The sequence below is a fragment of the Mycolicibacterium sarraceniae genome, from assembly GCF_010731875.1.
GTDB classification, from domain to species: domain Bacteria; phylum Actinomycetota; class Actinomycetes; order Mycobacteriales; family Mycobacteriaceae; genus Mycobacterium; species Mycobacterium sarraceniae.
Genome location: NZ_AP022595.1, coordinates 3,639,872 through 3,870,557, shown reverse-complemented (window position 1 = coordinate 3,870,557; position 230,686 = coordinate 3,639,872). Strand labels below are relative to the sequence as shown.

Genomic DNA, 230,686 nt, shown 5'->3' with positions numbered 1-230,686 from the left:
TGACAATAAGCTTCTCCATGACTGGCAACCTACCCGCCGACCCGGCGTAGGCTGGCCCACCTCAGGGGATCGAGAATTGGTCTCCTCGGTGGTCACCCGCCCATCAAGGAGCTGCGGCCGCCGAAAGGTGCGCCGAACGTCCTCATCGTCCTGCTCGACGATGTGGAGGCCTCCAACCCATTACGCCGTCGGCTCGACGCACGCCCTGTGTGCGCCCTGTCAGTGGACCAAGCAGGTGGCCTCATATTGGGGTGGCACCCACAACGGCACGATCGCGCACTGGCCCAACGGTTTCAGTCGCGCAGCCAGCGCGGAGTGATGAAGACGCCCTCGGCCTCCACGGTGATGCCCTCGGCGTCGGAGATATAGCCGGCAACAAAGGTTTTCACGCCCTCGACGCGGGTGATCTGGGCTTCGGCATGAAGCGGCCCGAGCGGGCAGGCCCGCAGGTACCGGACGGTGATGCTGCCGGTGAAGCGGGGCTTGTTGTCGGGACTGGCCGCCTCTCCGAGCACATGATCGAGCACCAGCGCCGACACCCCTCCGTGCACATGCCCGGGCGGACCCTCGTAGGGTGCGCCGAGATGAAAGTCGGTCCAGCGCCGGCCGTCCTCGTCGCGGTGGATCACCAACGGCGGTGCGCTCGGGTTGCGCAGGCCTATGACGGCGTTACCCCAACTGATGCTCCGCCCTGAAGGCGTGCGCTTGACTCCGAAGGCGCCGTCGATCTGCTTGCTGCGCAGCCGGGCCGTCGCCGCGTCGATATCGGCCTTCACCGCGGCGACGGTCTCGGCGTCCACCTCGGTGCGGATCGTCGCGTCGACCAGCTCACGCACTGAGATGGCGAGCGGTTCATAGATCGCCTGCTGCCGCTCGATGTCCTCGACGGACAGGTCCTCGGTGGTGAATTCCAGCACCCCAGCACTAGAGCACGGGGCCGACGCCGTGTCGAACCAGGGTCTCGTCGCTGGGCTAACACGATTGACGGATAACCGCCCCCCAGTTGGAATGCGAGCGTCGTCGCAGGCCACTGGCGGGATCAGTCCGCGACGAACGGGACCGTAACGCCGTCGGCGAGCACGATGTAGATCCGCCGCCACGGCTCGTCGTCGACCAGACGCCACTGGTGGCCGGAGCCGACCGTGTCCTCGGCCAGCAGCACATCGCCGGGTGCCAGGGTGAACTCCTGCCCGTCCCTCGTGGTGAAGACCAATGTGCCGGCGAGTGTCACCACGAGCTGGCGCACCGGTGCGGTATGCCAGGCCAGCGTGCCACCGGTGGCGGTCTCCTCCGCCGTCACGTGACTGGTCGAGATCGCCGCCGAGACCAGGTCGTCGTTGCGGCCCGGCGTCAGGTCCAGGCTACCGATCTGAATGTGAGATTGCTGATCGGCTCCGGTGAACAAGCGCACGCAGCGAATCACGGTGTGCCCCCTTTCGTTCTGTTCGGTTGCAACGGTATCCGGGCCCGGTGAGCTCACCTAGGGTGAGCGGCATGGCGGTTCCGCGCGGCGACACTGAGCCGTATTACGACCTCGGGGACTATCACCGACCCGTCGAGACCCCCTCGCCGCAGGCACAGCTGTGGGTCGACCGAGGACTGGTGTGGGCCTACGCCTTCAACCATGAGGAGGCGATCACCTGCTTCGAGCGGGCGCTGGCACTGGACGCTGACCTGGCGATAGCGCGCTGGGGTATCGCGTATGCGATCGGGCCCAACTACAACAAGGCCTGGGACGCGTTCGATCCCGTAGACCTGGCAGCGTCGCTGGCCCGAGCCCGGATGGAACTCGAGCTGGCCGCCACGAGCCGCGCCAGCGCCGTCGAGCTCGCCCTGATCGCGGCGCTGGCCACCCGATTCCCCACCGACGACCCCGATGACACCGAGGCGCTGGCGGCCGGCCACGCTGCCTACGCCGACGCGATGGCCGAGCTGGCTGCGGCCTATCCCGACGATGTCGACGTGCTGGCCCTGGCCGCCGACGCACTGGTCAACCTGACCGCATGGGCGTTGTGGGACACCACAACCGGCGAGCCCGCCCCCGGATCGCGGGTGCTGGAGGCGATATCGCTCCTGAACCGCGCCCTGTCTACCGAAGCCGGCCGCGTCCACCCCTTCGTCCTGCACCTGCACATCCACGCGCTCGAGATGTCGGCTCACCCCGAGGACGCGCTACCCGCCGCCGATCTGCTGCGCGGCCTGGTGCCCGACGCGGGCCACCTGCAGCACATGCCGTCCCACATCGACGTGCTGTGCGGAAACTACCGCGATTCCGTGCTGGCCAATCAGACCGCGGTGGCCGCCGACCGGCGGTTCGTCGAACACGCGGGGCCGCTGAACTTCTACTCGCTCTACCGGGCGCATGATCTGCACTTCATCGTCTACTCGGCGATGTTCGCCGGACAGTCCCAGATCGCACTGCAGGCCGCCGATGAATTGTCCGGGCAGCTGACACCTGACCTGCTGTCCATCGAATCCCCGCCAATGGCCGATTGGCTGGAAGCCTTCGTCCCGCTGCGAGTACACGTGCTGATCCGATTCGGCCGCTGGGATGAGTTGATCGCCGAGCCACTCCCCCAGGATGTGGCGTTATTTTGCAGCACAACGGCGACTATCCACTACGGACGTGGCGTCGCCTATGCTGCCACGGGCCAGCTGGCGCAGGCTGCCGCCGAACGCGAGGCGTTCGCGGCCGCCTACGATTCGGTCCCGGACTCGCGGTATCTGTTCAACAACACCAGTCGCGACATCTTGGCCGTCGCGGGGGCCATGCTCGACGGCGAGATCTCCTACCGTAATGGCGATTTCGACGTGGCCTTCGAACACCTGAGGAGCGCCATCGCCCTCGACGACGCGTTGCCGTATGACGAACCGTGGGGCTGGATGCAGCCGACCCGGCATGCCTACGGTGCACTACTGCTGGAGCAGGGGCGGGTCGAAGAGGCGGCCGCGGTGTACGCCGCCGACCTCGGTCTGGACCCGACACTGAATCGGCCGTGTCAGCATCCGGGCAATGTGTGGAGCCTGCACGGCTATCACGAATGCCTGCAACGCCTGGGCCGGGCCGGCGAAGCGGTGATCATCGGCCGCCAGCTCGAACTGGCCACAGCCCGCGCCGATGTCCCGATCCTGGCGTCGTGCGCGTGTCGACTGGACGTGTTCGACACCCCGGCCGACTCAGCCACGGATTGCTGCCACTGACGCCGTAATCTCGACACGTGCATGACGGCTTAGAACAACCTGCGCCGGTCACCGCCCAGCGCGGCAGGACGCGGCCGATCATGCATTTCATCCGCTCGGCGCCAGTGACGTTCACCTGGCTCGCGGTGCTGTTCCTCACCACGGTCGCCCAGCATCTGCTGCCCCGGTGGCATCTCATCGTGCTGCTGCGCCAGGATTCGACCAACCTGCATCACCTGGCTTCCGACCCGATCCGGGTGCTGATCACCAGCCTGCTCTGGCTCGATGGCGCCTCGTGGTGGCCCTATCTGGTGATGTTCTGTCTGTTCCTGGCCCCGGCCGAGCGCTGGCTCGGACACCTACGTTTCGTGATCGCAGGGCTGATCGCGCATATCGTCGCCACCTATCTCAGCGAGGGTTTTCTGTACTGGCAGATCCAAGAGGCCGCCGTCTCGCCGCGCTTCCTCAATGCCCGCGATATCGGGGTGAGCTATTTCGTCGTCGGCATCGTCGGGCTGCTGACGTATCACATCGCGCGCCCATGGCGCTGGTTGTACCTGATCGCCGCTTGCTGCTGGTTCGTCGGGGCGGTACTGATCAACCCCACCTTCACCCCGATCGGACACCTGACCGCCCTGATCGTCGGGCTGGCATGTTATCCACTGACCCGCGGGCGGCCTGGCCCACCGGTGGATCCCTCCTGGCTGGCGCGCACACGGCACCCGCGGCCACCAGCTGCGTAAAGTGAGACAGCGTGGCGCTCGACGAGGAGGACATCCGGCTGCTCGGCCGCTGTGTGGAACTCGCCCGCACCGCGCTGGTGGCCGGCGACGAGCCCTTCGGTTCGATCCTGGTCGACGCCGACGGCCGAGTCCTGTTCGAGGACCACAATCACGTCGGTGCCGGTGACGCCACCGCGCATCCCGAGCTGGCGATCGCACAATGGTCGGTGACCAACCTGTCGCCCGATCAGCGTGCCCGAGCCACCGTCTACACCTCCGGTGAGCACTGCCCGATGTGCGCGGCGGCCCACGCCTGGGTTGGCTTGGGCCGCATCGTCTTTGCGACCTCGGGTGCGCAGTTGGCGCAGTGGCTGGCCGACTGGCAGGCGCCGCTGCCGCCGGTGGCGGCGCTGCCGATCACGACGATCGCCCCACAGCTGACGGTCGACGGTCCAGCGCCGGAGTACCGCGACGAAATGATGGCCCTTTACGCCGCGAAGTTCGCGTGATGAAGGACTGGGTGCGCCATGCGATCTGGTGGCACATCTACCCGCTGGGCTTCGTGGGCGCCTTCCCCAACGCCGAACCGCCCGGACCCGACGAACACCGGCTGCGCCGCATCGTCGACTGGCTCGACTACGCCGTCGAACTCGGTGCCTCGGGGATCGCGCTGGGCCCGGTGTTCGCCTCCCACACCCACGGCTACGACACCACCGACCACCTCCGCATCGACCCCCGCCTCGGCGACGATGCCGACTTCGACCGCCTCATCGACGAAGCGCACCGGCGCGGACTGCGGGTCCTGCTCGACGGTGTGTTCAACCATGTCGGAACCGATTTCGCGCCGTATCGCCGGGCGGTCGATGAGGGCGACGCGGAATCGATCGGGTGGTTCCGCGGCCGCCCGGGCCGCTTCCACACCTTCGAGGGCCACGGTGAGCTGGTCACCCTTAACCACGGCAACCCGGTCGTCGCCGACTACATCGTCGACGTGATGAAACATTGGCTCACTCGCGGCGCCGACGGCTGGCGTCTAGATGCCGCCTATGCGGTGCCGGAGTCCTTCTGGGCGCAGGTGCTGCCCCGGGTTCGCGACACGCATCCCGACGCGTGGTTCGTCGCCGAGGTGATCCACGGCGACTACACGGCGTTCGTCGACGGCTCCGGAGTCGACTCGGTGACCCAGTACGAGCTGTGGAAGGCGATCTGGAGCAGCCTCAACGACGGCAACTTCCACGAGCTGGACTGGGCGCTACAGCGCCACAACGAATTTCTGGCCACCTTCGCTCCCCTGACGTTCGTCGGCAATCACGATGTCACCCGGATCGCCAGCCAGTTGGAACGGGCCGAGCATGTGACCCACGCGCTGGTGCTGCTCTTCACCACCGGCGGCGTTCCCAGCATCTACGCCGGTGACGAGCTCGGATCCCACGGCGTCAAGGAGGAGCGGGCCGGCGGCGATGATGCGGTGCGCCCCGAGTTCGGCCTCCTGCCGCCGCAACCGGACGCGGCCGGACGCGAGATTTTGAACCTGCACCAGTATCTGATCGGGTTGCGCCGTCGAAATCCGTGGCTATTTGACGCGAAAACCACTGCGCTGCAATTAGATAACCGGACCTACGCGTACGAGACCCGCAGCGGTGATGACGCGTTGATTGTCGCGCTCAATATTGATGACGCCCCGATGCACCTGCCAGTGGCCTCGCTGATCGGCGGGCCGGCCCAGCTGGTGGGCGGCACGGGGGCACCGCCGGAGGACACCGTCAGGGAGGTCGTGGTCCCGCCGCAGGGTTGGCTGGTGCTACGCCCCAGCTAGAGCAGTTCGAGGGTGCGGGGGTCTTGATGGCCGCTGTAGAACGGGTCCAATACCGCGAGGAAATCGGCGTTGTCGGTGGCGGCTCGAGCGAACAGTGTCATCGACGAGCGCACCTTCAGGCTCTCCGGCCAGGGGAAGATCTCCTTGATCGAGGCGCCCTCAATGGCGGTCCTTGATCGAGGCGCCCTCAATGGCGGCCAGCAGCGGGGTGCACTCATGCTGCCGCGCCGCCAAGCATCGACGAAGCGCTGCAGGTCGAATGGGTCCTCCATGCCGCCACCGTATCGTTGCCGGGGCGTGACCATGCTGTTATCGGCGACTAATTCAAAGTCGTTGGGCCGGGGCAGATCCCGAGTCCGGCACGTCTCCTGATCGTTAGCGAACCGCGACTTGGCGCACCGCCGCGCGTACCGAGTCGGCGCGGGCGCGCGTGATTAGCTACCGGCACACAGCAATCCTCCGGTTGTGAAACGCGTACGAAAGGTGATGGTTTCCGTCATGAAGATCGTCGAAATGATGCGAGGCACATGGTTGCGCCGCCTGGCCGCAGCCTTCGTGGCCGCACTCGCTCTGCCCGGCCTAATCGGCGTTGTCGGCGGGTCGGCGACCTCGGCCGCCTTCTCCAAGCCGGGACTGCCCGTTCTCTACCTTGATGTCCCCTCGGCCGCGATGGGCCGCAACATCCGAATCCAGTTCCAGGGCGGTGGCCCGCACGCGGTCTACCTGCTTGACGGCCTGCGCGCCCAGGACGATTACAACGGCTGGGATATCAACACCCCGGCGTTCGAATGGCTGTACGGCTCGGGTCTGTCCACCGTCATGCCCGTCGGCGGCCAGTCCAGCTTCTACACCGACTGGTATCAGCCGTCGCAGGGCAACGGGCAGAACTACACCTACAAGTGGGAAACGTTCATGACCCAGGAGCTGCCGGCCTACCTGGCCGCCAACTACGGTGTCGACCCCAACGGCAACGCCGTCGTCGGTCTGTCGATGGCCGGTAGCGCATCGCTGACCTACTCGATCTACTATCCGCAGAAGTACACCTACGCCGCGTCGCTGTCGGGCTTCCTGAACCCGTCCGAGGGTTGGTGGCCAATGCTGATCGGTCTGGCGATGAACGACGCGGGCGGTTTCAACGCCCAAAGCATGTGGGGTCCGTCGTCTGACCCGGCATGGCGGCGCAACGACCCGATGGTCAACATCAACCAGTTGGTCGCCAACAACACCCGGATCTGGATCTACTGCGGCACCGGTACGCCGTCGGATCTGGACACCTCCGGTGGCGGCGGCAACCTGATGGCGGCCCAGTTCCTCGAAGGCTTCACGTTGCGGACCAACAAGACCTTCATGGACAACTACCTTGCGGCTGGTGGACGCAACGGCGTGTTCAACTTCCCCGCGAACGGCACGCACAGCTGGGGCTACTGGGGACAGCAGCTGCAGCAGATGATCCCGGATATGCAGCGGGTTCTGGGGGCCACCCCGTCCGCTGGCTGATCCGGCCACACCACACACCAGCGAGCCTGTCGCCAACCCCCCGGCGGCAGGCTCGCTGCTTTGTGTCGCGACCACCAGCACCGGGGAACAAAGCGACTACCACCAGGGTTGAGTGCATCAGACTGAACTTTGGAGGACTGATGGCTGAAGCCAAATCTGTGCCGGTGCTGTTTGTCAGCGACCCGATCGTGCTGCCAGGAATGGTCGTGCCGATCTCGCTTGACGACACCGCTCGGGCCGCGGTCGACGCGGCCCAAGCGACCGACGCCGGCCAGCTGTTGATCGCACCCCGCCTGGACGATCGCTACCCAACCTACGGAGTGCTCGCGTCGATTGTGCAGGTCGGCCGCATCCCCGGCGGCGCCGCCGCAGCCATCGTCCGCGGTGAAAGCCGCGCCCATATCGGGTCGGGCACCACCGGCCCCGGCACCGCGCTGTGGGTCGAGGTGGAGAAGGTCGCTGCAACCGAACCGACCGAGGACACCAAGACGCTAGCGGCGGAGTACAAGAAACTGCTGCTGGCAATGCTGCAGCGCCGTGAGGCGTGGCAGATCGTCGATGTGGTCAACAAGATCGCCGATCCCACGGCATTGGCCGATACCGCCGGCTACGCGTCATACCTGACCGACATCCAGAAGCGTCAGCTGCTGGAAACCGAGGACGTGGCCGAGCGGCTGCGCGTGCTCATCGGCTGGACCAGCGATCTGCTGGCCGAGGTGGAGGTCAACGACAAGATCGCCGAGGACGTCCGCGACGGTATGGAGAGGACGCAGAAGGAATTCCTGCTGCGCCAGCAGCTCAACGCGATCCGCAAGGAATTGGGCGAGGGCGAACCGGACGGTTCTGATGATTATCGGGCCCGCGTCGAGGCCGCCGACCTGCCAGAGAAGGTCCGCGAGGCGGCGCTGCGCGAAGTCGGAAAGCTGGAACGCTCCAGCGAGCAGAGCCCCGAAGGTGGCTGGATCCGTACCTGGCTGGACACCGTCTTGGACCTGCCATGGAACACCCGCACCGAGGATTCAACGGATCTGAAGGCGGCCCGCGAGATCCTTGACGCCGACCACCACGGGCTGGACGACGTCAAGGACCGCATCGTGGAGTACCTGGCCGTGCGTTCCCGGCGTGCTCAGCGCGGCCTGCAGGTCGTCGGTGGGCGGGGCTCGGGTGCGGTGATGGTACTGTCCGGGCCTCCTGGGGTCGGTAAGACATCACTGGGCGAGAGCGTGGCTCGTGCGTTGGGCCGCACGTTCGTTCGCGTTGCCCTCGGTGGCGTGCGCGACGAGGCCGAGATCCGCGGACACCGGCGCACTTACGTCGGCTCGCTGCCCGGCCGGATCGTCCGCGCCATCGGCGAGGCCGGCTCGATGAACCCGGTCGTGCTGCTCGACGAGATCGACAAGGTGGGTTCGGACTACCGCGGTGATCCGTCGGCTGCCCTGCTGGAGGTCTTGGACCCGGCGCAGAACCATACCTTCCGCGACCACTACCTGGACCTGGATCTGGACCTATCCGATGTGGTGTTCCTGGCCACGGCCAACGTGATCGAGAACATCCCGTCGGCACTGCTGGACCGCATGGAGCTGATGTCGATCGACGGCTATACCGAGGACGACAAGGTGGCCATCGCCCGCGATTACCTGCTGCCCCGGCAGCGGGAAAGGGCAGCGCTCACCGTTGAAGAAGTGGAGGTGACGGATTCTGCACTACGCAAGATAGCTGCGGACTACACCCGGGAACCCGGCGTGCGTCAGTTCGAGCGACTGCTGGCCAAGGCCATGCGCAAAGTCACCACCAAGCTGGCCGACGATCCGGCTGCGTTGACGATCGACGAGCCCGACCTGGTCGAGTACCTGGGCCGGCCGCGGTTCATGCCGGAGTCGGCCGAGCGCACGGCGGTGCCGGGCGTGGCGACCGGACTGGCGGTGACGGGGCTGGGCGGCGATGTGCTCTACATAGAGGCAGGGTCCACCGAGGGAGAGCCGAGTCTGCAATTGACCGGTCAGCTGGGCGACGTGATGAAGGAATCGGCGCAGATCGCGCTGTCCTACGTCCGCAGCCACGCGCAGCAGCTGGGCGTGAATCCCGCGGCGCTGAACCGCAAGATCCACGTGCACGTGCCCGCCGGCGCGGTGCCCAAGGACGGTCCATCCGCCGGCGTGACCATGGTGACCGCGCTGGTTTCCATGGCCACTGGACGGCAGGTCCGCTCGGATGTCGGGATGACCGGTGAGGTCACCCTGAACGGCCGGGTGCTGCCGATCGGCGGCGTCAAGCAGAAGCTGCTGGCTGCTCAACGTGCCGGACTGTCAACGGTTTTCATTCCGCAACGCAACGAGGCCGACCTGGACGACGTGCCAGCCGAGGTGCTCGCGGCGCTGAGCGTGAAGCCGATGACCGATGTCGCCGAGATCGTCGCCCTGGCGCTCGCGCCGGCGGCCGAGTCGGCCACCACCGCGGCCTGATCGCGATCAGACGCAGAATTGCCCTGATTCACCTGAATCAGGGCGATTTTGGGTCTGCTCGCCGTACTACCGTCGCACCATGGCCTACGACGAAGATCTGGTGAACCGGCTGCGGGAACTGCTCGCCCCCGAAAAGGGTGTCGAGGAGAAGCGAATGTTCGGCGGCCCGGCCTTCCTGGTCAACGGCAACATGGCAGTCGCGGCCAGCGGGCGCGGAGGTCTGATGGTGCGGGTGCCACCCGAGCAGACGGCTGACTTCGTGGCCCGCGACCATTGCCTGTCGGGTGAATGACCTATCCGGTCCGCATCGCCGTCCAGATCCAGCCAGCTGACACCCCTGACTACGCCACCTGGCCGCAGGCCGTCCTGCATGCCGAGGAGATCGGGGTGGACGTCATCTTCGGCTACCGCAATCCGGACCTGCTCGCGGACATGGCACGGACGTTCGACCATATCGACGGTGGGCGGACCATCCTCGGCGTCGGTGCCGGCTGGTATGAAACGGATTACACCACTTACTGATTCGACTTCGGCACGGTCAAATCTCGGGCTGATCTATTCGATGAGGGACTGCTGCGCATCGAGCACCGGTTCGAGCTTCTGCAGCCGCCGCCGGTGCGCAAGATCCCGATTCTGATCGGGGGTTCCGGCCCCAAGCGCACTCTGCCCGCCGTCGCACGCCATGCCGATATCTGGCACACCTTCCTGCCCATCGACTCCAACCGTGAGGCGAGCAGCCGCGTCGCTGAGCTGGCGGCGGGATTCGGGCGTGCGGACAGTGGCATCGAGCGGTCGACGTTTTGGACAGGTCCACGATCGGCGGACGACTATTTGGCCGCCGGTGCGACGTTGTTCCACAACGAGATCCGCGCGGTTGACGGAAAGTACGACCTCAGCACGGCCGAGAAAATGATCGCCTGGCGCGACACGAAGCGATGATCGCCCGATGCGTCAATTTTGCGATATCCCGGACGCTGAAGTAAATCTCGTTTCAGTTTCGGGTCTCGTCGCATACTGGCTCGGATCGGCAAGCCGGATGCACGAGCCGCCAAGGTCCTCCTCAAACAGTTCGGCGGTATCGGCGATACCGGGGCCGACATTTTCCTGCGCGAAGTACAGGACGTATGGCCTTGGGTAAGGCCATATTTCGACAAACGTTCACTCGAAACCGCCGGCGAGCTCGGACTCCCCCGCGAGCCTGACCGGCTGGCTGCCCTCACCGGACGGTCGATGGCACCGTTGGCTACCGCGCTGGTGCGCGTCTCCCATGACGACGGCCTGCGTGAGCTGGTCGGCACGGCAGGTGCGTAGGAGTCACTGTTCGAGGAGTCGCTCTCGGGCCGTTGCGAATTCGGCGTCGGTGAGATCGCCGCGGTCCCGCATGATCTTCAGCGTGTGCAACCGCTCGGCGATCTCGGGTTCGAGATCGCTGGGCTGCGGGGCGGCCCGCAGGATCGGCTCGTCTTCGATCAGCTCGATGCGGTCAGGCCGGTGCGGGTCGACGCGCACCGCCACCCGGTCCTCGGACTCCGGCACCTCACCGAGGATGAACGTCCCGGTCAGCCGGGCCTCGTAAGATGCTGTGCCGCTGGGGAGTTCGATGCTCAGCCGCAGGACACGACGGCCGGCATCCTTGTTCACCACAACGTTGAATATCGGCCTGATCACCTCGAGCACCACACCGATCCCGCGCACGCCGTCGCGGCGCAGCTGATCCAATTCTGCGACTCGGCCGATCAGCCACACTCCGTAGCCGGCGATCAGGGCAGTCCACAGCGCGAGCCACCACAGGGACAGTGGTGCAGTCCAGTCGGCTGCCCATGGAACCAGCGACGCAATGAACCAGCCCATCAGCACGGGCCGCGGTGATCGGCGCGAAATCATCAGGAACACAACGAACTGCGCAACGTACCCGACCAGCCAGACGCCGAGCACCCGGCCGGTGGATGCCGCGGAACCGACGTGGTCGAGCATGAGACTACCGATCAGGGCCGGCACCACGATCAGGACGCACCACAGCAATGAGAGGGTCGCGATCGTCCGCCACATCACCGGGACACGGTATACCGCTGTCACGCCCCCACGACTTCGCAGTCCAGGGCGAGCACCGCGATCAGCCCGGCCATCCGGGCGACGGGGACGTGAAAATACTGCTACTTGCGCGATCAGGCCAGGCTGGCCCGGCCGTCGGCGTGCACCCGCACCACGGCACCGGCGATGTCCTCGCGCACCGTCACCGCCGCTGCCTCAGGCTCGTCGATAACCGCCAGTGCGCGCGAGTCGTCGCTGGTTCGCACCGTCAGGAAAGCTTTTTCCGGCTGCCCGTCGCGATTGAATGGCGTGGTCCAGGCCTCCACCGTGCCCTCGCCGTCGAATTCGACCAGCGCCCGGCAGGTGGGCTCGCGGTCGACCGCCTCCTGCACGTCCTCCCAGCGGAAGGCGGCCGGCGGTGGAGTCGCGCTGTAGACACCGAAGCTGTGTTTGGTGAGGTAGCCGCCGTTGGCGGTGATTAGCCCTCGGGCGGCCGGGTTGGCCCGGAGCAGGTCGGCCATGGTGGCGATCGAGTGCATGACGTAGTTGTTCCACGGTCCGCCGGCGAACGTCAGCCCACCAGTGACCGTCAACGGCCGCTGCGGATCGTCGGTGGGGACGCCGAGCTCGCGGGCTGCCACCTGCACCGCTGACGGAAAGCAGGAATAGATATCGATGTGGTCGAGGTCATCGACACCGACACCGGCCAGTTCCAAGGCGCGGTGGGCTCCGAGCCGGATCGCCGGGGAGCGGTGCAGTTCGTGGCGTTCTGCCACGGCGTAGGTGTCATGCGAGTCGGCACCCGCATACGGAAAGACCCACGTATCCCGCGGGATCTGCAGATAAGTGGCTTTCTCCGCCGAGCACAGGATGACCACCGCAGCCTGGTTGACCATGTTGTTGGAGTTCATCAGCTTCGGATAGGGCCAGCTGATCATGCGGTTGTCCGCACTGGGCTGCCCGATCTGCTCGGCGCTGCGCGCCTCAGGGCTCCATGCGTGCGGGTTAGCCGCTGCCACCTGGCTGAACCGCGCCCACAGGTCAGCGATCCGGCGCTGGTGATCCTCGACGGTCTCACCGTCGGCGATCCGCAGTGCCTGCTCAAAGAGCGGATAGACGAACGACGGTCGGTCCAGGGCGATGCGGTCTTGGGCCGGGCCCGACATCGGCACGTCCTCGCCGCCCGGGGGCACCGCCACCGTATCGTCCTGGCGGGTCCAGTCCGGTTTGATCCCGTTGGCGCGCAGGCGCATCCGGGTCCGCCAGGTCTCGCCGCCGGCGAGCAACACGACGTCGGCGCGGCCGTTCTGGATGTCCAGGCACGCCTGATTCACCAGCGATTGCGGCGTATTACCGCCGACCCCGGTGTAGCGGGTGGCCGCCTCGGGCGCACCGATCCGCTGGCCCAGCAGCAGGCCGGGATCGCGGTAGTGCCACGACAGCAGGTTGACCACCCGGATCGCATCGACGGCTTGCAGCACCCGTGGGTCGGCCGCCTCGCGGGCGGCCGCGGCAATCAGGTCGACGGGTTCGATATCGGCGTCGTCGTGCTGGTTGACCTGTCCGGCCCCGACGAGTACTGGCGTCCGAGGATCCATGGCCGATCCCTTCCCTAGTCGTGGCGGTGTTTGACGGCTGTCAAAACCTAGCATCGGCTCGCCGGGGTCCCGACGGTCGGTGCCGACGGCCATGTCAGGATGTCGCCATGACGGTGGTTCTGGTGCACGGCAATCCGGAGACCGATGCGATCTGGGGCCCGCTGGTCGCAGCACTGGGCCGCGATGATGTGGTGCGGTTATCGCCACCAGGATTCGGGGCTCCGGTGCCTGCGGATTTCCCGATGACACACCTGGCCTACCGGGATTGGCTGGAGACCGAGCTGGAGCGTTTCGACACTCCCGTCGACCTGGTTGGCCACGACTGGGGAGGGGGGCACGTCATCAACGCGGTGATGCACCGGCCAGAATTGGTACGCAGCTGGGCCAGCGATGTGCTAGGCATCCTGCACCCCGATTACGTCTGGCACGACATGGCGCAGGTGTGGCAGACCCCGGAAGCCGGCGAAGAACTGGTCGAGGTGATGATCGGCGGTTCAGTACAGGACCGCGCCACCCAGCTCGCCGGGCTCGGGATTCCCGAAGGCGTCGCCGCGGAACTGGCCGTCGCCCAGGGCCCGGAGATGGGTCGGGCCATCCTGGCGCTGTACCGCTCGGCCACCCAGCCCGCGATGGCCGACGCGGGCCGCTCGTTGGGTAATGCCGCGGCCCGGCCGGGGCTATCGCTGCTGGCCACTGAGGACACCTATGTCGGCAGCGACGAACTGCGGCGAGACGCCGCGGCCCGGGCCGGCGCCCGCACAGTGGTGCTCGGTGGTCTCGGGCACTGGTGGATGCTGCAGGATCCCGCACGCGCCGCTCAGGTGCTCACCGACTTCTGGTCCTCGCTGGCCTGAATCAGGCTGCAGCTCAGGGATTTCCGTTCTCGCCAGGAGTGCCCTCGGTCCCGCCCGGCCCGCCCGTACCGCCGTTGCCGCCCAAACCGATCACTCCGCCCCGGCCGCCGGTGCAGCCACCGCTCGGACACGTCTCGGCGATCCAGCTGTAGCCATTGCCCAAGAGAACGCCGGCATCAGGATGCTGGGCCGTGCCGTTGCCGACGAACAAGCGCACCCCGGCTCCCGGTGCCGGCAGGCTCGCCATCGTCACCACCTTCGGGGTCGACACCGCTCGCGTCGCGGCCTGCGCTGGGGTGGTGTGCGAACCGGGCGCTTTTGGTCGCGGCGCCCCACGTCCCGTACCCGCCGACACAGACGCGCGCGCCGGAACAGCTTTCACCGTCCCACTCGCCGAAGGCGATGACCCGTCGTCGGCGAACGCCAAACCACCGACCCTCCCCACATAGGGCCCACAACGCAGAACCCTCATCGCCTTTGTCCGAGATGCGCGACGGCAGAGCAAGGAAACCATCAGCAGGCCTTTCGATCACGAGATGAGCTGGGGCGACAATGAACCGATCGCATGCACCAGCGCCGCACTCCCGTTGGCGACCCCTCACGGGACACCGTTGGCCGAGATGGCTTGTCGCCATGGGCATTCAGTACGGCCTGCGGGATCCGGCGACCAACCGGACAGCCTCCAGCCCTGGTGCCGGTTCGCCGGATAAGCCCCATAATCCGAATTGTGACCTCGGAATGACAATCTGTCAATATCTGATGTTGGGAAGCGCCGGGACAGATCAAACACACTCTGCGCCAACGGGTGTGCAGGAATTGTGCCGCGCTCCCCTTCCGATGGTTCTCAGCGCCTGGCTCCTGCGGTGATGGGCCCGCAGCGCGAGGTGCGGCGGTCAGTCCTGATCGATGTCGGAGAGTGGCAAAGCGCGCCATGGCACGAATTCGTGGGCCACGTTGGCGAGCCGTTGCGCTTTGCGCGCGTTGACATTCAGTAGTCGCAGCAGTTCGGCGATAACGAGCGGGATGGCGTCCGGGGTGAGGCGGCCGCGGAAAAGATCCAGACCCGCGCCCATCACCGCACCCGCGAAGATGCAACACGTCGCCGCCAGGTCGGTGACTCGGAATTCCCTCCGGGCGACGCCGAGCTGGATGTCTTCGCGCAGCTGGATGTGAAAGCCGTCGAGTAGACCGTCGACCGGGAGGCCTGAGTCGAACAGCAGTCTGCCGACGTCAGGGTTGACGGCGAACAGTGTGAGCGTCTGGCGCGTGGTGCGCGCGACAAGATCGGCCTGATCGGCGGCGTCGGCCGTGGCGTGCCCCAGTACGCGGAAATGTTCGCCGATCACCAGCCCGCCGATGGCTTGGATGGCGGCGGGCAGGGACTCGAAGTGAGCATAGAACGTACCCTGTGCCACGCCGGCCCTGGCGACCACCTGAGGTACCGAGACGGTGTCCACCGCCCGATCGAGCAGTAGTTCCTGAAGCGCGACGAGCAGAGCAGAGCGGGTTCGCAACTTCTTGTTGGTCAGCACTTCACCCACCAAACTATCGTTGGATAGCACTGACAGTAAGTCAACAACCAGACGGGTGAGCGCGTTGCGGCTCGGCACCATGTCCGTCCGTCGATTCGCACGAGCAGCGGCGCCGACTGACGTTTGCGCTCCGACATGCGGGGTATGCCCAACTGTCCCCTAACAAGGAAGTGAGGGTCGCATGCCTCTCGGATCGACAACGATGTCAAGGGCCACAATGGCGTTGGTGGGCGGGGCTGCAGTGCTCACGTTGGCCGTCGGCTGCGGTGGCAGCGGCGACTCCGGCAAGAGTTCCACGTCGACGACGACCACGACACCGACCTCATCGGTTGTGGTGACGACGACGACCAGCCCGACCGATACGATGGCACCGGGCGGCACGGGCGGTGCCGGTACTGCGCCGGGTGGCGTCACCGGTGGTGGCGACGCCAACGGCGGTGGCGGCACCATCCCGGGCGGTCCGACCGGTAGCGGCGGACCCGGTGGCGGCACCGGATCGATCCCCGGCGTCGGTAGCGGCGGTGGTGGTCCCGGCGGTGGCGGCGGCTGCATCAACGGTGTCGGCTGCATCGGCACCGGCGGATAGGCGTACGCAAAGCCAGTGGCCACTTGTGGCACGCATCCGACTCGTAGTCGTGTCATAAGTGGCCACTCAGCTTTGAGCGGGTCCCACCCGGTCGATCGATTTGAGTGAGAAGAACGCGTCCAGCCCTTCCGGTCCGAGTTCGCGGCCGATGCCGCTGGCTTTCACACCGCCGAACGGCGCGCGGAAATCCAGTCGACAGTCGTTGATCCCGATCGTCCCGGTACGCACTGCTCTGGCCACCTCGGTGACTCTGTCGTCGTCGGTGAACCACACCGTCCCGGCCAGGCCGAACTCGCTGTCGTTGGCCAACGCGATGGCTTCCTCGTCGCTGTCATCCGGGATCACCGCGCGCACCGGACCGAAGATCTCCTCCTGGGCGATGCGGTCGGCATTGTTCACGTCGGCAAAAACCGTCGGCGCGACGAACCAGCCGCGTTTCAGATCCGCCGGAACTGATCCGCCCGCAACAAGTTTCGTCGAGCTTTTCTTTCCCGACTCGATGTAGCCCAGCACTCGATCGCGCTGGCGGGCACTGACCAGCGGGCCGATATCGGTTCCCCGTCATCGATGATGATCGCCGCCGCGACCGCGCTGCTCCAGGGCAGCGGCGAATGCGGTGAGCACCTGCGCCGGATGAAAATCTGTGCTGCCGTGCTCATCTGGTCACTCCCGTGAACTCGGTATCGACCGCGGGTGCGAACAGCACCCCGTCGGCGATCAACTGTTCGATCTCATCGCCTCGCATGCCAAGCACATCTGAGCAGACTCGGCGGGTGTCGGCGCCGGGAAGGGGTGCTGGGCGTTGCGGCGCGGGCGGGATGTGGCGGAATGGCGCCGGGCCCGCCTCGGTCGGCAGCGGCACCTCGAACAACGGATGTGCCATATCGGCGAATACGTGTCGTGACCGAAGCTGCGGGTCGTCGTGCAGATCGGTGGATCGGTACATCGGACCGGCGGGAACGCCAGCGGCCTGCAACGTCTCTGCGGCCTGCACCGGTGACCGATCCCGGACCCACGCCGCCAGCTCCCCCGTTCCGACCAGCGTCGAAATCGCGGTGCGGTCGGCATCCGACCTGATCGACACCACACACCACTCGTCATCGCCCGCGCATGGCAAAACCAGGTGGGTGGTCGGATCCGGATCGATCCGATCGGCAGCGGCAGCGGCAGCGGCCAGCGTGACGTAGAGCGTGTCGAGCTGGTTGATCACCGCTTCGGCCTGGGACACGTGGATCCGCGTGCCGACGCCCTCGCGCTCGCGCTGGATCAACCCGGCCAGGGCGCCGATCGCACTGACCCGCCCGACCACATGGTCGGGGAAGATCGTCGTCGCGTCGTAGAACGCGTGCCGTGCGGTGGGCGCGGGTGGCTCCGCCGATGTCCACAATCGGGTCACGCCGATGGTGGCGCGCACCAGCGGGCCGTAGCCCATGCGCTTACTCCACGGGCCGGTATCGCCGAATGCGCTGCTTTCGGCCACCACCAGAGTCGGGTTGAGCTCCCGCAGCCGTTCGTGGGAAAAGCCCAGTGCCGGCAGGGTTCCCGGCTTGAAATTGGCGAAGATGGCATCGGATTCTGAGACCAGCCGTCCGAATAGCGCCGCGCCGGCCGGGCCGCGGAGCTCCAGGCCGAGTCCAAGATTATTGCGATGTGCCCTGGCGAACGACGCGCTGATCTGCTGATTGGGCCGCTTCTGTCGCAGGCCGTCGGGGTAACTCGAACTCTCGACCTTGATCACCTCGGCGCCGAGGTCGGCGAACAGCCGGCTCAGTTCCCCGCCCGCGACGATCACACCCAGATCCAGAACCCGAATACCTTCGAGCGGCCGGGTACCTAGGCTCCGGGTTGCCCCGGGAGTGAATGCCGTTGACACCCAGCCATTGTCGTTGTCATCGAGCTCTGGCGCCGGGGTGCGGTACCCGGCGTGGGTGCCGTCGACCACCCAGTAACCCACTGGCACCCGGGCCGGGGCGCCGGGTGCCAACTCGGTGTCCACCAGCGCCCCGACCTCGGCAAGGTGCTCAGACGCCAAGGCCTGCGACGGGGTCAGGACCGCGGCGATCGGCACCCCGTGCGCCTGGCCCTCGGCCACCAGTTGCTTCATCGTCCGATCCGCGAACAGTGCCGCCATCAGCTGGCTCAATTCGCCGAATGCCTTGGTGCGGGCGGCAATCGAGTCGAAACGGGGATCCTGGAACTGCTCGGGCTCCCCCAGCCAGGCCCGCATGCCGTGCCACTGTCGCGGAGCCAGGACGCAAAGGCGCACGTAGCCGTCCCGGCAGGCGAAGATTGGATAGGAATCCTGGTTTCTCGGTCGGCCCCGCCACCGCTCGGCGGAATTGCGGGCGGTGGCGGCCTGACCCTGGGTGCCAAACGGTGGATCCAGTGTCAAGACCACTGCGTCGAAGCGGGAGAAGTCGATGTAATCGCCTGTTCCGCAGCGTAATCGGTTGAAGTAGGCCACCAGTACCGCCCAGGCCGCCTGCACCGCGGCGGTTGCCGAGGCGATGCCGTCCGGGGGCAGCACCGGGGTGCCGGTCGCCGGGCCTGAGCGCGACAGCGCCGACGACATCGCATAGAGCACCGCGTCGGTGGCGCGCCAGGAGGCGTGCGGGCCCTGCGTCCCGAAATCGGTGACCGACATCGTGACCAGTGCGGTGAACTGGTCGGCCAATGCGGCGCAGGAGGTGCCCAGCGCCGCCGACAGTCCGGGTGTCCCGCTGTCGATGAGGATGTCCGCGCCGGCGACCAGCTCGAAGAAATGCCGCCGGTCGGCGTCGTCGGAGGGATCGAGAACGGTGCCGCGCTTATTGGCGTTATGCAGGGCGAAGGGAACGCTGACCCCGTCCAGGGTAGGCCGGGACCAGCGCGCGGGACTGCCGCCGGGAGGCTCGATTTTGATGACGTCTGCGCCGAGATCGGCTAGCAGTCGGGTGACCCCGTCGCCGGTCTCCTCACACAGATCCAGAACCCGCACCGAGGAGAGCAACACCTGAGTCAGCGTAGTAGAGCGGCCCGTGAACAAATGGTGCCCCGCAAGCACGATCGCGTCGATCGGAGTTGGATGGGGGCATGGAGTCGATAAGTGAAGACACGATCGCCCAACTCGACGGCTGGTGGCGCGCCGCCAACTACCTCTCTGTCGGCCAGATCTACCTGCTGGACAACCCGCTGCTACGAACGCCGCTGACCCGCGACGACGTCAAGCCCCGACTGCTCGGGCACTGGGGCACGACCCCGGGGTTGAATTTCCTCTACGCGCATCTCAACCGCGCCATCAAGACGCGCGAGCAGTCGACCATCTACGTCACCGGACCCGGCCACGGCGGTCCAGGGTTGGTGGCCAACGCCTACCTGGACGGCACCTACACCGAGACCTACCCGGACATCACCCAGGACGCTGAGGGTCTGCGCCGGTTGTTCCGCCAGTTCTCCTTCCCCGGCGGCATCCCGTCGCACGTCGCGCCCGAAACCCCTGGTTCGATCCACGAAGGCGGCGAACTCGGGTATGCCCTGTCGCACGCCTACGGCGCGGCGTTCGACAACCCGGACCTGCTGGTGGTCGCGGTAGTCGGCGACGGCGAAGCCGAGACCGGTGCACTGGCCACCAGCTGGCATTCCAACAAGTTCGTGAACACCGCCAACGACGGTGTGGTGCTGCCGATCCTGCACCTCAACGGCTACAAGATCGCCAACCCCACCGTGCTGGCCCGCATCCCTGAGGACGAATTACGGAGCCTGATGATCGGTTTGGGCCATCAGCCGTACTTCTTCGAGGTGCCGGATGACGGTGCAGCAGACTCGAGTGGCCATGCCGACGCGCATCGCCGGTTCGCTGCGCTGTTGGACGACGTGTTGGACCGGATCACCGAGATCAAGGCTTCGCCCGACGCAGAGCGGCCGGCCTGGCCGATGATCGTGTTCCGCACCCCCAAGGGGTGGACGGGCCCTGCCACCATCGACGGCAAGAAGACGACCGGATCGTGGCGCGCGCACCAGGTTCCGCTGGCCAGCGCCCGCGACACCCCCGAACACCTCGCGGTACTGGCCGAGTGGTTGGCTTCGTACCGGGCCGAGGAACTGTTCGACGCCGACGGCAAGCTGGATCCCCACATCGCCGCACTCGCGCCGCCCGGCCAGCTGCGAATGAGTGAGAACCCGCACACCAACGGCGGATTGCTGCTCAAGGATCTGCGACTGCCAGACTTCCGGGCCTTCGGCGTGGACGTGCCCGCGCCCGGGGCCACGGTCGCCGAGGCGACCCGCGTGCTCGGGCAGTGGCTGACCGAGGTGATCCGGCTGAACCCGGACAACTTCCGGATCTTCGGGCCCGACGAGACCGCATCCAACCGGCTGCAGTCCGTCTTCGAGGTGACCGACAAACAGTGGAGCGCCGAGTTCGTCGGCCCCGAGGTAGACGAGCATCTGGCCCGAGCCGGTCGCGTGGTCGAGATGCTGTCGGAACACCAGTGCCAGGGCTGGCTCGAGGGATACCTGCTGACCGGCAGACATGGTCTGTTCAACTGCTATGAGGCGTTTATCCACATCATCGACTCGATGGTCAACCAGCATGCCAAATGGCTCAAGGTCACTAACCACATTCCGTGGCGCCGCCCGATTGCCAGCCTCAATTACCTTCTGTCCAGCCATGTTTGGCGCCAGGACCACAACGGGTTCAGTCATCAGGATCCTGGTTTCATCGACCATGTGGTCAACAAACGCGCCGAAGTCGTGCGGGTGTATCTGCCGCCAGACGCCAACACATTGCTCTCGACCTACGACCACTGCCTGCGCTCGCGCCAGTACGTCAACGTTGTGGTCGCCGGTAAGCAACCGCACCCCAACTTCCTCACTATGGAGCAGGCGATCGCGCACTGCACTCGCGGCCTGGGCATCTGGGAGTGGGCGGGCAACGAGACCGTGGGCATCGATCCCGACGTCGTGATCGCCGCCGCCGGCGATGTCCCGACGCTGGAGGCACTGGCTGCCGTCGACCTGCTGCGCCAGCACCTCCCGGAGTTGCGGGTCCGCTTCGTCAACGTTGTGGACTTGATGCGGCTGCAGGACGACACCGAACACCCTCACGGCCTGTCCAGCCGGGCGTTCGACGGCATCTTCACGCCCGACAAGCCGGTGATCTTCGCCTATCACGGCTACCCCTGGCTGATCCATCGGCTGACCTACCGGCGCAGCAACGACAACCGCATTCACGTTCGCGGGTACAAGGAGGAAGGCACGACCACCACGCCGTTCGACATGGTGATGCTCAATGACCTGGACCGCTACCACCTGGTCATCGACGTCATCGATCGAGTCCCCGGCCTGGGTTCGGCGTGCGCCACGCTGCGCCAGCAGATGATCGACAAACGCCTCGAGGCCCGCGAGTACACCCGGGCCCACGGCGACGACATCCCCGAGGTGCGGGACTGGGTCTGGCCCGATGCCCGCGCCGCCGGGGTGAGCCAGGCTGTGGACGCCACCGCGGCCACCGGCGGAGACAACGAGTAGAAACTTTGCTGGTCACTCGCTGAAGGCGAGTACACTCGGGCGGGTTATGTCCGAACAGAGCGCGGTGGCCGCGCACCCCCACCCCGCGCTTTCGCAGCTTGCAGCCCTGCATCACTACCGGATCTACGTCGACATCGGCATCGTCGTCGTTGTGCTGGCGATGACCAACCTTGTTGCTCACTTCACCACGCCGTGGGCCAATGTCGCTGTGGTACCCGCCGCCGCCGTCGGCCTGCTGTTGCTGGTCCGCTCACGCGGACTGGGCTGGACCGAGCTCGGGCTGGGCCGTGAGCACTGGCGCTCGGGCGCGCTCTACGCACTCGGCGCGGTACTGCTGGTGCTGACGGTCATCGCGGTCGGCGCGCTCCTGCCCTGGACCCGGCCGATGTTCCTGAACAACCACTACGCCACCCTGTCGGGCGCGCTGCTCGCGTCGATGATCATCATCCCGCTGCAGACCGTGATTCCCGAGGAGCTGGCGTTTCGCGGTGTGCTGCACGGTGCACTGGACCGCGCCTGGGGCTTCCGTGGGGTGGCGGCCGCCGGGTCGCTGCTGTTCGGCCTGTGGCACATCGCCACGTCGATGGGCCTGACCAGCAGCAATGTCGGTTTCACCCGGCTGTTCGGCGGTGGCGTGCTCGGCATGCTCGCCGGGGTGGTCATGGCGGTGCTGGCGACGGGAGCCGCCGGATTCGTCTTCACCTGGCTGCGGCGGCGCAGCGGCAGCCTGATCGCCCCGATCGCGCTGCATTGGTCGCTCAACGGCCTCGGCGCGCTTGCGGCCGCGCTGGTGTGGCACCTGTCCTGAGCTAACCGCGGCGAGTGCGTCGGGCCCGGAACTCCCGATTCTTCAGCTTGTTGCCGCACGTGGCCATGTCACACCACGTGCCGCCGTGGTTGCGGGACCGGTCGTAGAACGCCCATCGGCAGTCCTCGTTGGCGCAGGCCTTCAGCAGCGCCCAGGTGCCATCGCGTTGAGCGTCGGAAACCACGAGCATCAGCGCGAGCAGCCGCCCGTCGAGGGAATCGCTGTCGGCGGCGAGCTGCACCGTGCCGTCCGCACCGAGGTGTACCCGGACACCGGCTGCAGCGGTGATCCGGCTCAGCGGACTCAGTTGATCGACTGTCGGCGCCGGACCACCCGCATTCTGCAGCAGCATCGCACGCAGCGCTTCGCGGACATCGCGGATGGCACGCAGCTCGTCGTCGGTGGGAATCCCGTCGAACGGCAACAGCCCGTGGGTGCGCAGCCACGGCTGCGCGTCGGTGACCAGCGCCAATCGGTCGACGCCAGATTCGAGGTCGATGGTGTTGACCAACGCTTGTATCCGGGCCAACGGCTCGGGTGCCGGCTTGGCCTCGATACCACCTGGCCACTGCACAGGGGCCTGCGTCATATGGATCAGCGTACGAGCCCGTGACCGGTAAATCAATTTGACTGGTCATGCGTGACCGGTGTAGCGTTTTCGATGGCCATCAGAGACGGCGACGAGGCTCGTCTCGGAACAGGAAAAGCCCATGGGGCCCAACGATTTTCAAGACTCCCGCGACACTAACACGCGGCTGCCGGGCGGATTCGCCGCCCCCGCAACGGCCGGACCACAAGGTGATGCGGCACTACGCACCCGGCTGAAGGCACGGCTGCTCGCCGGTCGGCTCGATCGTGAAGTCGAAGTGGGTATCGTGCCGTTGCCGGGCAGCTCGCTGGCGGCGCACATCGCACGACTCACGTCCAGTGGGGAACGCGAAGCACTGGCCGGCACACTCATGCAGGCACTGGCCGAGTTGCGTCGCGACCGTCGAGGCTTCTCCCCTCACATTCCCGTGGATCCGGAGCGACTGGCCAGCTGCCGGGACGTGATCGACGACATCACGTTGCTGCTGCATTCCCCGCGCCCGGTGCGCGCGCGGGGTATGGCCAGGCTGCGCCTCTTGCTCGCCGACGGAACCGGGCCGCTCTATCGCAACGGGCGGGGCAGTTTGGCCGCCGAGCTGCGCGGCGTGCTGGCGGCCCTCTAAGCCACCAGCACCGCGGCACCGGCGATGCGCCCCTCGGCCAGATCGGTCAGGGCCCGATCAGCCTGCCCGAGTCCAGGCGTCCCCCTTGGGGCAGCTCGGTGCGCAGCAGCGACCGGTACCCGATGATCCCGGCGCACAGCAGCGGCGCGAGTTCGGAATCGGTGTAGCCGTCGGGTAGCCGGTGCGTGAAAGCGGCTGGGACAGTGGCGAAGTCGGCATAACCGCCGTCGGCATCCCACCCGGTGTAGAGCGAGTTCGGGCACAGGTTCTCCGCGCCGCGGCGGCAGTAGTCGCAGACCCCGCGGGTGTGTGGTCGGTTCGGTGGCCAGCCCTCTGTCGTGCACGCGCCTGGCCGGTGTGGGTGCTAGGTCTTGCGGACCATCCCGACGATCCAGAGCAGGATCACCGAGCCGAGGACCGCGGTGAACAGGGTGAACCACCACCCGCCCCCCGCGGTGTTGAGGAAGAAGCTCAGCAGGAACCCGCCGACCAGCGCGCCGACCACCCCGATGACGATGTTCATCAGAATGCCCGAGCCGCCACCCTTGACGATCTTGCCGGCGATCCAGCCCGCCAGTGCGCCGATGATGATGTAGCCGATCCAGCCGACGCTGGTCAGCGTCGTTGAACGGGCGAGGAATTCAGTAGTAGCCACCATGTCCATGACCGTCTCCTCGGTGTCGCTGGCCAGCGCCAATGCTGACCCCTATCCCTTCGGTATACCGCCGGAAGATAACGATTGACCGGTCGATACGGCCACGATCACCTACTGACCGGGCGTCATCCCCGGAACCGGCGTCTCCACCGGGACAGGCACGCCGAGCGGAATTCGCCCACCCGCTGCCGGCGGCGGGGGAACCGGAGCATTCGGATCCGCGGGTGGCGGCTCCGGCGGTGGCGGCGGGGTGTACGGCCGGATCGACTCGGCCAGCGCCTTGGCGGCCGCGGGATCGATCGGATCCTTGGCGGTGCCCAGCCAGACCACAAACCAGCGCTGGTTGCGCTGATCGCGCGGTGCGTTGGGGACCGACGTGCCGACGACGCCGGCCCAGATCTGACCGTTGGGCTTGGTGGTGTCGGTGAACTTCACTTCGTAGGAGGAGAAATAGCCCGGCATGTCGCCGGCCTGCAGCGCACCGCTCTGCTGATTGATCCGGACGCCGGCGAACGGCATGAAGAACTCACCCATGTCCGAGCCCAGCCGGACCGCGGCCTTGCTGTTGTCCTGCTCGGCACCGGCGAACAGCTTCAGGTCCAACCGGCCGAGAATGACGCTGGCGTCGCTGGCGGTCGGCGCGGGCTGGCCACTCTCCGCGGGGGCGATCTGTTTGCTCAACAGTGCCTGCCCGTAGTTGAGGCGAGACGCGTCAGAGACAACCCAGCCCGCGGGCAGCAAGTAGCTGAACCCACCTGCGGTATTCGGGATGCGACCCGGCTCCAGCGCCGGAGGGGTGGGCGGAGCCGGCGGCGCGTTCGGATCAAGCGGCGGCGGGACCGGCGCGTTGGGGTCGACCGGCGGTGGTGCCGGTACCGGTGGCGCGTTGGGGTCGACCGGCGGTGCCGGGACCGGGGTAGCCGGCGGTGCCGGGACCGGGGTAGCCGGCGGTGCCGGGACCGGGGTAGCCGGCGGAGCGGCCGGGACTGCGGGAGCCACCGGCGTGGGTGTCGGCGTGGCGGGATCCGCGAGCGCTGATGGTGCTGGCAACGCGATCGTGACGGCGCTGGCGGCGGTCACCGCGGTGACCGCAAACGCCGTCCACCGGCCCGGGCGTCGCGAAATCGGGTCCGACTTCGTCATTCCGATGAACCTACCGTGTTACAGCCGTGACGCAAGTGTGGCCTGCTCAGGGTGTTGCGCGGGCCGCGGCATGTAGCGCGACCTCCTGCGCCTTGACCGTGAACCACACCGTGTCGCCCGCGGCGAGTCGCAGGCCGGCCGCCGACTCCGCGGTGATATCGGCGGCCAGCCCCGGCGCGCCGTCGGCCTGCTCGGCGGCGCGCACCCGCACCCGCGCGCCGTCGGCGTCCAGCTCCGCGACCCGGATCTGGACACTGTTGCGCGGGCTGCCATGCGGTAGCTCGCGGTACACCGCGACGGCCGCCGGGGAGAACACTGCGACCAGACCGCCCTCGGCGATCGGGTCGGCGCCCTGCCTGCCATGCCAGTGCGTGCCGTCGGCGGCGCGCAGGCTCTCGGCACCGTCGCGGACACCGCGCACCACGTTCACGCCCGCGATGCGGGCGCCGAACATGCTGCGCGGCGCGGCCAGCACATCGGCGATCGGGCCGATCTCGGCCACCCCGCCGTCCTCGAGCACCAGCACCCGGTCGGCCAGCGTCAGAACGTCGAGCAGGTCGTGGGTGATCAGCACGGTCGCGCGGCCCCGCGCCGAGCACACCCGGCGCAGCAGCGCCCGCACCGAGGCCGCCACGGCCACGTCAAGTCCGGCCAGGGGTTCGTCGAGCAACAGCACCTCGGGCTCGGCGGCCAGCGCCCGCGCGATCGCGACCCGCTGGGCCTGCCCGCCGGACAGCTGGCTCGGTTTGCGCCCGGCCAAGTCGGCCAGCCCGACCTCGGCCAGCCACGTCGCGGCACTGCCACGCGCCACAGCGCGTCCCGCCCTGCGGCTGCGCGGTGCGAACTCGACATTGGCCTGCACGCTCAGATGCGGAAACAGCAGCGGGTCCTGCAGCAACAGGCCGACGCGGCGGTCATGGGTGGCCACCTGGATCCCGGCTGAGGTGTCGGTCAGTGCGTGCCCGCCGAGGCGCACCAGCCCGGTATCGGGTGCCAGCAGCCCGGCGATCACATGGAGCGTGGTGGATTTCCCCGCGCCGTTGGGGCCGAGGATCGCTAGCACCTCCCCCGCGGCGACCTCGAACGCCACCTCGAAACCACGCTCGGCGACCGCGGCGCGAAACTGCAGATCAGGCATCGCTGGTCCACCCGGACAACCGCCGAACGCCGAGCCCGAGGACGACGACCGCGGCGACGACGACCAGCAGGATCGATAGCGCCACCGCCGCATCTGGGTCGCTCTCTCGCTGCAGATAGATCTCCAGCGGCAGTGTCCTGGTGACGCCCTGGCGCGATCCGGCGAACGTCAGCGTGGCGCCGAACTCCCCCAGCGACCGGGCGAAGGCCAGCACCGAGCCCGACACCAGACCGGGCTTCAGCAGCGGCAGCGTCACCCGCCACCACACGGTGGCCGGCTTGGCGCCCAGCGTCGCCGCCACGACGTCGTAATCAGACCCGGCGGTGCGGGCCGCGCCCTCCAGCGCGATCACCAGGAACGGCAGCGAGACGAACGTCTGCGCCAGCACCACCGCGGTCGTGGTGAACGCGATCCGGAACCCCGCCGCCTCCAGGTAGCCTCCGAGCAGGCCGAGCCGCCCGAACGCGTACAGCAGTGCGATACCGCCGACCACCGGCGGCAACACCAGTGGCAGCAGGATCAGCGGGCGCAATGCGCGCACGACCCGTCCGTCGTTGCGGGCCAGCACCAGCGCCATCGGAACGCCCAGCACCAGACAGAGCGCGGTGCTAGCTGCCGCGGTCCGCAGACTCAGGAGTAGCGCGGCCTGTGACGCATGACTGGTGACCAGCGACCAGAAGTTGGTCCAGTCGACCTTGATCGCCATCGCCACCAGCGGCAGCACCACGAATCCCGCGCCGAGCAGGGCCGGCAAGTACACCCATCGCGGCAGCAGGGGCTGCGTACGGTGTGCCCCGCTGCACCTCACCCGTCACACCCTAAGGGCGAATTCGCACGTCGTGTCCCGATCGTGTCGGTGCGCCATTAGCCGAATTAGCTACCGTCCAGTAACATTTGTGTCCAATCGACACCACCGCGCTCGAAGGCGTGCACGAGGAGGTCAAAGACGATGGACGTGCTGGTCACTGGTGCTGACACCGAACTGGGACGCACGATCGCGGAAGGCTTCCGCGACGCCGGCCACAAGGTCGTCATCAGCGGCGCGCGCCGCGATGACCTAGAAGTAGCCGCCAAGGAACTCGATGTCGACGCCATCGTGTGCGACACCGCCGATCCGGCCGCGCTGGCCGAGGCGCGCACCCTGTTCCCGCATCACCTGGACACCATCGTCCACGTCCCCGCCCCGGCGTGGATCGGTGGCGATCCCCGGGCCTACACGCTGGTCGACACCGCCAAGGCCTGGCGCACAGCGCTCGACGCCACGGTGTTGTCGGCGGTGCTGCTGGTGCAGAACATCGGTGACCACCTGCGCTCCGGCGGATCGATCGTGACCGTGGTTCCCGATAACCCGCGCGACGGCGGCGCCGACGCCGCAGTAAAGGCGGCGGTGTCGAATTGGACTGCGGGACAAGCGGATTACTTCGGCACCCGCGGTATCACCGTGAACACGGTGGCCTGCGGTCGAAGCGCTGAGCCGTCGTATGACGGGCTGTCCACCACGCCGCCGTCGGTGGCTGCCGAGATCGCCCGGCTCTCGCTGTTCCTGACCACGCCGGCTGCCCGGCACATCACCGGCCAGACCGTGCACGTCGGCCGGGGTGCGCTGGCCAACTTCGGCTGATCTGCTGGAGCCGGAGGGCCGACGACCGACGCTGATTTACCTGGCGTTTCCCGACGAGGACTAACGTCTCATCCGTGACGATCCGACTCGCCCTGCAGATCCCGAACTTCTCCTACGGCACCGGTGTCTCGGAGCTGTTCCCCACCGTGATCGCGCAGGCGCAGGAGGCCGAGGCGGCGGGCTTCGATTCCGTCTTCGTGATGGACCACTTCTATCAACTCCCCGGCCTGGGCGCCCCCGAGGAACCGATGCTGGAGGCCTATACGGCCCTGGGCGCGCTGGCCACGGCTACGCAGCGGGTGCAGCTGGGCACGCTGGTCACCGGTAACAGCTACCGCAACCCGACGCTGCTGGCCAAGGCGATCACCACCCTTGACGTCATCAGCCAGGGCCGCGCGATCCTGGGCGTCGGCACCGGCTGGTTCCAGCTCGAGCACGACTCGCTGGGCTATGAATTCGGGACGTTCACCGACCGGTTCAAGAAGCTCGACGAGTCGCTGGAGATCATCCTGCCCATGCTCAAGGGCGAGCGCGTGACCGTGGACGGCCAGTACTACACAACCCATGAGGCATTCGCCAATCCCCGCTTCCGCGAACACATTCCACTGATGATCGGCGGCACCGGGGAGAAAAAGACCATCCCGCTGGCCGCCCGGCACTTCGACCACCTCAACCTCGTGTGCGGATTCGACGAGCTCGCCCGCAAGATCGAGGTGACCAACAAGCGCTGCGAGGACATCGGCCGCGACCCGAGCACGCTCGAAACCAGCATGCTCGTGTTCGCGATCATCGACGAGAACGTCACCGAGGACTTCATCCCGGCCGACGTCAAACAACGCGCGGTGTACGGCAGCCCGGAACAGATCACGGAGCAGATCACCACCAAGGTCCTCGATGCCGGCGTCGACGGCGTCGTCTTGAGCCCCGTGACGAACCTGGACGGCTACCACCCCGGCCGCGTCACCGCCCTGGCCGAGGTGTTACGCCCCGCGCTCGGGCTGTAACCACCCGCGGGTGGCCGATATCACCTGATCCACCCGGGGACCGACGCGAAGTCGGCCCGCCGGGCGACTACTGTAGTCCCTATCCTGTGCATGTCGTTGAGGAGCAGAAATGACCCACCCCGGTGCCACTCCATCGGATAAGCACAAGGTCGTCGTCATCGGTTCGGGATTCGGCGGCCTGAATGCCGCGCAGAAGCTCAAGCGAGCCGACGTCGACATCAAGCTGATCGCCAAGACCACCCACCACCTGTTCCAGCCGCTGCTGTACCAGGTGGCGACGGGCATCATCTCCGAAGGAGAGATAGCCCCGCCCACCCGCGTCATCCTCCGCAAGCAGGAGAACTGCCAGGTACTGCTCGGCGAGGTCACCAACATCGACCTGGCGGCCAAGACAGTCGACTCGATCCTGCTGGGCCACACCTACCGGACGCCGTACGACACGCTGATCGTCGCTGCGGGCGCGGGCCAGTCGTACTTCGGGAACGACCAGTTCGCCGAGTGGGCACCCGGCATGAAGACCATCGACGACGCCCTCGAATTGCGCGGACGCATCCTCGGCGCTTTCGAACAGGCCGAACGGTCCAGCGATCCGGTCCGGCGCGAGAAGCTGCTCACCTTCGTGGTGGTCGGCGCAGGCCCCACCGGCGTCGAAATGGCCGGGCAGATTGCCGAACTCGCCGATCACACTCTCAAGGGCGCGTTCCGCCACATCGACTCCACCCGCGCGCGGGTGATCCTGCTGGACGCCGCGCCCGCGGTGCTGCCGCCGATGGGCGAGAAGCTGGGAAAGAAGGCGCAGGACCGCCTGGAGAAGCTGGGCGTCGAGATCCAGCTCAACGCGATGGTCACCGATGTCGACCGCAACGGAATCACTGTCAAGCGGCCCGACGGCACGATCGACCGGATCGAGGCCGCCACCAAGGTGTGGTCGGCCGGCGTGTCGGCCAGCCCGCTGGGCAAGATCATCGCCGACCAGTCCGACGCCGAGATCGACCGGGCTGGACGGGTCAAAGTGGGTCCGGACCTGTCGGTTCCCGGACACCCGAACGTGTTCGTGATCGGCGACATGGCCCTCGTCGACGGCGTCCCCGGCATGGCACAGGGTGCCATCCAGGGTGCCAAGTACGTTGCCAACCTGGTCAAGTCTGAGCTCAAGGGTGCCGATCCCGCGGCCCGCCAGCCGTTCAGCTACTTCGACAAGGGCTCGATGGCGACGGTGTCGCGGTTCAGCGCGGTGGCCAAGATCGGCAAGATCGAGTTCGCCGGATTCTTCGCCTGGCTGGCGTGGCTGTTCCTGCACCTGGTCTATCTCGTCGGGTTCAAGACCAAGATCGCGACCATCCTGTCGTGGACGACGACATTCTTAGGGCGGGGCCGCAGTCAGCTGACGATCACCGAGCAGCAGGCGTACGCGCGCACCAGGATCGAGCAGCTCGAGGAAATAGCGGCTACGGTCGAGGACGAAAAAGCCGCGAGCTGACCCAGGCTATTCCGGCTGGGAATCGCCGGTGAGCGGCGCGGAAATGACGGTGTTCACGCACCTACTGCCCTAGCATGATCAGCGATGACAGTCTCACTACAAGGGGGCCCGATGACATCCAATCGTTCTGTGCGACGCGCAGCCGCGGCAGCGCTTGGCGCCGGTGCGGTTTTGCTCAGCGTGGCCGGGCCCGCTGCCGCCGACCCGCCACCCAACTGCACCACCGCGGACATGACCGGCGTGATGGCCGGGGTGTCGGCCGCGATGTCGACCTACCTGTGGACGCATCCGGACGTGAACGCGTTCTTCACCGGCCTGCAGGGGCTGCCCAAGTCGCAGGTCAAAACCCAGACCCAGCAGTACCTGGATGCCAACCCGCAGGTGCGCGCCGAGCTGGAGGGCGTCCGCCAGCCGGCGACCGACTTCCGGGCTCGCTGTGGCTTGATCCCGCGGCCCATCGCGCCTGGCGTGGTCTAACCCGCTCTCGGCGTGGCCCGGCGTCGTATCGCCGGGGCATCCTAAGGTTGTCGGCGTGGTCGTGAAGCCCGATGAGATCGTCTACCGCGTGCTGCAACGGCTGCCTACCCGCATGCTCTCGTTGCGCACCATCGTCATCGTCGCTGCGTTGTCCGTGGTGATCCTGGTGCTGACGTTGGGCACCTGGGTGTGGATAGGCGTCACCCATGACCAGTACAGCCAGCTCGACCGGCGACTGGACTCGGTCAGCAGCTTGGGCGACGTGAGCTCGGTACTGACGACGGCAGGACCCAGCGGGGTCGGTACGCCCACCCCGGACGGGAGCCTGGTGCGCACCATCCGGGTTGGTGCCATGGCCATGTCCGTGCCCGCCGAGGTGGTGCTGCCCGCCCTCGGCGACGGCTACGCCAACACGACCATCGATGGCGTCGAATACCGGGTGCGCACGTTCTCGGTCGGCGGGGCCACGATCGCGCTGGGTGCGCCGCTAGCCGAAACCGAGCGCCGGATCGCCGAATTGCATCTGCGGGTCCTGCTGATCTGCGCCGGCGTGATCGCGGGCACGGTGGTGATCGGCTGGTTGATCTCACTGATCATGATCAACCCGTTCCGGCTGCTGGCCCAGCAAGCCCGCGCCATCAACGCCCAGTCGAATCCCGACGAGGTGCAGGTGCGCGGCGTCAAGGAAGCGGTGGAGATCGCCGAGGCAGTCGAAGGCATGCTGGCCCGGATCGGCGACGAGCAGGCCCGCACCAAGGCCGCGCTGGAGTCGGCCCGTGATTTTGCCGCCGTCGCCTCCCACGAGCTGCGGACTCCCCTGACGGCCATGCGCACCAACCTCGAGGTGCTCTCCACCTTGGATCTCGGGCCTGAACAGCGCACCGAGGTGATCGGCGACGTCATCCGCACGCAGAGCCGCATTGAGGCGACCCTGACCGCACTGGAACGTCTCGCCCAGGGTGAGTTGACCACCGCCGACGATTTCGTGCCCTTCGATATCACCGAACTGCTGGACCGGGCCGCGCACGATGCCGAACGCATCTACCGCGATCTCAAGGTTTCGCTGGTACCCTCCCCCGCGGTCCTCATGGTCGGCCTACCCGTCGGGTTGCGGCTGGTCATCGACAACGCGATCGCCAACGCCGTCAAACACGGTGCCGCCACCGAAGTGCAGCTGTCGGTGTTCAGTTCCGCCGACGGCGTGCAGATCACGATCGATGACAACGGCAGCGGGGTGCCCGAAGAGGAGCGCGCCGCGGTGTTCGCACGGTTCTCCCGTGGCTCTACCGCATCGCGATCCGGATCGGGTCTCGGTCTGGCTCTGGTGGCCCAGCAGGCCGAATTACACGGTGGCACAGCCTCGTTGCACGCCAGTCCGCTCGGCGGTGCCCGGCTGGTGCTCACCCTCGCCGGTTCGCGCGACTAGAGCCGCGCGCCCTGCCAGGTCGAGAGACTCCCGCCGGCGGCCAGGGCCAGCGTGACGCCTGCGGCATCCTCAGCCGGCTCGGGGTATCGCAGCTCGCTCACGCAGGCCAGCGGGGCGCCCAGTGCATCATCGGCCACGCCGCCTGCGCCCAGCTCCACCCGATGCCGAAGCAGCGGCGTGCCGCCCACGTCAGCGTGCATGGCACCGCTCCAAAAGCCCTCACGCTCACCGGTTCTGCCGATCTGTACTCGTTCCCGGATCCGCAGCCGCGAGGTGCCGGCGGCCCATATCGTCAGCACACTGAGGTGGTGGGCGTCGGCAGCGACGATCGTCGGCTCGGGATCGAGGTCGAGCTCACCGGCGGTCTCGATGTGCCAGCACGCCCGCGACTGCGTGGTCGTCGCGCCGGGCAGTGCCATCGTGGCCGCGGCGCTGCGAAGGCGCAGTCGCGCATCGGGTTCCACGATCACCCGGATCGAGATGGTGTCCCCGCCCAGGGGTGTCGCCGCCGCCGACACCAGGTGCACGGTGTCGGGTTCGGTATGCCGCGCCGCCAGGCCGCCGCGGCACTCGATGCGAGGCAGCCGCCCAGGCTGGGCCACCACGAGGACGTCGGAATGCATTGCGGCTCAAGCCGGCTGGTGGACGATCAGCTGCTCGCGCACCCACGCCAGCACCGCGGACGCGGCCGGATCCTCAGTCAGCGAGATCAGAACCGTCGGGCGGCCTTCACGCACCTTGGCGGCATCGCGGCGCATCACCTCCAGATCGGCGCCGACCAAGGGGGCCAGGTCGGTCTTGTTGACCACCAACAGGTCCGAGAACGTCACCCCCGGGCCGCCCTTACGCGGCACCTTGTCTCCGCCGGCCACGTCGACGACGAAGATCTGCACATCCACCAGACCTGAGGAGAACGTCGCGGTCAGGTTGTCCCCACCGGACTCGACGAGGATCAGGTCCAGCTGCGGGTGACCGGCGATGAGGTCGTCGATCGCATCGAGATTGGCAGTGATGTCGTCGCGGATCGCGGTATGCGGGCAGCCGCCGGTCTGAACGGCGGCGATCCGGTCGTCCGGTAACACCGCGTGGCGGCGCAGGAAATCGGCGTCCTCGGTGGTGTAGATATCGTTGGTCAACACCGCCAGGGACAGGTCATCGCGCAGCTGACGGCACAGCGCGGCCACCAACGCCGTCTTGCCCGAGCCGACCGGCCCGCCGATTCCGATGCGCAGCGGCTCACCCGATTGACGGACCCGCTTGGGCCGTTCGTGATGCGCGTGCGGCTGACCTTCAATGAAATGTGGAGGCATACAGGCTCTTTCAGGAGACGAACAGGGGACGTTCTCGTTGTGCGTGCTGCTGCGCCAGCTCATCGAGCAGTGGGTCGGACAAGTCAGCCAGTGCGGTGACCGCACGCTCGGCGGTTTGCTCGCACAGCTCAGCCAATCCGAAGGTCAGCACCGCGACATCCGCGGGATCCAATGCCAGAAGCCGCTGCGCGGCGGTCGCGGTGCCGGTCATCGTGGTGTACACCACCGACAGCGCGGTCTGCTGGTGCGTCAGTCCGCTGGCCGCGCCAACCCGGCCGGCCGTCACGGCTAGATGCGGCCGCGGGCCGAGGGCATCCCATTCAGTACTAGGCCAGACCCGGCGGGCCAGCCGCAGCAGCCCACGACCCTGCGCTCGGGAGGCCTGCCGGGCCGCCGGAGCCGGTGTGCGGGCATCGGTTTCGGCGTCGGCGGCGGTTGCTGTCAGCTCCCCACGGTGCATGGCGGCCGCGACGGATGCCGTCACCAGGCCGCTGGTGCGGATCCGACGGCGCAGGTAGGCCTCCAGCGTGGTGATGTCGACCACCAGCCTGCTGGTGATCGCCTCCTCGACACCGCCCGAGTGCACATGGCCACCGGTCGGCAATCGCGAGTCGGCAAGGGCTAGCAGCGTGGAAAGGGAGGCCATCAGAACAGGAAGTAGCGCTGTGCCATGGGAAGTTCGGTGGCGGGTTGTTCGGCCCAGACCTCCCCGTCGATCCGCACGGTGAAGGTGTCGGGATCGACCTCGATGCGGGGTTGGGCGTCGTTGAGGGGCATCTGCGCCTTGCCGATCGCGCGCACATTGCCCACCGCGGCCAGGCGGCGGTTGACGGCAAGCCTGTCGGCCAGCCCGTCCTCGATGGCCTGCGGGGCGACGAAATGCAGTGAGGTGGCGGCCGCCGCGGCTGGTGCGGCCCCGAACATCGGTCGCGGTAGCACCGGCTGCGGGGTTGGGATCGAGGCGTTGGCGTCGCCCATCGCCGCCCAGGCGATCATGCCGCCCTTGATCACCGCGTGCGGGCGCACCCCGAAGAACGCCGGCTCCCACAACACCAAATCGGCCAGCTTGCCGACTTCGACCGAACCGATTTCGTGATCCAGTCCGTGGGCCACAGCCGGGCAGATCGTGTACTTGGCGATGTAGCGGCGCACCCGATAGTTGTCCGCCGCACCATCTCCGGCCAACGCTCCCCGGCGGCGCTTCATCACGTGTGCGGTCTGCCATGTCCGCAACACGACCTCGCCGATGCGACCCATGGCCTGGGCGTCGCTGCCGATCATCGAGATCGCGCCGATATCGTGCAGCAGATCTTCGGCGGCGATTGTCGAGGGCCGGATGCGGCTCTCGGCGAAGGCCAGATCCTCGGGCACGCTCGAATTGAGGTGATGGCAGACCATCAGCATGTCGAGGTGCTCGTCGAGGGTGTTCACGGTGTGCGGCCGGGTCGGGTTGGTCGAACTAGGCAGCACATTCGACTCGGCGGCGACAGTGATGATGTCGGGTGCGTGCCCGCCGCCCGCCCCCTCGGTGTGATAGGCGTGGATGGCGCGGCCCTTGATCGCCGCCAGAGTGTTTTCGACGAAGCCCATCTCGTTGAGGGTGTCGGTGTGGATGTTGACCTGCACCCCAGCAGCCTCGGCGACCGTCAGGGCGGCGTCGATCGCCGCGGGGGTGGTCCCCCAATCCTCGTGCAACTTGAAACCCGCTGCACCGGAACGCAACTGCTCCCACATCGCCTCATGGTTGACCGTATTACCTTTGCCCAGCAGAGCGATGTTGAGCGGCCAGTGGTCCAGCGCTTCGAGTATCCGGGCCAGATGCCAGCCGCCCGGTGTCACCGTGGTGGCCTTGCTACCCTCGGCAGGTCCGGTACCGCCAGCAATGATCGTGGTGATGCCGCCACCGATCGCCTCTTCCATGATCTGCGGACAGATCAGGTGCACATGACAGTCGATGGCGCCTGCGGTGACGATGCGGCCGTTACCGGCAATGATCTCCGTCGATGGGCCGACCACCAGATCGGGGTGGACACCCGACATGATGTCAGGGTTTCCGGCCTTACCGATTCCGACGACCCGGCCGTCGCGAATACCGATGTCCGCCTTGATGATTCCCCAGTAGTCGATGATCACCGCCCCGGTTATCACGGTGTCGGGTGCGCCGTCGGCCCGGGTTGCCCGACCCTGGCCCATCGATTCACGCAGCACCTTGCCGCCGCCGAATAGCGCCTCGTCGCCGGCCAATTCTGGCCCGCCGCTGCGGTCCTCGGTGATCTCGACGATCAGGTCGGTGTCGGCCAGCCGGATCCGGTCACCGGTGGTGGGCCCGAACAGCGCGGCGTAACGGGCGCGGGACAGCTCGGTCATGCGGGATCCAGCCTTCCGGGTGGGTTCAGGCTCAGGCCGTACACCTCGCGCGAACCGCCCAGCGGCACCAGGCGAACCCGCTGCGCCACACCGGGTTCGAAGCGCACCGCGGTGCCGGCTGGGATATCGAACCGATGACCGTGGGCGGCGGCGCGGTCGAAGGATAGCGCGGCGTTGGCCTGCGGCAGGTGTACGTGGCTGCCGACCTGCACCGGCCGATCGCCCGTGTTGACGATATCCAGTTCGATACGCTGGGCGCCGGCGTTGATCTCGATATCGCCGTCACCGAGGAAGACCTCGCCGGGAATCATGATGTCCTCCAAGACATCACGGGATGGGGCTTCACGGGATGGGGTGATGGACGGTCACCAATTTGGTGCCGTCGGGAAAGGTGGCCTCGACCTGCACGTCGTGCAGCATCTCTGGCACACCCTCCATCACGTCGTCGCGGGAGAGCACCTCGCGGCCGCTGACCATCAGCTCGGCCACGGTGCGACCGTCGCGTGCGCCCTCCAGGACGTGGTCGGTGATCAGCGCCACCGCCTCGGGATGGTTCAGTGTCAGCCGGCGCGCCTGCCGCCGGCGGGCGAGCTCGGCCGCATAGGAGATGAGGAGCCGGTCGGTTTCATGCGGTGAGAGTCGCATAGAGCGCGATCCTGCCATGGCAGGACGCGATCAGCAGGTCGGCCGGGCGCCCTCAGCCCTGCGGCGGCTCAGGCTCGAGGTTCTGCAGGCGCACCTGGCCGCGGGCGATCAGCCGGTCCTTATCGTCGCGAATCGTCACCAGCCACAGCTGCTGGCGACGGCCGCGGTGCACCGGTTCGGTGACGCCGTAGACGGTTCCGCCGGAGATCGCCCGCAGGAAGTCGGTGTTGTTGTTGACGCCGACGACGTTGCCGCCGCCGTTGGCGGCCAGCCAGACGAAAGCCGACGTGCTGGCCATCGATTCGATCATCGAGCAGTAGACTCCGCCGTGCACGATGCCCATCGGCTGCAGCAGCTTGGGCTGGACTTCCAACTGCGCCTTGGCGCCATCCGGGGTGAGTTCGGTGAACACCAGGCCGAGCTCATTGTCGAACGGGGCGGAGAAGGCGATCTGTTCGATCGGTGACTGCTCTGATTGCACGCATCTGTGTCTACACCAGGCGGGTGCCCACGATGAGGGACGGGCCCCGCGGATCAACCGCGGGGCCCGTCCTCAGCACGGACCGGGGTGTCACTGCAGCCCTCAGGACATCCGGCGCGGTCCGTTCGTCTTTAGTGGTGTTCGACGTTCTGGCATTACCATAGGCAAGGCTTGCCTAACCCGCAAGGCCTACCCCGTCCGGCGCATCGCCCGCACCGGAAGGCCGAACCCGCTCAGCGCGTCGAGCACCAGCTGCCCGCGGCGCATACAGATCACCTCACCGCTGCCGGTGAGTATGGGAACCTGCGTCGCGGTGATGACCACCGCCGAGCCGACCATCTGCCACATTGCCGCCGTAGACAGAGCGCGACGGCTGAGCTCGTGCAGGCACTGGAATATCGGCTCCAACGATCGGTGGCAGCGGTGCGCCGTCCAGGTCGCCAGTGCGAGTTCGTTGGGTAGCCGGACTACGTCGGTCACTGCCGGATCGTCCGGCAGCACCCGAAGCGTCGGGTCCACCACCGCGGCCCAGTCGATGGTGCCCTCCGAGTCGACGTGCATCCAGAGGTTGCCAGGCCCGGTGTCCCACACCCGGCCCTCGAGCACGAACAACGTGACTGCCCGGCCCAACACGGCGTGCGTGAACGTGCCGGCGAGCTGCTGGGCGACGGCTCGTCTGTCACCGAGTTCGTCGACCGCAGCATCGAACATGGTCGCCAGCCGGCCCGATGTCGTCACCGAGTCGAGTGCCCACCATCGACGCCGTGACACATCGGCCATGACCGCCACTCCGTGCACCCGCGGGGAATCCGGGCTCAGGCCGCGCAAGCGGCCGCTGGATTCATGCAGGGGCAGCATGCGGCGGATGGTCATTCCGTCGATCAGTGGATCAACGACGGCTGTGGTCACGGCACCTCCTCATTATGGTTAGGTGAGCCTAACCATAATGAGCCAGGCAAGGTTAGCATTGCCTAATGTGAATGCTGTCACAGTTGGCACACCGGTGGGCGACGCCGTCCTGCGGTTACCGGAAAGCTGGATACGACGACCGGTAGTAACCGGGAGTATTCTTGTTCGACTGCTACCGAATGAACGGAAATGGTCAAGTTGACTCGTCTCGGCGAACTTGAACGCGCGGTGATGGACCACTTATGGGCCGCTGGTGAACCGTTGACGGTTCGCCAGGTCCATGAAACCCTCTGTACCGAGCGCGATCTCGCCTACACCACGGTGATGACGGTTTTGCAGCGGCTTGCGCGCAAGAACCTGGTATCCCAGATCCGTGACGACCGGGCCCATCAATACGCACCGGTGCACGGCCGCGACGAACTGGTCGCGGGCCTGATGGTCGACGCCCTGGATCAGGCGTCCGATTCCGGCGGACGGCAGGCGGCGCTGGTGCACTTTGTCGAACGAGTCGGAGTCGATGAGGCGGACGCCTTGCGCCGCGCACTGGCCGAATTGGAATCCAGGCACCGTTCACCCTGGCCCGGTGGCGGTTCACCCAGCGTCTGAGGGACACTGTCAGCGTGTCCGCGCTGGCCTTCACCTTCCTCGCCTTGATGCTGGTTGGTCCTGTGCCCGCACTCCTGGCCCGGGCCTCCTGGCCAATGCGTGCGCCGCGGGCGGCGATCGTGCTCTGGCAATCGATTGCAGTGGCTGCTGTGTTATCCGCATTCAGCGCGGGCCTGGCGATCGCCAGCCGGCTGTTTGTCCCCGGAGCTGACGGGCGCCCGACCGCCACGATCACCAGCGAGATCGCGGCGCTCGGCTGGCCGCTGTGGCTGGCATATGTCCTGGTCTTCGCCGTCACCCTGTTCATCGGAGCGCGCCTACTGGTCGCCGGTGTGCAGGTCGCAGTGGCCACTCGGCGGCGCCGGGCGCATCACCGAATGGTGGTCGATCTGCTCGGTGAGTGCCGGCACGGCGTGAGCGGGTTGCGGGTGCTGGACGTGGCCGAACCCCTGGCGTATTGCCTGCCCGGTGTGCGCAGCCGGGTCGTGCTCAGCGAGGGCACCCTGGCCGCGTTGAATCAGAGCGAACTAGCCGCGATCCTCAGCCATGAGCGTGCCCACCTGCGCGCACGCCACGATCTGGTGCTCGAGGCGTTCATCGCCGTGCACACCGCCTTCCCCCGGTTCGTCCGTAGCGGCAGTGCACTCAATGCCGTGCGGCTCCTCGTCGAATTGCTCGCCGATGACGCCGCTGTACGGACCGCCGGCCCCACTGCCCTGGCGCGTGCCCTGGTGGCCTGTGCCTCCGCGCGCACGCCGAAGGGCGCCCTGGCCGCGGGCGGTCCCACCACTGTCATCCGGGTGCGCCGGCTGTGCGGCCGGCCCAACAGTGTGTGGCTCTCATTGGCTGCCTACACCACCGCCGCGGCGGTGCTCGTGGTGCCGACCGTCGCCGTCGCGATGCCGTGGCTCACCGAACTGCACCGGTTGTTCTTGTCCTGAGACTGTTCTTCCCGCAACAAAATTCACACAATTGAAGGGCGCCAGATGAGCTCACCGCAGACGGACGGTACTGCACAGATCGGTGTTACCGGGTTGGCGGTGATGGGCTCCAATATCGCGCGGAACTTCGCTCACCACGGCTACACCGTCGCACTGCACAACCGGTCGGTCGCCAAGACCGATGCGCTGCTCGCCGAGCATGGCTCCGAGGGCAGCTTCGTTCGCGCCGAGACGATGGCCGAGTTCGCCGCCGCACTCGAGCGGCCGCGGCGCGCGCTGATCATGGTCAAGGCCGGTGACCCGACCGACGCGGTAATCAACGAACTCTGCGACGTCTTCGAGCCGGGCGACATCATCATCGACGGCGGTAACGCGCTCTACACCGACACCATCCGGCGCGAGAAGGCAGTGCGCGAGCGCGGCCTGCACTTCGTCGGCGCCGGCATCTCCGGCGGCGAGGAGGGCGCCCTCAACGGGCCGTCGATCATGCCCGGCGGCCCCGCCGAGTCCTACAAGTCGCTGGGCCCGCTGCTCGAGGAGATCTCCGCGCATGTCGACGGCGTTCCGTGCTGCACCCACATCGGCCCTGACGGAGCCGGGCACTTCGTGAAGATGGTGCACAACGGCATCGAGTACTCCGATATGCAGTTGATCGGCGAGGCCTATCAGCTACTGCGCGACGGGCTGGGCAAGACCGCTCCTGAGATCGCCGAGATCTTCGCCGAGTGGAACAAGGGCGACTTGGACAGCTACCTGATCGAGATCACTGCCGAGGTGCTGCGCCAGACCGACGCCAAGACCGGTAAGCCTCTGGTCGACGTCATCGTTGATGAGGCCGAGCAGAAAGGCACCGGGCGCTGGACAGTCAAGTCGGCCCTGGACCTCGGGGTGCCGGTGACCGGTATCGCCGAGGCCGTGTTCGCGCGCGCACTGTCGGGTTCGGTTCCGCAGCGCAAGGCCACCACCGGCCTGGCCTCCGGCGATCTGAGCGCCAAGCCGACCGACGCCGCCCAGTTCATCGATGACGTCAGCAAGGCGCTGTATGCGTCGAAGATCATCGCGTACGCGCAGGGCTTCAACCAGATTCAGGCGGGTAGTGCCGAGTACAACTGGGGCATCACACTCGGCGACATGGCCACCATCTGGCGCGGCGGCTGCATCATTCGGGCCAAGTTCCTCAACCGGATCAAGGAGGCCCACGACGAGAACGCTGAGCTGGCCACCCTTATCGCTGCGCCGTACTTCCGTGACGCCGTCGAGGCCGGAATCGACAGCTGGCGTCGGGTCGTCGTCAAGGCCACCGAGCTGGGCATCCCGGTGCCCGGTTTCGCCTCCGCACTGTGCTACTACGACGCGCTGCGCACCGAGCGGCTGCCCGCGGCACTGACTCAGGGTCTGCGTGACTTCTTCGGCGCGCACACCTACGGCCGGACCGACGCCGATCCGGCCGCCCGCTTCCACACCCTGTGGAGCGGTGACCGCAGCGAGGTCGAGGCCTGACCCAGTACCGTGAGGCACGTGCAGTTTCTCGACGGCCAGCGGCCTCCGTACGACCTGACCTACGACGACGTCTTCGTCGTCCCCAACCGATCCGACGTCGCGTCCCGGTTCGATGTGGACTTGTCGACCTCGGACGGCACAGGCACGACGATCCCCGTCGTCGTGGCCAATATGACGGCGGTGGCCGGCCGGCGGATGGCCGAGACGGTCGCCCGCCGCGGCGGCATCGTGGTGCTGCCACAGGACCTGCCGATCGAGGCGGTCAAGCAGACCGTCGACTTCGTCAAAAGCCGCGACCTGGTGGCCGACACCCCGGTGGTGCTGGCCCCCGATGACTCGGTATCCGACGCTGTCGCGCTGATCCACAAGCGGGCCCACGGCGCGGCGGTGGTGGTGTTCGAGGGCCGTCCCGTCGGGCTGGTCACCGAGGCCGCGACCGCGGGTGTGGACCGGTTCGCCCGGGTGCGTGATATCGCGATCAACGATTTCGTCACCGCGCCCGTACACACCGACCCCCGCCAAGTCTTCGAGCTACTCGAACATGCTGCGGTGGACGTGGCCGTGCTCACCGATGCCGACGGCGCACTGGCCGGGGTCTTGAGCCGCATCGGCGCCGTGCGCGCCGGCATCTACACGCCCGCCGTCGACGCCGCCGGCCGGCTGCGCATCGCCGCGGCCGTGGGCATCAACGGCGATGTGGCCGCCAAAGCCCAGGCGCTCGCCGAGGTCGGCGTAGACGTGTTGGTGGTCGACACTGCACACGGCCACCAGCTGAAAATGCTTGACGCGATCAAGGCGGTGTCGTCGCTGCGGCTCGGTATCCCACTGGCGGCGGGCAACGTCGTCTCCGCCGAAGGCGCGCGTGACCTGATCGGCGCGGGAGCCTCGATCGTCAAGGTCGGCGTCGGCCCCGGCGCCATGTGCACCACCAGGATGATGACCGGCGTCGGACGCCCGCAGTTCTCTGCGGTTCTCGAATGTTCCTCGGCTGCAAAAGAACTCGGCGGCCACGTGTGGGCTGACGGTGGGGTGCGGCACCCCCGCGACGTCGCGCTTGCGCTCGCGGCCGGCGCGGCCAACGTGATGATCGGGTCCTGGTTCGCCGGAACGTACGAATCCCCCGGCGATTTGATGCGAGACCGTGACGGCCGGCCCTATAAGGAGAGCTACGGCATGGCCTCCAAACGCGCGGTGGCCGCACGCACGAGTGCCGACAGTGCCTTCGACCGAGCGCGCAAAGCACTGTTCGAGGAAGGGATTTCGACATCGCGAATGGCCCTGGATCCCGTCCGGGGCGGCGTGGAGGATCTGCTCGACCACATCACCTCCGGTGTCCGCAGCACGTGCACGTATGTGGGTGCGGCCACCATCGCTGAGTTGCACGAACGGGTGGTACTGGGCGTGCAGTCCGCGGCCGGCTTCGCCGAGGGTCATCCACTGCCTGCGGGTTGGTGAGCCGTATCCCCGCCCGCAAGGGCGCTAACATAGTGGTCTGTTCGTGCCCCCACCGAGGAAGGGATCCCGTGCCGCAGGCACCCATCGAGGCCCCCGCGGATCGGGCTGCCGGGGGCGACCGGCCCGCAGACGATTCCGACGCCGAACCTTCCACTAGTCGGCCGGGCTCGCGGCCCGGCGACATGAAGGCACGGATCTGGTGACCGGCCTCTATACCGCGCTCAGCCTGTTGGCGATGGTCGTACTGACGCTGGGAACGGCACTCTTCGTGGCGGCCGAGTTCTCCCTGACCGCTCTGGAACGCAGCACCGTCGATGCCAACGCCCGCGCCGGCGACCGCAGGGACAACAACGTCTCACGTGCCCACCGCTCGCTGTCATTCCAGCTGTCCGGCGCCCAGCTCGGCATCTCGATCACCACCCTGGCCACCGGCTATCTCGCCGAACCCGTGCTGGCGCGGCTGTTCGACCCGGTTCTGGATTACCTGCACGTGCCCGACAGTGTTGCCGCCGGAATCGCGCTGGCACTGGCCATCCTGATCGCCACCTCACTGTCGATGGTGTTCGGTGAGCTGGTGCCCAAGAACCTGGCGGTGGCACGCCCGGTTCCCACCGCGCGAGCGACGGCCGGCTTCCAGCTGATGTTCTCCACGTTGATGACCCCGGCCATCAAGGCCACCAACGGCACCGCCAACTGGATCCTGCGCCGGCTCGGCATCGAACCGGCTGAGGAGCTGCGTTCGGCGCGCTCCCCGGAGGAACTCGGTGCGCTGGTTCGCAGTTCGGCCCAACACGGTTCCCTGGATGAGGCCACCGCCGCGTTGGTCAACCGCTCGCTGCAGTTCGGCTCGCGGATCGCCGAGGAGTTCATGACGCCACGCACCGAGATCGAGGCGCTGGAGGCCGATGACACGGTCAGCGATCTGGTGACCGCCTCAGCCAGCACTGGTTTCTCCCGCTTCCCCGTCGTCAACGGCGACCTGGACGAGACCATCGGCATCGTGCATGTCAAGCAGGTCTTCGGTGTTCCCGCCGCACAGCGGCCGACGACCAAGCTGCTGACGCTGGCGATCCCGGTGCCGACGGTGCCGTCATCGCTGGACGGCGACGCGCTGATGTCGCAGCTGCGCGCCCACGGGTTGCAGACGGCCATGGTGGTCGACGAGTACGGCGGCACCGCGGGCATGGTCACTGTCGAAGACTTGATCGAGGAGATCGTCGGCGACGTTCGTGACGAGCATGACGACTCCACCCCCGATTTCCAGAAGTCTGGTTTGGGCTGGCGGGTGTCGGGGCTGCTGCGCATAGACGAAGTGGCCGAGGCGACGGGTTTCCGGGCCCCCGAAGGCGAATACGAGACCATCGGCGGGCTGGTGCTCGAGAAGTTGGGGCACATCCCCGAGACGGGTGAATCGGTGGAACTGTCCGCGTTCGACCCCGATGGCCCTTTCGACGATCCGATCCACTGGCGCGCCACCGTCGTCGCGATGGACAGCCGCCGTATCGACCAGCTGGTATTGACCCAGCTGCTCCGACCCAGTGACGACTGGCCCAGTAACGACGGGGACCGCTGATGGGTGCCGACTTCCTGGGTGTGCTGCTGACGATCGCGCTGCTGGGCGCCAACGCATTCTTCGTCGGCGCGGAGTTCGCGTTGATCTCGGCTCGCCGCGACCGGCTGGAAACCCTTGCTGAACAAGGTAAGCGGAGCGCGGTCACCGTACTGCGCGCCGGCGAGCAGCTGTCCCTGATGCTGGCCGGCGCCCAGCTGGGCATCACGGTGTGCTCGATCCTGCTGGGCCGGGTCGGCGAGCCGGCGGTGGCCGGGCTGTTGGAGACACCGTTCGATTTGGTCGGGGTGCCCGACCCCGTGCTGCACACGGTGTCGTTCCTGGTGGCGCTCGGCATCGTCGTGACACTTCACGTCCTGCTCGGCGAAATGGTGCCCAAGAACATCGCCATCGCCGGCCCGGAGAAGACGGCGATGCTGCTGATGCCGCTCTATCTGGCCTACGTCAGGTTCGTCCGGCCGTTCATCGCCTCCTACAACTGGGCGGCCAACACCACGCTCAAGATCTTCGGGATCGAAGCCAAGGACGAGCTCGACGTCACCGTGTCGACCGTCGAGCTGGCGGAGATGATCGCCGAGTCGCGTTCCGAGGGCTTGTTGGACCCCGAAGAACACATGCGGCTGACCCGAGCGCTACAGATCCGCAACCGCATCGTCAACGACGTCGCGGTACCGCTCAGCGAAATCCGCGCGATCCCGGTCGCCGGCCCCGGCAGCGGACCTTCGGTGAGCGCGGTCGAGCACGCCCTGCATGAGACGGGCTACTCGCGGTTCCCCGTGGTCGGTGCCGATGACTCGCTGATCGGATACCTGCACATCAAGGATGTGCTGAGCCAGATCGACGGCCCCGATTCGGTGCTCGACGCCTCGGTGGTGCGCCCGCTGCCCCTGGTGGCCGCCGATATGGCGCTGCCGGACGCGCTGTCGCAGCTACGGCGCAACAACAGCCACCTGGCGCTGGTCACGGGTGCCGATGGTGCCGTGACGGCGATGATCGCACTCGAAGACCTGGTGGAAGACCTTGTCGGGACCGTGCGCGACGGGATGCACCGTGCCTGATGTGGTGCTCGCCGATGTCGACTGGATGACGCGGGCAGCGGCCCACCGCGCCCGGGTCGAGACCTTCACCAGCCCGCACGGCCGTCGGGCCAGCCGTGGTGAAACCCACCCGGTGTGGGATTTCCTGTTCAGCTACTACAGCCTGCGCCCACGCCAGCTGCGGGTGTGGCATCCCGGGTATGGCACCGTGCTCGCGGGGCCGGAGGCCGCCGAGTACCTGGATCGCGCCGGCTACGCGGCAACCGCCGACGGCGTCACCGTCAGCGCGGATTTCCTGCGAACGAGGCTGCCCACCGTCGCCTTCATCGCCGATCTGCTGCGGGCCACCGAAGACCGTGCGCCGCAGTTCGGCTGCTTCGGCATGCACGAATGGGCGATGGTCTACCGCACCGACGCCGTACGCCACGGCCGGGTGCCGCTGAGGCTGGGCGCCGCCGGCACCGACGCCGTCGTCGATTCGATGCCCTTGCGCTGCACCCACTTCGATGCGTTCCGGTTCTTCACCGATGCGGCGGCGACTCGAAATCGGGGTGTGCCGACCCGAGCCGACCAGCGCGACTGGGAACAGCCGGGCTGCCTGCACGCCAACATGGACCTCTACAAGTGGTGCTACAAGCTCGGCCCGCTGGTCGATTCGCAGCTACTGGTGGACTGTCTGGAACTGGCCGCCGAGGCGCGTGAGCTCGACATGCGGGCCAGCCCCTACGATCTGATGCACCTGGGGTTCGCGCCGATCGCGGTCGAGGAACCCGCCGGACGCGCTGAGTACGTGCGACGCCAGGGCCTGATCAGCGAGCGTGCGGCCCCGCTGCGTGCGGCGCTGGTGAGCTGGTGCGAACAGCTGCTGGCTTGCGACCGGCGTAACTGCGCCTACGACAGCGTGTCGGAAGGGTTCCTACCTGCGGGTAAGATGAATTGATTGCCGTGAGGGAGGACGACAGATGACCGATCGCGTGGCCGTGGGCAACCTGCGTGTGGCGCGGGTGTTGTACGACTTCATCACCAACGAGGCGCTGCCCGGCACCGGGATTGACGCCGACAGCTTCTGGTCGGGGGTCGACAAGGTCATCGCTGACCTCACCCCCCAAAATCAGGGCCTGCTCGCCCGCCGGGATGACCTGCAGGCCCAGATCGACAAGTGGCACCGGCAGCGGATCATCGGCGGTATCGACGCGGGTGAGTACCAGCAGTTCCTGCGCGATATCGGTTATCTGCAGCCCGAGCCTGCTGACTTCACGATCACCACTTCCGGTGTCGATGACGAGATCACCAGCACCTTCGGACCGCAGCTGGTGGTCCCGATCCTCAACGCCCGCTTCGCCTTGAACGCCGCGAACGCGCGCTGGGGCTCGCTGTACGACGCGCTCTACGGCACTGACGTCATCAGCACCGAGGGCGGTGCCGAACCGGGCAGCAGCTACAACAAGATCCGCGGCGACAAGGTCATCGCCTACGCCCGCAACTTCCTCGACCAGGCGGTGCCGCTGGCCGACGGTTCGTGGGCCGCCGCCACCGGTGTCAGCGTCGCCGGGGGCGCACTCGACATCGCCCTGACCGACGGCACATCGACGACGCTGGAGAGCCCGGAGAAGTTCCTCGGCTACACCGGTGAGCGCGGCTCCCCATCCTGGTCAGTGCTGTTGGTGAACAACGGCCTGCACATCGAGATCCTGATCGACCCCGAGTCCGCTGTCGGCACGACCGATAAGGCCGGCATCAAGGATGTCGTGCTCGAGTCGGCGATCACCACGATCATGGACTTCGAGGATTCGGTGGCCGCCGTCGACGCCGACGACAAGGTGCTGGGCTACCGCAACTGGCTGGGCCTCAACCGCGGCGATCTGGCCGAAGAGGTCAGCAAGGGCGGCAAGACGTTCACCCGGGTGCTCAACGACGACCGGACCTACAAGACTCCCGACCAGGGTGAACTCACGCTGCCCGGGCGCAGCCTGTTGTTCGTCCGCAATGTCGGGCACCTGATGACCAACGATGCGATCCTCGACGCCGACGGCAACGAGATCTACGAAGGCATCCAGGACGCACTGTTCACCGGGCTGATCGCCACCCACGGCCTCAAGGCCGAGGACGGCAGCCCCCGGCAGAACAGCCGCACCGGCTCCATATACATCGTCAAGCCCAAGATGCACGGCCCCGACGAGGTCGCCTTCACCTGCGAACTGTTCAGCCGGGTCGAGGACGTCCTCGGCCTGCCGCAGAACACGATCAAGGTCGGCATCATGGACGAGGAGCGCCGCACCTCGGCCAACCTCAAGGCCTGCGTCAAGGCCGCCGCCAACCGGGTGGCCTTCATCAATACCGGCTTCCTGGACCGCACCGGCGACGAGATCCACACCTCGATGGAAGCCGGCCCGATGATCCGCAAGGGTGCGATGAAAACCCAGCCGTGGATCCTGGCCTACGAAGACCAGAACGTCGACGTCGGCCTGGCCACCGGATTCTCCGGCCGTGCCCAGATCGGTAAGGGCATGTGGGCCATGACCGATTTGATGGCGCAGATGGTGGAGCAGAAGATCGGCCAGCCCAAGGCCGGTGCCACCACGGCGTGGGTGCCGTCCCCGACGGCGGCGACCCTGCACGCCATGCACTACCACTACGTCGACGTCAAAGAGGTGCACACGGAGCTGGCCGGCCAGACACGCACCACGCTCGACGAGTTGCTGACGATCCCGCTCGCCAAGGAATTGGCCTGGTCACCGGAAGAAATCCACGAAGAGGTCGACAATAACTGCCAGTCGATCCTCGGCTATGTGGTGCGCTGGATCGACGCGGGTGTGGGTTGTTCGAAGGTGCCCGATATCCACGATGTCGCATTGATGGAAGACCGTGCGACACTGCGCATTTCGAGCCAGCTGCTGGCGAACTGGTTGCATCACGGGGTAATCACCGCCGACGATGTGCGCGAGAGCCTGCGGCGGATGGCGGCCGTGGTCGACGGGCAGAATGCGTCCGACCCTGATTTCAAGCCGATGGCTACCGACCCCGACAACAGCATCGCGTTCCAGGCCGCCCAGGAGCTGATCCTGGCCGGCGCCGCCCAGCCGAACGGCTACACCGAGCCGATCCTGCATCGGCGCCGCCGGGAGTACAAGGCCAGCACCGGCGCCTGAGTCCGCACCGCACCGCACGACCGCTGACACGAAAGAGGATCAGGCACCGCCATGGGCAGGCACAGCAGACCCGGACCCGGGGAATCTTTCGGCGAACCGGACGAGCCTGCCGACGTGCCGGAAAACCCGACCGGCCGATTTGCCCTCCCCGGTGGTGACGCAGACGGCGGGGGCGCAGCTGTCGAGCCCGGTGATACCGGCTACGAGCCGTCACCGCTGACCGATACCGCTCGTCGCCGGATCGCCACTTTTGAAGGTGGCCACCGCAGCGAGACCGGCCGCCGCGGGGTCAGCATCAGCGTGATCGCCGCACTGGTCACCGTCGTGGTGGTCGTCGGCGCGGTGATCCTGTGGCGCTTCTTCGGCGACGCACTGTCCCACCGGTCGACCGATGCCGCCTCGAAGTGCCTGGCCGGCGCCGTCAACGTCGGGGTGGTCGCCGATCCGTCGATCGCGGCCGATGTCACCACGTTCGCCGAGAGTTTCAATGCCGTCGTGACGCCGATCGGCGACCGCTGCGTGAAGATGGTGGTGACCGCGGCCGAGTCTGATCGGGTGGTCGACGGGTTCGTCTCCAACTGGCCCGGCGATCTCGGCGAGCGTCCCGCCCTGTGGATTCCCGCCAGTTCCATTGCCGAGGCGCGACTGCAGGCTACCGCGGGCAAGGAGGTCGTCAGCGACGCCCGCTCGCTGGTCAGCTCGCCGGTGGTCCTCGCGGTCCGCCCGCAGCTCAAAGAGGCATTGGCGCAACAGAGTTGGTCAGCGTTGCCAGCACTGCAGAACAACCCCACCGCCCTGGACGGGCTGAATCTGTCCGGCTGGGGTTCGTTGCGGCTGGCGCTGCCGACCGCAGGGAACGCCGACGCCACCTACCTGGCTGCCGAAGCCGTCGCATCGTCATCGGCTCCGGCTGGCGGTCCGGTATCCGCGGGTCTGGGAGCGGTCAACGCGCTGATGGCCGGGCAGCCGAAATTGGCCGACGGCACCGCCGACGCGGCCTGGACGGCACTCCTGGGCTCCGGTGACGGGGCAGAGGCGCGGGTACACGCTGTGGTGACCACCGAGCAGCAGCTGTTCGGACGCGCCTCGGCATCCGATGCCAAGAACAATGTCGCCGAATGGCTGCCCTCGGGTCCGGTAGCCCTGGCCGACTACCCCACCGTGCTGCTGTCGGGGACCTGGTTGTCCAGCGAACAGGTCAGCGCCGCCAGCGAATTCGCCCGATTCATGCGTAAATCCGAGCAGCTGAGCGCGTTGGCGAAGGCGGGTTTCCGTGCCGAGGGCACCACGCCGCCGGGCAACGACGTCGTCACCTTCCCGCAGCTGGGTACGCCGCTGTCGATCGGTGACGAGTCTGAGCGGGCCACCCTGGCCGCGGCGGTGTCCAACCCGGCCAGCGGCTCGGCCACCACGATTATGCTGAACCAGGCGATGGGCGCCGACGAAGGCGGTAAATCGCGGCTGGCCAATGTGGTTGAGGCTCTGAACAACCGCATCGGCGCGCTGCCGCCAAACGCCGCAGTCGGGCTGTGGACGTTCAACGGGGTCCAAGGCAAATCAGCGGTGCCGCTGGGACCGTTGCCAGACCAGTCGGCCGCATTGACCAGCACGCTGACCGGTCTGTCGCCATCCGGCAGCGGTGCGGTGTCGTTCACCACGTTGCGTCTGGCGTATGGCGAGGCGGTGACGAATTTCCGCGATGGACAGACCAATTCGGTGCTGGTGATCACCCAGGGACCGCACAGCGACCAGTCGCTGGACGGCCCTGGCCTGGTGCGGTACGTCAATTCGGCGGTCGACCCGGCCAAGCCCGTGGCGATCAACGTCATCGACTTCGGTGACGACTCCGATCGAGCGACGTGGGAGGCCGTGACACAGGCCTCCGGCGGCACGTATCAGAACGTCGCCACGTCGGACTCGCCGGACTTGACGGCCGCGGTCACCACCCTGCTGAACTAGTCGAGTCGCAGTAATTGCTGTGCGCCGGCGGCGAATTCGTCGGGCACTTCGATCTGCGGGTAGTGGCCGATGCCGGGCAGCTCGATTACTTCGGCGGCCGGCCGCAGCTCCCGCAAGCCGGCCAGCACATTAGGGGTGGCGACGGGATCGCCGGTGGCCCAGAGGAACCCCAGCGGTTTATCCCAGTCCCGCACCGCGCCATGCCAGCGCGGAGCGAAGCGCACCCGCTCGTTGAGATAGGCGCAGAGCAGATTCATGATGCGATGGCCGTCGTCGCGGGCCAGCAGTGCCCACTGGGCTTGGGCTTCGTCGTGGGAGAGCGGGTGCGAGGGGCTGAAGAGTTTGGCGAAGCCGCGCAGGAAGCTTCGTTCGTTGGTCAGCCGGGCCAGGATCGGGCCGAATGGGCCGCGCAGGATCTTCTGGCTCCGGCGCAGGCTCGCCCGCTCGATGATCACGCTGCCGTTGGTGAGCACGGCGCGGCGGATCTCGAACGGCAAGGTGCCGGAGACGTCGCGGGCCAGCAGTTCGGTGGCCACCGAGGTGCCCATGTCATGGGCGAGCAGCACCACCGGGCCGGGTGCGACGTCGGCGACCACCTGCTGCACGATGTCGGCTTGCTCGAGCAGGCTGTAGCGGTGTGGCCGGGGTTTGTCGGATAGACCGAAGCCCAGGAAGTCCAGGGTGAGCCAAGCCCGGTCCCCCAACCGGTCGACGACACCGCGGAAATCGTATGAGCTCGATGGAAAGCCGTGCAGGAGAAGGACAGCAGGGCCACGGCCCGGCGCGGACCGCATAAAAACAGAACCCGTGCTGGTGGACAGCATCCGGCCACCCTCTTGCCACTGGCGAACGCTGGCGGGCAGCACGACGCTGACGCTATCAGTCGTCGTGCTCTCTGTCGTCGTTCCGCCGGCGCTTGCGCGACTGCCAGAAAGCGATGACGCCACCAACGGCCAGACCGGCGATACCCGCGTACAGGATCGATGTCGGGGTGTCCGATCCGGTGGAGTCCGCGGCCGCGGCGGCCACTGGGCTACCGCAGATCCAGAGCGTCACGGCCGTCAACGTTGTCGCGACGACGCGCATGGTGAGGGCCACCGGGCTCCTTCCGCTACGGCCGCGAACATGGCCGAGTCTACGTTTCGGCGTAACGAATGGCTTTGGTCCTGCGACAATGACTACATGTCAAAGAAATCTGTAGCGATTCTGCTGAGTGTGGCCACATTGTCGGCAATCCCTATGGCGATCGCGCAGACGGCCCAAGCCGATGTCTGCGGTGATGTCGATGGTCGGCACGTGACCGTCGGCGGGTGCACCCCGGGCGTCGCTGGTGACGCCGTCGATGCGGCGGTGGCCGGCGACTGGGTGCGCTACGGCCTCCCGCAGAGCTACGCGTACTCGCTGGTCCCTGCGTTCCCCGGAGAGGCGCCGTGTATATCGCCCACCGGGCTGCAGTACTACACGCCCGGCGCGGAGCCCTGCTACGCCCCGTAAATCGCGGAGCCCTGCCACGCCCCGTAAATCAGGCGAAGGCCTCCACCGGCGGGCATGAGCACACCAGGTTCCGGTCGCCGTATGCACCATCGATACGGCGCACCGGCACCCACACCTTCGGTCGGAATCCCCTGCCCAACGGATAGGCCGCCTGCTCGCGGGTGTACGGGTGCTTCCACTCCTGCACCAGCAGGCATTCGGCAGTGTGCGGCGCGTTGCGCAACGGGTTGTCCTCGGCGGGCCACTCCCCCGACCCGACCTTGTCGATCTCGGCGCGGATGGCGATCATCGCCTCGCAGAACGCGTCCACCTCGGTCAGGCTCTCACTCTCGGTCGGCTCTACCATCAGCGTGCCCGCCACCGGGAAACTCATTGTCGGCGCGTGAAACCCGAAGTCCGCCAGGCGCTTCGCCACATCGTCGACGGTGACGCCAGTGGCCTTGGTGATACCCCGCAGATCGAGGATGCATTCGTGGGCGACCATGCCGCTCTCGCCGGTATACAGCACCGGGTAGTACTCGTCGAGACGGCGAGCGATGTAGTTAGCCGACGCGATCGCGGTCAGGGTGGCGTTGCGCAGCCCGTCACCGCCCATCATCCGGATGTAGGCCCACGTAATCGGCAGGATCGACGCAGAACCGTACGGTGCTGCCGACACCGGGTGACCCTTCGGCAACTCCTCGGCCAGCGGGTGACCCGGCAGGAACGCGGCCAGGTGCGAGCGGACCGCCACCGGGCCGACGCCGGGGCCGCCACCGCCGTGGGGGATGCAGAATGTCTTGTGCAGGTTCAGATGGCTCACGTCGCCGCCGAACTTGCCCGGCCGGGCCAGCCCCACCAATGCGTTGAGGTTGGCACCGTCGATGTAGACCTGGCCGCCGGCGTCGTGCACCGCGGCGCAGACGTCGGCAATATCGTGTTCGTACACCCCGTGGGTGGAGGGGTAGGTGATCATCAGCGCGGCCAACCGCTCGGCGTGCTCAGTCACCTTGGCGCGCAGGTCGTCCAGGTCGACGTCACCGTTTTCCCGGCAGGACACCACGACCACCCGCATGCCGACCATGGCCGCCGATGCGGCATTGGTGCCGTGCGCGCTGGACGGGATCAGGCACACATTGCGTTCGGTGTCGCCGTTCGAAAGGTGGTATTCCCGGATCGCCAGCAGGCCTGCGTACTCCCCCTGCGATCCGGCGTTGGGCTGCAACGAGATTGCGTCATAGCCCGTCAACCCGGTCAGCCAGGTCTGCAGGTCGGCGATCAGCTTGCGAAGCCCCGGGGTGTCCCCGGCCGGCGCGAACGGATGCTGGCGGCCGAACTCCGGCCAGGTGATCGACTCCATCTCGGCGGCCGCATTGAGCTTCATCGTGCAGGAGCCCAGCGGAATCATGCTGCGGTCCAGGGCGATGTCCTTATCGGCCAGCATGCGCAGGTAGCGCATCATCTCGGTCTCGGTGCGGTACCGGTGGAACGCCGGATGGGTGAGGAATTCACTTGTCCGCGAAATTACACCCGCGCAACGGCGTTCGGCCGCCGATATTCCGAAGGCGTCTAGGACGGCGGCCACGTGAACCTCGGTGGTCGCCTCATCGCAGGCCACCGACACATGATCGGCGTCCACGCGCCAAAGGTTTATACCGCTAGCCTTAGCGGCGGCGACAACCTCGTCGGCACGGCCGGGCACGCGGGCCAGCACGGTGTCGAAGTACTTGTCGTGCACCAGCGCATCCCCCAGCGCGGCGGCGATGTCCTCGGCATGACCGTGCACGCGCCGGGCGATACCGGTCAACCCCTCGGGCCCGTGATAGCTGGCGTACATCGCGGCGATCACCGCTAGTAGCACCTGCGCGGTACAGATGTTCGATGTCGCCTTGTCGCGGCGGATGTGCTGTTCGCGGGTCTGCAGCGACAGCCGGTAGGCCGGTGCGCCATCGCTGTCGACCGACACCCCGACCAGCCGGCCGGGCAGCTGGCGGGCATGCTTGCTGTGCACCGCCAGGAAACCGGCGTGCGGGCCGCCGAATCCCATTGGCACACCGAATCGTTGGGCACTGCCGAAGGCCACATCGGCGCCGAGCTCTCCCGGCGGCGCGATCAGCGTCATCGCCAGCAGGTCGGTGCCGAGCGCCACCAGCGCCCCGCGCTCGTGGGCCGTCTCGACCAGCTTCGACCAGTCGGTCACCCGGCCGCTGGCGCCGGGCAGCTGAGCGATCACCCCGAAGAATTCGCCCTCGGGCAGCCCGGCCCGCAGATCGGCGGTGACGATCTCGATGCCGAGCGGCTCGGCGCGGGTCGCCAGGATCGCGGCGGTCTGAGTGAAGAGGTCCTCATCGACAGCCAGCCGGTTGGCCGGGCCCCGCGTCGCGCGGTGCATGAGAGTCATGGCCTCGGCCGCGGCGGTGGCCTCGTCGAGCATCGAGGCGTTGGCCAGGTCCAGCCCGGTGAGGTCGGCGATCATGGTCTGGAAATTCAGCAGCGCTTCCAGCCGGCCCTGGCTGATCTCCGGCTGATACGGCGTATAGGCCGTGTACCAGGCCGGGTTCTCCAGGATGTTGCGGAGCAGCACCGGCGGGGTAAGCGTGTCGTAATAGCCCTGACCGATCATCGAGACGCCGATCGTGTTGGTGTCGGCCAGCGCACGCAGCTCGGCCAGCGCCTCATGCTCGCCGACCGCGGCCGGCAGGTGATCCAGGCCCGGGGCCAGGCCGCCGGCCCCCACCGCGTCCAGGATGCCCGCCGGCAGCGCCTTGGCGGCCAGATCGTCGAGCGAGCCGACCCCGATGACATCGAGCATGGTCGCTACCGCATCGGAGTCCGGTCCGATATGACGATCGGCGAACGTGGGCTGGGAATGATCAGACACGAAGGGTCTCCTGACTCGGGCGGACGCAGCCGTCAGCGGCGTCCTCTCCCTCTGTCGTCGACCCGGACCGGGCGCCTGAGAGATTCGGCGTTACGCCTTTCCCCATGGGCGGGCGACCGTGAGGTCACCGCTTTCCAGAGGCATCGTGGCCACGCGCGGTCCTGGGGCCTGAGAGGTTGACGGAGAGGTGTTGCTCCTTCGGCGTCCGTGACTGGCTGTCACGAAGCTCTCCCGCGCAAGGGCGATACGGCGCGAGTCTAGCCGATCTTGCGGTCGCGGCTCTTCCGTCGGGAGGCCAGCTCGTCTTCGGGTGAGGCGATCGACTCGCCGCCGTCGGCACGCTCGCCCGGGAAGTCCGCGATCGCGCCGGACAGTTCCCGCATCGCGCCACTGACCGCGATGCCGAATACGCCCTGCCCACCCTGCAGCAGGTCGACGACCTCTTCTGCCGAGGTGCACTCGTAGACCGTTGTGCCGTCGGAGAACAGCGTGATGTTGGCCAGATCCTGCACACCGCGCTGACGCAGATGGTCGACGGCAACCCGGATGTTGTGCAACGAGATACCGGTGTCGAGCAGGCGCTTGACGATCTTGAGGACCAGGATGTCCTTGAAGGAGTACAGCCGCTGGCTGCCGGAGCCGGCCGCGCCACGGATGGACGGCACCACCAGGGAGGTGCGGGCCCAGTAGTCCAACTGCCGGTAGGTGATTCCGGCGATCTGGCAGGCGCTCGGGCCGCGGTAACCGACGAGTTCATCGGGTACCGAGTTATCGGGAAACAGGCCCGGCTGCACTGCCTCACCCACGGGGGCGATGGCGGCCGAGTCTGCCTCGAAGGAGCCAGGCGTCGTGCCGGCAAGGTCCAGCTGTCCCTGACGTGGCTGCTCGCCCACGATGCTTCCTCTCGCCGTTCGAACTATGGCCCGCGCACTGCTCCACCAACGCGTAAGCCCTAGTCCGAGTCATAGCAGCATACGCTTCTCGACGGGCAGTCGTGCTCGTCGTCGTGATGAAAGTATGGCCGCCTTTGCGCGTGCTCCCCGTCATCCCTCGCGCGTGTCGAAACGCTCGGGGACAAGTGATACGTGTCCGTGATCTTGGTGTTGACCAGGCGGGGATACCCGGTCAGGTTGCCTTGAAGTCGTCCGGAGAGACGCTGTCCAGAAACTCTTTGAATTTCTCGACCTCGTCCTCGCGGACGGCGCCGGTCGACTGATCGTCGTTCTCGTCGGGAATCAGCAGCCCGGCCTCGGCCAGCACCGCTTCTTCCACATAGATAGGCACACCCATCCGCAGTGCGATCGCCACCGAGTCCGACGGGCGGGCCGAAACCTTGATATCGCGGTCGAAGATCAGGTCGGCGTAGAACGTGCCTTCCTGCAGATCCACGATGCGCACCTCCTTGAGCGAATGCCCAAGTGCGACAATGAGATCTCGGATCAGATCGTGGGTGAGCGGCCGAGCCGGCTCGACGCCCTGTTGTTCCAGGGCGATCGCGGTGGCTTCGGACTGGCCGATCCAGATAGGCAGGTAGCGATCGCCCTTGGATTCCCGCAGCAGCAAAACCGGCTGGTTCTGGGGCTGCTCGACACGGATGCCGACCACACGAACCTCACCCATTTGTGTTGAACCTCCGCGCTCCCGTTGCCGCCATTGAAGAGTCTAGTCCTCAGCGGTCGAGAACATCTCGTACCGCGGACTTGATGAGCGAGGTGTGCAAGGTGATCGCCAGGGCCGCGACTTCGCGTGCCAAGTCGTCGGCGCGGTCGCGGGCACCGGTCTTGGACGCCTTGCCCACCGGGCCGGCGATCTGCGCGATCAGGTCGGATTGTCGGTCGGCCGCCGACCGGAAGGCCCGCAGGTGCCGCGGTTCAACGCCGTACTCCCCCAACGCTCGCGCGCACTGGGCGATGACCACCGAGTGCTCGTCGAACAACCCGCCGGGGCCGGTGGTGATCACGCCCGCCTTGCATAGCGCGGCCACCAAATCCTCGTCGACGCCGGATCGCGCCAGCAGGTCCTCCCGGCTCAGGCGGACCGGGGTGGGTGCACCGTCATCGTCTGCACCGGCCGGTGCCCCACCCGAAACGGTCACCAAACGCGCTACGGCGTAAGGAGATCCGATGTGCGGCAATTCACCGTTGGGCAACGCGTCGAGCTGTGCCTTGATGACTTTGAGCGGCAGGTAGTGATCGCGCTGAGCGGTCAAGATGAACCGCAACCTGGCGCAGTCGTAGGCGGTGAACCGCCGATACCCCGATCCGCTGCGCTCCGGCGTGACAAGACCCTCGGCTTCCAGGAATCGAATCTTGGAGATCGTCACGTCCGGGAAGTCCGGTCGCAGCAGGTCCAGGACCGCTCCGATAGACATCCCGGCAAACGCGGGACTATCGGGGGCCGACACTAGCTTCCTGGACCGCCCTCGTCGTCCGACGGCTTCGGTCCGGTCAGGAACACCAGCCGGAACTTGCCGATCTGGACCTCGTCGCCGTTGGCCAGCGTGGCCGAGTCGACCGGTTCGCGGTTGACGTAGGTGCCGTTGAGGCTGCCGACGTCGACGACCTGGAATTCGTTGCCGTCCAACCGGAACTCGGCGTGCCTACGGCTGACGGTCACGTCATCGAGGAAGATGTCGGAGTCCGGATGGCGGCCGGCCGATGTCGTCGGCTGGTCGAGGAGGAACCGCGAGCCCGCGTTCGGTCCGCGCTTGACGACCAGCAACGCCGAGCCGGCCGGGAGACCTTCCACCCCGGACACTGCGCCGTCGCCGCTTGGGGCCGCCGGGGCGTCCAGCTCGTTGAGGAAGTCGGCGCGGAAGACGGATGTCGTCTCCACGGTGACTTCCTCAGACGTCTGGTCTGCCCCAGAGATCTGGTCCTTGTCCGTCACCCGCTGCTCCTCACTGGCTGCCGTGGCGATACTTGGCGGGGTGCCCGCACAAGGTGCCCGTCCGCCTTCACCATCACTTACCTCGACCGTACCGCGCAGTGGTCGCCGTTGTGCCCACCACCGCCGGATCGGTGGTTGGCAGGCACCCTAACAATGTCATTCCGTCACTGTGCCCCGATAGGCGTCCGCATCGAGCAACGCCGCCAATCCCTGGTCGAGCGTATCGCCGTCGACCTGCAAGTCCAACAACCACCCCTGGCCGTAGGGGTCGGAGTTCACCAGTCCGGGGTTTGCCTCCAGATCGCCGTTGACCGCAATCACTTTGGCGCTGACGGGCGCGTAGAGGTCCGAAACCGACTTGGTCGACTCGACCTCGCCGAACGACTCACCGGCCGTGACATCGCTGTCCACGTCGGGTAGCTGCACGTAGACCACGTCACCCAGCGAGGACTGGGCGAAGTCGGTGATCCCGACCCGCACGGTGTCGCCACCGGTGCGCTGCACCCACTCGTGTTCAGCGGTGTAGTGCAGGTCGGCTGGGATTTCGCTCACAGTGCTCCTCGGTGTCGGACGCTCATGATCGGGCTGCTCATTTGACGGGCTGAGCGTATTGGCGAGCTTTCGGTTGCCGCAAGGTGGTGATCTCCACCTTGTCGGACTGCGAGACGGTCATTTGCCCGCCTACCCGTTCGACGCTGTCGACAGCGCCGCCCGGGATGTTCATCGCCGCGGCCAGCGTGGGTGGATCGCCAATGGCGAGAACAGAATACGGCGGACTCAAAGTTTGCGTGTCTATCTCCAGCGCGCCAGGGCTGCCGACTACCCAGCTGTCCACCCCGATCCGCACGGCGCGCTGTCCCGAGCGGATCTCCATCGCCTCGGCTCCGGCCGCGCGTAATTCGTTGATCACGTCGAGCATGGTTTCCGGTGCCACGCCGGGGCCAGGATCGCTGATGGTGATGCTCACCCCCGGCCCCGTGGCACCGACGGTGCCGATCAGGATCGACAACGCGGCAAGTCTGGCCTGGGCGTTCTGGATGGCCACCTGATCGCTGCTGCCCGCGGTCTGCATCGCCGCCAGATTTCGCTGCAGCTCGGCCACTTCGGTGTTCAGCGCGGCCTCACGCTGTTGCAGGGAGCCCAGCAGGACCAGCAGATCGGCCGGGCGCGCGGTATCCAGCGCGTCGCCGGATTCGGTTTGCCGGACCTGCGTGGCGATGCCGACACCGAGCACCACGCACAGCAGCACGCCGAGCACACCGAACACCAGCTGCGTGCGGCTTCGGGGCGGCCGCGCCGCGGCTGGTGCGGCGCCGGGCAGTTCGTGGCGCCCGTGCTCGGTCGCCACATCCTCCCCCTCGTTCTCCCCCGCGCCGGTCACCTCATGCCCCGAACAGCTTGCGGCGCAACGCGGCGGCGTTACCGAAGATGCGGATGCCCAGCACGACGATGATCGCCGTCGAGAGCTGGGTGCCCACGCCCAGCTGATCGCCCACGTAGACGATGAGCGCGGCGACAAGCACGTTGAACACGAAGGAGACGACGAACACCTTGGGGTCGAAGATCTTTTCCAGATACGCCCGCAACCCGCCGAACACGGCGTCGAGCGCGGCGACGACGGCGATCGGCAGATAGGGCTGGATCACTTCGGGGACGCCGGGGTGCAGCACCAGGCCCAGCACGATGCCGACGACGAGTGCGGCGATACCAATCATCTGTGCCGGCCCATCCCTTACCTACCGCCCGATTTGCTGGGCAAATTTAATCTCTCGAACTGCGCCCGCAGGCAACGACAGGCCGTCGCCATTGGCGACGCTCACCCCGACACCGTAGGACGCCTCCAACAGTCGCAGCCGTTGCAGGCCGCCGCTGTGGTCGAAGGTATCGCGCATATTGTTCGGCGGACCCACCGCGAGAACCGTGTACGGGCTGCTGATCGGATGATTGTCGACCAGGATGGCGCCACCCGCTTGGCGGATCGTCACGTTGGGCCCCATCCGCACGCCGCCCACCGAGATCGCTTCGGCCCCACTGGCCCACAGCGAGTTCACCACGAGCTGCAGATCCCGATCAAGAATCACTTGGCGGCTGCCGGGCACCCGCTGGTTGGACACGTCGGACAAGCCCCGGCCCATCCCGGGATCGGTGACCGTGATCGTCAATCCGGGCCCGATGACGGCGGTCGCGGCCGAAGCCAGACTCAGAGCGTCCAGCCGGCTGAGCAGATCTCGCCCGGTGGCGTCGTCGCGCAGTTGGCGGCGCTGGATGTCGTCGGCCTGGGTGGCCAGCTCATCCCGGCGGCGGGTGAGCCGGTCGGTGGCGCCCTCGGCCGATCGCACGCTGGCCGCCAGCACCTGCTGGGCGGCGTTGACGCCGGGGGCGGTGGTTCGCGCCTGGGCGACCGCGGCGGCGAACACCGCCGCAATCAGCAGGGCGGCCAACGCCTGCCACGCGTGGGTGGCGACGGGCCGGCGGGACTGCCCGGTGCGCTCACGCTCGGCGGCGGCTGCGGCATAGCCGGGGTCGAGGTGTTCGGTCAGCAGCGATCGCAGCAGCCCCGGCAGCGGGATCAGCATCGGTCGCCTCTCATGCCGCTCGCTGCGGCCGGCCTGCGGGTCGTAGCCGCCCAGTGCGCTGTCAGCCGTCGGCATCGCTGACGCCTGCCTTCGGCAGCGTGGTGACTACTAGACGCACCTGCAGCAGGTACAGCACCGCCGACCAGAGATACATCCCGACGCCCCAGATCAGGAACCCCCAGCCGCAGGCGCCGACCACCCGGCTCCACTGAGCGTCCCACTGCCCCAGCAGCACCAGGGGGAAGCCCGACATCAGCGCGAATGTCGCCGCTTTGCCGATGTAGGTGACCGGCAGCGCGGTCAGCCCACGGCTGCGAACCACCGGCAAGGTTGCGGCCAGGACGAGGTCGCGGCCGATCAGCGTGGCCATCAGCCACCACGGCACGACGCCGGCGGCGGCCAGGCCCAGTGGGACGGCCAGCATGTAGATCCGGTCGACCAGCGGGTCGAGCAACGCCCCCAGTCGCGACGACTGGTTGGCCACCAGCCGGGCGATCTTGCCGTCGGCCCAGTCGGAGAAGCCGCTGAACATCAAGATCGCGACGGCCCACCCGTAGGCGTGGCTGACCAGCAGCAGATACAGGAACACCGGCAGCAGGACGAGCCGGATCACCGACAGCACATTCGGGATCGTCAGCACCCGATCGGGGGCCTGCGTCATGAGGAAAACCTAACGGAAAACCCCGGGCAGGCTCAGCGCGGACAACGTGTCGTCGTTGAGCGGGTTGTCGTGAACCATGTAGGTCCACGTCGAGGTCGGGCGGGCCAGTTTCGACAAGTCCAGGCCCTGTTCCTCTTCCAGGATGTTGGCGGTCTCGAAGGTCTGCTGGGCGGCCTCGATGGCATCGGCGGCCAGGTTGGCGAACGCGTCGACGGCCATCCGGTGGAACTCATCGAGCGGGTTCTGCCGGCCGAGGGCCCGCAGGTGGATGCTCTCCCGGATATCGGCCAGGTAGGCCAGGTGATCGGCCCAGCCACGGTCCAGGTGGAACAGCATGATCTGACGGCAGATCGTCTCCAGCTGCTCCTCGCTGAACTTCTCGGTCAGCTCCTCGTAGCGGTCCGGGGACAGCTCCTTGAGCTCGTTGCGGGCCGCCGCCGTGCTCAGCAGGGTGTTGCGGCGTTCGACGATGATCGCGCGCTGCTGGGCGATCAGCTGGTTGTAGCGCCAGGTGTTGGCGTGCACGTCGAGCAGGCGGCCCTCGGCGATCCGCTGGGCGTGGTCGAGCAGGGTGCCGGCTTTGGCGCTGGTGATCTTGCCGGCGTCGTCGGCTTCGGTGGGCAGCTTGCCCGAGTCGAGGTGGGCGACGACGACGTCGTCCTCCCAGCTGGCGAAGAACACCGAGCTGCCCGGGTCGCCCTGGCGCCCGGCCCGGCCGCGCAGCTGGTTGTCGAGGCGTTCGGTGCGGTACCGGCCGGTGCCGATGACGTGCAGGCCGCCGAGTTCGGCGACTTCTTTCTTATCGGCGGAGTGGTCGTCCGATTCCGACCCGCCGAGCCGGATATCGGTACCCCGCCCGGCCATCTGGGTGGAGACGGTGACGGTGCCGAGCGTGCCGGCCTCCGCGATGACGGCGGCCTCTTCTTCGTCGTTCTTGGCGTTCAGCACGACGGCCGGAACGCCGCGGCGGATCAGCCGCTCGTGCAGTTCCTCGGATTCGGCGACATCGTGGGTGCCCACCAGGATCGGCTGGCCGGTGGCGTGCACCTCGATGATGTGCTCCATGATCGCCTCGGTCTTGGCCGCGGCGGTGATGTAGACCCGGTCGGCGGCGTCCTCGCGGACGTTGGGCGCATTCGACGGGATCGGTGAGACACCCAGCTTGTAGAACTGGCGCAGCTGCTCGCCGGCGGCCAGCGCGGTACCGGTCATCCCGCACACCGTCGGGTAGCGGTTGACCAGGGCCTGCACGGTGATGGTGTCGAGCACCTCACCGGTCTCGGTGGTCTCGATACCCTCCTTGGCTTCGACGGCGGCCTGCAGACCGTCGGGCCAGCGTTGCAGCGATGCAATACGGCCCCGGGAGGAGTTGATCAGCTGCACGGCCCCGTCGCGGACGATGTAGTGCACATCGCGCTGCAACAGCACGTGGGCGTGCAGGGCGACGTTCACCTCGGTCAGCGTGGTGGTGACGTGTTCTTCGGAATACAGGTCGATACCGCCGAGTGCGGCCTCGAGTTTCTTCGCGCCGTCCTCGGTGAGGTGGACGTTGCGGCTGTCGGCGTCGGTTTCGTAATCGGCACCGGCCGTCAATTGCCCTACCAGACGGACGATTTCGACCTTCGGGGTTTCCCGGTGCGTGGTGCCGGCCAGCACCAGGGGCACCAGTGCCTCATCGACGAGCACCGAGTCGGCCTCATCGATCAGCGCCACGTCGGGGTTGGGCGACACCAGGTCGGCCTCGTCGGTGACCAGCTGATCGCGCAACACATCGAACCCGATCTCGTTGATCGAGGCATAGGTGACATCGCATTCGTAGGCCGCGCGGCGCTCGGCGGCCGTCGACTCGGCGGTGATCCAGCCGACGGTCAGGCCCATCGCCTCGATCAGCGGCGCCATCCACTCGGCGTCGCGGCGGGCCAGGTAGTCGTTGATGGTGACGACGTGGACATTGCGCCCGCCCAGCGCGTAACCGGCGGCAGCGATCGCGCCCGAGAGGGTTTTGCCCTCACCGGTGGCCATCTCGACGACGTCTCCGGCGAGCATGCGCAGAGCGCCGAGCAACTGGACGTCAAAGGGACGGAGCCCCGTTTTCCGCTCGGCCGCCTCGCGGGCGATGGCCAGGAATTGCGGGACGTCGGCCGAAGCGGCGAGATCGCCGAGCTCCAGCAGCTTGGCCGCCTTGACCAGCTGCTCGTCATCGAGGCCCTTGGCCTTCTCGTCGAACTCGGCCGAGGCCGTCACCGCGGCCATCGACTCGGTTTTGGTCTTCTCGGTGCTGGCTCCCAACAGACGCCAGAAGCCCCGGCTGATGCGACCGGGTCCGGCACTGCTGCTTTTGCGCTCTTTCGCCACGCGTCAACGGTACCGTCGGCGCCATGACGGCCGCCGACCCGGTCATCGATCCGCGGCAGTATGCGAAAGCCGTTGGCGTGCAACCTCGCACCCGTTCCGTTCGGATTCGTCGGCATCCCGCAGTTCGCCACCGAACGCATCCTGCGCGAGGAGTGGGCCGCACTCGGGGTGCAGGTCGTCGGTGTTCCGAATCAGCCACCGCATCGTCGACGGCTACGGCACCGAGCGGGTATTGGCGGCTGTTCAGCCGGCGGTATTCGTCATCAGGCCCGACGGTTATCTTCGCTTCACCGCCCGCGACACGCCCGATAGGTCGGATCTGAAGGCGGCGCTGACGCTCACATTTAGCTAGTCAACCGGTGCGGACCCGCGCCTTCGCCGGGATGCCAGGGTAGGTTCGCCGGGAAAGCCGCAGGGTTCGGTCGTCGTGCGCGACGTCGCCGCAAGAGGAGAAACGCTTTGGAGAAGTTCACTCCGTCCAAGGACTGGGGAAACGAGCTCGTCCCGTCCCTGATCTGGATTTCCAAAGCGTGGGCCATCAGCGCCGTTCTGAGCCTTGTCGTGCTCTTTGTGCTGGCTCGCTACACCGTGTGGGGCAGGCAGTACTGGCGAATCACCGGCGACTACTTCAAGGGCCGCCAGAGCGTCGTGAACTGGATCTGGATCGCCGTGCTGTTGCTGTCGACGATCATCTCGGTGCGCCTCGACGTGCTGCTCAGCTACTACAGCAATGACCTCTACACCTCGCTACAGGTGGCCTTCCAAGGTGGCGGCGCCGATAACGCCGAGATCCGTGATTCCGGTATCCACGGCTTCTGGGCGGCATTGATCCTGTTCGGCGTCCTGGCGACCATCTACATCACCCGGGTCATGCTGGATCTCTACCTGATGCAGCGGTTCATCATCCGCTGGCGCGTGTGGCTCACTGACCGGCTCACGTGCGACTGGCTCGATGACCACGCCTACTACCGCACCCGCTTCACCGACACCGACATCGACAACCCCGATCAGCGTATCCAGCAAGACATCGATATCTTCACCGCCGGGGTCGGGGCCTCGCCGAACAAGCCGATGATCGGCAGTTCCAGCACCCTGCTGTTCGGCGCGATCAACTCGTTGGTGACGGTCGTTTCATTCACCGTGATCCTGTGGAAGCTGTCCGGCCCGCTGACCTTCGCCGGCGTCACCCTTGGTCACGCCCTGTTCTGGGTGGTGCTGGTCTACGTGACGTTCGCGACGATCATCGCGTTCTGGATCGGCCACCCACTGATCAAGCTGAGCTTCCGCAACGAGCTCACCAACGCCGTCTTCCGCTATGCGCTGGTGCGGTTGCGCGACGCCGCTGAGGCCGTCGGGTTCTACCGGGGTGAGAATGCCGAGCGCGGGCTGCTGCGCACCAAGTTCGCCGAGATCATCGCCAACTATCGGCGGTATGTGAATCGCACCATCGCGCTGACCGGCTGGAACCTGTCGATGAGCCAAATCATCAATCCGCTTCCGCTGGTGATCCAGGCGCCGCGGCTGTTCGCCGGCCAAATCGGCCTGGGCGATGTCACCCAGTCGTCCAGTGCCTTCGGCTCCATCCACGACTCGCTGTCGTTCTTCCGTAACGCCTACGACTCCTTAGCCAGTTACCGCGCGGCCATCATCCGTCTGCACGGGCTGGTGGATACCAACGCCGAGGCGCGCGAGCTGCCGAAACTTGCCACCGAAACCAGCCCCGACGGCTCGGTGGAGCTGCGGCAGGTGGAAGTCCGCACGCCCAGCGGCAAACAGCTGGTCGACCCGATCGACCTGCGACTGGATCCGGGCGAGACGCTGGTGATCACCGGCGCGTCGGGTGCCGGCAAGACCACGCTGCTGCGCAGCCTGGCTCAGCTGTGGCCGTTCACCTCGGGCACGCTGTGCCGCCCCGGCGACGACGACACGATGTTCCTGTCGCAGATGCCGTATGTGCCGCTGGGCGATCTGCGCACGGTGGTGTCCTACCCGGCCACCTCAGGGGATATCAGCGACAACGACCTGCAGGCTGCGCTGACCAAGGTGGCGTTGTCGCACTTGACCATTCGGCTCAACGAGGTCCAGGACTGGGCCAAGGTGCTCTCACCGGGTGAGCAACAGCGCATCGCATTCGCCCGGGTTCTGCTGAACCGACCCAAGGCGGTCTTCCTCGACGAGGCGACGTCGGCACTCGATGAGGGCTTGGAGTTCGCCCTCTACGACATGGTGCGCACCGAATTGCCGAACACCATTCTGGTCAGCGTCAGTCACCGCAGCACTGTCGAGCAGCACCACGCCAAGCATCTGGAACTGCTCGGCGAAGGGCAGTGGCGACTGGGGCGCGTCGACGGGGCTGAGCCCGCGACGGTGTGATCGCGCAAGCGGCGGCCGCATAACGCTGTATGACGCGGTCTTTGTCCTCGGTGTGGCGATCTGGTGCGTTGCCGCGACCATCGCAATGCGTCTGCGCCCTGGCGCTCAGCCCGCCGCGGTCCCGGCTGCATGCGCCCCGGCACGCCGCCCGAAGAACGAGCCCTCCCCCAGTTGGGTGCCGCTGGCATAGCCCTTGCCGTCCTGGGCGATATTGGATGCGCAGGCACCAGCCGCGTACAGACCGTGGATCACGCTGCCGTCAGCGCGCAGCACCTCGCCGTTGATATTGGTGGCAAGGCCGCCGACGGTGAAACCGGAATACATCGCCTTGCCCAGCGTCAGGTCGAAGGCACCCCACGGCCCCTTGTCTTGCGGCGCAAGGAATTCCGGCTGCTTGTGGAACTCCGGATCCTCACCGTTTGCGGCGTGCTCGTTGTAGTTGTTCAGTGTCTCGACGAGGTTGCCGGTGGGGATGCCGAGTGCGGCTTCCATCTCTTCGACGGTCTCCCAGCCGTCGATGAAGGTGATCAGCGGGATCTCCGGGCGCTGCATGTGAGCTTCGTCGACGATCAGGAATGCCGCGCTGTCGGGCTGGTCCATCACGTAGCCCGACGTACGGGAGTGATAGCCGTCCTCGGTGACGAACCGCTTGCCGAACTTGTTGACGATGATCCCTGTCAGCAGGATCGAGGGCGGGTAGACCGGCGCGGTGATGAACACCTGATCCATGTGCTTGGTGGCCCCACCCACCGACTCGCCGAGCCGGATGCCCAGCCCGTCGTCGTAGGTGTTGCCCAGCACGAACGGCTTCTCGGCCAGCTTCGGCGTGAATTTGGCGACCATCTCGGGATTCATCACGAACCCGCCCGCGGCGATCACCACCGACTTGGCCCGGATCGACCCCGCCTCGTTGAAGCATTTCCACGACACGCCGACGACCGAGTCGTTGTCGACGACGAGATTGGTTGCGCCCGTTTCGTAGCGGATCTGCACACCCAGTTCGGCAGCCCGCTTGAGCAACAGATCGATCACCATCGCCGCGCCCTGGGTGTCACCGGGCACCGGGACCTTGTGCCCGCGCGGGGCCGGCACCGCCATGTTCTTGTACGGCCACACCTTTTCGTTGCCGGTGAACATCAGACCCTCGGTATTGGGTTGGATGATCGCCTTTTCCGGGTAATAGGTGCGCTCGAAAGCGACCCCGAGCTCCTCGAGCCAGTTGAAGTGCTCGACGCTGCCCTCGCAGTACGCACGGATCTTGTCGAGCTCGGGCTCGCGGGACACCGCGACGAGGTACTTATACATCTCCTCGACGCTGTCGCTGTGGCCGGTGGCCTGCTGCACGGCGGTGCCGCCGCCGAGGTAGAAGTGTCCACCGGCCATCGAGGTGGTCCCGCCGGCGACGGCCGCGCGCTCGAGCACCAGAACCCGCGCACCCGCGGCCGCGGCACTGACGGCCGCACAGCCGCCGCCGATCCCGAAGCCGATCACCACGACATCGACGTCATCGGACCACTCAGCCACCGTTGAGACGTCGACCGTCGTGGGGATGTCCAGGCCACTCATTGCTGCTCCTGTTTCACATAGTCGTAGAACGCGCGGATCGTGTCGGGGACGTACGCGATCTCGAAGTAGGGGACGCCGGCCGCGGGCGCGGCCAGGTAGGCGAACAACATTCCGCCCGGCATCTCGCCGCGGGCGAGGACCGGGGCCGTCGCTGCGGCGGTCGCCAGCGCTGCCTCGAGGGCGTCCGGGTCGGCGACCTCGACGCAGATGTGGTGCAGGCCGGGGCCGTTTTCGGCAAGGAACTCGCTGTAGACACTCTCGCCACGGGTCGGCGCGATCAGTTCCAGCTGAGTATCGCCGGCGTAGCTCAGCGAGATATCGGCGTGGTGGTCGGCAGGGACGCCGCGATGCACGCACGTCTCAGGGCCGAAATGTACGTCGGGCATTCGTATCCATTTCCTGGCCCCGAGCAGCGTTGTCAACGCCGCTTCGGTGGCGTCCAGATCGCGGGTCACCCAAGCGATCTGGACAGGTGTCTGGCTTGTCATCGGTTTGAGGATATCCCCGGCCTGCCGGTGTGGCTAGAACGTGTTCTAGTTCTGTGACACATAACTAGGACATGTCTGAGTTCTGCGGCACCGCAGTCAGCAGGTCGAGCGCAATTCGGATCTGTTCGTCGAACAATTCGCTCGTATCGGTGAAGGTGTCATAGCCGTACTGGCCGAAGACCTCCAGGCTGATCGCGCCGATGAGCAATGCCCATACCGCGGTGCACCGGATCACCAGGGAGTCGTCGCCGGGAAAGCCGAACTCGTCTCGCACTCGGACCAGATCGGCTGACATCGGTTGTGCGACATGATGTTCGGTCAGCGCAATATCTCCGGTGATGACCCCGGAGGCCACCGCGTCGAACAGCATCCCGATCACCCGGGTGCCCGGTCCCGTGGTCAGTTCGGCGGGGGCACGATAGCCGGGCACCGGGGTGCCGTAGAGCAAGGCCCAGTCAGCCGGCTGTTCGGTCGCCCACTGCCGCATCGCGTGGGCGATCGTCGCGACATCGGCTCGCCAGCCGCTGTCGCTGCCGACCCGCGCCTGCCCGACCGTGTCGGCCAGGTCGGAGTACGCATCGATCAGCAGCAGGGTCAGCAGGGCGTCGCGGCTGGCGACGTATCGATACACCGCGGAGGACACCATGCCCAGCTCGCGGGCGATCGCGCGCACCGACAGACCGGCGGCGCCGACGGTGGCCAGCTGCCGTCGACCCAGTTCGACGATCTGGGCCTCGATGCGTTGCCGCGTTTCCTCCCGTTTCCCCATCCGCCGAGTCTGGCACATCCAAGATCACTGCTCTTGATTTTGTTCCGGATGGCTGGCATTCTCAAAAAAGAGCATTGCTCTCTAACTGAACGGATGGAGACCATGAACCAGCACTACGACCGCCCGAACGTCGCTGCCCGTGCCGTCAATAGCGTCATTCGCCGCCTCGCCGAGATGGGGATCAGCATCGCCGGCTCTCGCGCGCTACGCGTGCGCGGCCGCACATCCGGTGCCCTGCACAGCGTGGTCGTCAACGTCATGCGGGTCGAAGGGACCGACTACCTGGTGTCACCGCGTGGGAACACCCAGTGGGCGCGCAATGCGCGCGCGGCCGGCGCCGTCGAGCTCGGGCCGCGCTGGCGACACGCCCCGGTTGCGCTCACCGAGGTCGCCGACGATGACAAGCCGGCACTGCTCAAGCGCTACCTGGATACGTGGTACTGGGAGGTCAAGGGGCACATCGCCGGCCTCACGCCGGCTTCGAGCGCCGATCAGCTGCGCGCCGCGGCCCCGGCCATCCCGGTGTTCGCGCTCGCGCCCTAGTGCCCGTTGGCTTCCTGGGCCGCGGCAACGTTGACCACGCCGCTGTCCGCGCTGGCCTGCTGGCTGGTCGCCACCCAGGACACCGCCGCCGGGAAGGTGCCCCACGTGCTGTTAAACAGCCCGATGATCACTGCCTTGTTATTGCCGACCGGCATGTACACCGGGCCGCCGGAGTCTCCCTTCTGACTCACCACGCCGTTCTCCATGGTGAACCAGCCGTTGTTGACCCGCTCGATCGAGCCGCAGCTTTCGCCGGTGACAACCCCGAAGTGGCAGACCGGTTGGCCCTGCGTCATGGCCGGGGCGGCCTCGGCTACCAGCTGGCGGCCGCCGGGCAGAATGTTGTTGATGTTGACGTCGGGAGCCAGGGCGATCGTCTCGTAATCGGAGATCACCTGGTCGGTGCGGACGATAGCGCCGTCGGGGGTGTTGTCCTGGGATGTCGACACGACACCGATCACACGGCCGTCGCGATCGGTCACGGGACCGTCGGCCCGGCAATGGCCGGCCGAGTACGCGATCCGTGCCGCCGGGTCGACATAGCCGAGCGTGCAGACGTTGCTGGCCTGGCGAATCTCCATGCCGGGTGAGACCACCACGCCGGGCGTGGCCTGGGCCAGCGGCGCCAAGGTCGCCGACACTGCAACAGCCGCAGCGGTGGCGAGGACAGGTCTCCGAGAAAAACGCGACACCGTACACCCCGATCGGTCGGCGGAACGTCAAGGACGCGCCGCAAAAGTATCTCGACTGTGTATCGGCGCCGATTTCAAATCGTTACCAACGAACGAACACCTACCCGGCGTGTCGTTGATGTAATCCCGTCGCGGGGAGTTAGGAGTCGAACCCCAGGCCTAGCCGGTCGAGGGTGCGCAGGAAAACATTGCGTTTACCCGCGTGGTGATCTGCCTGGTTGAGCGACCAGCGAGTGGCCTGAATACCGATGCTGGCCGCCGGTTCGGGCGGGAACGGCAGCGGTTTGCGGTTCACCATTTCCAGCTCGGTGCGCTCGGTGGGATGTCCATCCAGCAGATCGAGACAGACATCGGCGGCGAACCGGGCCGCACCGACGCCCAAGCCGGTGAATCCGTTGACATAGGCGATCCGGCCGCGCCCGGCCATTCCCCAGTGCGCGCAGAACCGGGTGTTGGTGTCGATCGCGCCGGCCCACCGATGGCTGAACCGGACGTCTTCGAGTTGGGGGAATGTTATGAAGAAGTGCGCGGCCAGCCGGCGATAGGTCTCCGGCCGGTCCTCATAGGTCGGGTCGACCCGACGGCCGAAGTGGTAGAGGGCGTCGTAACCGCCCCAGACGATCCGGTTGTCCGCCGAGAGGCGGTAGTAGTGGAACTGATTGGCGCTGTCGCCGATCCCCTGCCGCGAGCGCCAGCCGATGCGGTCTAGCTGATCCTGTGTCAGCGGTTCGGTGGCCAGCACGTAGTCGTACACCGGAATGGTGTGCAGCCGGTTGCGCTTGAGCAGGCTGGGAAAGACGTTGGTGGCCAGCACAACCTGGTCGGCCTCGATCACCCCGGTGCGGGTGTGCACCGCGACACCGTTGCGCTGCCGGTCCACCGCCACCGCCGCGGTGTGTTCGAAGATCTGTACGCCCGCGTGCGCGCAGGCGCGCGCGAGCTCGAAGACCAGCCGCGCCGGGTGAACGATCGCGCAGGTGTCGGCCGCGAACAGTCCGGCCTCATAGGTCGGCGAGTCGACCTCGGCGCGCACCGCCGCCTTGTCAAGGAACTGCCCGTCGCCATCGTCGGCGCCTTCGCGCAGCCACTCGATCTGATGCGGTTCGGTCGCCACGGTCAGCATCCCGGAGCGTTCCCAGTCCACGGCCATGGCGTGCTTGGCGATATCGGCTTGCATCCCGTCGAGGTTGGCCCGCCCGAGCTTCTCCAGCCGGTCGAATTCGGTTGGCCAGCGGGATTTTCCGTTCGCCGCACCGTGGGTGATGCTGGCCTCGACGAAACCGCCGTTGCGTCCCGACGCCGCCCAACCGACCCGTTCGGCCTCGATCAGCACGACCCGTGCGCCGGGGTTGCGTTCGATGGCGTGCAGGGCGCTCCACAGGCCGGCGTAGCCGCCGCCGACCACCAGCAGGTCGCAGCTCAGACCGCCGGACAGCTTCGGATAGTCGGGCCGGGGCATATCCAGCCACATCGATCCGAATGACGCGGACCGCAGGGCCCGGGTGATCAGGTCGGGGTCGACGCGGCGATCGAATACGGTCTGCACCCTCGCATGGTGCCATGGCCGGGCGTGCTACTTGGCGAATCTCGCCAGCATGGGCCCGACGGTGGCCAACACGAATACGTACGGCGTGGCGATGGATCCGATCGCGGCGACCGATGTGCCGGCCAGTCCGATGATCACCAGGGAGAACTCGCCGCGGGCGATCAGCGCGGTGCCGGCGCGCAGCTGGCCCGGTCGGGCCACGCCGTCGCGACGGGCGGCGTACACGCCGGTCGCCACCTTGGTGACCGCGGTGACTGCGGCCAGCAGGCACGCCGCCGGCAGCATCGGCACCAGATCCTTGGGGTCCACCGACAATCCGATCGCCAGAAAGAACACCGCGGCGAACAGGTCGCGCAGCGGTGTCAGCACGGCGCGGGCCCGTTCGGCGGTCTCCCCCGTCAGCGTCAGCCCGACCAGGAACGCCCCCACCGCCGCCGAGGCGTGCAGATGTTCGGCCAGCGCGGCCACGATCAGCGTCAGCCCCAGGATGCGTAGCAGCAGCTGCTCGTCGTCCGGGTGCGCGATCAGCCGTCCGACGTGATGGCCCCAGCGGTAGGAGGCCACGAACGCCGCGCCCAGCGCGACGACCGCGACGGCCATCCACAACAGCGCCTCCCACCAGGTGCCACCGGCGGCCAGCACGGCCAGCATCGGCAGGTAAGCCGCCATCGCGAAATCCTCGAGCACCAGCACCGACAGCACAGCCGGCGTTTCCCGGTTACCCAGCCGGCGTAGATCGTTGAGCACCCGTGCGATCACTCCGGACGAGGAGATGAAGGTGATACCGGCCATCGCGATGATGCCGACGAAGTTCAGGCCGAGCAGCCAGCCGGCGATCGCACCCGGGGTGGCATTGAGCACCACGTCGACTGCGGCGGACGGCAGATGGCGTCGCATGCTCGAGGCAAACTCGCCGATCGAGAATTCCAGGCCCAGGGTGAGCAGCAGCAGCACGACGCCGATCGAGGCGCCGGTGGACACGAATTGTCCCGCCGCCGGAACGGGCGCGATACCGCCGGTGCCCAGGGCCAGCCCGGCCAGCAGATACAGCGGGATCGGTGAGAGCGCGAACTTACGGGCGATGGTGCCCAGGATGGTCAGGACCGTGAGGATGACGCCGAGCTCCAATAGAAGCGCCACCGACACAGCCACGAGCTCAGCCTTGGTCGACGATGCGCCGGACGCCGGAGATGCCGTATTCGGTGCCGATCACCACGAGGACGTCGTCGGCGTGCAGCACGTCAGCGGGTCCGGGCGAGGCCAGCACCTCCTCGTCGCGCACGATCGCCACAATCGACGCGCCGGTCCGGGTGCGAGCCTTGGTATCACCCAGCGGGCGGTTCACAAACGGCGAGGTCGCCACGATCTCCACCTGGCCGGCACCCAGGCCGGGCACTTCCTTGGTGAGGTCGGCGAAACGTTCCACTAGCCGCGGGGCGCCCAGGATCTGGGCCAGCGCGTCAGCTTCCTCATCGGTCAGCCGGAATACCGGGCGGGCCTGATCGGGGTCGGCGGCGCCGTAGAGGACGACTTCGAAATCACCGCTCCGACGGGCGATCACGCCGATGCGGTTACCGTCGGCGTTGTCGAACTCGTAGCGCAGCCCGACACCGGGCAGCAGGACTTCTTTGACCTCCATGGGCTCCATCCTCGGTGACGGCACCAATGCTGACTAGATGGTGGCAACCGTAGTGGATGGCGCGGCGGCGGTGGGTGCCCAGCCGGCGGGCCGCAGATGCATCCGAGGCGATCACGCCAGCGGGTGGCCGCGCGCATGTCGTGGGTTAGACACCGCGTCAAGAGGCCGGATCAGCGGAAGCTGAGCACCTCATCACCCCAGGCCTTCCGGATCTGGCGATCCAGGTCGTCGACTACCCGGTCGTCCCGGTCGATGACCAGGGTGGCGCGGTCGTCGCTGCGGTACGGCGCCCACTGCGGTTGGCCCAGTGGCACGTTGGGGTCACCGGTCGCCGCGAACGCGCTCCAGCGGGCCCGCATGCGTTCGGACAACGCTTCGCCGGTCTTGAGCCCACCGAGTTTGAAGGTGACGTCGCGGGAGCCGGACACCAGGTTGCCCCAGACGTAGATCAACTCGGTGGCATGCGCGGCGCCAAGCCGGATTGCCTTGAAAACCGGTGTTGCCCAATCGAATCGGTACAGGTAGACCGGGGCCGTCGCACCGTGCCCTTCGGCGAACCACACCGAGGGCATCCGGAAGCCCATATCGCTGGCCACGCCGAGGCTGCGGGTGCGGGCCAGCCGGGCCGGGTAGGCCGTGCCGATCTGTTCGGCGGTGGGCAGTTGCAGGCCCGGCTGATCGTTGGCGATCTCGTCGAACATCGTGCGAATGGTTTTAGGCGCGATGGGCATCAGCGGTGAGCGCATGAACCGGAACAGCGCCGCCTCGTCTTTGTTGGTGCCGATCAACAGCGGCACCGGGTGCGTCTTGCCGGCGCGGGCCAGCGTCACCGGATAGTCGGGGACGAGATCGCCGTCGACGGTCGGTGCGAACGCCAGCCGTCCCGGCGTGGCGGTCGGGACGTGGTCGAAGACGTCCATGGAAGCGTCGATCAGCGCCTGCACGGGCGCCCGGTGGGCCTCGGCGGCGGTCATGCCGAGCCGGTCGAGCAGCATCTGGGCCACCGCGCCCGCCCGGCTGCTGTCATAGATCGATGTGGCGGGCGAACTCTGGGCGATGGCGCGGGAAAACAGCCCGGCGGCCTCCGGCACGGCCAGCAGCGTCGTGACGATACCGGCGCCGGCGGACTCGCCGAACAGCGTCACCCGGTCTGGATCACCGCCAAAGCCCGCGATGTTGGCCTGCACCCAACGCAGAGCCGCCAGCACGTCGCGCAGGGCGATATTGCTGTCAAACCCTGCCGATGACAGCTCGATGAAGCCGAGGGCACCCAGCCGGTAGTTGATGGTGACGACGACGACGTCGGAATCGGCGGCCAGCACCGAGCCGTCGTAGAGCGGTTGGCTGCCGGAGCCGAAGATGTAGGCGCCGCCGTGCACCCAGACCATCACCGGTTTGGGCGCACCCGCCTGGACATCAGACGGTGCCCACACGTTGAGGAACAGACAATCTTCATCGGCGCGGGTGCCCAGGCCCATCGGGATCGGGCTGCGCGGCTGGGGGCTCACCGGCCCGAATTCCATCGCCTCGGTGACCTCGGTCGACGGCTCCGGTGGCACCGGCGCACGCCAGCGCAGATCCCCGACCGGCGCCGCGGCGTAGCGAATGCCCTTCCACGTCCTGACCCGGCCGTCGTCGGTGCCGCGGACCGGGCCGTAGCCGGTCGCGACGACCGGCCGGTCGGCGACCTGCCGAATGTTCGCTTCCGTTGTCATTCCGTCCACGCTACCGACGAGTAACGGCCACTGCCCCGTCACCCCGCTCACCCCGGGCCGGAGGTACGACGGAGACCACAATCTCCCACCCGGCTATCCTGACCAGGCTGATAGCCGATGGAGGTGCTTGGCATGCGGAAATGGGCGCTGCTGTTGTGCGCCATCTGCGTTGAGGTCACCGCCACGTTATCGCTACGGGCATCCCAGGATCACCGGTTGTGGTTGGTCGTCGTAGTAATCGGCTATCTCGCCTCGTTCTACTTCCTCGCACTCGTCCTGCGGGCCGGCATGCCCATCGGGGTGGCCTACGGCGTCTGGGGTGCGCTGGGAACCGCGGCGACGGCGGTGTTGGCCGCGGTGATCTTCGGTGACCCGTTCACCATGCCGATCGTCATCGGCATCGGGTTGATCATTGCCGGGGTGCTCTTGGTCGAACTCGGCTCGCGAGACCAGGAGACATCGCCGTGATGTGGCTGACGCTGGCAGGCGCGATCCTCGTCGAAGTGTGCGCGACGCTGTCGTTGCGAGCCACCGACGGATTCCGCAAGAAGATCTGGATCGCGCCGGTGGCGATCGGCTACCTGGTGTCGTTCACGCTGCTCTCGGTCACGCTGTCGCTGGGCATGCCGGTCGGTGTCGCCTACGGCGTCTGGTCGGCGGCCGGTGTGGCACTGATCGCGGTGATCGCGCGGGCGCTCCTCAAGGAGCCGTTGACGTGGGTGATGATGGCCGGTATCGGGCTGATCATCGCCGGTGTGCTCACGATCGAGCTGACCGGTTCCGTGGGCTGAGCGTCCGCGCCAGCGCCACTGCCACCAGCCCGGCGACGACGACGCTGAGCAGCCCGACGCGTAGCGACACCGCATCGGCGATCGCGCCCACGAGGATGGGCGAGCCCAGGAACCCCACGCGCATCAACCAGGTCAACACCGTCAACCCGGCGCCGGGGCGCAGGCCCGGAAGCTCGTCAGCGGCGTGCATCGCGCCCGGAACCAAGGTAGCCGAGCCGAATCCGGCGGCCGCGAACCCGGCGATGGTGCCGGGAACGCTCGGAAAGGCCAGTGCGATGCCCATCCCCAGCGCGACGGTCAGCCCGCCGGCTCTGGCCACCGCGGCCTGCCCCCACCGGTCGACCATCCGATCGCCCAGTGCGCGGCCGATGAATTGGAAACCGACCACGGCGACGTAACCGAACGCGGCAATCGCGGCCGGCGCCGACAGCGAGTCGTGCAGATACAGCGTGGCCCACGAGCTGCCGCCGTCCTCGATGGCGGCGCCGGCAATCGCGACGATCACCAGAGCCGCCAGCGGGAGGTAGACGCCGCGGCCCGATCGGTCCGCAGCCGACGACTCGTGGTGCGCCGGTTCGTGGTGGTCGGCGCCGGGTAGCAGGAAGCGGTATGCGATCAGGCAGACCGCGCTGAACAGCACACCGGACGCGCCCGACTGCACCGAACGGGGAACGCCGAAATAGATTGCGCCCGCGCCGATCAGGCCGCCCAGGACCGCCCCCGACGACCAGACCGCGTGTAGCGAGTTGATGATCGACCGGCCGTAGGCACGTTGCAGCCGCAGCCCGTGCACGTTCTGGGCGACGTCGGCCACCGAATCGGCCGCGCCGGCGCAAAACAGCGCCGCCGCCAGCGTCACCCCGGTCGGTGCCAGCCCGGCAGCGAGGGCGAAGAGCGCGATCAGCACGCTGCAGGCAACCGCGACCACCGAGGAGCGGTAGCGGCGTATCAGTGCCGCCGCGGTGGGACCGGTCAGCAGCGCGCCCGCCGAGAACGCGGCAACGGCCAGCCCGAAGGCCGTGTTGGACAGTGCAAGGCCGGCCTTGATTTCCGGGTAGCGCGGCAGCAGGTTGGCGAACAGCGCACCGTTGGTCAGGAACAGTGCCGCCGTCGCGACCCGTGCTCGACGGTGGCACACGTCGAGTTCGGGGGTGCCCACGTGAGGCGAGGTTACGGGTAACCAAGCAAGATGGCAGCCATGACTGACTCGTCGCTGTCCGAACTGGCCCACCGGTTCGGGGTGGCCACCGAATATCACGACTGGACAGGACGGCTGGTCGGGGTCGACGAGGCCACGCTGGTGGGTGTCCTGGCCGCGCTCGGTATCGAGGCGAGCACCGAAGAGGGTCGCGCAGCTGCACTTTCGGCCTCCGACACCCGGTACTGGTCACGGTCACTGCCGCCGAGCATCATCGGCACCGCCGGCACCGAAACATCGTTCTGGGCGCATGTCAGCCACGGCGACCCCGCCCACGTCTGGGTTCGGCTCGAGGACGGCGCGGTCCGCACCGGGGTGCGGCAGGCCGACAACTGGACACCGCCGTTCGATCTGGACGGGCGGGTGGTGGGCGAGGCGACCTTCGTGCTGCCCGCGGATCTACCGCTGGGCTATCACGAGGTGCACCTGCGCTCCGGCGGTCAGGACTGCAGCACGCCGCTGATCATCACGCCGGCCTGGCTGGGGCTGCCGCCGCAGCTCGACGGCCGCCGCACCTGGGGGCTGGCCACCCAGCTCTACAGCGTGCGGTCGAAGAACTCCTGGGGGGTTGGCGATCTCGGCGATCTGGCCGATCTGGCGGTCTGGGCCGGGGCTCGACACGGAGCCGGCTACGTGTTGGTCAACCCGCTGCACGCGGCCGCCCCCACGCAGCCGATGGAGCCCTCCCCCTACCTGCCGACGTCGCGGCGATTCACCAATCCGCTGTATCTGCGGGTTGAGCACGTCCCCGAATTCGCGTTTCTGCCCAAACGCGGCCGGGTGTGGAAACTGCGCGCCGCGGTACAGGCGCGCGCCCGCAAGGCCGACACCATCGACCGAGATACCTCCTGGTCCGCCAAACGCATTGCGCTGAAAGAGATTTACCGGGTTCCCCGGTCCGCGGGCCGTCAGCTTGCCTTCGAGGCATTCAAGGAGCGGGAAGGGCGCGCCCTCGACGATTTTGCCACCTGGTCGGCGCTGGCCGAGAAATACGGCGGCAACTGGCACGAGTGGCCGAAGTCGCTGCGGCACCCGGGCAGCCCCGAAGTGCTCGAGTTCGCCGAGCGACACAGCGCGGGTGTCGACTTCCACCGCTGGTTGCAGTGGCAACTCGACGATCAACTCGCCGCCACCCAGTCTCAGGCGGTGCGCACCGGGATGGCGCTGGGCATCATGGCCGATCTGGCCGTCGGTGTGCATCCCGACGGCGCCGATGCCTGGGCGTTGCAGGATGTGCTTGCGCTCGGGGTGGCTGCCGGTGCGCCGCCCGACGAGTTCAATCAACTGGGTCAGAACTGGTCGCAGCCGCCGTGGCGTCCCGATCAACTCGAAGAGCTTGGCTACCAGCCCTTTCGGGCGTTGATCCAGACAATTCTGCGGCATGCGGGCGGGGTGCGGATCGACCACATCATCGGATTGTTCCGGCTGTGGTGGATTCCCGCGGGGGCGTCACCGACCAAGGGCACCTACGTGCGTTACAACCACGACGCGATGATCGGGATCGTCGCGCTGGAGGCCTATCGGGCCGGTGCGGTCGTCGTCGGTGAGGATCTGGGCACCGTGGAGCCGTGGGTGCGCGATTACCTCCGCGCGCGGGGCCTGTTGGGCACGTCGATCTTGTGGTTCGAACGGGATAACGACGGCGACCGCGGTCCGTTGCACGCCGAGCGCTGGCGCGAATTGTGCCTGTCCTCGGTGACCACCCATGACTTGCCACCGACGCCTGGCTACCTGGCCGGTGAACACGTGCGTCTGCGTGACGAGCTGGGCCTGCTCACCCGCCCGGCCGAGGATGAGCTGGCCGACGACCGAGCCGAGCAAGCAGCGTGGCTGGCCGAGCTGCGCCGGGTCGGTCTGCTCGGCGCCGATCCAGATGAGGAGCAGGTGATCCTGGGCCTGTACCGGTATTTGGCGCGAACCCCGTCGCGGTTACTGGCACTGGCGCTGACCGATGCCGTCGGCGATCGGCGCACCCAGAACCAACCCGGCACCACCAACGAATACCCGAACTGGCGGGTCCCGCTGACCGGGCCCGACGGCGCACCGCTGCTGCTGGAGGACGTGTTGACCGATCCCCGGGCCCAGGCCTTGGCGGCAGCGCTGCACGCCGCCACCGTGCCGCGCCCGGAGTAGCGGTGCCGTAACTACCGCGCCTCGCCTTCGACGCGGTCAAGCAGCCGAGCGGGAAGGTGCTGACGGTACCCCGAACTGGATCGGGTGGGCTGGTTCCCGGTCGCGCAGGCGCGGTGCAAACCGCTCAAGGGATAGGTGGTTTTCCTGGATCGGTTGATCGCTCATCAGACGGGACTCAGCGAAGGCGCCCCGGGGCCAGCGGGTTAGCCTCACGACGTGATGTTCGCCGTCGTCGCTCCCGTCGCGGTCGAGCACACGGTGCTGGTGACGCAGTACACCAGCGTGTATCCCCACGAACCGTCCGGGCGAGTCGAGTTGACCCCCCAGTGCCCGGTACCCGATCCGCTGGATCTGGTGGCGTTCCTAGCCGCCCAGACCACGACATTGGGGCTAGCTATCGGAGTGCTGGTATTGCCCAATCACCATCCGGTGGTGCTGGCCGAACGGGCCGCGACCATCGACACGCTCTCCAGCGGGCGGCTGCGGGAGCTGTGGGCCGACAACCCCGACGGGGCGCGCCGAGCGGGCCGCCTGGCCGAGGTTGGGGCGCGGCGGCTGGTACTGGCGATGCCGGCGGTCCCCGATATCGACGAGGCCAAGGACACGCTGTCGGCATGCGCGCAGCGACTCGGGTCGCAGCCGTGAACCTTTGCGTGCCGGACCGGTTGGCGTTGACGGATCTGGTACACCGCTACGCGGCCGCCGTGGACGATCGGGATGTTGAGACGGTGGTCGGGTTGTTCGTCGGTGACGGCGAACTGGTGCTCCCGGCACCACCGGATGTACTGACACCGGTCGGCCGCCATCAGGGGCGGGATGCTCTCGCGGCTGCGCTGGCAGCGGCGATCAACGTCGGGCGCACACACCACGCGATCGACTCAGAGGTCTACACCGGCGGCTCGAATCCTGAGCTTGCACAAGGCCGTATAGCGGCAACCGCACATCACTGGAGCCGCCGAGACGAGGGCATCGTCGACCTGATGTGGTACCTGCGCTACCACGACGAGTACGCGCGGAGCGACTCGGGCTGGCTACTCGTCCGGCGAGCGCTGACCATCGACGCGATCGAGACCCGGCCGACGCGGCGCCTGCGCTAGGGCGAATCTCGCCGAGCGTGCGGGTTATCGATGGTTGTGGGCGAGATTTCGACAATAGGTCGCACGTTCGGCGCTGCCTGCTGACCGAACGTGCCGACCTCCAACGACCCCTCCGGCAGCACCAGTTCGCCACTGGCCAACCTCGACCTCAGGTAGGCGAAAGTCTGTGCGGTCTGGGCGAACAGATGCTCTCCGGCGACCAGCGCCGCCCGGGTGGGCCCGTCGGCGAATTGGGGTAGTGGCTGCACCACCGTGTGGTAGTCGACATTGAAGAACAGCGGGAATGAGTAGCGCTCCTCAGCGACCTTGCGGACACGGTGCGACGTGGCGACGAACGCGCCGTTGGTCCACAGCTCCAGCAGGTCGCCGACGTTGACGACGAATGTGCCCGGTATCGGCGGGACGTCGATCCACTCGCCGGCACCGTTGAGTACTTCCAGCCCCGGGGCGGTCGGTTTGAGCAGGGTGAAGCATTCGTAGTCGGTATGCGCTCCGATGCCCTGCGCGTCCTTGGCGTCCGGGTTGTACGGGTAGTAGATCAGCCGGAGCTGACTCGGTGCCTTGGTGGTATGCCGGGTGAACATGTCGGGATCCTCGCCCAGCGCTACCGCAAAGGCCCACAACAGATCCTGCCCGACACCCAGCACCGCCTGGTAATACTCGGTGACTGTGTCGGCGAACCCGGTAATGTCGGGCCAGATATTGGGCCCGAGCATCGGATTGCCGGCCAGATGGTCGGGGTCGTCCGCGGGAAGATCCAGTGCGGTGTCGAATGCCTCCTTGAGATCGGCGGCCGGCTCTCCGTAGAGCCCCTCTTCACCCACCGGTACATAGCCGCGGTGGCAGGTGGACAACCCGATGTAGGACTTCATCTTCTCCTCCATTGGCAGGGCGAAGAAGTCTTTCGTCGCGGCCAGCAGGCGCTCGAACAGTTCGTCGCTGACAGCGGTACCGGCCACGTAGAAGAACCCGACCTCGCGGGCGGCGGTGCCGAGTTCTGCTGCTACCCGCTCACGCTCGCCGTAGTCGGCCGACCGCAGCCCGCTGATGTCGATGACGGGTACCGATTGGAATGCCGCAGTCACAGTGTCACGCATCCTTCGCTTTCGTTGATCTCCCAGTCGATATCGTCGTCGACTCGTAGTTGTCCGGATTCCAGTCGCGGGTTCACCGAGGTCCCCACCCGAGATGGATCAGCGGAAACCTCAATCCGCCAGGCACTTCCGGTGACGGTACCCAGTGCGACGTCCGCGATGCCAGCTCGCTGGTAAGCCCAGCCGAACCGGTCGCCCACCCGCACCAGCACGCCAGCCCCGTCATCGGGTGCGCAGACCAGCAGTCCCCATACCGGTTCAGCGGGTCCCGGCTCGCGTTCCCAATGCTCGGTGTAGTCGGCGTGTACGCCTACCTCCACGAGAGTCTTACCGGCCCAGCTCATCCGCCCCGCGTCGGGTGGCCCGGCCGGCTTCAGATCGACCAGCCGGTGCCATTCGAAGACATCGAGCCGTTGATCGAGCTGGCCCGCGAAACCCTCGCCCGGACCACGTAGATCGACGAATAACGAAAGGCCTTGCAGCCACACGACATCGGTCCCGGTATCGCGGGAGCCGTCAGCCTCGATCAACAATGTGCGTCGCCACAGGCCGGCGCACTGCGCGATAATCGGCGTCACAGTGCTGCCTCCCACCGGTCGCGGAGCTGGGCCAGTCCCGCCTCGGTGGGCCGGCCCAATGCCCGGACCCGGGACCTCGCGCGACGCATTGAAGACGAAATACGAGGTGTCGATTTCGACGCGGTCCAGATCGGCCGGGATCAGGAACGAGATCGTCACCGCGTCGTGGGTGTCTGGGCCGATGTCCCGCCGGCGCCGGGCCTCCCAGCCCGCCCCCATGCTGTGCGGCCGGTCGGCCGAGATCAGGGCGCGGGCGTCGGAGTAGAACATGTCGCTGCAGTGTTCCAGGCGCCCGCCTTGCTCGGCTCCGGACACCTCGACGGTGATGCCGGACCACAGCGCCGGATCGGGCACCGGCTCGCCGTACGCCCGCAGCCTGGCCACTCCGCCATCGGAGGCGAGCACCACCTTGAGGTGGGTGTAGCGGCGCCGATCGGTGACCGCGATCGGGTTGTGCGCATCGCCCTTCAGGGCTGTCGGTAGGGCCAGCGCCTGCCACTGGACGCCGGCGCCACACGGGTCGTCGGAACCGGCCAGCGTGGCCCCGTACAGCGTGGCACCGGTCGGATGATTGCCGGTGAAGAAACGGGTGTCGACGTCGACGGTGTGCAACCGGCCGGGAACACCGAGCCCGATGATGGCCCAGTCCCCCTGCGGCGCATGCCGACGGGTCTCCCAGCCGTCGACCACCTCACCACGAAGGTCGAACGTCCCGGGGACGAAATGGGGCTCCGCACAGTCGATGAGCCGTTCCTTGAACCCAAACGATTCGTCACTGGCAGCCACGACGCTGCCGCCCACCGCGCGGCAGGCCAGATCAAGACCTTCGATCGTCATAGTCGCAGCGCTTTCGCTAGTGGCCAGTGTGTGCACGGGTTGCCCGGCCCCGGTGCGTGCGTGATCGCAGCGGTCACCCCGGCCATGCCCGCGCAGCCCAGGCAGATCACGTCGGCACCGTCCTGCACCACCGCGTCGGCATCGAAACTCGGCTGGGTGGTGGTGATTTGGGTTCCCAGATCGGCCGCAGAACGGGCAGCGGCATCGATTTCAGCGCTCATCGTCGGCGACGTGTTGGGATTGAGCACGAGGATCTTCATGCCGGCTCCGGGATTCCCGCGCCGAGCAGAGCGCCGCGGCTGCCCTCATCGGTCACCCGGCCGCCGCGCCATGTCTGGCGCACCGCACCGGTCAGCTGTGCACCCTCATACGGTGTGACCGGATGGCGATGGTGCAGGTCGCCACCGCGCACCACCCACTCCGCGTCAGGATCGAACACGCAGAAGTCGGCGCGTGCGCCTGGTGCGATCACACCACGGTCGATCAGGCCGGCCAACTCAGCGGGCTCCTGCGCCATCCACCGGTATACTTCGGGCAGCCCGAAGCCACCCCGCACCGCCTCGGTCCACAACGCGGGCAACGCGATCTGCAGCGAGCTGACACCACCGAACGCACGGCCGAAATCGCCACCCTGCAGGTCCTTGTGTTGCGGAGCGCACGGTGAGTGGTCGGAGACCACCATGTCCAGGGTGTGGTCGGCAAGGGCCGCCCACAGCAGGACACGGTTGTCCTCGCCCCGGATGGGCGGGCAGGCCGCGAACACAGTGCCGCCGTCGGGGATGCTCTCGGCGGCGAAAGTCAGGTAGTGCGGGCAGGTTTCAGCGGTGACGGGCAGCCCGGCCCGTTTGGCCTCGGCGACCAACGGCAGCACGGTGGAACTGGAGACATGCACGATGTGGGCCCGCGCACCGCTGTCGGCGACGGCGTCGAGCACGATTTGCACGGCGTCCCGCTCAGCGGTGTCGGGGCGCGACCGCAGAAAGTCACCGTAGGCTCGGCCCCCCGGTGGTCGGCAGCCCGCCAGGACGCGAGCGCTCTCGGCGTGCACCAGCAGCACCGAACCCAGCTCGGCGACAACGGCCATCGCGGCACGGAAATCCGCCACATCGAGTGGCGGAAAGTTCGGGTTCCCCGACTCGGACAGAAGGCACTTGAACCCCAGTACCCCAGCAGTGGCCAGTTCGCCGAACGATTCGAGGTTGTCGGGCACGATTCCGCCCCAGAATCCGGTGTCGACCCGGCACGCCCCGGCGGCCGCGGCTCGTTTGACCTCCAGCGCCGCCACGGTCGCGGTGGCGAAACCCTCCCAGTCGGTGCCAGGATCGTCGATGTGCACATGGGTGTCCACCAGCCCGGGCATCAACACGACGTTAGGTTCTAACACCGTCTGCGCGGCGCAACCCAGGTCGGCATCGACAGTGTCGATCACCCGAATCACACCCTCCGCCAAGCCAATTGCGGCCGAGTGGATCACACCGTCGATCACTGCGCGGCGGGCCCGAATGACGTGCTCGACAGCCGGTCCGCTCACCGCGGCAGCACCGGACCGAACCGCTCGTCGAGCCGCTGGGTCAGCTCCGGCCACACGTGCGGGTCGTGGCCGGGAACCAGCTCGTACCCCGACTCGGCGGCCAGCTTCTTCAGCCGCCGGATCGGTTCGACTGTCTCGGCCGGGTCGACATCGATGAACCCGCCGATCGGCAGTTCGTGCTCGATGTTCTCGGTCAGGTCGGCGGCGTCGAAGGCGAACACGAAGCCGCCGCCGCCGACACTGGAGTCGAGTTCAACGACGAAGCTTTGGTGCCCCGGGGTGTGACCGTAGGTCGGTACCGCGGTGATACCGGGTGCGATCTCGGCTTCACCGTCGGCAAGCACCCAGTCAATCCGCGGATCGTCGAAATCGAACCGAACGATTGCATTCCGTTCTGGCTCAGGATGATTCGACAGACCGTACTCCAGCTCGCGGCGCTGCGCATGCACCGGTACCTTGCCGGCGAACAGCTTGACGCCGCCGGCATGATCGTGATGCAGATGCGACAGCGCCACGAGGTGGATGTCGTCGACGTCGATGCCGATATCGTGCAGCGACTCCTCGATAGGCTCACCGGGCCCTGGGAGCACCGGGATGTACTCGACGGTCGGGAAGAACCGTCGGTACAGCGCCGGATCTCGGATCAGCGCGGTGTTGAACCCGGTGTCGAGCAGCACCCAGCCGCCGTCGGTCTGCAGCAGCACGCCGGGGACCGGTTCGCGCATCCGCAGCTCCGGTGGCGACCCATATACCGACACCGACTTGGGCAATTCCTCCCAACCGAGGGTCAGCAGGACGATACGACGAACTTTTCTCTCTCCCAGCACCACTGGCGTCAGCCCACGGACAGCGCGGACAGCCGAAGCGTGTTCGGGTCAGTCACGACGTGCGCCTGCTCGACACCCTTCAGCCACGGCTGAGCAACCATGAAATCGTTGACGTCAGCGATGTTCAGCCAGCAACCGGTCTTGACCGCTTCCTCCCCGGCTGTCGAGAAGTCTGCGTCCGTGCCGGCGGGCAGCCCCTTGGCCAGTGCCGCGGTAACCGCCGGCGCCGAGCAGCCGAAGAAGTTCAGCCCACCGTCGGCATCCCAGGAGATGTGGCCCCAGGTGTAGGGCGACGGCGCGTCCGGCCACCCGAGATAGGTCATGATCTCCGGCGCGGACTGCCCGTCGCCGCCGACCCAGCCGTAGATCTCCGAGGTGGGATAGGCCTGCACCTTGGCAGTCAGCCCGGCGGCAGCCAACTGAGTCTGAATCAGGTTGCTGATCAACTGGTTGTCCGGGTTGCTGGAGTCGTACCCGATGGTGACGGCCTTCTGGTCGGCAGGCAGACCCGCCGCGATTCCGGTCAGCACCGACGGATCGTGCGTCACCGCCTGCTTGCCGAACTCAGCGGCCATCATGTTCGGCGGATAGATCTGTTCGGCCTTCTTTCCGCGGCCGAAGTAGGTCTGCTTGACCAACTCGTCGACATCGATGGCCTGCATCACCGCGTTGCGGTTCTTGACGTCGGTCATCATGCCTTTGCGCGGATTAATATAGACGTAGTTCGACATCATGGTCGGCAGCGAGTAGTGCGAGTACTTGTTGTCATTGAGGTACTGCCCCACCGCCGAGGACGGCAGGTCGTGCAGGATCGCGGCGACCTGGCCGTTGTTGAACTGCAACTGCTGTGCCGACACGTCGGTGATCACCGGGAGCTCGACCTTCTCGAAGTACGGCTTGGCACCCCAGTAATCGGCGAAGGCGGTCAATTCGTACTTGGAGCCGACCTCGGCAGCGGTCAGCGTGTATGGGCCGGTGCCCAGATCGTGGTTGGTGAGATAGCCCTGTGCGTTGTCGGTGCCGCCGTTCGTCTTCAGGCCCTCCGGGCTCATGATGCGGGGTCCGTACGGGCAGGCCAGGTAGTCCAGGAACGCCGAGTTGGGCGCTTTGAGCGTGACGGTGACGCCGTAATCGCCCTGGGTTGTCACCGAGTCGATGTCGGTGACCATGTACGCCGGGCCCTGGTTCACGGCCGCGCGTCTGTCGAACGAGGCTTTGACCGCGGCGGACGTGAACGGGGTGCCGTCGTGGAACTTGACGCCTTCGCGCAGCTTGAACGTGAACACCTTGTTATCGGGCGAGGCATTCCACTCGGTGGCCAGAAGTGGCTCCAGCACCGGCTTGTCGGTGCCGCCCTTGTACTGCAGCAGGCCCTCGTAGGTGTTGGTGGTCAGCAGGAGACCCTGTCCCGCGTAGTAGACGTCGGGGTCTGGCGGCTGGCCCGGGTCCTGCAGGAACGACAGGTGCAGCACCTTGTCGGTCGGTGCGGCGTTGGGTGTACCGCCGGATGAATTGGATCCGCCACCGCACGCGGACGCGACGAGCAGGACCGCGGTGCCTGCGGCGAGTACTCCAAGCGGGCGAATCTTCAACGGGTGGCTCCTTCGAGGACGGGCGCGCCGAGCTGCTCGAACGCTGCGATGATTTCGTCACCGGTGCGCACCGCACCGGCCTGTAGGTACTCCATGGCATCCAGCGCGGCGTCGTGCCGGTATACCGACGACCCGCCGACGCAGTCGGTCACCACCCGCACATAGAAGTCCCGCTGGTGCGCATCGGCGAATGTGTAGTGCACGCACACATCGGTCAGTCCGCCGATCAGGATCAGCGTGTCCGCCTTCAGCCCGGACAGCACGATCTCGAATTCCGTTCCGATGAAACCGGAATAGCGCCGCTTGACGATATGGAATTCGTGGTTGGGACCGGTGAAGTCGGGCAGTAACCTCGGGTGCAGCGGGGTGCCCGCCCTACCCTCGACGCAGTGCTCCCCCTCATTGCCGTCCAGCTCGCGGCCGAAGTCGACACCGCTGGGACGGTGCACCTCCTGGAAGAACACGATGGGGATACCCGAGGCACGGGCGGCGGCGATGAGCCGCTCGGCCAGTTCGATCCGGTCGTCGTAGCCTGCCATATGCTCGATGCCGACCTCGGCGGCGGGCATACCACCGCTTTCTTGCATATCGACGACGACCAGAACCGGATTGCCAACGATCAGTGGCTGTTTCGGCACCTAACCTATCCTCCTATTGCTGCGATGCGGGGGTCTGCGGCGGCCTGGAGAAGATCCACGGCCGTATTGATGAAGACGTAGAGGGCGCCGAGCATCAGCGTCACGCCGGCGATCGCCGGGAAGTCGGCGACTGGAATGCTCTGGGCGATGTACTGGCCGATTCCCGGCCAGCCGAAGACCTGCTCGACGACCAGCACGCCGCTGAACATCAGCCCGATCTGCAGGCCGGTCATCGACAACGACGAGCCGATGCAGTTCCGCAGCACGTGGCTGGCCACGATCCTGCTCTCCGACAAGCCTTTTGCCCGCGCGGTGCGCGCGTAGTCGCTGTCCATGTCGGTTAGCAGGCTCGACCGAAGCACCCGGCCGATCGCCACCGCGGGTCCCAGCGCCATCACCAGCGCCGGCAGGATCAGATGGTGCAGCGCGTCGGTGACGACGTCGAAGCGTCCACTGAGCAGGCCATCGACGGTCAGCAATCCGGTGGGTCCGGTCGGTGGGTTGCTGATCCCGGTGCGGCCGTTGGCAGGCACCCAACCCAGCTTCTGATAGAACACGATCAGCCCGAGGATGCCGAGCAGGAACATGGGCGCCGACGCGCCGGTGAACAGGATCGCCCGCAGCACAGCCGATCCCCGCCACTTCAACGTCGTGCTGAACGCCAGCAGGACGGCGAGCAGCAACGCGATACCGAGGCCGTAGAGCGCCAGCTCCAACGTGGCCGGGAAGAAGCTGCCGAGATCGGACGCGACGGGATGCCGGGTCCGGTAGGACGTCCCGAGGTCACCCTGCACCGCGCCGGTGAGGTAGTGCCAGAACTGGGTGAAGATCGGGTCGTTGAGGCCGAGCGCTTCCCGGCGTGCGGCGACCGCCGATGCTGACGCCTGCGCGCCCATCTGAGCCTTGACCGGATCCAGTGGCGAAATGTGTTGCAGCACAAACATCACCGCGGTCAACGCGACAAGGATCACTGCGGTGGCCCCCAGCCGGGAAATGACGAATGTTCTCATCGGCGGCCTCCTAGCTCGTCTTCATCAGGTTGCGCAGGCTGTCGCCGGCGATGTTGCCGATCACCGCGAGGACCAGCACCCCGAGGCCGGGCATCACCGGAATCCACCACTGCTGCAGGAAATAGCTGAGGTTGCGGGCGGCGTCGGCGCCCAGCTCGGGCGCCGGGGCGGACTGGCCAAGTCCCAGGAACGACAGCGCGGCCAAGGTGAGAATCAGCGTCCCGAGGTCGAGGCTGGCGGCCACCAGTGCGTTGGGTACCGCCCCCGGCAGCAGGTGACGCATGGCGAGGCGGACCGGTCCCACGCCGGCCAGCCGGGCAGCCTCGACGTGCGGTCGCGCGGCCAGTCGGGCGATCTCACCGCGAACCAGTCTGGCGTAGAACGGCCACCACACGATCGACACCGCGATCAGGGTGTGGATGAAGCCGGGCCCCAACGCGGCCACGACGGCGATCGCGAGAACCGGTGCGGGCAGCGACAGGAACCCGTCGGTGATGCGCATCAGGGTGGCATCCAGCCAGCCGCCGGTCGCCCCGGCGATCAGTCCGACGACGCCGCCGATCAGCAGTCCCACCGCAACCACGACCAGTGCTGCAAACCAGCTGGACCGTACACCGAACAGCACCCGGGTCGAGATGTCGCGGCCCACGCTGTCGGTACCCAAGAGGAAGCCGTCCTTGCCGGGTGCCTGCAGGGGCATCCCTACCGGCACCAGCGGATCGTACGGAGCGAGCAGCGGTACGGCGACTGCGATCAGGGTCACCAGCAGAATCAGCGACGCACCAAGCCAATTCAGCACCAGCGCACGATCTCCTGCCAGTGCCGCCATCCGCTTCTCACGGCTGCGAAGCAGAGCCGGGGCGGGTAACGCGATAGCCATCAGCGCGCCTTTCGTTCGATACAGGCGACCTGGTGCGGGCTGCCAGGTATACCTTCCAGCCGCACGTCGAGTTCGAGATCGCTGCACGTGCCGATCGCGATGGGGCACCTGGGGTGAAAGGCGCATCCCGTCGGCGGCGACAGCGGGCTAGCGGGCTCCCCGGCCAGCACCTGGCAGTCGCGGCCCAGATCGGGGATCGCATCGACGAGCGCCTGGGTGTAGGGGTGGGTCGGGCGTCCGATGACGTCCTCGGCTGGGCCGATCTCAACGATGCGGCCCAGGTACATCACCGCGATCCGGTCGGCGACCACCCGTGCGACCGACAGGTCGTGGGTCACGAACACCACCGACATGTCCAGCCCGCGGCGCAGTTCGCCGATCAGGTTGAGCACCGAGGCCGCCAGCGACACGTCGAGCGCGCTGGTCGGTTCGTCGCACAGCAGCACCTGTGGCGGGATCACCGTCGCCCGCGCCAGCGAAACACGCTGGCGCTGACCGCCGGAGAGCTGCGCCGCCCGCGACTTGACGATGTCCTGGGGCAACCCGACCCGCTCGAGCACCGCGGCGACGGCGTCCTTGCGTTCGGCACGCGACATCGTCGTACCGCGCAGGCGCTCGCCGATCAGTTCGCCCACCGACAGCCACGGCGTCAGTGAGGCGCCGGCGTCCTGAAAGACCATCTGCGGGCGTTGGTTTGCGGCCAGCGCGACCTCGCCGGTGGTCGCTTTGTCCAGGCCGGCGATGATCCTTAGCAAGGTCGACTTGCCCGAGCCGCTCTCCCCCACCAGCGCCACCGATTCGCCATGGGCGACGGTCAGCGACACCCCACGCAGCGCCTGGAGTTTGCTCGCCGGTGTGCCCGAGCCATCGAGCCAGCGCTGGCGGACGGTGAAGGCCTTGGTGACGGTGCGGACATCGACGGCCGGAGACTGCTCGACATCGACCGCGGCCCGGTCGGCGAAAGCTTCGGTTTCGGCGGCGACGATACCGGCGAGCTCGGCCCGCATCTGCTCTGGCTCGATGACGCAGGCGCTTACCCGGTTCGCGGCGACGATGACCGGATCGGTTGGTGTGGAAGAACACTCGGCCCGTGCCACCGCGCATCGCGGCACAAATGCGCAGCCGGGCAGCGGTGCGGTGGGGCTGGGCACCTGGCCGGCCATCGCGGCCAGCGGGCGGTCGCGCAACGTGTCTAACGTGAGCCGCGATTGCAGCAGGCCGTGAGTGTAAGGATGCGCGGGAGCGGCCAGCACCTCTGCGGTCGGGCCGATCTCGGCGATCCGCCCGGCATAGAGCACCGCGATCCGGTCAGCGATCTGGGCAGCCACCCCGAGGTCGTGAGTGATCAGCACAATGCTGCAGCCGATCTCGGTGCGCAGCCGCTGCAGCAGCGCCAGCACCTGGGCCTGCACGGTGACATCTAGTGCGGTGGTCGGCTCGTCGGCGACGATCAACTCGGGCTCACCGGCCACCGCGATCGCGATCATCACCCGCTGGCGCAAGCCACCGGACAGCTCGTGCGGATAGGCCCGCATCCGACGCTTTGGGTCCGGAATGCCAACGGCAGTAAGCAGTTTGAGTGCTTCAGCACTGCTGCCGGCCACCTCTTCGACCTGTTTGCCGATCCGCATAGTGGGGTTCAGCGAGGTCATCGGATCCTGGAACACCGCGCCCAGATCCAGCCGCCGCACCTTGCGCAACTGTTTATCCGCACCGGTGAGCATGTCGGTACCGCAAACCCGCACGTTGCCAATGGTCTTGGCGGACCCGAGCAGTCCGAGCATGCTGAAGCCAAGCACGCTCTTGCCGGATCCGGATTCGCCGACCAGACCGACGATCTCGCCGGGAGCGATGTCTAGTGACACACCACGCAGCGCGCGGACGTCCTTGCCGTTGCGGCGGAACGTGACGCTTAAATCGTCCACTGCCGCGACCACGTCGCCGACCGGCGTCGTCGCCGGGGCGTCAGGTCGTAGCGCAACACTTCCGGCGCTCGCCATGCGGAGTCTCCCCGAGGGTCAGAAGGGTAACGAGGATGGACTCACCGGTGAGCCATCAGCCTGTCGATTGACAGTTTTGCGGGCCTCGTGTCGCGGTGGGTGTCGCTGGCGTAACCAAACCAAGACGGCGCGTAACCGATAGGTATCGCGCGTTTCTGTCGTGTGACAGAAAATCCCGAGGTCTGTCTTTTCGCAGGTGATGTGGGCCAACATCGGATCCATGGAGACAACGCGGTCGGGCCGCCCGCGCTTGACCGAACAGCGCAGGCCCGGCACTACGGCCCGGGAGGAGATCCTCGACGCTGCGGGGGAACTGTTCACCACCCGCGGTTATGCGAGTACATCCACCCGGGCGATCGCTGAGGCGGTCGGCATCCGGCAGGCCTCGCTATATCACTACTTCAAGACCAAGGACGAGCTGTTGTCGGCGTTGCTTCATCAGACCGTCACGCCGACCCTGACGTTCCTGGCCGACCTGCAGCAGGCTGATCCGTCGCCGGAACAGTGTCTGCACACCCTGGCCGCCTTCGACGGTGCGCAGTTGCTGACGTCGCGGTGGAACCTTGGTGCGCTGTATTTGATGCCCGAGCTACGGGAAGCCCGATTGGCCACGTTCTGGACCGAACGCGAGCGCCTGCGGCTGGCGTATCTCGACCTCAGCCGGATCATCCTTGGTGCGACCGGAGTCGCCGATGATGCCGCCGACCTGCCCTTCCGCCTGGTCGAGTCGTTGGTGAACATGTGGTCGCGGACCCCGCAGCCCGATCGCGCGAGGTTGGCCGGCCACGTCGCCGACGCCTGCCTGCGGGTACTCGGAGTCACCGACGACCTGCCCGCCCTGCGGGCCGGCACCCTTCACCACCTGGGCCGCAACGATCCGGCGCGGGTGGGACGTTTGTAGGATCGGGCCATGCCGCTGGCCGAAGGCGAGACATTCGCCGGCTACACGATCCTGCGCGGCAACGCCCCCTGAGACGCGATAAAGCGTCGAGTTCGGCGGCGGATGAAACGTCTGACAGCGGTTGTGACGATAGACCGCAAGAGGCTGGTGGGATCTGCCCGTTGGGCGATCTTGAATCACCCTGCGCTATGTTCGACCGGAGACACAGACGGAGGTTCGAGTGAACAGGCTCATCCTGGTGGCCGCTGGAGCGCTTGCCGCGGGTTCGGCAGCAGCCGCCCTGAGCATGGGTTCCAGCAACGCCGACCCGAACGCCGGTGGAACTATGAACATCCTCGGCGAGCCGTATTACAAGGCCGTCGCGATCCTGCACGCCCAGGGCATCCAGACCGTCTTCGGCGGCTCGGTCGGCAGTGACGTGCCACAGGCCAAGTGCATCGTGCAGAGCCAGAAATACCTGGCCAGCGGCAAGATGTCGCTGATGCTGAACTGCGAGAAGGCCGCCCAGCCGGAGGCTCCGCCGCCGAGCTCGGCCGGCACCGCACCCGCCGGGCCCACGATTCCCGCCGATGGCGGTGGCCGCCCGACACCGGGAGCTCCCGGCACGGTGATCGTGACGCCGACTCAGGTCGGCTAACAGGTCCCGTCGGCTAGACTCGCGGCAGTCTGCCGGGAGGTTGTGCTCATGCCGCGCCCACACCGCTTCGAACACGAGATCGATCCTGGCCGGGTGCAGATCCGGGCCCGCAAGGTCGACTTCGACGTCTCGGACCCCCGTTGCACTGTATTCCGGGCCATCCGGTCGCCTCCCACATGATCGGATTGCTCAATATCGTGCTCCCGGTGGCCGAACGCTGGTTCGTCCAGACCTACAACGAGGCGCTGCCGCTGGTGAAGGATTCGCGGCTGGCCGAAGATATGCGCGGGTTCATCGGCCAGCAAGCCACCCACGCCGACGTCCACGACCAGGTGCTGAACGACCTGATGGTTGCCCGCGGCGTGAACGCCGAGCCGATCCTGCCCCACACCCTGGTCGACGTATTCCGCTGGCACGGCAGCGAAGAGGTCGAACACGCAGGATGATGCTGACATGCGTGTCGCGCGCACCCGAGGGCGGCCACCTGGAGCTGGATCTGTAATGGCACGTTCGCTGGGTCTTGCCCGTTTCGATCTCCTGCGGCCGCTGGACATGCTGTCGTCTGTGTGGTCGTCGTCGGCGGTGAGCTCCGGAGCCGCGGTGGCGTATCGGACCCTATTCATCACCGTCAAACGGTTGGTGATCGGCCGCACCCTGACCGTGCGGTTGGACAGCGGGGACATCACCCTGACCGTCACCGAGTTCGATTCGCGGCTCGATGTTCGCCGGCTCGCGGTCGGTCAGTTGAACGACGTACGGCTGGCCGCCACGGATATCCGTTGGGATGAGCGGTATTTCGAACGAGCCTCGGTAGTGCTGCACAATGTGCATCTGCAGCCGGGAATACCGCCGGTGTTGGTGGCCGCGCCGGTCGAGGTGAGCATGGACGTCTCAACGCACGCACTCGACGAGGTGTTCTCCGACGCGCTGCCCCGCGTGTCGGGGCATGTCGACGATGACGGCGTCGTCCGGTTGCGCTGGGCTCGCCGCCCCGGACTGGGCAGTGTGGAGGTCGAGGTGGAACTCGACGGCTCCACGCTGTGGCTGCGTCCCCGGGCCGTGCGGACCCGTCGGCGCCGCTGGGCGCTGCCGGCCAAGACACCGGCCTATCCGGTGCGCTTACCGCAGCTGACCAGCGGTCTGACCTTGACGAGCTTGTCGTTGAGACCAGGCGCGCTGCGCCTGACCGGACGCCTGCCGGAGTGGCGCGCCGAGGTCCCTACCGGGCGCATCGAAGACGTCCTCACCCAGCTCAGCGCGGTGGGCCTGGCGATCAATCTCACCGGCCGCCCCCGGCGCGATTAATCGCCAAACCGCTTGTCGCCGTCAGTTATACGATCGCCGCGAGCCAGACTGTCACCGCTGCGCGGCAGATCAGGGCGAGTCGGCGGGTGCGGCAGAACGTCGTCGGCCGCGTCGTGGCCCATCCGGTCGAGCTCGGCGACGGTGCGCCCCCAGCATCAGCCCGCGTGGAAACCGCCGTGCACAAAGACGAAGCGCACTGGGATCTCCTCAGTCCCAGGCCGAGGCGACGGCCTCGACGACGTCGATGACTTTCGCTTGTTGTGCTCCCGGACTGTCGATCTCATCGGCGACGTAGGCCGCGACGAAACGACGGATCTCGGCGTCGACGCCGGCGAGGACACGCAGGATCTCGCCCCGCATCGATGTGGACGCCACCTGGACGGCAATATCGGAGGACCGCGGTTTGGCGACGTCGATGACCAGCAGCAGCGGTTCGGCAGCCCGCGCCGTGGCCCGCAGCGCGATGTCACCGTCGACCGTGAACCGCTGTTTATCTACGCGCAGGTCGATGATCAACTCGATGATCAGCGGGATGCGGATGTTGAACGTGATGGTGTCCCCCACGCTGCGCCGGGCCACCGGCTGCTGGATCTTCACCTTCGCGGTGACCTTGGCCAGCCCGCCGGGCCCCTGAGCCATCGGGCCCATCTCGAACTCGCCGCCGGCGATCTCGGCGAAGGCGGCCGCAACGCGCTCCTCGGTCACCGCTACCTCGAAGAATCGGCGACCGAATTCTTCGTAGGTGACAAAGCTGTACGTGTGCATAGAGGTCTACGCTCTCACGCCGGGGGTCGACCGCAGGCGGCGGACCGATAACAATTGAACCCGTCGATGGGGCTCAGCGCGCCGCGACGGCGTGCCACGCCAGGTCTGCGATGGCCTCGCAGTAACTCGGTTCGATCGGGTCGGTGGTGTAGAGCGCGCGCACGTTGATCGGCGCGAGTATCAGCTGCATGGCGGCGATCAGGTCCACGCCGTCCCGTACCTCACCGCGTTCGACTGCCCGGTCGAAGATCATCCGGAAGCCGGCGAACCGTTTCAGCCAGAACGCCTTCCTTCTGTCATCGGCGAATGCAGCGCGGTCATTGACGACCATCGCGCGCAACAGGCTCCGGCCGGTGTCGGTGTTGACCTGGCGGGCCACCGCAGCGGCGAGTGCCTGCAGATCGCTGCGCAGGGATCCGGTGTCAGCCGGGGCGAGGGTTTCATCGCTCCAGTACAGCAACGCGTCGAGGGCAAGATTGCGGCCATCACCCCAATAGAGGGTGACCAGTGCCTCGTCGATTTTGTGCCGGGCACACAGCGTGGGGATATCGAAGCGCTCCAAGCCCCACCGGATCAGTTCGTCGTGGGCAGCGGTCAATACGGCGCGGCGGACCTCTTCGGGGACATCGGCGTTCACATACTCCGAGTCGACGATCGCTCCACCTCCAATTCGTGCCAGCCTACGGCCAGTCAACCACTCCTTGCTGTACTAGCGCGAACCGGCTGGCCCGGTGAGCCAGTACATCATCAGGTTGTCGATGAGCCGGTCGGTGCGGATCGGCACACCGCCGCGAGTATCGGACCAGCCATGGAACTTCTCCAGAAGCCAGCTGGCCAGACCCAGCGGTGAGTCCTCGAGGAACTCGACAATCGATCCGGGCCGACCGTGCACAGAAAGGCCTGCTCGGTTCCGTGTTCCCAGCCACTATTCGGCAATTCGGCCGGCTATCGGGCCCCGCCGACGCCCGTTATCGTTCTGGTGACTTCGATTGTGGGAGAACGTACTTTGCCGACCGATGATCACATAACGAACACGGCCCCGTTGCGCGGGTCATCACCGGGGCCTCCATCGGAAACGCCGTGGAGTACCCCGGCGTTCGCGGGGCTGTCGCAGGCCGACGAGGTCGCGGTCTCACCGTTGCGGGAAGCCGTCACCAAGGCCTGGGTGTCGATTCCTGCGGCCGTCGGTGCGGGCGGATTCGCGGTGCTGGCGTATCCGGCCTTCCTGGTACTGAAAACGCCTACGCCGCAGGCATTTACACCATCGTGGCCGCGGTAGTGTCCCTGGCGACGGTGCTGACATTGCGTGAGACCGCCGCCAAACCGCTGCCATCGCTGGGGGTTACAGTTCCAGCAGCACCGTAACGGGTCCGTCGTTGACCAGTTCAACCTGCATATCGGCACCGAACTGCCCAGTTTCGACGTGGGCGCCCAGTGTGCGCAGGGTATTGACGAACACCGTGACGAGCGGCTCGGCGACCGCACCGGGTGCCGCTGCGTTCCACGTGGGCCTGCGCCCCTTGGTGGTGTTGGCGTACAGCGTGAACTGACTGACCACCAGAATCGGGGCGCCGGTATCGGCTGCCGATTGCTGGTCGTCGAGAATCCTGAGCTGCCAGAGCTTTTCACCCAGCCGCCGGGCAATGTCATCGGTGTCGGCATGGGTGACACCGACCAAAGCCAGCAATCCCTGGCTCGATGGCCGGATTTCACCGACCACCGCGCCGTCCACCGACACCGACGCCGACCTCACCCGCTGCACCAGAACTCGCATGGGTGCCGATGGTAACCGTCGGGGGTGGCTACTCCCCGGTGCCGGCCGGCGCGAAGCCCAGAACAGCCTTGGACTCGAGGAACTCATCGAGCCCTTCTTCGCCCCATTCGCGGCCGTTGCCGCTCTGCTTGTAACCACCGAACGGGGCGGTGATGTCGAAGGCGTGATTGATGGTCACCGTACCGGCACGAATCCGGCGGGCCAGCGCCCGTGCCTTATCCAGATCGGCTCCCGAGACGTAGCCGTAGAGCCCATAGTCGGTGTCGTTGCCGATCTCGATGGCCTGATCCAGATCGTCGTAGCCGAGAATGCAGACCACCGGCCCGAAGATCTCCTCGCGCGCGATCGTCATGTCGTTGTTCACGTCGGCAAACACCGTCGGGCGCACGTAGTACCCGGTGTCCAGACCGTCGGGGCGCCCGGGGCCGCCGGCGACCACCGTCGCGCCTTCGTCGATACCCTTCTGGATCAGTCCCTGGACCTTCTCGAACTGCATCCGGGAAGCCACCGGCCCGATCGCCGAATTGTCGGACAGATCACCGACTTTGACGCCTTCAGCAGTGGCACGAGCCACCGTGACGGCCTCGTCGAGCCGCGTCTTCGGCACCAACATGCGCGACGGCGCGTTACAGCTCTGGCCGGAGTTCAGCATCATCGCCGAAATACCCGCCGCGACGCTCTGCGCGAAGGCCTCGTCGTCGAGGACGATGTTCGGGCTCTTGCCGCCGAGTTCCTGGGCCACCCGCTTGACTGTCGGCGCAGCGTTGCGTGCGACCTCGATGCCCGCCCGCGTGGATCCGGTGAATGAGACCATGTCGATGCCGGGATGGCTCGACAACGCCGTGCCGACGCCTGGCCCGTCGCCGAAGACCATGTTGTAGACCCCGGCAGGCACTCCCGCCGCGGCGATGACCTCGGTGAAGATCTGCCCGCTGAACGGCGCGACCTCCGAGGGCTTGAGCACCATCGTGCAGCCGGCGGCCAGTGCCGGGAACACCTTGCAGGCGATCTGGTTGATCGGCCAGTTCCACGGTGTGATCAGCCCGCAGACGCCGATCGGCTCCTTGGCCACCAGGGTGGCGCCCTTCTGCTCCTCGAAGGAGTAGCTCTTCAGAACATCGATCGCGGTGGACAGTTGAATCATGCCCATGATGACCTGCGAACCGCTGGCCAGTGACGGCGGTGCGCCCATCTCCTCATGCACCGCGTCAGCCAGGTCACCTGAGCGCTTCTGGTATTCCGCCAGCACCGCCTCCAACACGTCGAGGCGTTCCTCGCGCGTGGTCTGCGACCAGTTGTTGAACGCGTTGCGGGCGGCCTTGACCGCTTTGTCCACGTCGGCCTCAGAACCGATCGCGATCTTGCCGCCGACCTGTTCGAGGGTGGGGTTGTCGACGTCGAGAGTCCGGAGTTCGACCGGATCAACCCACTGGCCATCGATGTAGAACTTCAAATATTCGCGCATCGAAGCATCCTCCTAAATTCAGCGGCTGATAGCGGGTTATTGGGTGCCTTCGGCGTACCAGGTCCGGAATCGGTCGTACTTCGGCATCTCCTCGGAGTTCGCCTTCGGGTCGATGCACACGTGCACGACACCGACTTTGCCACTGGCGTAGGCGCGGGCGATCGCCGGCCCGATCTCGGATTCCTTTTCGACGTACTCGCCGTGGCAGCCGAAACCCTCGGCGATCTTGTCCATCCGGACGTCCTTGCTCCAGTGCACACCTGGTTGCGGCGACGGCTGGGAGAAAGTGCGCTTGTAGACACCCACTTCGAGGCCCCACTGGTGGTCGACGCCGACCACGCACACCAGCGGCAGGTTCTGCCGGGCCGCGGTCTCCAATTCGGCGATGTGGAACAGGAACGCTGAGTCACTGGTCAGCAACATCACCGGCCGCTTGCCGCCTTCGGCGACCGAAGCGCCCACCGCGTAGGGCAAGCCCGTGCCCAGATGCCCGAAGTTCTGGTTCCAGATCACGTCGCGTGGTTTGGTCTGCGAATACGTCCAACCGAAGATCACGGTGGCGCCGCCGTCGCGCACCATGATGCCGTCATCGGTGTATTCGTCGAAGGCTTTGGTGGCTTCGACGACGTAGCGGGCCGGGTGGATCGGCGAGCGCCCGGACGGCGCTTCCTCGGCCACCCGGGCGATCTCCGCCGCGTCGGCCTTCACCAGCTCCTCGAGGTTGGCCGAGGGGGCACGCGGGGTGTCGCGCAGCGCCTCGACCAGCTGCGGCACCACGCCGCGCAGATCGCCGACCAGCGCCACGTCGACGGGTCGGTTGACGCCAATCGCGGTCGGGTCCTGCTCGACGTACACCCACTTGCGGTTCGCGTTGTTGGCCGCCCAGTGCTGGGTTCGGCCGTAGTGCATGGGTTCACCGAGCTCGGTGCCCAGCGCGACGCACAGATCGGATTCTTCGACGGCCTGGTTGGCAGCCGGTGAGAACAAGTACGGGAACGTCCGGTCCTGCAGACCTGGGATGAACGACGTACCGCCGGAGGTCTGGATCACCGGGCAGGCCATCAGCTCAGCGAGCTCCTTGACTTCCTGCTGGGTGCGTGAGGTGTGCACACCGTGTCCGACCAGCAGCACCGGGCTCTTGGCTTCGAGGATCAGCTTCACGGCCTCGGCGACCTCACGGGAGCCGGCGCCCTGGCTCACCAGCCGGTAGCTGGACGGCGGCGGTGCGGCGTCGACATCGAGCTCGGAAAGGATCACGTGCGAAGGAAACTCGACATAGGTCGGGCCCGGAGTGCCCGACATCGCCTTGCGGATCGCCTCGTGAATGATCTCGTCGGTCTGGTCCGCGTATTCGATGGAGCTGCTGTACTTCACCGACGCCGCAAAAAGCGGTTCCTGCTGGACGAACTGGATGCGACCGCGGCGCACTCGGCGCTCGGTGACGCGGGCCCGCTGCCCACCGAGGAAGATCACCGGCGAGTTCTCGACGAGCGCGCACTGGATCGCGCCGGCGATGTTGGCCATACCCGGGCCGAGCGTGCCGATGCACAGGCCGGGCTTGCCGGTCATCCGGGACGCCGCCTCGGCCATGAAGCCCGCGCTCAGCTCGTGGTGGGGCGCGACGACCGACCAGCCGCGTGCATCGGCCTCGGTGAACATATGAACGAAATTCGGATCCGGAATGCCGAACAATGTGTTGACACCCTCAGCCTCGAACAGGTCGAGAATGCGTTTGTAAACCGGTACACCCATGCGACACTCCTTGATTTCGTTACAGATAACGTTGGGAAAGATCTTTGCGATAGGACGCGGGCGAGCCGAACAGCGAACGGTTCAGCGCAGCCCGCTTGAGGTAGACGTGGACGCCGCTCTCCCACGTGTAGCCGATGCCGCCGTGCAGTTGCATGGCCTTGCCGACGACATCGACGGCGGCGCCGCACGCGTAGGACTTGGCCATCGCGGCCGCCACACTCGTGTCGGGTCCGCCGTGGGCGACGGCATCGACTGCGGCACTGACTAGTTGGCGGGACACCGCGATCGCCACGTGCATGTCGGCGCAGGCGTGCTTGACCGCCTGGAAAGAGCCGATGGGCCTGCCGAATTGCTGACGCACCTTCACGTAGGCCACGGTCGCAGCGAGCATGGCTTCGGCCACTCCCAGGCTGTCGCACGCCACCGCGACGGCTGCCCGGTCGCGCAGCCGGCGGATCTGTGTCTGCGGATCACCGACGAGGCGATGCACCCGCGTCACCTCGCCAGGCGTCACGATGGCCAACCGACGGGTCTCGTCCAGAACAGGTTGCGCGGTGACCGTGACGTCGGCCTCAACGACACTGTCACCGTCGATCATCAGGATCCGGTCAGCGCCCTCGGCGTCGGGCACGAACTCGAACGGCGCGAAGGCGACGGCTACCCTGGTGGCGCCAGAGGCGATCTCGGCGAGCAGCCGGTCCCGGGTATCGCTGGGCAGCAAGGCATTCACCACGCCGACGGCCAGCACGGCGCTGCCGAGAAAGCTGTTGGCGCTCGCGGCGCGACCGATCTCCTCACAGATGACCGCCACCTCGGCGAAGGTGGCCCCGGCGCCGCCGAGGTGCTCGGGCACCTCGAGTCCGACCCACCCCGCATCGGCGAGCACAGGCCACTCGGCTGAGCTGTCCTTAGCGAGCAGATCACCGGCTACGGAGCGGAGCTCGGCATGGAATTCGTCGAATTCGCCAGCCATTACGCCACGCTCGGCTCTCGCGGCAGCCCGAGGCCGCGTTCGGCGATAATGGTGCGCTGAATCTCGCTGGCGCCACCGGGGATCGTCCACTCCCACGAGCCGATGAAGTCCAGCAGCCACGATCCGGATTCCCAGCCACTGGAGGCCGGTTTGGTGAGGTGGGTGTGGGCAGCCATTCCGCCGATCTCGGCGCCGAAATCGGTCATCCGCTGCAGCAATTCGCTGTAGTACAGCTTGACCACGGAGGCGTCGGCCGTCCCCACCGCGCCGGTGTCGTGCTGCAGCACCAGCTCCCGGCACAGTCCGCGCAGGCCGGCGATCTCGATCTCGAACTGCGCCAGCCGGTCGGCAACCCGCGCGTCGTCGAGCGGCTGGCAAGCCTGCACCAGCCGGCGGAAGCCCGCATTGCCCAGCCGCTCGGCCAATTCGAGCATGGTCATGCCACGTTCGGCACCGAGGGTGGCTTGGGCGACCTGCCAGCCCTGGTTCTCCGCGCCGATCAGATTGGCGGCCGGGATCTTCACCCCGTCGAGGAAGATCTCGCAGAAGTGCGAATCGCCGACGGCGTTGCGGATCGGCCGTACCTCGACACCCGGACTGGTCATATCCAGCAGGAAGTAGGAGATGCCCTGCCGCTTGGCGGCGTCGGGGTCGGTGCGGGCCAACAGCAAACACCAGTCAGCGTGCAGTCCACCACTGGCCCAGAGCTTTTGACCGTCGACGACGAAGGTGTCGCCCACCCGCCGCGCGGTGGTGCGCAGGCTGGCCAGGTCGGATCCGGCCTCGGGTTCGGAGAACCCCTGGACCCACGTCTCGCCATCGAGGATCGCAGGCAGGTGACGTGTGCGTTGTTCGTCGGTTCCCGCCACCAAAAGCGTGGAGGCGGCGTGGTGGATGCCGACGAACGCCAACACCAGCCGCGGGGCGTCATGGGCGGCCAGTTCGGAATACAGCACGATCTGCTCATCCACGCTCATCCCACCGCCCCACTCGGACGGCCAGTGCGGCACGGCGAAGCCGGCGGCGCGCAGTTCGGCGAACCAGGTCTTCTGGAAGGCCGCGAATTCGGCGTCGCTGGCGCCGCTCTGGGTGGCGCGCCAGTCCGTGGGCACGTGGGTCTCACACCACGCGCGCACGCGCTCGCGAAACTCGTCGAGTTCCGCGGTCATGACATGGCCCGCAGCTGATCCATCGTTGGCGCGACGGCCACCCCGTCGTCGGATGAGGGCGCGAGCTGGGTTCCGGTGCGCACAGCGTCGGCAACCTGAGCCAGAATCGACGACAGCGCCGGCGGGGGTGAGCGCCGCGGCGCGGGCGGGAAATCGAAACCCAGCATCTGATATGCGGGTGCGGCGGCGTACTTGCCGAACCCGGTTCCGATCACCACGCCCCTCACGCGAACAGTCCTCTCAGCCCGGCCCCGCCGGCTCTGCGGGTCAACAGGTCCCGGGTAGCGGACAGGCCCAGCGGAAGCCGCCGCAGTGGCTGGCTGTGCCGCGAGATCCACGACAGCGTCGTCTCGTCACAGAACCCGACCGCGCCGTGCAGCTGGTGGCACACCCGGAAGACAACTTCGGCGGCCTCGATCGCCGACATCCGCAGGGCCAGAGCATCGTTCATCGCGCCGTCGCCGCCACTCCCGATGCTCCAGAGCGTGTATTTGGCGAGGATGTCCAATCCGCTGCGCTCGACCTCGGCGTCGGTGAGCTGGAACTGCACGCCCTGAAAGGACGACAGCGTCTGACCGAACTGCTTGCGCAGGGTGACGTGTGCCACGGTCAGCTCGATCGCCCGGTCCAGCATGCCGAGCAGCGTCCAGCATTGCAGTGTGAGCGACAGGGCGATGTCCCCTGCGCCGTTCTCGTCGATCGCCGACAGTTGCAGCTCGGTGACGAACGCCGGGCCGTGCGCCGCGTGGCCCGTCACCTTGCTGCGTGCACCATCCAGTGTCACCGCCGCCCAACGGGATTCGAGGCCGGCTATGGCGGCCGACGGCCGAGTGTCTGCCACGACCACCAGTCCGTCGACGTCAAGGTCGGTGGGGGCGGCAAGACGATCGGCCACCGGATAGGGCACCGCCCAGTAGCCCGCGCTCCGGCACAGCGCCGCGGCGGCTTCGAGTCCGTCGGCGTCGCTGCGCGGGTCGAGTTCCCAGGCGCCCAGTCCCGCGAGGACCGGGCCGACGAGCGACTCCCGGCTATCGGGCTTGGCCTCGGCCTGCTGCACCAGTTGGTCGCCGCCGGCAGCCTCGAAAGCTCGAAGTGCCTGATGCCCAAACTCTTTGGCGTCCTCGCTGAGATGCAGCACCATCCCGGTCATTTCGCCGCCGCCAGCAGAGAACGCGACAGCAGGATGCGCTGCATCTCGATGCTGCCGGACGACACCGTCGAGGCCTGCGAGTATCTCCAGTGGTCCTCGACCTCGGCGAGGAACCACTCCGCGCGCGGATCCCCGTGTGCCACCGCGGCCGCGATATCCATTAGCACCTCTGCGCTGTCCTGATCCAGCTTGGTGACCGCGATTCGGTACGCGGCGGCGTCGCCGGGGCGGACTCGCCCGGTGCTCTGCAGTTCCACGATGCGATAGGCCATCAGGCGGGCCCGGCGGCAGTGCGTCAACATCCGCACCCACCGCCCGCGCAGTTCGGCAGGCAGCTCGTCCCAGCGGTCGCCGAGTACCGTCGGCGCCGCCGCGAGCAGCCGTTCGCACCGCGCATAACGGGCGATTCCGACCCGCTCGAACGAGGTCACCTCCTGCACGATCGACCATCCGTCGTCGACCGTGCCGAGCACGTCCGCCTCAGTGACCCGCAGGTCGTCGAAGAACACCTCGTTGAGGTGGTGCGGGCCCATCATGCAGCGGATCGGACGCACCTGGATCGCCGGATCGTCCATCGGGACCAGAAAAATCGTCAGACCCTGTTGCTTCTTCTCAGCTTTGGTGGTCCGGGCCAGCAGGAAGCACCATTGCGCCATGGTGGCGTAAGACGTCCAGATCTTCTGGCCACTCACCAACCAGCCGTCGCCATCGCGACGGGCCGCGGTACGCAACGAGGCGAGGTCACTGCCCGCCTCCGGTTCGGAGAAGCCCTGACACCAGATCACTTCGCCACAGGCGATGGGCGGGAGATGCATGCGCTGCTGGGCTTCGGTGCCGTGCCGCATGATGATGGGCCCCACCCAGTTCACCCCCATGTACTGGGCGCCGCGCGGCTCGTGATGAGCCCACATCTCCTCCCGCACTACTGTCTGCTCCCAGACCGAGGCGCCGCGCCCGCCGAACTCCTGTGGCCAGGCCAGGCAGAGCAGCTCGTGGGCAGCCAGCGTCCGGCAGAAGTGTTGGGCCACGTCCAGATCCGCAGGGTCATCGGTGAACGCGCCGAGAAAGTCTGCGGGGACGTGGTCTTTCACCAGATCCCGCAGCTGGGTGCGTAGCGCCGCCGCGGGCGCACCCATGTCGAAGTTGAGACTCATGCGCTCTCCACTGGCACCAATCCCAGCTCCGCCAGGACACTCACGGTATGGGCACCGAGATCGGGAGCGGGTCCCGCGATCCGGCCCGGCGTACGGGAAAACCAGGTCGGCACGCCGGGCATCCGGACCGGACCCTGCGGGGAAGGAACCGTCTCGAAAAAGCCGACGGCGTTGAGCTGCTCGTTGTCGAACAGCGCCTGCGGTGAGTTAAGCGGTGCGGCCGGGATCTCCAGCTCGACGAACAACGTCAGCCACTCCTCCGTGGTGCGCTCGGTCATGGTCTGTGCCACTAGCGAATACACAGTGTCGATCTCCGCGGCCCTCGCCTTCAGCGAGGTGTAACGCTCGGTGTTCCATACGGGCTGAACCGCATTGATGAAGCTCGCCCAATGCCGGTCGTTGTAGATCAGCGCTGAGATGTAGCCGTCTTTGGTCCGATACGGTTTGCGGTTCGGTGCCACCGTCCGGTGATAGATCGCCGGGCCGAGTGGTGGGTCGAACATCGCCCCGTTCGCGTGTTCGACGAGCATGAACGAGGCCATCGTCTCGAACATCGCGACTTCGACCTCCTGGCCCTCACCGGTTCGTTCCCGGTGGAACAGCGCCATCGTCGTCGCGTACACGGCGGTCAGCCCAGCGACCTTGTCCGCCACGATGGTCGCGACATAGTTGGCCTCACCGGTCAATTCGGCCTGCACGGCGGGCAGGCCGCACTCGGCCTGGATGGTGTCGTCGTAGGCGGGGCGGTCACGGTCGGGTCCGCGCCTGCCGTAGCCGTAGCAGTTGGTGTAGACGATCGCAGGGTTGATGGCGGCGACCTCGTCGTAGCCGAACCCGAGTTTGGTGATCGCCTTGGCGCGCATGGAGTGGATGAACACGTCGGAGCCCGCAATCAGCGCGCGCAGCGCCGCCCGGCCCTCGTCGGAGCGAAGATCCAGTACCACACTGCGTTTGCCGCGGTTGACGTTGACGAACACCCCGCTCAGCCCATGCGCCGGACCGACTGAGACGTAGCGGGTGTCGTCGCCGGCGGGCGGCTCGATCTTGATGACGTCGGCACCCATATCAGCCATGATCTGGGTGCAGTAGGGGCCCATCACCATCGCGGTGAGGTCGATCACCCGGACTCCCGTCAGCGGCCCGGTGCTAGTCATGGCCAGCGGGTCGCTGTTATTCATGTAGCCCCCTTGCCATCCCGAAGCTGTGGCCGATATGAGCGCTGTGCCCGTCGGGCACCACGGGGAAGACCAGCGGGTTGTTGATATCTCGGATCTCCTCGATGCGGGCGGCCACCTGGTCGACGGTCCATTCCGATTGGTAAACCCCTGCGGACTCCACGACGGCAACCCTGGCGACCCGGCCGGCTATCGCAGTGAGGACTTCGCCGGTCACCGAACAGTCCTCATGGGCCAGCCAGCCGACGACGGGAGCCACGAGGTCGGCGCCCATCGGCGGGTAGGCCGACGTGTCCAGACCTTCGGCCATCCTGGTCACCGCAGCAGGGACGATGACATTGCAGCGCACGCCATGCTCGGCGCCTTCCAGCGCGACGACGTTCGACAGTCCGACCACCCCGGCCTTGGCGGCGGCATAGTTGGCCACCGCGTGATTGCCATACAGCCCGCCGATCGACGACGTCAGCACGATGCGGCCGTAGCCGGCCTGACACATCGACGGAAATGCCACTCGGACAACGTGGAACGCGCCGCGTAGGTGAACGTCGAGCACCGCGTCAAAGTCCTCAACCGCCATCTCCGACAACGGCGCCGGCCGGACGTTGCCGGCGTTGTGGATCAGGATGTCGATCCGGCCGTACCGCTGTGTTGCTGCCCCGACGATCGCCTGGCCGCCGACCGCTGTCGCTACCGATTCGGTCGAGGCGATCGCTTCCCCGCCGGCCGCGACGATCGTGTCGACAACCTGCTGAGCCGGCCCGGCGTCATCGCCGTCGCCGGTCAGTGCGCCGCCGGAGTCGTTGACCACGACCTTGGCGCCGAGACCGGCGAGCAGCAGCGCGTACTCACGCCCCAGCCCCCGGCCTGCGCCGGTGACAACGGCGACGCGATCGTCGAATCGTGCCTGTTTCGTGTCGAATCGCGATCGCGCCATCTAGTTTCCGAGCTCCAGGCCATCGAGATCGCCCTTGGCCCGCCAGTCGGCGATCAGATCGTCGAAGGCATAGAAGCCGGGCGAATAAAAGTCGCCGAGGAACGATCCGTTGTTCTCTGAGCCGCCATGGCCCTCGTTGTTGTAATAACCGGGCGTGCAAGATAGTTCGAACGCGGAGTTGTCGATCGACAGTTCACGCACGGTCGCCACCCACGCGTCCTGGCCTTCCTGGCTCGGCTCAACGCTGGTCGCGCCGCGCTTCTGTGCCTCGGCGATGAGGTAGGCGATGTGCTGGGCCTGCTGCTCGAACATCGCGGTGGTGTTGGCAGACACCCCGCCCTGAATGAACCCCATGAAGAACTGGTTGGGGAAGCCCCGGCTGGTCATCCCGTGCAGCGTCTTGTAGACGTCGTGCCAGTGATCGAAGAGCGACAACCCGTCGCGGCCGACAATGGAGTCGATCGCGAACCGCCGGCTGATCTCGGTGGAGATCTCGAAGCCGCTGGCGAAGATCACGCAATCGACTTCGTACTCAACGCCGTTGGCGACGATACCCTTCTCGGTCAGTCGCTCGACACCCTTGGATTCGGCCACGTCGACCAGCGTCACGTTCGGCTGGTTGAAGGTTTCCAGGTATCGCTGGCTGGAGGTCGGGCGTTTGCACATGAAACGGTAGTACGGCTTGAGCGCTTCGGCGGTGACCGGGTCTGCCACGATGGCGTCGACGTGCCGACGCAGCCGCTCCATGATCTTATAGTCCTCTTCTTCCCGGAACGCCATGATCTGCTCGACGCCTACCGACGCCGGATCCGGGCTGGCCGCAATCCGGGCGGTGAGGTTGCGCCCGAGTTCGGTCCAGAAGTCGCACACCAGATCCGGTTCGCCGAACACCACGCCGACAAACGGCGACCAGTTGTGGAAGTTGCGCTTGCGCTCCTCCTGCCACCCCGGCTGCAGCGACGCGGCCCATTCTTGGTCGGTCGGCGGATTCGAGCGCGAATCAACCGACGACGGCGTGCGCTGGAACACGAAGAGCTGCTTGGCATCTCGACCGAGGTGCGGAACCAGCTGGATTCCGGTTGCGCCCGTGCCGACAAGAGCGACGCGCTTATCGGCTAGCTTGTCCAGGCCACCGTCCGCGTCACCACCGGTGTAGTCGTAGTCCCAGCGGGCGGAGTGGAACACGTGGCCCCCAGCAGCACGGAAATCCTTGATGCCCGGGATCCCGGGCAGTTTCGGGCGGTTGTAGGAACCCTGCGCCATCACCACGAACCGCGCGCGGATGTCGTCACCGCGATCGGTGCTGATCCGCCATCGGGCAAGGACATCGTCCCAGCGCAGTTCCCGAACCTGAGTGGAGAACAATGCGCCGTCGTAGAGCCCGAAGTGCTTGCCGATATTGCGGCAGTGGCTGAGGATCTCGGCGCCGTCGGCGAACTTCTTCGACGGCATGAAGCCGAGCTCTTCAAGCAGCGGTAGGTAGCAGTAGGCGTCGTTGTCGCACTGGATTCCCGGGAACCGGTTCCAGTACCAGACCCCGCCGAAGTCGCCGGCCATCTCGATGACCCGGATGCCGTCCACGCCGGCCTTCTTCAGGTACGCCCCGGCCAGCAGCCCGGCGAATCCACCACCGAGGATCACCACATCGGCGTCCTCGACGATCGGATCGCGAGCCGTCACGGTCGTGTAGGGGTCGACCTCGTAGAACTCCGCGTAGTCACCCTCGAGTTCCAGATACTGCGCCGATCCCTCAGAGCGCAGCCGCTTCTCCCGCTCGACGCGGTACTTCTCCCGCATCGCGTCGATATCGACATCCGTGGGTGTCTGGGTGGGGCCGCAGTCCGCGGTCATCGATCGTTCTCCTTTGCGAGCGCGCGGGGTTCCCCGGTGCCCATGTACTTCGACAACTGGTAGTGCAGGTTGACGGTGCTGCGCTCGCGGTACGGATTGGGCTGGGTGCCCGGGAATCCGAGCGACTTCATCCCCTGCTGGACGGCAGCCATATTGGAGAAGTCTTGCGGCAGCACGCTGCGCCAGCGCGGATCGCCCACCGGGGTGTACTCCCAGTCAGCCTGTGGCTCGGCGCCGCTGGGGTACAGCTCGAACACAGACACCTCAAAGATGCACTTGTCGGGGTTGTAGCCAGGGTCTGGGCGCGCGCCGTAGCACAGCGCACTGGTCAGGCCCTGCCCGATCTGGAAGTTCGGGAACAGCTGCCAGGCGGTTCCGCTCTGGCCGAGGATGTCGGCGGGGATCGTCGGCCACACCACGCCGCGGGCCTCGTCATCGCGCCGCGCCGACGACAGCCAGTGTTCGAGCACCTTGTCGGCCGGAGTGTCCTCGGGCAACTCGTCCACCAGCCGCAGCGCGGCGTTCACCAGCGTCTGTGTGGTGGTCGCGTTGGTCTCCGCCATCGTGTACACCTGCATCTCCGCGGTGGAGATCCGCGGGTCGCCGGTGCCGAGCCGGATCTTGGACTTGGTCTCGGCCATATCCTCAGGCGCGTCGTAGCCGATATTGCTATGGCGGCCCTGCGCCTTGGCCCAGCCCTTGAATTCACCGAACTTGTTGAACTCCGGGTGGGTGGTGAACACGTGGTAGGTCTCGTTGAACGCCTCGAGGGCGACCTTCCAGTTGCAGTCGAAGTGCACCCATTTGCGCCATTTGACGCGCATGTTCTCCAGCCCGAACGGGTCGAGGATCTTCGCGGCCGGAAATAGGTAGTCGGCCAGCGGTTCGCAGTCGGGATCCATGTTGATCCACAACCAGCCGCCCCAGGTGTCGACGCTCACCGACTTCAGCCGGGTGTTGGCCGGGTTCAGCGCACCCTTCCAGTCGGCTTCCTCGCGAATGTGCGTGCAGGCACCATCCAGGCCGTAGGACCAGCCGTGGAATCCGCAGACGAACGACTTACGGGCCCGCCCCACAGCCTGTTTCGCGCCGGGCGGGGTGTCGATCAGGCGTCGGCCGCGGTGCATGCAGACGTTGTGGTGGGCGGCAAACTCGTTCGCCCCGGTCCGCACGACAATGATCGAGTCGTCGAGGATGTCGTAGGTTAGATAGCTACCGACCTCGGGTAGCTCCTCGACCCGGCCGACCTGCTGCCAGACCTTGCGCCACAGCTTGTCGCGTTCGGCACGGGCGTACTCCGGTGAGATGTAGGCCTGCACACCGATGGTCGTCGGTTCGGCGAGTTCTTCACCACTGCCCAGATCACCCATCGCGGACTCCTCTCAGGGCCTTCTGATTTCGCTACGGAAGTCGTCGTCTTTGAGGAACAGCGACGTGTTGTCGGCGCCAACGTGGCTCCAGCGCAGATCCAAACCGCCGTCGACGAGCAGGGTTTGGCCGGTGATGTAGCTCGACAGATCGGACAGGAGGAACAGGATCGCGCCGGCCTGTTCCTCGGGACGACCACGGCGCCCCATGGCGATGGCGGTACGGTCCCGAACGGGATCGGCGTCGACGTAGGCGCTGGACGCCGCAGTCTCGGTGACCCCGGGCGCGACGGCATTGACCCGGATAGCGTCCAGCGCGAGCTCCAGCGCCATCGTCCGGGTGGCCGCGACAATCGCCGCCTTGGCGGTGCCATACGCGATGTGAAACGGTGCCGTGTTCATCCCGCTGATCGACGAGACCGACACAATCGAACCTGGGCCGCCGGCCGACCGGATCTCGGCGGCCACCGCTTGGCTCATGAAGAACATCGTCTCGAGGTTGGCGGTGAACAGCTCCCGCCAGTCGGCGCGGCTGACCCTGGTGGCCGGCATCCACGTCGAGGGCGCGGCACCGCCGGCAATGTTGACCAGCCCGTGCAGCTGCCCCTTGGTCCGGCGCACCGTATCGAGAACGGTCGCGATGCCGGCATCGGTGGCGGCGTCCGCGGCGACCGGCACGATGGGCAGACCTCCGTCGACCAGTGGCCCCACGTGCTGGTCGAGGTTGTCCTGCGAGCGGCTGACCGCGACCACCGTGGCACCGGCCCGTGCCGCCATCTTGGTCACAGTCGTTCCGATACCGCCGCCTCCGGCGCCCGACACCACCACAATCCGGCCATCGAGCCGCAGGAGATCCGCCATAACCCGCTTTCGTTCGCAGCAAGATTGTCCGGACAATTAATGCCACTCTTCTGAGTAGAGAATATGATTCCGCAGCAGTTATAGCACCGTCAAGGGGGTCGGCCGAGATAACTCGCGACTATTGTCTGGACCAAATCTCCTTGGTACGGTCGCGCCGTGACATCGCAGCAGGACGGGCGCTTCACCCTCGCCCAGCCCCCGGTCCTTGCCGACGGATGGCGCGTCGCGCGTCGTAGCGCGCCGAGCCGGCTGTTCGGCGCCAACGGTCTGCGCACCGGCCCCGACGGCCGGGTGTACATCGCTCAGGTCACCGGCAGCCAGATCAGCGCACTCGATATCGGCACTGGCTCGGTCGACACGGTCAGCGCGAAGGGCGGCGAGATCATCGCCCCCGACGATGTGGCGTTCGACGACGCCGGAAATCTCTTCGCGACCGAGGTGATGGACGGCCGGGTCAGTGTCCGCGGTGTCGATGGCACCACCCGAGTCCTGCGCGACGATCTGCCCTGCGCCAACGGGATCACCGTGCACCGGGGCCGGTTGTTCATCGGCGAGTGCCGCGAGGGCGGCCGGCTGATGGAACTGGATCCGGCCACCGGCGCGCAACGCATCCTGCTGGAGAACGTCCCCTCGCCCAACGCCATGGAGGTTGGGCCGGACGGGCTGCTGTATTTCCCGGTGATGGGCGCGAACGAGATCTGGCGCATCGATCCCGACGGCGGCAGTCCTGAAACTGTCGCGACCGGTCTGGGAGTTCCCGACGCGGTCAAGTTCGATGCGGACGGGTATCTGGTCTCCACCCAGGTGCACAGCGGCCAAGTCCTGCGGATCGATCCGCGCTCCGGCGAACACACCGTGCTGGCCAATCTCAATCCGGGGCTGGACAATCTGACCTTCGTCGGCGCAAGGCTGTTCGTCTCGAACTTCACCGGCGAGATCACCGAGGTGCTCGGCGGCCTGCAGACCCGCGCGGTACTGCCGGGCGGGCTGAACTGGCCATTGGATCTCACGGTCGGGCCAGACGGCGAGCTCTATATCGCCGACGGCACCTACTTCTATGCGCTGCGGGCCGACGGCGCCCTGCACACCCTGGGCATGTTGTTCAGCCCCGGCTATCCCGGTTTCATCCGCGGTCTGACCGCGGCCGGCCAGGGTGAGTTCGTCGTGACAACCTCGGGCGGGCAGGTGGCCCGGTACCGGCCAGCCGATGGTGAAAGTGATGTCCTGGCAGACGGATTGAACCAGCTCTACGGTGTCGCCCTGGGGCCGCGCGGCATCGTGGCGGTCGAACAGGGCACCGGGCGACTGCTGTCCGTGGACGGCGGCCGCACCGACGTGCTCGCCTCCGGCCTGGACACCCCCGTCGGGGTGGCCATCGGAGCCGATGGCCACCCCCTAGTCAGTGAGCGCGGCAGAATCGTGCGGGTCAGCGAAACCAACACCGAGCCGGTGGTAGACGGATTGAGTTGCCCGCAGGGCATTCTGGTATCCGGCGAACTGCTCTTCATCGTCGACGCAGACGCCAAGTCGTTGATCGAGGTCGATCTCACCAGCGGGGCACGCACCGTCATCGCGTCCGGTCTTCCGGTGGGTGCGCCCCCCGGGGTTACTCCCAAGCCGCTGCGCGGGATGCCGCCGTTCTCGGGGCCTCAGGGACCGTACGCGGGGATCGCCGCCGGAGGCGACGGCACACTCTACGTCTCGGCGGATTCCGACGGCAGCGTACTGGCGTTTCAGCGGGCGGGCTGAGATGACACCCGCCGAGTCCGGGGATCACCGCTATATCCAGGTGGCTCGCACGCTGCGCAAGGAGATCGTCGACGGGGTCTACCCGGTCGGCTCCCAATTGCCTACCGAACACGAACTGTGCCAGCGTTTTTCGGTGAGCCGCTACACCGTTCGGGAAGCCCTGCGCCGCCTGCGTGAGGACAACCTGGTGTCCTCCCGGCCTCGGGCCGGCACGCTGGTGGTACCGCGGCCGTCGTCGCACGCCTACGTCCAGGACGTGGTGTCGATCAACGATCTGTTGGCCTTTGCGACGGGGGCGCGTTTCGCGATCGAATCGATCACCATGGTCACCGTCGATGGTGAGTTGGCGCAACGCACCGGGCTGACGGTCGGCGACGAATGGCTGGCGGTGCGCGGATTCCGCCGCGCCGAGGGTGCTGATGCGCCGGTCTGCCGCACGGAGTACTACATCAATCGCGCGTTCGCGGCCGTCGGCCGGATGCTGCAGAACCACACCGGGCCGATCTTCCCCCTCATCGAGGATCTGTTCGGGCTCAGCATCGTCGAAGTCCGCCAGGAGATCTCCGCCGTACAGGTCGGCGTCGAGCTGGCAGCTGCACTCAAGGTCGAGCCCGGCACGCCCGCACTAGAGATGCAGCGCACGTACACCACTTCCGACGGCGAGACAGCTCAAGTGACGGTGAACACCCACCCCGGCACCCGGTTCCGTCATTCGATGACGATGCGACGAGTGAAGGGATCACCGTAAATGCGCACCGCACAGCGGGATTCCGAGTTGGCCGCGCAGTCCTATGCCAGTGGGCTGTGGACGCGCGAAACCTTGGCCGACGCATTAGCCGCGGCCGCACGGGACACCCCGCGACGCGAGGCCCTCGTCGACGGCCAGGTCCGCCTGGACTGCGCAAACCTGCACACCCGGGCCCGCCAGCTAGCCGGCGCCATGTCAGCCCGCATGCCCGCCGGCAGTGTGGTGTCGTTCATGCTGCCAAACTGGCACGAAGCGGCGATCGTGTATCACGCGGCGACAGTGGCGGGCATGGTGGTCAATCCGATCCTGCCGTCGCTGCGCGACCATGAACTCGCGTTCATCCTCGCCGATGCAGCAGTCCGCATGATCTTCATTCCCGCCGAGTTCGGGGGTCATGACTATGCGAGTATGCTGCAGCGGGTCACCGCGACCATGCCGTCGCCACCCATCGTTGCCGTGGTGCGCGGCGAGCCGCAGCCCGGGCAGCTCACGTTCGGCACGCTCGACACACTGGTATTCACACCGCCGGAGCTCGATCCCGATGCGGTCAAGATGATTCTCTACACCTCCGGGACGACGGGACGCCCGAAAGGCGTTCTCCACAGTCATAATTCGATCCACGCGCTGATCCGCCAGCTCAGCGAGCACTGGCGGGTCGGGCCGGGTTCAGTATCGCTGGTGCCCTCCCCCATCGCCCATATCGGCGGTTCGATCTACGCCTTCGAGTTCCCGATCCTGCTGGGCACGACCGCGGTTCTGATGGACCGCTGGGAGCCCGATGCCGCGGTAGCGCTGATGACCGCTGAGGGATGCACGCACATGGCCGGCGCGACACCGTTCCTGCAGCATTTGCTGGGCGCCGCCGAACGGGCCGGCACCCGGCTTCCCGACCTAAAGGTGTTCATCTGCGGCGGCGCCTCGGTGCCACCGGCGCTGATCCGCAGCGCCGCTAACTATTTCGAGCACGCCGTCGTCACCCGCGTATACGGCTCCACCGAGGTTCCGGTCATGACTGTCGGTGCGCCTGACGACCCCGGCCACGCCGCCGAAACCGACGGTCGGCCCGGCATCGCCGATGTCATCATCGCCGACGGCGAGATCCGCGCGCGCGGTCCGCAGATGCTGCTGGGGTATCTGCACCCTGATGACGAGGCTGACGCGTTCGACGCGAACGGTTACTTCCGCACCGGCGACCTCGGCCACTGGGTGGACCACCATTTCCTCGTCGTCACCGGGCGGGCCAAGGACATCGTGATCCGCAACGGGGAGAACATCGCGCCCAAGGAGGTCGAGGATGTTCTGCTCGGCCATCCCGATATTCAGGAGATCGCGATCGTCGGGCTTCCCGATGCACGTACCGGCGAGCGAGCGTGTGCGGTGGTGGTCACCGAGCGCGAACCGGGCCTCGGTGTGGCCGATCTGCGCGATTTCCTGCAGGCCACGGGTATCGCGAAATTCAAGTGGCCCGAACAGGTCGTCGTCTGGGAGTCCTTGCCCAAGAATGACGCGGGGAAGGTACTCAAACATCAGATCCGAGCGAGGTTGGTTGAGGCCGATGGGTGATACGCAGGTAGCGGTGGTGACCGGCGCAAGCAGCGGAATCGGTTTCGCCTGCGCCACAAAGCTCGCCGAGATGGGAATGGCTGTTGTCGGCACCGGTCGCGACGCCGAGCGACTGACCGGACTGGCCGGGGCCATCGCCGATCCCGATCGGGTCGCCACTCTGGCCGTCGACCTCACCGACGATGACGCCCCGCAGCGGATCGTCGACCTCGCAGTGTCGCGGTGGGGCCATATCGACTTTCTGGTCAACAACGCCGGGGTCGGCAGCCCCAAGCCACTGCACGAAACCGACGACGAGACACTGGATTACTTCCTCGGTGTCATGCTGCGGGCCCCATTCCGGTTGGCTCGCGACGTAATTCCGCACATGCGGCCCGGATCGGCGATCATCAACATCACCTCCACCTTCGCCGTCGTCGGCGGCCTGCGTGGCGGCGCGTACTCCGCCGCCAAGGGCGGCCTCACCGCGCTGACCACACATATCGCGTGTCAGTACGGCGCACAGGGGATCCGCGCCAACGCGGTCGCCCCGGGGGTGACTGTGACGCCAATGGTCGAACAGCGCCTGAAGGATCCCGGATTCAAGAAAATGCAGACCGAGATGACACCGCACACCCGGCTGGGCCGGGTTGAGGACATCGCCGCCACGGTGGCGTTCCTATGTTCTCCGGGTGGCAGTTTCATCAATGGTCAGACGATCGTGGTCGACGGCGGGTGGAGCTCCACGAAATATCTGTCCGACTTCGCGCTGTCCTCGGAGTGGATCGCGCGGTGAATCTGTTCGCCACCCTCGATCAGGCCGCCACCCGACTCGGCGACCGCGGCGCGGTTTACCGTGGCGCACACCAGCTGCACACCTGGACTCAGTTGCACGACCGGGTATTACGGCTGGCCGGCGCGCTGCGCCGAACGTACACGCCCGGGCAACGGATCGCGATCGCCAGCGAGAACCGCGCCGAGATCATCGAGCTGTTCTACGCGGTGTGGGCCGCCGAGTGCGTCGTCGTCCCGATCAACTTCAAGTTGCATCCCCGCGAGATGGTGCAGATCCTCGAAGATGCCGGTGTCGCAACGGCATTCGCATCGCCGAAGATAGCTTCCGAGCTCAGGCCGGAATCCCCCGTCGGCGTCGAGCTGATCGGCGGCCCCGACTACGAGCGGCTCTTCAACGGACCGCCGGCGGCAGTCCCCGACACCGACCCGTCCACACTGGCCTGGCTGTTCTACACCAGCGGCACCACCGGCCGCTCGAAGGGCGCGATGCTCTCGCATCGGAACCTGACCGCGATGACGGTGGCGCACCTGGCCGATATCGACTCCCCCGATGAGAACTGCAGCCTGCTGCATGCCGCACCGATGTCGCACGGCTCCGGGCTCTACATCGCGCCTTACGTGCTGCGCGGCGCCCGCCAGGTGGTGTCCGAATCGGGCGCTTTTGACCCTGACGAGTTCCTCGACCTGTGCGGTCTCCATCCGGGATCGTCAGCCTTCCTGGCACCCACCATGATTGCGCGTCTCGTCAGCACCGGACGCAAGGCGCCGCCGACGCTGCGCACTATCGTCTATGGGGGCGGCCCGATGTATGTCGACGGTCTGAAGAAGGCGATGACGGCGTTCGGGCCGGTTTTCGCCCAGATCTACGGCCAGGGCGAAGCGCCGATGACGATCACCGGATTGCGCCGCGCCGACCACGAATCCGACGACGACGCGATCCTCGGCTCGGTGGGCTATCCGCGTTCCGGGGTCGAGGTCGCGGTGTTGGGCTCCGACTGCGCATACGCCGAGCCGGGACAGATCGGCGAGATCGTGTGCCGGGGCGATGTCGTGATGTCCGGCTATTGGAACAACGCCGAGGCGACTCGTACCACCGTCAGGGACGGCTGGCTCTACACCGGCGATATGGGCTCGTATGACCAGCGGGGCTATCTGACCCTGCGTGATCGCTCCAAGGATGTGGTGATCAGTGGCGGGAGCAATATCTACCCGCGCGAGGTCGAGGAGGCGCTGCTGGAACATCCCGGCGTGGCCGAGGCCTGCGTGGTCGGCGCACCGGATCCCGAGTGGGGCGAGGTGGTCGTGGCCTTCATCGTCGGCTCGGCCGCCGACGGCTCACTCGATACCCACCTGCTGGATCGGATCGCCCGGTTCAAGCGTCCCAAGCGGTACGTTTTCATCGACGAACTGCCCAAGAACAGCTATGGCAAGGTTCTCAAACGCGAATTGCGCGCCCGGCTCGGGTAACGGCATTCTCCTCTGCATAGAATGCCGCCATGCCCCAGGACTACCGTTTCCTCACCTACGAAGAGCTCGATGACGGCCGCATCGCGCGCATCATGCTCAATCGGCCCGAGGCGCGCAACGCCCAGAACCGCGGCCTGCTGGTGGAACTCAACGAGGCGTTCCTGGCCGCGGAGGCCGACGACAAGGTTCGAGTAGTCATCCTGGGCGGTCATGGTCCGATGTTCTCCTCCGGCCACGACCTGGGGTCCTCGGTGTCGCGGGCCGAGCACAGCCCCGGGCCGGACCAGCACCCGAGCTTCACGGTGAATGGTGCCACCCGCGAAGGCGCCGAAAGCCTGATGCTGCAGGAATGGCATCACTTCTTCTCCAACACCCGCCGTTGGCGCGACCTACGCAAGATCACCGTCGCCCAGGTCCACGGTGACGTCTATGCCGCCGCGCTGATGCTGATGTGGGCGTGCGACCTGATCGTGGCCGCCGAAGGCACCCGCTTCGCCGATGTCGTCGGCGCGCGGCTGGGTATGTGCGGCGTCGAGTACTTCGCTCACCCATGGGAGTTCGGGCCACGCAAGACCAAGGAGCTGATGCTCACCGGTGATGCGATGACGGTTGACGAGGCGTATCAGCTGGGCATGATCTCGAAGGTCTTCCCACCAGACGAACTCGCCGATAAGACGCTGGAGTTCGCCCGTCGGATCGCCGAAGTTCCGACCATGGCGGCGCTGCTGGCCAAGGAAGCCGTCAACCAGACGCAGGACAACATGGGCTTCTACAACGCGCTGAACGCCTGCTTCACTCTGCACCAGCTCAACCACTCACATTGGGCGCAGGTGCACGACAACGGTTGGCCGGTGGGTCTCGAGGAGGACGGCCTGCCGAACTGGAAGACCGCCCCGCCGATCGTGCCCGCCGTCAAGGATCAGGTTCGCGCGCAAAGCTGAAACCATCGCATTCTTCGCCGGCTGTGCGGTTTCGACCGCAACGAGCCGACGTCGTTTCGCCTCGGCAAGAGCACGATCACGGCAACGCACCGTTTGCAGCTCTTCTGAATCGATCAAGTCATCACAGACCTGTCACGGCCGCATCAGGGCATCTCTCTGGGCCAACTGTGTCCGCGTAACCGCTGACCAAGCGCGCTTGTCGAAAACCCCTGGTAGAGAGTTTAAGTCGCGTAACGCGCAAAGCTAGCACAGCCGATTACGTTCGGAATATTCAGCGAAACTGTTAAGTGCACCACACCATTTTGCGAAACGTGCTGCAAAGCACACACTTTGGTATGCACGCCACTTAGTTGTTAGCTTCGGCGACATGTTTGCAATCGCGACGTTGATGACTCTGATTAGTCAGGTGTCAAGCACGCCGTACGTCCCTGGTGGGGACAGTCCGGCTGGCACCGACTGCTCAGGGCTGGCCTCCTGGGTGGCCAATGCGGCCACCGGCAGGCCCGTGTACGGCAGCCGGTTCCACACCGGCAACGAGGAAGCAGCGCTGCTCGCCCGAGGTTTCCACTACGGAACCGCCCCGAACTCTCTCGTGATCGGCTGGAATGGCGGGCACACCGCTGTCACGCTGCCCGACGGCACCGCGGTGTCCAGCGGTGAGGGCGGTGGCGTGCGGATCGGTGGCGGCGGCGCCTATCAGCCGCAGTTCACCCACCACATGTACCTGCCGATGCCCGCCGACGACATGGCCGATCCCCTGGCACCGCCGGCGCCCGATGCGCCTACTCCGGATGCGCCGGTGTTCGTCGACGCCATGGTCGACGCACCGCCGCCACCGGCCGACCAGCTGCCGCCGCCCGCCGGGGACATCGTGCCCGCTGATGCCCAAATTGCGCCACCGGCAGGCGATCTCGCGCCTGAGCCCGCCTAGAAATCTCCGAACGACCAGCCGCAGGGCAGGCGGCGACGTACCGGTTTCAGGAACCCACAACGGGAGCACAGGAACCCACAATGGGAGCAGGGGTGAATAACCCCTCGGCCACGCTAACGGGCCCGCCCACCAGATCTGTCTCCATGGCCGTCGCCATCACCTGTTCATCGTGGTTGCGCGCCACTGTGCGCCTGCCGTCGAGCAGGTCGATGACCGCGACGCACCGTTCCGGATGCCCATCCTCGAAGAGGACTGTGTAGGCGACGACGGTACCGTCGCCAGTTGAATTGCCGGCCATCGGCACCCGAGGCTCCGCCTTGGCCACATCGGCACTTACATCGACAACGACAAAGGGCTTGGCGGGCGGATCGGAGCTGAGCACCAACGCGGCCTGTTTGGTGTAGAAACCGCTGACGCAACTGATCAGTGCCGAACGTGCGTGCGAATCGGAAAGCTCCTGCGCCGCAGTGGCGATGGCGTGAAAGACGTAGCTGTTGAGCGGTCCACCGGCAAAGGACATGCCACCGGTCACCGTGAGATCCCGGTCTGCGGATATGCCCAAGCCCTCGGCACCCACCAGCGCCGGGACGGGGAATGCGCTGTAAAGGTCGAACAAGTCTGCCCCGGCCGGCTCCAGACCAGTATGCCGCCGCACCGCGTCGGCGATGATCCGCATCGCGGCGGGCTGATGCAGCCGCGTCCGGGCTGCCACGGGCACAACATGATTGGACTCGGCAGCAATCACCGGGAAACACCATCGGCTGCGCGGTATCCCCATTGCGTCTGCTGTGGCGGCGGTGGCGAAGACCAGCGCGCAGCCCTGATCCACCGTCCATGTCGTGATCATCAGCTTCGTATACGGGAAGGCGATCATGGGGTTCGACGGCGATGCGTCCCGTATCTCGCCGCGACTATAAGGATGGGTTCGCACGGCGTGCGGATTTGTCGCGGCGATCTGGACAAAACGTTCATATAGCGCGGCCACGGCGTCGCGGTGCTCGTCGGGGCTGCGCCTGTGCTCGGCTCGCCAGTGGCTGTCGATCAGGGAGTAGTAGCCCGGGGTGGCCGCCAGCCCGGCCGCCGCTTCGGCCGGGTGACTCATGTTGTCGTCGAACTCGGCCGACGACAATGTCTCACCGGGTGTGGTGCCGTCTGGCTGTTCGGTGACCGGTGCCGAATGACCGGCACCACCGGCCCGCACGTGGCGGTAATGGGCCTCCCCGCCGACAACGAGCGCGACAGTGGCCTCGCCGGACTGGACTGCCTGGCAGGCGCGCGCGATCAGGCTGTGCTGCATCACCCCGATCTTTGCGAGCACGGTGTGAGCTCCCGTAGCGCCGATACGATCGGCGACCAGACGACCCGGATCCGGGTAACGGGTCAGCCCCTCGGTGACACCGATCCAGTCGACCAAGCGCAGCGCGGCAGCCGCCAACCCGGTACCCTCGGCGGCTTGGGCCATCAGCTCGACGGGCTCACACGCATCGCGGAAGTCGTTGTCGCGGCGGCTGACCTGATGCCAGCCGATGAGCACCGGAGTGTTCGGATCAATGGCGTGTGCGTCGGGAGGCTGCGGCGCTGAACTCACGCGGTCAGCTTAGACACCTCCGATCGCCAGGGGTTGATGGTGTTCTTCCCGACCTGACGGCCCCACACCTATTCGGTGAGCAGCGGCTGGCCGAGTTCGAAGTGGTCGTCTGGCGCAATCGCCGCGCCATCATCGACCACGAGGTAGGGCCGCGCCGGCCAGAATTTACGGTCGATCGTCTGCCAGCACCCGGGCGCGCCACCAGGCCCGCCCCGACCATTTGTTCACCGCAAACTGTCCGGGTAGACATCGGGATTGGGGGCGCCGAGGATCTCGGTCATGGCGCTAAGCGAATATCGGTCATGGTGCTAAGCGAACAGCCGTTGCCGCCGAAGGCTTCGAAAGCGGCGGGCTACACCTGGGCAATGGTGCACAGGCTGCAGAACAGCTCCGGGCTGTACGTGTCGAGCAGGCGGGTCGTCGATGTCCTTCTGCTGAGCGTTCAGCGAGTGCGCTGTGGTCACCAGATTGTCCAGCGCACCCCGCAGGTCCGGGCTGGCAGTGAAGGAGACGTCGGCCGACGTCCAGATTTTGGAGCCCGGGTGAACGCGATAGGCCCAACTAGCCGCAATGGTGATTGCCGATGTCGGCGGTGCGGGTGCGCCAAACCCACTCGTGCCGGAGGTGGAGCTGGGATAATCGAACTCGCCGTCGGGGGTTGGCACCCGCGGAAACCAGCTCAGCGAGGAGCGTGCGACCTATGTCCATCATCGAAGCGGACTCAGCGACCCAGTCACCGTTCGACCGTGAGGTCGCCGAGACACAGCAGTACTTCGACAGCCCGCGGTTCGAGGGGATCACTCGGCTCTACACCGCACGGCAGGTCGTCGAACAGCGCGGCACGATCCCGAATGACCACACCGTCGCCCGCGAGGCCGCCACCGCTTTCCACAAACGCCTGCGCGAACTCTTCGCGGTCAAGAAGAGCATCACCACCTTCGGCCCGTACTCGCCGGGCCAGGCGGTGACGATGAAACGGATGGGCATCGAGGGCATCTACCTCGGCGGCTGGGCGACGTCGGCCAAGGGTTCGGTCACCGAGGATCCCGGCCCCGATCTCGCAAGCTACCCGCTGAGCCAGGTGCCCGAGGAAGCGGCCGGGCTGGTGCGCGCGCTGCTGACCGCCGACCGTAACCAGCAGTACCTGCGCCTGCAGATGACGCCCGAACAGCGCGCGACGCAACCCGCCGTCGACTACCGGCCATTCATCGTCGCCGACGCTGACACCGGCCACGGTGGAGATCCCCACGTGCGCAACCTTATTCGGCGATTCGTGGAGGCCGGCGTGCCTGGTTATCACATCGAGGACCAACGCCCCGGCACCAAGAAGTGCGGTCATCAGGGTGGCAAAGTGCTGGTGCCGTCCGACGAACAGCTCAAGCGGCTCAACACCGCCCGCTTCCAGCTCGACATCATGAACGTGCCCGGCCTCATCGTCGCCCGCACCGATGCCGAGGCCGCCAACCTCATCGACAGCCGGGCCGACGAACGCGATCAGCCGTTCCTGCTCGGGGCAACCAATCTCAAGGTCCCCCCGTACAAGTCGTGCTTCCTGGCGATGGTGCGGGGCTTCTACGAGGCCGGGGTGACCGAACTCAACGGGCACCTGCTCTACGCGCTGCCCGACGGCGAGTACGCCATTGCGGACGCATGGCTGCAGCGCCAGGGCATCTTCGAGCTGATCGCCGCACAGGCCGCCGCCTGGCGCGACGGCCAGGAGCACTCGCTCGACGCCCTCTTCGACAAGGTCGAGTCGACGTTCGTCGACGCCTGGCAGGATGACGCCGGGCTGGACACCTATGGCGACGCGGTCGCCGAGCTGTTGAAGTTCCGCGAGGGCGAGGGCGAACCGCACGAGATGAGCGCAGCCGATTGGCTCACCTTCGCCAAGACCGCGTCGCTGTACGCGGCCCGGGAAAAAGCCCGCGAACTGGGCGTGGACGCACCCTGGGATCCCGAGCGGGCCAAGACCCCTGAGGGCTACTACCAGGTGCGCGGCGGTATCCCGTATGCCATCGCGAAATCTCTTGCGGCAGCGCCATTTGCGGATCTGCTGTGGATGGAGACCAAAACCGCAGACCTTGCGGACGCCCGCGAGTTCGCCGAAGCCGTGCATGCTGTCTACCCGGACAAGATGCTGGCTTACAACCTCTCCCCCTCGTTCAACTGGGATACCACCGGGATGAGCGACGAAGAGATGCGCGCCTTCCCCGAAGAGCTGGCCAAGATGGGCTTCGTCTTCAATTTCATGACCTACGGCGGTCATCAGATCGACGGGGTCGCCGCCGAGGAGTTCGCCACCGCCCTGCGCCAGGACGGTATGTTGGCGCTTGCCCGCTTACAGCGCAAGATGCGGCTGGTTGAATCTCCCTACCGCACACCACAAACACTGGTGGGTGGGCCGCGCAGCGATGCGGCGCTGGCCGCGTCGTCTGGCCGTACCGCCACCACAAAGTCCATGGGCAAGGGCTCCACACAACACCAGCATCTGGTGCAGACCGAGGTGCCCAAGAAGCTCCTCGAAGAGTGGCTGGCGCTCTGGAACGAGCATTATCAGCTTGGCGAAAAGCTACGGGTGACATTGCGGCCACGCCGGGCCGGAGGCGAGGTGCTCGAGCTCGGCATCTGGGGCACCCGCGAGGATGGTGGCGAGGAGGAGCTGCTGGCGAACGTGCTCGTCGATCCGATCAAGGACCGGCACGGCCGCAGCATCCTCACGGTACGCGACCAGAACACCTACGCCGAGAAGCTGCGCCAGAAGCGCCTGATGACGCTGATCCACCTATGGATGGTGCATCGGTTCAAGGCCGACGCGGTGTATTACGTCACGCCTACCGAGGACAACATCTATCAGGCCGACAAGATGAAGGCACACGGCATCTTCAGCGATGTACACAAGGACGTCGGCGAGATCATCGTTGCCGACGTCAATCACGACCGGATCACCGAGTTGCTCGAGCCCGACCGGGCCGCACTCAAGCGGCTCATCGCCAAAGCGGACTGAGCCCCCGAATCGGCAACATCCCGGCGGCGACTCGGCGCTCGTGGACGTTCGCTGACGCCAAGAGAGTGAACGGTGTTCATTCGCCGGAATTGGCCAGGTAGAGAGCCGCCCGCGGCAGACACCGGTTAGCCAAGCCACGGCGCCGTTGGTCGGTCGCCGTGGCCGCGCTTGCCGCCCTCCCGGTGGCCGGCATCCCCACCGCCAGCTCCGGCGCGCTGCCCACCAACGCCGCCACACCAGGAAGCCCTGAGTGCTGCGCCAAACTCGTGGCGGCCAACTCCGTCGACCTGACCAAGGCGTCGATCAGCGGGCACTACGTCGTCACGACCCAGACCGATCTGGTGGCCAGCAGAAGTGCGGTCACTCAGCAACGGTCTGTACGTGTCGGCGGTCGGGGGTCTGATGGCGGTCGTCAAGGGGTGAGCGCGTATCGGCGCCGCGGTGTTCGCGGCCGGACTGTCACTGGCTGCTCCCCACGCGGTTGGGACCGCGGCCGCCGATTCCTCCGACCGCGGTTCGGGCCTGGCGGGCTACACCGCGGTGCTCGCGAATCTGTCCGGCAGTTCCATCGACCCGTCCTCATCGGTATTCGTACTGTAGAACTCATGCCCCGACTCCCCCGTTGGATCGCCGCGGATCTGACCGCGAAGCTGCGCAGCCCCGAGGCCGCCGCGGTGGTAGCGGGCCTGGAAGGCAAGTTGACCGAGCGGCGCCGCGACTACAAGGTGCAGTCCGGAGCCTTTCGCGGTGTCCGGGTGCTGGTCTATCGCGGGTTCGTCACCGACAACGTGGCCAAGGTCCGGGTTCGGGTCTTCGAGACCCCGGAGCTCCCGGGCGACAGCCGGATCCCGTACTGGGAGGTCGCACAGAGCAATCTGCGCCGGCATGCCGCATTATCGATCGTCGGTGCGCAGGTCGAGTTACGGGTCGGTCGGCACCGGGCCACCGAGGTCACCGACGCACACGGCTTCGCCAACTTCTCGCTGCCCGTGCCGAAGCTGCGCACCGGCTGGCACCCGGCCGAAGCTGTTGTTGCGGGGATTGGCGACGAGCCGACCGTGGGTGCGGGGCTGGTGATCAAGCCGTCGTTGACCGCGCCGTTCCTGGTGATCTCCGATATCGACGACACGATCCTGCTCACCGGCTTGACCGAGGGCCTGACGATGGTGGCCCGCACGTTGCTGCGTGATGTGGAGCAGCGCAGCGCGATTCCCGGGATGTCGGCGCTGTATCGCGGACTGGCACGGGGCGTACCCGGGCGCACTGGAAAGCCCCGTCCGGAGCCGGCGTTCTTCTACGTGTCCACCGGCAGCTGGTCGTTCTATTCGATGCTGGATCAGTTCGTCGAACTGCGGGATTTCCCATCGGGTCCGATGTTCCTTACCGACTGGGGTCCGACCGAGCGGTATCTGAGGCGTAGCGGTGCCGAGCACAAGCGCGCGGCAGTCCGCCGACTGTTCAAGGCCTACCCGAGTATGCGGTTCGTGCTGGTCGGCGACAGTGGTCAGCGCGATCCCCTCATCTACGAGGAGATGGCACGCGCATTTCCCGGCCGGGTTGCGCTGGCCCTGATCAGACAGGTCGGCTCAGAGGCCGACGAACGCAATAACCAGCTGCGGAAACACGCGGAACTTCTTCAGGCTGAAGGCATTCCGCTGCATCTGGTACTCGACGCCAGGCAGGCCGCCCAGCTGGCTGCCAACCTCGGGTTGTGCGACCAGGAGACGGTGATGCAGGTCGGCACCGACCTGCACGATTCCTGAGCGCGATATCTGCGCCGGGTGACTACAGCGAATTCGCCCAGGCAACACCGAATGCCGCCGCCACCGAGACCACCGTCAGCGGAATGCCGAATCGCAGGAATGTCGCGATGCTGTATCCACCCGGCTTCATGACCATCAGGTTGGACTGGTGGCTGAATGGGTTGAGGAACGTGAACGAGATGCACGTGCCGATCAGGGTGAGCAGCAGAAGAGGATCCAGACCGGTGGAAGCAGCGACGGTCAGCGCCACCGGCGTGAGGATCGCCGCGGCCGCCGCATTGGTCACGACATTGGTCAGCACCGTCGTGACGATCGCGATGACCAGCATCACCAAGACCGTGCTTCCGGTCGACATGGCCAGAACCGCCACCGCGGTCCACGTCTTGGCGGTCTGGGGAGCCTTGCCCGCGACTTGTTGCCACAGCCCGACCAGCGAATGGTCAGCGAGAGCAGTCACCGAACTCGTTGTGACAAGGCACATTTCTCCTGGCAATGCCGCCGTGTCGCGCAGCCGCTTCGTGGACTGCGCGGCGATCACCTGCACGGCCTCCTCTTCCTCGAGATCACGTATGCTCGCCGACTCGTCGTCGGCGATCGACACTATATAGAGTTCCTGGTTCGCGTGCCCGAAACGTATACTGCCCCACAGCATCCGAACACCGGACTCGGTGGCGCGGTAGATGAGAACATCGCCGGCCGCCACGATGCCGTCCGGGCCGATGACGTCGCCCCAGCGCTGGATCTCGACCAACTCGAATTCCGAGGTAGTGCTGACCCCGAGCTCGGCGGCGCTGCGTCCCACCGCGTTGGCACCGGCGGCCACCGGAATCTCAGCGCGCCAGTCCAGCTTTCGCGCGGACCGCTCGGGGCGTCCCCGCAGCATCAGCGGTGCCGCGATCACTAGCACCAGCCACCCGATCAGTGCGACGGGCACCGCGATCGGCACGAACGAGAACATCTTGATGTCCACGCCGGCTGGTGCGGCCAGCCCGGCGATCAGCAGGTTAGAGCTGGTGCCGATCAGGGCCGAACCGGCGAGGGTGGTCGGATGGGCGATGGGCAGCAGCACGCCTCGGGCGGGAACGCCGGACTGCTGTTCCAATTCCTTGGTGGCGGGGATCAGCATGGCCACGATCGGGTGGTGTTGATCAACGCAGAGACGATCCCGACCGGCGGGACGAGGCGGCGCAGAACCTGCCCGGAGCTCTGCACGCCGGCCAGCAAGCGGTAGGTGACGCGGGTGATCACCCCGGTATGCCGCACTCCCTTGGCGATGACGAGCATCGCCGCGATCGTGATCACACCGCCGTTGCTCAACCCTCCGAACAGTTGGGCCGGGGTGGCGATCCCCGCGAGGCCGGCGACCACGAGCGCGCAGATGAGTGCCAGTACCGCCGGTTGTCGTCCGGTCGTCATCACGATGAGAGTGACCACCACGATCACCGCGGCGAGGAGTGTCATAGCGGAACTATGCGCCATCACACGCAGCACCGGTGGTGCGGGAACATTCGCGCGAGGCGACAGGAAATTCACAGCTCCGCTCGTAACGTGCCGCCAGAGTCGCCATCGCTGACCTGGAGTCGGCGATGGGTGACAAGATCCGTTCCGCCCAGTCCTCGGTGGCGGCCCAGGACTTGGAGATTCAGTTGGGCAAGTGGGCCGAGGGCGCGGCGTTGTCGGCCAAGGCGCAACGTGCTGAAGCAAATCCAGCAGAAATCCCAGCGCCCGCGAACGCCGCAGAATCCGACACTGTGCGAGCGGTACGGCTCATCACTGATGCCACGGCCGCCCTGCGCCAAGCGTGCTCGCAGCTGAAACTCAACTAGGACGCGCCACGTCGGATGCGGCACGCCACAGAACCGCTCGCCGAGTCGAATTGGCTTGGCGGGACTGACATTGCAGTGGTAGACATCGCAGCCGACGGATCTGACGCGCACTACGCCGAGCTGGCCTCAGTCGCCTCGGCGAGCCAGCTGCGTACCGCAGTCACATCGGCGAACGTGCCGGCTCAAGGTGGTGCCGACCCTACGAACCCCAAGCAACTACCTCAGAATTCAACGCGTCGCAGAAAGCATTGCGGCGCAAGAATATTGCCCTCGACATGAACTCGGTCGGGTGAGCGGCGGCACCACAGGGACAGCAGTGGATCGGATATCGGCGCTCGCACTGTCACGTCGACCTGCCCGCACGCCGGAATGAGGCGTGACGGACCAGGCAGCACCTCGTCGACAAACTCGTCGACTCCCTCGACAGCGAGCGTCTGTTCGATGGGTTCATTGGCTCCAATGGCATCGGTGGCATCCCAGCAGTGCACAGCACTTTCCTGCGCGACGCGGTGCCTGATGAATCCCGCGGTCTTTCGTCGTCCGCACGTCCAGGCCGACGTATCGGGGTCAAGACTGTTCAGCACGGTCGCGGTCAGATACACGCTGTTGCGATACCAGGCCAAGAGGTCATCGCCGGGATACAAGCTTGCCGATGACGGGTTATCACGCGACGGCGCCGGTCCTCCTTGACTTGGAATGCCGGGTTGCCTTGGCCTTTTCGACCGTGCCTGCACCCGGGCCTGGAATGTCTCGAGACGCCATCTGTGCGCGGCGAGGCGAGATCGGCAGCGTGGGCGATGCCGCCTCCGCGTCTTCCATCCGCTTGCGGATGCCGGCGATCGCCTTGGACAGGATGCGCGAGACATGCATCTGCGAAACGCCGATCTGCTCGGCGATCTGAGACTGCGTCATGTTCTCAAAGAACCGCAACACCAAGACCGTTCGCTCGCGCTCCGGCAATGCCGCCAGCAGCGGCCGCACCGTCTCCACGTTCAGAACATTCTCCATGTTGGGATCAACGCTGCCCAGTCGCTCCGACAGCGGCCGCTGCCCGTCATCGGCCCGAACGGGAACATCCGTGGACTGCGTGCCGTAGGCGCTCGCCGCGACAAGGCCGTCGACGATCTCTTGGCGATCCATCCCGAGGTGGTTGGCGAGCTCGGTGGCCGTCGGTGCGCGCCCGAGTGTCTGGGACAGTTCTGACCTGCCCCGGTTGAGCTGAACGGTCAGATCCTTGAGTCGACGCGGGACTTTCAACGACCAGCTGTGGTCACGGAAGTACCTGCGAACCTCGCCCATCATCGTGGGGACGGCGAACGACAGGAAGTCGGAGCCGGTTTCGACATCGAAACGCTTCACTGCCTGCATCAGCCCGACGCGGGCCACCTGGACGAGGTCCTCGAGCGGCTCACCGCGATTGGCAAATCGGCGGGCGATGTGGTCGGCCAAGGGCAGGCAACGCGCAACGATCGCGTCCCGTTGCCGCTGAAAAGCCACTGTATCGGCGTCCAATGTCGCCAGGTGGCGAAACAGGTCGAGGACGTCTGCGTATTCGGATTCGCGCTCGGCGACGGGCTGGCTCATGAAAGTTCTCGTTCCGTTGCCGGGTGACTTCATCAAGTTGTTGGGCTCGCTACTGAACCTCGGCGTCTGTTCCCTGTTTGACGCATCGTGAAACCCGGGGCCCACAGCTAGGGATGGTAAACAATACCCAGGTTCTGGCCACCAAGGCAGCGCGCGACGATGACGTCGAAGGAGACAACCGATGTGCGGGGCCCGCATGACCGCGCTCATCGGCGCCCACCCGCAGGGCATCGCGGCAGCCGACATCGCCGCAGCATTCCCAGACCACGATGCGCACACCTGCCTATCTGGACTGCTTACGAGCCGACCGCGTGATCCGGGTAAAGCGCGCCGTCTACACGCTCAACACCAAACCCGACCAACCACCGGCACGCGGCGTCATCGCGCTGGTGGAACGCCCTTGTGACCCGATCCCCGAGGACGCACCCGCGACCGCCAAATCCTGGACTCTCGCCGAAGTCGAGCAGTTCCGGGCATCGGTACGCAACCACCGCCTGTTCGCCTGCTGGCTGCTCAGCTGCTACGGCCTGCGCCGGTCAGAAGTCCTCACCATCCGCCAGTCGGCCCTCGACGGTGACACCCTGTCCATCCGGCGCAGCCGTGTAGCCGTCGGCAAGGACGCCATCGAGAGCATGCCGAAATCTCGCCACAGCACGCGCGATCTACTCCGATGAAACGCCCTGGAAATCCCGGAGGCTCCTGACCTTGGAAACGAGGATGCAGGTATGCCGAAGGAACAGTCTGCCGGGAAGCCCACGGCGCGTCGTTACAGCCCGGAGGAGAAGGCCGCTGCGGTGCGGATGGTCCGGGCTCTGCGTGCCGAGTTGGGGACCGAGCAGGGAACCGTGTCGCGGGTGGCCCGCCAACTCGGCTACGGGGTGGAGTCGGTGCGGTCCTGGGTGCGTCAAGCCGATATTGACGAGGATGCGCTCCGGGAGTGTCCAGCGCGGAGTCGTCACGGATCAAAGAGCTCGAGCAGGAGATCCGAGAACTCAAGCGTGCCAACGAAATACTGAAACGTGCGGCCAGTTTTTTCGGGGCGGAGCTCGACCGCCAACACAAGAAATAGTCGATTTCATCGACGCCCAGCGCGAGTTCGGGGTCGAGCCCATCATCACCGTCCTGCGATCGGCAGGCGTGGTGATGGCCCCGAGCACTTACTACGACGCCAAGTCCCGCGGTCCGTCGGCGCGCGCGCAACGTGACGCCGAACTGGGGCCGCCCTGGTGGCCCTCTGGGAGGACAACTACCGCGTCTACGGGGCCCGCAAACTGTGGAAGACCGCCCGCCGAAATGGCCACGACGTGGGCCGCGATCAGGTGGGCCGGTTGATGCGGGCTGCCGGTATCTGCGGGGCACGGCGCGGTAAACGGGTCAAGACCACGAAGCCAGATGCCAGCGCTGCGCGGCACCCCGATCTGGTGAAGCGCAAGTTCACCGCGACCGCGCCGAACCAGCTTTGGGTGACGGATCTGACATTCGTGCCGACTTGGGCCGGCGTCGCGTACGCGTGTTTCATCGTCGATGCGTACTCCCGGATGATCGTGGGCTGGCGGGTGGCCGGCCATATGCGGACCTCGATGGTCCTCGACGCGTTGGAGATGGCGCGCTGGTCGCGCGGAAACCTGTTGGCGGGCTTGAGATGTCACTCCGATGCTGGGTCGCAGTTCACCTCCATTCGCTACGGCGAACGGCTCGCCGAGATCGGCGCGGTCCCCTCTATAGGTTCGATCGGGGACAGCTTCGATAACGCCTTGGCGGAGACGGTGAACGGCTACTACAAGGCCGAGCTGATCTACGGTCCCGCCCGCAGCGGGCCGTGGAAGACCGTCGAGGACGTCGAGCTGGCCACCCTCAGTTGGGTCTTCTGGCACAACACCAACCGCTTACACGGCTACCTCAACGACGTCCCGCCCGCTGAGTTCGAAGCCACGTTCTACGATGCCCAACGGAGCGACCAACACCTGGTCGAAATCCAATAGCCCGAGCCTCCGGCAGAACCAGGGCGTTTCAGCGCGTAGCTTCAGCGATGATTAGGTCTGCGGCTCCGGGGCCCCAACTCATACAGCGCAGGTGTCCCGCGGTTTCTGGCTGCAAAGTGAGCAACTGGGTAATAACAGAGCTCAGAGCTTCATCTGCGAAGCCGCTCTCGTCCCTTGTCGAACTGCCGCCGTAGAGGCTCCAGAATCTTCCCTCACTTGAGGGCAACAAAGCGATGTCTTCAGTTCGGAGCCGAAGGTGCGCAGGATGGTGAGCCGCAGTAGCACGTGCGATACCTGTCGAAGCTTGCGCAGCATCGGGGATTTCCGACTTTCCAGGTCGCCCTGCGGGATCGACGAGGAGCGCCCAGAGCGCTTCGAGTTGTTGAGCGAGCCATTCGGCTTTCATCGGCGCGAAGCCTGTGAGTGCCGCGCACACACCCTCTCGAAGCACCCCGCCGGCAAGCGTCAAGGCCTGTGCAATCGTGCTGTCGGATTCGCTGTCGTGTTGCTTGTCAACCTCAGCAGTCCACGCATCCGCCCAGGTGCGCAGCAACTCCGGCGAAAGTCCCCGTTCTAGCGCGTTTCTCGAAGTGGTGTGTAATGCGTGCGCCAAGGGCAGCAGAGGTGGCGGGACGGGCTGCACGAGTTCAGGTTGTTCTGACCCGCAGAACTCTTTGAGACTCGGGTCCTTCGGCATCGAAAGCGTCAGTGCTGGCGCATCGCTGGCGAAAAGAAGAGCCGCGCGCAGAAGGCCCAAGTCGTCTAGGTCCGGCCGCCAATCGACCTGTACGGTACTGCCCTCGGAGTCGTGGATTCGAACCTGCAGCGGCGGCAGTGACGTGCCTTCAGATAGGCCGGCATCACCGAAGGCCGCCAGTACGTCGCCAAGATCCTCTTCATCGTCAGCTGGGCGCAGCAGAAGCCCGTCAACTTCGACCCCGTGGCGGTCCCAGAGGCGCATCAGACCTCCGAGCCTCAAACGTGTGCAAGCGATGGTGAGGATTCGCCCAGCACCAGATTGGTTTGTTGCCGCCGCGGTATTGAGCGCAGGGGCGGAAGGCGACAGCAACTGAACGCGCGCGATCGCGCCGCCTAGCTGCTGGGTGGCACGGACGATAGCGGCCTCCGGGCAGGATGGCTTGCTTCCGTTGACTGATTTGTCCCGAAGCAGCCTTTCAAGCTTCGTGCGCGTGGGCTTGTGGAAGAGCTGTTTGCGCTGACCGTCATCCAGATCGCAAAGTTCTTGCGCTGCAGCCCGCTGCTCGGCGCCGCGACCCAAGCTGTGTGCGCAATTTTCATAGGATTCCCAGGGCAGTCCCGTGGCGTAGTTGTCCGGATCCAGGCCGTCTCGATAGCTCGCCAGCTCCCGCACCACCGTCGCCGCCAGCGACTCGCTGCGCTTCTCAAAAATTTCCCGAGCCTCGCTAAAACTCAACTCGCGGAGCAGATCCGAGCTTCCCGACTGAAGACTTCGCATGATCGAGTCAGTCGCAGATTGAATCGCAGAGCCATTGCCTTTCAGCGAAGGCCGACTTCCGAGAACTCGCTCAGCCCGCTTTCGAAAGTCTGGAAAGGCACTAGGCCGAAGTAGATCCTCGCTCGTCCTCTTGGCCGCCAACCGAAGATTGTCAAGAATGCGGCCAACTTCTGCGCGCTCACCGGCAGCTACCCTGTCAACAAAGGCGCCGAGGAGTGGAAGTGCGTCAAGCGGTTCCGTCCCCGATGCGACCTTGTCGAGGAATGCGGCGACAGCAGTAGGACTGGGCCGGGTCGCGATGTCGGCTTGAACGATCGCATCACGGACGGCCCGGACCGCGCCGTCTGGATCAACGACTGGCTTCTGTTGACACAGCAGGATCATGCCTTGGGGCTTCTCCAAAAGGACGCTGGGAGAAACCGATTCGAAAAGGCTTATGCCCTGCCGGTCCGGAACCTGCTCCCCGTCGCAGAGGACGAGAACAACACCGTTCGAATCCACTGCGTTACGCAGCTGTGTTCCGGATACGTCGGTAAGAGAGTTTGAACCAAATCGCGACGAGTCCGGTGCCACAACCGCCAGCCGAGGTAGAGCTTCGTCCCACTCGCTCACCATTCCCGAAGCTACACGCGATGAGACTCCCTCGACCAGGACGAAGTTGCGCTCCCCCTTCTGCAGGTTCAACCTGAGGTACTCGGCAAGCGCGGCGCCCAGTCTCAAACTCACGACACAACCCCCGCTGCCAGTTCGCCGACCATCGTCGTGCGGTCGGACAGACCTACCGCTAGTCCTGCATCGCTCATCAGCATCTCTGCCCTGCGGGCGTTGTGCTCGAGTCCAGCTCCATCGAGTTGCGCAGTAAGCGAGGTACCCGCCGCTGACTCCTGATTGGTCACGAAGCCCCATTCACGTCTGATTGCAGCGAAGAATTCGCGACTGGAAAGCGGCATCTCAGCCGAAAGCGCTCCAACCATCGCTGCGAGGAGGTCGGGGCTCGCGGTTAGGAAGCGGTACTGGCCTGTCCCGACCAGCGCTCCAACGGATTCCAAGAGCACGCGGAAGCCGTCCTCGGAAGCTCGGCCGTATGAAGCAACTTCCACGGCGGCGCGGGCGATCCGCAAGAAGTCTTCTCGGGTCGCATCAATCGGCAGGCGCGCAAGCTGATTGGCAGCACTATTTTCGTCGGCCACATTGCCAAGCACGCTGCGCTTCTCGAAGTGACCGGACCACACGGTCGACGGCTCTGCCAATTCGTGCATCCGCCGTGCGAGCGTCTGCACAGTCGCCTCTCCGAGACGGATCCTGGCCCGGCGGTAGGACTCTTCGGACCTCTGCCGAACTGCGTCTGCTGCTCTTGGGGAATTGCCGAAACTGAGCAGCAGATAGCGATCTGATTCCGGAGTCTCGGTTACCTCCCAGGAGGTTCTGAGAATGTGCACCGCTAGATCAAGGGCCAAGATTGTTCTCAGCTGCCACAATCGAGCAGGCGGACTGGCGCCATGCTGCAGCATGACTCCTGCCGCATGCCGGCAGAGCGTTCGCGCGAAATCCTTCAGTCGATCGTCTGCCCCGCGCTCCCACGCTTCTCGTTCGTCGTCCTGCAGCGCCGGCGCGGTGGTGTAGGACTGTCCGCGCGGAAGAGCACCTTCGAGCTTTGCACTGATCTCCGCTAAGGGGCTAGCAGCGGTCAACGCCTCCTTGATCGCTGCAACCGCGGCTCTCCCTAGCTCGGCTGATTCCTTGTCCGGAGGATCGACGAGCAATCTGGCGAGGGTGATCCCGGTTCCTCGAATGTTCACCTTCCGGACCGTGTATCCAGGTCGGTTCGAGCTTTCTGTCCGAGCGTCGTACCACAACAGCGACTCATGGAACGGCCGGAGCAGCCATGCGCCGGTTTGACCGTGCTGAGTGTCGGGATCAACTAAGCCTTCCAACATCTGCTGAGCCAGTTTGAGATGCGAAGATCCTCTGATCTCCTGCGCCGAAGCCAAGAGCGCCCCGTATTCAGCTGGAGTCATCTGATCGCCGCCAGCATGTCCTTCGAATCGCCCCGCCAGGAAATTGGTCTTCACAGCGAGGCTGCGTATCGCGAAGCGTTGTTTCTTAGGACTTTTCAATGAGTCAGCCGAACATGGGCCGTAGTCGTTAGCGGCCAAGGTAAGCAGTGTCTCCGCACAGAGTTGCGGAGCGCGTTCGTCACGGTCTGGGTCTATGCAGAAAAGTTCCCTGGCGATAGCTCCTGGGGTCAACTGCTGAGTATTGCTCTGAACGGCCATCTGCTCAGACACCGCCCTTCGCCGGTATGAACCGTGGAAGGGTGATCTTGATTAGGCCCGGCGGATTAGCTTTCGGGTCTGCGATGCGCATCTCGGGCGCAGGAGGGAACTCTTGTGCCAACCGGCCGTAGAAGCCACGGAGATCGTTCATCTCAGCCACTCCCTGGCCGACAGGTCCGCGGTACTCTGCGGCCTCACGTATCGCTTCGTACATCCTGGGTTGAATACGGAGTCCGAGGCGGTGGTCTTTGTCGACCAGGAGATTCACCTCGATGTGGTCGACGTCGATAATCTCGTTAACGAGTCCCTGATCAGGTATTTCGATCGAAAGCCGCTCGACAGGAATGATCCCGTGGACAAGGGATGGACTAGCGGGCCGGAAGGAACCCGGATCACGCGCGAACAAACAAGCCGGATCGGAGACAATGAGACCCTCGTCCGCGCTAGCGAAGCCGGTTACGAGGAAGTTGAGGCCCCGCACGAGTTCTGTGAGTTCCATAACCGTGTCGGCACCCTTGGCCGCTCGAGCGGCTAAGTCGAACAAATCGTGGACGTGCCCGTAACTGAGCAGTCGGCTGCTGGCGCGGGAATTTCCTCCTAGATCGGATGACGCTTCGAAATACATGCGCTGCCGCCAGAGCGACTGAGCGGGCGTATGCGTCAGCTCATCGCCGCGAAAGAGGGCACTGAGTCCGTCCTCAACCCGAATCGGATCCTCGTCTGTGCTCACCATTTCGCCAAGCTCGTAGAAAGTCATCTCGTGCTGTGTCGTTTGCACTCGATCCAAGGGGGAGCGTGTACCAGCGAGCCTGGAGCGCTTTGGCCCGCCCGGCCCGCCGCCTTCGGGATAGCCGGCGATGAACCTTACGCCCTCGGGTGCACCGTTCGCATCGCGGAGCCAGCCATCAACCTGCAAATCGCTCACTGACCCCAACCCAGCGCGGCGTATCGCGGTCAGAAGTGGGGAACGTTCCGCGGCGGCGGTAGTCATTCCGCCTCCCACCACTCGGGAGAAATAGCCGTCAGTCGCTGTGAAGGCTTCCGGACCCAGATCTCGGTTTCGCTTCTTCACATGCGTACATGATGCGTTTCCTACGATGCCCCATGCGAGTATCGCCAGCAGCTCCCTGATTGTTGGAACAGCTTCCCCAGACGCTAGACGAATTAGCGTTCGCAACTGCTCTCGCACATCGGCTCGTCTGAGTTGTTCGGCATTGCTGCGCATCGGACAACCGCCTTCGTTGAAGGGGCAACCGTCGCACCCGAGCCAAAGCTCTTCGCGAGTCACGTAGTCGAGGAGGTTATGCCATAGAGATTCCCCTGTAAGCCGCTGGCGGTTTACATTAACGATCGTGAGGCCGCTGTCGCTATGTGCGCCTTGGCGCAGAGCAATGTCGAGCGCTGATTTTCCCTTCTCGGACTGGATTTCTGAGAAGGCATCGCGGAGAACGCCCTCGTTAGCGCAGATCAGCGTTTGCGCATCGTCTGTGCGACTCAGGGCATTTCGCATCGCTTCAACACGGGCTGCGGTGTTCGGCAGACCGGACAAGTCTTTGAGAACCCATCGCCCGGCCGCAAGCTCGACCAACTCATCTTTCACTGGTAGTTCCACGCCTAGAGCCCGGCAGTATGCCTCTGCCGCTGCCGTCTTGCCTGTCCCTGCGTTGCCCGTAAGGATGACCAGGCCTGGATTACCGTCGCGCGCCCAACCAGACAAGTACCGGCCGAGTTTTGTCTCAACGTCGTAGCCGAGCACCGCGGCAACAATTGCAAAGTGTTCGCGATAGGCGCCGGCCTGGTCTGCAGAAAACACCGATAGCGCCCGAAGCGCAGTTACCGCAGGCAACTCTTCCATGCTCCCCCCTGTCTTGCTCATTCCCCAGCGGCCCTCGGCGCTGGAGGTATATCCGCGGCTGCCCCGTTCAACTCTCGGTTGGACCGAGCCTTCACTCCCGCTGCCGCGAGAGTTGCTGAGAGAGCTTCGACGATCACAGCGGCTGCTGTCGGCGGGACTGCATTGCCGATCTGACGCCTGACGCGGGTATAGGAGGACTTTAGATCCCTTGTGCCGCTGCCGAATTCAAAGACAAAATCATCCGGAAACCCTTGAAGCCTGGCCTTTTCGCGATTACTAAGGCGCCGCGGTTCACGGTGGTGGTAACCGTGGGTTCCGCCACCTCCGCCGGCAATCACGGTGTACGCAGGCTTATCGGGATCGAGTCGCCTGTAGACATGGCTTATTAGCCCCTTGACCGCTAAGGGGTGACCGGGCGGAATGTGTTCGAAATTGGAACCCGGAGGAATGAGTTTCAACCGCTCTACGACAACCTCTGAATCGAGGCCGAATTCGTGATTAGCCGCACCAGGCTTGATCGGGTCCACGTCAAGCACTTCCCTGACGGTCCGAGGGTTTCCCTCGAAAGGGCGAGGGATCGCCGGTGGCCGGATACCAAGGTCCCGCCGCACTCCCACCACGATGAGCCTGACGCGATGCTGCGGCACCCCTAGATCCGCGAAGTCCACAACCTGCGCTGATAGGTCGTATCGCACTGGCGTTGAATTGGTCCGCTGATCTGCGGGCGTGAAGCTGCTGGGAGAGCGCAATGCATGGCGAACAAGAGTCCAGGCTGCTCCTTTATTGGCAGAGAGCAGACCCGGCACGTTTTCAAGCACGAACGCAGCCGGGCGAAGGGCATCGAGAAAGCGTGCTACCTCGCGGAACAGATTTCCTCTGGCGGTCTTCAGCCCGTCGTGGTTCCAGAGGGTTGAGTAGTCCTGGCATGGAGGTCCCGCGAGGAGAATGTCGCAGGGGACGTCCGGTACTGGTGTAGCGGTGACGTCCGCCTCGACTATGTGATTACCGATGTTGCTCTGATAGGTCTGGACAGCCCAGGGGTCGCTATCGACAGCCCAAACAACTTTCGCGGCTCCCGACTGTTCTGCACCCAGGTCCATGCCACCACAGCCGGAGAACAACGACACGGCGGCATAGCGCTGACGACGCCCCCGGGCCATCACTCCACTCCTCTGCAACTCGCATACGGCAATATCCCGGACAAAGACTCGGAAGCGGCCAGAGGCCTGATGGTAGTCCCCCGTCGGTGCATGGTGGACAAAATATTCGCCCGGTCTGACAAGGCTTACGCCGACGCGCCGCTTTGGTCGTGTTGTTTACGGCACGTAACGGTCGTCGGCGGGGCCCTGATCGGGTAATTCCGCTGGTAAAGCAGTTGCTTCACTGGTCAGAGGTTGCAATTCTCGGCCCGGCGGGCTCGGCTCGACACGACGGTGCAGCCCCGACTTTCATGGGTTGCGTGTTACCGCCGCTTATCAAGGGACGGCGCCATGGAGGCCGAGCGGGCGAGGTTGAGGAGCCGCCCCAGGCGGCGACGAGGCCGAGGGGAGCTCGGCCGGGAGTGACGCCGCGCTGCCAAGCGGTCCCGCCGATAAGCGGAGGTAATACGCCCCCGCGCCTGCACAAGATCCTCGGGACCGCACCGACGCGGAACCCCGGAACGGTGGCATCGAGTCGCCAGCCTTGATACCAGTAAAGAAACTCCTCACCGCAGCATGCATTGCAGCCTCGTCGCGACATCGACCCGCGCGATGGAGTGGCCTCGCCGCCTTTATCGGATCCGTCAGTCGGACGATGGAGGATTGGCCGGCGGCATACGGATCGTGAGCCGAAAGGATCATTTAATGTCCCCAGTATCTGCGCTTGCTCTAGAAGCAGCCGGCCAGTGGGGCCTGTTCACCACTGAGCAGGCTGGTCGAATCGGAATGGACGGCAAAGCCGTGTCGGCTCTCGTTGCAGCCGGGCGTGTGCTCGCGACCGAGACTGAGGACGTCTTCCGCTTCGCCGGAGCTCCGATCGACGTGATGCTTGATCCGCTCCGAACCAGTTGGCTAGCACTGGTCCCCCGGAAGTTCCTGGGTGAGCGAGTCAGAGGAGCGAAGGACGGAGACTGGGACGACGCAGTCGTCTCCCACGTAGCCGCCGCCAACCTCGTGTATGAACTTGGCACTCTGCAGGCAGATCGGTTCGAATTCAGCGCGATCACTCCACTGCCTGCAAGCGATCGGATCCTAGAGATTCACGTCAGACCGAGAATGCCTAAGTGGAGGTTTCAGAACGGACTCCCCGTAACCACGGTTCCACAGACCATCGCTGATCTCTATTCCGAGCACATCGACTACGGGCATGTCGGCATCGTCATTCTCGATGCGCTGCTCGCCTCCTCCGCCGACTTCCTTGACATCACTGAGGAAATGGACTCAATTACAGACGGCTCCGGTCGCGCAATCGTTCTTCATATGCTTGACGTAGTTGGCGCTCCGACGCGTTTAGTCACTGCATTAGTGCATCTTGCCGAGATGAAAAGGGAGAGCTTCCGCAATCCGGGAGGTCACTAGAACAAGTCAATCCGCCTGCGCCGTAACCAGATTGATGAGGCGGCCGGCTGATTGTCCTAGATACGAAAGCACGGCGTTCCCTTTGTCTGCTGTCGCCAAAGAAGGACGCCCGATCACACCGCTGTTCGTGTATGCACCGATCCCTAGCGTCGTGAGGTATCGGCGGTCTCCGGAAAGGTGATCTGCCGACTCCCAGCCAGCCCGGACGGCACCCGGACTGTAGGCCAAGACGATGGAAGTCTCCAACTCACCAGCATGCATGTCTTCGTGGCTGCTACTGACAATTCCGGCTGCTTTTCGCGCATCCGCCCAGTCTTCCCGTGCCGGGTATAAGCCAGCCCTAATTGGCCCGTGGGCATTGAGCTCTTGTACGCAGTTAGCAAGCACATAGTTTCCGCCGTGACCGTTGACGATGATCAATGCCCGGATACCCTGCCGCGCAATGGATGAGGCAATATCGGACACCAAAGATGCCAACGTTGCAGCAGAGATGCTCACGGTTCCTGGAAATCCGTTGTGCTCGTGGGAGCAGCCGAATACAAGTGGAGGGAGCACGAACGCTGGGTGGTAGCGCCGAATCGCATCGACAATGGCGCCAGCGACCAAGGTATCCGTGGCTAGGGGAAGGTGGCTTCCGTGCTGCTCGAAAGAGCCGACAGGCAATAATGCGACGGGAGCCTGAACTTCCCTGCTAGCAGCAGTTGTTCGAGGGACGACCAAGTCAAGTCCTCCAATCCGCTCGCTCTTAATGTTGAGGTTCCCCAGAAGTAGTGGACATCTGAGATAGCGGGACGGTAGTCCCCTGGAAGGATGTTCGTATGTCTGGTCGTCGGCGTTCGTTTACCCCGGAGTATCGGGTGCAGGCCGCGCATCGGGTGATCGATGGGAACCGGCCGGTGGCCGAGGTCGCCATAGAGCTCAATCTGCATGAGAACCTGCTGCACAAGTGGGTACGCGATGAGCGGTTGCGGATGGCCGCCGCCGCTGGCGGAGTTCCTGATCCTGGTGATGGGCAACCGCTTTCATCGGGTGAACGCGCGGAGCTGATTGTTGACCGTCGCTGGGAACGACGACCACGGGGTGGGCCTTCGTCGTTGAGCGTGCCGATGTGGTCGTTGGTGTGACCGGGGTTTGATCTTGGTGGTCTGCACCGTCAGTGTGTCGAGGAACTGATGGTGCGCGGCACCCCGCTGAAGTCTTGGCCGGCTTGGCGGGGTGCCGCGCTGTAGTGCTCGGAGGCACTGATGGTGACCGTAGAGGTCGATCTTGTTCGCGTCGAGTCCCGGTTGGCGGCTGGGGAGCTGTCGTGTCCGTCGTGCCCGGACGGGGTGCTGGCCCGGTGGGGTTTCGGGCGGTCGCGGCGGGTGGTCGGGCTGGAGGGTCCGGTCCGGCCTCGCCGGTCGCGGTGCCGGGGGTGTGCGGTGACTCATGTGTTGTTGCCGGTGTCGTTGTTGCTGCGCAGGGCGTATGCCGCGGAGCTGGTATGGGCGGTGTTGCAGGCCCGGGCGGCCGGTGTCGGGCATCGGCGGATCGCCGCGGCGGCGGGTATCCCGGCGTGCACGGTCCGGCGCTGGTTGCGGGTGATCGGTCGGCGGGTCGAGGCGGTGCGCCAGTGGTTCATCGGGGTCGCGGTGACCGCGGGGGTGGAGGTGTCGATACCTCCGGCGACCGGCACAGCTGTCGGGGATGTTCTGGCTGCGGTGGGCGCGGCGAGGGCGGCGATGGTGTCCCGGTTCGGGCCGGGACGGCTGGTCGGCGCGGTGACGGCGGTTTCAGTGGCGGTGGCGTGCAGCGGTGCCCGGCTGCTCGCGCCGGAGTGGCCGCCGGTGTCGGGGTGGGTGGGTGCAACACCAGTTGCCCTCTGATGCGCGGTGGGGTCGATGGGCCATCGTCGCGGGGATGACTGCCCTGGCAACGGGTTTGGGCGGCATCGCCAGCGGTGAAGGAGTCAGTGCGGTGTTGGGTGAGGATGAGAAGCGCCGGGCGCGGGCCCAGGCGGTGGGGTTGTTCCGCTACCAGTTGATCTGCCCGGCGTTGGATCAGGGCCTGTCGACGAAGGCCCGGGCCGGCTGGTCCGCCAGATCGCCTCCGGTGAGCACACCGACCCGTTCGGGACCCCGGTGCGGTATTCCCGGGACACCCTGGATCGGTGGATCCGCCGGTATCGGGCGGCGGGTTCGTCGAGTTGGTGCCCAGCCCCCGGACGTGTGTGCCGCGCACCGATACCGCAGTGTTGGAGATGGCCGCGGCCCTCAAGCGGGAGAACCCGGCCCGGACCGCCGCGCAGGTGGGCAGGATCCTGCGCACCGCGACCGGGTGGGCGCCCTCGGAATCGACCCTGCTGCGGCTGTTCCACCGCCTGGAGCTGATCGGCCCGGCCGCCGGGGATGCCCGGTGGTGTTCGGCCGGTTCGAAGCCGCCAACCCCAACGACCGGTGGACCGGGGACGCCCTGCACGGCCCGCGGATCGGCGGGAGGAAAACCTATCTGTTCGCCTTCCTCGATGATCATTCCCGGCTGGTCTGCGGCTACCGTTTCGGCTTCGCCGAGGACGCCGTCCGGTTGGGTGCCGCGCTGCAACCCGCACTGGCCGCCCGCGGGGTCCCGGCCAGCGTCTATGTCGATAACGGGTCGGCCTTCGTCGATGCCTGGCTGCTGCGGGCGTGCGCGAAACTCGGCGTGCGCCTGGTCCATTCCACCCGCACCGCCCCCAGGGCAGAGGCAAGATCGAACGGTTCTTCCGCACCGTGCGTGAGCAGTTCCTGGTCGAGATCGTCGATACCACCGCCGAACAGCTCGCCGCTACCGGGGTTGATCACCGCACCGCGCTGCTGGAACTGAACCGGCTGTTCACCGCGTGGGTCGAAACCGAGTACCACCGCCGCACCCACACCGAGACCGGCCACGCCCCGCTGGACCGCTGGGAGCAAGGCTGGACCCGGCTCGGCCGCGGCCCGGCGGTACCGACATCCGCGGATCTGACCGAGGCGTTCCTGTGGTCGGAGCACCGCACCGTCACCAAAACGGCCACGGTGTCGTTGCACGGCAACACCTTTCAAGTCGATACGGCCCTGATCGGGCGGCGGGTGGAGTTGGTGTTCTCACCCTTCGACCTGGAAACCATCGAAGTCCGCTACCGCGAGGTCCGCTACGGCCGGGCCGTGCCGCACATCATCACCCGCCATACCCACCCCAAAGCCCGACCCGAAACACCCGAACCAGCCCCGGCGGCGACCGGGATCGACTACCTGGCGCTGACCGCCCAGACCCACCACGAGCAGATCCGCGCCGATCACCGCATCGGATACAACGCCCTGTTCGCCACCCCCACCACCGCGCGTACCGACGGCCAGATCCCCGGACAACTCAGCATCGACGACATCGCCAGCCTTGACGACCAGGATGGGGTGTCGGCGTGAGTATCGAACGGCTGCAACAGTATTACGGCTTCACCCGGATGCCCTTCGGCCGCGCTCTGGCCCCCGGGATGCTGCACCGCCACCCCGGCCACAGCGAAGCCGTCGCCCGGATCTCCTGGTGTGTGGACCAGCATGCGATCGGGGTCATCACCGGGAGGTCGGTGCCGGTAAGACCGTCGCGATCCGGGCCGCGACCGCCGCGCTCGATCCGGCCCGCCACGTCATCATCTACCTGCCCAACCCCTCGGTCGGGGTCCGCGGCATGCTGCACCACATCGTCACCGCGTTGGGGCGGGTGCCCAGTTTCTACACCGCCACCCTGGCCCCCCAGGCCGCCGAGGCCCTGGCCGCTGAACACGCCGAACGCGGCCGAACCCCGTCGTGGTCATCGACGAAGCCCACCTGCTCGACAACACCCAAATGGAAGCGATCCGCATGCTCACCAACCACGACATGGACTCCGGGTCACCCTTCGCCGCCCTGCTCGTCGGGCAACCCACCCTGCGGCATCGCCTGCGTCTGGGCGTGCTGGCCGCACTCGATCAGCGCATCGCGATGCGCTACGCGATCGCCGGCATGGCCCCCGCCGATACCGCCGACTACATCGGCCACCACGCCACGATCGCCGGCCGCACCGACACCCTGTTCTCCGACGACGCGATCACCCTGATCCACAACGCCGCCCGGGGCTACCCCCGGGCGGTCAACAACCTCGCCGTGCACGCACTGACCGCGGCGTTCGCCGCGAAAGCCGCGATCGTCGATGAGAAAGCCGCCCGGATCGCGGTCACTGAAACAGGCCACGACTGAATCACCGACCATGCGACGTCACCGCACCGAGGACGCCGTCACCATGCAGACGAAGGCCCTGCCCGCTACGCGGACAGGGCCTTCGCTACATCAACACCATCGGCATCCACGATGACGCCATCAACTGCATCCACAGCGACGGTCAACAGCTGATACGCCTTCGGGCGAAGGTCACCGAGCAGTCCAAGGACATCGCGTTCCTGGAAAAAGCCTCGGCGTACTTTGCGGGCAAGCATCTAAAGTGAGTCGGTTTGAGCTCATGGCCGCGGAGTGCGCCTCCCACGACGTCACGCGGATGGCCCAGTTGCTGAGGGTGTCCACCTCGGGCTACTACAAGCACCGCGATCGCCTCGCTGCTCCAGAGCCCACGCCGGCGGCTCAGCGTCGCCGCGATCTGGAAGTCAAGATCTTGACCCATCACAAGGCGTCCAAGGGCACCTACGGGTCCCCGCGGATCACTGCCGATCTGCACGATGCCGGCGAGCGGGTGTCGCGTAACACCGTCGCGGCGATCATGGCCGAACTGGGGATCGAGGGCATCAGCCCCCGCACCTTCACGACGACCACGATCGTCGACCCTGCAGCGTCGTTCCCGCCGGATCTGGTCGGCCGGCGTTTCGACCAGGGCCGCATCGATGTGGTCTGGTCTTCGGACATCACTTACTTGAGCTGCGGGGAAGGCGACATGTACCTGTGTGCGATCCGCGACGAGCATTCCCGGCGCGCACTCGGCTGGGCCGTCGATGACCACATGCGCGCCGAGCTGGTGACTACCGCGGTGGATCGGGCGGTGTTCACCCGCGGCGGCCACGCCGCAGGAGTCATACTGCAATCCGACCGCGGGACCCAGTACACCTCCCACGACATGGCAGCGGCGTGTTCGCGGCACGGACTGCGCCGCTCCATGGGTGCCACGGGTATCTGTTGGGATAACGCCGGCGCCGAATCGCTGTGGTCGACGTTCAAACACGAGTACTACTACCGGCACACCTTCGCCACTAAGATGGAACTAATTGCAGCAGTTGATAATTGGATGCGATTCTACAATCATCAACGTAGGCATTCATCGATCGGAATGCGCTCACCCATCACCTACGAGCGCACCCTGAATGTCACACTGGAAGCAAGCTAACCGCGTCCACTTTTTCTGGGGAACCCCACCCCTTGTCCGCCCGACAGCGCTTCTGGGTATGCGCGCTCGAACGCGGAATCGTCGGCAGCGAGGGAACTAGCTTCGTCAGGCATGTGCGGATGCAAACCCCACTGCCGCAGTTCCGCGCCTCGTTTGGCCCGCTGGTCGATGCGGTCAACTGCACCGTTAGTCATCAGGTTCACCACCAGTTGAGCCACTGACCGTCCCGCCCCATCCGGCGCGTTCATTCGTCCCCCCTCTCGGAGTGCCAACGCCAGAACCATGCCAAAGGGCACCGACAGTTCGATTCGGCAGGCTCAACTATTGACCGAGGTCTCCACGACGAACTCGCCGCCGCTTGCCAATCTTGCGCAACACGGCTACTGGCTCCTTGATGGACCGGCCCGCACCGCGCCGCTTGTGGGGCTTGCACATGGCGCAACCACGCCAAGATCGCGAGGGGTGATGTGAAGGCATTTGAGGAGTGTCCGATCGGGTGACTCCGCACTGGAACGCGAAGAGCGCCAGAGTACTCGTTCTGATCCCGGCACGTCAGGATGCCGTCACCCACGGTCGCCACGCAGGAGGATGGTCCCCATCTGGTCCCCAGCCGGGGATTCAGGAGGTGGGCTGCTGACCTAATAACAGCAGCTTAAAGCCTACTTCACACTGTCGGGCTGACAGGATTTGAACCTGCGACCACTTGACCCCCAGTCAAGTGCGCTACCAAGCTGCGCCACAGCCCGTTGCCGCCGACGTGACTTCGGCGGCAGCGTCGAAAGCCTACCGCAGGCCCCGCCGCGGACCCGAATCGGCCACAGGTGTCACACCGTCAACAGCCGATACAGCCCGATGAGCCCGACCACCACGATCACCGCGCGCAGCACATTCGGCGACAGCCGTCGTCCATAGTGAGCACCCAGCCACCCGCCAAAGAGCGATCCCACCGCGATGAGGCCCGCCGCCTCCCAACTCACCCGGTCGAACGCCACCAGCGTGTAGCCGACCGCGGCGACGATGTTCACCAGCAGTGACAGCAGGTTCTTGGCCGCATTCATCCGCTGCATGTCCTCGGGCAGCAGCGCCCCCATCACGCCGATCAGCAGGATCCCCTGCGCGGCGGTGAAGTATCCGCCGTAGATCCCCACCGCGAACGTGCCGGCCACCAACGCGGTCATCCGCCTCGGCGACACATGCGAGACCGACCGCCCTGCCGCCTCGGCGCGCGACTTCGCAAAAGCCTGGATCCGCGGCCCGATCACCACCAGCACCAGCGCCAGAATCAGCAGCACCGGAACAATCTGGATGAACACCTTCTCCGGTAAATGCAGCAGCAGAAAAGCACCGATTGCAGCCCCGATCAGCGAAGCTGGGATCTGCCAACGCAGCCGATCCCACTGCCCACCGAGCTCCTTGCGATACCCCCATGTGCCCGACACCCCGCCGGCCACCAGGCCGATCGCATTGGACATCGTCGCCGTCACCGGCGGAAATCCCAACGCCACCAGCGTCGGGAACGTGATGAGTGTGCCCGAGCCGACAAGCGAGTTGATCGCGCCCGCCGCCATCCCCGCCAAGGCGATCACGATCATGTGGGTGAGGGACATCAAAAAACCCTATCCGGGTTGTCTGGCAACGCCGGAATTGGGCAAAACACCCACCAAACATGTTCCACCACAACGTGATCCACTACACGGGACCGTACCGGGCGCAAGACCAATAGCCTCGTTGCCCATGAGCGAGATACCGAGCACCGACGGGTCGCTGGCCGCCCTGAACATGCCGCTGCTCGACGCGATGATGACCCAGCGGGCCATCCCGCCGGGTGAGACCCGATCCGGTCGATGACGCCATCGTGCTGAAGTGCATCGAACTCGGGCTTCGCGCCCCCACCGGCTCCAATGGCCAGAACTGGGAATTCATCGTCGCCAAAGACCAGCGGGTCAAAGACAAACTCGGCAAGCGCTACCACCGCGGCTGGTCGCTGTACGGAGCTTTGGGCGAGCGCGCGGCCGCCGGCGACGACTCCATTCGGAAGATCCCGCGATCGGTGAAGTGGCAGGTCGGGCACTTCGACGAAATCCCAGTGCTGGTCATCCCGTGCCTGCGGAACCTGCTGCTGGCCGAAAGGACGCTACGGGCACACCACCCGCAACACCGTCGAGGAAACCGTACACCTCGACGTGTACGGAAAACGCTGCCTCAAGGCCTAGCGGCGTACCCCGGCCTAGCGGCGAACGCCAGCGCCGGGATCGCCCCCGGCGGGGCCGCCCCCGCCGCCGGCATTCCAGCCGGGCTCGGCGACCTCAGACTCGGTCAGCATGTCACTGGTATCGGGGATGACCGACGGCGCGCAGTTCATCGAGAAGCTGTCCTCGGTGTCGGTCTCCTGGCAGGCCAGCACCCGAGGCGCAGAGCCGTGAAAGCCCCCCAAGATGGCGACCGCAGGCGCGGCGGCAATCATCAATCCGGCGATCCCATAGACCAGACGCCGAGCGGGCATTGAAGACGCTACAAAGTCCATGACGGGCAATCCTACTGGTCGACGGGCCCGAAACGCCTCAAACCCGCCGATTAGCGCGGCTTGAGCTTGCGCTTCTCACGCACCCGGACGTTGATCCGGATCGGGCTGCCCTCGAAACCAAAGGTCTCCCGCAGCCGGCGCTCGAGGAACCGCCGATAGCCCGCCTCCAGAAAACCACTGGTGAAGAGCACAAACGTCGGCGGCCGCGCGGTGGCCTGGGTGGCGAACAGGATTCGCGGCTGCTTACCACCGCGCACCGGCGGCGGTGTGGCCGCGACGATTTCCTTGATCCAGTTGTTCAGCTGGCCGGTCGAGATACGCGCATCCCATGACGCCAGCGCGGTCTCCATCGCCGGCACCAGCTTCTGCACCGCTCGACCGCTCTTGGCTGAGATGTTCACCCGTGGCGCCCACTGCAACTGCGCGAGTTCGCGGTCGATCTCTTTGTCCAGCAGATAGCGCCGGTCCTCGTCGACCAGATCCCATTTGTTGAACGCCAGCACCAATGCCCGGCCAGCTTCGATGACCATCGTCAGCACGCGCTGGTCCTGCTCGGTCAGTGGCTCCGACGCGTCGATCAACACGACGACCACCTCGGCGGCGTCGATCGCGCTGTGCGTGCGCACCGAAGCGTAGAACTCGTGCCCGCTGGCCTGCGCGACCCGCCTGCGCAGCCCGGCGGTATCGACGAAACGCCATGTCTTGCCGCCTAATTCGATCAGCGAGTCCACCGGATCGACGGTGGTGCCCGCGACATCGTGCACCACCGATCGCTCGGCTCCGGCCAGCCGGTTCAGCAGTGAGCTCTTGCCGACGTTCGGCTTGCCCACCAGCGCGACCCGTCGGGGCCCGCCGGGCGCGGGAGCTACCTCCGACGCGGTAGGCAAAACTGCGATGAGTTCGTCGAGCAGATCGGCCACCCCACGGCCGTGTATCGCGCTGATCGCGTGGGGCTCCCCCAGCCCCAGCGACCACAGGGCAGCCGCGTCGGCCTCGCCCTTCTCGTTGTCAACCTTGTTGGCAGCCAGGAACACCGGCTTGCCAGACCGTCGCAGGATCTTGGCCGCGGCCTCATCTCCGGAAGTCGCACCCACCGTCGCGTCGACCACCAGGATGATCGCGTCGGCGGTCTGCATCGCCACCGAGGCCTGCTCGGCCACCAACTGCTGCAAGCCCTTTGCGTCAGGCTCCCATCCGCCGGTGTCCTGCACGACAAAGCGTCGCCCCGTCCAGGACGCGTCATAGGACACCCGGTCGCGGGTGACCCCCGGCAGATCCTGGACGACCGCCTCGCGCCGGCCCAGGATCCGGTTCACCAAGGTCGACTTGCCGACGTTGGGCCGTCCGACGATGGCGACTACCGGCGGCGGCGCGAACGACTCAGCATCCTCGCCCTCGAAACCCTCGTCGCTGAATTCCCAATCGCTTTCGTCCGACCACGTTCCGTCGTCGCTCATCGCACTGCCCCGCTTCGCTGTTCGACCAACTGCAGCAGGTGCGCCACGACTTCGGCCTCGGTCATGTCACTGGAGTCGACGATCACCGCATCCTCGGCGGGGCGCAGCGGTGACACCGCGCGCGTCGAGTCCAGATGATCGCGGCGAAGCACGTCGGCCAGTACCGTCTCGTAGTCGTCGGCCAACCCGACCGCGACGTTCTGATCGTTGCGCCGCCGCGCTCGGGTCTCGGCTGAGGCGGTGAGAAAGATCTTCACGTCGGCATCCGGTAGCACAACGGTGCCGATATCACGGCCCTCGACAACGACACTGTCTGGCCCTGAAGCCAATTCGCGTTGTAACGCCACCAGCCGAGCGCGCACCTGCGGCACCGCCGACACAGCGGACACCGCTCGGGTGACCTCGCCACCGCGGATCTCAGCCGAAACATCCTCGGTGCCGAGATACGCGCGATCGATGTCAGGGTTGTTGCCCACCGACAACGGGACATCGGCGGCCGCGGCGATCGCCTCAGCGTCAGCCAGGTCGACTCCGGCCCGCAGGGTCGAGAGTGTCACAAGCCGGTACATCGCACCGGTGTCCAGATAGTGGGCGTTCAGTGCACGCGCCAATCCCCTTGACACCGATGACTTTCCAGTCCCGGCAGGACCATCGACAGCGACTACCACTGCACTCACAAACCTACCGCCTTGTACAACTCGCCAACTTCCTTGCGGGTCAGCACGCGAATGCTGCCTGGCCGCTGTTCACCCAGCGTCACGTCACCGATACTGACGCGCACTAGCGCCTCGACCGGATAGCCCACGGCGGCCAGCAGCCGCCGCACGATGCGCTTGCGGCCTTCATGCAGCGTGAGCCGCAACAGCGTCTTACCCGGAACCGCGTCGACCACCGCGAACTCGTCGACCGCAGCCGGGCCATCGTCGAGTTCCACGCCGGCGCGCAGCGTCTTGCCCAAACCCTTTGGCACCGAACCGGTTACCGTCGCCAGGTAGGTCTTGGGCACCTCGAATGACGGGTGCATCAGCCGGTGCGCCAACTCACCATCATTGGTCAGCAGCAGCAGACCCTCGGTATCGGCGTCCAAGCGCCCCACGTGGAACAGGTTCTTGTTACCACGGACCCGGTGCTCCACCAGATCGCCGACGCACGGACGGCCCCGTTCATCCGACATCGTGGAATGCATGCCGATGGGCTTGTTGATCGCCAGGTACATCATCGTGTCGTCCAGCACGACTCGCGACCCGTCCACCCGGATGTCGGCCGTCGCCGGGTCGACCCGGGTGCCCATTTCGGTGACGATCTGCCCGTCGACCTCGACGCGGCCATCATGGATCATCCGTTCGGCCACCCGCCGGGAGGCGATCCCGGCCTGCGACAATACCTTCTGCAGCCGTACCCCTTCTGGTTCAGGCATCGGTATCCACATCGAACGAGATATTCGGATCGGCGGCGCTGCCACCGGATAGCTTGGCGAATCGCGGTTCGGCGTCCAGGTTTTCACTCATTTCATCGATCACGTCGACATCGGGAAGCAGCGGCGCGATATCGGGGAGGTCGGTCAGCGACGAGAGCCCGAGCCGTTCCAGGAAAAGCTCCGTGGTCGCGAACATCGTTGCGCCGGTGTCCTCGTCGGCACCGGCCTCGGTGATCAGCCCGCGCGCCACCAGCGTCCGGATCACCGCGTCGACGTTGACGCCACGCACCGCGCTGACCCGCGCCCGGGTGACCGGCTGGCGGTAGGCCACCACAGCCAGCGTCTCGAGCGCCGCCCTGGTCAGCTTCGACCGGGATCCGTCCAGCAACAATCGCTCTACATACGGCGCGAGGCGGGCCCGGGTGTACATCCGCCAGCCGCCGCCGGCTTCGCGCAGATCGATACCGCTGTCGCGGGCCGCCAGATCGCCGGCCATCACCTCCAGCTTGGCGGTGATTCGATAGACCGGCTGCTCGATCACCGTCGCCAACGTCTCCGCTCCGACCGGGGCGTCCACCACCAGCAGCAGCGCCTCCAGCACCCGGCCCAGTTCGTCGTCGTCCAGATCCGCGTGGGAGACGTCGACGTCCGGATCCGGGTCGGATAGTTCGGCTGCGTCGTCGGTCATCGTTGGTTCTATTCTTCTTCCCACTCGGATCTGACCAGCTCGTCGTCTACCTGCCGGTCTCCGGTCCATGAAACCTGGAGCACACCAAGCGGTTCTAACTGCTCAAATGCTACCGCCCTGGCTCGATACAGTTCGAGCAGCGCCAGGAAGCGCCCGACGATCTGGATCGGCTCATCGCAGTCGGCCACCAATTCCTTGAACGACGCCCACTGCCCCACCCCGCGGGATGACAGAAACTCCAGCAACAGCTCGGCCTGTTCGGGCACCGATACCTGCTGCGCGTGCAGATGGTCGGTGCGCACCACGGGCACCGGCCGCGGAGTGAACACGGCGGCCGCGATCTCGGCGAAACTGGCCGCGTCGACACCCAGCATGACCTCGGGAAGGAGCGCGGAAAAGCGGTCCTCGAGTGAAACGGCGCGCGGGTAGCTGCGCAGTGCCGCGGCTTCCAGTTCAGCGAACATCTCGGCAACATGCTTGAACGCGCGGTACTGCAGCAGGCGCGCGAACAAGAGGTCGCGAACCTCCAGCAGGGCGAGGTCTTCCTCATCGTGCACCTCACCGGAGGGCAGCAGCCGGGCTGCCTTGAGGTCCAGCAGAGTGGCGGCAATCACCAAAAACGTGGTGGTCTCGTCGAGCTCGAGCAGGGGCCCGATCTGACGGGTGTAGGCGATGAACTCGTCGGTCACCTGGTGCAGCGCGACTTCGGTCACATCGAGGCGGTGGGCGAAGATCAGCTGTAACAGTAGATCGAACGGACCCTCGAAATTGGTCAACCTGACACGGAAGCCCTTGTCGGGCGCCGACTGTTCGGTCACTTGCCGAAGCGGTCGATGACCTCACAGGCCAGCGATCGATATGCCTGTGCGCCAGCAGATTTCGGTGCCCAGGTAGTGATGGGCTCGCCGGCGACACTGGTCTCAGGGAAGCGCACGGTCCGGGTGATCACGGTGTCGAACACCAAATCTCCGAAACGTTCCAGGACCCGCGCCATCACCTCGCGAGCGTTGACCGTGCGATTGTCGTAGCGGGTGATCAGGATCCCGCTGATCGAGAGCCGCGGGTTGAGCCGGTCACGCACCTTGTCGACGGTGTCGGTGAGCAATGCCAGCCCACGCAGCGAGAAGTACTCGCACTCGGTCGGGATGACCACCCCGTCGGAGCAGGCTAGCGCGTTGACGGTGAGCAGGCCCAGCGACGGCTGGCAGTCGATCAACACATAGTCGTAGCGGTCCAGGACGGGGTGCAGTGCGCGGGCTAGGGTCTGCTCGCGGCCGACCTCGTTGACCAGCTGGATCTCGGCGGCCGACAGGTCGATATTGCTGGGCACCAGGTCCAGGTTCTTGACCCGGGTGTTGATCAGCACCTCGTCGATGCTCACGCGCGGTTCGATCATCAGGTTGTGCACGGTGTGCGCCAGCTCGTAGTGCGGCACGCCCAACCCCGCCGACAATGCGCCCTGCGGGTCGAGGTCGACCAGCAGCACCCGGCGGCCGTACTCGGCCAGGGCCGCCCCCAGGTTGATCGTGGAGGTGGTCTTGCCGACGCCGCCCTTCTGGTTACACATCGAGATGACCTTGGCCGGCCCATGGGAGGTCAGCGGCTGTGGTTCGGGAATGTGGCGGGGCGGGCGGCCGGTGAGACCGATAGCGGAATCGTCTGCCTCGTCGGTCACGCCGTGCCCCCCGTCATCAGGCGATTCGGCGGCGTGGCGAACATCCGCGAAAGTCTAACGGTGCGCCGGCGCCGCGAATGGCAGACCCGCGACATCACGCGCGCGGATGTGCGCCGGCCCAGACCTCGCGCAGCGCGTGCACGGTGACCAGGGTGTAGATCTGCGTCGTGGTGACCGACGCATGCCCGAGCAGCTCCTGGACCACGCGGACATCGGCCCCGCCGTCGAGCAGATGTGTGGCGAATGAGTGCCGCAGCGTGTGCGGTGATACTGCCGCGGAGATTCCGGCCCGCTCGGCGGAGTCCTGCAGCACCTGCCAGGCGCTCTGGCGCGACAGCCGGCCGCCACGGGAGTTGAGAAAGATCGCCGGTGTCCCCCGCCCTCGGCGCGCCAATTCGGGGCGGCCACGCACCAGATAGGCGTCCAGTGCGGCGATCGCCGGCCGGCCGACGGGCACCAGGCGTTCCTTACCGCCCTTACCGCGCAAGAGCACCGACCGCGCTTCGGTGTCGACATCGTCCACGTCGAGTCCGACCGCCTCCGAAATCCGGGCGCCGGTCGAATACAGCAGCTCCAACATCGCGCGGTTGCGCAGGGTCAACGGCCCGTCGGACGGGCTATCCCCGCCCGCACCGTCGAGCAGGGCGAGCACCTCGTCGAGGGTCAAGCTTTTGGGTAGCCGACGGCTGGGCGTGGGCGGCTTGACGGCCCGTGCAACGTCGACGCCGATGATCCCTTCGGCCGCCGCGAACCGGTGAAACCCGCGCACCGCGATCAGGGCGCGGGCGGCCGAAACCGCCGACAGCGGCATCGCACCCGCATCGGGGTCACCCCGGCGCAGCGCCACCAGGAAGTCGCTGACGTCGTTCTCGGTGACGTTGGTCAAGTCGTCGATACCTCGCACGGTGAGGTGTTCGACGTAGCGGCGAAGGTCACGCCGGTAGGAGCTGATGGTGTTGGTCGCCACCCCACGCTCGATGGTGAGGTGATCGAGGTAGCCCTGCAGCTGCCCGCCCAGCGCTGCTTGGAAGGTGGTCATGAGGGGGCCTTTCCCGCCGCGAACGCGGTGGGGCGGTCAGCCCACGGCGCATCGACGCGACGGATCGGCTTGCCATCGACGATCACCGCGTGCACGGCCAGAATGCCTGCTGCCGCAGTAGAATTCACGATCTCACCGGCCAGCACCCGCTGCAGCGCGTCGGCGACGGGCACCCACTCCACGGTCATGTCGGCTTCTTCGTCGTGCCCCTCAGGCCGGCCGACGTCGGTCAGGCCGCGGGCCAGATACACCCGCAACGCCTCGTCGCTGAAACCCGGAGAGGAGATCAGATCGAGCAGCACGGTCCAGTGGTCGGCGGTGAGCCCGGTCTCCTCCCGCAACTCGCGGGCCGCGGCCTCCGCCGGATCCTCGCCCGGTTCGTCGAGCAACCCGGCGGGCAGCTCCCACAGCCTGCGCCCGATCGGATGGCGGTACTGGTAGACCATCGCCACCCGGTCAGAGTCGTCGACGGCCGCTACGGCCACTGCGCCGTAGTGTTCGACGACCTCACGCTTGGCGATATTGCCGCCGGGCATGCGGACCTGGTCGGCCCGCAGCGCGAGAATGCTTCCGCGATAAACGGTTTCGGAGGATACGGTCTCGAAATCGTGCTCAGCCACGAGATGAGTGCTCTGGAACCTGCTCGGCCAGTGCCTGCGCCGAGTGCTCCTTTCCGTTGGAGTGCTGTTCGGGAATCTCCACCGGCAGCCGCTCGGCCGCCTTGTATTCGATCGCCGCACCGACGAACGAGACGAACAACGGGTGCGGACGAGTCGGCCGGCTCTTCAGTTCGGGGTGGGCCTGTGTACCGACCAGGAACGGGTGTACCTCGCGGGGATATTCGACGAACTCGACCAGGTGACCGTCCGGCGAAGTCCCCGAGAACCGCAGTCCGCTCTGCGCGATCTGATCGCGGTAGGAGTTGTTGACTTCGTAGCGGTGCCGGTGCCGCTCGGAGACGTGCGTGGCCTCATAAGCCTCGGCCACGATCGATCCGGCTTCCAGCGTTGCCGGGTAGGCACCCAGTCGCATGGTGCCACCCAGGTCGGCTTCACCGGCCACGATCTGTTCCTGGTCGGCCATCGTGGCGATCACCGGGTCCGGAGTGTCGGGGTCGAACTCCGCGGAACTGGCTTCGGTGAGCCCGACCGAGCGCGCCGCTTCGATGACGATGCACTGCAGGCCGAGGCACAACCCGAGGACCGGGATCCCGCGGGTGCGGGCGTAGTGGATGGCACCGATCTTGCCCTCGATACCGCGAATGCCGAACCCGCCGGGAACCAGCACGCCGTCGACGTCGCCCAGCGCCGCGGCCGCACCGGCATCGGTGTCGCAATCGTCAGAGGCCACCCAGCGCATCTCCAGCTTGGTGTGATGCGCGAACCCGCCGGCGCGCAGCGCCTCGGCCACCGACAGGTAGGCGTCGGAAAGATCGATGTACTTGCCCACCAGAGCAATTCGCACCGTCTCTTTGGGCTCATGCACCCGGCGCAGCAGATCGTTCCACTGCGTCCAGTCGACGTCGCGGAACGGTAGATTGAGCCGGCGTACCACATACGCGTCGAGCTCTTCGCGATGCAGCACCTTGGGGATGTCGTAGATCGACGGGGCATCCGGTGTGGAGATCACTCCGTCGATGTCGACGTCGCACATGAGCGCGATCTTGTTCTTCATCGGCTCGGGGACGTCGCGGTCGCAGCGCAGGATCAGGGCGTCAGGGCTAATGCCGATGCTGCGCAGCGCGGCCACCGAGTGCTGGGTGGGCTTGGTCTTCAGTTCGCCCGACGGCTTGAGGAACGGCACCAATGAGACGTGCAGGAAGAAGCAGTTCGCCCGGCCGACCTCGTGACGCACCTGCCGCGCGGCCTCCAGGAACGGCAGTGATTCGATATCACCGACGGTGCCGCCGATCTCGGTGATCACCACATCGGGCCGGTTGCCGTTCTCGTCCGGACGGGCCATCGCCAGAATGCGGCTCTTGATCTCATCGGTGATGTGCGGGATCACCTGGACGGTGTCACCGAGGTACTCGCCGCGACGCTCCTTGGCGATCACCGACGAATACACCTGCCCGGTGGTCACATTCGCGAACCCGGACAGATTGCGGTCCAGGAAGCGCTCGTAGTGGCCGACGTCAAGATCGGTCTCGGCGCCGTCCTCGGTGACGAACACCTCGCCATGCTGGAACGGGTTCATCGTGCCCGGGTCGACGTTGAGGTACGGGTCGAGCTTCTGCATGGTGACATAGAGCCCGCGGGCAGTCAGCAACTGACCGAGACTGCTTGCGGTGAGCCCCTTGCCGAGGGACGAAACGACTCCACCGCTGACGAAGAGGTGCTTAGTAGCGGTCTGCAGGTGCTTACGCAGTGGTGGCAAGAGCGGCCTCCGTGACGACGGGCAGGGGATCGCTGTGAGCTAGCTGGGGCCTGCCGACCCACGGAAACTCACCCTAACACCGACACCGACAAGGCGGCGCTAACACGCCAGTGGGCTTGGTTACCTCTGGGTCACCCCTGACCGCCCCAAGACCGCGACTAAGCCTCGATCCACCGACTGACCTGGTTGTCTGCGGGGTGTCGGAATGAAGAAAGTGCCCTCTGAGCTGGGATGATTGGTGTTCTTGAGGCATCAATCGGGCCAGTTCAGAAAGGCACTTCCGGTGCAGGTTTCGCATGAGTTCTCCGCTGAGTCAGCAGTGTTCGACGACGGCAATCTCGTGTCGTCTGCTGGGCTGGTCCCGGTGATGAGATTGGCCCAGCAGACCGGGCTGCTCACCTTGCTCGAGGAGAAGGTCCAGATCACGACGCCGCGGATCAAGTCCGGGTCGGCGAACCCGGCGCCGAAGCTGGCCACCGTGATCGCAGGGATGCTCGCCGGTGCGGACTGCATCGATGACATCGACGTGCTGCGCAGCGGCGGGATGACGACACTCTTCGACGGCGTGTACGCACCCTCGACGGTGGGAACACTGTTGCGAGAGTTCACCTTCGGTCATGCCCGCCAGTTGGAGTCGGTGCTGCGCGAGCACCTGGTCGCGTTGTATTCCCGGGTTGATCTGCTCCCCGCCGCCGATGAGCGGGTGTTCATCGACATCCATTCGCTACTACGACCGGTCTACGGACACGCCAAACAAGGCACCTCCTAAGGCCATACCAAGATCGCCGGCACGCAGATCCTGCGCAAGGGACTGTCCCCGCTGGCGACCACGATCAGCACCGCGGGCTCGGTGCCGGTGATCGCCGGGATGCGGCTCCGCGCCGGGCGGACCAGTTCGGCCAAGGGCGCCGGGCGGATGGTCGCCCAGGCCATCGGCACCGCCCGCGCCGCCGGAGCCAGCGGCCCAATTCTGGTCCGCGGCGACTCGGCCTACGGCAACCGCGCAGTGGTGCAGACCTGCCTACGCGCGGGCGCTCAGTTCTCGCTGGTGATGACACGCAACCCCGCTGTGGACCGCGCGATCAACGCGATCGAGGAGACCTCGTGGACCCCCGTGTCCTATCCCGGTGCGGTCCGCGACCCCGATACCGGCGGCTGGATCTCCGATGCCGAAGTCGCCGAAATCCCCTACACCGCCTTCGCATCCACCCCCGACCGGATCACGGCCCGACTGGTCGTGCGCCGCGTCAAAGACGCCCGCTACCGTGACGCCCTGTTCCCGGTGTGGCGGTATCACCCGTTCTTCACCAACACCGACCTACCCATCGCCGACGCCGACATCACCCACCGCCACCACGCCATCATCGAAACCGTGTTCGCCGACCTGATCGACGGACCGCTGGCTCACATCCCCTCGGGACGCTTCGGCGCGAACTCCGCCTGGGTGCTGTGCGCGGCGATCGCCCACAACCTGCTCCGCGCCGCCGGCGTCCTCGCCGGAGAACGCCACACCCGGGCACGCGGATCGACGCTGCGCCGCAAGATCATCAACATCGCGGCCCGACTGGCACGGCCGCAACGCCGACCCATCCTGCACCTACCAGCCCACTGGCCCTGGGTCGATCACTGGCTCACCCTGTGGCGCAACACCATCGGCCACAGCCCGCCAGCCACCACGACCTTTTGACCACCCGCCGAAAGGCCCGACCGAACAACACAGGAAAAGCTGGGCAGACCAGCAGATACCCCCTGCCGGCAACAGCAACCACGATCAAAACTCAACCCCACCACCACTACCAACGAACATCGGTGGATCGAGGCTAAACCTGGATTGCCCGCTGCCGCGGACCGACTACGGCGAGGGCGTGCTCGGCCGGGTGATGTTCCACGTATGTTCACTGGTCGCCGAAGATGCCTGCGCCGAGGCCGATTTCACCGAGCTGGCCGGGTGCGTCGGCGTCACTGCCCAGTTGGCCAAGGACTTGCGAGACGGCAACCTGGTGCCGTACGGCGCCCGCGACCGCGAGGAACTGACCCGGGCGATTCTGCAACGCCTGCTGGCCCCCGCGCTGGGCAGCATCGCCCTGCTGGCCCGGCTCGGCCCGTGCATCCACAGTCGCGGTGCCCGGGCGGCGATGGCGTATATGACCATTACGACCTCGGCGTTCTTGTGCGCGGCCGTCGGAGCTCGCGCACCCTGCGGGGGACCGGTAGGGCTAGCCGCGGCGGTGCTGGCCTCCGTCTCCACGGCGCAGTGGACCACGATGCTGAAGCGAGTGTGCTGTTCGGTCGATGGGGCTATCCACTGTCTGTTAGATGCAAGCCCTGCTGCCCGATCGGGCGCGGCCGATCTCCTGGGCCTTGGTGATCCGCGCTCGATGCCGCTCGCGGTGGGCCCGCTCACCGTCGCCGCTACCTTTGCGCTCGTCGAAGGCCTGCCGGAAGAACCACTTACCGGCGAACTGCCCGAGCTCCAAGTGCGCCGAATGATGATCGCCGACCATCTAGCCTTCGGCGCCCTGGAACGGCTGCGACCCCGCAACATCGACGGTATGCGTTCCCTCGCAACGCAATTGCAGCTCGCTGCCCTCGACTCGCTGTCCAGAGAGCAAACCCATGATCACTGATTCGACCCGGTCTGCCTGGAAGTCAGCCGTCCGCTTATCGACTCTGAACGCTTCGCCGCCCTGAGCCCTACTGCGGAACGGTGATCGACGATGCGCCCGGTCCGGTGCCGAACTTCCCGTTCGATGCACCGTTGATCAGGTTCTGCAGGGCCAGCACCGTGGTGATGCGACCGGACTCGACGCTGATGTCGTCGACGGTGGTCACATCGGCGGACATGCCCGCGTCGGCCCGGGTGACGGCGACGGCCGCGGTACCGCCGGCGGATCCGTCCCGGCCGGCCAGCACGAGGCCCGCCCCGTGCGGGGCCATCGCAGCGGCAAAGCGTGCGACCGTCGACCCCTGATTGCCGGCGTCATCGCCGAGCGCTCCCCCGGTGACGACGACGGCGGTGTTGGCCGCGCCGAGGTGATCGCCCTGATAGGTCAGGAAGCCGGTGTCGCGCAACGCCGCCAGCACGGTGTCGCGCTGGATGTCGTCGGCGGGGCTGATTTCGGGTTTGCGGTTGATCAGCAGCGCGATGCCGAGCAGATCACCGGCTTGGGATCCCTGGTCGACCATCGCGGTGCTCAGCTGCGCCCCGGCCGGCACGATCGAGGAGTTGACCACCGAACGCAACTTCTCCGCCGAGTTCGCGTCGACGAACTCCCTCGTCAGTGCGATCGTCCCGGTGACGATGCCCCCGGCCTGCCCGACGATCCGGCTCATCGCCGCCACGTCGTCGTTGTCGGCGTCCGGTGTGCGGATCAGCACCACCGACTTCCCGGACAGTGCGTCGCGCACCATCCGGCTCGACATCTGAGTGTCGAAATCATTGGCAGCACCGAGCTTTACGTTCACCGCGTTGCGCTGATCGGTAAGCGTGGTGATCTGTTTGTTCAGATCCTGCTTCTCGGAGCGCAGCCCGGACAGCAACGTATCCGAGAGCACCCCGGAGCCCAAGAACACCCCGACAGCCAGCGCAAGGAACACAGCGGCCAGCGAAATGGCATGTTGGCGTAGCGAAATCACAGCGATGAGCCTTTCTGCCCTACGCCTAGGTCACCCAGCTCTGCACCCACAGCGAGAAACGGTTCCAGTACGTCACGATCCAGTCGATGACGAATGTGTCGGCCCGCGACACCCACAGCGCAGCGATGATGGCGAGCAGAACCGCCAGGATCAGCATCGCGATGGCACCGCCGGAGATGTGGTTGCGGTACAGCGTGGCAACAGCTTTCGCGTCGACCAATTTCTCGCCCACCTTCAGCCGGGTGAGGAACGTCGACGGATTGCTCTGCTGACGGGAACGGTCGAAGAACTCTTCGATGCTGGCCGAATGCCCTGCGGTGACGATCAGCGCGGCACCATGGTGGTCGACGAGCAGCAGCGCCAGGTCGGCGGCCGAACCCGCGGCCGGGAACGTCATCGCCCCGATGCCCAGGTCCTGAATGCGCTCGAGGCCGTTGGCGTGACCGTCGGAGTCGGCGGGAAGCACCACCTGCGCGCCGCTCTTGAGGACATCGGCGCTCATCTGGTCGGGGTTGCCGACGATCAGCTGCGGCCGGTAACCACACTTCTGCAGGACATCGGCGCCACCCTCCACACCGACCAACACCGGCTGGTACTCCTTGATGAAGGGTTTGAGCGCCTTGAGATCTTCCTCGGCGCCCGGCCCGTCGGACACCACCACGACGTGGCGGCGGTAGACGTCGACATCGATCTCGGGGATGCCGATCCCGTCGATCAGCAGCGGGCTCTCACTCCGGATGAACTCAATGGTGTTGCCGGCGAAGGCCTCCAGATGCGCGACGAGCCCGGTCTTGGCATCCTGCATCAGATCGGCGATCTCTTCGTCGCTGCGTTCCACGCCGTGAATCAGGCGACGATCGCCGGCATACACGCCGCCGTTGTGCAGCCGGACCTTCGCGCCGTCCTTGATCTTCTTGAAGGCTTCCGGACCGACGCTGTCGATCAGCGTGATGTTGTTGGCCACCAACACCTCCGGGCCGAGGTTCGGGTAGCGACCCGAAATCGACGGGGAGGCATTGACGACGCCGGCGATGTTGGCATCGACCAAAGCGTCAGCGGTCATGCGGTCCAGATCGAGGATGTCGAGGACGACGATGTCGCCCGGGCCGACGCGGCGCAGCAGGCGGTCGATATCGCGATCGACGCGGGCCGTGCCCATGACGCCTGGTCGTGCACCGGTGTTACGCGAAAGAAGCGCTGACATCTTCATGGGCCGATTCTGTCGGCGTCAGGACCCGTATCAGCGGAGGCGCGCCGTAACAACAGCCCCACAAGTCATATTTTGTCACAGGAGTAACACGGTCAAGCCACGACGAGTGCCGCTGCCGCCGTCATCGAGCTCAGCTGATTTCCTTGTCGCTCCGCGCGGCCTCCAACAGCTCGCGCGCATGGGCGCGCCCGGTGTCGGATTCGCCGAGCCCCGCCAACATGCGAGCCAGCTCACCCACGCGCTGCTCGGTGTCCAGGCGGCGTACCTCGCTGGTGCCGTTACCGGCACTGTCGACGACCAGGTGGCTGTCGGCGTAGGCGGCGACCTGCGGCAGGTGCGTGACGACGATGACCTGATGACTGCGAGCCAGCCGCGCCAGCCGGCGCCCGATCTGGACCGCGGCCCGACCACCCACGCCGGCATCCACCTCGTCGAACACCATCGTGGTGCCCTCTGCCGAGGCCGCCAGCACCACCTCGAGCGCCAGCATGACGCGGGACAGCTCGCCGCCGGACGCGCTCTTATTCAGCGGCAGGACATCGGTGCCGCGGTGCGCGGTGAAACCGAAATCCACCAGGTCAATGCCCTCGCTGCCGGCGTGGACGGTTTCTCCGGACGGCAATCGCAGCGGCGCACTGTCATCGTCGCGGGCCGGCATCAATGACACCGCCACCGTGAAGTCAGCGTGGGTCATCGCTAGGCCGGTGAGCTCTGCGGTGATCGCCTTCGCCAGGCCCTTGGCGGCCTTGGTCCGAACCCTGGACAGCTCCAGCGCGGCAGTGCTCACCTGGCCGGCGAGCTCATCGACGCGGCGGCCCAGTCCGGCCAGCGCATCCTCGGAGACGTCCAGCTGCGCCAGCCGCTCGCGGGATTGCTTGGCCCACGCCAGCACGCCGTTGACATCGGCAGCGTACTTGCGGGTCAGGCTGCGCAGCTCAGCCTGGCGGGCGAGCTTGGTCTCCAGTGCGCTCGCGTCATCGGGTAGCTCGCCCAGGAAGTCGCCAAGCTCACGAGCGACGTCACCGACGACCGTCAACGCCTCGGTGAGCTGACGGGCCAGCGCACCGAGCGCAGGGTCGTCGGCCGACTGCAGCAGCGCCGCAGCACGGCCCAAAGTGTCTGTCGCCGAATGGGGTTCGCCGTCAGCCAGCTCGTCTACCGACAAATTCACACGAGCGCCCGCGACGGCCTCGCGCAGCGCGTCGAGTTCGGAGAGCCGCCGGATATCGGCCACCAGAGTCTCGTCTTCACCCGGCGCCGGATCGACACCATCGATCTCGGTGAGCGCGAACTTGAGCCGGTCGGCCTCCTGGGCCAGTTCGCGGGCACGATTAGTCCGGTCGACGAGGTCGCGGCGAGCCACCTGCCACTGGTCGCGCAGTTTCCGGTAGCGCTCCAACTTGGTGTCGACGCCCGCGAATCGGTCCAGTGCGGCGCGCTGCTCCTCGGGGCGCATCAGGCGCAGCTGGTCGTTCTGCCCGTGCAGGGCGAGAAGCCCGGTGGTGAACGTGGTCAGCGACTTGGCTGGCACACTGCGCCCGCCCAGATATGCCCGCGACGGGCCCTCCCTGCTGACCGTGCGCAGGGCGATGATGCTTCCGTCGTCGTCACGATCCGCGCCGGACGAGTCGAGGATCTCGTCGATTTTGGCGGCGGTCGCGTCGTCGAGTTCGGCAGTGGCGAACCGGCCTTCGACGACCGCTCGCTCGGCACCAGATCGCACTCGGGTGGCGTCGGCGCGCGCCCCGCCCAGCAGATGCAGGCCGGTCACCACCATCGTCTTGCCGGTGCCCGTCTCGCCGGTGAGCACCGTCAGGCCGCGGTCGAACTCCGCGATCGCAGCGCTGATCGCGCCCAGTGATTCGATCCGGATCTCAGCCAGCATCGGCGATTCACTGCCCCCGCCAGCCGGTGACCGGCAGGCGGAATTTGCGCACTAGCCGGTCGGTGAACGGCGCACTATCCAGCCGCACCCACTTCAGCGGCGTCGTGCATTTGGTCACCTCGAGTCGCCCGCCGGCCGGCACCCGCATCTCCCGGCGGCCGTCGCAGAACACCAGCGCATCGTGGCTGTCGTCCTCGATCTCGATCGCGATCAGCGCCGTCGGACTGGTGACCATCGGGCGGGCGAACAACGCGTGAGCGTTGTTGGGCACCACGATGATTGCCTCCAGATCTGGCCACACCACTGGGCCACCGGCCGAGAACGCGTAAGCGGTGGACCCGGTCGGGCTGGACAACAGCACGCCGTCACAGCCGAACGACGACACCGGCCTGCCGTCGATCTCCAAAACGACGCCGATGACACCGAGCCGAGCGCCTTTCTCCAGACTGGCCTCGTTGAGCGCCCAGCCTCGGGCAACGACCTCATCTTTGGCGCGGACGGTGATGTCCAGTGTCATCCGTTCCTCGACCCGGTAACTACGGGCGACGACGTGGTCGAGGACGGTGTCGATGACCTCGGCTTCGGCCTCGGCCAGGAAACCGATGCGGCCAAGGTTGATTCCCAGCACCGGGATCTCCGCATTGCGGGCCAGTTCAGCGGCCCGCAGGAAGGTGCCGTCGCCGCCGAGCACCAACACCAGTTCACAACCGACCGCGGCATTAGCGTCGGCATCCACGACCTCGGTGTCGGACCCCAGGACCTCGGCGGGAAGCACCCGTAACGCGATCCCGTTGGCGGCCAGCACCTTTTCCACCCGACGAGCCGTCTCGGTGGCCTCGTCGCGGCCGGTGTGCACGACGAGCAGGATCACCCGCTCAGAAGTCATTGCGGTCCTTCCGCGACGGCGCGGCGCACCGCGGCGTCCAGTTCGTCTCCGTGTAATCCACGCTCGGTCTCGGCGCGCAGCCACAGGAAGTACTCGACGTTGCCCGATGGACCTGGCAACGGGCTTGCAGTGGTGCCGACCGTCTGCCAGCCGAGTGCACCAGCGCGGGCGGCGACGGCCAATACCGCGGCCGTGCGCAGCTGCGCATCGGACACCACGCCCCCGGCGCCGACGCGCTCTCGCCCGACCTCGAACTGTGGCTTCACCATGGGAACGATATCGGCGTCCTCGGACGCGCACGCGGTCAGTGCGGGCAGCACGGTGGACAGCGAGATGAACGACAGGTCCGCGACGACCAGCCCGGCTGGACCTCCAATGGTCTCTGGGGTGAGGTCACGCACGTTGGTGCGTTCGATCACGACGACCCGCGGATCCGAACGCAGCGACCAGGCCAACTGCCCGTACCCGACGTCGACGCCCACCACTTCGGTCGCGCCGCGGTCCAGCAGCACTTCGGTGAAACCACCGGTCGACGCGCCCGCGTCCAAGCAACGGCGACCCGCCACGTCGATACCGAAGGCGTCCAAGGCGCCGATCAGCTTGTGCGCGCCACGGGACACCCAGGTGCGCTTCTCGCTGGTCTCGACCGTGAGATTCGCGGTGACAGCGACCGCGGTCGCAGGTTTGACCGCCCGCATGCCGTCGATAGTGACCCGGCCGGCGTCGATGAGTTCTGCGGCCTGCTGCCGCGACCGTGCCAGTCCGCGACGGACCAGCTCGGCATCTACCCGGGCACGCCGCGTCATCGGTGAACTCAGCCCTTCTCCACCGATTCCAGGGCATCGACCAGGATCTGGTGCGCTTCCTCGAGCTGCCGTCCGACCGCGTCGATATCGACACCAGCGACATCGGCACCGTCCGGGTCGACACTGGGCAACTGGGCCAGTGCGGCGTCGATCTCGACGCGGATCTGTTCGGGGTCGATGCTCATATCGCCATTCACGCTAGCCGATCGGATGTCGTCAGCAGGGACCAGCGCTGCAGCGCGGCGCGTGCGGTGTCGTCACCGGCGTGTACGGCCAGGCGACGGCCATCGGTGGCCACATCCCAGACCGCTCGCGCGGTGGCCCGTACCACCGAGAGCCCATCTACACCCGGATCGCCGCCGGTAGCGAGGACCGTGACCGCACCGTCGCCCACCTCAACCCGCCAGCCCGGTTGTTCGGCCACTTTCAGCGTGCCGCCTCCCACGTGTAAATCCCGAAGGTCGGCACCGATATAGGTGGGCCGCCGTTCTGGTGCGGCATGCACGGCCTCGGCCGCGGTGCTGACCCCGCACAGCACCATCAGGCTCGGCAGATTGACGGCGTTGGCACCGGCGATGTCGGTATCCAGGCGATCGCCGACAACCAGTGGGTTGTCGAATGATCCGCGCGCCAACGCGTCTCGCATCAGCGCGGTCGCGGGTTTACCCGCGACCTGCGGTTCGACGTCGGTAGCGGTTTGCAGCGCGGCGACCATCGAGCCGTTTCCGGGCAACAGGCCTCGCTCGGTGGGCAGCGTCCGATCGACGTTGGCGGCCACCCAGCGTGCACCGGCCCGGATGGCCAGCGCGGCCTCGGCCAGATCGGGCCAGGCGGTGGTCGTCGAATGCCCCTGCACGACAGCGACCGGATCCTCGGCGAATTGGCGCACTGGCCGCAGACCGACGGCTTCGATTTCTCCCGCCAGCGCGTCGGTGCCGACGATCAACACCTTCGATCCGGGCGGCAGCTGCCCGGCGAGCAACCGCGCCGCGCTCTGGGCGCTGGTCACCACATCGTCGGCCTGCGCGGTGAATCCGAGCTCGCGTAGATGGGCCGCCACATCGTCAGCGGCCCGGGAAGCGTTGTTGGTGACAAACAGCTTGCGGGTGTGCGCCGTGTCCAGGGCGGAGACAGCCCCCTCGGTCGGCTCATGGCCGCGGAACACGGTCCCATCGAGATCGAGCAGCAGGCAATCATGCTGCTGCGCAAGGGTTGTCACGTCAGGCCAACTCAGCGACGCGTTCTTCGGCGTCAGTGACACCCTCGACGTCGGCAGCAGCCGCATGGATGAACCACTGCAACGCGTCATCGGCACGGCCGAGAGCGAGCAGTGTCTCGGCGTAGGCGTAGAACAGTCGGGCGGCGGTGGAGCCGGTGCGCGTTGGGTCCGGTTGCGGGCTCGACAGGACGGCCAGCGCCTGTTCGAGCTGGCCGAGATCGGCGCGGGCGCCGGCAGCAACGATCCGCAGCTCGTCGGCGTCATCCCCGGTGAGCTGCGCAGCCTCTGGGCTGCGGCCCAGCTCAATGGCACGCTCGGGCCGGCCGACGCCGCGCTCGCAATCCGCGATCAGCGGGAGTAACTGGGACTTGCTGCCCATTCGGCGGGCGGCACGAAACTCAGAGAGCGCTTGAGCCCAGTCACCGCACTGGTAAGCGGCAATACCGACGGCCTCGCGGACGGCCGCGATGCGCCCAGAGCGGGCGCGGGCAGCTTGGGCGTGTTCCAGGGCGGCCTGGGGGTCTTCGTCGAGCAACTCGCCGGCCGCGACCAGGTGCCGGGCCACGGTGTCTGCGGTCGACTTATCCAAAGTTGAAAGCTCGCCACGTATTTCGGGAGAGAGCTGCCTGGCCTCGACGGACGCCGGAATGGTCGGGGCGGGCGGACGCTGAGCGCCGTCGATGCCATCAGAGGTGTGTTGGGCGGGCTGACGGGGCCGGCCGGGACCCGAGCGGTGCGGCGTACTGGCACCTCGGCGATCACGCCCCCCGGCACCGGCTCCCGCGGGGCGACGCGGGGGACGCCCGCTGGAATTGCCTTGCCTGTCATCGACCACCGGTAAAGGATACGGGCACCGGTCAGGCAGTCACAATTGGAGCCAATTCCGTCGCGCAATTAGAGCCGAATGGACCAAATTGGAATTAGCAATAGTGAAATGGAAACGCCCCCCGATTTCTCGGGGGGCGTTTCACTAAATTGTGTTCGGCGGTGTCCTACTTTTCCACCCTGTTGGGTAGTATCATCGGCGCTGGTAGGCTTAGCTTCCGGGTTCGGGATGGGTCCGGGCGTTTCCCTGCCGCTATGGCCGCCGTAACTTTATTCACTCGTTTTTGAGTGGTCCCTTGTGGGGGAGTTCTGTGTTTTGGTGGTGGGGTGTGGTGTTGTGTGTATGTGGTGTGGTTGCGGGCGTCGTTGTGTGTGTTTTTACAGTGTCCGAATCAACTGGTTTGTTGTTTTGGTTGTTGTAAGTTTTCGGCCGGTTAGTGCCAGTCCCCTGAACACCTTGCGGTGCGTGCAGGTCTGGTCTATCGATCCCGTGGTCTGCGGGGGGCCTTATCCCTCTAAAAGGGTGAGAAACCTGGTCTTGGAGAAGGTTTCCCGCTTAGATGCTTTCAGCGGTTATCCTGTCCGAACGTGGCTATCCAGCGGTGCCCCTGGTGGGACAACTGGTGGACCAGAGGTTCGTCCGTCCCGGTCCTCTCGTACTAGGGACAGGTTTCCTCAAGTTTCTGACGCGCGCGGCGGATAGAGACCGAACTGTCTCACGACGTTCTAAACCCAGCTCGCGTGCCGCTTTAATGGGCGAACAGCCCAACCCTTGGGACCTGCTCCAGCCCCAGGATGCGACGAGCCGACATCGAGGTGCCAAACCATCCCGTCGATATGGACTCTTGGGGAAGATCAGCCTGTTATCCCCGGGGTACCTTTTATCCGTTGAGCGACACCCCTTCCACTCGGGGGTGCCGGATCACTAGTCCCGACTTTCGTCCCTGCTTGACATGTCCGTCTCGCAGTCAAGCTCCCTTGTGCACTTGCACTCAACACCTGATTGCCGTCCAGGTTGAGGGAACCTTTGGGCGCCTCCGTTACATTTTAGGAGGCAACCGCCCCAGTTAAACTACCCACCAGGCACTGTCCCTGGACCGGATATACGGTCCGAGGTTAGAAGTCCAATACGATCAGAGTGGTATTTCAACAATGACTCCACCCACACTGGCGTGTGAGTTTCACAGTCTCCCACCTATCCTACACAAACCGAACCGAACGCCAATACCAAGCTATAGTGAAGGTCCCGGGGTCTTTTCGTCCTGCCGCGCGTAACGAGCATCTTTACTCGTAGTGCAATTTCGCCGAGTCTATGGTTGAGACAGTTGAGAAGTCGTTACGCCATTCGTGCAGGTCGGAACTTACCCGACAAGGAATTTCGCTACCTTAGGATGGTTATAGTTACCACCGCCGTTTACTGGGGCTTAAATTCTCCGCTTCACCGGTAAGGGTTAACGGGTCCTCTTAACCTTCCAGCACCGGGCAGGCGTCAGTCCGTATACATCGTCTTGCGACTTCGCACGGACCTGTGTTTTAGTAAACAGTCGCTTCTCACTGGTTTGTGCCACCCCACCGCTGCCGGCAGCACGTGCCATGACAGTAGAGGTCCCCTTCTCCCGAAGTTACGGGGGTATTTTGCCGAGTTCCTTAACCATAGTTCACTCGTACGCCTTGGTATTCTCTACCTGACCACCTGTGTTGGTTTGGGGTACGGGCCGTGTGTGTGCTCGCTAGAGGCTTTTCTTGGCAGCAAAGGATCACCGAATTCGCCTCACTCGGCTATGCATCACCTCTCAGGATATGTGCTGGACGGATTTACCTATCCAACTCCCTACGGGCTTGCCCCAGTATTACCACTGACTGGTACGGCTACCTACCTGCGTCACCCCATCGCTTGACTACTACCCACCCGGGTCCCGCGCAGCCAGTGATCCCCGCTCCCCGAAGGGATTGGTCGACCACCTTTTGGGCGGTTAGCAGAATGGATTCATCAGGGACGCTCATACACGGGTACGGGAATATCAACCCGTTGTCCATCGACTACGCCTGTCGGCCTCGCCTTAGGTCCCGACTCACCCTGGGCGGACTGGCCTGCCCCAGGAACCCTTGGTCTTTCGGCGGGCAAGGTTCTCACTTGCCTTATCGCTACTCATGCCTGCATTCTCACTCCCACACCCTCCACAGCTCCATTACCAGGCTGCTTCACCGGTGTGCAGGACGCTCCCCTACCCATCCAACTCACGTTGAATGCCGCGGCTTCGGCGGTGTGCTTGAGCCCCGCTACATTATCGGCGCACAATCACTTGACCAGTGAGCTATTACGCACTCTTTCAAGGGTGGCTGCTTCTAAGCCAACCTCCTGGTTGTCTCTGCGACTGCACATCCTTTTCCACTTAGCACACGCTTAGGGGCCTTAGCCGGCGATCTGGGCTGTTTCCCTCTCGACGAACGGAGCTTATCCCCCGCCGTCTCACTGCTGCGCTCTCACTTACCGGCATTCGGAGTTTGGCTGACGTCAGTAACCCTGTGGGGCCCATCGGCCATCCAGTAGCTCTACCTCCGGCAAGAAACACGCAACGCTGCACCTAAATGCATTTCGGGGAGAACCAGCTATCACGGAGTTTGATTGGCCTTTCACCCCTACCCACAACTCATCCCCTCAGTCTTCAACCTAAGTGGGTTCGGGCCTCCACGCGGTCTTACCCGCGCTTCACCCTGGCCATGGGTAGATCACTCCGCTTCGGGTCCAGAACACACCACTACACCAACCCCTACGGATTGGATACGCCCTATTCAGACTCGCTTTCGCTACGGCTACCCCACACGGGTTAACCTCGCGACATGTCCCTGACTCGCAGGCTCATTCTTCAAAAAGGCACGCCATCACCCCACCACGAAGGAGGGCTCTGACGGATTGTAAGCGCACGGTTTCAGGTACTATTTCACTCCCCTCCCGGGGTACTTTTCACCATTCCCTCACGGTACTCATCCGCTATCGGTCACTGGGAAGTATTCAGGCTTACCGGGTGGTCCCGGCAGATTCACAGCAAATTCCACGGGCTCGCTGCTACTCGGGTACCCATCACCACAGAGAACATGTTTTCACCTACGGGGCTCTCACCCACTACGGCAGACCATCCCAGGCCACTTCGATTAACACATTCTTTTCTCACTGCAGCCCAGACCGGCAGATCTGAGAAGACAGGCCCCACAACACCGCACACACAACCCCTGCCGGGTATCACATGCATACGGTTTAGCCATCCTCCGCTTTCGCTCGCCACTACTCACGGAATCACTTACTTGTTTTCTCTTCCTACGGGTACTGAGATGTTTCACTTCCCCGCGTTCCCCCCCACACCCTATGTATTCAGGTGTGGGTGACACGACATCACTCGTGCCGGGTTTCCCCATTCGGACATCCTCGGATCAATGCTCGGTTGACAGCTCCCCGAGGCATAACGCAGCCTCCCACGTCCTTCATCGGCTCCCAGTGCCAAGGCATCCACCATGCGCTCTTAAACACTTACAACACAAAAAACCAATTCGAAAAAAGAAATTGCACATCAACACACAAACCACGCCAACCCCCCTACGGGAACCGACGCCAACATTTGCGTGCTAGATGCTCGCAACCACTATCCACAAATCAAACACCACACCCCACCACCAAAGTGGAGCAACAACACGCCTCCCACCCCGCAGAAGGGGCCAGGAAAAACGGGCCTGCTGTCTCAAAGCCCAATAGTGTGTCTCATGATTCCGCCGCCGGCATCCCCGCCGAACAGCCACGTTTGTTGTGCACCAGACCCCCACCCACTACAGATGAAAGGCCATCCAACGAATCGCTCAAGTCACCGAACCCCCACACGATGTGGGCGGGCCTGAGTCTCGTGGTGCTCCTTAGAAAGGAGGTGATCCAGCCGCACCTTCCGGTACGGCTACCTTGTTACGACTTCGTCCCAATCGCCGATCCCACCTTCGACGGCTCCCTCCCACAAGGGGTTAGGCCACCGGCTTCGGGTGTTACCGACTTTCATGACGTGACGGGCGGTGTGTACAAGGCCGGGAACGTATTCACCGCAGCGTTGCTGATCTGCGATTACTAGCGACTCCGACTTCACGGGGTCGAGTTGCGACCCCGATCCGAACTGAGACCGGCTTTACAAGGATTCGCTCCACCTCACGGCATCGCAGCCCTTTGTACCGGCCATTGTAGCATGTGTGAAGCCCTGGACATAAGGGGCATGATGACTTGACGTCATCCCCACCTTCCTCCGAGTTGACCCCGGCAGTCTCTCACGAGTCCCCACCATTACGTGCTGGCAACATGAGACAAGGGTTGCGCTCGTTGCGGGACTTAACCCAACATCTCACGACACGAGCTGACGACAGCCATGCACCACCTGCACACAGGCCACAAGGGAATACCTATCTCTAGGCACGTCCTGTGCATGTCAAACCCAGGTAAGGTTCTTCGCGTTGCATCGAATTAATCCACATGCTCCGCCGCTTGTGCGGGCCCCCGTCAATTTCTTTGAGTTTTAGCCTTGCGGCCGTACTCCCCAGGCGGGGTACTTAATGCGTTAGCTACGGCACGGATCCCAAGGAAGAAACCCACACCTAGTACCCACCGTTTACGGCGTGGACTACCAGGGTATCTAATCCTGTTCGCTCCCCACGCTTTCGCTCCTCAGCGTCAGTTACTGCCCAGAGACCCGCCTTCGCCACCGGTGTTCCTCCTGATATCTGCGCATTCCACCGCTACACCAGGAATTCCAGTCTCCCCTGCAGTACTCAAGTCTGCCCGTATCGCCCGCACGCCCACAGTTAAGCTGTGAGTTTTCACGAACAACGCGACAAACCACCTACGAGCTCTTTACGCCCAGTAATTCCGGACAACGCTCGGACCCTACGTATTACCGCGGCTGCTGGCACGTAGTTGGCCGGTCCTTCTTCTCCCACTACCGTCACTTGCGCTTCGTCGTAGGTGAAAGAGGTTTACAACCCGAAGGCCGTCATCCCTCACGCGGCGTCGCTGCATCAGGCTTGCGCCCATTGTGCAATATTCCCCACTGCTGCCTCCCGTAGGAGTCTGGGCCGTATCTCAGTCCCAGTGTGGCCGGACACCCTCTCAGGCGGCTACCCGTCGTCGCCTTGGTAGGCCATTACCCCACCAACAAGCTGATAGGCCGCGGGCCCATCCCACACCGCAAAAGCTTTCCACCACCGACCATGAAGCCGATGATCATATTCGGTATTAGACCCAGTTTCCCAGGCTTATCCCAAAGTGCAGGGCAGATCACCCACGTGTTACTCACCCGTTCGCCACTCGAGTACCCCGAAGGGCCTTTCCGTTCGACTTGCATGTGTTAAGCACGCCGCCAGCGTTCGTCCTGAGCCAGAATCAAACTCTCCAAACAAAAACCCCTCACCCAAAGGCAAGGCAGAATTCAATCAGAACAAGCCTGAAACCAAACAACAGACACCACACAAACTGGCATCAAAAAAGCCACACCCCAACACGGGGGTACCAGGATGCAGCAAAAAACAACAACAAACTAAAAAAACCACCAAACACACTATTGAGTTCTCAAACAACACACCCCAGTACCCACTCGACCGCGCAGTAAGCCCGCGACCCGAAGGCCGCGTACATATCGTACGGACAAGAGGAACAACCCTGTTGCCAGGTTTGATTCCCGGGAGGTCTTCGCGCTCCCCGGCTTGGCCGGGCCGCTCTGACTTGGAATAAGTTACGTGAGTGCTAACGGGGAGTCAAATCCGCTGCGTAACGCAGGTTTTCTACGCCGACAGGATCTTCAAACCCGGTGTACGCCAGCGATATTCCGCTTCCCCCGTCGCAGCACCAACCAGCGGCCGTGCAAGAAGTGGGACGGTTGTGCCACCCAGTCCTCGGTGTCGATCTTCTCGTTGTTGACCGATACCCCGCCCTCGGCGATCGTCCGCTTGGCGGCACCCTTGCTGGCCGACAGTCCGGTGGCCACCAAAAGGTCGACGATGCCATCCGGGGCACCCGGTGCCAGCTCAGCCACCGATGTCTCGCGCAACGCGGCGGCCAGGGTCGGCTCATCGAGCCGGCCCAATTCGCCGCGGCCGAACAATGCCTGCGACGCGTGTTCGACCGCATCGGTCGCGGCCTGCCCATGCACTAGTGTGGTCAATTCCTGAGCCAACCGACGCTGACCTGCGCGTTCGTGGGGGCGGGTTGTCGTGGCTTCCGCGAGCTCCGCGAGTTCGTCTGCAGAGAGGAACGTGAACCAGCGTAGGTACTTGATCACATCGGCGTCGGCGGTGTTGACGAAGTACTGGTACCAGGCATAGGGGCTGGTCATCTCGGAGTCCAGCCACAGGCTTCCGCCGCCGTTGGACTTGCCGAACTTCGTGCCGTCGGCCGCGGTGACCAGCGGAACCGTCAGCGCGTGGACGCTTGAACCCAGTGTCTGGCGGACCAGCCGCACGCCGGCGATGATATTGCCCCATTGATCCGAGCCGCCGATTTGCAGTGCGCATCCGTACCGCCGGTTGAGCTCTACATAGTCATTGGCTTGCAACAGCATGTAGCTGAATTCGGTGTAAGAAATGCCCTCCCCGTCGAGGCGTCGCCGGATGGTGTCGCGGTCGAGCATCACGTTGACGGAGAAGTGCTTGCCGACATCGCGCAGGAAGTCGATGGCGCTCAGTTGTGACGTCCAGCTCAGATTGTTCTCGACGATCGCACCGCTGCCGGAATCGCCGAAGTCGACGAACCGCTCCAGCTGTCCGCGAATCCGCTCAGCCCATTGTGCGACGGTGTCGGTGGTGTTCATGGTCCGCTCGCCGGTGTCGCGAGGATCACCGATCATGCCCGTGGCTCCGCCAGCCAACACGATCGGCCGATGCCCGGCCTGCTGGAAACGCCGAAGTGTGAGCAACGGCACCAGGTTTCCCGCATGCAGGCTCGGCGCGGTCGGGTCGAATCCGCAGTAGACGGTCATCGGTGGTTGCGCGGCCGCGGCGGCCAGCGCGCCGATATCAGTGGACTGGGCGATCAGTTCGCGCCAGCCCAACTCGTCGAGGATCGTCGTACCCATACGTTGATCTTCCCGCATGGGGTGCGCTCAGTCGCTCGCGCCCGGGAGTGGTGCGCGAGGGCTGCGCCGGAAGGCCGACACTTCCGGTCGCCCGGTGATCCACAATCGCCACGGCCGATCGGCGGCCTGTGACACCCCGACCCGCGGTCCGCTGCTTTCCGGAACTCCCCCGCCGAGCTGCATGGTCACCGGCGACTCGGGGTCGAAGACGTCGACGCCGTTATCCGCCATCACGATGCCCAGCGCCGAGCACAGGTTGCCGGGACCCCGGGCCAGTGCCGTCGGATGCACCTGGGCGCCGCGCCGTTCGTGAACGAGATCCAGCCCCGACTCGATGGCCGCGGCCCGGATCAGGACCGCCGCGGCCGTGCCCTCCGAGGCGCACACCAGGTTGGCGCACACATGGATGCCGTGACTGAGATAGGTATAGAGCCGACCGGGCGGACCGAACATCACCTTGTTGCGGTTGCCCGGGCCCCGGAACGAATGTGCGGCGGCATCCGGCCACGGCCCGTCCGGCGGCCCGCCGTACGCCTCAACCTCGACGATCAGTGCACTGACTCCCCGGCAGCAGATCACCCCGCCGAGCAGCAGGCGGGCCGCCGATAGCGGGTCGGTGTCTAATAGATCGACGCTCATCGGAGAAAATTCTGCCCCAGACACATCCGACACCCGGGAGCGGATTCTGGTCAGAGCGCGAGAGTTGTTCGCCCGCAACGGTATCGACAAGACATCGATCCGCGCGATCGCGGCCGCTGCCGGGGTCGACTTGGCTTTGGTGCACCATTATTTCGGCACCAAACAGCAGTTGTTCGCCGCCGCGATCAACATCCCGATCGACCCGATGAGCATTCTGATACCGCTGCGGGGTACCCCGGTCGAGAAACTCGGCCATGTCCTGCCGGCAATCTCGCTGCCGTTGTGGAATTCGGAGATGGGTGCCGCGCTCGTCGCCACGCTCCGGTCGCTGCTGGCGGGCTCCGATGTAAGTCTGGTGCGGTCGTTCTTGCCGTAGATCATCACCGCCGAAGTCGCGCCTCGCGTCGCCGCGACGATCGCCCCGACGTTGCAGCGCTATCTCACCGGGGACTTGCCGCCGGATTAAGACCCGGACTGCGCCATCAGTCGCTCGTGCTCGTCGGGTCCGATGTCGACCGCCTCGTCGACCAGCAACACCGGGATACCATCCTCAATGCGGTAGGCCCTGTGCAGGCGGGGGTTGTACAGAACCTGATCAACGAGAACCAGCGGACCGCGGTCAGCCGGGCACACCAGGATTTTCAGCAGCGTGTCGTCGAGCACGGCGGTTAGGGGCTCGGCGGTGCGGGCGCCGCGGGAGCGCCACCGACCGGGGCACCACTGCCGCCAATCGTGGGGGCGCCGTCGCTGGGCATCTGACCGGCGCCCATCACCGCATTGTTCTGCTGGCGCTGTTGCGCCTGCTGCAGCAGCTGCATCTGAGCGAAGATCTTCTGCTGGTAGCCCAGGGTGTTCTGCAGCGCCGTAATGAGCGGCTTCTGGTTCGGCCGGTACTGCAGCGCGTTCTGAATCTCGGCGATATTGGTCCGCGAGGGCTTGATGCCCTGCGCGCGCAGCTTCATCACCTGTTTCATGAGACTCGACAGCTGACCGGCGCCGTCGCCGTGGTCGTACTCCTGGTCGATGTAGGCCAGCAGCTGGTCGGCGCTCTGGAACTGCGGAACTCCGTTGGCGTCGGCGCTCGGCGTGGCCGGCGCGGTGACCGGATCAGCCAGCGCCGGCTGGGCACCCACTCCGGCCAGCAACCCAGCAGTCAAGGCACCGATCGCCATGCCGCGGACGGCGCGACGCCAGTGACGTGAAACGGTCTGGGTTGGCATACATTCCTCCGACGCGTTGACACCTGGGACTATCGGCGAGCCTAACAGCGCTACGCGACCTGGGCAGAAGCTCAGTCTTCAGTATCGCTCACGTCATCGGTACCGCAGAGCCGAGCACGTCCCGCAGCCGTTAGGCGCTTGTACTTTCCCGTATCGGGCTCCAAGTGCCAGGTGTTACGCGACGCCTTGGGCACTCCGTCGGCCCGCAACGTCGAGGCCGTCGGCCGATAAGTGGCGCTCAGCGGGATTTCGGCCACCACCTGGACGATGTCGGGCGCAGGCCCGACCGGCATCGCGGCGAACGCATCGGTGAGATCGGCGGCGGTGACGGTCATACCGGGCCGAACGGTGATCGCGGTAACCGCGATCGTGCCGCCCGGCACCTCCGCCCCGTATGTCGCGGCGAGATCGACGGCGTTGATCCGGGTGACGGCATCGGTCACCGACTCCGGGAACACCACGCCGCGCGCGGTCCGGATCAACAGCGGGCGGTTTCCCAGCAGCCAAAAATCGCCGTCGGCGTCGCGGCGGAACACGTATTCGGTGCAGATCCAGGTGTCACCCGGGGCGAAGACGCCGCGCTTGACCGACGCGGTCGGGTCGATGGGCCCCCACGGCCGGGCCAGCAGAACCCCGACCTGGTTGGGCTCGGCCACCACGACGAACCCGCGGTGGTCCTCCAGAATCAGGTCCTCGACCGGGTCATAGGCAGCCACTTCGACCTGGCCGCCGCCGGGCAGCGGACGGCCCTTGCTGCCCACTTTGGCCCCGGACACGTTCGCCAGCACGGCCTGGCCGTCGGTGGTGGCGAAGAACTCAACGATGTTGGCCGGCGCGAAGGCATCCACGGTCCGTAACCACAGGCCGGGCGGCATACCCGAGCCGATGAACAACCGAACCGGGTGGTTGCCGCGCAGCAAGAGGGAATGGTCGACAGTGTCATCGATGACATCGCGCAGCATCGTCCAGGTATAGGACACGACGGTCACGCCGTACTGCCGGATTTCGGCGCGGAAGCGGTCGGGTTCCAGTCCGCGGGACAGCGCGATCCGGGTGCCGCCGACGACCGCGCCACCCAGGCTGACCAGCAAGCCGGACTGGTGATGCAGCGGGGTCAGGCAGTACACGGTGTCGCCGCGGCCCAACGCGGCGGCCGAGGCGGTGCCGAACGCCGACAACGCCCACCGGTAGTTGGTCATCTGCTTGGGCGCCAGGACCCCGCCGACCGAATTGAAGGCGATGAAGGCTAGGTCACGAGCGAAGCCCGGATTGGGCCGGTACCAGCCCGGCAGCTCGACGGCGTCCGGGTCGATCTTCTCCATATCGATGACGTTGCTATCGCCGGGCAGATTGAGGTCACGGCTCTCGCCTCCGCCGAGGACCAGCGCCTGAACTGGCAGCTTGAGCGCCGCCTCGAGGTTGCCCGGGTCGGTGATGACCTCGGTGACCCCGCCCAGCCGGACGGCCTCTTCGAGGTCGGCGTCTGCTGGCATCAGCACCGCCACCGCGCCCAGCCGGGATAGCGCGGCGATGGCCACCAGCGCCGACGGCCGGGTGTCCATCAGCACCCCGACGCGCCCGCCTTGCCGTACGCCGACGCCGATCAGCCCGCGCACGACATTGTTGATGCGCCGGTTGACCGCCTCGTAGGTATGCACCCGGCCGTCGAACAGAAGGAATTCGCCGTTGGGGGCGCCAGCGGCCTGCTCGTCGATGATGCGGCCAAGCGAGATCCGGGTGTGGTCGTTGATCTGGCCCAGCCGCGTCAGCCGCGGCAGCGTCCGGGCGGTTTCCACCGCCAGCGTGCGGGCCGACTTGTTGGCGTTGACCACCGCGTCGGCCGCGCCGCGCGCCAGCGATAGCGCCAGTTCCGAAGCCTCGGCCACACTGTGCATGAGCCGTGCGGACAGAGCGACCCCGGACTCGTCGGGCTCGGCAGTGTTGTCCTGCATCGGCGCGATCGCGGCTGGGCGGGAGTCCTGGCCAGCCTGCCAGCGCACCCAGTCCGCCACAGTCGGCCACGTCGCCGTCGCTGCCTTGGATCCCACCACCAGGCCGAAGTGGCCGGCCCGGATCATCACTTCATAGACGTCGGCGGCGGGTGCGGCGCGTTTGATACCGCGAACCGAGGCCGGCTGACCGATATCGTCAACCTCACCGATGAATGCCAGCACCGGGCAGGTGATGTCGGACAGCGTCACCAGTTGGCCGTTGATCACGAATCCGCCCGACATCATCCGGTTGTGCGCGATGAACTGCTTGAGCAGTTCGGACACCGCCGGGCCGGACCAGGCGATCCAGCCTTCGGAGTCCAGGAACCGCCGCTGCTGCTCCCGTGGCAGCAAGGCGTCGCGGTCATGCAGCGCGAACAGGAAGTCCAGGCGCGCCTTAGCGGTCTTGAGCGGGTCCAGCATCTGAAATCCGGTGCGGGCCAGCCAGCCCGGGATGTCGATGCGGTTGAAGACGTGGTCGGCCATGAAATCGGCGGCGACCGCTCCGAGGTTGGGCGGGATGCCCATCGGCAGCGCTGCCAGCGTGTCCACCGGGGAGCCGAAGGCCACGATGCTAGCGATGTCCTTTGTCCGCCGGTAGGCCGCGGTCTGGTAGCAGAACATGCCGCCTTGGGAGTAGCCGGCCAGATGCACGCTCTGGCCGGTGGCCTCCTTAACGGCGTCGATGGCCTCGTTGAGCGCCACGATGTGGTCGGTGAGGTTGCGTTCCATGCCGCCCTCGACCTCGTCGGGCGAACCGAAGTCGATGACCCAGGGGTCGGTGCCCGCCTCATGCAGGATCCCGACGGCACCGTCTTGGCGGGTGACGTCCCACATGTTCGCCGACATCATCATCGGGTGGACCATCAGGACCGGAGGTCCGGCAGACGGCTGCCCAGGCCTGCTGTCCGGCGGGAAATAGCGCCGGAGCTTGTACATCGGCTTGTTCTCGACGATCTGGAAGGGCGAGGGCACCGCTCCGGTTTCCAGTCCACCCCAGCGCAGCACCTCAAAACCGTTCTGCGCCGTCGCCATCAGGCGTTCCACCGGCCTGGTGACCGCCGACAAGTTCAGATCCACGGCTGCTCCCCTGTCCGCCATCGTTGCTGCGCGAGGCCCCGACAGCCTGCACATCATGGCACAGGGCCGGTGTCCGGCCTGCCGGTTTGAGACCGCACCCCAGTCCCGGCTTTCGGCCCCCACTAGGGTCATATCAGTGGCACACCTGCTCGGCGCCGAAGCCCTCCATCTCGAGTATCCGACTCAGGTCGTCTTCGAGTCTGTGACGCTGGGCGTCAACGAGGGCGCCCGTATCGGCATCGTCGGACGCAACGGCGACGGTAAATCCAGCCTGATGGGGATGCTCACCGGGCGCATCACGCCGGATTCCGGCCGGGTCACCCAGCGGGGCGGGCTGCGGGTCACCGCACTGGACCAGGCCGACACGATGGCGCCAGAGGCCACCATCGGTCAGGTGCTCGTCGGCGACCTCCCGGACCACGAGTGGGCGGGCATTCCCCGGATTCGTGACGTCGTGGCGGGGCTGGTCTCCGATCTCGACTGGCAGACCCCCATCTCGCAGTTGTCCGGTGGCCAGCGCCGCCGCGTCCAGCTAGCCGAGCTGCTGATCGGCGACTGGGATGTGATCGCTCTCGACGAGCCGACCAACCACCTCGACATCGAGGGCATCACGTGGCTGGCCGAGCACCTCAAGGCACGGTGGGCGCGCAACAGCGGCGGCTTGTTGGTCGTCACCCACGACCGGTGGTTCCTGGACGAGGTCGCCAACACCACGTGGGAGGTGCATGACGGGATCGTCGAGCCGTTCGACGGGGGCTACGCGGCGTACGTGTTGCAGCGCGTCGAGCGTGACCGCATCGCTGCCCAGGCGGAGGCCAAGCGGCAGAATTTGATGCGCAAGGAACTCGCCTGGCTGCGTCGCGGGGCGCCGGCCCGAACATCCAAGCCGAAGTTCCGCATCGACGCCGCAAACCAGCTGATCGAGGACGTACCGCCGATCCGCAACGGTGTCGAACTGGCCAAACTGGCCACCGCCCGGCTTGGCAAGGATGTCATCGATCTACTCGGCGTGTCGGTGTCCTTCGACTCCAAACCCGTTCTGCGCGCAGTGGAATGGCGCATTGCCCCAGGTGAGCGCACCGGCATCGTCGGCGCCAACGGCGCGGGCAAGTCCACGTTGTTGGGGTTGATCGCCGAGACCCTGGCCCCCGATTCCGGTCGGGTCAAGCGCGGCAAAACGGTTCGGCTGGCGATGCTCGATCAGCAATCCAGCATGTTGACAGATATCGCCGGCGATATGGTCCGCGAGGTCGTCGGCCGGCTGCCGGCCGGCTATATGGTCGAGGGTAAAGAGGTGACTCCCACACAGTTGTTGGAACGCTTGGGCTTTCGTCGCGAGCAGCTTTCGTCGCGGGTGGGCGAACTCTCCGGCGGGCAACGCAGGCGGCTGCAGCTGATGCTGACACTGCTCGAAGAACCCAATGTGCTGGTGCTCGACGAGCCGACCAACGATGTCGACATCGATATGCTTTCGGCCACTGAGGATCTGCTCGACTCGTGGCCTGGCACGCTGATCGTGGTGTCTCACGACCGGTATCTGCTGGAGCGGATCACCGATCAGCAGTACGCGATCCTCGACGGGCACCTGCGTCATCTGCCGGGCGGTATCGACGAGTATCTCCGGATCAAGGCGCGCAGGGAGTCGAGCGATAGCGCCGCGCCCGCCAAAGCGCCTGCCGCGCAAGCACTCTCCGGTGCCGAATTGCGCAATGTGGAAAAGGAAATCGCCGCCTTGGACCGGGCGCTGGTGAAGCTGTCAGACCGGGTGAACGCCAAGCACATCGAACTGGCCGAATTCGACCAGTCCGATCATGTCGGCCTGGGCCGGTTGACCCAGGAGCTGCGCGACCTGGAGGCCGAGGTCGCCGACAAGGAGAACCGCTGGCTGGAGTTGTCGGAGTTGGTCGACTAGCTACTTCGGCCTGAAAAAGTCGGGGCGTGTCGAGCTTTTTGAGGGTGGTCGAGCTGGGATGATGGCCTCGAACCTTTGGTGAGAAGGATTCGGGGCCCCGGTCAGCGCCGTAACCGAACCCGCAATCTGTCCGCGGTATCCCGCACCACACCGAGCTGATTCGCCACCTGGATTGGGGCGGTGCCGCCGCGGGCATCGCGGGAGGAGACCGACCCGTCGACGGTGAGCACCTCGCGCACCTGCGGTGTCAGCGCCGAGCTGATCTGGGCCAGCTCGTCGTCGGTGAGCGCCTCGAGCCCGACCCCGCGCCCCTCGGCGGTGCGCACTGCCGCCCCGGCGGCCTCGTGCGCCACTCGGAACGGAACACCCTGCCGCACAAGCCATTCCGCGACATCGGTGGCCAGCGTGTAGCCGGCCGGTGCCAGCGCGGCCATCCGCTCGGTGTCGAAGCGCAAGGTGGCGACCAGCCCGGCTATCGCCGGCAGCACCAGCTCCAGCTGTCCCACCGAGTCGAACAGCGGTTCCTTGTCCTCCTGCAGGTCGCGGTTGTAGGCCAGCGGCTGCGCTTTGAGGGTGGCCAGCAGGCCGGTCAGATTGCCGATCAGCCGCCCGGACTTGCCCCGGGCCAGCTCGGCGATGTCGGGGTTCTTCTTCTGCGGCATGATCGAACTACCGGTCGACCATGCGTCGTGCAGGGTGACGTAGCCGAATTCGGTTGTGCTCCAGAGGATAATGTCCTCGGCCAGCCGGGAAAGGTCGACGGCGATCATGGCCAGCACGAACGCGGCCTCCGCGGCGAAATCGCGGGCGGCTGTCGCGTCGATCGAGTTCTCGGCCGCCGCGGCGAATCCCAGCTCCGCGGCGATGGCGTCGGGGTCCAGCCCCAGCGACGAGCCGGCCAGCGCACCGGAGCCGTACGGGGACACCGCGGTACGCCGGTCGAAGTCGACGATCCGGTCCACGTCCCGCAGCAGCGGATGGGCATGCGCGAGCAGGTGGTGGGCCAGCAGTACCGGCTGGGCGGCCTGCAGGTGGGTCTTGCCCGGCATGATTGCGGCCGGGTGCGCGGCGGCCTGGGTGGCCAGCGCCGAGACCACCTCGAGGGTGCCGTCGGCGACGCGACCCATGGCGTCGCGCAGCCACATCCGAAACAGGGTGGCCACCTGGTCATTACGCGACCGGCCGGCCCGCAGCCGCCCGCCGAGGTCGGCGCCGACCCGGTCGATCAAACCGCGCTCGAGCGCGCCGTGTACATCCTCGTCGCTGTCCAGCGGCGTGAAGCTGCCGTCGGCGACGTCGGCGCCCAGGCTGTCCAGGCCGGCCAGCAACCCGTCGCGCTGCTCCTCGGTCAGCAGCCCCGCGCTGTGCAGCACCTTGGCGTGCGCCTTGGACGCCGCGACGTCGCAGGGCGCGAGCACCCAGTCGAAGTGGGTGGACTTGCTCAGCGCCGCCAGCGCCGGTGCCGGCCCGTCGGCGAACCGCCCACCCCACAGCGAGCCCTCATTGGTGCTCACGTCTGATTGCCTGCCAAGTCTCGGCGGGCGGCGATCTTCGACGACAAGCCGTGCACGTGCACGAAACCCTTGGCCGACGACTGGTCGAAGGTGTCCCCCTCGTCATAGGTCGCGAGGTTGAAGTCGTACAGCGAGGTCGGGCTACGTCGGCCGTTGACTGCAATATGGCCGCCGTGCAACACCATTCGGATCTCGCCGGTGACATGCTCCTGGGTGTTGGCGACGAAGGCTTCCAGCGATCGCTTCAGCGGCGAGAACCACAGACCGTCGTAGACCAGTTCGCCCCACTTGCGGTCGGTCCCACGCTTGAACCGGCCGAGCTCGCGCTCCAGCGTCACGTGTTCGAGCTCGGTGTGGGCAGTGATCAGCACCATCGCGCCCGGGGCTTCGTAGATTTCGCGGCTCTTGATGCCGACCAGCCGGTCCTCGACCACATCGAGGCGACCCACACCCTGTGCACCGGCGCGCCGGTTGAGCTCGACGATCGCCTCCAAGACGGATACGTCGCGCCCATCTAGGGATACCGGCACCCCCTTCTCGAAGCCGACGATGACCTCGTCCGGGGTGTTCCAGTTGAGTGTCGGATCTTCGGTGTAGTCGTACACGTCCTTGGTGGGGGCATTCCATAGGTGCTCCAGGAAGCCGGTTTCCACCGCGCGGCCCCACACGTTCTGGTCGATGGAGAACGGCGACCGCTTGGTGACATTGATCGGGATGGCGTTCTCCTCGGCGAACGCGATCGCCTTCTCCCGGGTCCAGGCGTAGTCCCGTACCGGGGCGAGCACCTCGAGATCAGGTGCCAGCGAGGCGAATCCGACCTCGAAGCGGACCTGATCGTTACCCTTGCCGGTGCAACCGTGCGCCACGATGCCACCGCGGTGTTCGCGGGCCGCGGCTACCAGATGCTTGACGATCAACGGCCGGCTCAGCGCCGAGACCAGCGGGTAGCGGTCCATGTAGAGGGCGTTGGACTGGATAGCGGGCAGGCAGTACTGCTCGGCGAACTCGTCGCGGGCATCGACCACCACCGCTTCGACCGCGCCGCAGTCCAGGGCGCGCTGGCGAACGACGTCCATATCCTCGCCACCCTGGCCGAGGTCGATGGCCACGGCCACCACCTCTTTGCCGGTCTCCTTGCCGATCCAGCTGATGGCCACCGAGGTGTCCAGGCCGCCGGAATACGCCAAGATGACGCGTTCGGACATGAAGTGCTCCTTTATGTTTCGTTCGTTAGTGGATGGTCTCGAACATGGTGGCCAGTTGGGCGCCGGTCATCGGCTCGCGGGCCACCACCAGGATGGTGTCGTCGCCGGCTATCGTGCCGACGACATCGGGCAGCGCTGCCCGATCGATCGCGCTGGCGAGGTAGTGCGCCGCGCCCGGCGGGGTACGCAGCACGGCTAGGTTACCGCTGGAGTCGGTGGCCACCAGCAGGTCCCCGAGCAGCCGCGAGACGCGCTCGGTGCCGCCGGATACCCCGCGCACCGGGCTGCCGTCCTCGGGCACCACGTAGACGCCGACGCCGCCGTCGGCCCCGCGCAGCTTGACCGCGCCGAGCTCCTCAAGATCGCGCGATAGCGTCGCCTGCGTGACATCGATACCCTCGTCGGCCAGCAGTGCCGCCAGTTCGCTCTGGCTGTGTACCGACTGCGAGGACAGCAGCGCCACGATCCGGGCCTGGCGACCGGCTCGGGTGGTGCTGACCTCACTGGTCATCGCGCCTGCTCCAGCAGCCACACCAGCAGTGCCTTCTGCGCATGCAGCCGATTCTCGGCCTCATCCCACACCGCACTGTGCGGGCCGTCGATCACCTCATCGGTGATCTCATGTCCCCGATGCGCCGGAAGGCAATGCAGCACAATGGCTTCGGAATCGGCATGACCGAGCAGACCGGCGTTGAGCTGGAACGGCCGGAACGGACCCACTCGATCCAGTCCGTCGTTCTCCTGCCCCATCGAGGTCCAGGTGTCGGTGACCAGCACATCGGCACCCTTGGCACCGGCCACCGCATCCGATGTCAGCGTGACGGTGGCACCGGTCTGTTGGCCGCGATACTCAGCGGCGGCGACGAACAGCGGATGCGGCTCGAAACCGGTCGGAGCGGCGATCGTGACGTGAATGCCTGCGGTCACGCCGCCGAGCATCAGCGAGTGCGCCATATTGTTGGCACCGTCGCCGAAGTAGGTCATCCGCAGCCCGGCCAGTGCTCCCTTGCGTTCAGCCAGGGTCTGCAGGTCGGCCAAGACTTGGCAGGGATGGAATTCATCGGACAGTGCGTTGACGACGGGAACCGTTGCCCCCGAGGCCATCGCGTTGAGCCGCTGCTGAGCGAAGGTGCGCCAGACGATGGCGTCGACGTAGCGCGACACCACCCGCCCGGTGTCCTCAAGCGTCTCTTCCCGGCCCAACTGGGTGGCGCGGCCGTCGACCACGACGGCGTGTCCACCGAGTTGGGCCACGCCGACCTCGAAGGAGAACCGGGTGCGAGTGGAGTTCTTGTCGAAGATGACCGCCACACCGCGCGGGCCCTCGAGTGGGCGCCGGCTCATCGGGTCCTTCTTGAGTTCGGCGGCCAGCGCCAGGATTTCGGCCTGCTCCTCAGGGGCCAGGTCGTCGTCACGCAAGAAGTGCCTCAGGATGCTCATTGCGCCGCCTCATCCAGAATCGCCGGTAATGCCGTCAGGAAATCATCGATCTGAACTTCGGAGATGATCAGCGGTGGGGCGAGCCGGACCACATCCGGCGCGGCCGCGTTCACCAGGAATCCAGCTGCGCGAGCCGCGGTTTCGACTGCCTTGCCCTGTGGTGCGGTCAGCACGACGCCGCGCAGCAGACCCCGGCCACGGACATGATCGACCAGCGGATGCGCCAGCGACTCGATGCCGTGGCTGATTGTCTTGCCCAGCAAGTCTGCGCGGTTGACCAGGTCTTGGGCGGCGAGCACCTTGAGTACTGCCAGTGCGGCCGCGGTGCACACCGGGTTGCCGCCAAAGGTACTGCCGTGCAGCCCGGGGGTGAGTAGGTCCGCGGTGTCACCGACGGCCAAGCAGGCTCCGATCGGTAGTCCCCCACCGAGACCCTTTGCCAGCGTCACGATGTCAGGGGTGATGCCGTCGTGTTGGTGGGCGAAGAAGGCGCCGGTGCGCCCGACGCCGGTCTGGACCTCGTCGAGAACCAGCAGCGCGCCGTGCCGACTGGTGATCTCGCGCGCCGCGACTAGATAGCCCTCCGGCGGCACGACGACGCCGCCCTCGCCCATGATCGGTTCGAGGAACACCGCGGCCGTTTCATTATCGACAGTGCGCGCAAGTTCTTCAATGTCCCCGTACACCACATGGGTGACATCACCGGGCAGCGGCTCGAACGGCGCCTGCTTGGTGGGCTGTCCGGTCAGAGCCAGGGACCCCATCGTGCGGCCATGGAAAGCGCCTTGGGCGGCAACGAGTTTGGTGCGCCCGGTCAGCCTCGTGATTTTGAAGGCGACCTCGTTGGCCTCGGTTCCGGAGTTGCAGAAGAACACCCGCGCCGGGGCGTCGAGCTGGTCGACGAGTGCTTCGGCCAGCGCAATACCGGGCTCGGTGGCATACAGATTCGAGGTGTGGCCCAGGGTGTTGAGCTGGGCGGTGACGGCCTCGACGATCGCCGGGTGGCGATGGCCGAGGATATTGACGGCGATACCGCCGAGCAGATCGAGGTAGGTTTTGCCGTCCTCATCGGTCAACACGGCACCGTCACCGCTGACCAGCGCCAGCGGCGGAGTGCCGTAGTTGTCCATCATGACGTCGGACCATCTCTCAGTGAGCGTCATGAGGGAACCACCTTCGTGCCGGTGCCTTCGTCGGTGAACAATTCGACCAGCACACCGTGTTCGACACGACCGTCGATCACATGCGCGCTGGGCACCCCGCCCTCGACTGCCCGCAGGCAGGCCTCGATCTTGGGGATCATGCCGGTTTCCAGGTTGGGCAGCAGCTCGGTGAGCGTATCCGTGTCGATCTGGCTGACCAGTGAATTCCGGTCGGGCCAACTGGTATAGAGGCCTTCGACGTCGGTGAGCATCAGTAGCTTCTCGGCGCCCAGCGCCTTGGCGACCGCAGCGGCGGCGGTGTCGGCGTTGATATTGTGCACCACGCCGTCGACATCGGGGGCGATGGTGGAAATCACCGGAATACGGCCGGCGGCAATGAGATCCAGTACGGCCGCGGTGTTGACGTGTTCGACGTCGCCGACCAGGCCGATATCGGTGAGCACCCCGTCGACGGTGACCCCACGACGCACCGCGGTGAGCAGCTGCGCGTCCTCACCGGTAATCCCAACGGCGTAGGGCCCGTGGGCGTTGATGAGGTTCACCAGTTCGCGGCCGACCTGGCCGAACAGCACCATCCGGGCGATGTCGAGCACCTCGGGGGTGGTGACCCGGAAGCCGCCCTTGAATTCCCCTGCGATACCGAGGCGTTTGAGCATCGCGCTGATCTGCGGTCCGCCGCCGTGGACGACGACGGGGTGGACACCGGCGTTACGCAGAAACACCATGTCATCGGCGAACGCAGCCTTGAGCCGATCGTCGGTCATCGCGTTACCGCCGTACTTGACGACGACGATCTTGTCGTGCAGCTGCTTGAGCCAGGGCAGGGCCTCGGCGAGGATCGCGGCCTTGGCGTTCACGGTGGCGGTCATGAGCTGTAGGCCGAATTCTCTTCGACGTAGGCGTGTGACAGATCCGTGGTGCGGATCGTCGCCTGCCCATCGCCGAGCTTCAAGTCGACGGTGACGTCGATATCGACACCGGACAGGTCCACGTCACGAGCGCCAGAGGTGCCGACACCATCGACACACACCGGGAAGCCGTTGAACGACACTGTGATCCGTTGTGCATCGATCTCGAACGGCACCATTCCGACCGCCGCCAGCACCCGGCCCCAGTTGGGGTCGGACCCGAACAGCGCGGTCTTCACCAGGCTGTCGCGTGCGACGATCCGGGCCGCGATCACGGCGTCGTCATCACTGGGCGCGCCGGTGACGGTGATCGCGATCCGCTTGGTGACACCTTCGGCGTCGGCCTGCAGCTGCGCGCACAGGTCGTCGCACACCCGCAGCACCGCGGCGTCCAGATCTTCTTGGCTGGGCGCAATTTCGCTGGCCCCGGACGCGAGTAGCAGTACGGTGTCATTGGTCGAGCAGCTGCCGTCGACGTCGAGGCGGTCGAAGGTCTTGGCGGTGGCCCGTCGCAAGGCGGTGTCCAGAGCGGCGGAGCCAGCGACCGCATCGGTGGTCAACACGACCAGCATGGTGGCCAGCGATGGCGCCAGCATTCCGGCACCCTTGGCCATGCCGCCGACGGTCCAGTTCTGCCCCGACTCGATCGAGTGATGCAGCGCAACCTGTTTCGGCACGGTGTCGGTGGTCATGATTGCGCGGGCGGCTTCCTCGCCGCCGGTGAGTCCGCCGCCGAGTTCGTGGACGATCTCGGTGACCCCTGCCAGCACCTTGGCAAGAGGCAGCCGGTCACCGATCAGACCCGTTGAGCAGATCGCAACCTCGACCGGACCGGTCTCGGTGCCCCATTCAGACAGTGCGGTGGCGACCGCTTCAGCGGTGGCGTGGGTGTCCTGGAACCCACCCGCGCCGGTGCAGGCATTGGCCCCACCGGAGTTCAGCAGCACCGCACGCAGCCGGCCGGTGGACAGAACCTGCCGGCTCCACAGCACCGGGGCCGCCTTCACCTGGTTGCGGGTGAACACCCCGGCCGCCGCACAGTCGGGGCCTTCGTTGAGCACCAGCGCCAGATCCAGCGCACCAGAAGCCTTGATGCCCGCGGCAATGCCCGTCGCACGGAAACCGGCGGGGGCGGTAACCCCCTGGGTCCGAACCAGTCTGGCCTGATCAACACTTGTCACGGTGCCACCCCCACGATCGACAGTCCTTCGGTCTCGGCCCAGCCCAGCGCCAGATTCATCGACTGCACCGCCGCTCCGGCGGTGCCCTTCACCAGATTGTCGATAGCGCACACCGCAACCAGAACGCCGGCATCGGCGTCAACAGCCACGGCCAGTTGCGCGGCGTTGCTGCCGATGACCGCGCTGGTACGGGGCAGCTGGCCCTCAGGCAGCAGATGAATGAAGTGCTCCGCGTCATAAGCTTTTTCGTAGGCCGCGCGAATCTCGGACACCGACGCCTGGGTGCGGGCGGTGCAGGTCGCGAGGATGCCGCGCGACATCGGGATCAGCACCGGGGTGAACGACACGGTGACCGCACGATCGGTCACCGCACGCAGACCCTGCGCGATTTCCGGCGTGTGCCGATGGGCCCCGGCGATGTTGTAGGCCCGCGCTGCACCGATCACTTCCGAGCCCAGCAGGTCGACCTTGGCCGCGCGCCCTGCACCCGATGTACCGCTGACCGCGACGACGGTGACAGCCGGCTCGACGAGGTCCGCGGCGACCGCGGGCAGCAGGGCCAGCAGGGCGGCCGTCGGATAGCAGCCCGGCACGGCAACCCGGGTGGCACCGCGTAGCCGGTCCCGGCCACCGGGTAGTTCGGGCAGTCCGTAGGGCCAGTTGCCGGCATAGGGAGTTCCGTAGAACCGCTCCCACGCCACGGAATCGGTCAGCCGGAAATCGGCGCCGCAGTCGATGATCACGGTGTCATCGCCGAGCTGTTCGGCCAGCGCCGCGGAATGACCGTGCGGCAGGGCCAGGAATACCACGTCATGGCCGGCCAGGACATCGAGCTCGGTGGGCCCGAGCACCCGGTTGGCCAGCGGCAACAGATGCGGATGATGCCTGGACAGGTGGGTGCCCGCACTGGCGGCGGCGGTGAGCGCACCGATGGTCAGGCGGCCCTCTGCATAGGCCGGATGCCCGAGCAACAAGCGCAGAATCTCACCGCCGGCATAGCCGCTGGCGCCGGCAATCGCCACCGATGTCATGCGACCAATTCTGCATGGTTATGCATAATGATGCAAATACATTCCCTGGGGTCAGGCGCGCTGCACAGCCCCGACCGCGGCAGCAGCCGCGGCCACCGCGGCGTCGCGGGCGGCACTGGCTTCGTCCTCGGTCAGGGTCCGGTTAGCGGCCCGGAAGCGCAACGCCAGTGTCAGCGATTTGCGATCCTCGCCGATCTGCGGCCCGGTGTAGACGTCGAACAGCGCCACATCCTCCAGCAGCTCCCCAGCGCCGTCACGCACCGCGTCCACGACGGCCTGGGCGGCGACGTCACCGGCCACCACCAGGCTGACGTCCTGGAACACCGCCGGGAACGGCGAGACCCGCGGGGCAGGCAGCGCCTCGGGGATCGGCACCGCATCGAGATCCAACTCGACGGCGCAGGTGCCCTTCGGCAAGCCTGAGCGTTCGATCACCGCGGGATGGAGCTGCCCGGCGTGGCCGACCACCCGTCCGTCGACCAGGACCTCCGCGCAGCGCCCCGGATGCCACGGCAGGAACTGCGCGGCACGCAACGTCACGTCCACCCCGCAGGCGCGGGCGATGATCCGCACCGCCTCGAAGGCGTCGGCCGCCTCGACCGGGCGCCCCGGGCCCCACGGTCCGCGTGGCTCCCGCAGTCCGGTCAGCACGGCGCCGACATGGACGGGCTGGCTCGGCAGCGAGGCATCCAGCGCCGCGATCTCCTCATCGCTCGGCCGGCGATGGGTCGGGATCAGCTCGACGCCCTTGGTCTGTTCGGTGGGGTGCACGACCTGCGCGATAGAGAACAGGGACACGTCGACGAAACCACGGGAAACGTTGCGGGACAACGCTTCCAGCAGTGCCGGCAGCAGTGTGGTGGCCAGGTGCGGCCGGTCGGCCTCCAGCGGGTTGAGCACCGCGGTGGTCGCACGCCGCGAATCATCGTTGGCCAGACCCCACTGATCGAAGATCCCGGCCGGAAGGAACGGCGTGGGCAACACCTCGACGTACCCCGACAGGCCCAGCGATTTACCGACCGCGCGGCGCCGCTTCTGGCCGGCCGTCAACCCGCGCCCGGCGGGGGCGGGGGGCAGCACCGACGGGATCTTGTCGAGCCCCTCCAGGCGCAGCACCTCTTCCACCAAGTCGGCGGCCTGCACCAGATCGGGTCGCCAGCTCGGTGGGGTGACCACGAGAACGGCGTGATCGGCGTCGTCCTCGGCGACAGCGGCACCGATCTGCGTCAGCCGCTTCACGGCGGCGCCGCCCTCATACTCGACGCCGGCAATCCGGTCGGGCAGATCGAAACGCATCCGCACCGGCGCCGGCGACCAGTCGTCACGCGGCGGGTCGCCGCGCCAGTCGGTCAGCGTAGGTTCGGCTGTGCCACCGGCGATTTCGGCGAGCAGCGCCGCGCATCGGTCCACGGCGGCCACCGATATAGCCGGGTCCACCGAACGTTCGTAGCGCCGGCCCGCCTCGCTGACGAGGCGCAGGCGGCGGATCGTGCGGGACACCGCGGCGGGGTCCCAGACCGCGGCCTCCAGCAGGATGTCGGTTGAGTCATTGTCGATCTCGGTGGTGCCTGCGCCCATAACGCCACCGATGGCAGCGGTCGCGACGTCGTCGACGATCAGAACGTCGGCCGGATCGAGGGTGCGTGTGATGTCGTCGAGGGTGACGACGGTCTCCCCCGGCTTGGCGAACCGAACGATGAACTCGCCGTTGATCCGGCTGCGATCGTGGGCGTGCATCGGGTGGCCGATTTCGAGCATCACGTAGTTGGTGACGTCGACGGCCGGTGAAATCGGGCGAATGCCGGAAAGCATCAGCCGGCGGCGTAGCCACCACGGCGACTGCGCCTTCGGGTCGATGCCGGTGACCGGGCGCACTGCGAAACGGCTGACGCCGGTGCCGGATTCGACGGTGACCGGCAGCGCTGGGCCCTCGATGGGCAGCGCGGGCACGTCGGCGGGGTCAACGAAATTCAGGTTGTATGCGCAGGCGATCTCACGGGCGATACCCCGCACCGACATGCAATAACCCCGATCCGGGGTGACCGCGAGATCGAAGATCACATCGTCGAGACCGAGTACGTCGATACCGGAGGCACCCGGCTCCGCGGTTCCCGGCGGCAGCACCATGATCCCGGAATGGTCGGCGCCCAAGCCCAATTCGGCGACCGAGCAGATCATTCCGTCGGAGAGCCGGCCATAGGTCTTGCGGGTGGCGATGTGAAAGTCGCCAGGCAGTGTGACACCGGGCAGTGCCACAACCACGAGGTCGCTGACTGTGAAGTTCGTTGCCCCGCAGACGATATCGCGGTCACTCCCTTCGCCTACATCCACCTTGCACGCGCGGATCGGCTTCTTGAACTCGGTGAGTTCCTCTATGGCGGTGACTCGCCCGACGGTCAGCGGCCCGCTGACCGGTCCGAGGGTGATGATGTCTTCGACCTCGTGGCCGACGCGGATCAGCGCCTGCTCCAGATCGGGTGGCTCCACGTCCCAACCCGGTGCACCGCGCTGGACGACCTCACGTAGCCAGCTGTACGGAAGACGCATCAGACTCCAACCCCGAACGGCAGCGAGAACCGCACATCACCCTCGACCATGTCGCGCATATCGGGAATGCCGTTGCGGAACTGCAGGGTGCGCTCCAGGCCCATCCCAAAGGCAAAGCCTGAGTAGATCTCCGGGTCAATACCCGCGGCGCGCAACACATTCGGATTGACCATGCCGCAGCCTCCCCACTCGACCCAGCCGGCACCGCCCTTTTTGTTTGGGAACCAGATGTCCACCTCGGCCGACGGTTCAGTGAACGGAAAGAAGTGCGGCCGCATCCGGGTTCGCGCGGTCGGCCCGAATTCCGAGCGGGCGAACGCGTCCAGGGTGCCGCGCAGGTGCGCCATCGTCAGGCCACGGTCCACCGCGAGGCCCTCCACCTGGTGGAAGACCGGAGTGTGGGTGGAGTCGAGCTCATCGGTGCGGAAGGTGCGGCCGATCGAGACGATGTAGACCGGCAACTCCCGGTCGAGCAGGGTCCGCACCTGCACCGGCGAGGTGTGGGTGCGCAGCAGCTGCCGCGACCCCTCCGGGGCGATGTGGAAGGTGTCGGATTCGCTGCGCGCCGGATGGTCCGGCGGGAAATTCAGCGCGTCGAAGTTGAACTGCTCGGTCTCGACCTCGGGGCCTTCGGCCAGCTCCCAGCCCATCGCGACGAAGGTGTCGGCGATGTGCTCAGCCAGGATCGTGATCGGGTGCCGGGCCCCGATGGGCTCGCGGGTCGAAGGCAATGTGACGTCGATAGCCTCGGCCACCAGAACCGCCGCGTCACGTTCTGCGCGCAATGCCGCCAGCCGCTCGTCATAGCCCCGCTGGGCGTCCCCGCGAGCGACGTTGACCAGTTTGCCGGCCGCGGAGCGGTCCTCCTTGGGCAGGCTCGCGAGAGCCTGGCGGGCCAGAGCTAGCGGCGCGCGGTCACCTAGGTGCTCGGTCCTCGCGCGAGCCAGCGCGTCCAGGTCGGCGGCCAGCGCGAAGGCATGCCGGGCCGCGCTGACGGCGTTGGTCAACGATTCCTGCGACAAGTCGACGGGTTGGTCACCCACGCGGCGCGACGCTCCTTTTCGGAAAACCGTGGCTGTTCGCACCACGGATGTGACGCAAGTGCCGATCATAGGTGATGCCAGAATGACGCCTCGCAGGCATTTCACCCCATGGACGCCCAATGCTCAGAGCCCTCGCAATCACAGCCGTGTGGGTAGTGGCGCTGGTTCTGGCGCGACTGTCACTGGGATTCAGCGCGTGGTGGTGGCTGTTGGCGGTGCCGGTCGCAGCCGTCGCGGCACTGGGCACCTGGGACCTGCTGCAAACCAGGCATACGATCCTGCGGCCTACCCGGCGCTCGGACACTTCCGATTCCTGGCCGAGGCACTACGCCCCGAGATCCGCCATACTTCATCGAGTCGAATACCGAGGCCACCCCGTTCGATCGCGAAACCCGTGCAGTTCATCGCGACGTTGCGCGGACTGTCCGGCGGTAAGCCGATCGGGTTCAAGTTGTGCATTGGGGCACCGAGGGCGGAACTGGTTCGGCCCCAAAGGAATTCGAGGAACACGTCGGTATTCCGCTGACCGGGGGGCTGATGCTGGTGCACAACGCCCTGGTCGGGACTGGGCTGCGGAGCCACGCACGTCGGGCAAGGCGGCCAGTGGGGTGGACATCGTCAGCCGGATCTGCCAGGGCCCGGATTTCACGATGTCAGCACCGGCGATGATGCTCGCGGTCGGTTGTATTCAGGCACTGAAGTGCCGCACCTATGCCGAAATCTAGGCCTGGCTGATGCCCGGCGAGCTGCTCGACGATCCGCCCGAGTCGTGGCGTTCGGATTGGATCGAGGCCTCCGCCGAGGAGTTCCGCTGAGCGAGTCGGGCGGCCACCAACGCGCCCAACACCCCAAGGCTGGCCGTCGTCAGGATCGACAGCCCGGTGTTAGCCATGATCAGGTAGCCGAACGACGCCGCCACCGCGAGTAGCGCGTAGCGCCGACGTTGGTGAAGTCACCGGCGCTGCTCGCCACGGCACCGACCGCCACCGCGAGCCACCAGCCGGTCCACACCGCACGCCATCGCTGCGGGATCGCGGCGGTCAGCGCGCCGAGAACGCCGACCGCGCCGTAGCTCATGCCGACGTCCGTGACATTGGCGATCGACCATGAGGTCAACCCGGCGGCCAGCGTCGCGGCCAGTCCGGCGGCGACCAACAGGGTGGCCCCGACGTGGCCGACGACGAACGCCAGCATCATTCGGCGGCTATGCCACAGCAATTCGGCCAGGCCGAGAATCGCGAACAGACCTGGCAGCCGCACGTAGATGGGTCCCCGGTCGGTGACGAACGCACTACCGATCAGTGTGCCCAGTTGGCCCTGACCGAGATTGTGCAAATTGGTGCTTGTGCGCCAGATGACCTGATCACGGACCTGCGGGCCGAGCGCCACTAATGCCACAGCTACCACCGTGAGGGCCGCGGAGTAGACCAACGTGACCCGGACGCGGTCCAGCCGCGACAGCAGTGCGAAAACCATTCCCACCTACTAAGCCTGGGCCTCGAGATCGTCCCCGTCGTCCTCGACTGGCAGATCCTTGCGGGTCTTGAGGCGGTACATCACCAGGTCGGTGGGTACCCCGGTTGCCCGCGGCGCGAAGACCTGGCGCCGGATCCGCTTGACCGTCACCCCCAGCGACTCGAGCTCATCGGGCTCGATCAGCTCCAACGTCTTCTCCGAGACGATCAGGCCGCCGCGGGTGGCGCGGTCCATCACCCGGGCGGTGATGTTGACGTCCACGCCGAGCCAATCCGATCCGATGCGCTGCGGGCGACCGGTGTGGACACCGGCGCGCATCCGCGGCGTATAGCCGTCCACCTCGACGGTCCGGACGGCGTCGCGGGCGGCCATCGTGGCCCGTACCGCGGTCGCCGGGTCACCGAACACCGCCATGATGCCGTCGCCCATGCGTTTGACAATGTGCCCGCCCGCGTCCAGCAGCGGAGGCTCGACCACTTGGGCGACGCGGCGCAGCAGTCGCAACGTGGCGTCGTCGCCGGCGGCGAGCGACCAACTGGAGAACCCGACGAGGTCGGTGAAGACCAGCGTCACCTCTCGGTCGCCCGGCCGTCCGGAGACGCGTTCGGTGAGCGCCTGCCAGAGCTGCAGTGTGGCCAAGCTCACCTCGCGGGTGGCTGCTTCTCGGTCACGCAGTAACCGGTCGGCGACTCGGGCGGCCGCGCGGGCACCCCCATCGCCGGCGGCCGAGAGCGGGTCACCGAAGTCGGGGTCGCCGGGCAGCACGCGGCGGGCACGACGAACCAGGGCGATGATGCCCGGATTGTGGTTGGTGTTGTGCCACCACGCCGCGGGCCCTCGCCCGGGTTGGTTGACGTCAACGAGGGAATCGGGTTGATCGTCGAACGGCTCGACGTCCACGAGATCCAGCCTAGGGAAAGGATTTCGGGCGAGCCAACTGTGTGACGCGGCCAACGTATCGCCATGTCAAACGTGTGGTCACAGCCTCGTCGCCGCCGTAGACAACACCCGTTGTCAGCCTTATCGTCATCGATGAGGTCAACGACGACCGCTCATCCCGCCACACCGACCCCGCTCGGGCCGGACTCGCTGACCTGGAGATACTTCGGCGACCCGCGCACCGGGATGCTCGGAGTGTTGATCCGGTCGCTGCAGAACATGTATCCGCAACTCGGCGCCGGAGTGCAAGATCATTCGATCCTGCTGCGTGAACCACTTCAGCGGGTCGCGCGCTCGGTCTACCCGATCATGGGCGTGGACAGCGCGGGACGGCGCTATCACGCGCTCGATCCTGACACGTTCTACTGGGCGCACGCCACCTTCTGCCTGCTGATCCTGAAGGTGGCCGAATACTTCTGCGGCGGGCTGACCGAGGCGAAAAGCGCCAGCTGTTCGACGAGCACGTGCAGTGGCACGCGATGTACGGCATGAGCATGAAGCCGGTGCCACAAACGTGGGAGGACTTCTGCGCGCACTGGGATCGGGTGTGTCGTGACGAGCTGGAGATCAACAAGGCGACGCTGAAGATCTTCGGCATCCGGATCCCGAAGCCCGGGACGCCCGGTGACGAGGTCGCCCTGCGACTGCCCGCTGGTCGAGGCACCCGGTTTTATGGCACCCCCTAAAGACCGCCGTGGCATGCCCATGCACTATGTCCCTCGACACAAGAGCCTCGTCGCCCGTGCGAGGTCGCTGGTCCACACAACGTTCTCACTTGCCGGTTTGCGGCCCGCCCGAGGACGTGCCGCCGCCGCCTGAACCGGAGAATCCATGATCGAATGGTCCGACGTCGATATTGCCGTGCGCGACGCTGTCCGCGAGTTCGTCGACAAAGAGGTGCGTCCGCATATCGACGAGCTGGAGAGCGGCGACCTGGAGCCGTATCCGATCGTCCGGAAGCTGTTCGCCACCTTCGGTATCGGTGAGATGGCTCGCGAATCGCTCGACAAGCGGTTGGCCCGGATGCGGGCCGGTACCGAGAAGAAGTCCAGCGGTGGCGGCGGCATGTTCGGTGACGGTGGTTCGGCCGGAATGGGTTTCGTCCTGATCAGTGAGCTGTGCCGGGTGAGCATGGGGCTGGTCACCGGGATGGGCGTAAGCCTGGGGCTGACGGTGCCCACCATCCAGAGCCGCGGAACGCTGGCGCAGCAGGAGCGCTGGCTGCCCAAGCTGGTGACCTACGAGAAGATCGGCGCGTGGGCGATCACCGAGCCGGATTCCGGTTCGGATGCGTTCGGCGGCATGAAGTCCTACGTGGTGCGCGACGGGGACGACTACATCCTCAACGGGCAGAAGACGTTCATCACCAACGGACCCGACGCCGATGTCGTCGTTGTGTACGCCAAGTTGGACGAGGGTAACGGTGCCGACAAGCGCGACCGCAAGGTGCTGACGTTCGTGCTGGATCGCGGTATGGAAGGTTTTGTCCAGGCTAAGCCGTTCCGCAAGATGGGGATTCACAGTTCACGCACCGGTGAGCTGTTCTTCAACAACGTCCGTCTGGGCCGCGACCGGCTGCTGGGCGAGACCGAGGAGAACAAGTCCGGCGATGGCCGCGACAGCGCCCGGTCGAGTTTCGCCGCGGAGCGTATCGGCGTGGTGTCGATGGCGCTCGGGGTGATCGAGGAATGCCTGCGGCTGTGTACCGACTACGCCAAGACGCGCACGTTGTGGGGCAAGGAGATCGGGCAGTTCCAGTTGATCCAGCTCAAGCTGGCCAACATGGAGGTGGCTCGAATGAATGTGCGCAACATGCTGTTCCGGGTGATCGAATGCGGGCAGACGGGTACTCCGATCTCGCTGTCCGAGGCGTCGGCGATGAAGTACTACTGCTCGCAGGCGGCCACCGATGTGGCCATGGAGGCGATCCAGCTGTTCGGCGGTAACGGGTACATGACCGAGTACCGCGTGGAACAGCTTGCCCGCGATGCGAAGTCGTTGATGATCTACGCCGGCAGCAACGAGGTGCAAATCACGCACGTGGCGAAGGGACTGCTCAGCCAGTGAGATCCAGGGCTCGGACGAGTGCACGGGGTACGGCGCCTCGTCCGAGCTGGACCTGCTCCGCAGCCGGAACTCGCCACGGTTTGACTGCCACTCCGCCCAGTGCCACTGATGCCGAGGCGACCACGTCGTCGCCCACCTCGACGCGGAGCATCCCCTGGCAGGGTGCGGAACTCGGCGATCGGAATCGCGTGAGCACCGTCCGGCCCCTGGGTATGCACGACCGCATCAAGAATCGCCAGCGCGACAGCCCGGCACCCGCTTGTTGCACCGACTGAACCCGGTCTGCATGAAGTAAGGAAATTGTTTGCGCTGCAACAGTTTTACGCCGACCGCGGCCATGTTGCACAGCTGCGTGGTAGCACCACTGAGGATCGCTTGTGCCAGCACAGGGTAATGGGTGCGGATCAGCGGGTGGGTGGCCAGCGCACTGTTGCTGACTCCGGCCCCGATGCGCACTCCACCCGACGCGGTGGCCGTCGCCGATGTCAGACCGAGGTGGCGGATGTCGAGGAGGGCAGGCGGTTGTGCCATGCCGTTTTTCATCAGATCGAAGAGTACCCACGGCGAGGAAGGCGCCCCCGGTGTCGAGAACCGAGCGGATCTCGCCGATCAGCTGCGCGGTGCGAGTGTCGGAGGGAACCTGCTCCAACAGCGCCGTGCCTACGCCGAATGCGTTCAATCCGCTCGCAGCCCCGGCCGCGACGATCTCGTCGCACAGCGGGTCGAGCTCATCGGCAACCGAAATATGTAGTGCGCGGATCTTCCGACAGTCGGTTCGCCAGTACGCATCCGGCCGACCCGGCACCTGCGACGATGTAGTCGTATTGGGTCGTCGTTCCCCCAGCTCCGTCGAATCGGGCTTTACAGATCACGCCCGAGATGTATCGCCGAGAAAGGCGGGACGGCTCATCAATCCGCTGAGGCTGATTACTGCCGCCGAAGCGACCGAGCACTCTCGTACATGCAGATGGCCGCCGCGGCGGCCACGTTCAGGCTCTCCGCACTACCCCACATCGGCACCCGGACGCGCTCGTCCGCCAGGGCCGCGACATCGGCGGAGAGGCCGTGTGCCTCGGATCCGAACAGCCACGCCGTCGGCCGGGTGAGATCTACCGCGTCCAGGGTGGTGTCAGCGTCCAGGGTGGTGGCGCGCACCGCCAATCCCGCCGACCGCAACGCGGCGACGAGCGCGACGGAGCCGGGAGCTTCGAGCACCGGCAGCGAGAAGATGCTGCCCGCCGACGCGCGCAGGCACTTGCCGTTGTACGGATCGACGCTGTCGTCGGTGAGCACTACGGCGTCGGCGCCCATCGCGTCGGCGATGCGGATCAGCGTGCCGGCGTTACCCGGCTCAGACGTCGCGACCGCGACGAGGACGAGCCGCGGGCGTGCTGCGAGAACGTCGGCGAGGGCGACATCCGGTGGTGCGCACACCGCGTACAACCCAACCGGAGTCACCGTGTCGGACAACGATTTCGCAGCTTTGTCCGTGATCGTGTGCACCGCGACGCCGGTGAGCAGATCGGTGAACCGCGCCAGGGCCGCGTCGGTGGCGAAGACCTCCACCACCAAGCCGCGGCGCACGGCCGCCTCGACAAGGTTGGCGCCCTCGACGAGGAACCTCCCGGCACGACGACGGCCCGCGAGTCGCAGCAACTTCGCTGCCGCGACTACACGGGCCGATCGCTCGCTGAGCGGGAGGTCTATCAGGCCGCCTCGCCCGAAGGAGCGTTGACGTCCTCCGGCAGCGCAGCCTTGGCCACCTCGACCAGCGCGGTGAACGCGGCCGGGTCACTGACGGCGATCTCGGCGAGGTTCTTGCGGTCCACCTCGACCCCAGCTGCCTTGAGCCCCTGAATCAGCCGGTTGTAGGTGATGTCATTGGCGCGGGCTGCCGCGTTGATGCGGGAGATCCACAGCTTGCGGAACTCGCCCTTGCGGGCACGGCGGTCCCGATAGGCGTAAGTCAGCGAATGCAGCTGCTGCTCTTTGGCTTTGCGGTAAAGCCGCGAGCGCTGGCCGCGGTAGCCCTTGGACGCTTTGAGTACTGTGCGCCGCTTCTTTTGGGCATTGAGTGCGCGCTTCACGCGTGCCATTGCGGTGTTCCTATTCTCGTTCGGTCAGAAGTTAACGGGTTACGGCGCTCAGCCGTTCAGCATCGCGTTGACACGCTTGGTGTCATTGGCAGCGACGACGGTGCGGCCGTCAAGACGACGAGTCCGCTTGCTGGCCTTGTGCTCGAGCAGGTGGCGCTTGTTCGCCTTCTGCCGAACGATCTTCCCGGTGCCGGTCTTACGGAACCGCTTTGAAGCGCCGCTATGAGTCTTGGCCTTGGGCATTGTTCCTCAGTTCTACGTGGTCTCAGGTGTTTCGGTGGGCTGCGGCTCGACCTGGCGCCCTGCGGGCACGTCGGCGTCATGCGCCGCCTTGGCGCGGGTCTTCGCGCCGCGGTGCGGTGCCAGCACCATCGTCATATTGCGCCCGTCCTGCTTGGCAGATGTCTCGATGAAGCCGTAGTCGGCGACATCGGCACCCAGTCGCTGCAGGAGTCGGTACCCGAGTTCGGGCCGGGACTGCTCACGGCCGCGGAACATGATCGTGACCTTGACCTTCGACCCCGCTTCGAGGAAGCGGATGACGTGACCCATTTTGGTCTGGTAGTCGTGGTCGTCGATCTTGGGCCGAAGCTTCTGTTCCTTGACGACGGTTTGCTGCTGGTTCTTGCGAGACTCCCGCTCCTTCAGAGCCGTCTCGTACTTGTACTTTCCGTAGTCCATGATTTTGCAGACCGGCGGTCTGGCATTCGGGGCTACTTCGACAAGGTCGAGATCGGCATCCGCGGCGACGCGGAGGGCGTCTTCGATGCGCACGATGCCTACCTGCTCCCCACCCGGTCCGATCAATCGGACCTCAGGTACGCGGATGCGCTCGTTGACGCGGGTCTCAGTGCTGATGGGGCCTCCCTGGCTCGTTTTCCTTTGTGGACCACCGCGGTGTCACACGCCGGGATCAGCCGGGAAGAATCCACGCCACCAGCAATTCTGCTCAACCGAACAGAAAGGCCCTGCACAAAGCAGGGCCCAATGCCGACCGATCACGGCTCGCGCCGTCTGCGAAATCGCAGAACAGGTACCGTTGCGGTACCTGCGACCGGAACCGCTCTACCTGCGGAAAGATCCGTGGCGAGCGGTGGGAGTGGGACTCCACTTGCTGTCCCTGGCGTACGCCGGGACGGTCGTGCGTGCCAGTCTAGCAGGCATGACGGACTCCAATGACACCCGCGATATCCGCGACCTGGCCGAGATTCCCGCCGTGGAGGTGATTACCCGCGCCGCGGTGATGCTGATGAGCGCCGCGGCCGAGAAAATCGGGCTGTCCTCCCCCGACCCCGACGCCAGCGAACACCGCGACCTCGACGAGGCCCGCCGGCTCATCACCGCGCTGGCCGGGCTGGTGACTGCGTCGGTGGAGTATCTGGGCCCGCACGCCGGCCCGGTTCGGGACGGACTGAAGAGCCTCCAGTTGGCCTTCCGGGAAGCCAGCGCGGCCCCTGATGAGCCGGGGAGCGGGCCGGGCGAGAAATACACCGGCCCCGTCGGGTAGCGCACCACAGACAATTCGCATCCCGAGGGAATATCCTCGCGGCCTATGACCGTCACCACAAGTCGGCCAACATCACGGTTCCGGTGGGTGCCCGCCGCAGCTGGCTGGATCATCGGCGTCATCGCGACCCTGTCGCTGCTGTCGAGCATGTCCACGATCGTCCGGCACCTCATCCGGATGCCCCGGGAGTTCATCAACAGCTACCTGTTCAACTTCCCTGATACCAGCTTCGCCTGGGCGTTCGTGCTGGCGCTGCTGGCGGCCGCGCTCGCGGCCCGCAAGCGCATCGCCTGGTGGATCCTCATCTTCTACATGGTGGCCGCGTCGGTGTGGAACATCACCGACCTGGTGAGCGGGGACGAAACGGCGGCTGTCGACGCCGGCGAGGTCATCGGCTTGATCTTCCACATCGCCGCGGCCGGTGCACTGGTCTTGGCCTACAAGGAGTTCTGGGCCCGGGTGCGCCGCGGGGCTTTGGTCAAAGCGGCCGCGGCCTTGGTGGCGGGTATGGCCGTGGGCACCCTGCTCGGCTGGATGGTGCTCGAGTTCTTCCCCGGCACCCTGGCCCGCGAGGACCGCTTCTGGTACGCCCTGAACCGCGTCAGCGCATTCGCCGGCGCCGGTGCCGAATCCTTCGAGGGCCACCCCCATACGTTCATCAACGCGCTACTCGGCCTGCTCGGCGCGCTGGCGTTGATGGTCGCCGCGGTCGTGCTGTTCCAATCCCAGCGCGCCGAGAACGCCTTGACCGGGGAGGACGAATCCGCCATCCGCGGCCTGCTGCAGTCCTACGGCAAGAACGACTCGCTGGGCTACTTCGCCACCCGCCGCGATAAATCCGTGGTGTTCGCGGCCAACGCCCGCGCCGCGATCACCTACCGCGTCGAGGTCGGCGTCTGCCTGGCCAGTGGGGATCCGATCGGCGATCCGCGCGCCTGGCAGCAGGCGATCTCGACGTGGCTGTCGCTGTGCCAGGACTACGGCTGGGCCCCCGGTGTGATGGGCGCCAGTTCTACTGGCGCCCAGGCCTATCGCGACGCGGGTCTCAACGCCCTTCAGCTGGGCGACGAGGCGATCCTCTATCCCGACCAGTTCCACCTGTCCGGCCCCGATATGCGCGCCGTCCGCCAGGCTGTCACGCGGGCCCGCCGCGCCGGTTTGACCGTGCGGATGCGCCGGCACCGCGACTTCTCGAAAGACGAGATGGCCGAGGTGATCGTTCGCGCCGACGCCTGGCGCGACACCGAGACCGAACGCGGCTTTTCGATGGCGCTGGGCCGGCTCGGCGACAGCGCCGACGGCGACTGCCTTCTGGTGGAGGCCGTCGATGGCGCCGATCAGGTGGTCGCGATGCTGTCACTGGTGCCGTGGGGCAACAGCGGGTTGTCGCTGGATTTAATGCGCCGCTCGCCGAAATCGCCGAACGGAACCATCGAGCTGATGGTCACCGAACTGCTGCAGAACGCCGAAGACATCGGCGTCAGCCGTATCTCGTTGAACTTTGCGATGTTCCGCGCGGCCTTCGAACAAGGGGCCCAACTCGGCGCCGGTCCAGTCGCCCGACTGTGGCGGGCCATGCTGGTGTTCTTCTCAAAATGGTGGCAGCTGGAGACGCTGTACCGCTCCAACATGAAGTACCAGCCACAGTGGGTTCCGCGGTACGCGTGCTACGAGGACGCCCGGCTGATCCCCCGGGTCGGCGTCGCCTCGGTCATCGCCGAGGGTTTCCTGGTGCTGCCGTTCTCCCGCCGCGGCAAGCAACACACCGGGCACTACTCGGCTGTGCCCGAAGACCTGGCCGCCTCCGGACGGCTGCACGCGGACGGCAGTGCGCCGGATCCCGACGAATCAGACGACGTCACGTCGGGACGCGGGCAACGCCTTCCCGATCAGGTCCGAGTCCGGATGGCCAAGCTGAAAACCCTGCGGCGCAATGGTGTCGACGCCTACCCGGTGGGCCAGCCGCCCACTCACACCGTCGCGCAGGCATTGACCGCCGACGACACTGTGACTGTGAGCGTCGCGGGCCGGATCCTGCGTGCTCGCGATTACGGCGGCGTGGTGTTCGCCCAACTGCGGGACTGGTCCGGTGACGTCCAGCTGCTGCTCGACAAGGCCGCCCTCGACGAGGCGTCCGAAGATTTCGCCGCCGTCGACCTCGGTGACCTGGTCGAGGTGACCGGGCACATGGGCTACAGCCGAAACGGCACCCGCTCGATATTGGTCCAGCAGTGGCGCATGCTCGGAAAATGCTTACGCCCCTTGCCGGACAAGTGGAAGGGCCTGCAGGATCCCGAGGCCAGAGTTCGGGCCCGCTACGTGGACCTCGCGATCAACGTCGGAGCCCGTGATCTAATCCGCGCCCGCAGCAACGTCTTGCACTCGATCCGGGAAACCTTGTTCACCAGGGGTTTCCTCGAAGTCGAGACACCGATCCTGCAGCAAATCCACGGCGGCGCCAACGCCCGCCCGTTCAAGACCCACATCAACGCCTATGATCTCGACCTCTATCTGCGCATCGCACCCGAGCTCTATCTCAAGCGGTTGTGCGTCGGCGGCGTCGAGCGAGTCTTCGAGCTGGGCCGCGCATTTCGCAATGAGGGCGTCGACTTTAGCCACAACCCGGAGTTCACCCTGCTCGAGGCCTACCAGGCCCACGCCGACTACCGGGTGTGGATCGACGGTTGCCGCGAGCTGATCCAGAACGCGGCGGTCGCCGCCAACGGTTCCGCCGTCGTGATGCGGCCCCGTGACGGTGCCCCCGATCAGCTCGAGCCGGTGGACATCTCCGGAACGTGGACCGTCAAGACGGTGCACGACGCCGTATCCGAGGCTCTCGGCGAACACATCGACGCCCAGACTGAGCTGACCGAGCTGCGCCGGTTATGCCACGCGGCGCGCGTTCCCTACCTGACGCACTGGGATTCCGGTGCGGTCGTGCTGGAACTCTACGAGCGGCTGGTGGAAGACAGCACCGAGGCACCGACGTTCTACACCGACTTCCCGACGTCGGTGTCGCCGCTGACTCGCCCGCACCGCAGCAAGCCCGGCGTCGCGGAGCGCTGGGACCTGGTCGCCTGGGGTGTCGAGCTCGGCACCGCGTACAGCGAGCTGACCGATCCGGTCGAACAGCGCCGCCGCCTACAGGAGCAGTCTCTACTGGCCGCGGGCGGCGACCCCGAAGCGATGGAACTCGACGAGGACTTCCTGCAGGCGATGGAATACGCCATGCCCCCGACCGGTGGTCTGGGTGTCGGCGTCGACCGGGTGGTCATGCTGATCACCGGGCGCAGCATCCGGGAAACCCTGCCGTTCCCGCTCGCCAAACCGCGTTAGCTGGGGCCAGGCGCCTCACAGCGACCGCCAAGGATTCTTGGTCACCATAGGTGCGTGACACCTGCTGATCACCAACACATTTCGCTGATGCACGGATGGTTGCCACTGACGGTGCAGATCCTGGCCGGGCTGGTTCTGGTGTTGGCCGTGGGGTGGCGAACGCGCCGCTGGCGGCGGGTGTGGCTGCCGCTGGCCGCGGTCGTCGGCATCGCCGCCGCGTGGTACGCCCAGTGGACCATCTCCGACGATGGCTTGTCCGACGATCCGGCCCCGCACCGGCTGTGGGTGTGGATCGCGGCGACCGCCCTGGCCGCGGTCGTCGCGATTGTGGGCTGGCGCGGTGCGCGCTGGTGGCGGCGGGGCGTGTCGGTGCTGGCGATTCCGCTGTGTGCGCTAGCGACCGCGCTGATGCTCAACGTGTGGGTGGGCTACTTCCCCACGGTGCAGACCGCATGGAACCAGATGTCCGCGGGTCCGTTGCCGGATCAGACCGATCGCGCGACCGTCGCCCAGATGGTGGTGCAGCATGCGATCCCCGCCAAGGGCACGGTGGTGCCGGCGACAATCGCCTCGGACGCATCGCATTTCGCGCATCGTCAGGAGTTCGTCTACCTGCCGCCGGCGTACTACGCCACCAATCCTCCACCCAAGTTGCCCACGGTGATGATGATCGGCGGGGAATTCAACACACCCACCGACTGGCTGCGCGCGGGCAACGCGATCAACACGATCGACGACTTCGCTGCTGCCCATCATGGCAACGCGCCGGTGTTCGTGTTCGTCGACTCCGGCGGGGCGTTCAACAATGACACCGAATGTGTCAACGGCCCGCGCGGCAACTCCGCCGACCATCTGACCAAAGATGTTGTGCCGTTCATGATCTCGAACTTCGGCGTCAGCGCCGACCGGGCGAACTGGGGCGTCGCAGGCTGGTCGATGGGCGGCACCTGCGCGGTCGATCTCGCCACCATGCATCCCGACATGTTCAGCGCCTTCGAGGACATCGCGGGTGACTACGCCCCGAACGCGGGCACCAAGGCCCAGACGATCACCCGCCTGTTCGGTGGTGATGCCAGCGCCTACGCGAACTTCGATCCAGCCACTGTCATCAGCAAACACGGTACTTACCAAGATATTTCGGGGTGGTTCGCCGTCTCGGGCAACCCGTCGGCGCAGCGGGCACCCGCACGGCCTGCTGGCTATCCCGGCAACCCGAACGCGGCCGCGAACGCGCTGTGCGGGGCAGCCAGCGGCACGGGTATCGACTGCGCGGTGGTCGCCGAGCCCGGCAAACATGACTGGCCATTCGCCGCGCGCGCGTTCACCAGCGCGCTGCCGTGGCTCGCGGGCCGGATTCACACGCCGGACGTCGCATCGATCGCCCTGCCGGGGCCACCGGTTCTGCCGCCTGGCCCGGTCACGATCGCGGCCGCGGGACGACCACCGGGAGTACGGTGATTGCTATGCCCGACCAAGGTTACAGCGACTCCGGGGTGCCCACGTTCGAATCGGTGCAGGAGAAGATCGAGACACGGTTCGGAACCGCCATCGGCTCAGCCGAATTGGCAGCGGATATCCCCGAGGGTCGGACCGTCGAGGAGCAGTACGAGGCCCGTCAGAAGGCGGCCGCCGAGAGGCTCGACGAGATCCGCGCCTCGATGCAGAAACCGGATGAGCCCTGACCGGGCCGGTCGTTGCGATCACCGGGGCCAGCGGCGGGATCGCCGCCGCGTTACCAGTCTTCCACCGGCAGGGTCACGGTGATTTTGTCACCGTCGTGTCGACAGCCGGAATCAAGATCGTCCCGAATACGGGCGTTTACGCCAACACCAAGAACGCGGTGCGCACGCTACTGGAGGCGTTGCGGCAGGCATCGATCGACGGCGTCATTCGCACCACGTCGATCTCACCGGGCTACGTCAACACCGAACTGGATTCCTCGATCGAGGATCCCGAAGCCCTTCTCGCCGCCCGCGCAGCCGTGGACCGTTTCGGCATGCCGCCCGAAGCGGTCGCCCGCGCGATCGCCTTTGCGACCGGCCGACCGCGTGATGTCGAGATCGGCGCATCACTATCAGGCCGACGCTGCAGGGCTAGCTGACCTTGCGCCGCCGGGGTGCCCGCGTGGTCTTCTTGGGCGCCGGTGCGGCCAGGAGGTCGGCGAGGAACGTGCCGGTGTAGCTCTCGGGCACCGCGGCCACATCCTCCGGGGTACCCTGCGCGACGACGGTGCCGCCGCCGGATCCGCCCTCGGGCCCCATGTCGACGATCCAATCCGAGGTCTTGATGACGTCCAGGTTGTGCTCGATGACGATTACCGAGTTGCCTTTGTCCACAAGACCATTGATGACCTTGAGTAGCTTGCGGATGTCCTCGAAATGCAGGCCCGTGGTCGGCTCGTCGAGGATGTAGACCGTGCGGCCGGTGGAGCGCTTCTGGAGTTCGGCCGCCAACTTCACACGCTGCGCCTCACCACCAGACAGCGTCGGCGCCGGCTGGCCCAGCCGCACATAGCCAAGCCCGACATCCACGAGTGTCTTGAGATACCGGTGGATCGAGGAGATCGGCTCGAAGAACTCGGCGGCGTCCTCGATGGACAGATCGAGGACCTCGGAGATGGTTTTGCCCTTGTAGTGCACCTCGAGGGTTTCCCGGTTGTACCGGGCACCGTGGCACACCTCGCAGGGCACGTACACGTCCGGCAGGAAGTTCATCTCGATCTTGATGGTGCCGTCACCCGAACATGCTTCGCAGCGCCCGCCTTTGACGTTGAACGAGAATCGGCCGGGCTGATAGCCGCGGACCTTGGCCTCGGTGGTGGCGGCGAACAACGTGCGGATCTTGTCGAACACCCCGGTGTAGGTGGCCGGGTTGGAGCGCGGTGTACGCCCGATCGGCGACTGGTCGACCCGCACCAGCTTGTCGACGTGCTCGAGCCCGTTGATCCGGGTGTGCCGGCCGGGAACCTGGCGGGCTCCGTTGAGCTTGTTGGCCAGCACCGAGGCCAGGATGTCGTTGACGAGCGTGGACTTGCCCGAACCGGAGACCCCGGTCACCGAGGTCAGCACACCGAGCGGGAACGCGACGTCGATATCGCACAGGTTGTGTTCCCGCGCACCGATTACCGTGAGCTGTTTACGCCGGTCGACGGGCCGGCGAGTCTCCGGAACATCGATGCTCTGCTTGCCCGACAAGTAGGCACCGGTGATGGAGTTCGGATTGCGCAACAGGTCGGCATACGGCCCACTGTGCACCACCTGGCCGCCGTGCTCGCCGGCGGCCGGACCGATGTCGACCACCCAGTCCGAATGCGCGATGGTGTCCTCGTCATGCTCGACGACGATCAGGGTGTTACCCAAATCCCTAAGACGCGTGAGGGTTTCGATGAGACGACGGTTGTCGCGCTGATGCAGACCGATCGACGGCTCGTCGAGCACGTAGAGCACGCCGACCAGACCCGACCCGATTTGGGTGGCCAGCCGGATGCGTTGCGCCTCACCGCCGGACAGGGTGCCCGCCGCGCGAGACAGCGACAGATAGTCCAACCCCACATCGAGCAGGAATCCCAGCCGGGACTGCACTTCCTTGAGTACCTGTCCGGCGATCGCCGACTCGCGGGAGCCCAGCGTCAGATCGTTGAGGAATTTCGAGCAGTCAGCGATCGATAGCGAGGACACCTCGGCGATCGACTTGTCGCCGTGCTCCCCCGCCGCCAGCGTGACCGCCAGGATCTCCGGCTTCAGCCGGGTGCCGTCGCACACCGGGCAGGGCACGTCGCGCATGAACCCGTCGTAGCGTTCCTTCATCTGCTCGGACTCGGTCTGCTCCATCCGCCGATGCAGGAAGGCCATCACGCCTTCGAATTCGGCGTAGTACGACCGGGTCCGGCCGTAGCGGTTCTTGTACCGGACGTGGACCTGCTCGTCGCAGCCTTCCAGAATTGCCTTGCGCGCCTTGGCCGGAAGCTTGCGCCACGGGGTGTCGACGTCGAAGCCCATCGACTCGCCGAGGCCCGCCATCATCCGGGTGAAGTACTCCGCGGTGTGGCCCATAGCCCAGGGCGCCACCGCACCTTCGGCCAGCGTCATATCGGGGTCGGGGACCACCAGCTCGGGGTCGACCTCCTTGCGGATGCCGAGGCCGCTGCATTCCGGGCACGCGCCGTAGGGCGAGTTGAACGAGAACGAGCGTGGCTCGAGATCGTCGACGGCCAGGGCGTGGCCGTTGGGGCAGGCGAGTTTCTCGGAGAATCGCTGCTCGCGGTGGGGGTGGTCGTCCTCGCGGTCGACGAATTCCAGCACCACGATGCCATCTGCGAGACCCAGGGCGGTCTCGACCGAGTCCGTCAGCCGCTGCTTGGCGCTGGTCTTGACCGTCAGCCGGTCGACCACCACCTCGATATCGTGCTTCTCCTGCTTCTTCAGCTTGGGCGGGTCGGTGAGCGGGTGCACCACACCGTCGACCCTGACCCGGCTGTAGCCCTGGCTGTTGAGCTTGTCGAAGAGGTCGACGAACTCGCCCTTGCGGGTGCGCACCACCGGCGCTAGCACCTGGAACCGGGTGCCCTCGTCCATGGCCAACACCTGATCGACGATCTGCTGCGGGGTCTGGCGGGCGATGCGCTCACCGCAGACCGGGCAGTGCGGGGTGCCTGCGCGGGCGTAGAGCAGACGCAGGTAGTCATAGACCTCGGTGATCGTGCCGACCGTCGAGCGCGGGTTGCGGTTGGTGGACTTCTGGTCGATCGAGACCGCCGGGGAGAGCCCCTCGATGAAGTCGACGTCCGGCTTGTCCATCTGGCCGAGGAACTGGCGAGCGTAGGCCGACAGCGACTCGACGTAACGGCGCTGGCCCTCGGCGAAGATCGTGTCGAACGCCAGCGAGGATTTACCCGATCCGGACAGCCCGGTGAACACGATCAAACTGTCGCGGGGCAGGTCCAAGTCGATGCTGCGCAAGTTGTGTTCACGCGCGCCTTTGACGATCAGGCGGTCAGCCACTAGCGCCCCTTCCTGCAGGTTTATGGGCACGACGATGCCGAACCCCATGCTATGTCGACCCACCGACAAGTAACGTGGCGGCCATGCTAACCGTCGACGACACCTACACCGGACACGTCGAACCGCAGGCCGCCGCCCGCCGGACCCTGTCCGGCGCCACCATCATCAAGATGTCGGTCGGTCCGATGGATAACAACACCTACCTGGTGACGTGTTCCCGGACCGGCGAGAGCCTCTTGATCGACGCCGCCAACGATCCGGAGCTGCTGGTCGAGCTGGTGCGCGAGCACGGCCGGGAACTGACCCTGATCGTGACCAGTCACCAGCATTTCGACCACTGGCAGGGGCTGGAAGCCGTGGCCGCGGCCACCGGGGCGCCGACTGCCGCTCACCAGCTCGATGCCGAGCCGCTGTCCGTCGCGCCGGACCGCTTCCTCGCCGGTGGCGACACCATCTCCGTCGGCGACCTGGTCTTCGATGTGATCCACCTGCGCGGGCACACCCCCGGCTCAGTGGCGCTGGCGCTGCGCCCCACCGAGGAACGCACCGCCACGCATTTGTTCACCGGCGACTGCCTGTTCCCGGGCGGTCCTGGGCGGACAACACGCCCAGAAGAGTTCAGCTCTCTGATGGACGGTCTCGAAGCGGAGGTGTTTCAGCGCTTCGACGATGCCACCGTTGTCTATCCCGGCCATGGCGATGACACCACCCTTGGCGTGGAGCGACCGCACCTATCTGAGTGGCGCGAACGCGGCTGGTGAAGTCCTTCTTCGCTGGCAGTGAGGCTGGCCGCGAAGAAAAAGGCAAGCGTCGCTTTGCAAGAATGCACTCGTATTCACTCCGCGTTTTCAACGCCGATATCAGGACCGCACACGCTTCGCCACCGTGGTTTACCGGCGATCGCATCAGCACGTATCCGACTCGAACGGCGATCGAGTTCTGGCAGCAGAACAACGACATGCTGCCGGGCCTCGAAGAGGTCCGCATCGCCGTCGGTTACCGGTGGGACAACGAGCTCCGCGAGATCGAAGCGCCTGTTGTGTCGCTTCGGGACGGCAGGGATAACGTCATCTGGGCCATTGAGCTGAGCGAGCCCGCCGAGGGCGAGAAGGTGTCGTGGAAGCCGATCGAATCGACGCTGCCGACCATCGATTTGGGCGACCTCGCGAGCGATACCGACGACGATGAAGGAGAAGCGATTTCGTCATGACCGGGCTCGGAGACGTGCTCGCGATCGCTCGAAAGGCGCGGGGACTCACCCAATCGGAGCTGGCTGACATGGTGGGTACGACGCAACCCACCATCGATCGCTACGAAGCCGGTGACCGCGCCCCAGAGCCGGCGACGGTGGCAGCGATGGCGAAGGCGCCGGGAGTCACAGAGCAACTACTCATCCACGGCAACCGCTTTCGCGGTGCGTTGGCCGTGGACGCCCACATGCGTCGGCGCAAGACCACCAAGGCGTCTCTATGGCGCCAGATGGAAGCACGGCCCAACCTGCTGCGCGTGCATGCCGCGCGACTGATTCGCGCTCAGTGAAGGATGCCTTTAGGGCCAGTCGTCAACCTCACGCGATGGCTCGAGAGCGCCGGTGTCTTGGTGTTCGAAGAGTATTTCGGCACGCACCGGATCGACGGCCTTTCCCAATGGGTCGGTGACCATCCAGTTGCGCTGCCAGCACTTCGCCAGCGCCAGCGACTTCCCGTTGTACGGGTTGGCGTCGCCGACTTCGATCGCGACGATCAAGGCCCTCACTGGCGATCGAGCCTTCGATCACCGCGGACTGGTCGCGGCAGTCAGATTCAACGTCCTTGCTTTGGTTGCGCTCGGCTTTCTGGTCGTCGCGTACGGGACGTGGACCTACGGCCGAGTGACCAACAGGCAGATCAGCGGCTGGCAACACCACCGCTGGGCCCCTCCAATGGCACAGGCGGTGGTTGCGGTGTGGTTCGTGGCGCGAAACCTGCCCAAGGCCCCATTGACCGCCCTCTACGTCTAATGACTCAGAGCCAGCCTTTTCGTTTGAACACCAAGTAGAGCAAACCCGACACCAGAACGATGAGCACCGCGCTGGATATCAGCCCGGCCACATCCTGGAACCCTGGGTAGGGCACGTTCTGGCCGTACCAGCCGGTGACCGCGGTCGGCACCGCGATGATCGCCGCCCAGCCGGTGAGCTTCTTCATGATCGTGTTCAGCCGGGCATCCTGCAGCGACAGGTTGGTCTCGAACACCGTGATGATCATGTCGCGCAACGACTCTGTCCATTCCGCCGCACGGATGACGTGGTCGTACAGATCGGAGTACCAGCCGTCGAGTTCGACGGTGTCGGCATGTTCGGCGCGCCGGCGCATGATCGTGTTGATCACCTCGCGCATCGGCAGCACAACCCGGCGCAGTTCGACGAGTTCCTTACGCAACCGGTAGGTGGAGCGCTGGATCGTGCGGGTCACGGCGTGGTCGTCGAACAACCCGTCCTCGAGTGCTTCGATCGCATCGTCGAGCTGTTGGATGGTGTCGAACTGACCGTCGACGACCACGTCCAGGAGGCCGTGCAGCAGCGCCGGCGGGCCCATCTTCAGCAGATCGGCGTTCTCGTCCCACCGGCGAACCACCTCATCGATATCGAAAACTGGCTTCTGCGGGTCGATTTCATGCCGAACGGTGACGATCCCCGCCGGCAGCACGAAGATCGACACCCGCGTCAACAGCAGCCGCGACTCCAGGTCGTTGGCCAATGGCGGCGCGAGCGCAGTGGCATACACGGTCAGAAACGTGTGTGAGGCGTACCGAGTGGCCTTGGTGCGTTCGGCATGAGCGACGGTGTCTTCCACAGCATGCTGATCGAAGCCGAGCTCGTCGGCCAATTGACACAGCACACCGTGATCCGGATTGCACATGTCGACCCACACCAAGGCCCCGTCCTCGGACAGGTGCTCAGAAACCTCGTGGAGGGGAAAGTCCTCCGCCTTCAGTTCGCCATCGACCCAGAGTCGGGTTCGGCAGTGGGACATCAGTCCAGTCTGCGCCCAGCCCCTGTGACTAACCCGTGGTGTGGACGATCAGCACGTCGGTCTTGGACCGGCGAGCCACATTGGCGGGCACCGAACCCAACAGCCTGCCGGCGATCGTGCTCAATCCGACGTTGCCGACGATCAGGAGATCAGCGCCGACCTCTTCGGCCAGTTCCACCAGGGCGTCCACCGGAGCGCCGACGACAGCGCGCTCTTCGACTTCTGCCGCACCGGCCTCCTTGGCCCGGTCACGTGCCTCACGCAGGATCGCATAGATGGGGGCGTTGCCCGCCATCTTGTAGCCCTCGTCCTTCAACACGTCCGCCGCGCGGGTGTCCTCGGAAGCCGGGAAGTAGGCGGTCGCCACGATGACTTTGGAGCCAGGTTCGGAGGCGAGGTAACCCGCCCGGTCGACTGCACGCAGCGAGGAATCCGAGCCGTCCGTGCCGACTACTACGGTCTTGTAACCGCCCATTCGTACCCTCCAGTCTCCAATTTCAACGCCGTCTGGAACATTAACGCCTCAACACCGCGCAAGGATGCGATTCCCGCCACGCCGTAACTCCAGAACGCCAGGCGATGCCACTCTACCGGGGAAAATAGCGCTTACGACAGAGGCGTGAGCTGCCCGACACCAACGGCAGTTGCAAATCCAGAACGCACCAGATTCACGATTGTCGGCGCTACCACACATCAATGATGACCAATGACGCGAATTCAAAACCTCGTGAATTCGCCACGGGGCTAGCCTGGATCGTTCAGGGGCGACGAGGATTGTCCGCGTGTAAATGCACGGAAGTGCCTGTCCGGCAGGGTTCCTGGGATTACGACGGCTCAAGATCTCCGAGCTGGAAGGCACATGGCCCATGCCGGCAACTCCAGTTTGCGGCTGTTGGCCGACCGGACGGGGCTCACCGGTGAGCCCTCCAGTGCCCTGGCGCAGCCCTCGTTCGTGCCGCGCCATGATCGGGGCCAGGCGCTGGCCGATGTGGCGCACCCTGGCCGCACTGTCGACGGCACGGCCGGGGCGCATCGACGCCGCGGGGGCCCGGGTGTGCCGCCGCGTGTGGTCACTGTCACCGCACGGGGTACCACCGTCACGGATCGCCGACGCCGACCTCGGCGATGTGGTGGTGTTGGATGTGGATGCCACCATCGTGGTCGCCCACAGTGAGAAGGAATCGGCGGGACCAACATTCAAGGGCAGCTACGGGGCGTGTCAGATGGTTTGTGAGGGTCGATAGCGATGACCACCCGGTGATCGATGCTCGATAGCGCTGGCATGTTTAGCTCCTGCTCTATCAGATGGAAACGATTAGGGCACATCAACTTTCGGCTATGCTGGCCTCTCTCGCGCCACCCGCCGGCAGTGACGGCATGACCGGTCCCGGCTTGAAGGTCTTGCACGGTGGCGGTCGCAATGGCCGTCACCGGTAAGCCGTTGTGCTGAACGAACTTCGGATCACCCAATTGACCGCGCACCAAGGCTTTGAGGGCGTCGTGCTGGCGCTGCCCACAACTGCGCCGGACTCGCTCCTGGACCTCATCCGAGGTTGTGAGTGCCGGGTTGCCGGGGCTGCACACGCCGGGGTCGGCGATCAACCGACCCACGCTCAGATGCTCGCCGGCCCCGGTCAATGTCCTGCGCGGCGCCAACTGTTCGGCGCAGCGGATCCGCCGGCTGGCCTCCGTGCGGCTGATGCGCAACGAGCCCGTCACCCCCGAGGCGGTCGACCACACATCGGCCAACGCAATCCGCACCGGCGGGCACCCGCTGAATCGCCCCAGCTTGGCCACCCCTGCATGAGATATCGCAACCTGGCGGCGACACGCGATCTCCAACCGCTCCAGCACCGCGAATCGCTTCACCGGGGGCAATGTCGCGAGATCGGTCGCGGCGATCAACTCGACGGCGGCATCGAGCGCGTCCAGCGCCACATCTATCGACGCATACTCGAAAGACTATCCCCAGCCGACAAGAATCGCCCGTCAGAGGGTGGTCCTGCCGACTGGTTGGTCGGGCTGCGATAGCGTGCAGAGGTCGACATAGAGATACTGCCGAGTAACAACGAATTGAGGTCGCGCTCGTGAAACTGGCACTAAGCGACGAGGACGCGAAATTCCGCGACGAGTTGCGCGAGTTCTTCACCACCGAAATCCCCGCCGACATCCGTCAGCGGGCGCGCACCGACAGCCTGAACTTCCCCGAGGACGCGATCACCACCCAGCGGATCCTGAACAAGGCCGGCCTGGGCGTGCCGAACTGGCCGGTGGAATGGGGCGGCAAGGACTGGACGCCGCTGCAGCGCCAGATCTGGGCCGACGAGATGCGGATGGCCTGCGTTCCCGAGCCGCTGGCGTTCAACGCCAGCATGGTCGGACCGGTGATCGCCCATTTCGGCTCGCAGGAGATCAAAGAACGCTTCCTGCCCCCGACCGCGAACCTCGACATCTGGTGGTGCCAAGGCTTTTCCGAGCCGGAAGCCGGTTCGGATCTCGCTTCGCTGCGGACGGTCGCGATCCGCGACGGCGACGAGTACGTCATCAACGGGCAGAAAACCTGGACCACGCTCGGCCAGTACGCTGACTGGATCTTCGTGTTGGCCCGCACCAATCCCGACGCGCCGAAGAAGCAGGCCGGGATTTCGTTCATCCTCGTCGAGATGTCCACGCCTGGTATCACCATCCGGCCGATCAAGCTGATCGACGGCAGCTACGAGGTCAACGAGGTCTTCTTCGAGGACGTCCGGGTGCCGGTGAATCAGCTTGTCGGCGAAGAGAACCAGGGCTGGACCTACGCCAAGTTCCTATTGTCCAACGAGCGCACCGGGATCGCGCGCGTCGGCACCACCAAATTGTGGCTCTCCGATGTCAAGGAGCATGCCGCGCAGACCAAAGTCGGCACGGGCAGCCTGCTCGAGGACCCGCTGTTCGCCGCCAAGGTCGCCGAGATCGAAAACGAGTTGCTCGCACTGGAACTCACGCAGCTGCGGGTCAGCGGTGATGAGGCCACCGGCAAGCCGAATCCGGCGTCGTCGATCCTGAAGCTGCGCGGCAGCCAGCTGCAGCAGGCCATCACCGAGCTCGCCGTCGAGGTGGCCGGCCCGGATGCGCTGCCGTTCGACGGGGGCGCCGACATCGAGTCGCCGCTGTGGGCGCAGCACGCCGCACCGAAATACCTGAACTACCGCAAAACCTCGATCTACGGCGGAAGCAACGAGGTCCAGCGCACCATCATCTCCTCGACGATTTTGGGATTGTGAGGGCCGGCCATGAACTTTGACCTGACCGACGAACAGGAACTCCTGCGCGATACCGCTCGCGAGGTCTTTTCCCGTGCCTATGACACCGAGAGCCGCAACAAGGTCGTCTACTCCGAACTCGGCTGGAGCCGCGACGTGTGGCGGCAGCTGGCCGAAATCGGCATCCTAGGTCTGGGTTTCGACCCCGAAGAGTCCGGCCAGATCGAGATCACGGTCGTCATGACCGAGCTCGGTCGCCGGCTGGCACCGGAGCCCGTCGCGACCGCCGCACTGATCCCGGGCAGCCTGATCGCCGACATTGGCTCCGTCGAACAGCGCGCGCTGCTCGACGAGGTCGCCGCCGGCGAGAAGCTACTCGCGCTGGCCCACGCCGAGACGGGGCTGCGCGGCCTAGACGAACTGTCTACCCGCGCAACCAAAGACGGTGGCGGCTGGACCATCACCGGACGCAAGAACCCCGTTCTGGCCGGCGACAGTGCCGACGTCCTCGTCGTCACCGCCAGCCTTCCCGACGGCGGAGCGGGCGCGTTCCTGGTCAATGCCGCGGCCACCACGCGCCGCCCGTATCGAACCTTCGACGGGCTGCGTGGCGCCGAGATCGATTTCGCCAACGCCCCGGCACAACAGCTCGGCGACGGCGATGTCAGCGAGCGGATCCATGCGACGCTGATCCGCTACTCGTCGGCCCTGTGCGCGGAGGCGGTCGGCGCGATGGACGAATCACTGCGACTGACAACGGAATACCTGAACGCCCGCAAGCAATTCGGCGTGCCGCTCAAGACATTCCAGACCCTCACCCAGCGCGCGGCGGATATGTACGTCTCGCTGGAACTCGCCCGCAGCATGAACTACTACGCGGCGATGTGCATCACCGACGGGCGGCTTGATCCGGTGGTGGCCGCCAGATCCAAGCTGCAGGTCGGACGCTCGGGACGCCACATCCTCCAGGAGTCCATCCAGATGCACGGCGGTATCGGCGTCACCGCGGAATACCCGGTGGCGCACTACGCCGCGCGTCTGACGGCGATCGATCAGACTCTCGGCTCAGCCACCGATCAGCTGCGCTTCCTCAGCAAGCAGGTGGGTGCCTACGGCGTCGTACAGCTGTAACCGCTACAGCGGCACACCCAGCAAGGCGTCGACCGCGGCTGCGACTGCGGTCGGCGCGTTGTCGTCGTGGCCGCCGTACTCCAACGCGTCGGTGACCCAACCATCGACGGCGGCAAGCGCTTTGGGGGTGTCGAGGTCGTCGGCCAGATACTGGCGCAGCCGTCCGGTGACGTCGGCGGCAGCCGGGCCCGCCGGCAGGGCGGCGGCGACCCGCCAGCGGTGCAGCCGCGCGATGGCTTCGGCGAGAACGGCGTCGCTCCAGTACCGGTCGCTGCGGTAATGGCCGGCCAGCAGACCCAGCCGGATGGCCGCCGGGTCCACGCCCTGGGCGCGCAGGCCAGAGACCAGCACCAGGTTCCCCCGGCTCTTGGACATCTTGTGTCCATCCCAGCCGATCATGCCCGCGTGCACGTAATGCCGCGCGAATCTGCGTTCGCCCGTCACAGATTCGGCGTGCGCGGCAGAGAACTCGTGGTGCGGGAACACCAAGTCAGTGCCGCCGCCCTGCACATCGAAGCCGAACCCGATGCGGTTCAATGCAATCGCCGCACACTCGACGTGCCAGCCCGGCCGGCCCGCACCAAACGATGCAGGCCAGCTCGGCTCACCGGGGCGCGCCGCCCGCCACAACAGCGCGTCGAGCGGATCTGCCTTCCCCGGGCGGTCCGGGTCACCACCACGCTCGGCGAACAACCGCATCATCGTGTCGTGGTCATAGCCCGACTCGTATCCGAACTGGGTGGTGGCGTCGGCGCGGTAATAGATATCGGGGTACTCGGCATCGTCGACCACATACGCCGCTCCGGAGGCCAGCATCTTCTCGACGAGCTCGACGACCTCACCGGTGGTGTCGGTGGCCGCGACGTAGTCATGCGGCGGCAGCACCCGCAGCGCGGTCATATCCTCGCGGAACAGCTGGATCTCCCGGGCACCGAGGTCGCGCCAGTCGATACCGTCGCGATCGGCCCGCTCGAACAGCGGGTCGTCGACGTCGGTGATGTTCTGTACGTAGTGCACCCGGTGTCCGCCGTCGAGCCAGATTCGGTGCACCAGGTCGAAGGCCAGGTACGTCGCCGCATGGCCGAGGTGGGTCGCGTCGTAGGGAGTGATCCCGCAGACGTACATCGTGGCGGTCTCCCCCGGCGCGGTCGGGCGCACCTGGCCGTCGGCGGTGTCGTAGAGGCGCAGCGCCGGTCCACGACCAGGCAGCTGCGGGATTTCGACGGCCGGCCACGACTGCATGGCGTCGACTCTAGGGGGTTCGGTGTTCACTGCACTCTCCGGTGGTGAGGGGACCGTCGTTCTCGTCACACAGCGATAATGTGGCGGCGCAATCCATTCCCTAACTGGCCAGCCACATCGCATCGAGCAGGAGATCGGCGACCTCGGACCGACACATCAGCAGATCCGGCAGGTACGGGTCGGGCTGGTTGTAGCGCAGCGGAGCCCCATCGATACGCGTGGCGTGCAAACCGGCGGCCTGGAGCACCCCGGCCGGGGCGGCCGAGTCCCACTCCCACTGGCCGCCGGCGTGGATGTAGGCATCGGCATCACCGCGCACCACCGCCATCGCCTTCGCACCGGCAGAACCGATCCGGATGAAATCGATATCGAGGCGATCGCGTAGCCGCCACAGCACCGCGGGCGGACGGTTAGAGCTCGCCGTGATCCGAATCGGCCCTGGGCTGGGCGGTGGCGGGGCCGTCACGGTGTCTGACCGGTAGACCTCACCCATCGCCGGGAGGGCGACGGCGGCGTCGGTGATGCTGCCGTCCGGTCCCCCGGTCCGCTGCCACAGCGCGATGTGCACCGCCCAGTCTGCGCGGCGCGGCATCGAAAACTCACGGGTCCCGTCGAGCGGGTCGACGATCCACACCCGGTCGGATTTGAGCCGCTTCAGGTCGTCGTAGGCCTCTTCGGACAGCACCGCGTCACCGGGCCGCTCGGCGCGCAGGCGGCGCAGGATCAGCGCATTGGCGCGCACGTCACCGGCATCGCCCAGGGCGGGTGGAAAGTCGAAACCGACCTCCTCACGCACCGACAGCAGCAGCCGGCCGGCCTCCTCTGCGAGGTCGGCGGCCAGCGCCGCGTCGGTCATGCTCATCACGTCAGTATCGCCGAATCATGATCCGGCCCGCTGATCGCCCCGTGGGAGGGGCTGCTCAGAAGGCCGGCCAGGGAATCGGCCGGTGCCGATCGGGACCGGGCATCACCGGCTTACGCAGCAATGTCCGCACGCGGGTGCGCAACGCGGCGACCTCGGCTGCGGTGATGTGTTCGCGCAGCTCGTCGGCCAGCGGGCCGGTCAATTGCTCACCGAGCGCGGCGACCGATTCCAGCGTCTCGTCGTCGATCCGCTTTCCGGCCCAGCCCCACAGCACCGTGCGCAGCTTGTCCTGAACATGCAGCGATACCCCGTGGTCGACGCCGTACACCCGGTTGTCGACCCCGGTCAGGATGTGACCGCCCTTGCGGTCGGCGTTGTTGACGATGACGTCGAAGATCGCCATCCGTCGCAGCCGCTGATCGTCGGCGTGGACCAGCATGACGTCATTGCCCGCGTAGTCGTAGGCCTGCAGCACCGAAAGATAGCCCGGCGGAATCGAATCCGGTGAACACAGGTCGACAAGATCGGGACCGGTCGGTTTACTGTCGTCGCTGTCGCCGGGCTGGTCGACCCACCGCTGGACCATACCCGGGCCGGCCGGCCCGTCGCGAATGATGGTGTGCGGCACGATATTCCATCCCAATGCCGACGACACCAGATAGGAGCCGAGCTCGCGACCGGCCAGCGTGCCATCGGGGAAATCCCACAGCGGCTGCTCACCTGCGACGGGCTTATACACGCAGTGCACAGTGTGGCCTGACCGGGTCGCTTCACACAGGAATGTGGCATTGCTCGCGGACCGGATCCGCCCGATAAGCGTCAGGCCACCGCAGCGCAATGCCTCGCGGGCCGACGCCTCATCGGAGTCCGTCACGAGTCCAGATCGTCTTCGACCCCGCCGAGTGCGCCACGCCGATATCCGTTGGTACGCACGCAGATGTGACCCTCGGGATCGAGCGGCTCATCGCAGAGCGGGCAGGGCGGACGGCCGGCCGAGATCACCCGCGTCGAGCGGGAGGCGAACTGCCGAGCCGACTCGGGAGTGAGGAAAACCCGAACCGCGTCCGGGCCTTCCTCTGCGTCATCGAGCACCACAGACGCGTCAAATTCGGTTTCGGAGACGGCCAGCAGCTCGACGACGACGGTCTGTGCTTCCGAATCCCAGCCCAGTCCCATCGTCCCGACCCGGAACTCCGCGTCGACGGGGGTGACGAGCGGGCTGAGATCGTCCACATCGGCCTCCGGTGGCAGCGGGGTGCCGAACCGGCGATTGATCTCGACGAGCAGCGCCCCGATCCGCTCGGCCAGCACCGCGACCTGCTGTTTCTCCAGGACGACCGAAATCACCCGGCTGTCGTGCACAGCCTGAAGGTAGAAGGTCCGGTTTCCGGGCTGCCCGACAGTCCCGGCGACGAATCGGTCGGGTGTACGGAAGACGTGAATTGCGCGAGGCATGTTATGTCCAAAATACCGGCAGAAGTAGCTGAGCTGTAATCCGGCGCGTCAGTCGAGTCGACGATGCCACCGAGGAACGAGGCGGAGGAGGAGCGAGACCATGGACCGAGACCATGAACTCAGTCCGTCGAGCCGCCCACGACTGCGTCGTTGGCGGACTTGTCGTCGGGCGCCGGTGGCGGCGCGCTCAGCGCTGACGCGAGTTCGGCCCCGGTGTGGTTGACGTGCAGCACAAATGGGCGCATCGGCGTGTAGCGGATCACGCTTATTGAGGCCGGGTCGGCGGTGATCCGCTGGAAGCTGTCCAGGTGTGTGCCCAGCGCGTCGGCGACGACGGACTTGATCACATCACCGTGCGTACAGGCGATCCACAGCACGTCGTGACCGTGCTCTACGGCAAGCCGGCGATCGTGTTCACGGACCGCGGCCACGGCCCGCGCCTGCACCTGCGCCAGCCCCTCGCCACCGGGGAAGACGGCCGCGCTCGGCTGCTGCTGCACCACCGCCCATAGCGGTTCCTTCATCAGATCCTTGAGCGCGAGACCGGTCCATTGGCCGTAGTCCACTTCGGCGAGCCGGTCGTCGATCACCGGCTCCAGGCCGAGTTCGGCGGCCAGCGGCTCGACGGTGAGCCGGCAGCGCAGCAGCGGCGACCGCACCACGGCCTTGATCGGCAGGCCCTTGACCCGCCCCACCAACGCCTGAGCCTGGTCGTGGCCCTTGTCGTCGAGCTCCACACCTTCAGTTCGGCCGGCCAGGGTGTGCGCGGTGTTCGATGTCGAGCGGCCGTGCCGCAGCAGAATAACGGTCACGCCGCTGCCACCACGCCGCTCGCCAGCAGTCCCATCAAGACCAGCGAGAGCACCACCCGATAGCCGACAAACCAGTACATCGCGTGGTTGGCGACGAAGCGCAAGAGCCAGGCGATCGCCGCGTAGCCGACGACGAACGTGATGACCACCGACACGAGCAGCTGCAGCCCGGTGGCGCTCATCCCCTCGGTCACCGGGTGGAAAGCGTCTGGCAGCGAGAACAATCCCGAAGCCAGAACGGCCGGAATACCAAGCAGGAAGCCAAATCTCGCCGCCAGCGGCCGATCGAGGCCAAGGAACAGGCCAGCACTGATCGTCGATCCGGACCGGGACACTCCGGGCACCAGAGCCAAGCACTGCGCCAAACCGACGAGCAGGCCGTCTTTCCAGGTGAGCTGTTCGAGGTGTCGGGTCTGCCGGCCGACGTACTCGGCGACCGCGATCACCGCGGAGAACACCAGCATCGCGGTGGCGATCACCCAGAGGTTGCGAACGTCGCCGCGGATCACCTCTTTGAAGGCCACCCCGATCACGACGATGGGCACCGTGCCGATGATGACGTACCAGCCCATCCGGTAGTCGATATTGTCTCGATGCGCCTTGACGAACAGGCCGTTGAACCAGGCCTTGAGAATCCGCCAGATGTCACGGGCGAAGTACACGACCACGGCAACTTCGGTGCCCAACTGGGACACTGCGGTGAAGGACGCACCGGCATCGGCGGAGAAGAAGACCCGGGACACGATCGCCAAGTGGCTCGACGACGAGATCGGCAGGAATTCCGTCAGACCCTGGACGATCGACAAAACGACGACTTGCAACCACGACATCGGCGCGACATCCACGCCGCCGACCGTACTGGATAGAGCGGGAACTTCAGCGCGCTGGGCGGGTCACCGGCTGGGCGGTCGCCACGGCATCACGCAGGGCGGCGGTCAGACTGCGCTCGTCGTCGATATCGAAGTCAACCAGGCTGCGGACTGCGGTCGCCACCACATCTTCTTCGTGGGGTACCGGGCCGGCCAGGCGCGGGTGGTAAACCTCAATGAGGAGCTGGCCGCGGTGGACGTGGAACGAAAAGCTCCGGCCATCACCGAGGTGGCCAAATCCGCTGGCGAACACACCAGTGGAGATGTCCTCGATAGCAAACTCGCGCCTGTCGGACTCGGGAGTCACGGCCAACGTCATCACGACACCATAACGCGGGTTACGGCGCGAGAAAAGACAAAGACATCAATTTGCCTCCGCCCAGCGCGCCTAGACTCTCTTTTCGACAATGGGCGACATGATCGCTCGACCGTGCACACCCCCGAGGGCTACCCGTTGACAATGGTCGTAAACAGAGCCGGTTTGCGCAGGTCAGCCGTGGTGTTCCTAGCCTTGGCCGTCCTCACGGGATGTTCGTCGAATCCGCTGACGGTGCCGCCGCCGACCATTGAGCCGGCGGTGCCCGCGATCTCCCCGCCGCCGGCGACCCACCCGGCTGGCGAATTATTGCCACTGGCCGGCCGCCCCCAGGCGGCGATCTTCGATGAACGCACCGGCGCGCTGGCCGTGCTGGCCCCCGGTTCTGATCCACAATCGCCGTCGACGTTGACCGTGTTCGCCGTCTCGGGTGGCACCCGGGAGCTCACCCTGCCCGGCCCGGCCACCGCGCTGGCCGGGGACGGTCAGGGGTCGGCGTATCTGTCGACGCGGGGTGGATACGTCACCGTCGATTTGGCGGCCGGCACCGCGCGACCGGTGTCGATTAATGACGAAACCGACACCGACTTCACCGCGATCGCCCGCCGGGCCGACGGCCGACTGGTCCTCGGGAGCGCCGACGGGACCGCCTACACCCTGGGGTCAGAGTCCGCGGTGTCGGAGAAGGTGAAGATCTTCGCCCGGGTGGACGCGATAGTCACCGAAGGAAACAACGCTGTCGTCCTCGACCGGGGGCAGACGTCGGTGACATCGCTGAACAGCGAAGGTCGCAGCCGACAGGCGCTGCGTGCGGGCCAAGGAGCGACAAGTCTGGCGGCCGACCCGATGGGCCGAGTGCTGGTGACCGACACCCGCGGCGGCCAGTTATTGGTGTTCGGTGTCGACCCGCTGATCGAGCGGCAGGCGTATCCGGTTCCGCTGGCGCCGTACGGACTGGCCGGATCCCGCAATTTGGCCTGGGTGTCTCAGACCGCGGCGAATGTGGTTGTTGGTTACGATTTAACCACTGGTATCCCTGTGGAAAAGGTGCGTTACCCGACCGTGCAGCAACCGAACTCACTGGCCTTCGACGATACATCGGACACGTTGTATGTCGTGTCGGCGACGGGTGCCGGGGTGCAGGTGATCCGCAACGCGGCCGGTGCTCGATGAGCGCCGCGCACCGGAGCCGGATGCCGGCAAGCTGGGAAGTCGAGCTGTCCGACGATTACGAGTGGATCCCGCTGCGGCTGCCGCCGGACGTGACTCGTGTCAGTGCCTCGACGCGACTGTCCATCGAGGCCGAATACCGTGGCTGGGAGCTGACCAGAGTGCGTCTGTATACCGACGGAAGCCGCCGAGTTCTTCTGCGGCGCAGAAAGTCTCGCGTCAACGACCAGACCGTAGACCAGCCCGCGCTGTGATCTACGCAGCGCTGCGGCGGGCCTTCTTCCTGGTGCCCGCCGAACGTATCCACACGCTGGTGTTCGGCTCATTGCGCGCCGCCACCGCCACCGAGCTGACCCGCAGGCCACTGCGCCGCCGGCTCGCCCCGCAGGATCCGGTGCTGGCCAGCACGGTGTTCGGGGTGCGATTCCCCGGCCCACTCGGGCTGGCTGCCGGTTTCGACAAGGACGGCCTTGGGCTGAACACCTGGGGCGCGCTGGGTTTCGGCTACGCCGAGGTGGGAACCGTGACGGCCCAGCCGCAGCCGGGCAACCCGTTGCCGCGGCTGTTTCGCCTGCCCGACGACCGTGCGCTGCTCAATCGGATGGGCTTCAACAACCACGGTGCCGGAGCGCTGGCGCTGCAGCTGGCCGGCCATCACCCCGAGATACCCATCGGGGTGAATATCGGCAAGTCCAAGGTCACCCCGCCGGAGCTGGCCGCCGACGATTACCGCACCAGCGCAAGGCTTCTCGGCCCGCTGGCCGACTACGTGGTGGTCAACGTCAGTTCCCCTAACACGCCCGGGCTGCGTGATCTGCAGGCAGTCGAATCGCTGCGGCCGATTCTGTCGGCGGTACTGGAGGAGACCTCATCCCCGGTGCTGGTGAAGATCGCCCCCGACCTGTCCGACGAGGACGTCGATGCCGTGGCGGACCTGGCCGTGGAACTGGGGCTGGCCGGGATCGTGGCCACCAACACCACGATCTCGCGGGCCGGCCTGCGCACACCCGGTGTCGATGACCTGGGGCCGGGCGGGATCTCCGGCGCGCCGGTGGCGCGCCGAGCACTGGAGATCCTGAACCGGCTGTACCGCAGGGTCGGCAATGACCTGGTTTTGATCAGCGTGGGCGGAATCGAAACCCCCGACGATGCCTGGGAGCGCATCACCGCCGGGGCGGCACTGCTACAGACCTACACCGGATTCATCTACGGCGGCGGCTTGTGGGCCAAGCAGATTCACGACGGTATTGCCGAGCGGCTGCGAGCAGGCGGCTTCGCGTCACTGAGCGATGCGGTGGGTTCGGCTCACTCGGCACGCAGCCCCAAGAATCCGCCGTCGGCGTCATAGAGCAGGTCGTAGCGGCCGAGCGCGCGTAGGCCGGTGTTCACGAATGTGCCGTTCGCCGCCCTCGCGTGGTGCACGCCGCCGATCGGTGTCTGCGCACCGCCATCCCCCACCGCGAAGGTGTAGTGCAGATCGCCGATGTTGATCGTCATCGGCGTGCCCTCGGGCACCATCCCGCTGGCCGGCAGCCCGTCGGCTTCGACGATCATGTCCAGCAGCCCGGTGTCGATCAGAATTTTGCCGGAAAAGACTGGGCTGGAACCTAATTGGAAGCCGCCCGGCGGGGTGAGCCAATCGTTGTGCGCGCCTTCGGCTGGGGCGCCGGCCGTCGCGAGCTGCTGCATGGTCCACGCACCCGACGCGTTGGCCTCGGTCAGCCCCAGCGTCAGGCCACCGCGACCGACGACGTACCCGCGCCGCATCGTGCCCGCCGCCATCTCCGTCAGATTGAGCAAGGGATTGTAGGTCGGGGGCCGGTTCGGTTCGCGGCCGAACCCGACACCGAGCATGTGCGGGATCCCGCCGGTGCAGCGACGTGAGTTGACTCCGCCACCAAGGCATTTCGAGCTGGTCACGGCCAGCACCGGGACGGTCGCTTGGGCGGACGCTCTGGTGCCGGAGGCGTTGACGGCCCTGGGGAACCGCACCGACAGCGTCACCCACACGCCGGTCAGCTGCAGTCCGCTGGAGCTGTAGGTCAGTTCGCCGGCGGGTGCGCCGGGCGGGACGTTCGGCACTTCCGAGGCCGGCACAACGACGCCCACCGAGCCGGTGTCCACGGTGAACGGCGACACCGTTCCGCCGTTGACCGACACGTCGACTTTGAGCGTCTGCATCAGGTTCGCGAAGTCCGGTGACCCCGCCCACGGCACGGTGTAGCTCTGGGTGAACGCGCCATACGCGCCGGCGGCCGGTGGCGGAGCGCTTGGGGCCGGTGGCGGAGCACTTTGGGCCGGTGGCGGAGCACTTTGGGCCGAACCACATCCGGCCACCACCAACACTGCCGCAACCGCCGCCGTAAGCGATAGTCTCGTCAGCACGTGGTGCCTTTCGGCGGCAGCGCGAGGTCGATCAGATACGCCGCCGCGTACTTGTCGACACAGGTCTGGCCCTGAAAGACCACGGTGTGCTGGGTGCCGTTGAACGTCAGCACATCGCCGCCGAGCTCCTTGGCCAGCTCGACACCCGCCTGATACGGCGTCGCCGGGTCGTGAGTCGTTGACACCACCAACACCGGAGGCACACCGGGCGCGCTCACGGTGTGCGGGCCGCTGGTCGGCGGAACCGGCCAGAACGCGCAGGAGTCCAGCGGCGCGTTGCCGGTGAATTGGCCGTAGCTGTCAAACGGCACCAGCTGCCGCGCCCGTCGATCCTCGTCGATTGCCTTCGCTCGGTCGGTGTTGGGCGGATCGTCGACACACGTGACGGCGGTCAGAACATCTTGGGCGTTGGAGTAGTGGCCATCGCTGTCGCGGTTCCAGTATTGGTCGGCCAACTCCAAGAGGGTGTCGCCGGTCCCGTTGGACAGCTCGGTCAGCCCGTCGCTGAGATCCTTCCAGAGGCTGGGCGAGTACATCGCCATGATCGTGCCGGTCACCGCGTCGGCGTAGCTCAGTCCCCGAGGGTCATCGGTCGGAACGGGCTTGGCCACCAACGGATCCACCAGGTGACGGTAAACATCGACCGCCTTGGCGGGATCGGCACCCAGCGGACATCCGGGAGCCTTGGCGCAGTCGGCGGCGTAATCGTTGAAGGCTTTTTGGAAGGCGGCGTCCTGGTCGAGATTGGATTGGATTGGATCGGCGTTGGGGTCGACAGCACCGTCGAGGATCATCGCCCGGACCTTGTCCGGGTAGGCCTCGGCGTAGGCCGCGCCGATCTCGGTGCCGTAGGAGTATCCGAGGTACGTGAGTTTGTCGTCGCCGAGCGCCGCACGCAACCGGTCGAGGTCTCGGGCCACGTTGACGGTCCCGATGTTGGCCAGGAAGTCCTTGCCCATCTTGTCGAGGCATCGTTGCGCGGACTGTTTCTCGATGTTCTCGATGTGCGCAACGCCGGCCGGGCTGTAATCGACCTGGGGGTCGGCGCGGAATGCGTCGTTGTCCGCGTCGGAGTTACACGACAGCGCCGGAACCGAGGAGCCGACGCCACGTGGGTCGAAACCGACGAAGTCGAACCGCTGGCGGATCTCCGGTGGCAGTGATGCCACCACATTGATCGCCGCGTCGACGCCCGACTCACCGGGCCCGCCAGGGTTGACGACCAGTGAGCCGATCTTCTGACCGGTCGCCGGGAAACGGACGAGCGCTAGGTGGGCGACGGCCCCGTCGGCCTTGGAATAGTCGACGGGGACGGCGATCTCGCCACATTGCGCACCGGCTGGTATCACTGGGCCGTCGGTACCACCGACGACGTGGCACGGTGACCACTGCACCGGCGCCGGCGGAGCCATCGGCGGTGCCGCCGGCGTCGGGATTCCCACAACCGGTGTGCTGCAGCCGGATATCAGCGCGGTCGCAACGACCGCCCCTACCCGTGCGACACGGCGAAGGCCGATACGCGCCACGGTTGTCAGTTCTGCTCGTAGGTACCGTGAATGACCGCGCGGGCAATGGAATTCATGAAGAGGTTGAACCCGAGGTAGGCCGGGCTGGCATCTTCGGTGAGCTCCAGCTTCGGCACCTTCACCGCGTGCACGGCGACGTAATAGCGGTGGAAGCCATGTCCTTGCGGCGGAGCGGCGCCCAGGAAGCGGCGGATGCCGGCGTCGTTGACGAGCGTCACGGCATCACCGGGCAGCAGAGAGCCGTCGCCGATACCGGACGGCAGCTCGGTGACGGTGGCCGGCAGGTTGGCCACCGCCCAGTGCCAGAAACCGGACGCGGTGGGGGCGTCGGGGTCGTAGACGGTGACCGCGAAGCTCTGAGTCTCCTCCGGGAAGCCCGACCAGCTCAGCTGCGGGGAAACGTCTTGCCCGCCGGCACCCATGATGCCGCTGACCTGAGAGCTCTTTAGCGGCTGACCGTCGGCGAAGTCAGTGCTGGTCAGCGTGAAACTTGGCAGCTCGGGCAGGAACTCGTACGGATTGTAGGGAAAAGCCATGTGACGGAATTCCTTTCGGTTATGTCAGCAATTCTTCAAGAAGTGCTCGAGCACTTGGACGCCGAACTCGAGTGCGTCCACGGGTACCCGCTCATCGACGCCATGGAACAGCGCCGCGAAGTCCAGCTCCGGCGGCAGCCGCAGCGGGATGAATCCGAAGCAGCGAATGCCAAGGCGGGTAAAGGCTTTCGCATCGGTTCCACCGGAGAGCATGTAGGGCACGGTCCGGGCTTCCGGATCGACGGCGAGCAGTGCGTCGTTCATCGCGTCGACCAGGTCGCCGTCGAACGTCGTCTCGTACGACGGCAGGTCACGCTCCCAGGAGCGGGTGACGTCGGGACCGATGAGTTCGTCGATCTCGCGCTCGAAGGCTTCCCTGCGCCCGGGCAATACCCGGCAGTCGATGACGGCCTCGGCGGTCTGCGGGATGACATTGGCCTTGTAGCCGGCCTTGAGCATGGTGGGGTTGGCGGTGTCGCGCAGGGTCGCGCTGACGATGCGGGAGATGCCGCCGAGTTTGGCGATTGTGCCTTCAAGATCCGGCGAGGCCAGATCGAAGCTGTAGCCGGTCTCCTCGGCGATCGCGGTGAGGAACTGTTCCACGGATTCGCTTAATACCAGCGGGAATTGGTGCCGGCCCAGCCGGGCGACGGCCTCGGCGACGGCGGTGACGGCGTTGTCGTCGTGCACCATCGAGCCGTGCCCGGCCCGGCCGCGGGCGGTCAGCCGCATCCAGGACAAGCCCTTTTCGGCGGTCTCGATCAGGTAGAGGCGGCGTTCGCCGCCGTCCTTGTGCGGCACCGTCAGCGAGAAACCGCCCACCTCGCCGATAGCTTCGGTAATGCCCTCGAACAGGTCGGGCCGGTTGTCCACCAACCACTGCGCGCCGTAGGTGCCGCCGTGCTCTTCGTCGGCAACGAAAGCGAAGACCAGATCCCGCGGGGGGACGATGCCGGCCCGCTTGAAGTGTCTGGCGACGGCGATCATCATGCCGCACATGTCTTTCATGTCGACCGCGCCGCGGCCCCAGACATAGCCGTCGGCGACCGCGCCGGAGAAGGGGTGCACGCTCCAGTCCGCCGGTTCGGCGGGGACGACATCGAGGTGGCCGTGGATCAGCAGCGCACCGCGACTGGGATTGGATCCGGGAAGGCAGGCGAAGACATTGCCCCGGCCCGGCGCCCCGGACTCGACGTACTCGCATGTGTACCCGACCGCGGACAGCTGCTCGGCAACCCAGAGGGCAGATTCCGCTTCGCCCTTTGTGGTCGCCAGCTCGCCGGTGTTGGAGGTGTCGAACCGGATCAGGGCGCTGACGAGATCGACGACCTCATCGACGGGTTGAGTCACAGTCACCTTTCCTACCACTGGCGCGGCGACCCCGTGGGTGCGGAGGTCGGGCCTTATCACAAGTTTCCCTCCAACCCCTCGCGCAACACGCCGATATAGGGTTTGATTTACCGGGTGACCCCCCGCCTCCCCGTGCTCGCCGCGGCGCTGTGCCTTGTGGTGAGCGGATGCTCGGCCATCACGACGGGGACCGCGATGCCCGCCGGAAAAGCGCCGCTGACCAGCCCGGATTCCTTGCCGACGCTGCTGTTGTCGGCACCCGATGTCGGTGCGGCACTGTCCAGCGACGATGTCGTGGTCACCACCGATGTCAGCAAGGCCTGGAATGACAGCGCCCACTTCGCCGACGTGAATTGCCTGGCCATCGCCGGTGCGGCGCAGCAAGGCGTGTACGCGAGCAGCGGATCGACGGCCGTACACGGCCAGGTGCTGCGGGATCCGCCGACCGCCCCACAGTGGTCGCACTATGCCGTGCAGGCGGTCGTGGCGTTCCCGACCGCGCAGGCCGCGGCGGACTTCTTCGCCGCATCGCAGCGGGGCTGGGCGGCCTGCTCCGACCGGCAACTGAACTACGCGCAGCCGATCGGGCCGCCCCAGGTGTGGTCGGTGGGCCAGACCAGCACCAATAACGACGTGCTGGCGGTCTCGCGGGTGCAGCAAAGCCCGCAGCGCTGGGCGTGCCAGCGGGCGTTGACCGTGCACAGCAATGTCGCGGTGGACGTCGAGGCGTGCAGCTTGCACGGCCCGACGGCGGCGGCCAGTGCGATCGCCGGACAGATCGCCGGACGGCTGCCCAGCGCCTAGTTCGGAGCGCCCCCTCGCCGAATGTAACGCCAGGGCGCGATTCGGCGGCGAGCGTCACCCTGGCGTTACGTTCGGCGACGGGTTCGGGCTCATTTGGGACTCGGGTCACTGATCCGTTAGCCTTAGTCGCCCCTGGGCTGGTCTTCAGGGGAAGGTCCGAGTGGCGGAATGGCAGACGCGCTAGCTTGAGGTGCTAGTGCCCTATTAACGGGCGTGGGGGTTCAAGTCCCCCCTCGGACACATCCAGCGACACGAGGTAGGTCGGCCGTCGCGGTCACCTGACGCAAGTGCGGGTCATACTCAAGACGCAGACCCAACCCACCTAGGTGGGCCCGCTGACTTTCGACAACAGGGTCCGCCCCCCGCATCGCGTGCCAGCCCCATCCGCGCGCGAGCCGCTGAGGGTGCCTTCGACAGAAGTTTCCATCGGTTGGGGCCACAATCAGCCCCAATCGCCGGGGCCGATCCACTTGACGAAACCAGTCGACCGGGTAACGCGTGACAGGCCCTAACGCGATGCGGTCGCTGCTATGTGACTACTGGTCATTGGTAACCGGACGGGGATCGATCATCTCGATTCAGCACGCGGATTCTGAGTACCCCGCTGCGAGAGTGGGAGATACGCGGCGAAGCTTCAGATCGTGCCGCGAGCCCAGATGATGAACTGTGGGTGAGCCGCCGCCGCTGTCTTTCACCTGTCACCCCCGCGGGTGAGACTGACGCATGTGAGTGACACCGAGCCGCAGTGGCGGCACATTTGCGAAGTATGCGGGGTCGGGGAAATCCGCCTCACTCGTGGTGCAGGCGCCTGTGGGCGAAATCAAAGTGCGAGCACACGCTAGCAACCCGTGATATACCTGATCACCAGCGCTGACATCGTAGGAGGCCCGGAACTATGGAACAACAGCAAACCGTGAACCTCCGCATGGGCAGGCGGCCCGCAAACATGCCGGGCGAGCAGGATCTTTGCACGCGCCGCCCCGTCGTGTTCGGCGGATGGCTGGCCGCCGGTGCTATTGCGCTCGGCCTCGGTGCGGCGCTGTCCACTGGTTGCGGGACAGCCCAGGCCGATACAGCGACCAGTGGGAACACCGGGTCCGCGGGAGTCCACCAGAGCCACAGCGGCCTTGGCTCTGATCGCAGGACGACGGCCAACGGCCCCCTAGGGGCACGACCTGCCAGCGCGGCGGCGGCGACGGCCGTGCGCGGGCAGATCAACCCGGTCAAGCGTCCGGCAGCAGGCATGAAGCCCGCCGCCGTCAGCGCCAGCCAGCACGCAGCCCCGGCCACCGTGGTGCCGGCCGCCCAGGAGTCGGCAACCAGTTCGGCGTCGGTCCCTCTGCACATCTACGGCGATACCGAGCCGCTGGTCGACGTCTCCGTCGGTGGTGGACCGGCCAAGCCGGTATTGGTCGACACCGGCTCGGAGGGACTCGTGGTCGGGCTCGGGAATATAGGCCTACTCCACCTGTTCAGCATGGGCTTGCCCACTGGGCTCGGTGTCAGCGCCTACAGCGGTGGGTTGACCTATCTCTACGCGACCTTCAAAACGACGGTGAATTTCGGAAACGGCATCGTGACCAAGCCGACGAGCGTCGATGTCGCCCTTCTGTCCTACCCAGGATCGTTCGAGAGCTTCGCCGCCGGCAACGGTGCCACCGGCATCTTGGGAATCGGACCGAACGCGACTGGGCCTGGGCCTAGCAGTGTCATCTCAGCGTTACCAGGCGATCTCAGCGATGGCGTGCTCATCGACGAACCGGACGGCGTGTTGGTGTTCGGCCCCAACCCCAAGACCGCTCGCGTGTCAGTCAGCGGGGCACCGAACACGCAGCTTCAGGTAAAGGTCGGCAGTGGATCGCTTCAACCAGTTTCCGCGATCATCGATTCCGGTGGTGTCTACGGCACCGTGCCGTCGTCGATAGCACCCAATGTCCCTGTTGGAACGGTCATTTGGGTGTATAGCGCCGATGGCCAGACACTGCTATACACCTACACAACCGACGCGACCAACACTCCAACGGTCACGTCCGACGATCTGTTGAACACCGGATACGAGGCCTTTGTGCAACAACCGGTCTACATCAGCTACAGTCCCACCGCGGTCGGCACGACGATCTTCGACTACCGATGAGCCAGAAGCGGAGCGTCAATCCACCCCGGACTGGATCAGCGTCTCGGCCATGAACCCCTGCTAATCAAGGCAA

At 66.1% G+C, this 230,686-nt stretch carries 207 protein-coding genes, 2 tRNA genes, 3 rRNA genes, 20 pseudogenes, 2 riboswitches and 1 other annotated feature (1 of these 235 only partly in view); of the genes and pseudogenes, 88 read left to right on the top strand and 144 right to left on the bottom strand.

The features are described 5' to 3' along the window. Window positions 1-19: the beginning of an EthD domain-containing protein gene (locus G6N13_RS19340; protein WP_163699567.1), read on the bottom strand. It extends 683 nt beyond the left edge of the window; only the first 19 of its 702 coding nucleotides appear in the window; its start codon is at window positions 17-19; its stop codon lies beyond the left edge, outside the window. Between the two features lie 159 nt (window positions 20-178). Between G6N13_RS19340 and G6N13_RS25395 the strand changes: the two are divergent. Then, window positions 179-298 (top strand): annotated as a pseudogene (locus G6N13_RS25395) (hypothetical protein); the annotation flags it as partial. Here the strand turns inward: G6N13_RS25395 and G6N13_RS19335 are convergent. Together G6N13_RS19335 and G6N13_RS19330 are read right to left on the bottom strand one after the other, a co-directional pair. After that, window positions 294-917 carry a PaaI family thioesterase gene (locus tag G6N13_RS19335; protein WP_163699565.1) on the bottom strand — a complete coding sequence of 208 codons (624 nt, stop codon included), beginning with the start codon at window positions 915-917 and terminating at the stop codon, window positions 294-296. The pseudogene G6N13_RS25395 and the gene G6N13_RS19335 sit on opposite strands and share 5 nt — an antisense overlap. A 122-nt stretch (window positions 918-1,039) precedes the next feature. After that, entirely contained in the window at window positions 1,040-1,423 is a 384-nt protein-coding gene (locus G6N13_RS19330; RefSeq protein WP_163699563.1) for a cupin domain-containing protein, read from the bottom strand. 71 nt (window positions 1,424-1,494) lie between these two features. On the opposite strand from G6N13_RS19330, the gene G6N13_RS19325 reads away from it, so the two are divergent. Genes G6N13_RS19325 through G6N13_RS19310 form a run of 4 tightly spaced genes read left to right on the top strand, consistent with a single transcriptional unit; the run spans window position 1,495 to window position 5,718 of the window. Further along, on the top strand, window positions 1,495-3,201 hold the full coding sequence (locus G6N13_RS19325) for a tetratricopeptide repeat protein (protein ID WP_163699560.1): 1,707 nt from the start codon (window positions 1,495-1,497) through the stop codon (window positions 3,199-3,201). A gap of 17 nt (window positions 3,202-3,218) precedes the next feature. After that, on the top strand, window positions 3,219-3,923 hold the full coding sequence (locus G6N13_RS19320) for a rhomboid-like protein (RefSeq protein ID WP_235677824.1): 705 nt from the start codon (window positions 3,219-3,221) through the stop codon (window positions 3,921-3,923). 11 nt (window positions 3,924-3,934) lie between these two features. After that, complete coding sequence (locus G6N13_RS19315; RefSeq protein WP_163699558.1) at window positions 3,935-4,411, top strand: nucleoside deaminase; 477 nt, start codon at window positions 3,935-3,937, stop codon at window positions 4,409-4,411. After that, the gene (locus G6N13_RS19310) at window positions 4,411-5,718 is read left to right on the top strand and encodes an alpha-amylase family glycosyl hydrolase (protein ID WP_163699556.1); all 1,308 of its coding nucleotides are present in this window, start codon (window positions 4,411-4,413) and stop codon (window positions 5,716-5,718) included. Before G6N13_RS19315 ends, G6N13_RS19310 begins: the two co-directional genes overlap by 1 nt. Here the strand turns inward: G6N13_RS19310 and G6N13_RS25950 are convergent. Continuing rightward, window positions 5,715-5,990 carry a DUF1810 family protein gene (locus G6N13_RS25950; protein WP_163699554.1) on the bottom strand — a complete coding sequence of 92 codons (276 nt, stop codon included), beginning with the start codon at window positions 5,988-5,990 and terminating at the stop codon, window positions 5,715-5,717. The genes G6N13_RS19310 and G6N13_RS25950 overlap by 4 nt on opposite strands. A 226-nt stretch (window positions 5,991-6,216) precedes the next feature. Here G6N13_RS25950 and G6N13_RS19300 point away from each other — a divergent pair, with 226 nt between their 5' ends. The 4 genes and pseudogenes from G6N13_RS19300 to G6N13_RS19285 all read left to right on the top strand — a co-directional run bounded on the left by G6N13_RS19300 (window position 6,217) and on the right by G6N13_RS19285 (window position 10,616). After that, window positions 6,217-7,215 (top strand): esterase family protein, encoded by a 999-nt coding sequence (locus G6N13_RS19300; protein WP_163699551.1) that lies wholly within the window; start codon window positions 6,217-6,219, stop codon window positions 7,213-7,215. A gap of 140 nt (window positions 7,216-7,355) precedes the next feature. Beyond that, a complete protein-coding gene (gene lon, locus G6N13_RS19295; RefSeq protein ID WP_163699549.1) occupies window positions 7,356-9,677 on the top strand; it encodes an endopeptidase La in 2,322 nt (773 codons plus the stop codon). 79 nt (window positions 9,678-9,756) lie between these two features. Beyond that, window positions 9,757-9,951, top strand: a pseudogene (locus G6N13_RS19290) (TfoX/Sxy family protein); the annotation flags it as partial. Window positions 9,952-9,965: 14 nt separating this feature from the next. Then, window positions 9,966-10,616 (top strand): annotated as a pseudogene (locus G6N13_RS19285) (LLM class flavin-dependent oxidoreductase). Window positions 10,617-10,991: 375 nt separating this feature from the next. Here G6N13_RS19285 and G6N13_RS19280 read toward each other — a convergent pair. Then, window positions 10,992-11,729 carry an SHOCT domain-containing protein gene (locus G6N13_RS19280; RefSeq protein WP_163699546.1) on the bottom strand — a complete coding sequence of 246 codons (738 nt, stop codon included), beginning with the start codon at window positions 11,727-11,729 and terminating at the stop codon, window positions 10,992-10,994. A 113-nt stretch (window positions 11,730-11,842) separates the two neighbouring features. Then, complete coding sequence (locus G6N13_RS19275; RefSeq protein WP_163699544.1) at window positions 11,843-13,306, bottom strand: acetyl-CoA acetyltransferase; 1,464 nt, start codon at window positions 13,304-13,306, stop codon at window positions 11,843-11,845. A gap of 107 nt (window positions 13,307-13,413) precedes the next feature. Here G6N13_RS19275 and G6N13_RS19270 point away from each other — a divergent pair, with 107 nt between their 5' ends. Beyond that, window positions 13,414-14,160 (top strand): alpha/beta fold hydrolase, encoded by a 747-nt coding sequence (locus tag G6N13_RS19270; RefSeq protein ID WP_163699542.1) that lies wholly within the window; start codon window positions 13,414-13,416, stop codon window positions 14,158-14,160. Between the two features lie 13 nt (window positions 14,161-14,173). On the opposite strand, the gene G6N13_RS19265 is transcribed toward G6N13_RS19270, so the two are convergent. After that, on the bottom strand, window positions 14,174-14,407 hold the full coding sequence (locus tag G6N13_RS19265; RefSeq protein ID WP_163699539.1) for a hypothetical protein: 234 nt from the start codon (window positions 14,405-14,407) through the stop codon (window positions 14,174-14,176). Window positions 14,408-15,053: 646 nt separating this feature from the next. After that, window positions 15,054-15,701 (bottom strand): TetR family transcriptional regulator, encoded by a 648-nt coding sequence (locus tag G6N13_RS19260; protein WP_163699538.1) that lies wholly within the window; start codon window positions 15,699-15,701, stop codon window positions 15,054-15,056. A gap of 193 nt (window positions 15,702-15,894) precedes the next feature. Here G6N13_RS19260 and G6N13_RS24380 point away from each other — a divergent pair, with 193 nt between their 5' ends. Next, a complete protein-coding gene (locus G6N13_RS24380; RefSeq protein ID WP_163699536.1) occupies window positions 15,895-16,278 on the top strand; it encodes a hypothetical protein in 384 nt (127 codons plus the stop codon). 66 nt (window positions 16,279-16,344) lie between these two features. Here the strand turns inward: G6N13_RS24380 and G6N13_RS19250 are convergent. Both G6N13_RS19250 and G6N13_RS19245 read right to left on the bottom strand, forming a co-directional pair. Beyond that, a pseudogene (locus G6N13_RS19250) lies at window positions 16,345-16,833 on the bottom strand (aldehyde dehydrogenase family protein); the annotation flags it as partial. A 100-nt stretch (window positions 16,834-16,933) separates the two neighbouring features. Further along, complete coding sequence (locus G6N13_RS19245; protein WP_163702318.1) at window positions 16,934-19,279, bottom strand: CoA transferase; 2,346 nt, start codon at window positions 19,277-19,279, stop codon at window positions 16,934-16,936. Between the two features lie 71 nt (window positions 19,280-19,350). Here G6N13_RS19245 and G6N13_RS19240 point away from each other — a divergent pair, with 71 nt between their 5' ends. Beyond that, a complete protein-coding gene (locus G6N13_RS19240; protein ID WP_163699534.1) occupies window positions 19,351-21,786 on the top strand; it encodes a phosphoketolase family protein in 2,436 nt (811 codons plus the stop codon). Between the two features lie 46 nt (window positions 21,787-21,832). Then, window positions 21,833-22,594 (top strand): CPBP family intramembrane glutamic endopeptidase, encoded by a 762-nt coding sequence (locus tag G6N13_RS19235; protein ID WP_163699532.1) that lies wholly within the window; start codon window positions 21,833-21,835, stop codon window positions 22,592-22,594. A 1-nt stretch (window position 22,595) separates the two neighbouring features. Here the strand turns inward: G6N13_RS19235 and G6N13_RS19230 are convergent, their stop codons facing one another. Next, window positions 22,596-23,183, bottom strand: coding sequence for a CGNR zinc finger domain-containing protein (locus G6N13_RS19230; protein ID WP_163699530.1), 588 nt, complete (start codon window positions 23,181-23,183; stop codon window positions 22,596-22,598). 121 nt (window positions 23,184-23,304) lie between these two features. On the opposite strand from G6N13_RS19230, the gene G6N13_RS19225 reads away from it, so the two are divergent. Continuing rightward, window positions 23,305-23,805: a hypothetical protein gene (locus tag G6N13_RS19225; RefSeq protein WP_235677823.1), complete on the top strand. Its 501-nt coding sequence runs from the start codon at window positions 23,305-23,307 to the stop codon at window positions 23,803-23,805. A gap of 73 nt (window positions 23,806-23,878) precedes the next feature. Here the strand turns inward: G6N13_RS19225 and G6N13_RS19220 are convergent. From G6N13_RS19220 to G6N13_RS19200, 5 genes and pseudogenes are all read right to left on the bottom strand, one after another. After that, window positions 23,879-24,115 (bottom strand): annotated as a pseudogene (locus G6N13_RS19220) (alcohol dehydrogenase catalytic domain-containing protein); the annotation flags it as partial. Between the two features lie 54 nt (window positions 24,116-24,169). Further along, window positions 24,170-24,469, bottom strand: a complete 300-nt coding sequence (locus G6N13_RS19215) for a GlsB/YeaQ/YmgE family stress response membrane protein (RefSeq protein WP_163702316.1) — start codon at window positions 24,467-24,469, stop codon at window positions 24,170-24,172. A gap of 102 nt (window positions 24,470-24,571) precedes the next feature. Then, window positions 24,572-25,603, bottom strand: coding sequence for an APA family fibronectin-binding glycoprotein (locus G6N13_RS19210; RefSeq protein WP_163699528.1), 1,032 nt, complete (start codon window positions 25,601-25,603; stop codon window positions 24,572-24,574). 46 nt (window positions 25,604-25,649) lie between these two features. Then, the gene (locus tag G6N13_RS19205) at window positions 25,650-26,741 is read right to left on the bottom strand and encodes a sulfate/molybdate ABC transporter ATP-binding protein (protein ID WP_163699526.1); all 1,092 of its coding nucleotides are present in this window, start codon (window positions 26,739-26,741) and stop codon (window positions 25,650-25,652) included. After that, a complete protein-coding gene (locus G6N13_RS19200) occupies window positions 26,734-27,516 on the bottom strand; it encodes an ABC transporter permease (RefSeq protein ID WP_179965167.1) in 783 nt (260 codons plus the stop codon). Before G6N13_RS19200 ends, G6N13_RS19205 begins: the two co-directional genes overlap by 8 nt. Window positions 27,517-27,690: 174 nt before the next feature. Here G6N13_RS19200 and G6N13_RS19195 point away from each other — a divergent pair, with 174 nt between their 5' ends. The 5 genes from G6N13_RS19195 (at window position 27,691) to G6N13_RS19175 (ending at window position 32,749) form a co-directional block, all read left to right on the top strand. Then, entirely contained in the window at window positions 27,691-28,362 is a 672-nt protein-coding gene (locus G6N13_RS19195; protein WP_163699524.1) for an SDR family oxidoreductase, read from the top strand. Between the two features lie 74 nt (window positions 28,363-28,436). Continuing rightward, complete coding sequence (locus G6N13_RS19190; protein WP_163699522.1) at window positions 28,437-29,366, top strand: LLM class F420-dependent oxidoreductase; 930 nt, start codon at window positions 28,437-28,439, stop codon at window positions 29,364-29,366. A 109-nt stretch (window positions 29,367-29,475) separates the two neighbouring features. Next, window positions 29,476-30,846 (top strand): type II NADH:quinone oxidoreductase Ndh, encoded by a 1,371-nt coding sequence (locus G6N13_RS19185; RefSeq protein ID WP_163699520.1) that lies wholly within the window; start codon window positions 29,476-29,478, stop codon window positions 30,844-30,846. Between the two features lie 111 nt (window positions 30,847-30,957). Beyond that, window positions 30,958-31,323 (top strand): heme-binding protein, encoded by a 366-nt coding sequence (locus G6N13_RS19180; protein ID WP_163699518.1) that lies wholly within the window; start codon window positions 30,958-30,960, stop codon window positions 31,321-31,323. 112 nt (window positions 31,324-31,435) lie between these two features. Then, a complete protein-coding gene (locus G6N13_RS19175) occupies window positions 31,436-32,749 on the top strand; it encodes a sensor histidine kinase (protein WP_163702314.1) in 1,314 nt (437 codons plus the stop codon). Here the strand turns inward: G6N13_RS19175 and G6N13_RS19170 are convergent. From G6N13_RS19170 to G6N13_RS19135, 8 genes are all read right to left on the bottom strand, one after another. After that, window positions 32,746-33,372 carry an urease accessory protein UreD gene (locus G6N13_RS19170; RefSeq protein ID WP_163699516.1) on the bottom strand — a complete coding sequence of 209 codons (627 nt, stop codon included), beginning with the start codon at window positions 33,370-33,372 and terminating at the stop codon, window positions 32,746-32,748. The two genes, G6N13_RS19175 and G6N13_RS19170, sit on opposite strands and share 4 nt — an antisense overlap. 6 nt (window positions 33,373-33,378) lie before the next feature. Continuing rightward, on the bottom strand, window positions 33,379-34,059 hold the full coding sequence (gene ureG / locus G6N13_RS19165; protein ID WP_163699514.1) for an urease accessory protein UreG: 681 nt from the start codon (window positions 34,057-34,059) through the stop codon (window positions 33,379-33,381). A 10-nt stretch (window positions 34,060-34,069) separates the two neighbouring features. Further along, window positions 34,070-34,705: an urease accessory protein UreF gene (locus tag G6N13_RS19160; RefSeq protein ID WP_163699512.1), complete on the bottom strand. Its 636-nt coding sequence runs from the start codon at window positions 34,703-34,705 to the stop codon at window positions 34,070-34,072. Continuing rightward, window positions 34,705-36,426: an urease subunit alpha gene (locus G6N13_RS19155; RefSeq protein ID WP_163699510.1), complete on the bottom strand. Its 1,722-nt coding sequence runs from the start codon at window positions 36,424-36,426 to the stop codon at window positions 34,705-34,707. The genes G6N13_RS19160 and G6N13_RS19155 overlap by 1 nt, the downstream gene beginning before the upstream one ends. Then, window positions 36,423-36,737, bottom strand: coding sequence for an urease subunit beta (locus G6N13_RS19150; RefSeq protein ID WP_163702313.1), 315 nt, complete (start codon window positions 36,735-36,737; stop codon window positions 36,423-36,425). Before G6N13_RS19150 ends, G6N13_RS19155 begins: the two co-directional genes overlap by 4 nt. A gap of 31 nt (window positions 36,738-36,768) precedes the next feature. After that, a complete protein-coding gene (locus G6N13_RS19145; RefSeq protein WP_163699507.1) occupies window positions 36,769-37,071 on the bottom strand; it encodes an urease subunit gamma in 303 nt (100 codons plus the stop codon). Between the two features lie 52 nt (window positions 37,072-37,123). Then, the gene (locus G6N13_RS19140) at window positions 37,124-37,552 is read right to left on the bottom strand and encodes a PaaI family thioesterase (RefSeq protein ID WP_163699505.1); all 429 of its coding nucleotides are present in this window, start codon (window positions 37,550-37,552) and stop codon (window positions 37,124-37,126) included. Between the two features lie 189 nt (window positions 37,553-37,741). Next, the gene (locus tag G6N13_RS19135; RefSeq protein ID WP_163699503.1) at window positions 37,742-38,461 is read right to left on the bottom strand and encodes an iron reductase; all 720 of its coding nucleotides are present in this window, start codon (window positions 38,459-38,461) and stop codon (window positions 37,742-37,744) included. Window positions 38,462-38,650: 189 nt separating this feature from the next. Here G6N13_RS19135 and G6N13_RS19130 point away from each other — a divergent pair, with 189 nt between their 5' ends. The 9 genes from G6N13_RS19130 (at window position 38,651) to G6N13_RS19090 (ending at window position 50,678) form a co-directional block, all read left to right on the top strand. Beyond that, window positions 38,651-39,067, top strand: a complete 417-nt coding sequence (locus tag G6N13_RS19130; RefSeq protein WP_163699502.1) for a BlaI/MecI/CopY family transcriptional regulator — start codon at window positions 38,651-38,653, stop codon at window positions 39,065-39,067. Between the two features lie 14 nt (window positions 39,068-39,081). After that, window positions 39,082-40,008, top strand: a complete 927-nt coding sequence (locus tag G6N13_RS19125; RefSeq protein ID WP_163699500.1) for a M56 family metallopeptidase — start codon at window positions 39,082-39,084, stop codon at window positions 40,006-40,008. 45 nt (window positions 40,009-40,053) lie between these two features. Then, window positions 40,054-41,508 (top strand): NADP-dependent phosphogluconate dehydrogenase, encoded by a 1,455-nt coding sequence (gene gndA, locus G6N13_RS19120; protein WP_163699499.1) that lies wholly within the window; start codon window positions 40,054-40,056, stop codon window positions 41,506-41,508. Between the two features lie 18 nt (window positions 41,509-41,526). Then, the gene (locus G6N13_RS19115; protein ID WP_163699496.1) at window positions 41,527-42,963 is read left to right on the top strand and encodes a GuaB1 family IMP dehydrogenase-related protein; all 1,437 of its coding nucleotides are present in this window, start codon (window positions 41,527-41,529) and stop codon (window positions 42,961-42,963) included. Between the two features lie 235 nt (window positions 42,964-43,198). Then, window positions 43,199-44,536, top strand: a complete 1,338-nt coding sequence (locus G6N13_RS19110) for a hemolysin family protein (protein WP_163702311.1) — start codon at window positions 43,199-43,201, stop codon at window positions 44,534-44,536. Then, complete coding sequence (locus G6N13_RS19105; protein WP_163699494.1) at window positions 44,536-45,591, top strand: hemolysin family protein; 1,056 nt, start codon at window positions 44,536-44,538, stop codon at window positions 45,589-45,591. Before G6N13_RS19110 ends, G6N13_RS19105 begins: the two co-directional genes overlap by 1 nt. A 25-nt stretch (window positions 45,592-45,616) precedes the next feature. Then, window positions 45,617-46,510, top strand: coding sequence for a 3-methyladenine DNA glycosylase (locus tag G6N13_RS19100; protein WP_235678106.1), 894 nt, complete (start codon window positions 45,617-45,619; stop codon window positions 46,508-46,510). Between the two features lie 22 nt (window positions 46,511-46,532). Then, the gene (locus G6N13_RS19095) at window positions 46,533-48,719 is read left to right on the top strand and encodes a malate synthase G (RefSeq protein WP_163699490.1); all 2,187 of its coding nucleotides are present in this window, start codon (window positions 46,533-46,535) and stop codon (window positions 48,717-48,719) included. A gap of 51 nt (window positions 48,720-48,770) precedes the next feature. Continuing rightward, entirely contained in the window at window positions 48,771-50,678 is a 1,908-nt protein-coding gene (locus G6N13_RS19090; RefSeq protein WP_163699488.1) for a substrate-binding domain-containing protein, read from the top strand. Here the strand turns inward: G6N13_RS19090 and G6N13_RS19085 are convergent. Together G6N13_RS19085 and G6N13_RS24375 are read right to left on the bottom strand one after the other, a co-directional pair. Then, complete coding sequence (locus G6N13_RS19085; RefSeq protein ID WP_163699486.1) at window positions 50,675-51,502, bottom strand: alpha/beta fold hydrolase; 828 nt, start codon at window positions 51,500-51,502, stop codon at window positions 50,675-50,677. The genes G6N13_RS19090 and G6N13_RS19085 overlap by 4 nt on opposite strands. 55 nt (window positions 51,503-51,557) lie before the next feature. Continuing rightward, a complete protein-coding gene (locus tag G6N13_RS24375) occupies window positions 51,558-51,776 on the bottom strand; it encodes a hypothetical protein (protein ID WP_179965019.1) in 219 nt (72 codons plus the stop codon). Between the two features lie 84 nt (window positions 51,777-51,860). Between G6N13_RS24375 and G6N13_RS19075 the strand changes: the two genes are divergently transcribed. Further along, window positions 51,861-52,172, top strand: a complete 312-nt coding sequence (locus tag G6N13_RS19075; protein ID WP_163699484.1) for a hypothetical protein — start codon at window positions 51,861-51,863, stop codon at window positions 52,170-52,172. A 28-nt stretch (window positions 52,173-52,200) separates the two neighbouring features. Here G6N13_RS19075 and gcvP read toward each other — a convergent pair whose 3' ends face one another. From gcvP to secA2, 11 genes are all read right to left on the bottom strand, one after another. After that, window positions 52,201-55,032, bottom strand: coding sequence for an aminomethyl-transferring glycine dehydrogenase (gene gcvP, locus G6N13_RS19070; RefSeq protein ID WP_163699482.1), 2,832 nt, complete (start codon window positions 55,030-55,032; stop codon window positions 52,201-52,203). A gap of 41 nt (window positions 55,033-55,073) precedes the next feature. Next, window positions 55,074-55,178, bottom strand: a riboswitch (glycine riboswitch). Continuing rightward, window positions 55,179-55,276, bottom strand: a riboswitch (glycine riboswitch). 13 nt (window positions 55,277-55,289) lie between these two features. Then, window positions 55,290-55,925 carry a MerR family transcriptional regulator gene (locus G6N13_RS19065; protein ID WP_163699480.1) on the bottom strand — a complete coding sequence of 212 codons (636 nt, stop codon included), beginning with the start codon at window positions 55,923-55,925 and terminating at the stop codon, window positions 55,290-55,292. Window positions 55,926-56,157: 232 nt separating this feature from the next. Then, complete coding sequence (locus tag G6N13_RS19060) at window positions 56,158-56,652, bottom strand: bifunctional nuclease family protein (RefSeq protein ID WP_163699477.1); 495 nt, start codon at window positions 56,650-56,652, stop codon at window positions 56,158-56,160. 49 nt (window positions 56,653-56,701) lie between these two features. Beyond that, entirely contained in the window at window positions 56,702-57,436 is a 735-nt protein-coding gene (gene ftsR / locus G6N13_RS19055; RefSeq protein ID WP_163699475.1) for a transcriptional regulator FtsR, read from the bottom strand. After that, the gene (garA, locus tag G6N13_RS19050; RefSeq protein ID WP_163699473.1) at window positions 57,436-57,921 is read right to left on the bottom strand and encodes a glycogen accumulation regulator GarA; all 486 of its coding nucleotides are present in this window, start codon (window positions 57,919-57,921) and stop codon (window positions 57,436-57,438) included. The genes ftsR and garA overlap by 1 nt, the downstream gene beginning before the upstream one ends. A 156-nt stretch (window positions 57,922-58,077) precedes the next feature. Then, the gene (gene gcvH, locus G6N13_RS19045; RefSeq protein ID WP_163699471.1) at window positions 58,078-58,473 is read right to left on the bottom strand and encodes a glycine cleavage system protein GcvH; all 396 of its coding nucleotides are present in this window, start codon (window positions 58,471-58,473) and stop codon (window positions 58,078-58,080) included. A 37-nt stretch (window positions 58,474-58,510) separates the two neighbouring features. Further along, window positions 58,511-59,269 carry a DUF881 domain-containing protein gene (locus tag G6N13_RS19040; protein WP_163702309.1) on the bottom strand — a complete coding sequence of 253 codons (759 nt, stop codon included), beginning with the start codon at window positions 59,267-59,269 and terminating at the stop codon, window positions 58,511-58,513. 34 nt (window positions 59,270-59,303) lie between these two features. After that, entirely contained in the window at window positions 59,304-59,636 is a 333-nt protein-coding gene (locus tag G6N13_RS19035; protein ID WP_163699469.1) for a small basic family protein, read from the bottom strand. Window positions 59,637-59,657: 21 nt separating this feature from the next. After that, the gene (locus G6N13_RS19030) at window positions 59,658-60,572 is read right to left on the bottom strand and encodes a DUF881 domain-containing protein (RefSeq protein ID WP_163699467.1); all 915 of its coding nucleotides are present in this window, start codon (window positions 60,570-60,572) and stop codon (window positions 59,658-59,660) included. Next, entirely contained in the window at window positions 60,559-61,158 is a 600-nt protein-coding gene (locus G6N13_RS19025) for a CDP-alcohol phosphatidyltransferase family protein (protein WP_163699465.1), read from the bottom strand. The genes G6N13_RS19030 and G6N13_RS19025 overlap by 14 nt, the downstream gene beginning before the upstream one ends. A 9-nt stretch (window positions 61,159-61,167) precedes the next feature. Next, the gene (secA2, locus tag G6N13_RS19020) at window positions 61,168-63,513 is read right to left on the bottom strand and encodes an accessory Sec system translocase SecA2 (protein ID WP_163699463.1); all 2,346 of its coding nucleotides are present in this window, start codon (window positions 63,511-63,513) and stop codon (window positions 61,168-61,170) included. A 181-nt stretch (window positions 63,514-63,694) separates the two neighbouring features. Here secA2 and G6N13_RS19015 point away from each other — a divergent pair, with 181 nt between their 5' ends. Together G6N13_RS19015 and G6N13_RS19010 are read left to right on the top strand one after the other, a co-directional pair. Next, entirely contained in the window at window positions 63,695-63,865 is a 171-nt protein-coding gene (locus G6N13_RS19015) for a hypothetical protein (RefSeq protein ID WP_163694294.1), read from the top strand. Between the two features lie 107 nt (window positions 63,866-63,972). Then, entirely contained in the window at window positions 63,973-65,886 is a 1,914-nt protein-coding gene (locus G6N13_RS19010; RefSeq protein WP_163699461.1) for an ABC transporter ATP-binding protein/permease, read from the top strand. 105 nt (window positions 65,887-65,991) lie between these two features. Here the strand turns inward: G6N13_RS19010 and G6N13_RS19005 are convergent, their stop codons facing one another. The 3 genes from G6N13_RS19005 to G6N13_RS18995 form a co-directional block, all read right to left on the bottom strand. Beyond that, window positions 65,992-67,452: an FAD-binding protein gene (locus G6N13_RS19005; protein WP_163699459.1), complete on the bottom strand. Its 1,461-nt coding sequence runs from the start codon at window positions 67,450-67,452 to the stop codon at window positions 65,992-65,994. Then, window positions 67,449-67,940: a VOC family protein gene (locus G6N13_RS19000; RefSeq protein WP_163699458.1), complete on the bottom strand. Its 492-nt coding sequence runs from the start codon at window positions 67,938-67,940 to the stop codon at window positions 67,449-67,451. The genes G6N13_RS19005 and G6N13_RS19000 overlap by 4 nt, the downstream gene beginning before the upstream one ends. Before the next feature lie 64 nt (window positions 67,941-68,004). After that, window positions 68,005-68,709, bottom strand: a complete 705-nt coding sequence (locus tag G6N13_RS18995; RefSeq protein ID WP_179965018.1) for a TetR/AcrR family transcriptional regulator — start codon at window positions 68,707-68,709, stop codon at window positions 68,005-68,007. A 102-nt stretch (window positions 68,710-68,811) separates the two neighbouring features. On the opposite strand from G6N13_RS18995, the gene G6N13_RS18990 reads away from it, so the two are divergent. Beyond that, complete coding sequence (locus G6N13_RS18990; RefSeq protein WP_163702307.1) at window positions 68,812-69,252, top strand: nitroreductase/quinone reductase family protein; 441 nt, start codon at window positions 68,812-68,814, stop codon at window positions 69,250-69,252. Here the strand turns inward: G6N13_RS18990 and G6N13_RS18985 are convergent. The 5 genes from G6N13_RS18985 to G6N13_RS18965 form a co-directional block, all read right to left on the bottom strand. Further along, window positions 69,249-69,944, bottom strand: coding sequence for an Rv1815 family serine proteinase (locus tag G6N13_RS18985; RefSeq protein ID WP_163699453.1), 696 nt, complete (start codon window positions 69,942-69,944; stop codon window positions 69,249-69,251). The genes G6N13_RS18990 and G6N13_RS18985 overlap by 4 nt on opposite strands. 139 nt (window positions 69,945-70,083) lie before the next feature. After that, window positions 70,084-71,490, bottom strand: a complete 1,407-nt coding sequence (locus tag G6N13_RS18980) for an NAD(P)/FAD-dependent oxidoreductase (RefSeq protein ID WP_163699451.1) — start codon at window positions 71,488-71,490, stop codon at window positions 70,084-70,086. 27 nt (window positions 71,491-71,517) lie between these two features. Beyond that, window positions 71,518-72,642 (bottom strand): cation:proton antiporter, encoded by a 1,125-nt coding sequence (locus G6N13_RS18975; protein WP_163699448.1) that lies wholly within the window; start codon window positions 72,640-72,642, stop codon window positions 71,518-71,520. 4 nt (window positions 72,643-72,646) lie between these two features. Beyond that, window positions 72,647-73,129: a cation:proton antiporter regulatory subunit gene (locus tag G6N13_RS18970; protein WP_163699446.1), complete on the bottom strand. Its 483-nt coding sequence runs from the start codon at window positions 73,127-73,129 to the stop codon at window positions 72,647-72,649. A gap of 170 nt (window positions 73,130-73,299) precedes the next feature. Next, window positions 73,300-74,844 carry a carboxylesterase/lipase family protein gene (locus G6N13_RS18965; protein WP_163699445.1) on the bottom strand — a complete coding sequence of 515 codons (1,545 nt, stop codon included), beginning with the start codon at window positions 74,842-74,844 and terminating at the stop codon, window positions 73,300-73,302. A gap of 132 nt (window positions 74,845-74,976) precedes the next feature. On the opposite strand from G6N13_RS18965, the gene G6N13_RS18960 reads away from it, so the two are divergent. Next, entirely contained in the window at window positions 74,977-75,312 is a 336-nt protein-coding gene (locus tag G6N13_RS18960; protein ID WP_163699443.1) for a DMT family transporter, read from the top strand. Further along, on the top strand, window positions 75,312-75,635 hold the full coding sequence (locus G6N13_RS18955; protein WP_163699441.1) for a DMT family transporter: 324 nt from the start codon (window positions 75,312-75,314) through the stop codon (window positions 75,633-75,635). Before G6N13_RS18960 ends, G6N13_RS18955 begins: the two co-directional genes overlap by 1 nt. Here the strand turns inward: G6N13_RS18955 and G6N13_RS18950 are convergent. Further along, a complete protein-coding gene (locus G6N13_RS18950) occupies window positions 75,604-76,794 on the bottom strand; it encodes an MFS transporter (RefSeq protein WP_163699439.1) in 1,191 nt (396 codons plus the stop codon). The two genes, G6N13_RS18955 and G6N13_RS18950, sit on opposite strands and share 32 nt — an antisense overlap. A gap of 39 nt (window positions 76,795-76,833) precedes the next feature. Here G6N13_RS18950 and malQ point away from each other — a divergent pair, with 39 nt between their 5' ends. The 3 genes and pseudogenes from malQ to G6N13_RS18930 all read left to right on the top strand — a co-directional run bounded on the left by malQ (window position 76,834) and on the right by G6N13_RS18930 (window position 80,063). Continuing rightward, complete coding sequence (malQ, locus tag G6N13_RS18945) at window positions 76,834-78,966, top strand: 4-alpha-glucanotransferase (RefSeq protein WP_163699437.1); 2,133 nt, start codon at window positions 76,834-76,836, stop codon at window positions 78,964-78,966. Window positions 78,967-79,206: 240 nt separating this feature from the next. Next, window positions 79,207-79,611 (top strand): annotated as a pseudogene (locus G6N13_RS18935) (LLM class flavin-dependent oxidoreductase); the annotation flags it as partial. Next, window positions 79,608-80,063: a nuclear transport factor 2 family protein gene (locus G6N13_RS18930; protein WP_407663941.1), complete on the top strand. Its 456-nt coding sequence runs from the start codon at window positions 79,608-79,610 to the stop codon at window positions 80,061-80,063. The pseudogene G6N13_RS18935 and the gene G6N13_RS18930, both read left to right, overlap by 4 nt. Here the strand turns inward: G6N13_RS18930 and G6N13_RS18925 are convergent. Genes G6N13_RS18925 through G6N13_RS18880 form a run of 10 tightly spaced genes read right to left on the bottom strand, consistent with a single transcriptional unit; the run spans window position 80,060 to window position 91,050 of the window. Then, window positions 80,060-81,160, bottom strand: coding sequence for an isopenicillin N synthase family dioxygenase (locus tag G6N13_RS18925; protein WP_163699433.1), 1,101 nt, complete (start codon window positions 81,158-81,160; stop codon window positions 80,060-80,062). The two genes, G6N13_RS18930 and G6N13_RS18925, sit on opposite strands and share 4 nt — an antisense overlap. After that, on the bottom strand, window positions 81,145-82,572 hold the full coding sequence (locus tag G6N13_RS25375) for a hypothetical protein (RefSeq protein ID WP_235677822.1): 1,428 nt from the start codon (window positions 82,570-82,572) through the stop codon (window positions 81,145-81,147). Before G6N13_RS25375 ends, G6N13_RS18925 begins: the two co-directional genes overlap by 16 nt. Then, window positions 82,569-82,832 carry a hypothetical protein gene (locus G6N13_RS18915; protein ID WP_163699431.1) on the bottom strand — a complete coding sequence of 88 codons (264 nt, stop codon included), beginning with the start codon at window positions 82,830-82,832 and terminating at the stop codon, window positions 82,569-82,571. Before G6N13_RS18915 ends, G6N13_RS25375 begins: the two co-directional genes overlap by 4 nt. Then, entirely contained in the window at window positions 82,829-84,103 is a 1,275-nt protein-coding gene (locus G6N13_RS18910) for an amidohydrolase family protein (protein WP_163699429.1), read from the bottom strand. Before G6N13_RS18910 ends, G6N13_RS18915 begins: the two co-directional genes overlap by 4 nt. Then, a complete protein-coding gene (locus tag G6N13_RS18905; RefSeq protein ID WP_163699427.1) occupies window positions 84,100-84,933 on the bottom strand; it encodes an N-acyl homoserine lactonase family protein in 834 nt (277 codons plus the stop codon). The genes G6N13_RS18910 and G6N13_RS18905 overlap by 4 nt, the downstream gene beginning before the upstream one ends. Before the next feature lie 5 nt (window positions 84,934-84,938). Continuing rightward, window positions 84,939-86,522: an ABC transporter substrate-binding protein gene (locus G6N13_RS18900; RefSeq protein WP_163699425.1), complete on the bottom strand. Its 1,584-nt coding sequence runs from the start codon at window positions 86,520-86,522 to the stop codon at window positions 84,939-84,941. Beyond that, window positions 86,519-87,160 (bottom strand): cysteine hydrolase family protein, encoded by a 642-nt coding sequence (locus tag G6N13_RS18895; RefSeq protein WP_163699423.1) that lies wholly within the window; start codon window positions 87,158-87,160, stop codon window positions 86,519-86,521. Before G6N13_RS18895 ends, G6N13_RS18900 begins: the two co-directional genes overlap by 4 nt. Before the next feature lie 5 nt (window positions 87,161-87,165). Further along, window positions 87,166-88,170, bottom strand: coding sequence for an ABC transporter permease (locus G6N13_RS18890; RefSeq protein WP_163699421.1), 1,005 nt, complete (start codon window positions 88,168-88,170; stop codon window positions 87,166-87,168). 10 nt (window positions 88,171-88,180) lie between these two features. Continuing rightward, on the bottom strand, window positions 88,181-89,050 hold the full coding sequence (locus tag G6N13_RS18885; RefSeq protein WP_163699419.1) for an ABC transporter permease: 870 nt from the start codon (window positions 89,048-89,050) through the stop codon (window positions 88,181-88,183). Beyond that, on the bottom strand, window positions 89,050-91,050 hold the full coding sequence (locus tag G6N13_RS18880; RefSeq protein ID WP_163699417.1) for a dipeptide ABC transporter ATP-binding protein: 2,001 nt from the start codon (window positions 91,048-91,050) through the stop codon (window positions 89,050-89,052). The genes G6N13_RS18885 and G6N13_RS18880 overlap by 1 nt, the downstream gene beginning before the upstream one ends. 220 nt (window positions 91,051-91,270) lie before the next feature. On the opposite strand from G6N13_RS18880, the gene G6N13_RS18875 reads away from it, so the two are divergent. From G6N13_RS18875 to G6N13_RS18860, 4 genes and pseudogenes are all read left to right on the top strand, one after another. Then, a complete protein-coding gene (locus tag G6N13_RS18875; RefSeq protein WP_163699415.1) occupies window positions 91,271-91,951 on the top strand; it encodes a TetR/AcrR family transcriptional regulator in 681 nt (226 codons plus the stop codon). Window positions 91,952-92,171: 220 nt separating this feature from the next. After that, window positions 92,172-92,588 carry a hypothetical protein gene (locus G6N13_RS18870; protein ID WP_163699413.1) on the top strand — a complete coding sequence of 139 codons (417 nt, stop codon included), beginning with the start codon at window positions 92,172-92,174 and terminating at the stop codon, window positions 92,586-92,588. Between the two features lie 48 nt (window positions 92,589-92,636). Continuing rightward, window positions 92,637-93,025, top strand: a pseudogene (locus tag G6N13_RS18865) (metal-dependent hydrolase); the annotation flags it as partial. Between the two features lie 64 nt (window positions 93,026-93,089). Further along, window positions 93,090-93,893: a hypothetical protein gene (locus tag G6N13_RS18860; protein WP_163699410.1), complete on the top strand. Its 804-nt coding sequence runs from the start codon at window positions 93,090-93,092 to the stop codon at window positions 93,891-93,893. A gap of 207 nt (window positions 93,894-94,100) precedes the next feature. Here the strand turns inward: G6N13_RS18860 and G6N13_RS18855 are convergent, their stop codons facing one another. From G6N13_RS18855 to G6N13_RS18845, 3 genes are all read right to left on the bottom strand, one after another. Next, window positions 94,101-94,658, bottom strand: coding sequence for a hypothetical protein (locus G6N13_RS18855; protein ID WP_163699407.1), 558 nt, complete (start codon window positions 94,656-94,658; stop codon window positions 94,101-94,103). 73 nt (window positions 94,659-94,731) lie between these two features. Next, on the bottom strand, window positions 94,732-95,352 hold the full coding sequence (locus G6N13_RS18850) for a TetR-like C-terminal domain-containing protein (protein ID WP_235677820.1): 621 nt from the start codon (window positions 95,350-95,352) through the stop codon (window positions 94,732-94,734). Window positions 95,353-95,367: 15 nt separating this feature from the next. After that, window positions 95,368-95,550 (bottom strand): hypothetical protein, encoded by a 183-nt coding sequence (locus G6N13_RS18845; protein WP_179965017.1) that lies wholly within the window; start codon window positions 95,548-95,550, stop codon window positions 95,368-95,370. Window positions 95,551-95,664: 114 nt separating this feature from the next. On the opposite strand from G6N13_RS18845, the gene G6N13_RS18840 reads away from it, so the two are divergent. Then, window positions 95,665-95,937: a hypothetical protein gene (locus G6N13_RS18840; RefSeq protein WP_163699406.1), complete on the top strand. Its 273-nt coding sequence runs from the start codon at window positions 95,665-95,667 to the stop codon at window positions 95,935-95,937. A gap of 63 nt (window positions 95,938-96,000) precedes the next feature. Here the strand turns inward: G6N13_RS18840 and dtd are convergent, their stop codons facing one another. The 13 genes from dtd to G6N13_RS18775 are packed head-to-tail and all read right to left on the bottom strand — an operon-like array spanning window position 96,001 to window position 110,283. Then, complete coding sequence (gene dtd / locus G6N13_RS18835) at window positions 96,001-96,432, bottom strand: D-aminoacyl-tRNA deacylase (protein WP_163699405.1); 432 nt, start codon at window positions 96,430-96,432, stop codon at window positions 96,001-96,003. Between the two features lie 28 nt (window positions 96,433-96,460). After that, a complete protein-coding gene (locus G6N13_RS18830; protein WP_163699403.1) occupies window positions 96,461-97,897 on the bottom strand; it encodes an aldehyde dehydrogenase family protein in 1,437 nt (478 codons plus the stop codon). A gap of 36 nt (window positions 97,898-97,933) precedes the next feature. After that, on the bottom strand, window positions 97,934-99,649 hold the full coding sequence (locus tag G6N13_RS18825) for a thiamine pyrophosphate-binding protein (protein WP_163699400.1): 1,716 nt from the start codon (window positions 99,647-99,649) through the stop codon (window positions 97,934-97,936). 19 nt (window positions 99,650-99,668) lie between these two features. Further along, complete coding sequence (locus tag G6N13_RS18820) at window positions 99,669-100,622, bottom strand: acyl-CoA dehydrogenase family protein (RefSeq protein ID WP_163699398.1); 954 nt, start codon at window positions 100,620-100,622, stop codon at window positions 99,669-99,671. After that, window positions 100,622-101,791: an acyl-CoA dehydrogenase family protein gene (locus tag G6N13_RS18815; protein ID WP_163699396.1), complete on the bottom strand. Its 1,170-nt coding sequence runs from the start codon at window positions 101,789-101,791 to the stop codon at window positions 100,622-100,624. Before G6N13_RS18815 ends, G6N13_RS18820 begins: the two co-directional genes overlap by 1 nt. After that, window positions 101,788-102,009, bottom strand: a complete 222-nt coding sequence (locus G6N13_RS18810) for a hypothetical protein (RefSeq protein ID WP_235677819.1) — start codon at window positions 102,007-102,009, stop codon at window positions 101,788-101,790. Before G6N13_RS18810 ends, G6N13_RS18815 begins: the two co-directional genes overlap by 4 nt. 5 nt (window positions 102,010-102,014) lie before the next feature. Further along, window positions 102,015-102,932: an acyl-CoA dehydrogenase family protein gene (locus G6N13_RS18805; protein WP_163699394.1), complete on the bottom strand. Its 918-nt coding sequence runs from the start codon at window positions 102,930-102,932 to the stop codon at window positions 102,015-102,017. Window positions 102,933-102,937: 5 nt separating this feature from the next. Continuing rightward, window positions 102,938-104,095 carry an acyl-CoA dehydrogenase family protein gene (locus G6N13_RS18800; protein ID WP_163699392.1) on the bottom strand — a complete coding sequence of 386 codons (1,158 nt, stop codon included), beginning with the start codon at window positions 104,093-104,095 and terminating at the stop codon, window positions 102,938-102,940. Next, a complete protein-coding gene (locus G6N13_RS18795) occupies window positions 104,092-105,249 on the bottom strand; it encodes a CaiB/BaiF CoA transferase family protein (protein WP_163702300.1) in 1,158 nt (385 codons plus the stop codon). Before G6N13_RS18795 ends, G6N13_RS18800 begins: the two co-directional genes overlap by 4 nt. A gap of 16 nt (window positions 105,250-105,265) precedes the next feature. Next, the gene (locus G6N13_RS18790; RefSeq protein WP_163699390.1) at window positions 105,266-106,204 is read right to left on the bottom strand and encodes an SDR family NAD(P)-dependent oxidoreductase; all 939 of its coding nucleotides are present in this window, start codon (window positions 106,202-106,204) and stop codon (window positions 105,266-105,268) included. Further along, window positions 106,205-108,055 carry a flavin-containing monooxygenase gene (locus tag G6N13_RS18785; RefSeq protein ID WP_163699388.1) on the bottom strand — a complete coding sequence of 617 codons (1,851 nt, stop codon included), beginning with the start codon at window positions 108,053-108,055 and terminating at the stop codon, window positions 106,205-106,207. Continuing rightward, window positions 108,052-109,425, bottom strand: coding sequence for an aromatic ring-hydroxylating oxygenase subunit alpha (locus G6N13_RS18780; protein WP_163699386.1), 1,374 nt, complete (start codon window positions 109,423-109,425; stop codon window positions 108,052-108,054). The genes G6N13_RS18785 and G6N13_RS18780 overlap by 4 nt, the downstream gene beginning before the upstream one ends. A 12-nt stretch (window positions 109,426-109,437) precedes the next feature. Next, a complete protein-coding gene (locus tag G6N13_RS18775) occupies window positions 109,438-110,283 on the bottom strand; it encodes an SDR family NAD(P)-dependent oxidoreductase (RefSeq protein WP_163699384.1) in 846 nt (281 codons plus the stop codon). A 156-nt stretch (window positions 110,284-110,439) separates the two neighbouring features. Here G6N13_RS18775 and G6N13_RS18770 point away from each other — a divergent pair, with 156 nt between their 5' ends. The 7 genes from G6N13_RS18770 to G6N13_RS18740 all read left to right on the top strand — a co-directional run bounded on the left by G6N13_RS18770 (window position 110,440) and on the right by G6N13_RS18740 (window position 118,456). Next, window positions 110,440-112,032 (top strand): SMP-30/gluconolactonase/LRE family protein, encoded by a 1,593-nt coding sequence (locus tag G6N13_RS18770; protein WP_163699382.1) that lies wholly within the window; start codon window positions 110,440-110,442, stop codon window positions 112,030-112,032. A 1-nt stretch (window position 112,033) separates the two neighbouring features. Then, window positions 112,034-112,780 (top strand): GntR family transcriptional regulator, encoded by a 747-nt coding sequence (locus G6N13_RS18765; protein ID WP_163699380.1) that lies wholly within the window; start codon window positions 112,034-112,036, stop codon window positions 112,778-112,780. Beyond that, on the top strand, window positions 112,781-114,343 hold the full coding sequence (locus G6N13_RS18760) for an AMP-binding protein (protein ID WP_163699378.1): 1,563 nt from the start codon (window positions 112,781-112,783) through the stop codon (window positions 114,341-114,343). It begins immediately after the preceding gene. Beyond that, the gene (locus G6N13_RS18755; protein WP_163699376.1) at window positions 114,336-115,118 is read left to right on the top strand and encodes an SDR family NAD(P)-dependent oxidoreductase; all 783 of its coding nucleotides are present in this window, start codon (window positions 114,336-114,338) and stop codon (window positions 115,116-115,118) included. The genes G6N13_RS18760 and G6N13_RS18755 overlap by 8 nt, the downstream gene beginning before the upstream one ends. Continuing rightward, complete coding sequence (locus tag G6N13_RS18750; RefSeq protein ID WP_407663752.1) at window positions 115,115-116,584, top strand: AMP-binding protein; 1,470 nt, start codon at window positions 115,115-115,117, stop codon at window positions 116,582-116,584. The genes G6N13_RS18755 and G6N13_RS18750 overlap by 4 nt, the downstream gene beginning before the upstream one ends. 29 nt (window positions 116,585-116,613) lie before the next feature. Next, entirely contained in the window at window positions 116,614-117,525 is a 912-nt protein-coding gene (locus G6N13_RS18745) for an enoyl-CoA hydratase (RefSeq protein WP_163699372.1), read from the top strand. A gap of 367 nt (window positions 117,526-117,892) precedes the next feature. After that, window positions 117,893-118,456, top strand: coding sequence for a C40 family peptidase (locus G6N13_RS18740; protein ID WP_163699370.1), 564 nt, complete (start codon window positions 117,893-117,895; stop codon window positions 118,454-118,456). Window positions 118,457-118,502: 46 nt separating this feature from the next. On the opposite strand, the gene G6N13_RS18735 is transcribed toward G6N13_RS18740, so the two are convergent. Continuing rightward, on the bottom strand, window positions 118,503-120,044 hold the full coding sequence (locus G6N13_RS18735; protein ID WP_163699367.1) for a TLP1 C-terminal extension domain-containing protein: 1,542 nt from the start codon (window positions 120,042-120,044) through the stop codon (window positions 118,503-118,505). Window positions 120,045-120,112: 68 nt separating this feature from the next. Then, window positions 120,113-120,559 (bottom strand): annotated as a pseudogene (locus G6N13_RS25370) (MCE-family protein MCE1A); the annotation flags it as partial. A gap of 185 nt (window positions 120,560-120,744) precedes the next feature. Here G6N13_RS25370 and aceA point away from each other — a divergent pair. The 3 genes from aceA to G6N13_RS18715 all read left to right on the top strand — a co-directional run bounded on the left by aceA (window position 120,745) and on the right by G6N13_RS18715 (window position 124,811). Then, window positions 120,745-123,048 carry an isocitrate lyase ICL2 gene (gene aceA, locus G6N13_RS18725; RefSeq protein ID WP_163699366.1) on the top strand — a complete coding sequence of 768 codons (2,304 nt, stop codon included), beginning with the start codon at window positions 120,745-120,747 and terminating at the stop codon, window positions 123,046-123,048. A gap of 441 nt (window positions 123,049-123,489) precedes the next feature. Further along, window positions 123,490-123,648, top strand: coding sequence for a hypothetical protein (locus tag G6N13_RS18720; protein WP_163699364.1), 159 nt, complete (start codon window positions 123,490-123,492; stop codon window positions 123,646-123,648). A gap of 5 nt (window positions 123,649-123,653) precedes the next feature. After that, window positions 123,654-124,811 carry an App1 family protein phosphatidate phosphatase gene (locus G6N13_RS18715; protein WP_163699362.1) on the top strand — a complete coding sequence of 386 codons (1,158 nt, stop codon included), beginning with the start codon at window positions 123,654-123,656 and terminating at the stop codon, window positions 124,809-124,811. 22 nt (window positions 124,812-124,833) lie between these two features. Here the strand turns inward: G6N13_RS18715 and G6N13_RS18710 are convergent, their stop codons facing one another. Both G6N13_RS18710 and G6N13_RS25365 read right to left on the bottom strand, forming a co-directional pair. Then, complete coding sequence (locus tag G6N13_RS18710; RefSeq protein ID WP_407663940.1) at window positions 124,834-125,937, bottom strand: SLC13 family permease; 1,104 nt, start codon at window positions 125,935-125,937, stop codon at window positions 124,834-124,836. Next, window positions 125,931-126,272, bottom strand: coding sequence for an SLC13 family permease (locus G6N13_RS25365; RefSeq protein ID WP_235677817.1), 342 nt, complete (start codon window positions 126,270-126,272; stop codon window positions 125,931-125,933). The genes G6N13_RS18710 and G6N13_RS25365 overlap by 7 nt, the downstream gene beginning before the upstream one ends. Before the next feature lie 125 nt (window positions 126,273-126,397). On the opposite strand from G6N13_RS25365, the gene G6N13_RS18705 reads away from it, so the two are divergent. Beyond that, the gene (locus G6N13_RS18705; protein WP_163699359.1) at window positions 126,398-126,637 is read left to right on the top strand and encodes a hypothetical protein; all 240 of its coding nucleotides are present in this window, start codon (window positions 126,398-126,400) and stop codon (window positions 126,635-126,637) included. A gap of 221 nt (window positions 126,638-126,858) precedes the next feature. On the opposite strand, the gene G6N13_RS25360 is transcribed toward G6N13_RS18705, so the two are convergent. Both G6N13_RS25360 and G6N13_RS18695 read right to left on the bottom strand, forming a co-directional pair. Next, complete coding sequence (locus tag G6N13_RS25360; protein ID WP_163699357.1) at window positions 126,859-127,503, bottom strand: maleylpyruvate isomerase N-terminal domain-containing protein; 645 nt, start codon at window positions 127,501-127,503, stop codon at window positions 126,859-126,861. Then, window positions 127,451-128,221: pseudogene (locus G6N13_RS18695) on the bottom strand (SigB/SigF/SigG family RNA polymerase sigma factor); the annotation flags it as partial. The gene G6N13_RS25360 and the pseudogene G6N13_RS18695, both read right to left, overlap by 53 nt. A 269-nt stretch (window positions 128,222-128,490) precedes the next feature. Between G6N13_RS18695 and G6N13_RS18690 the strand changes: the two are divergent. Both G6N13_RS18690 and G6N13_RS18685 read left to right on the top strand, forming a co-directional pair. Further along, window positions 128,491-128,895 (top strand): site-specific integrase, encoded by a 405-nt coding sequence (locus G6N13_RS18690; RefSeq protein WP_179965016.1) that lies wholly within the window; start codon window positions 128,491-128,493, stop codon window positions 128,893-128,895. 51 nt (window positions 128,896-128,946) lie between these two features. Then, window positions 128,947-130,203, top strand: a pseudogene (locus G6N13_RS18685) (IS3 family transposase). Beyond that, window positions 129,245-129,373, top strand: a sequence feature (AL1L pseudoknot). It overlaps the preceding pseudogene by 129 nt. Window positions 130,204-130,231: 28 nt before the next feature. Here G6N13_RS18685 and G6N13_RS18680 read toward each other — a convergent pair. From G6N13_RS18680 to G6N13_RS18665, 4 genes are read right to left on the bottom strand one after another with little or no spacing between them, the layout of a single operon-like run. Further along, a complete protein-coding gene (locus G6N13_RS18680; RefSeq protein WP_179965015.1) occupies window positions 130,232-132,406 on the bottom strand; it encodes a hypothetical protein in 2,175 nt (724 codons plus the stop codon). Then, window positions 132,403-133,968, bottom strand: a complete 1,566-nt coding sequence (locus G6N13_RS18675) for a hypothetical protein (protein ID WP_235677816.1) — start codon at window positions 133,966-133,968, stop codon at window positions 132,403-132,405. The genes G6N13_RS18680 and G6N13_RS18675 overlap by 4 nt, the downstream gene beginning before the upstream one ends. After that, complete coding sequence (locus G6N13_RS18670; RefSeq protein ID WP_197746807.1) at window positions 133,961-135,811, bottom strand: ATP-binding protein; 1,851 nt, start codon at window positions 135,809-135,811, stop codon at window positions 133,961-133,963. The genes G6N13_RS18675 and G6N13_RS18670 overlap by 8 nt, the downstream gene beginning before the upstream one ends. Window positions 135,812-135,828: 17 nt before the next feature. Then, window positions 135,829-136,971: a DNA cytosine methyltransferase gene (locus G6N13_RS18665; protein WP_163699352.1), complete on the bottom strand. Its 1,143-nt coding sequence runs from the start codon at window positions 136,969-136,971 to the stop codon at window positions 135,829-135,831. A 684-nt stretch (window positions 136,972-137,655) separates the two neighbouring features. Here G6N13_RS18665 and G6N13_RS18660 point away from each other — a divergent pair. After that, a complete protein-coding gene (locus G6N13_RS18660) occupies window positions 137,656-138,369 on the top strand; it encodes a type IV toxin-antitoxin system AbiEi family antitoxin domain-containing protein (RefSeq protein WP_163699351.1) in 714 nt (237 codons plus the stop codon). Window positions 138,370-138,375: 6 nt separating this feature from the next. Here the strand turns inward: G6N13_RS18660 and G6N13_RS18655 are convergent, their stop codons facing one another. Beyond that, window positions 138,376-139,032, bottom strand: coding sequence for a creatininase family protein (locus tag G6N13_RS18655; protein ID WP_322789278.1), 657 nt, complete (start codon window positions 139,030-139,032; stop codon window positions 138,376-138,378). Between the two features lie 155 nt (window positions 139,033-139,187). Here G6N13_RS18655 and G6N13_RS18650 point away from each other — a divergent pair, with 155 nt between their 5' ends. From G6N13_RS18650 to G6N13_RS18635, 4 genes and pseudogenes are all read left to right on the top strand, one after another. Next, a complete protein-coding gene (locus G6N13_RS18650) occupies window positions 139,188-139,493 on the top strand; it encodes a transposase (protein WP_163699349.1) in 306 nt (101 codons plus the stop codon). Between the two features lie 120 nt (window positions 139,494-139,613). Next, window positions 139,614-140,234: a helix-turn-helix domain-containing protein gene (locus G6N13_RS25740; protein ID WP_163694516.1), complete on the top strand. Its 621-nt coding sequence runs from the start codon at window positions 139,614-139,616 to the stop codon at window positions 140,232-140,234. 91 nt (window positions 140,235-140,325) lie between these two features. Beyond that, window positions 140,326-141,788 (top strand): annotated as a pseudogene (locus G6N13_RS18640) (DDE-type integrase/transposase/recombinase). 38 nt (window positions 141,789-141,826) lie between these two features. Continuing rightward, window positions 141,827-142,598 (top strand): annotated as a pseudogene (locus G6N13_RS18635) (ExeA family protein). Window positions 142,599-142,663: 65 nt separating this feature from the next. Here G6N13_RS18635 and G6N13_RS18630 read toward each other — a convergent pair. Continuing rightward, complete coding sequence (locus tag G6N13_RS18630; protein ID WP_163699347.1) at window positions 142,664-142,834, bottom strand: hypothetical protein; 171 nt, start codon at window positions 142,832-142,834, stop codon at window positions 142,664-142,666. A 5-nt stretch (window positions 142,835-142,839) separates the two neighbouring features. Between G6N13_RS18630 and G6N13_RS18625 the strand changes: the two genes are divergently transcribed. Continuing rightward, window positions 142,840-143,730 (top strand): IS3 family transposase, encoded by an 891-nt coding sequence (locus G6N13_RS18625; protein WP_163699344.1) that lies wholly within the window; start codon window positions 142,840-142,842, stop codon window positions 143,728-143,730. A 672-nt stretch (window positions 143,731-144,402) separates the two neighbouring features. On the opposite strand, the gene G6N13_RS18620 is transcribed toward G6N13_RS18625, so the two are convergent. Both G6N13_RS18620 and G6N13_RS18615 read right to left on the bottom strand, forming a co-directional pair. Further along, window positions 144,403-144,476: transfer RNA gene (locus tag G6N13_RS18620), tRNA-Pro, on the bottom strand. 78 nt (window positions 144,477-144,554) lie between these two features. Beyond that, a complete protein-coding gene (locus G6N13_RS18615) occupies window positions 144,555-145,337 on the bottom strand; it encodes a sulfite exporter TauE/SafE family protein (RefSeq protein WP_163699342.1) in 783 nt (260 codons plus the stop codon). A gap of 218 nt (window positions 145,338-145,555) precedes the next feature. Here G6N13_RS18615 and G6N13_RS26230 point away from each other — a divergent pair. Beyond that, window positions 145,556-145,843, top strand: a pseudogene (locus G6N13_RS26230) (nitroreductase family protein); the annotation flags it as partial. Window positions 145,844-145,957: 114 nt separating this feature from the next. Here the strand turns inward: G6N13_RS26230 and G6N13_RS18605 are convergent. From G6N13_RS18605 to G6N13_RS18560, 10 genes are all read right to left on the bottom strand, one after another. After that, the gene (locus tag G6N13_RS18605) at window positions 145,958-146,254 is read right to left on the bottom strand and encodes a hypothetical protein (RefSeq protein ID WP_163699340.1); all 297 of its coding nucleotides are present in this window, start codon (window positions 146,252-146,254) and stop codon (window positions 145,958-145,960) included. 50 nt (window positions 146,255-146,304) lie between these two features. Further along, window positions 146,305-147,711, bottom strand: coding sequence for a ribosome biogenesis GTPase Der (gene der, locus G6N13_RS18600; protein ID WP_163699338.1), 1,407 nt, complete (start codon window positions 147,709-147,711; stop codon window positions 146,305-146,307). Beyond that, a complete protein-coding gene (gene cmk, locus G6N13_RS18595; RefSeq protein WP_163699336.1) occupies window positions 147,708-148,388 on the bottom strand; it encodes a (d)CMP kinase in 681 nt (226 codons plus the stop codon). Before cmk ends, der begins: the two co-directional genes overlap by 4 nt. Next, window positions 148,385-149,128, bottom strand: a complete 744-nt coding sequence (locus G6N13_RS18590) for a pseudouridine synthase (RefSeq protein ID WP_163699334.1) — start codon at window positions 149,126-149,128, stop codon at window positions 148,385-148,387. Before G6N13_RS18590 ends, cmk begins: the two co-directional genes overlap by 4 nt. Next, window positions 149,121-149,816 carry an SMC-Scp complex subunit ScpB gene (gene scpB / locus G6N13_RS18585; protein WP_179965013.1) on the bottom strand — a complete coding sequence of 232 codons (696 nt, stop codon included), beginning with the start codon at window positions 149,814-149,816 and terminating at the stop codon, window positions 149,121-149,123. Before scpB ends, G6N13_RS18590 begins: the two co-directional genes overlap by 8 nt. 8 nt (window positions 149,817-149,824) lie before the next feature. Further along, window positions 149,825-150,634: a segregation/condensation protein A gene (locus G6N13_RS18580; protein ID WP_163699329.1), complete on the bottom strand. Its 810-nt coding sequence runs from the start codon at window positions 150,632-150,634 to the stop codon at window positions 149,825-149,827. Further along, a complete protein-coding gene (locus G6N13_RS18575; RefSeq protein ID WP_163699327.1) occupies window positions 150,631-151,491 on the bottom strand; it encodes a ParA family protein in 861 nt (286 codons plus the stop codon). The genes G6N13_RS18580 and G6N13_RS18575 overlap by 4 nt, the downstream gene beginning before the upstream one ends. A 94-nt stretch (window positions 151,492-151,585) precedes the next feature. Beyond that, the gene (gene xerD / locus G6N13_RS18570; RefSeq protein ID WP_163699325.1) at window positions 151,586-152,530 is read right to left on the bottom strand and encodes a site-specific tyrosine recombinase XerD; all 945 of its coding nucleotides are present in this window, start codon (window positions 152,528-152,530) and stop codon (window positions 151,586-151,588) included. After that, the gene (locus G6N13_RS18565; RefSeq protein ID WP_163699323.1) at window positions 152,527-153,150 is read right to left on the bottom strand and encodes an NUDIX domain-containing protein; all 624 of its coding nucleotides are present in this window, start codon (window positions 153,148-153,150) and stop codon (window positions 152,527-152,529) included. Before G6N13_RS18565 ends, xerD begins: the two co-directional genes overlap by 4 nt. Further along, window positions 153,143-154,906: a CTP synthase gene (locus tag G6N13_RS18560; protein WP_163699321.1), complete on the bottom strand. Its 1,764-nt coding sequence runs from the start codon at window positions 154,904-154,906 to the stop codon at window positions 153,143-153,145. Before G6N13_RS18560 ends, G6N13_RS18565 begins: the two co-directional genes overlap by 8 nt. A 283-nt stretch (window positions 154,907-155,189) precedes the next feature. On the opposite strand from G6N13_RS18560, the pseudogene G6N13_RS18555 reads away from it, so the two are divergent. Next, window positions 155,190-156,593, top strand: a pseudogene (locus G6N13_RS18555) (IS1380 family transposase). A 178-nt stretch (window positions 156,594-156,771) separates the two neighbouring features. After that, window positions 156,772-157,533 (top strand): hypothetical protein, encoded by a 762-nt coding sequence (locus G6N13_RS18550; RefSeq protein WP_179965012.1) that lies wholly within the window; start codon window positions 156,772-156,774, stop codon window positions 157,531-157,533. 67 nt (window positions 157,534-157,600) lie between these two features. Here G6N13_RS18550 and G6N13_RS18545 read toward each other — a convergent pair whose 3' ends face one another. The 13 genes from G6N13_RS18545 to G6N13_RS18490 all read right to left on the bottom strand — a co-directional run bounded on the left by G6N13_RS18545 (window position 157,601) and on the right by G6N13_RS18490 (window position 173,106). Further along, window positions 157,601-158,542: a copper transporter gene (locus G6N13_RS18545; RefSeq protein ID WP_163699319.1), complete on the bottom strand. Its 942-nt coding sequence runs from the start codon at window positions 158,540-158,542 to the stop codon at window positions 157,601-157,603. 25 nt (window positions 158,543-158,567) lie between these two features. Further along, window positions 158,568-159,752 (bottom strand): putative cytokinetic ring protein SteA, encoded by a 1,185-nt coding sequence (gene steA, locus G6N13_RS18540; protein WP_163699316.1) that lies wholly within the window; start codon window positions 159,750-159,752, stop codon window positions 158,568-158,570. Between the two features lie 130 nt (window positions 159,753-159,882). Next, entirely contained in the window at window positions 159,883-161,637 is a 1,755-nt protein-coding gene (gene recN / locus G6N13_RS18535; protein WP_163699314.1) for a DNA repair protein RecN, read from the bottom strand. A 7-nt stretch (window positions 161,638-161,644) separates the two neighbouring features. Then, entirely contained in the window at window positions 161,645-162,523 is an 879-nt protein-coding gene (locus G6N13_RS18530; protein WP_163699312.1) for an NAD kinase, read from the bottom strand. Further along, window positions 162,520-163,329 (bottom strand): TlyA family RNA methyltransferase, encoded by an 810-nt coding sequence (locus tag G6N13_RS18525; protein ID WP_163699310.1) that lies wholly within the window; start codon window positions 163,327-163,329, stop codon window positions 162,520-162,522. The genes G6N13_RS18530 and G6N13_RS18525 overlap by 4 nt, the downstream gene beginning before the upstream one ends. A gap of 8 nt (window positions 163,330-163,337) precedes the next feature. Continuing rightward, a complete protein-coding gene (locus G6N13_RS24165; RefSeq protein WP_170310458.1) occupies window positions 163,338-163,514 on the bottom strand; it encodes a hypothetical protein in 177 nt (58 codons plus the stop codon). An 8-nt stretch (window positions 163,515-163,522) separates the two neighbouring features. Next, window positions 163,523-164,548 (bottom strand): HAD-IIA family hydrolase, encoded by a 1,026-nt coding sequence (locus tag G6N13_RS18520; RefSeq protein WP_163699308.1) that lies wholly within the window; start codon window positions 164,546-164,548, stop codon window positions 163,523-163,525. Between the two features lies 1 nt (window position 164,549). Next, entirely contained in the window at window positions 164,550-165,137 is a 588-nt protein-coding gene (locus G6N13_RS18515; protein ID WP_407663750.1) for a hypothetical protein, read from the bottom strand. Between the two features lie 390 nt (window positions 165,138-165,527). Beyond that, a 5S ribosomal RNA gene (gene rrf / locus G6N13_RS18510) occupies window positions 165,528-165,640 on the bottom strand. A gap of 147 nt (window positions 165,641-165,787) precedes the next feature. After that, window positions 165,788-168,905, bottom strand: a 23S ribosomal RNA gene (locus G6N13_RS18505). A gap of 375 nt (window positions 168,906-169,280) precedes the next feature. Then, a 16S ribosomal RNA gene (locus tag G6N13_RS18500) occupies window positions 169,281-170,796 on the bottom strand. Together the 16S, 23S and 5S rRNA genes form the textbook arrangement of a ribosomal RNA operon. A gap of 399 nt (window positions 170,797-171,195) precedes the next feature. Next, window positions 171,196-172,467: a tyrosine--tRNA ligase gene (gene tyrS, locus G6N13_RS18495; protein WP_163699304.1), complete on the bottom strand. Its 1,272-nt coding sequence runs from the start codon at window positions 172,465-172,467 to the stop codon at window positions 171,196-171,198. A gap of 27 nt (window positions 172,468-172,494) precedes the next feature. Continuing rightward, complete coding sequence (locus G6N13_RS18490; RefSeq protein ID WP_163699303.1) at window positions 172,495-173,106, bottom strand: DNA-3-methyladenine glycosylase; 612 nt, start codon at window positions 173,104-173,106, stop codon at window positions 172,495-172,497. Between G6N13_RS18490 and G6N13_RS18485 the strand changes: the two are divergent. Further along, window positions 173,084-173,572: pseudogene (locus tag G6N13_RS18485) on the top strand (TetR/AcrR family transcriptional regulator). The gene G6N13_RS18490 and the pseudogene G6N13_RS18485 sit on opposite strands and share 23 nt — an antisense overlap. Here G6N13_RS18485 and G6N13_RS18480 read toward each other — a convergent pair. The 3 genes from G6N13_RS18480 to G6N13_RS18470 form a co-directional block, all read right to left on the bottom strand. After that, on the bottom strand, window positions 173,569-173,769 hold the full coding sequence (locus G6N13_RS18480; RefSeq protein ID WP_163699300.1) for a Trm112 family protein: 201 nt from the start codon (window positions 173,767-173,769) through the stop codon (window positions 173,569-173,571). The pseudogene G6N13_RS18485 and the gene G6N13_RS18480 sit on opposite strands and share 4 nt — an antisense overlap. Before the next feature lie 5 nt (window positions 173,770-173,774). After that, window positions 173,775-174,278 (bottom strand): hypothetical protein, encoded by a 504-nt coding sequence (locus tag G6N13_RS18475; protein WP_163699298.1) that lies wholly within the window; start codon window positions 174,276-174,278, stop codon window positions 173,775-173,777. 119 nt (window positions 174,279-174,397) lie between these two features. Then, window positions 174,398-177,352 (bottom strand): acyl-CoA synthetase, encoded by a 2,955-nt coding sequence (locus tag G6N13_RS18470; RefSeq protein ID WP_235678104.1) that lies wholly within the window; start codon window positions 177,350-177,352, stop codon window positions 174,398-174,400. A 181-nt stretch (window positions 177,353-177,533) separates the two neighbouring features. Between G6N13_RS18470 and G6N13_RS18465 the strand changes: the two genes are divergently transcribed. Next, the gene (locus tag G6N13_RS18465) at window positions 177,534-179,309 is read left to right on the top strand and encodes an ABC-F family ATP-binding cassette domain-containing protein (protein ID WP_163699294.1); all 1,776 of its coding nucleotides are present in this window, start codon (window positions 177,534-177,536) and stop codon (window positions 179,307-179,309) included. A gap of 101 nt (window positions 179,310-179,410) precedes the next feature. On the opposite strand, the gene argH is transcribed toward G6N13_RS18465, so the two are convergent. From argH to pheS, 10 genes are read right to left on the bottom strand one after another with little or no spacing between them, the layout of a single operon-like run. Continuing rightward, on the bottom strand, window positions 179,411-180,823 hold the full coding sequence (gene argH, locus G6N13_RS18460) for an argininosuccinate lyase (RefSeq protein WP_163699291.1): 1,413 nt from the start codon (window positions 180,821-180,823) through the stop codon (window positions 179,411-179,413). After that, entirely contained in the window at window positions 180,820-182,028 is a 1,209-nt protein-coding gene (locus tag G6N13_RS18455; protein WP_163699289.1) for an argininosuccinate synthase, read from the bottom strand. Before G6N13_RS18455 ends, argH begins: the two co-directional genes overlap by 4 nt. Before the next feature lie 25 nt (window positions 182,029-182,053). Then, window positions 182,054-182,539 carry an arginine repressor gene (locus G6N13_RS18450; RefSeq protein WP_163699287.1) on the bottom strand — a complete coding sequence of 162 codons (486 nt, stop codon included), beginning with the start codon at window positions 182,537-182,539 and terminating at the stop codon, window positions 182,054-182,056. Further along, window positions 182,536-183,462 (bottom strand): ornithine carbamoyltransferase, encoded by a 927-nt coding sequence (argF, locus tag G6N13_RS18445; protein ID WP_163702292.1) that lies wholly within the window; start codon window positions 183,460-183,462, stop codon window positions 182,536-182,538. The genes G6N13_RS18450 and argF overlap by 4 nt, the downstream gene beginning before the upstream one ends. A 2-nt stretch (window positions 183,463-183,464) precedes the next feature. Next, window positions 183,465-184,631, bottom strand: coding sequence for an acetylornithine transaminase (locus tag G6N13_RS18440; RefSeq protein WP_163699285.1), 1,167 nt, complete (start codon window positions 184,629-184,631; stop codon window positions 183,465-183,467). Beyond that, entirely contained in the window at window positions 184,628-185,500 is an 873-nt protein-coding gene (gene argB / locus G6N13_RS18435; protein WP_163699283.1) for an acetylglutamate kinase, read from the bottom strand. Before argB ends, G6N13_RS18440 begins: the two co-directional genes overlap by 4 nt. Then, complete coding sequence (gene argJ / locus G6N13_RS18430) at window positions 185,497-186,720, bottom strand: bifunctional glutamate N-acetyltransferase/amino-acid acetyltransferase ArgJ (RefSeq protein WP_163699281.1); 1,224 nt, start codon at window positions 186,718-186,720, stop codon at window positions 185,497-185,499. Before argJ ends, argB begins: the two co-directional genes overlap by 4 nt. Then, the gene (gene argC, locus G6N13_RS18425; RefSeq protein WP_163699279.1) at window positions 186,717-187,751 is read right to left on the bottom strand and encodes an N-acetyl-gamma-glutamyl-phosphate reductase; all 1,035 of its coding nucleotides are present in this window, start codon (window positions 187,749-187,751) and stop codon (window positions 186,717-186,719) included. Before argC ends, argJ begins: the two co-directional genes overlap by 4 nt. A gap of 51 nt (window positions 187,752-187,802) precedes the next feature. Next, a complete protein-coding gene (gene pheT / locus G6N13_RS18420) occupies window positions 187,803-190,298 on the bottom strand; it encodes a phenylalanine--tRNA ligase subunit beta (protein WP_163699277.1) in 2,496 nt (831 codons plus the stop codon). Beyond that, complete coding sequence (pheS, locus tag G6N13_RS18415; protein ID WP_163699275.1) at window positions 190,298-191,341, bottom strand: phenylalanine--tRNA ligase subunit alpha; 1,044 nt, start codon at window positions 191,339-191,341, stop codon at window positions 190,298-190,300. Before pheS ends, pheT begins: the two co-directional genes overlap by 1 nt. A 394-nt stretch (window positions 191,342-191,735) precedes the next feature. Here pheS and G6N13_RS26225 point away from each other — a divergent pair. Continuing rightward, window positions 191,736-192,156, top strand: a pseudogene (locus G6N13_RS26225) (glutamate synthase-related protein); the annotation flags it as partial. Here the strand turns inward: G6N13_RS26225 and G6N13_RS18405 are convergent. Together G6N13_RS18405 and G6N13_RS18400 are read right to left on the bottom strand one after the other, a co-directional pair. Further along, window positions 192,126-192,817 (bottom strand): annotated as a pseudogene (locus G6N13_RS18405) (rhomboid-like protein); the annotation flags it as partial. The pseudogenes G6N13_RS26225 and G6N13_RS18405 overlap by 31 nt on opposite strands. A gap of 9 nt (window positions 192,818-192,826) precedes the next feature. Next, window positions 192,827-193,717, bottom strand: a complete 891-nt coding sequence (locus tag G6N13_RS18400) for an adenylate/guanylate cyclase domain-containing protein (RefSeq protein WP_163699273.1) — start codon at window positions 193,715-193,717, stop codon at window positions 192,827-192,829. Between the two features lie 132 nt (window positions 193,718-193,849). Here G6N13_RS18400 and G6N13_RS18395 point away from each other — a divergent pair. Together G6N13_RS18395 and G6N13_RS18390 are read left to right on the top strand one after the other, a co-directional pair. Then, window positions 193,850-194,575: pseudogene (locus G6N13_RS18395) on the top strand (oxygenase MpaB family protein). 12 nt (window positions 194,576-194,587) lie between these two features. Beyond that, window positions 194,588-195,823: an acyl-CoA dehydrogenase family protein gene (locus G6N13_RS18390; RefSeq protein WP_163699271.1), complete on the top strand. Its 1,236-nt coding sequence runs from the start codon at window positions 194,588-194,590 to the stop codon at window positions 195,821-195,823. A gap of 225 nt (window positions 195,824-196,048) precedes the next feature. Here G6N13_RS18390 and G6N13_RS25345 read toward each other — a convergent pair whose 3' ends face one another. Next, entirely contained in the window at window positions 196,049-196,354 is a 306-nt protein-coding gene (locus G6N13_RS25345; protein ID WP_235677813.1) for an FAD binding domain-containing protein, read from the bottom strand. Here G6N13_RS25345 and G6N13_RS18380 point away from each other — a divergent pair. Further along, a complete protein-coding gene (locus tag G6N13_RS18380) occupies window positions 196,353-196,574 on the top strand; it encodes a hypothetical protein (RefSeq protein WP_163694293.1) in 222 nt (73 codons plus the stop codon). The genes G6N13_RS25345 and G6N13_RS18380 overlap by 2 nt on opposite strands. A 176-nt stretch (window positions 196,575-196,750) precedes the next feature. On the opposite strand, the gene G6N13_RS18370 is transcribed toward G6N13_RS18380, so the two are convergent. From G6N13_RS18370 to infC, 4 genes are read right to left on the bottom strand one after another with little or no spacing between them, the layout of a single operon-like run. After that, window positions 196,751-197,479 (bottom strand): TrmH family RNA methyltransferase, encoded by a 729-nt coding sequence (locus G6N13_RS18370; RefSeq protein WP_235677811.1) that lies wholly within the window; start codon window positions 197,477-197,479, stop codon window positions 196,751-196,753. Window positions 197,480-197,529: 50 nt separating this feature from the next. Beyond that, window positions 197,530-197,919, bottom strand: a complete 390-nt coding sequence (gene rplT, locus G6N13_RS18365; RefSeq protein WP_011780528.1) for a 50S ribosomal protein L20 — start codon at window positions 197,917-197,919, stop codon at window positions 197,530-197,532. Window positions 197,920-197,967: 48 nt separating this feature from the next. Then, complete coding sequence (gene rpmI / locus G6N13_RS18360; protein WP_163699268.1) at window positions 197,968-198,162, bottom strand: 50S ribosomal protein L35; 195 nt, start codon at window positions 198,160-198,162, stop codon at window positions 197,968-197,970. 12 nt (window positions 198,163-198,174) lie between these two features. Continuing rightward, complete coding sequence (infC, locus tag G6N13_RS18355) at window positions 198,175-198,777, bottom strand: translation initiation factor IF-3 (protein WP_163702288.1); 603 nt, start codon at window positions 198,775-198,777, stop codon at window positions 198,175-198,177. Window positions 198,778-199,081: 304 nt separating this feature from the next. Here infC and G6N13_RS18350 point away from each other — a divergent pair, with 304 nt between their 5' ends. The 5 genes from G6N13_RS18350 (at window position 199,082) to G6N13_RS18330 (ending at window position 204,863) form a co-directional block, all read left to right on the top strand. Next, window positions 199,082-199,426, top strand: coding sequence for a DUF1844 domain-containing protein (locus G6N13_RS18350; protein WP_163699266.1), 345 nt, complete (start codon window positions 199,082-199,084; stop codon window positions 199,424-199,426). Between the two features lie 45 nt (window positions 199,427-199,471). Next, entirely contained in the window at window positions 199,472-202,762 is a 3,291-nt protein-coding gene (gene lysX / locus G6N13_RS18345; protein WP_163699264.1) for a bifunctional lysylphosphatidylglycerol synthetase/lysine--tRNA ligase LysX, read from the top strand. Between the two features lie 87 nt (window positions 202,763-202,849). After that, window positions 202,850-204,220, top strand: coding sequence for an alpha/beta hydrolase (locus G6N13_RS18340; protein WP_163699262.1), 1,371 nt, complete (start codon window positions 202,850-202,852; stop codon window positions 204,218-204,220). 5 nt (window positions 204,221-204,225) lie between these two features. Continuing rightward, window positions 204,226-204,444 carry a hypothetical protein gene (locus tag G6N13_RS18335; RefSeq protein ID WP_163699260.1) on the top strand — a complete coding sequence of 73 codons (219 nt, stop codon included), beginning with the start codon at window positions 204,226-204,228 and terminating at the stop codon, window positions 204,442-204,444. After that, window positions 204,441-204,863, top strand: coding sequence for an SDR family oxidoreductase (locus tag G6N13_RS18330; RefSeq protein ID WP_407663939.1), 423 nt, complete (start codon window positions 204,441-204,443; stop codon window positions 204,861-204,863). Before G6N13_RS18335 ends, G6N13_RS18330 begins: the two co-directional genes overlap by 4 nt. Here G6N13_RS18330 and uvrA read toward each other — a convergent pair. After that, window positions 204,856-207,762, bottom strand: a complete 2,907-nt coding sequence (gene uvrA / locus G6N13_RS18325; protein ID WP_163699258.1) for an excinuclease ABC subunit UvrA — start codon at window positions 207,760-207,762, stop codon at window positions 204,856-204,858. The two genes, G6N13_RS18330 and uvrA, sit on opposite strands and share 8 nt — an antisense overlap. An 83-nt stretch (window positions 207,763-207,845) precedes the next feature. Here uvrA and G6N13_RS18320 point away from each other — a divergent pair, with 83 nt between their 5' ends. The 4 genes and pseudogenes from G6N13_RS18320 (at window position 207,846) to G6N13_RS24365 (ending at window position 209,761) form a co-directional block, all read left to right on the top strand. Then, on the top strand, window positions 207,846-208,523 hold the full coding sequence (locus tag G6N13_RS18320; protein ID WP_163699256.1) for an MBL fold metallo-hydrolase: 678 nt from the start codon (window positions 207,846-207,848) through the stop codon (window positions 208,521-208,523). Between the two features lie 134 nt (window positions 208,524-208,657). After that, window positions 208,658-208,972 (top strand): annotated as a pseudogene (locus G6N13_RS18315) (hypothetical protein); the annotation flags it as partial. After that, window positions 208,969-209,436: pseudogene (locus G6N13_RS18310) on the top strand (helix-turn-helix domain-containing protein); the annotation flags it as partial. The pseudogenes G6N13_RS18315 and G6N13_RS18310, both read left to right, overlap by 4 nt. Next, a complete protein-coding gene (locus tag G6N13_RS24365) occupies window positions 209,417-209,761 on the top strand; it encodes a hypothetical protein (RefSeq protein WP_179964976.1) in 345 nt (114 codons plus the stop codon). The pseudogene G6N13_RS18310 and the gene G6N13_RS24365, both read left to right, overlap by 20 nt. A gap of 4 nt (window positions 209,762-209,765) precedes the next feature. Here the strand turns inward: G6N13_RS24365 and G6N13_RS18300 are convergent, their stop codons facing one another. Continuing rightward, window positions 209,766-210,776 carry a magnesium transporter CorA family protein gene (locus G6N13_RS18300; protein ID WP_163699254.1) on the bottom strand — a complete coding sequence of 337 codons (1,011 nt, stop codon included), beginning with the start codon at window positions 210,774-210,776 and terminating at the stop codon, window positions 209,766-209,768. Window positions 210,777-210,804: 28 nt separating this feature from the next. Continuing rightward, a complete protein-coding gene (locus G6N13_RS18295; RefSeq protein WP_163699252.1) occupies window positions 210,805-211,251 on the bottom strand; it encodes a universal stress protein in 447 nt (148 codons plus the stop codon). Between the two features lie 442 nt (window positions 211,252-211,693). Between G6N13_RS18295 and G6N13_RS18290 the strand changes: the two genes are divergently transcribed. Next, on the top strand, window positions 211,694-212,020 hold the full coding sequence (locus tag G6N13_RS18290; protein WP_163699250.1) for a hypothetical protein: 327 nt from the start codon (window positions 211,694-211,696) through the stop codon (window positions 212,018-212,020). Here the strand turns inward: G6N13_RS18290 and G6N13_RS18285 are convergent. Beyond that, complete coding sequence (locus G6N13_RS18285; RefSeq protein ID WP_407663938.1) at window positions 211,974-212,573, bottom strand: DUF222 domain-containing protein; 600 nt, start codon at window positions 212,571-212,573, stop codon at window positions 211,974-211,976. The genes G6N13_RS18290 and G6N13_RS18285 overlap by 47 nt on opposite strands. Before the next feature lie 290 nt (window positions 212,574-212,863). On the opposite strand from G6N13_RS18285, the gene G6N13_RS18280 reads away from it, so the two are divergent. Both G6N13_RS18280 and G6N13_RS18275 read left to right on the top strand, forming a co-directional pair. After that, the gene (locus G6N13_RS18280; RefSeq protein WP_163699246.1) at window positions 212,864-214,039 is read left to right on the top strand and encodes an acyl-CoA dehydrogenase family protein; all 1,176 of its coding nucleotides are present in this window, start codon (window positions 212,864-212,866) and stop codon (window positions 214,037-214,039) included. A 9-nt stretch (window positions 214,040-214,048) separates the two neighbouring features. Beyond that, on the top strand, window positions 214,049-215,149 hold the full coding sequence (locus G6N13_RS18275; protein WP_163699244.1) for an acyl-CoA dehydrogenase family protein: 1,101 nt from the start codon (window positions 214,049-214,051) through the stop codon (window positions 215,147-215,149). A 3-nt stretch (window positions 215,150-215,152) separates the two neighbouring features. Here the strand turns inward: G6N13_RS18275 and mshC are convergent, their stop codons facing one another. The 7 genes from mshC to G6N13_RS18240 all read right to left on the bottom strand — a co-directional run bounded on the left by mshC (window position 215,153) and on the right by G6N13_RS18240 (window position 220,711). Then, window positions 215,153-216,391, bottom strand: coding sequence for a cysteine--1-D-myo-inosityl 2-amino-2-deoxy-alpha-D-glucopyranoside ligase (gene mshC / locus G6N13_RS18270; RefSeq protein WP_163699243.1), 1,239 nt, complete (start codon window positions 216,389-216,391; stop codon window positions 215,153-215,155). 100 nt (window positions 216,392-216,491) lie between these two features. Then, window positions 216,492-217,253: a 3'(2'),5'-bisphosphate nucleotidase CysQ gene (locus tag G6N13_RS18265; RefSeq protein ID WP_163699241.1), complete on the bottom strand. Its 762-nt coding sequence runs from the start codon at window positions 217,251-217,253 to the stop codon at window positions 216,492-216,494. A gap of 58 nt (window positions 217,254-217,311) precedes the next feature. Then, window positions 217,312-218,130: an Rv2133c family protein gene (locus G6N13_RS18260; protein ID WP_163699239.1), complete on the bottom strand. Its 819-nt coding sequence runs from the start codon at window positions 218,128-218,130 to the stop codon at window positions 217,312-217,314. After that, the gene (locus tag G6N13_RS18255; protein WP_163699237.1) at window positions 218,127-218,711 is read right to left on the bottom strand and encodes an Rv2134c family protein; all 585 of its coding nucleotides are present in this window, start codon (window positions 218,709-218,711) and stop codon (window positions 218,127-218,129) included. Before G6N13_RS18255 ends, G6N13_RS18260 begins: the two co-directional genes overlap by 4 nt. A gap of 119 nt (window positions 218,712-218,830) precedes the next feature. Next, entirely contained in the window at window positions 218,831-219,523 is a 693-nt protein-coding gene (locus G6N13_RS18250; protein WP_163699235.1) for a histidine phosphatase family protein, read from the bottom strand. Further along, window positions 219,520-220,353 carry an undecaprenyl-diphosphate phosphatase gene (locus tag G6N13_RS18245; RefSeq protein ID WP_163702284.1) on the bottom strand — a complete coding sequence of 278 codons (834 nt, stop codon included), beginning with the start codon at window positions 220,351-220,353 and terminating at the stop codon, window positions 219,520-219,522. Before G6N13_RS18245 ends, G6N13_RS18250 begins: the two co-directional genes overlap by 4 nt. A 46-nt stretch (window positions 220,354-220,399) precedes the next feature. After that, a complete protein-coding gene (locus G6N13_RS18240) occupies window positions 220,400-220,711 on the bottom strand; it encodes a hypothetical protein (RefSeq protein WP_163699233.1) in 312 nt (103 codons plus the stop codon). A gap of 141 nt (window positions 220,712-220,852) precedes the next feature. On the opposite strand from G6N13_RS18240, the gene G6N13_RS18235 reads away from it, so the two are divergent. Genes G6N13_RS18235 through G6N13_RS18225 form a run of 3 tightly spaced genes read left to right on the top strand, consistent with a single transcriptional unit; the run spans window position 220,853 to window position 223,226 of the window. After that, a complete protein-coding gene (locus G6N13_RS18235) occupies window positions 220,853-221,881 on the top strand; it encodes an NHL repeat-containing protein (protein ID WP_163699231.1) in 1,029 nt (342 codons plus the stop codon). Next, the gene (locus tag G6N13_RS18230; RefSeq protein ID WP_163699229.1) at window positions 221,878-222,132 is read left to right on the top strand and encodes a DUF5703 family protein; all 255 of its coding nucleotides are present in this window, start codon (window positions 221,878-221,880) and stop codon (window positions 222,130-222,132) included. The genes G6N13_RS18235 and G6N13_RS18230 overlap by 4 nt, the downstream gene beginning before the upstream one ends. Continuing rightward, on the top strand, window positions 222,132-223,226 hold the full coding sequence (locus G6N13_RS18225) for a quinone-dependent dihydroorotate dehydrogenase (protein ID WP_179965165.1): 1,095 nt from the start codon (window positions 222,132-222,134) through the stop codon (window positions 223,224-223,226). The genes G6N13_RS18230 and G6N13_RS18225 overlap by 1 nt, the downstream gene beginning before the upstream one ends. On the opposite strand, the gene G6N13_RS18220 is transcribed toward G6N13_RS18225, so the two are convergent. Genes G6N13_RS18220 through G6N13_RS18205 form a run of 4 tightly spaced genes read right to left on the bottom strand, consistent with a single transcriptional unit; the run spans window position 223,184 to window position 227,681 of the window. After that, window positions 223,184-224,263: a hypothetical protein gene (locus G6N13_RS18220; protein WP_163699225.1), complete on the bottom strand. Its 1,080-nt coding sequence runs from the start codon at window positions 224,261-224,263 to the stop codon at window positions 223,184-223,186. The genes G6N13_RS18225 and G6N13_RS18220 overlap by 43 nt on opposite strands. After that, entirely contained in the window at window positions 224,257-225,780 is a 1,524-nt protein-coding gene (locus tag G6N13_RS18215; protein ID WP_407663937.1) for an alpha/beta hydrolase, read from the bottom strand. Before G6N13_RS18215 ends, G6N13_RS18220 begins: the two co-directional genes overlap by 7 nt. Before the next feature lie 14 nt (window positions 225,781-225,794). Further along, complete coding sequence (locus G6N13_RS18210) at window positions 225,795-226,325, bottom strand: YbhB/YbcL family Raf kinase inhibitor-like protein (RefSeq protein WP_163699223.1); 531 nt, start codon at window positions 226,323-226,325, stop codon at window positions 225,795-225,797. 24 nt (window positions 226,326-226,349) lie between these two features. Next, on the bottom strand, window positions 226,350-227,681 hold the full coding sequence (locus tag G6N13_RS18205) for a M20/M25/M40 family metallo-hydrolase (protein ID WP_163699221.1): 1,332 nt from the start codon (window positions 227,679-227,681) through the stop codon (window positions 226,350-226,352). Window positions 227,682-227,789: 108 nt separating this feature from the next. On the opposite strand from G6N13_RS18205, the gene G6N13_RS18200 reads away from it, so the two are divergent. The 3 genes from G6N13_RS18200 (at window position 227,790) to G6N13_RS18190 (ending at window position 230,613) form a co-directional block, all read left to right on the top strand. Beyond that, window positions 227,790-228,479, top strand: coding sequence for a sensor domain-containing protein (locus tag G6N13_RS18200; RefSeq protein WP_163699219.1), 690 nt, complete (start codon window positions 227,790-227,792; stop codon window positions 228,477-228,479). A 154-nt stretch (window positions 228,480-228,633) separates the two neighbouring features. After that, window positions 228,634-228,719, top strand: a tRNA-Leu gene (locus G6N13_RS18195). A 655-nt stretch (window positions 228,720-229,374) separates the two neighbouring features. Next, complete coding sequence (locus G6N13_RS18190; RefSeq protein WP_163699121.1) at window positions 229,375-230,613, top strand: PecA family PE domain-processing aspartic protease; 1,239 nt, start codon at window positions 229,375-229,377, stop codon at window positions 230,611-230,613. The last annotated feature ends 73 nt before the right edge of the window (window positions 230,614-230,686 follow it).

What these genes read in the sequence shown, in the direction of transcription:
- G6N13_RS19325 (WP_163699560.1), top strand. Translation starts at nt 1,495, where the DNA reads ATGGCGGTTCCGCGCGGCGACACTGAGCCGTATTACGACCTCGGGGAC.
- G6N13_RS19310 (WP_163699556.1), top strand. Translation starts at nt 4,411, where the DNA reads ATGAAGGACTGGGTGCGCCATGCGATCTGGTGGCACATCTACCCGCTG.
- G6N13_RS25950 (WP_163699554.1), bottom strand. Translation starts at nt 5,990, where the DNA reads ATGGAGGACCCATTCGACCTGCAGCGCTTCGTCGATGCTTGGCGGCGC.
- G6N13_RS19300 (WP_163699551.1), top strand. Translation starts at nt 6,217, where the DNA reads ATGAAGATCGTCGAAATGATGCGAGGCACATGGTTGCGCCGCCTGGCC.
- lon (WP_163699549.1), top strand. Translation starts at nt 7,356, where the DNA reads ATGGCTGAAGCCAAATCTGTGCCGGTGCTGTTTGTCAGCGACCCGATC.
- G6N13_RS19275 (WP_163699544.1), bottom strand. Translation starts at nt 13,306, where the DNA reads ATGGATCCTCGGACGCCAGTACTCGTCGGGGCCGGACAGGTCAACCAG.
- G6N13_RS19270 (WP_163699542.1), top strand. Translation starts at nt 13,414, where the DNA reads ATGACGGTGGTTCTGGTGCACGGCAATCCGGAGACCGATGCGATCTGG.
- G6N13_RS19265 (WP_163699539.1), bottom strand. Translation starts at nt 14,407, where the DNA reads ATGGCGAGCCTGCCGGCACCGGGAGCCGGGGTGCGCTTGTTCGTCGGC.
- G6N13_RS24380 (WP_163699536.1), top strand. Translation starts at nt 15,895, where the DNA reads ATGTCAAGGGCCACAATGGCGTTGGTGGGCGGGGCTGCAGTGCTCACG.
- G6N13_RS19240 (WP_163699534.1), top strand. Translation starts at nt 19,351, where the DNA reads ATGGAGTCGATAAGTGAAGACACGATCGCCCAACTCGACGGCTGGTGG.
- G6N13_RS19235 (WP_163699532.1), top strand. Translation starts at nt 21,833, where the DNA reads ATGTCCGAACAGAGCGCGGTGGCCGCGCACCCCCACCCCGCGCTTTCG.
- G6N13_RS19230 (WP_163699530.1), bottom strand. Translation starts at nt 23,183, where the DNA reads ATGACGCAGGCCCCTGTGCAGTGGCCAGGTGGTATCGAGGCCAAGCCG.
- G6N13_RS19225 (WP_235677823.1), top strand. Translation starts at nt 23,305, where the DNA reads ATGGGGCCCAACGATTTTCAAGACTCCCGCGACACTAACACGCGGCTG.
- G6N13_RS19215 (WP_163702316.1), bottom strand. Translation starts at nt 24,469, where the DNA reads ATGGACATGGTGGCTACTACTGAATTCCTCGCCCGTTCAACGACGCTG.
- G6N13_RS19210 (WP_163699528.1), bottom strand. Translation starts at nt 25,603, where the DNA reads ATGACGAAGTCGGACCCGATTTCGCGACGCCCGGGCCGGTGGACGGCG.
- G6N13_RS19205 (WP_163699526.1), bottom strand. Translation starts at nt 26,741, where the DNA reads ATGCCTGATCTGCAGTTTCGCGCCGCGGTCGCCGAGCGTGGTTTCGAG.
- G6N13_RS19195 (WP_163699524.1), top strand. Translation starts at nt 27,691, where the DNA reads ATGGACGTGCTGGTCACTGGTGCTGACACCGAACTGGGACGCACGATC.
- G6N13_RS19185 (WP_163699520.1), top strand. Translation starts at nt 29,476, where the DNA reads ATGACCCACCCCGGTGCCACTCCATCGGATAAGCACAAGGTCGTCGTC.
- G6N13_RS19180 (WP_163699518.1), top strand. Translation starts at nt 30,958, where the DNA reads ATGACATCCAATCGTTCTGTGCGACGCGCAGCCGCGGCAGCGCTTGGC.
- G6N13_RS19175 (WP_163702314.1), top strand. Translation starts at nt 31,436, where the DNA reads ATGCTCTCGTTGCGCACCATCGTCATCGTCGCTGCGTTGTCCGTGGTG.
- G6N13_RS19170 (WP_163699516.1), bottom strand. Translation starts at nt 33,372, where the DNA reads ATGCATTCCGACGTCCTCGTGGTGGCCCAGCCTGGGCGGCTGCCTCGC.
- ureG (WP_163699514.1), bottom strand. Translation starts at nt 34,059, where the DNA reads ATGCCTCCACATTTCATTGAAGGTCAGCCGCACGCGCATCACGAACGG.
- G6N13_RS19160 (WP_163699512.1), bottom strand. Translation starts at nt 34,705, where the DNA reads ATGGCCTCCCTTTCCACGCTGCTAGCCCTTGCCGACTCGCGATTGCCG.
- G6N13_RS19155 (WP_163699510.1), bottom strand. Translation starts at nt 36,426, where the DNA reads ATGACCGAGCTGTCCCGCGCCCGTTACGCCGCGCTGTTCGGGCCCACC.
- G6N13_RS19150 (WP_163702313.1), bottom strand. Translation starts at nt 36,737, where the DNA reads ATGATTCCCGGCGAGGTCTTCCTCGGTGACGGCGATATCGAGATCAAC.
- G6N13_RS19145 (WP_163699507.1), bottom strand. Translation starts at nt 37,071, where the DNA reads ATGCGACTCTCACCGCATGAAACCGACCGGCTCCTCATCTCCTATGCG.
- G6N13_RS19130 (WP_163699502.1), top strand. Translation starts at nt 38,651, where the DNA reads ATGGTCAAGTTGACTCGTCTCGGCGAACTTGAACGCGCGGTGATGGAC.
- gndA (WP_163699499.1), top strand. Translation starts at nt 40,054, where the DNA reads ATGAGCTCACCGCAGACGGACGGTACTGCACAGATCGGTGTTACCGGG.
- G6N13_RS19110 (WP_163702311.1), top strand. Translation starts at nt 43,199, where the DNA reads ATGGTCGTACTGACGCTGGGAACGGCACTCTTCGTGGCGGCCGAGTTC.
- G6N13_RS19105 (WP_163699494.1), top strand. Translation starts at nt 44,536, where the DNA reads ATGGGTGCCGACTTCCTGGGTGTGCTGCTGACGATCGCGCTGCTGGGC.
- G6N13_RS19100 (WP_235678106.1), top strand. Translation starts at nt 45,617, where the DNA reads ATGACGCGGGCAGCGGCCCACCGCGCCCGGGTCGAGACCTTCACCAGC.
- G6N13_RS19095 (WP_163699490.1), top strand. Translation starts at nt 46,533, where the DNA reads ATGACCGATCGCGTGGCCGTGGGCAACCTGCGTGTGGCGCGGGTGTTG.
- G6N13_RS19090 (WP_163699488.1), top strand. Translation starts at nt 48,771, where the DNA reads ATGGGCAGGCACAGCAGACCCGGACCCGGGGAATCTTTCGGCGAACCG.
- G6N13_RS19085 (WP_163699486.1), bottom strand. Translation starts at nt 51,502, where the DNA reads ATGCTGTCCACCAGCACGGGTTCTGTTTTTATGCGGTCCGCGCCGGGC.
- G6N13_RS19075 (WP_163699484.1), top strand. Translation starts at nt 51,861, where the DNA reads ATGTCAAAGAAATCTGTAGCGATTCTGCTGAGTGTGGCCACATTGTCG.
- G6N13_RS19060 (WP_163699477.1), bottom strand. Translation starts at nt 56,652, where the DNA reads ATGGGTGAGGTTCGTGTGGTCGGCATCCGTGTCGAGCAGCCCCAGAAC.
- G6N13_RS19035 (WP_163699469.1), bottom strand. Translation starts at nt 59,636, where the DNA reads ATGATTGGTATCGCCGCACTCGTCGTCGGCATCGTGCTGGGCCTGGTG.
- G6N13_RS19030 (WP_163699467.1), bottom strand. Translation starts at nt 60,572, where the DNA reads ATGCCGACGGCTGACAGCGCACTGGGCGGCTACGACCCGCAGGCCGGC.
- G6N13_RS19025 (WP_163699465.1), bottom strand. Translation starts at nt 61,158, where the DNA reads ATGACGCAGGCCCCCGATCGGGTGCTGACGATCCCGAATGTGCTGTCG.
- G6N13_RS19005 (WP_163699459.1), bottom strand. Translation starts at nt 67,452, where the DNA reads ATGAGTGGCCTGGACATCCCCACGACGGTCGACGTCTCAACGGTGGCT.
- G6N13_RS19000 (WP_163699458.1), bottom strand. Translation starts at nt 67,940, where the DNA reads ATGACAAGCCAGACACCTGTCCAGATCGCTTGGGTGACCCGCGATCTG.
- G6N13_RS18995 (WP_179965018.1), bottom strand. Translation starts at nt 68,709, where the DNA reads ATGGGGAAACGGGAGGAAACGCGGCAACGCATCGAGGCCCAGATCGTC.
- G6N13_RS18990 (WP_163702307.1), top strand. Translation starts at nt 68,812, where the DNA reads ATGAACCAGCACTACGACCGCCCGAACGTCGCTGCCCGTGCCGTCAAT.
- G6N13_RS18970 (WP_163699446.1), bottom strand. Translation starts at nt 73,129, where the DNA reads ATGGAGGTCAAAGAAGTCCTGCTGCCCGGTGTCGGGCTGCGCTACGAG.
- G6N13_RS18965 (WP_163699445.1), bottom strand. Translation starts at nt 74,844, where the DNA reads ATGACAACGGAAGCGAACATTCGGCAGGTCGCCGACCGGCCGGTCGTC.
- G6N13_RS18960 (WP_163699443.1), top strand. Translation starts at nt 74,977, where the DNA reads ATGCGGAAATGGGCGCTGCTGTTGTGCGCCATCTGCGTTGAGGTCACC.
- G6N13_RS18955 (WP_163699441.1), top strand. Translation starts at nt 75,312, where the DNA reads ATGTGGCTGACGCTGGCAGGCGCGATCCTCGTCGAAGTGTGCGCGACG.
- malQ (WP_163699437.1), top strand. Translation starts at nt 76,834, where the DNA reads ATGACTGACTCGTCGCTGTCCGAACTGGCCCACCGGTTCGGGGTGGCC.
- G6N13_RS18925 (WP_163699433.1), bottom strand. Translation starts at nt 81,160, where the DNA reads ATGCGTGACACTGTGACTGCGGCATTCCAATCGGTACCCGTCATCGAC.
- G6N13_RS25375 (WP_235677822.1), bottom strand. Translation starts at nt 82,572, where the DNA reads ATGACGATCGAAGGTCTTGATCTGGCCTGCCGCGCGGTGGGCGGCAGC.
- G6N13_RS18915 (WP_163699431.1), bottom strand. Translation starts at nt 82,832, where the DNA reads ATGAAGATCCTCGTGCTCAATCCCAACACGTCGCCGACGATGAGCGCT.
- G6N13_RS18890 (WP_163699421.1), bottom strand. Translation starts at nt 88,170, where the DNA reads ATGAGAACATTCGTCATTTCCCGGCTGGGGGCCACCGCAGTGATCCTT.
- G6N13_RS18885 (WP_163699419.1), bottom strand. Translation starts at nt 89,050, where the DNA reads ATGGCTATCGCGTTACCCGCCCCGGCTCTGCTTCGCAGCCGTGAGAAG.
- G6N13_RS18880 (WP_163699417.1), bottom strand. Translation starts at nt 91,050, where the DNA reads ATGGCGAGCGCCGGAAGTGTTGCGCTACGACCTGACGCCCCGGCGACG.
- G6N13_RS18875 (WP_163699415.1), top strand. Translation starts at nt 91,271, where the DNA reads ATGGAGACAACGCGGTCGGGCCGCCCGCGCTTGACCGAACAGCGCAGG.
- G6N13_RS18860 (WP_163699410.1), top strand. Translation starts at nt 93,090, where the DNA reads ATGGCACGTTCGCTGGGTCTTGCCCGTTTCGATCTCCTGCGGCCGCTG.
- G6N13_RS18855 (WP_163699407.1), bottom strand. Translation starts at nt 94,658, where the DNA reads ATGCACACGTACAGCTTTGTCACCTACGAAGAATTCGGTCGCCGATTC.
- dtd (WP_163699405.1), bottom strand. Translation starts at nt 96,432, where the DNA reads ATGCGAGTTCTGGTGCAGCGGGTGAGGTCGGCGTCGGTGTCGGTGGAC.
- G6N13_RS18830 (WP_163699403.1), bottom strand. Translation starts at nt 97,897, where the DNA reads ATGCGCGAATATTTGAAGTTCTACATCGATGGCCAGTGGGTTGATCCG.
- G6N13_RS18825 (WP_163699400.1), bottom strand. Translation starts at nt 99,649, where the DNA reads ATGGGTGTACCGGTTTACAAACGCATTCTCGACCTGTTCGAGGCTGAG.
- G6N13_RS18820 (WP_163699398.1), bottom strand. Translation starts at nt 100,622, where the DNA reads ATGGCTGGCGAATTCGACGAATTCCATGCCGAGCTCCGCTCCGTAGCC.
- G6N13_RS18815 (WP_163699396.1), bottom strand. Translation starts at nt 101,791, where the DNA reads ATGACCGCGGAACTCGACGAGTTTCGCGAGCGCGTGCGCGCGTGGTGT.
- G6N13_RS18805 (WP_163699394.1), bottom strand. Translation starts at nt 102,932, where the DNA reads ATGGTGCTGCATCTCAGCGAGGACGCCAAAGAGTTTGGGCATCAGGCA.
- G6N13_RS18800 (WP_163699392.1), bottom strand. Translation starts at nt 104,095, where the DNA reads ATGAGTCTCAACTTCGACATGGGTGCGCCCGCGGCGGCGCTACGCACC.
- G6N13_RS18795 (WP_163702300.1), bottom strand. Translation starts at nt 105,249, where the DNA reads ATGACTAGCACCGGGCCGCTGACGGGAGTCCGGGTGATCGACCTCACC.
- G6N13_RS18790 (WP_163699390.1), bottom strand. Translation starts at nt 106,204, where the DNA reads ATGGCGCGATCGCGATTCGACACGAAACAGGCACGATTCGACGATCGC.
- G6N13_RS18785 (WP_163699388.1), bottom strand. Translation starts at nt 108,055, where the DNA reads ATGACCGCGGACTGCGGCCCCACCCAGACACCCACGGATGTCGATATC.
- G6N13_RS18780 (WP_163699386.1), bottom strand. Translation starts at nt 109,425, where the DNA reads ATGGGTGATCTGGGCAGTGGTGAAGAACTCGCCGAACCGACGACCATC.
- G6N13_RS18775 (WP_163699384.1), bottom strand. Translation starts at nt 110,283, where the DNA reads ATGGCGGATCTCCTGCGGCTCGATGGCCGGATTGTGGTGGTGTCGGGC.
- G6N13_RS18765 (WP_163699380.1), top strand. Translation starts at nt 112,034, where the DNA reads ATGACACCCGCCGAGTCCGGGGATCACCGCTATATCCAGGTGGCTCGC.
- G6N13_RS18760 (WP_163699378.1), top strand. Translation starts at nt 112,781, where the DNA reads ATGCGCACCGCACAGCGGGATTCCGAGTTGGCCGCGCAGTCCTATGCC.
- G6N13_RS18755 (WP_163699376.1), top strand. Translation starts at nt 114,336, where the DNA reads ATGGGTGATACGCAGGTAGCGGTGGTGACCGGCGCAAGCAGCGGAATC.
- G6N13_RS18745 (WP_163699372.1), top strand. Translation starts at nt 116,614, where the DNA reads ATGCCCCAGGACTACCGTTTCCTCACCTACGAAGAGCTCGATGACGGC.
- G6N13_RS18740 (WP_163699370.1), top strand. Translation starts at nt 117,893, where the DNA reads ATGTTTGCAATCGCGACGTTGATGACTCTGATTAGTCAGGTGTCAAGC.
- aceA (WP_163699366.1), top strand. Translation starts at nt 120,745, where the DNA reads ATGTCCATCATCGAAGCGGACTCAGCGACCCAGTCACCGTTCGACCGT.
- G6N13_RS18715 (WP_163699362.1), top strand. Translation starts at nt 123,654, where the DNA reads ATGCCCCGACTCCCCCGTTGGATCGCCGCGGATCTGACCGCGAAGCTG.
- G6N13_RS18710 (WP_407663940.1), bottom strand. Translation starts at nt 125,937, where the DNA reads ATGCTGATCCCCGCCACCAAGGAATTGGAACAGCAGTCCGGCGTTCCC.
- G6N13_RS25365 (WP_235677817.1), bottom strand. Translation starts at nt 126,272, where the DNA reads ATGACACTCCTCGCCGCGGTGATCGTGGTGGTCACTCTCATCGTGATG.
- G6N13_RS18705 (WP_163699359.1), top strand. Translation starts at nt 126,398, where the DNA reads ATGGGTGACAAGATCCGTTCCGCCCAGTCCTCGGTGGCGGCCCAGGAC.
- G6N13_RS25360 (WP_163699357.1), bottom strand. Translation starts at nt 127,503, where the DNA reads ATGTCTCGCGCATCCTGTCCAAGGCGATCGCCGGCATCCGCAAGCGGA.
- G6N13_RS18690 (WP_179965016.1), top strand. Translation starts at nt 128,491, where the DNA reads ATGCGCACACCTGCCTATCTGGACTGCTTACGAGCCGACCGCGTGATC.
- G6N13_RS18670 (WP_197746807.1), bottom strand. Translation starts at nt 135,811, where the DNA reads ATGGAAGAGTTGCCTGCGGTAACTGCGCTTCGGGCGCTATCGGTGTTT.
- G6N13_RS18665 (WP_163699352.1), bottom strand. Translation starts at nt 136,971, where the DNA reads ATGGCCCGGGGGCGTCGTCAGCGCTATGCCGCCGTGTCGTTGTTCTCC.
- G6N13_RS18660 (WP_163699351.1), top strand. Translation starts at nt 137,656, where the DNA reads ATGTCCCCAGTATCTGCGCTTGCTCTAGAAGCAGCCGGCCAGTGGGGC.
- G6N13_RS18650 (WP_163699349.1), top strand. Translation starts at nt 139,188, where the DNA reads ATGTCTGGTCGTCGGCGTTCGTTTACCCCGGAGTATCGGGTGCAGGCC.
- G6N13_RS25740 (WP_163694516.1), top strand. Translation starts at nt 139,614, where the DNA reads ATGGTGACCGTAGAGGTCGATCTTGTTCGCGTCGAGTCCCGGTTGGCG.
- G6N13_RS18630 (WP_163699347.1), bottom strand. Translation starts at nt 142,834, where the DNA reads ATGCTTGCCCGCAAAGTACGCCGAGGCTTTTTCCAGGAACGCGATGTC.
- G6N13_RS18615 (WP_163699342.1), bottom strand. Translation starts at nt 145,337, where the DNA reads ATGTCCCTCACCCACATGATCGTGATCGCCTTGGCGGGGATGGCGGCG.
- G6N13_RS18605 (WP_163699340.1), bottom strand. Translation starts at nt 146,254, where the DNA reads ATGGACTTTGTAGCGTCTTCAATGCCCGCTCGGCGTCTGGTCTATGGG.
- der (WP_163699338.1), bottom strand. Translation starts at nt 147,711, where the DNA reads ATGAGCGACGACGGAACGTGGTCGGACGAAAGCGATTGGGAATTCAGC.
- G6N13_RS18590 (WP_163699334.1), bottom strand. Translation starts at nt 149,128, where the DNA reads ATGCCTGAACCAGAAGGGGTACGGCTGCAGAAGGTATTGTCGCAGGCC.
- scpB (WP_179965013.1), bottom strand. Translation starts at nt 149,816, where the DNA reads ATGACCGACGACGCAGCCGAACTATCCGACCCGGATCCGGACGTCGAC.
- xerD (WP_163699325.1), bottom strand. Translation starts at nt 152,530, where the DNA reads ATGACCACCTTCCAAGCAGCGCTGGGCGGGCAGCTGCAGGGCTACCTC.
- steA (WP_163699316.1), bottom strand. Translation starts at nt 159,752, where the DNA reads ATGAAGATGTCAGCGCTTCTTTCGCGTAACACCGGTGCACGACCAGGC.
- recN (WP_163699314.1), bottom strand. Translation starts at nt 161,637, where the DNA reads ATGCTGGCTGAGATCCGGATCGAATCACTGGGCGCGATCAGCGCTGCG.
- G6N13_RS18530 (WP_163699312.1), bottom strand. Translation starts at nt 162,523, where the DNA reads ATGACTTCTGAGCGGGTGATCCTGCTCGTCGTGCACACCGGCCGCGAC.
- G6N13_RS18525 (WP_163699310.1), bottom strand. Translation starts at nt 163,329, where the DNA reads ATGACGCGGCGTGCCCGGGTAGATGCCGAGCTGGTCCGTCGCGGACTG.
- G6N13_RS24165 (WP_170310458.1), bottom strand. Translation starts at nt 163,514, where the DNA reads ATGAGCATCGACCCCGAACAGATCCGCGTCGAGATCGACGCCGCACTG.
- tyrS (WP_163699304.1), bottom strand. Translation starts at nt 172,467, where the DNA reads ATGGGTACGACGATCCTCGACGAGTTGGGCTGGCGCGAACTGATCGCC.
- G6N13_RS18490 (WP_163699303.1), bottom strand. Translation starts at nt 173,106, where the DNA reads ATGAGCGTCGATCTATTAGACACCGACCCGCTATCGGCGGCCCGCCTG.
- G6N13_RS18475 (WP_163699298.1), bottom strand. Translation starts at nt 174,278, where the DNA reads ATGGCGATCGGTGCCTTGACTGCTGGGTTGCTGGCCGGAGTGGGTGCC.
- G6N13_RS18470 (WP_235678104.1), bottom strand. Translation starts at nt 177,352, where the DNA reads ATGGCGACGGCGCAGAACGGTTTTGAGGTGCTGCGCTGGGGTGGACTG.
- G6N13_RS18455 (WP_163699289.1), bottom strand. Translation starts at nt 182,028, where the DNA reads ATGTCCGAACGCGTCATCTTGGCGTATTCCGGCGGCCTGGACACCTCG.
- G6N13_RS18450 (WP_163699287.1), bottom strand. Translation starts at nt 182,539, where the DNA reads ATGACCAGTGAGGTCAGCACCACCCGAGCCGGTCGCCAGGCCCGGATC.
- G6N13_RS18440 (WP_163699285.1), bottom strand. Translation starts at nt 184,631, where the DNA reads ATGACGCTCACTGAGAGATGGTCCGACGTCATGATGGACAACTACGGC.
- argB (WP_163699283.1), bottom strand. Translation starts at nt 185,500, where the DNA reads ATGACCGCCACCGTGAACGCCAAGGCCGCGATCCTCGCCGAGGCCCTG.
- argC (WP_163699279.1), bottom strand. Translation starts at nt 187,751, where the DNA reads ATGACATCGGTGGCGATTGCCGGCGCCAGCGGCTATGCCGGCGGTGAG.
- pheT (WP_163699277.1), bottom strand. Translation starts at nt 190,298, where the DNA reads ATGCGTCTTCCGTACAGCTGGCTACGTGAGGTCGTCCAGCGCGGTGCA.
- G6N13_RS18390 (WP_163699271.1), top strand. Translation starts at nt 194,588, where the DNA reads ATGATCGAATGGTCCGACGTCGATATTGCCGTGCGCGACGCTGTCCGC.
- G6N13_RS18380 (WP_163694293.1), top strand. Translation starts at nt 196,353, where the DNA reads ATGCCGTTTTTCATCAGATCGAAGAGTACCCACGGCGAGGAAGGCGCC.
- G6N13_RS25345 (WP_235677813.1), bottom strand. Translation starts at nt 196,354, where the DNA reads ATGGCACAACCGCCTGCCCTCCTCGACATCCGCCACCTCGGTCTGACA.
- rplT (WP_011780528.1), bottom strand. Translation starts at nt 197,919, where the DNA reads ATGGCACGCGTGAAGCGCGCACTCAATGCCCAAAAGAAGCGGCGCACA.
- rpmI (WP_163699268.1), bottom strand. Translation starts at nt 198,162, where the DNA reads ATGCCCAAGGCCAAGACTCATAGCGGCGCTTCAAAGCGGTTCCGTAAG.
- G6N13_RS18350 (WP_163699266.1), top strand. Translation starts at nt 199,082, where the DNA reads ATGACGGACTCCAATGACACCCGCGATATCCGCGACCTGGCCGAGATT.
- lysX (WP_163699264.1), top strand. Translation starts at nt 199,472, where the DNA reads ATGACCGTCACCACAAGTCGGCCAACATCACGGTTCCGGTGGGTGCCC.
- G6N13_RS18340 (WP_163699262.1), top strand. Translation starts at nt 202,850, where the DNA reads ATGCACGGATGGTTGCCACTGACGGTGCAGATCCTGGCCGGGCTGGTT.
- G6N13_RS18335 (WP_163699260.1), top strand. Translation starts at nt 204,226, where the DNA reads ATGCCCGACCAAGGTTACAGCGACTCCGGGGTGCCCACGTTCGAATCG.
- G6N13_RS18320 (WP_163699256.1), top strand. Translation starts at nt 207,846, where the DNA reads ATGCTAACCGTCGACGACACCTACACCGGACACGTCGAACCGCAGGCC.
- G6N13_RS18300 (WP_163699254.1), bottom strand. Translation starts at nt 210,776, where the DNA reads ATGTCCCACTGCCGAACCCGACTCTGGGTCGATGGCGAACTGAAGGCG.
- G6N13_RS18295 (WP_163699252.1), bottom strand. Translation starts at nt 211,251, where the DNA reads ATGGGCGGTTACAAGACCGTAGTAGTCGGCACGGACGGCTCGGATTCC.
- G6N13_RS18275 (WP_163699244.1), top strand. Translation starts at nt 214,049, where the DNA reads ATGAACTTTGACCTGACCGACGAACAGGAACTCCTGCGCGATACCGCT.
- mshC (WP_163699243.1), bottom strand. Translation starts at nt 216,391, where the DNA reads ATGCAGTCGTGGCCGGCCGTCGAAATCCCGCAGCTGCCTGGTCGTGGA.
- G6N13_RS18265 (WP_163699241.1), bottom strand. Translation starts at nt 217,253, where the DNA reads ATGAGCATGACCGACGCGGCGCTGGCCGCCGACCTCGCAGAGGAGGCC.
- G6N13_RS18255 (WP_163699237.1), bottom strand. Translation starts at nt 218,711, where the DNA reads ATGCCTCGCGCAATTCACGTCTTCCGTACACCCGACCGATTCGTCGCC.
- G6N13_RS18245 (WP_163702284.1), bottom strand. Translation starts at nt 220,353, where the DNA reads ATGTCGTGGTTGCAAGTCGTCGTTTTGTCGATCGTCCAGGGTCTGACG.
- G6N13_RS18240 (WP_163699233.1), bottom strand. Translation starts at nt 220,711, where the DNA reads ATGACGTTGGCCGTGACTCCCGAGTCCGACAGGCGCGAGTTTGCTATC.
- G6N13_RS18235 (WP_163699231.1), top strand. Translation starts at nt 220,853, where the DNA reads ATGGTCGTAAACAGAGCCGGTTTGCGCAGGTCAGCCGTGGTGTTCCTA.
- G6N13_RS18230 (WP_163699229.1), top strand. Translation starts at nt 221,878, where the DNA reads ATGAGCGCCGCGCACCGGAGCCGGATGCCGGCAAGCTGGGAAGTCGAG.
- G6N13_RS18210 (WP_163699223.1), bottom strand. Translation starts at nt 226,325, where the DNA reads ATGGCTTTTCCCTACAATCCGTACGAGTTCCTGCCCGAGCTGCCAAGT.
- G6N13_RS18190 (WP_163699121.1), top strand. Translation starts at nt 229,375, where the DNA reads ATGGAACAACAGCAAACCGTGAACCTCCGCATGGGCAGGCGGCCCGCA.